The sequence below is a fragment of the Phytohabitans houttuyneae genome, from assembly GCF_011764425.1.
In the GTDB taxonomy this organism is placed as follows: Bacteria; Actinomycetota; Actinomycetes; order Mycobacteriales; family Micromonosporaceae; genus Phytohabitans; species Phytohabitans houttuyneae.
Map to the genome: position 1 here is coordinate 3,544,529 of NZ_BLPF01000001.1, position 228,667 is coordinate 3,773,195.

A 228,667-nucleotide genomic window follows, 5' to 3' on the forward strand; every position below is an offset into this window, starting at 1 on the left:
ACGTCGGCACCCTCGTACCGCACGCTGCCCCGCAGCCCATCACTGCCCACCGCCGCGCGCAGGTCGGCGAGCGGAGCGGCCACCTCCGGCGCGTCGATCCACCGCGCGTCGACGAGGTCGTCCAGCCGCAGCCCCGACCGCCGCGCCAGCGGATGCCCTGCCGGCAGCAGCACCACGCACGGCTGCTCCGCCACCGCCACGGTCGTCAGCGGCGCCACATCTCCCAGCCGCAGCGGATCGGAAGGCGCAGCTACCCCGTCGACAAGGCCCACGTCGAGGTCACCGCCCGCGACGCCGGCCACCACCCCGTCCCGCCCGGCCACGCGCAACACGAGCTCCAGACCGGGCCGCGCCCTCCGCACCACCGAAAGAGCCACCCCCACGCGGTACGCCGACAGCGCCGAAGCCCCCACCCGCAGCACCCCGCCCGGCTCCCTCGCAGCACGGCGAACGTCAGCACGCGCCGCATCCAGCCGCAGCAGCAGCGCGGCGGCGTGCTCGAGCAGCCGCGCGCCCGCCTCGGTCGGCGCGACCGGCCGCCGGTGCAGCAGCGGCACGCCGAGGTCGTCTTCGAGCGCGGCGATCTGCTGCGACACCGCCGACTGCGTGTATCCCAGCTCGCGCGCCGCCGCCGAAAACGACGCACGCTCCGCCACGACCACGAACGTCCGGAGCAGGTGCGGATCCACCCCATCAGTATCGCTTATCGAAGTAGCAGGGATCATCGTTGGCGCTTAACGGTGTCCCCCCACCAAGATGGCGGAATGACCACCCGCCTGGCACTTGTCGGCGACCGCTCGCCAAACGTCCGCTCGCACGCCCGCATCCCCCCGCTGCTCGCGGCGCTGCGCGCCCGCGACCACCTCGACCTCGACGCCTACTGGATCCCCACCGACGAGCTGGACGAAGAGACGATCGCCGGCTTCGACGGCGTGTGGCTGCTGCCCGGCAGCCCCTACCGCAGCGAGGAGGGCGCCCTGACGGCGGTGCGCGTTGCCCGCGAACGCGGCATCCCGTTCCTAGGCACCTGCGGCGGCTTCCAGCACGCACTGCTGGAGTACGCCCGCGACGTGTGCGGCATGACCACCGCCCAGCACGCCGAAAACACGCCGTCTTCGAGTGACCAGCTGATCGTGCCGCTGGCGTGTTCGCTGGCTGGCCACGAGGCCGTGGTGAGGGTCGAGCCCGACTCGCTGGCCGGCCGCGCACTGGGCACGACGAAGACGGTGGAGCGGTACTTCTGCGCGTACGGCCTGGACCCTTCGCGGGCGGAGGCCCTGGTGGAGGCCGGGATGCGCTTTACCGGCTGGGACGATGACGGTGATGTGCGGGTGGCCGAGCTGCCCGGGCACCCGTTCTTCCTGGCAACGCTGTTTCAGCCCGAGCTGGCGCCCGATCCTCACCCGTTGGTCCGCAGTTTCGCGGTGACCGCGGCGGGCTCGCCTTCGTCCTGACCGTGCTTTGGTGGTGGCCGTGCTCTGGTCGTGGCCGTGCTCTGGTCCTGGCCGTGCTCTCGTCTTGGCCGCGCCTTCGTCCTGACCGCGCTCTCGTCGTCGGCCGCTTTCGTTGTCGGCGCGCTTTCGTCGTGGCCGTGCTTTCGTCGTAGGCCGCTTTCGTCGTAGGCCGCTTTCGTCGTAGGCCGCGGCTTTCGTCAGGGCAGTGAGACGGCGACGAGCTCGACCGGGCTCTCCTCGCCCGCGTTGGCCAGCACTTCGGCGACGTCGATCCACTTGAGCCCACCCAGTCCAGCCCCGATCCGTGGCACTCCAAGCCGCGGCAGCCCACGACTCGCCGCGTCGGACAACGCCGCCCGGATGCTCGTGTCGATCGCCTCAAGAGTGGCCGACGGCCGCGGAATCGGCTGTGTGGCGAGGTTGTAGACCACCACGTCGGGCGCCTCCCAGACGAAGATGTCGCCGAGCTGGAAGTCACCGTTCTGGCACAGCTCGCGGTACTCCTCATACATGTCCGGAAACCGCCGCCGAAACTCCACGGCGATGCCCGCCCCCATGGCGCCCGCACAGTTGCACCCGTGCCCGACAGCAGGCAGACCCAGCTGAAAGAGATCGCCCGTCACCATCGTGAACGTCATGCCCCTGAGTCTGCCCGCCCCCGCCAATCCCCGCCGCACTACGGTGGCAGGCACCGACGCATCCGGGCGACTGAAGGGACGGCTCCGGCCATGCTCGACCTGAGCAGCTTCGATCTGGAGGAGCTGGCGGCGGCGCTGGCAGACCAGGACAGCTACGACCGCCGCTGGCTGGTAGACAGCCGCACCGGCGAGATCGTCTACTGGACCACCGACTGCGGCATCGACGGCCAAAACCCAATCGACTTGGACGAGCTAGACGAAGCCCTGATAGCCGTCGATCCCCTACCGTCGCGCGTGTGGTACAGGGACATGGCCGACTTCGCCCGCGGCATTAGCGACGACCAAGCCCAGCGCCGCCTGGAACGAGCCATCAACGGGAGGGGCTCGTTCCGCCGCTTCAGGGACGAACTACACCGCGAGTACCCCGACCTAGTCTCGGTGTGGAACGCCTTCCGGGATGCCCGAGCCCGACAACGGGCCGTCCAGTGGCTAGCCGACCACAACCTGGTAACCCAGGAAGAGGCAGACCGCTACCGAGCCGACCACCCCACGCCCGACCTCCCCTGACCACGGCAGGAGCGTGCCCCCGGCAAGATTCGAACTTGCGACACACGGTTTAGGAATAAGCACCACGATCACGGGCCATCAGACACATGCGGTGTCGTTGAGGGCTCAGCTTCTCCTTGAGGACGTAGCCGGAGACGTTTCGACCCTGGACCGTCCCGTAGTAGCGGGTGTCGGTGTGCGGGTGCTCGGGGGACGTGATGACCGTGAAAAGCTCGCCAGCGGATATGTCGCCGGAGTCCTTCATCCTGTCGTTGACGACGTTGCCGGTCAACGTCGCCTTGTACACGCCGGCTTCCGCACAGCCACGCTGGGTGACTTTGACGACGGTAGCCACCGCCACGATGAGGACAAGTGCGGCGACGAGGGCTTGGATGCGGCGGCGGCTCGGTCTTCGCACCGCTTCGCGATCCCCGGGCGGCTCGTCTCTCAACCGCCGGAGCTCTTCGAACTCCTCTTGTGGCGCGCCCAGGACGTCACACATGGCTTTCAGCACGTCGTCCGGCATCCGCTTCTCTCCCCGCACGTAGCGGTTGAGCGCGGACCTTGACGTGTGGCACTTCTTTGCGAGTGCCTCGAACGACATTCTTGAACGATTCTTCATTTCTTGCAGACGTGCGGTGAAGCTGCCGACTTCGGTCGGCCGTGGCTGCCCTGCGGCCATATTTGCGATCATTTCCTTAAGCTCGCCCGGCTCATGTTTCTGCTGGTCAGAGGGTTGGGATATCCCTGGGACGTCCCAGCCCGCCGGTCACTCTTGCGCTCTGCGAACCCGGGCATGCACGCTCGGTGCGGCGCTCGGATTCAACACTGGCCACTCTCCGGCACGAGCGACATTGTGACATGAGCTCGCCGTTTCACGCTGCCCCATGCGTCTCCGCAAATAACAAGACGATCGTTATCGGAAAGGAAACCGTGATCAATTTGGGACAGTCCTGCCCGCAGTCGGGATGGAGCATCTTGGACGCATCCGGCTCGGTCGCGGGCATGACGGGTGTGACCGCATCCATCTTGTTCACCGTGATGGCTATCGTCCTCACCGCGAGCAGGTCATCGAGCGGCGTCCGCAAACCATCCCTGATGGCGCTGCTGCCGAGCCTGGCGACGATGTCGGCGGCCGGAACGCTCTTCGCCCTCGTTCCCGGCGAGTCCACGCCGGGGAGGGCCGCCGTCATGGCGATCCCGACCGCCGCGATGTTCGCCATCAGCGCCCTTGGCACGTTTGTCGCCTTGGCCTGGGCCGTACACGGCTTCGTCGACAACGACCTCGACGTCCAACGTGCCGCCGCGGGCATCGCCCACGCGGTGTGGATCGTCGGGGCCACCCTCGTCTATCTCACGATCGTCAACGCCGAGCACCACCTGTGCAGCCCGCTGCTGGGTGCGCACTACCGCTCCGCCACCTGGCTCCCGCTCCTCGTCGGGGTCATCGTGGCCACGGCGCTCGCCGGGGCGACCTTGCTATTGGCCGGGAAGTATGGCCCGACGCGCCCGGTGAGACAGTACTGGCCATGCGTCGCCGGCCTGATCACCATGTTCATCCTCTACGGCATCGCCTGGCTGACACCCGCTGACGCCTGGGCTGTCGTGGCGAGCCGCGACGGGATACTCGTCAAGGACGGAGTTCCGCCTCGCAGGTTGCACCTCATCACGATCGGCAGCGTCTTGTACGTCGGTGCCCTCGGCTGCCTGCTACTAGGAGCGCTGCCGCCCGCCATGACGAGGCGGCAGCGCGCAGTCGCAGTTGGTGGCCGCACGACTTCAGTAGCTGCCCCACCGGTGCGCCCCGGCTTGGGAGATCCCCACGGTGACGTGCCCACCAGCCCCACCGCCAATCGATGAGGAGATGGAGTACACGCCGGTGGGTATGCCGTCTCCCTCGATCGATCTGGCGAACTCGACCTCGCCGTAGCCGACCCAACCGCCACCGGCCGACACGAACTGATCGGTGCCGCCGAGCTGCTCGAGGTACTGGGCGTTGGAGAACATGGGACCGCCGCGAATCGAGGCGTCCAGTCCAGCTCCGGTCGACGGGTTCGAGGAGAAGGTGTTCCCCCACGCGGCTGCGGCTTCTGCGGTGCCGGCAGGCAGGGCGCCGCGATGCCCGCCTTCGCGCAGGATTTGTTGCCGTGGAAGGTGTCGTCGTCGGTGTACACGATCAGGACCGTCGTGCTGATCCGCCGCCCGTTCTCCATCCAGAACCCGTTCTCCGCGTGGAGGAACTGTATTCCGGTGCGCTTCTTCTGCTGGGTGGCCGGCGGCGAGCCGTTGCCGGAGCTGGACGCCGGCGGCCGGTACCTCGTCATGCAGTCCGAGTCGCCGCAGAGGTCGAGCCCGGACGGGTCGCTGAACGTCGCCGGACTGTTGTTGTCGTACGAGTACCCGTTGAGCAGCTGCGGGCGCTCCGGTCGATGACCGGGTCGACGCTGATGAACCGGCCCGAGGCGCGCGTCGTACTCACTGGCGCCGAGGTGGGTCAGCCCGGCCGTCGAGTCGTTGGTGCCGCCGACGAAGCCCTTCTGGTCGGGCCACGATGCCGTGGCGGCGCTGGACCGACCAGGACCACCTCGACCTGGTAGTCCGCGTCGACGCCACCTCCGCCCGGTACGTCACGATCGTGATCGGCGCCGAGGGTGTCCAGCACGGCCTGGTCCTATATCCGGGCGGGGCGCGCCGGACGGGGTTGGCTGGCCGGCGGCCGGGCGCGCCGACCCCGGTGCCGGCTGGATGCATCCTGTTCTACCTCGACTCACCGGCCAAAGCGCCGCGGGAGTTCGTGGCCAAAGCAGCCCGATTCGGCTGGCCCGTCGACGCCGATCTCACTCCGGTATGGCTGACCACCGGACCGCACGGCACGGCCGACCTCGACCACACCGCCGCTCAGCGGCTCACCGTAGCCATCGCTGCCGTCCTGGCCCACGACCGCCAGCCCGGCGACAGCGGTCCGATCACCGGCACCTGCACCCTGGCTACCGGTGAACTGGCCGCTTACACCCTCCATCCGCCGCGCTGAAGCCCGACAACTAACAGCAGGCGGTTCTCCGACGTGGGTCGGCGGAAGTCGCTAGGTCAGGGCACGCTGCCCGCTCGGCGGGGGTGACTACAGTCTTGCCATGCCTTCGCCCCAGTCCTCCCCGTGTGACCGGTTCGCGAATCTTCTGGGTGAGGCCGCGGCTACGGGCTCGTTCAGTGCCCGGCGCACCGCCCGCCCCAACGACCTGCGGCTGGAGGTCAGCAGCGTCGGCACGATCGCCCTGCCCGTCCCGGTCCGACAGGCGAAAGAGCTGTGCCTGATAGGTCGGCCAGCCCGGTTCGGCCAGGGCAAGCAGACGCTGCTGGACGCGCGGGTCCGCGACACGTGGGAGATCCCGAAGAGCCGCCTAAAGATCGACAAGCGGCGGTGGAACGCCACGTTGCGGCCTGTCCTCGACCGTCTGCGCGCCGATCTCGGCCTGCCGGAGGGATGCGAGCTGATAGCGGAGTTTCACTCGATGCTGGTTTACGCACCGGGCCAGTTCTTCGCCCCGCACCAGGATTCGGAAAAGGCCGACACCATGATCGGAACCATGGTGGTCACGCTTCCGTCCGTGTCCACGGGCGGCGTGCTCGTGGTCGAACACGCCGGCCAGACCGCGACCTACCGGTCCTCGAAGGAATCGCTGTCGTTCGTGGCCTTCTACGCGGACTGCCGCCACCACGTCCGGCCGGTCACGTCGGGCTACCGGGTCGTGCTGACCTATAACCTGCTACTCAAGGGCGACACGGTCGTCGCGTCGGCGGGCCGGGCAGACCCGGACCGGGCCACCGAACTGGCCGGCTGCCTCAACGACCACTTCGGTGATTCCGACGAACCCAGGCGCCTGGTCTACCTACTCGACCACGAGTACACCCAACGTGCGCTGAGCTGGGCCCGCCTCAAGGGAGATGACGCCAGCCGCGCCGCACTGGTACGGGCCGCGGCCCACGAGGCCGACTGCGAGGTCGCCCTGGCCCTGGCGGAGGTACACGAGACCTGGAGCACCGAGGACGCCGAGCCGTGGGGGTATGGCGGGCGGCGCGCCCACTGGGACGACGACCAGGAAGACGACGAGGAGGACGGGTCCGGGGAGGACGGCTACGAACTGCAGGAACTCATCGAATCGACGACCAGCCTCGACTGCTGGCTGGACGAGTCGGGTGAGGCTACGCCTACCTCGTTGACCGTTTTCGACGACGAGGTGTGCGCGACCACCCCCACGGCGGACCTGTCGCCACACGACTCGTCGTACGAGGGCTACATGGGCAACTACGGCAACACTCTGGACCGCTGGTACCGCAGAGCAGCGATCGTGGTGTGGCCACGCCGGTGGTCCTACGCGATCCGCGCTCAGGCCTCACCCGGCTGGGCCCTGGACCGGCTCGCCGATCTGGTCCAGGTCGGTGACGTGGCCGGGGCCCGAGACGCGGCCACCACGCTCGGCTCCTTCTGGAGCGTAGCCGCGGGGGTAAACGGCCAACACCTGCTGGGTAAGGCGCTCACGGTCGCCCAGGGCTTGGACGAGCCGGGCATCGCGGCCATGCTGCTCGCCCCGTTCCAGATCGAGATGCTGGGCCACACCCATGCGGCATCACTGGCCCAACTCGCGGCGCACTACGGCGAATCCTGGACCCGCGAGATGGTCGGGGGCTGGTTCGGCCGAGATCGACCGGCACACATGTCATGGCAGACACAGCGGGCGAGCTGGCTGGCGTCGCTGCCGGCGATCTGCGAAGCCTTGCGCGCCGCGCCCCAGGTCGGCGTGATGGTGGGCGGGCTGCTGTCCGCCGCGGCTTGGACCCCGCTGCGGGATGCGATGGCCGAGCTGTCGCGGTTCCCTACCCCAAGCCACCGGCACACGGCGCTGGGCGAACTCGGGCCAGCCGTAGCCGGTCTGCTGGCGAGTACGACGACCCTCGCGGCAAGAGAGCTGCGCGACGAGATAGTCGCCTTCCTGTGCAGAAGCAATGACGATCTGGTCGTGTGCGCGATGTCCGCGCTGCGCGCCGCCCACAAGAGCAGGCGCGATACCCACCGCGAGGCGGGACTCGACATCGTTTCCCGCCACTGCACCGTGCGGCTTGCGACTCGGCTGGCCCGGCCAACCAGGTCCGCCGACGACTGGTCAATCGAGTTGCCGGAGGGATGCCACTGCGAACTGTGCCAGACCCTGGACGCGTTCCTTGCCGACACGGCACGGCGCTCGTTCGAGTGGCCGCTGGCAGAACAACGGCGCCGGCACGTCCACAGCAGGATCGACCAGGCGGAACTGCCGGTGCACCACCAAACCCGACGCAGCGGGCGGCCCTACACCCTGGTCCTGACCAAGACGGAGGCGCTCTTCGCACGCGAGCGGGAGGCACGCCGACGCGACCAGACGGATCTTGCCTGGCTCGGCCGGACCTTCAACATGCGGTGACCAGTAAGCGAAGCAGTGGCCGCCTGGCTAGGATGCCGCGGTGCCCGTGTCTCGTAAGCGGAAGAAGAAGTCCCAGTCCGGCCGCCGGTCCCAGCGTCAGCCAGCAGGTCCTCCGCAGATCAGGGCTTCGCAAGCCGATGCCCTCAGCGAGCTGTTCGCGTACCGTAGCCAGCTCGGCGAGCACCGCGCCGTGCTGGCCGGGACCGAAGCCCGGGCGATGATCGAGGCCCTGGTCGCGGCTGCTCCAGGATGGTCGGACGACGACCTCGAAGACCATGTGTGCCTCCGCTACGGCGCGGCGATGGCCCAGTACGACGCCGGCGCGGTGGAGGACGTGGTCAACCCGGACGACCTCGTCCGCGCGCTGCTGACAGCGATCGACCAGCGGCTCCACCAGTCGGCCGAGGCAGGCACCGATGTGGCTGTTCTCCGCCGGCTGCTGACGGTTCTCGCTGGTGTGCTGCCGTCACCGCTGAGCGAGTCCACCCGCGCACTGGTCGCCAAGCACCTCGGCACCCATGCCGCCAGACAGGCCGGACGCGGGCGGGCCGTGACCGGGCCGGTGCTGTGGGCCCATGACGTCTACGGCACGCGTTGGGCGGTGGTCGCACCGTTCAGCTCGGTAGCCGGCCCGGACCGGTGGTACCTGTGGGACGTGGACACCTGCGGCTACGAGATCGTCACCATGCACAGCGGGTTCCACCCGACGGTCGAGTCCGCGGTGACGGCTTGGCGCGAGTCGGTCGGCCACGCCGCAGCCGGCGCGGCGGCCTTGACCGTGGTGGACAACGCGGAAACGCTCGGCGCCCTTCTTCTACGCGGCGATGTCGAAGGCCTCCGGGTCGGCGGGGAGGACCAGGAGCAGTACGCGGAGTTCCTGCGTAGCCGCCGGCTCGGCCGCACCGTCCGGGACGCGGTCGGCAAGACACGCGGGCAGCCTTCCGTACGGCTGACCGCCGACGAGGCCAGGGAAGGTTTCGCCCAGCGGCTACGCCAGCTCGGCCACCACGACGGCTCGGACGAGGGCCCGGCCGGCGCTGACGACCTCGCCGCGGAGCTGGCCGACTCCTGGTCCCCGGGCGATCACCCCACGCTGTATCCGTTCTGTTCGCCGCACAAGGTCGCGGTGGCGGTGCTCCACCTGCGCGACTTCTACAAAGACGAATTCGCCGCCGAACTCGTCGCCGTGCTGCCCGAATGGATCCGCTTCCTGGCCGAACACACCGCGATGGCAGCGGAACTGACCGAACGCTGCCTCGCATACGCCTCAGGCGAGCTTCAGTTCCCCGGGATCCTCGACGACCACGGCCGACCGAACCCCATGGCACGAGTGACGGAATAGAGGCGTTACCGACCCGCTTTTGGCCAGGTCGCTGATGAGTTGGTCGAGCAGTGTCTCCTCGTGTAGTGGAATTTGGTGCTGTGCATAGAGTTGGCGCAGCTGCCGAAACTGACCCTGCTCGCCATCCGCGTCGGCGACGCCGGTGAGGCCGAGGTAGCTCGCGTAGGTGGCGGTGTCGTAGCGCCAGGGCCTGGCGGCGGGCGCGACGGATCGCACTTGCTCGACAGCGACGAACCCCGGCCTCGTCGATGTCAGCTCGCACTGTGATCGGGCATCCGTTCGCGGCGAGCCCGGCTATCAGGTCAAGAGCGGCGATCGAGGGGATGCCGTCAGTGCAGACGACTGGTGGACAGCGAGGGCCGAGCTCGTCGGCCGCTGCTCGAGGACGGTGGGGTTTTCACAGACGAAGACGGTGACCTTGGTCGATGTTGACCAATTGGTGGAGATCGAACGGAGGGACAGCCAAAGCGGTTCGCCCGGTGCGGCGGCGCTCCAGCGCGCCGCCGGCCCCGGCCCGAGTAGCGGGAGATTGACGACGAGCACGCGGGACGACACCGCGTCACAAGCACACCCACGGCCGCCCAGGCCCGCCGCCAGTCTCGACCGGCGCTGAGCGGGCGTGGCAGCCTGTGCGTCACGGCGATTAGGCGGGACACGGCCCGGCCGAGTTCCTCGCGATAGTCGAGAGCGTGTGCGTCCTGCCACGTGGTTGCGGCCAGTTGTGCCAGTCGTACGCGGGGTTGCGCCGGCTCGGGAAGCCTGCGCCACACGTGGGATACCTGCTCGATCAGGGTGCGTAGGTTGCCGGATGTTACGCCCAGTTGACCCATCTCCACCGCCGTCAGGTTGCCACCACTCCACAGGTAGGGCATGGCGTCGACACCTGGCACATGCACCTGGCGGGCCAGGTCGTACACGGCGACGGCTGGCACCGTCACGTAGTTGCACCATTCGTCGTGCGCGGTCAGCATGACGTCGAGCGCGAAATCGACAGTCAGGCCCATGAACGATGCCTTGACCGCCGCGTCGACACCGGTCATCGCCTCGTCCAACCAGACCCAGCGCGGTGCGTGCGGGCTTGCCGCGTCATAGGCGACCACCGCGGCAGCGAAGAGTGGCTGGGACAGGAGGACCACCTTCTCCCCGCCGGACTTCGCGGCGTGCCGGGCAGCGTCGAAGACCGCCCAAGGGCTGCCACCGCCGGGTCGGTACTGCAATGACAGGCGCAGCCATCCCCGGTAGTCCAACGCCTGTGCGAGCTGGTCCTTCCAGTCAGCCGCGCAGTCGGCCGCCGCATCCCCGCGGGCCTCGTCGATCTTGCGTGCCAGGAACGACCGCACCACGTCCTGCCGCTCGGCGGAGAGCTCGTGGTATCCACGGGCCAGGGCCGTCACGACGGCGCCGGCGTCCGGGTCGGTGGCATCCGCTTCCCATATCACGCGGACCGCGTTGCCGTGCCGTGTCGGGTGCCTCGCGAGCTGCTCGTTGATGTTGGCGAACGTGCGCGCCGTGTAGTCCAGCCGGTCTTTGAAGTGCTCGATGAAGGTCGAGCCGAGCAGCGTCGTAAGGACACGTTGTTGCTCGGCGTCGTAGTTGTTCCGCTGCTCGCGGACGCTCGGCCAGCGCGTCGGCGGCCCGGTGAGGGGGCTGCCATCCGCTGGTCGGATCGGCCAGCACCACGACCTGCTGGATACCAGAGGTCGCCTCGTCGTCCAGCACCCGAGCCTCGCGGTTGGGCAGCAGGCCCTGCCGCAGCTCCTCCAGCCGCTGGTAGCAGCGTCGCCACGCCCGCTCCTCGTCGGCGGTCTGGGCGTCGACGGCAAGTTCCCGACGAGCCACCGCCGCCAGCTCGCGAGCGGCCTGTAGGGTGCGCCGCACCGGCAGGACGAGGCTCACCGGCTCGGCCAACCCACCGTCGACCGCCGCCCACAGCGCCGCTATCGCCCTGTCTCTGGCCAGCTCAGCCTCCGCGCGGCGGCGCTCGTGTCCACTGAGGACCTCGTCGGCACGGCCGGCGGCGACCTTCGCGTTCGTCAGGCGCGTGGTCAGCTCCTCTATCAGTGCGCGGAGCCGGTCGACCTCGGCGTCCAGCTTGTCGCGGCGGCGAAGCTGGTCACGATGGTCAGCACCGAGCGCGGCTTCCGCGGTGGCCAGGCGGACCCGGGCCTGCCGCAGGCTCACCTCCAGTGTGGACACTTCGTCGGCCGTCGCGTTCCGGGCCTGTTCGCGCGCGTCGAGCTCCTTTCCGCGATGTCCAGGGCGTCCTGGCGGGCCGCGAGCAGCTCGAGTGTGGCGAGGTCGAGGAACAGGGTCAGCCCGTCCCGGCGACGCCGGCCTTGCGGCGGCGCGGCGACGAGGTTGCCGAAGCCGCCCTCGGGCAGGACGTCCTGGTTTGGGAACAGGCGGTCGTAGGAGCGCAGGTCCATCGATCCACGCAGCACGATCGCCTCGTGCACCAGCGCAGTGCCGACGGAACGTGCGACAGCGGCGGAGACCGCCTCGGTCAAGAACACACGTCGGTCCGCGCCCGAAACCGGTCGGCGTACAAGGCCAGCTTGTCCTCGACCGGCGACGCCATCACGACCAACCCCGGTGGGGCGACCGCCGCAGAAAGCTGCTCAGGCGCCGGAGCGGTAACCTGTCCACGCAAATCCAACAGTCGCGACAGGCGCGTATTCTCGCCGCGCAGCCGCTGACGCGCCCGCGCTTCGTCCTAACGGTCCCGGCCGGCGTATCACAGAACGCCCTCCGCTAGCCGACCAACTCCGCCACCACGTTGGCAATAGCCACGCGCATGGGGTCCGGGTTGGCCCACGACCAGTTGGGGTGTGCGCGATTCGTCAGCAGCGCCAGCACCAACTTCCGCTTCGGCTCCACCAACAGTGACGTACCCGTAAATCCTGTATGCCCGAACGTCGCCGCCGTCGAAAGCTTGCCCATAAACCATGGCTGCCGCAGCACCACGCCCAGCCCATGGTCCGACGGCCGCCCCGGCCGCTCGGGATCGACCGCCGGCAGCCCGCGGTTGGCATTGGTCAGCATCGCCTTGACGGTGGCGGCCTTCAGGACGCCGCCACCACCGTCCAGCAACATCTGCCCGATCGCGGCCACGTCACGGGCGGTCGCGAAGATGCCGGCGCTGCCCGCCACGCCGCCCATCTGGTTGGCGACATCGTCGTGCACGGTGCCGCGCAGCAGCCCTCGCGACGAACGCGCGTCCGTCGCCACCAGCCGCTCCTTCGACGAGACCCACCCCAGCGGCTTGAACCCCGTGTCCCGCAACCCCATCGGCCCCGTCAGCTCGGCCTTCAGCGCGCGGTCGAGCGTGACGCCGGTGACCTTCTCGACGAGTTGGGCGGCCACCATCAGCCCGGTGCTGGAGTAGCGGAACACCTTCCCAGGCACGGCCCCCTTAACGAGCGGCGTCGCGAGCACCGCCTTGCGCTTGGCGGCCAGGTCCGGCAGGCCGGCCACCGTGGCGCCGACGGGCAGGCCACTCGTGTGGGTCAGCAGCATGCGGACCGTGACGTCCGCCTTGCCCGCGCCCGTGAAGTCCGGCAAATATTCGACCACCGGCGCCGCGAGGTCGAGCTTCCCCTTGTCGACCTGCCGCAGCACGAGAATGGCCGTGTACACCTTGGTCAGCGACGCGAGGTCGAACACCGAGTCGGCCCGCATCGCGACGCGCCTGGCGGCCGGCAGCTCAACCGGCCCGGCGTTGTAGCGCAGCGCGTGACCGACCGCCACCTGCGCCTTGACCTTGCCGTCGACCATGACCAGCGCAACCGCCCCAGCGTAGGTCGGGTGCTTCGGATTCTCCTTGGTCGGCTTGAGGAAGCGCTCCAGCTCAGCCGCCAACTTGTCGTCCCGCACCGCGGCCGGCGCCGACGGCGACGCCGAAGCGGACGGCCCAGCAGAACGTCCCGGAGGCGACGACACCGGCCCGGCCGACGAGGACTCGCCAGGCGTCGCCCACGTCGCGGAGGAAGGCTGCGGCCCGCAGCCAGCCAGCCCCGCGGTGGCGGCGGCCAGGCCGGCACCCAGGACGGTTCGGCGAGACACGGACACGGCGTGGATCGTGCCACGCCCACAGACCTGTGCAAAACCCCGAAGAAGATGAGAGCTACCGCGACGTCCGCGGTGGTCCGGACCGTTGCTCCCGCGGCCTCACCCTCCGCTGTGCAGGACCTCACCCCAAGCAACCGGCTACGCCGGTCCAACCCGCCGCCCGGCCCCGCTCACCGCCATAGGGGCGGCCACCGGTCACCCAGTCCTGTGATCATGGACGTCGACGCCCTCCAAAGGGGCAGCACGTCCACGATCCGCCGGAACCACGCCGACCGCCACCGAGTTGGGCAAAGCATGCCGGCGATGACGTCGAGGTTGCCGCGCACGTGGCTGGCGTCGGGTCGGACGATCGCGGTCTGGAGGCCTGTGGGCATCGAGACGACCAGCTCAACCCGCCCAAACCCTCGCGCCTTCAAGGAGCGCAGAAAGACGGCCTCGCAGTAGGTGGCCGGCCAGGAACGTGTACGCGAACGCGCCGGCGGCCAGAGAGCGGTCACGAAACATGGCGACTTCCCCGTCCAGGTCGGCGTAGATCCGGCAAACCTCGGACTTGGAGATCCCGCTGTCGGCGCCCAGCTGTCTGCGGCGGCGGTTGTCAATGATCATCGACGGAGCTGGTCCAAGACCTGCAGCAAGGCAGACTGACCCAGGACCAACACGTGTACTCCGTCTTCGATCACGCGCTGGATCGATTCTGCGGGCTGCAGCCGACCCGGCGCATCGCTTGCCACTTCGCGGCGAGGCTGACCCGGACCCTGACCGTTCTGCGCTGGTCCGAGCCGTGCCCAGCTGCGGTCGCACCTCGAACCTGGCCAGCTCGGCCACGCCTTTGGACGCCAACGCTTCATCACCGGCCCGCCGAAGTCACCGACGGCCTGCCGGGTGTTCGGCGCAGAAACTCTGGACAGCATCGAGTCCGCGGTGGCAGCCCCACGGCTTGCTCGAGGCCAGCGACGGCCACCACGTGTACTGGGGCGACCGCTCGAAGCGGCCCAACCCGACGAAGCTACGACCTATACGCGCGGATGATGGTCTGCTCGAACGCGCTGCCACCGTTCGCCGACACCGACACCTTCAGCGACACGGCCGAACCCGACACCGCCGACCCTGCCGGGAGCACCGCTCGATACCGGTCACTGCCCACCGACCGCACCGACACCGGGCGCCACGTCACCCCGTCGTCCAGGGAGGTCCACAGGCGGAACGACGTCACCTTCTGCCGTGGCACCCCAACGGCCTGCAGCACGGCGAACTCCGCCGCACCCCCAGCCGGATGGTTGGCAAACGTCAGCGGCAGCGCGTAGTCCACCGACAGCAGCGGCAGCGGCGCGCTGCCGGTGCCGCGGGGGGCGGCCGACCTGAACGTCCACGCCGTGTTCACCCGCGTCGACACGGGCAGCACGCCGCTCACGTCCAGGTCGTACGTAAGGCGGTAGGCGCCAGCAGCAGCTGGAACAGCGAAGTCGCCGGCCGATGCCTGGTGCTCCCCCAGCAGCGCGCCGTCCCGGTAGAGAGCAAGCCGGCGCGCGGCCGCCTCCCAGTCGAAGCAGGCGAAACGCTGGTGCTGGTCGGTCAGCTCGACAAGCTGGATGTGCAGGTTGCCGCGCGTGCGGCTGGGCGGCGTCGGCACGCAGCCGCTCGGTGACGGTTCGGCCGCGTCGTAGAAGTCGGTGCGCAGCGGCTGCCGTACCCACGTCTTCTGGTGGCGGCTGCCCGGCGCGTAGGTCCGCGCCGGCTCCTGGGTGACCACCCCGCCGGCGTAGAAGGCCTCGTCGATCCACGCGTAGCCGGGCGATACATAATCCACCCTGTTGCCGGTGACGTCCGTGGTGAAGTTTTCCAGGACGAAGAGGCCGGATGGTGCGAGGCCGTACCGCTTGTGTCCGGTGACCTCGTCCGGCGCGTCGAGGCGGTGGAAGCGCTGGTCGATGCGGATCAGCGAGGCGGTGCTCATCACCGGCGAGAGGTCGGTGAGCCCCGACGGGTGGGCGTGGATCAGGTCGTAGAGGCGGGCGCCGGACGCGTGCAGGCCGGCCGCCGTGTACGCGTGGAACTCCCCCACCTCGGGCTGCTCCATCGGCACCGCGAAGACACTGCCGAGGCGGGCGTCCTCGCCCCAGGCGTACGCGAAATCGTCCCAGGAGCCACCGCGGCGGCCGCGCTGCTCGTAGAGGATGCCCACCGCGCTGGCCTCGGTTTTCACGCCCTCGACCGCCATGCTCACGGGGCGGGCCGACGCGGCGTCGAGCACGACGGTGGTGTCGGCGGCGATGGTCACGTCGGGATCGCCGGTGAGGGCGACCCGCTGCCGCTCGGCAAACTCCCACACCGACCCGACGACGCTGAAGCGGCCGGCCGGCACGCGTACCCGGATGGTGCCCTCGGGTGAGAGGTAGAAGCTGACCGCGTAGGCCGCGGGGTCGTCGAGGTTGACGATGTTGCCGAAGGCAGCGATGTCCGACAGATCCGGCGCATTCGGGAGTGTGGTCATGGTGAGCGTGAGCTCGTGACTGGGCGGCTCGACCTGGAAGGTGACAAGCGTGCCGCTGACCGTCGCGGCGTAGAAGCCGGGCGCCAGGCCCGACCGGTCGACACGCAGCGTGGCGGTGCCGGTCGCACCCGGGCGCATGGCCAGCAGGCGCGGCGTCACGGTGGCGGCCGGGAAGGTGGCGCCGTGGCGGTCGACGACGCGCACGCCGAGCGGCATGGCGACCATCGAGTCGCCGGTGTTCGTCCAGGTCAGGGTCGTGGAGGAGGTGACGGGCCCGAGGTTGACCACGCCCTGGCCGCCGACCACGCTGTCGAGGACGGCGGTCGCGTCGAGGCGGCCGGCACCCACCTCGTACGGGTCGGCGCCCGGCAGCCGGTCCGCCGCGCCCACCAGCGCCGCCTTGAGGCGGGTGGCATCCCAGCCGGGGTGGCGCTGCACGAGCAGCGCGGCGGCGCCGGCGACGTGTGGCGCGGCCATTGAGGTGCCGGAAGCGGCCGTGTACCTTTCGTCGACCACCCGCCCCATCGCGGTGCCGGCCGCGCGGGCGGCCACGATGTCGACGCCGGGGGCGACGATCTCGGGCTTGGCGGCGTTCGTGTTGATGACGGGTCCGCGGCTGGAGAAGTCGGCGAGGCGGTCGCGCGCGTCCACCGCGCCGACCGTGAGGGCGCTGGCTGCGGCGGCGGGCGCGGTGATGAGGCGGTCGGCGTACCCGTCGTTGCCCGCGGCCACCACGAAGAGCGTCCCGTGCTTCCTGGTCAGCGTGTCCACGGCCATCGACATCGGGTCTGTGCCGTCACTCGGCTCCCAGCCGCCGAGGCTCATGTTGACCACGTCGGCGCGGCTGGCCGCCCACTCCATACCGGCGATGACCTGCGAATCCATGCCGTTGCCCTGGTCGTCGAGCACCTTGCCGGCGAGCAGGTCGGCGCCGGGCGCGATGCCGCTGCGCTCGCCGCGGGCACCCGCGCCCGAGCCGGCCGCGACCGCCGCGACGTGGGTGCCGTGCCCGTGCCGGTCGATCGCGTCGCCGCCCTCGACCGTGAAGTCGACCTTCTCGGTGACGCGGCCGGCCAGGTCGGGGTGGGTCGGGTCCACGCCGGTGTCGAGGATGGCGATCTTCGCGCCCACGCCGGTGTACCCGCTGGTCCAGGCGCGCGGCGCGGCCACCTGTGTGATGTTGCGGTCGAGGATGGCGGTGGCGCGGACGCGGCGGTCCAGCCACACCTTCGCGCCGTCGGCGGGCAGCGCCCGCACGAACGCGGCGCCGCCGTCCTTGGCCTGCCGCCCGGCCACCGCGGCGACGCTGGGCAGGTCACGCTTGGCGCGCAGGCCCGCGGCGAGCGGCGCCCGCGACGCGGCGGCGGGCGTGCCGGGTCGCACGATCAAGGGCAATTCCTTGGTACGGGCGTCGTCGTACCCTTCCATGATCAAAGTTGTGACGTCGAAGAGGTCCTCGTCGAGCACCTTGCCGATCAGCGAGGCGACCCGGCCCGGGATGACCCGCACGTGGCCGTCGGCCCCACAGGAGCGCTGCAGCACGCCGTCCGGTGTCGCGGGGCGCACGCTCACCACCGGGCACCCTGTCGCGCGGGTGTGCACGGTCACGACGTCGCCGCTCAGCAGCGTCACCGTGTAGGTCTGCCCGGGCGGCAACGGACCTGGGTCCACAGTGGACGCGGCGGCGGCCGAGGTCGGGTGGATCAGCGCGAACAGCAGCAAGATCACCGTCGCGGATGCGATGCGCGATTTGTACCCAAACACGCCGTGCCCCCTTCGTCGCGAGGATCAACACGTAGACGCATGGACATCCGTTTCGGGTTGCATGCCATCTCGCTTCGGGTTGCCTGCCATTTCGCTCACCCCGCTCGCTCGGGGCATAGTGGTGCGATGGGCCACCTCCCCCGGGTCCAGCTGGCAGTGCTGCTGGCTGCCGTCATCCTCGTCACCCTCGGTATCGCTCGTTGGCAGACCCGACCGGACGCAGCCCCCGAACCCGCCGCCGTGACCAGCACCTGCGCCGGCCACCCGGTCACCGCCACCCGCCAGCTGCGCGGTATGTGGCTGACCACGGTCAACAACACCGACTGGCCGAGTCGCCCCGGTTTGCCCGAGGAGCAGGTCAAGAAGGAGTACCGGGAGTGGCTCGACCTCGCACAGCGCCGCGGGCACAACGCGGTGTTCGTGCACGTGCGGCCGGCCGGTGACGCGTTCTGGGAGTCGGACTACGCACCGTGGTCGTACTACCTGACCGGACGTGCCGACGGGCAGGGGCCGGGGTGGGACCCGATGGAGTTCATGATCGCGGAGGCGCACGCCCGCAACGTGGAGTTCCACGCCTGGTTCAACCCCTACAAGGCGCACCGCTCCGGCGTCTTCGCCGAACTGCCGCCGGACCACCCGCTCCGCGCGCACCCCGACTGGGCGGTCGCCTACCCGGCCAAGGGCAAGGGCAGCCGCCTGCACTACAACCCCGGCATCCCGGAGGCACGCAAGTTTGTGGAGGACTCGATCCTCGACGCGGTCAACCGGTACGACCTGGACGGCGTGCACTTCGACGACTTCTTCTACCCGTACCCCAAGGGGCGCGAGGACTTCAACGACGCGGCCGCGTTCAAGGCACATGGCCGGGGGATCACCAACAAGGCCGACTGGCGCCGCGACAACGTCAACCTGCTGGTGAAGGAGACGAACGAGCGGATCAAGGCGGCCAAGCCGTGGGTGAAGTTCGGCATCAGCCCGTTCGGCATCTGGCGCAACGCGTCCACCGACCCGCTCGGCTCGCCCACGCGCGGCCTGCAGAGCTACGACGCGATCTACGCCGACACGCGGCGGTGGGTGCAGGAGCGGTGGGTCGACTACATCGTGCCGCAGCTGTACTGGCACATCGGCTTCGCGATCGCCGACTACGCCAAGCTGCTGCCGTGGTGGTCGGAGCTGGTGGCCAACAGCCCCGTGCAGCTCTATGTCGGCCAGGCCGACTACCGCATCGGGCAGAAGGGCGCCTGGAGCAAGCCGGACGAGCTGGACAAGCAGCTGGCACTCAACCGCAAGTACCGGGTGACCGGCAGCATCCACTTCAGCGCGCGGCAGGTGAAGGCCGACCGCCTGGGCGCGGTATCACGCTACGCGCAGGCGCACTACGGCGAGCCCGCGCTGGTGCCGGCAATGTCACACCTGCCGGGCAAGCGGCCACCCGCGCCCGAGGTCGAGGCCGACCGCGTGGACAGCGGCGTGCGGCTCCGCTGGGACGGCGACGCGACGAGCTACGCGGTCTACCGGGTCGACGGCGAAGCGGCCCGGCTGGTGGCCACGACACGCGGCACGACCTGGGTCGACACCGCGAAGAGCGAGGGGCCGCACACGTACTGCGTCACCGGCCTCGATCGACTGTGGAACGAAGGAAACGCTAGCGAACCACGCGTTGTCGCGTAGACACGCATCGCTATCCATTACCGAACGTCGTTGCCCGCTAACGCGATTTCTACGCTTTTCCCAGGTCAGAGCGTTGCTGGAGTCCACTGTCGATCCGGTAAGCTTTCCCGCGGTTTGCCGCGTGACGGTGCCCCCACGGCGCCGGCGGCACACCGCCGCCTAATCGCCCGCACGGGCGAGTCGGGGAACCAGGTAACTGGGGTGAATCCGCACAGCGGTAGGGATCCTTCCGTCCCGAACCCGTCAGCTAACCCGGCCGGCGGCTGATGGGAGGACTGTGCATGACGGCATCCGTACGTCGCCGGCGCTGGTCGCTGGCCGTAGCCCTGGCCGCTGCGGCGGCCACGCTGCTTTCCGGGGTGGCCATCGGGCCAGGTGGGGCATCCGCCGCGCCGAAGCCCACCCCCGGCGACGAGGGCGGCACCCCGCTGCTGCGGGACGTGCTCTCCGAAACGAGCAAGGGCTACATCGACGCCCGAAACGCCGTCACCAAGTCACGTGGCCGCCAGCTTCAGCTCCAGCTTGAGCTGGAAAAGGCTCAAGAGACCATCAAGGAGATGGAGCCCGAGGTAGCGCTCGTGGCCGGCACCTCCTACCGAAACGGCCGCATCGGCCCGATGAGCCTGCTGCTCAACAGCGCCTCGCCGGACGAGTTCCTGGAGCGCGCGGCCGCGCTGGACATGCTCGCCGCCCGCGACAACGCAAAGCTCGCGAAGCTCAACGCCGCCCTCACCCAGGCCAGCCGCGCCAAGGCCGCCATCGACATCGAGGTCAAGGAAGAGCAGAAGCAGCTCACCATCATGGCCCGGCAGAAGTCCGAGGCGGAAAAGGCGCTACAACTGGTCGGCGGCAAGGCAACCGGCGGCTTCGTGAGCGCCACCTCACCCGAAGCCCGCCCGGCGCCACGCAACAGCGACGGCGGCTTCTCCTCGCAGGGCTGCACCGCCGAAGACCCGACCACCGGCCGCTGCATCACGCCCCGCACGCTGCACATGCTCAAGGAAACCCAGCGGCTGGGCTTCAAACGCTTCGTCAACTGCTTCCGTCCCGGCGGGCCGTTCGAGCACCCCAAGGGCCGCGCCTGCGACTTCTCCTCCGAGCCAAACGGCTTCGGCGGCGACGCCACCGGCGGCGACAAGCTCTACGGCAACAACCTCGCCGCCTTCTTCGTGCGCAACGCCGACCGCCTGGGCGTGATGTACGTGATCTGGTACCGCCAGTTCTGGTCCCCCGCCACCGGCTGGAAGTCGTACAGCGGCGCGGGCGGCGACCCGTCGAGCGACCACACCAACCACGTACACATATCGATGCTTTAGCGAGCTACCGCGATGTCCGCCGTGGTCCGGACCGTTGCTCCCGCGGCCTCACCCTCCGCGGTCGCCCAGCTCACCCCAGGAGCCCGCTCCGGCAAATCTTGGCAAGTTAGCGGCGAAATAACGCGCTAACTCACCAAGGTCTCGAAGCTCACACCGCCTGCACCTGATCGACAGTCACCGACCGCGACGACGGCACCGAACTCTGGGCGGACTCGCGTAATCCAGCTCGAAGATCTGCAGAAGCACAGGTAGGGAAAGATCAGACAGGTGGATCTTGCAGTCCATGCCTTACCCCGTAAGGTCGGCCACTGCGCACGGACACCGTGAGCTGGGAAGATACCGAGGGCTGTCGCCTGATGGCGGATTAGTGGTCAGTCAGGGGACATGGTCAGGGGTCGGCTGGTGGCCTATGTCCGCGATGTTCAGCAGCCCGGGCCGTTCTCGGTGAGCAGGTCAGAGTGGTGGTCCAGGACCACGGTCAGGACGGGTCGTTCGTCGAGCTTCGGCGCGGGCAACGCCCGCGTGATCGGCAGCCCGCCCAGAGAACCGGGAGTGGGCACAGTGGCCGTAACCAGCCCAGCCGACCAGATCCGAGCGCTTGGCTGTCGGGCTGGGTCCACGGACCGGAGCCGAGCGGCAACTGTGCCGCGGCCAGGGTCAACAACCCGACGCGGTGGTCCACGCCAATCGTCGGTATCCACGCACTGTGCGATCGATGCGACCACGGCTCTACAACCAACCGAATACTTCGTGGGAACACGCCGGCAGACACGCCCACCAACTCCCTGATCAACAAGGAAAGGGGCGTGTGGGTGTGCTTGTCGTGCGGACCTGGCAGCGGAGGCCGGGGAAGTCGGCGAGCCCTGGCGAGCCGCCGGCCGGAGCGGTGCCCGCGGGAGCGTGCGGTCCGCAGCTGACGCGGGCCGGGGCACATCCGCATGGGAAAGGCCCCGTGCTGACCGCGCGGGGCCTTTCTCGCCGTTGCGATTTACTGGTCGGGCATCCGGCGGGCGGGGGCCCGGCCGAAGGGCTGGCGCGGCGGCGGGCCCACCGGTGACAGTGCCGGGATCGGCAGCGTCAGCGGGCTGTCGCTGGTGACCGTGACGTGCTCGCCGTGGTGCAGCAGGTCGAGCTTGGCGCCGTCGCCGCCGTTGCGCAGTGAGTACGTCACCTCGTGCGGCTGCACCGCGACCCGCAGCCGCAGGCCGCGCCAGAGGAGCGAGAACTCCATCAGGTTGATCCGGCTGGGCAGGCGCGGTGCGAACGACAGGCTGCCGCCGTGGTCGCGCATGCCGCCCAGACCCGCCACCACCGACAACCATGCGCCGGCGAGCGCTGCGATGTGCAGGCCCTCCCGCGTGTTGTTGTGGATGTCGTGCAGGTCCATCAGCGCGGCCTCGCCGAGGTAGTCGTGGGCCAGCTCCAGGTGGCCCACCTCCGCGGCCATGACCGCCTGGGTGCACGAGGAGAGCGACGAGTCGCGAACGGTGCGCTGCTCGTAGTAGGCGAAGTTGCGCGCCTTCTGCTCGGGCGTGAACGCGTCACCCCGCCAGTGCATCGCCAGTACCAGGTCGGCCTGCTTGATGACCTGCTTGCGGTACAGGTCGAAGTACGGGTAGTTCAGCAGCAGCGGGTAGCCGCTGGGCGGGGTGGCCGCGAAGTCCCACTCCTGGAGCCGGGTGAACTCCTCGCACTGCTGGTGTACCCCGAGCTCCTTGTCGTACGGGATGTGCATCGCGGCGGCCGCGTCGCGCCAGGACGCCGCCTCCTCCTCGTCGACGCCGAGCCGGCGGGCCTGCTCCGGGTGGCGCAGGGCCGCGTCGGCGGCGCCGACGAGGTTTTTCTGCGCCATCAGGTTTGTGTAGATGTTGTCGTTGACCACCGCGGTGTACTCGTCGGGGCCGGTGACGCCGTCGATGTGGAAGACGCCGTGCCGGTCGTGGTGCCCCAGCGAGCGCCACAGCCGCGCCGTGTCGACCAGCAGCTCCAGGCCCACTTCGCGCTCGAAGTCGTGGTCGCCGGTGGCCACCACGTACCGCTGGACCGCGTCGGCGATGTCCGCGCCGATGTGGAAGGCCGCGGTGCCGGCCGGCCAGTAGCCGGAGCACTCGTGACCGCGCACGGTGCGCCACGGGAACGCGGCGCCCTTGAGCCCCAGCGTCTGCGCCCGCTCCCGCGCCAGGTCGAGCGTCGCGTGCCGCCACCGCAGGCCGTGCGTCACCGCCTCCGGCTGGGTGTACGTGAGCACGGGCAGCACGAACGTCTCGGTGTCCCAGAAGACGTGCCCGTCGTACCCCGGCCCGGTGAGGCCCTTGGCCGCGATCGGCCGCATCTCCGCGCGGGCGCCCGCCTGCAGCACGTGGAAGAGCGCGAAGCGCACCGCCTGCTGCACCTCGGGGTCGCCGTCCAGCCGCACATCGGCCGCGTCCCAGAAAGCGTCAAGGTACTTGCGCTGCTCGCGGACCAGCCCGTCCCAGCCGGAGAACTTGGCCGAGGCGACCGCCGCGCCGACCTGGTCGCGCAGCGCCGGGAACGAGCGGCGGCTCGACCAGCCGTACGCGAGGATCTTGACGACCCGCAGCTTTTCGCCCGGCTTGAGCACGGTCGCGACCGTGGTGCGGGCGAAGTCCGGGTAGGACTCGGTGCTGATCGACGTGCGCTCCGGCCCGGAGATCTCGTGCTCCATCGCGGCTGCCATCCGCAGGCCGCTCTTTTTGGTGCGGTGGATCAGCAGGCCACCGGCGGCGGTCGCCAGGTGCTCCTCCGCCTTGAGCGGCGCCTTGAGCACGGCGGCCACGCGAGGGTCCTTGCGGGTGGCCGGCAGCTCCTCGTTGGCGACGAGCTCGGACTGCACGATCAGGCGCAGCGGGCGGTCGTCGGCCACCTCCACCTCGTAGCAGATCGCGGCGACCGCGCGCTGCGTGAAGGAGACCAGGCGGGTGCTGTGCACGCGCACCGCCCGCCCGGCCGGCGACACCCACTCGACCGTGCGGTCGAGCGTGCCCGCCTGGAGGTCGAGGACGCGCTGGTGGGTGCGCACCTCGCCGTATCTGACGTCGAAAGGCTCGTCGTCGACCAGCAGGCGGATGAGCTTGCCGTTCGTGACGTTGACTACCGTCTGCCCGGATTCGGGGAAGCCGTAGCCGGCCTCCGCGTAGGGCAGGGGTCGCAACTCGTAGAACGAGTTGAGATAGGTGCCCGGCAACCCGTGCGGTTCACCCTCGTCAAGGTTACCGCGGAGTCCAATGTGGCCATTGGACAGCGCGAAGACCGACTCAGACTGAGCCAGCACATCGAGGTCGAGCCGGGTCTCCCGGACGTGCCAGGGCTCGACCGGGTAAGCCCGCTCACGGATCATGGATTCTCCAGCAACTCACTGAGGTCGCGCACGACGATGTGGGCGCCGTGCTTGTAAAGCGCGTCGGTTTGCCCGACCCGGTCAACCCCGACGACAAAGCCGAACTCGCCGGCGCGGCCGGCCTCCACACCGGCCAGGGCGTCTTCGAAAACGGCCGCAGCCGACGGCGCGACGCCGAGCAGCTTAGCTGCGTCAAGGAAGGTATCGGGGTGCGGCTTGCCGCGCAGATTGTCGCGTCGGGCGACGATGCCGTCGACGACCACTTCGACCTCGTCGATGAGGCCCGTAACGGTCAGGATATCGCGGCAATTGGCGCTTGCAGAGACCACAGCGCGACGCAATCCTGACTCACGGACGGCCTTCAGATAGGTGACCGAGCCCTCATAGACCTCCACCCCGTCCTCGCGGATGTGGCGGAGCAGCAACTCATTCTTACGGTTGCCGATGCCGTTGATCGTTTCCAGGTCCGGCGCGTCGTCCGGGCTGCCCTCGGGCAGGGTGATGCCCCGCGAGCCGAGGAAGGTGCGGACGCCGTCCGCCCGCGGCCGGCCATCGACGAACTTGTTGTAGTCGTCGCCCGGGTCAAACGCGCGGAACGGCTCACCGTCGCGCTCGGCACGGGCGCGTAGGTAGGCGTCGAAGGTCTCCTTCCAGGCGGCGTTGTGCACCTTGGCGGTTTGCGTGAGCACACCGTCTAGATCAAACAAACAGGCGGTAACGCCATCGGGGAGTCCCAACACCCGGACAGAGTAACCGCAAAACCTCTTACGAAACTGCCGGCTCACCCGTGACTTTCATGGTCACCGTGAGTGGCGGGCCGGCCTGCCTTCTGTCCCGGCTCCACCACCACGAACTGGCCCATCATCCCCGCATCTTCATGTTTGAGCACGTGGCAGTGGTACATGTACGGCACGTCCGGATCGGCGTAGTCGGCGAATCGCGCGATGATCTTTACGGTCTCGTTCGGTGCCAGCAACACCGTGTCCTTCCAGCCACTCAGCTCGGCCGGTGGCGGCGCCCCGCCCACGGAGAGGACCTGAAACTGCACGTCATGGACGTGGAAACTGTGCGCCGTGCCGTCCTCTTTAGTGATTTCCCAAACTTCTGTGGTGTCCTTGGTGACGACCGCGTCGATCCGGCTCATATCCATCTTCTTGCCGTTGATCTGGCGCCCGGAGAGGGTGAACTCGCGCGTCTTCACCGCTTCACCCGGGTCCAGTCGTTCGATCGGCGCGAGCGCCGCGGGCACCGCTGGCGAGGGCGCAAGGTTACTCTCCGTACGCAGCTGGAGTACGTCCAAGGTGTCCCTCCCACCCCCGAAACGGTCGGTTACGGGGTTGTCGAGATCAGCTGGGTAACTACGAAGCGTCACCCGTTCATCCGGCCGAAACGCCACGATGATCTCCGCGCGCTCACCCGGCGAGAGCCGGATGCGGCTCATGTCGTGTGGCGCCGGCAGCAGCCCGCCGTCGGTGCCGATCAGCGTGAACCGGCGGCCGTCCGACAACCCGAACGAGTACGTCCGAGCGGCCGACGCGTTGAGCAGCCGCAGGCGGACCCGCTCGGTGCGCACGTCCAGGTAGGGCGCGACGGTCCCGTTGACGAGCACGGTGTCGCCGGTACCGCCGCCGTCCTCGATCTGCCCGTCTCCGTCGAACGAGCGGTCCTGGACGATCACGGGGATGTCGTCGGTGCCGTAGTCGTGAGGCAGCGCCAGCTTCCGCGTGGGCTCGTCGTCGAGGATGAACATGCCGGCCAGCCCGCGCTGCACGTGGCGGGCGGTCTGGCCATGCGGGTGCGGGTGGTACCAGAGCGTCGCGGCCGGCTGGTCCACTGTCCAGGTCGGCGACCAGGTGGCGCCGGGGCGGACCTCCTGGTGCGGCCCGCCGTCCATGCGCGCCGGCAGGTGCATGCCGTGCCAGTGCACGCTGGTGGGTTCGGCGAGGCCGTTGACGACGTTCACCAGGACCCGTTCGCCACGCTTGGCGCGGAGGGTGGGTCCGAGGTGGTCGCCGTTGAAGCCCCAGGTGCGGGTGGGTCGGCCCTGCCCGAGGTCGGTACGCCCCTCCTGCGCGCGCAGGTCGAACACGCGACGCCCCTCGCCGTCCACCCGCGACTCGGCCAGCGGCGGCACGGCCAGCGCGTTCCGAAAGTCGACCTTGCCGGTCGTGTCGAGGTCCGCACCCGTCCACGCCACCACGGCGGCCACCGCCCCACCGCCGCAGCAGAGTGCCAGCACTGCGCCCGCGGCGATCAGCGCCACGCCTGTTCGTCGTCTCATGCGTCCCACTCCCACTCCTAATCTCTCTACATGTAGCTTGGCTACCTATATGGCCACGCGTCCACGTTCTCAGGGCGGAATGGGGGTCCCTTCCAGGGTTACTTGCGGGTAACATCTCGCGCATGTCCATCGACGCGCAGGCCGTCGGCGCCGGGATGCTCCAAGCGGTGCCGTTCGCTCGCACCCTCGGTTTCGAGTTCGTCGACGCCACACCAGACGGCGAGGGCGGCGTCAGCGCGGTCGTCCGCCTGCCCGACTCGCCCGCGACGCACAACCACGTCGGCGGCCCGCACGCGGGCGCCATCTTCACGCTCGGCGAGACCGCGTCCGGCGCGGTGGTGCTGGCCGCGTTCGGCCACCTGCTCGACCGCGCGGTGCCGCTGGCGGTCCGGGCCGAGATCGCGTACAAGCGGCTGGCGCTCGGCACCGTTCGCGCGACGGCACGCCTCGGCCGCCCGGTGGCGGAGGTCGCCGCCGAGCTGGCCGAGGGCACCCGCCCGGAGTTTCCGGTGCTTGTCGAGATCGGCACGGAGGACGGCGAGACCACGGCCGAGATGACGGTGATCTGGACCTTGCGGCCGCCGCGCTGAGTACCGTGCAGGCGTGACCGACCCGCTCGACAAGGCGCGGCAGATCGCCGACGACGTGCTCTTCCCCGCCGCACTCGAGGTCGACGCCACCGGCGTGATCCCGGCCGGCCACCTCGACCTGCTGGCGTCCGCGGGCTTCTACGGCATGGCCGCCGGCGACGTGCCGCATCCGGCGCTGCTCGTGGAGACGCTGGCGGGTGGCTGCCTCGCCACCACGTTCGTGTGGATGCAGCACCACAGCGCGGTGCGCGCGGTGGCGGACAGCGAGCGCCCCGACCTGATCGAGGAGTGGCTAGACCCACTACGCCGCGGCGAGCGCCGCGCCGGCGTCGCGCTGGGTGGCCTGCGCCCCGGCCCGCCATCGGTGCGCGCCACCGCTGTCGACGGCGGGTACGAGCTGGACGGCAGCTCCCCGTGGGTCACCGGCTGGGGCATGATCGACGTCCTGCTGACCGCCGCGCGCGACGCCTCGGACACCGCGATCTGGCTGCTGGTGGACGCCGTGCCCGGCCCGACGCTCAGCGTGCAGCCCTTGGAGCTGGCCGCCGTCGACGCCAGCTCCACGGTCGAGGTGACCTTCGAGGGCCACGTCGTGCCGGCCGAGCGGGTGGCCACCACGATGCCCTACGCGCAGTGGGGTCCACGGGACGCCGCCGGGCTGCGGATGAACGGCTCCTTCGCCCTCGGCGTCGCCGCCCGCGCCATTCGCCTGCTGGGGCCGAGCGGTCTGCACGCCGACCTGGACCTGCTCGGGCCGAGCGGTCTGGACGCCGAGCTGGATGGGTGCCGCGCCGCGCTGGACGCCGCCGCACCGGAAGCTCTCCCCGCCGCCCGCGCGGCCGCGTCCGAGCTGGCGATGCGCGCGGCCACGACGCTGGCGGTGGCGAGCGGGGCACGCTCGGTGCTGCGCGACCACCACGCGCAGCGGCTGGTGCGCGAGGCGATGTTCCTGCTGGTGTTCGGCTCCCGCCCGCCGATCAAGGCCGCGCTGCTCGACCTTGTCTCGCGGAAGGTGGGCTAGTGCGGTGACGCCCTGCCGGGCGCAGAGTTCCGGGTCCGTTGGTGGCCCACCGCACTAGCCGAAATTTTGGGCTACCGCTCTCTGTCCGTCGTGGTCCGGACCGTTGCGCGGGGCCCCGGGGAAACGTGGAGCGCAGCGGAGCGTTTTCTTGGGGTGCGTTCCCGCGGCCTCACCCTCCGCGGTCGCATAGGTCACCCCGAAGAGCCTGCTCCCGCAGATCCAGGCCCTGTTTGAAAAGGACTGTCGAGGCGAGCCGGAGTCCAGCCGGCCCTTGATCGATTGTCACGGACCGCCACGGCGGCGCTGCCTTGCGCCGGACCAGGCCGCGAAGGCACCAGCCAGATCCCTTGGTCGGTTCGGCACGGCTGGGGTTGCCCTTGCCGGGGGGCAAGGCCATAGAGAGCTGGGGTGACGGTGAGACAAACCCGCAGCCCATCGTCACCGCATGCGGCGTGCGCCTGCGCGGCGACACGGGCGTGGCTGCTGGTGTTCAGTGGCGTGGCCTGTGGCCGGACCGGGCGGGGTCCGGCCAGGGTGCCCCGCAGCGTCCGTCCCGGATCGCTCGGCGTGGGGTCCGGGCTGGGGCGGCCCCACAGGATTCGGGTCCCTCGCAGCGTCCGCCCTGGATCGCCAGGCGCCGACGCCGGAGCCGACCAGGGCGATCACCACGTGGCGCGCGCCGGCTTGCGTGGAGGGCTTGCCTGCGGGTGTCGCCTCGGGTCCAGCGCCCGCCTGACTGCCAGGCGGGCGCTGGGACACACGGTCAGAACAGGTCGGCGATCGTCCGCAGGATCTCGGCGTAGAAGTTGCCCTCGATGCTGCGGAACAGCGCGAACTCCTGCCCAGGACTGCCGAAGAACGGCCGCAGCGTCCACGCGAGCTGGGTGCCCACGAAGCCGAACAGCAGGATCCAGATGTACAGCAGCGTCATGCTCGCCGGGCGCTGGCCGTCGCGAGCTGGCGGGCGCTGCGGGCGGGGGCCGGTGTGGGGGGTAGCCACCGCGGGCGCCCGGGTCCCAGCCGGCCGCGACCGGCAGCGGTGGGGGCGGCGGCAGCGGCGCACTGACCACAGTGGACGCGGCACCGCCGTTGACCGCGGCGGGTGCGGCGGCGGGCACCGCTGTGGCGGGTACGGCTGAGATCGGGGTGACCGGGACGGCCTCGGCGGGAGCCGGCTGGGCCGGGACGGCGGCGGGCACCGCGGGGGCCGCGGCGGGCTGCACGGCCGGTGCCAGCAGGCCGTGCTCGTTGAGCACCTGCATGCCGCTGGTCAGGAAGCGGAGGCCGACGATCGCCGAGAGCGTGAGGATCGCGACGTTGAGCAGTTTGAAGAAGCCGTAGTCGGGTGCGGTGATGAGGAAGAAGAGGCTGATCGGGGCGAACGCCACGGCCAGCATCGCGGTGACCGTGATGGCCACCATGACCATCGCGAGCGCCTGCCGCACCGACAGCCGCGCACCGAAGACCAGGTTGAACAGGTAGAGCGTCGGCAGGCAGATCGCCAGCGTGACGAGGAAGAGCAGCGGGAGCTTCGCTGCCGACGTCAGCGCCATCAGGAAGCTGTGGAAGGCGCCCAGGACCGCGCCGTAAAGTGCCAACGCGATGGCGGAGCTGGCCAGCATGTGTGTGGTCAGCTGGCCCAGCTCCCGCTCATCGACGATCTGCTGCCAGATGCTCTGCCGATCGCGCAGGATGCGCTCGATCACGAGCAACCCAGAACCGTTAGCGGACATCCGCTGACGGTAGGGCAGCGGGTGTGACTACCGCCACCCCACATCGATCCGATCGCCGCGCTCGTCGAAGAAGTGCAGCGCGTCCATCCGTACCGAAATGGCCAGCGGATGCCCCGCGGACACCGCGGGGTACGGCGCCAGCCGCACCGCGAGCTCGGCCGGACGGCGGTGGTGGCGGCCCGGGTCGCTCAGCACGCTGGTGCGGTTGCCCTGCCCCATCGCCGGCTCCGGCCGCCCCGTCTCCCCGGCCGCGCGCCCGGTGAGCCGCTGCATCACGTGGCCGAAGCGGCGCAGGCGGCTTGTGCCGTTGGCCCCTTCGGTGTCGGTGACCGGCCCACCCAGGTCGTCGACCAGGATGGCGGTGGCTCCGATGTCCAGGAACGCGAGCGACTCGTGCCCGTGGTGCTCCAGGTATCGGATGCGCCCCTGCAACACGTCGCCCGGCGTGCCCGGCGCCACCGGCGTGAGGGCCTCCGCCCGCATGCCGACCACGATCCGCTCACCGTGGTAGTGCGCCACCGCACGGGCCCGGATGTCGTCCCACGGCAGGTAGAGCGCCTGCTCGCCGAGGTTGAGCGCGACGTACCGGTCGAGGTGCACGTAGACCGACGCCTCCAGCAGGTTCATGCGGGGGCTGCCGAGGAAGGCGGCGACGTAGAGGGTGGCGGGCCGCCCGTACACCTGGGTGGGTGTGCCCACGTCCTGGAGCACGCCCTTGCGCATGATCGCGACGCGGTCGGCCATGGTCAGCGCCTCGGCCTGGTCGTGCGTCACGTAGATCGTGCTGACGCCCAGCTCGCGCACCAGACCGGAGATCTCGGCACGCAGCTCGGCACGCAGACCACTGTCCAGGTTGGACAGCGGCTCGTCCATCAGGAACAGGCCCGGTCGCCGCACGATCGCCCGGCCCATCGCCACCCGCTGGCGCTGACCACCGGAGAGCTGGCTGGGCTTGCGCGAGAGCACGTCGCCGATCCCGAGCGCGCTCGCGACGTCGGCCACCCGCTCACCGCGCGGGAGCTGGTCGACGCCGGAGAGACGTAGAGGAAAACCAATATTCTCCCCAACAGTCATGTGGGGATATAACGCGAAATCCTGGAAAACCATCGCTATCCGCCGGTCGCGCGGCGGAAGATCGTTGGCTAGCTCGCCGTCAAGCAGGATCGCTCCCGTGGTCGGGTCTTCCAGCCCGGCGACCATGCGCAGCACGGTCGACTTGCCGCAGCCCGACGGGCCCAGGAGCACCATGAATTCGCCATCGTTAACGTCGAGGCTGACGTTGTCGACAGCTACCGTGCCATCTGGAAAAACTTTGGTGACATCCTTGAGCGCGACGGTGGTCACCGTCACCTCCCCGCAGCTTCGTTGCCGGCCCCCGAATAGGTAACTGTGACGAGCGTTACGGCTTCAGCCCATCGGGTAAACGTGCCATGTTCGTGGTGTGACAGGGTGATTACTGCCCAGTTCAGACGAGTTTTTCCGTACCCCCGGCTATGGGGGCGCAAACCGGCAGGAAAAACGCGTCAGCGCCCGGCGGCGCCGTAACTCCACGTCCGCCACGCGTCCACGGTCACCAACGCCACAACGTAGAGGCCGAGCATCGCGAACGCGGCGGTGGCCGCACCGGCCAACGCGCCGACGACGAGCACCGCCACCCGGCCGTCCCAGCCCAGCCCCAGACGGTGCAGTGGCGGCCCCTCGATCCGCTTCTCCAGCCGCGTCGTGAAGTCGGCGTGGTGCAGCGCGAGCGCGGCCAGCAGGAGGTACACGACGGGTAGCGGCACGCCGTACGCCACGCCGAGCGCGACCACGAAGAGCAGCTCGGCCGCGCGCAGCGCCGCCGGCACGAGCCAGTCGAGCGGGCCGTCGTGCGGGTGCCACGCGCCGAGCGCGGCGACGAGCACCAACGCGACGAGGGCGGCGACCACCGCGTCGCTCCCGCCCGACCGCGCCACGAGCAGCGCCACCCCCGCGCCGACCACCGCGAGCAGGGCCACGGCGAGCGGCTGGACCGCCCACCGCCGCACGAGGGCGGCGGCACCGTCGTCGCGGTAGAGCGTCGGGTCGGCCGACGCGAAGACCGGCACCCGCATCGAGAGCGCGCGGGCGGTGCGCAGGACCAGCGTGTACGCGGCGGAGAGTCCCATGCACCCCAGCACCGCCACCAGCGCCACCTGCTGGTCGAAGAGCGCGGCGCACACCGCGATCACGGCCCACCGCGCGCCCATCGGGAAGAGGGCGGTCTGCTTGAGCCAGTACGCGGGAGAGCCCTGGTCGGACTGCACGCGGTGGGAGAGCCGGCCGAGCCGCCCGGTGCGCGGGGTGGCGCGGGCGGCGGCCTCGTCGTGCAACGCGAGGTACCACGTGTCGGTCTGCTGCCGCACGGCGACCAGCAGCAGGACGCCGACGGCGAGCGCCCACCCGTCGCCATGCGCGCCGGCCGCGAGCCCGGCGTAGACCACGGCCTCCTTGACCCGGTCAGACATCGTGTCGAGCCACCCGCCGAACGGGCTGAAGCGCCGCGTGTACCGCGCCAGCTGGCCGTCGACCCGGTCGAGCACGAAGCCGAGGTAGAGCAGGAGCGCGCCGAGCACCAGCGCGGGCCGGCCGCCGGCCCAGAACAGCAGCGCGGCGGCGACCACGAGCGCCACCGACGCGGCGGTGACCGTGTTGGGCCCGACGCCCACCCGGGCCGCCCAGCCGGTGAGGCGCGGTGACCAGGAGCTGACCAGGTACGTCGCGACGAGGTCGTCGCGCTCCCGCACCGCCAGCCGCAGCTCGACCTCCTCCGGGTGGATCTCGGCGATCGTGGCCTGGGCGGCCGCGCGCGCCACGCCGTCGCGGGCGCGGGCGGCGACGAGCTGGCGCACCCGCTGGCTGAAGACCGTGACGCCCACGCGGCGCAGGGCCTCGGGCAGCGAGTCGAGGCCCACCCCGACCCCGCCGCGCGCGGCCGCCATCAGGTCGGGCAGCTCGGGCGGGTCGACCCGCAGGGCGCCGGCGAAGGCCGCGTTGGGCTCGCCGGGCACCAGGCGGCCGCGCTCCTCGCGCACCCGCTCGCCCCGGGAGCCGGACGCCACCTCGACGACCAGGGCGACGGTCGAGCCGGCCGGGTTGGTGGCCAGGTGGCGGAGCACGGCCGTGTGTGCGACGAGGTCGTCGGAGCAGATCAGCAACGACTCTTCGGACGTGCTGGCCATGCCGGCCAGACCGGCGAGGTCGGGGACGGCCACGACCTTGTCCGCACCGGCAGCGCGCAACTGCTCCGAGATGGGCCCGGCGGTCAGCTCCAGCCCGGAGGTGACGATGACACCCAACATCGATGAGCCGCCCTACCCCAGGAATTGACGCCGGCCAGGTTAGCAGCCATCAGCCCAGCTCAGGGAAAGCCCTCAGGCGCCGTTCAGGGCGCGGTCCATCGCGCTGCGGAGGCGGGCGGCGCCGCCCGCTCATACCGTGGACTACATGAGGACGAAACTCGTACGACCCCGAGACCAACGGATGATCGCCGGTGTCTGCGCCGGCCTCGGACGCCGCTTCGGCATCTCCGCGAACGCGATGCGGCTGATCTTCCTCATCTCCTGCCTGCTGCCCGGCCCGCAGTTCGTGATCTACATCGCGCTGTGGATCATCATGCCGAACGAGGACCGCTACGCAGCCACGCACTAGCCGAGCCCTTCCACATGACATTGAGCTACCGCGATGTCCGTGGTGGTCCGGACCGTTGCGCGGGGCCCCGGGGAAACGTGGAGCGCAGCGGAGCGTTTCTCGGGGTGCGTTCCCGCGGCCTCACCCTCCGCGGTGCAAGAGCCCCGCGTCGGCGACCGTCACAAGGTCCGGCTGGTGTCTCGGCAGGCTGGCGAGGTGAGTTCGCGGAACCAGCGGTCCGGACCCACCCACGGTCGGCCCCACCCCACCTGGAACGAGGGTGTCGCGCCGCAACGTCCGTGACCTCAGGACAGCCCGCCACCTCCGGCAACGGCATCGCGCCCAGCACCCACCGGTCTGTGGACCCACCGGACGCCACCGCCGCGTCCAAGGCGCACTCCGGGGCTGGGCGCAGCGATGCGCCCAGCTTTGGAGCCTGCCGCACCCCGCCGCCAGCGGACCGAAGCGCGCCGGCGCTCACACCTCAGGCGTTGGTGGAGGCGAGCTGCGCGGCGGTGCTGGCCACCGGCGAGTTGACGCGGCGCAGGCTCAGCAGGCTGGAGAAGAGGCCGGCGAAGATCACGGTGAGGCCCACGCCGATGCAGGTGGACGAAGGCAGCACCACGCGGAGCGCCTCGCCCAGGTCCTGGGCGCCGAAGCCGCGCGCGCCCCAGGCGGAGAATGCCAGGATGCTGCCGGCGAGGCCGACCAGCACGAGCAGCACGCCGACCGCGGTGCAGGTCTCCAGCCGGACCAGGCGGATCCACCGCTCGGACTGGCGCTCGCTGGTGATGCCCTCGTTGTGCCCGTAGATCAGGGCGAACGCGCCGAACATCAGCAGCTGCGTGCCCACGAGCATGGCCAGGCAGGTGTAGACGAGCGTGTTGATGTCGAAGCCGACGCCGGCCACGCGCAGCGGGCCCACCGTCAGGATCGACGTGCCGATCAGGCCGAGGACGAACAGGATCGCGCCGGGCCAGATCAGCGTCTTGCGCGGCGCGAAGACCAGCAGGAAGCGCAGGTGGCGCCAGCCGTCGCGCCAGGTGCGCAGGTGCGGCGGGCGGCTGCGGCCGTCGGGCTGGAGGGTGGTTGGCACCTCGACGATGTCGTAGTCGTTGAGCGCGGCGCGCACCACCAGCTCGGAGGCGAACTCCATGCCGGGCATGCAGAGCCCGAGCTGGCGGATGCGGTCGCGGTTGAAGCCGCGGATGCCGCAGTGGAAGTCGCCGACGTGACTGAGGCTCTTGCCGAACAGGCGGCGGCCGAGGAAGGACAGCACCGGGTTGCCCAGGTAGCGGTGCAGCGGCGGCATGGCACCGGGGGCGATGCCGCCCCGGAAGCGGTTGCCCATCACGAGGTCGTGACCGGCACGCAGCTCCCGGATAAAGGGCTCAAGATTGGACAAGTCATACGAATCGTCCGCATCGCCCATGATGATGTACTTGCCGCGCGCTTCGGCGATGCCGTTGAGCAGCGCCCCGCCGTAGCCGCGGATCGGCGCGTGCGCGACCCGCGCGCCCGCCTTGATCGCGATGTCCTGCGACCCGTCGGTCGAGCCGTTGTCGCTGACCAGCACCTCTCCGACCACGCCCAGCTCGTCGAGCGCGCGACGCGCCTTGGTCACGCAGACCTCGAGCGTCTCCGCTTCGTTGAGGCAGGGCAGCAGGACGGTGACCTCGATGTCGACGTCGTCCTTCGCCACGGTGCTGGCCACAGGCATACTCCCGGTCACAGTGCTGATTGTCCTTGCCGGCGGACTCTACGCGCGATGAAATCGCAGGTGGGTCAGACCTGCCGGGCGTTGCCCGCGGCCCGCGCCACCCGCATGAGGATAGCGGGTGGCGCTGGCAACCCCGGTCCGCGCTCCGCGCGGACACTTCGCGCACCTTCGATGCACGCTTACGACCGCACGTGTCGCTATGCGGCGGTATAGGTGACCTTGACCTGTGTGTAACCAAGTGATCGCAGAAGGCCGGTCAGCATGTTGCGGGTATTTTCCTCGGCCCGCTGCGCCAAGCCGCTTTCTCGCGCCGCTGCGGTGATCCGCTCCTGCGCCAGCCGGTACACCTCCTGCTGGCGGTTGGGATCACCGCCGAACACCTCGCCCAGCCGGTTGAGCAGCCCGCGCTCCTCGGCGAAGACGTAGCTGTTTTCCAGGTCGAGCGAGGCCTCGGTGAGCTGCGGCGCGGGCAGCGTCACCTCGGCCGAGGTGCGGTCGGCGGACTCGACGATCGCTCCGTCGCCGATCTTGCCGAAGTCGACGTATGCGTCCACCGAGCCGGCGCCGACGAACAGCGTGCGCTGGTTGACCAGGAAGTCCGGCACGTACTTACGGTCGCGCTCAAGGTCGATGACGACCTGGAAGTTGCCCTCGGCGGCCACGTAGCGGCTCAGGTCCTGGATCGACTGGAGCAGCGGCGGCTGGCTGCGGTCCTTGGTCTCCTCGGCGAACGGGTTTCGCCAGCTCGGCCACAGCCCGACGGCTTGGACGCTCAGCACCAGGATCACGATCAGGCCGACGGCGCCGGCCATGAAGAACAGGGCTCGTCCCCGCCGCGCGCGGGGCGTCTCGGCGGGACTCTGGTCGTCGTCGTGAAACCGCGGGTCGGGCCGCGGCTCCTGCGCCGTGGCCTGGCCTTTTTGGTATTCGGGAAACTCGCTGGTCGGGTGGTCCATGTCCCGATCACCGTCCTCTTCAGACTTGCGCCCTTAAGAGAACGGTAAAGGTCGGGTACGACACCCGCATCTTGATCATTTAGGTCGGGCGGGTCAGCCGTTCAGACGAATGCTGACAAGCCGGTCAGCTTCTGCCCGATGACCAGTTGGTGGATCTCAGAGGTGCCCTCGTACGTGAGCACGCTCTCCAGGTTGTTGGCGTGGCGGAGCACCGGGTACTCCCCGCTGATCCCGTTGGCCCCGAGGATCGTGCGGCACTGGCGGGCGATGGCGAGCGCCTCCCGCACGTTGTTGAGCTTGGCGACGCTGACCTGCTCGGGGCGGATCCTGCCCGCGTCGGCGAGGCGGCCGAGGTGCAGCGCCAGCAGGTACCCCTTCTGCAGCTCAAGGGCCATGTCGGCGAGCTTGGCCTGTGTCAGCTGGAACCCGCCGATCGGCCGGCCGAACTGCTCCCGTGACACCGCGTAGTCAAGCGCCGTGTGCAGGCACTCCCGCGCCGCACCCAGCGCACCCCACGAGATGCCCTGCCGCGCCTCGGTCAGGCAGGACAGCGGGCCCTTCAGGCCCTGGACCTCGGGCAGGACGGCGTCGGCGGGCAGCCGCACCTCGTCGAGCACCAGCTCACCGGTCGAGGACGCGCGCAGCGACATCTTGTGCTTGATCTCGCGCGCGGTGACACCGGGTGAGTCCATCGGCACGACGAAGCCGCGCACCCCCTCCTCGGCCCGCGCCCACACCACCGCCACGTCGGCCACCGGCGCGTTGGTGATCCACATCTTGGTGCCGCTGAGCAGCCAGTCGTCGCCCGCGCGGCGGGCACGGGTCTTCATCGCGGCCGGGTCGGAGCCGTGGTCGGGCTCGGTCAGCCCGAAGCAGCCCAGCGCCTCGCCGGCGGCCATCGGCGGCAGCCACTGCCGCTTCTGCTCGGCGCTGCCGAAGCGCCAGATCGCGTACATGGCGAGAGAGCCCTGCACCGACACCAGCGACCGCACGCCCGAGTCGCCCGCCTCCAGCTCCAGGCAGGCCATCCCGTACGCCACGGCGGAGGCGCCGGCGCACCCGTATCCGGTCAGGTGCATGCCTAGCAGGCCGAGCTTGCCGAACTCCAGCGCGAGGTCGCGGGCCGGCACGTGCCCCTGCTCGTACCAATCCGCGACGTGCGGCCGCACCAGGTCGTCGACCACCTTGCGCACGACGTCGCGGATCTCCCGCTCCTCGTCGGTGTGCAGCGAGTCGACGTCGATCAGGTCGAGCGGAAGGGCGCGCATCAGCTCAACACCAGCACTCTCGCGTGGATCTGGTTGCGCTGCTGCAGGGCCGCGCGGAGCGCCCGGTGCAGGCCGTCTTCGAGATAGAGCGCGCCGTTCCACTGGACGACGTGTGGAAAGAGGTCGCCGTAGAACGTCGAGTCTTCGGCGAGCAGCTTGTCGAGGGCGAGCTCGCGCTTGGTCGTGATGAGCTGGTCGATCCGGATCGGCCGTGGTGGGATCTCCGCCCACTGCTTCAGCGTGAGGCCGTGGTCGGGATACGGACGCCCGTCCCGAACCGCCTTGAAGATCACGACGGCACGCTCCCCTCCCATGTCGCCGTACCCGTTGTCGACCGGATGCCAGCCTAGCGACCGCCGCCGACACCTCGGTTTGTTCCTTAGTGAACCCTTTTCGCCGCCACTTCCGGTTGTCCGCACCACTCACCCAACGCGCTGTCCCGGCGAAAAGGGGCCAAATGTCAGCTATATTGCACGCCGTCCTGTCCAGTGGCCGCGGTGGATGACCTGGTCGGGTGGCCGCTGCCCCCGCTTGAGGGACGGCGAGCGGCGGTCCGGAGCCGGATAGCCGACCGTGATCGCCCCGATCGGGGAAAACTCCGGCGGCACCCCGAATGCCTCGCGGTAGCCCGCGACCCGCTGGGGCGGGATGCCGAAGAAGCACGCGCCAAGCCCCTCGTCGACGGCCGTGAGCAGCATCAACAGGCTGGCGAAGCCGGCGTCGATGTCCCAGTACGGCGCCGGCCAGCGGCCCGGGTCGCGGTCGGTCCAGCCCTTGTCCGGCTCCGCGTACCGCTCGAGGTACACCGAGCGGTTGGAATGCGCGACCACCACGAGCGGTGCGCGGCTCATGCCGGCCAGCCAGCCGGTCATCCCGTTTCCCTCGGGCGTGGTGGCCGCCCAGAACCGCTCCCGGTCGGCCTGCTCGGTCAGGACGAGGAAGCCCCAACCCTGCGAGAAGCCGGCCGACGGCGCGCGGGTGGCGTGGGCGAGCAGGCGCTCGACCGCCTCGGGCGGCACCGGCCGGTCCGGGTCGTAGTTGCGGACCATGCGGCGGCGCCGCACCACGTCGCGGAACTCCACCGCTCAGCCCTTGCCGGGGGTGATCCCCCAGGTGCCGGACCAGGTCTGCCCGGGCTCCAGCACGATCAGGCCGCGCCCGGAGCGGAACGCGTCGGGCGGGCAGGTCATCGGCTCGATCGCCACCGCCCGGCGGAACCGGTCGCCGGTGAGCGTGTCGCTGCTGAACACCTGCCACCAGCCGAACGTGTCGTCGCCCCAGATCGCCACCCGGTCACCGTCGGCTGTGGACAGCTCCACTGTGGAACCGCCGTCGCCGGCCCGCTCGATGTCGGCGAACGCGGTGTCCAGCACGGTGGCGCCGATACGGCGGGGCTCGGTGAAGTCGAACTCGGTGCCGGCCACCTTCTGCGCGCCGATCGGCAGCAGCCGGCCGTCGACAAGCAGGCGGCTGCGGGCCGGCACGCGCAGCAGCATGTCGTCGGCGCGGACGCCGGGCAGCCGCAGGTACGGGTGGACGGAGAAGCCGAACGGGCACGGCTCGCGGCCGGCGTTGGTGACCGAGTGGGTGACCCGCAGCCCGTCGGCGCCGACCTGCCACTCGGCCCGCAGGCGCAGCGGCCACGGGTACCCCATCTGGGCCGGCATGGCGCACTCGATCGTCACCGCGTCGGGCGCCTGCTCCGCCAGCGTCCACGGCTGCCAGGTGACCAGGCCGTGGATCGCGTTGTTGCGGATCGGCTCGGTGAGCGAGAGCTGGAGCTGGCGGTCGCCGAAGGTGTACTTGCCGTCGCGGATGCGGTTGGGCCAGGGCGCCAGGATCTGGCCGGCGCAGCCCGGGGGCAGCTCGTCGTCCCCGTACCCATCCACGTAGTCGACCCCGCGCCACCGGTAGTGCCGCAGCCCTCCGCCGACCTCGACCACGACCGCCTCGTGGCCTTCGGCCGCGATCGTCCACTGTGCCCCGGAGAGCGGGGTCGTACCGTTATCCATCGGCTGACGATATCTGGTAGCGAAGCAGCGCGGGGAAGGCAAGCACCAGCACCAACGCGAGCGCGGCGGCCGCGAAGCCGCCGCCCGCCCAGGCGAGCGTGACGCCCCACGGGCCGGCCATGGCACCGGCCCGCAAATCGCCCAGACGGGGTCCACCGGCCACGACCGTGATGAACACGCCCTGCAGGCGCCCCTGGAAGCGGTCGGGTGCGTAGGTCTGCAGGATGGACTGGCGGTACACCGCGCTGACCAGGTCCGCGGCGCCGGCCAGGGCGAGCAGCAGCACGACGAGCCACAGCTGGTGGGCCAGGCCGGACACGCCGATCGCCACGCCCCAGGCGACCACCGCGGCGGTGAGCGCGACGCCCTGGCGGCGTACCCGGCCGATCCAGCCCGAGGTCAGGCCGCCGATCACCGAGCCGATCGCGATCGCGCTGAAGAGCCAGCCCACCGCGGAGCCGCCGCCGAACCGCTCCTGCGCCACCTGCGGGAACAGCGCCCGCGGCATGGCCAGCACCATCGCGATCAGGTCGATGGCGAACGAGAGCAGCAGTACCGGCGTGGTCGCCAGGTAGCGGATGCCGTCGACGACGCTGCGCAGCCCGATCGTGGCCCGCTCGGCGCCGGGCGGGATGGGCGGCAGGCGGAGCGTGGCCCAGAAGGCGACCGCGAAGAAGAGGGCGTCCACGCCGTACGCGATGGGCAGCCCGCTCTCGGTGCCGAAGGTCCCGAAGATCAGGCCGGCGACAAGCGGACCGACCACCGCGCTGCCGCTGGTCGTGGTGAAGCTGAGCGTGTTGGCGGCCGGCAGCAGCTCGGGCCCGACCAGGCGCGGAATGATCGACTGCCGGGTCGGCGAGCTGATCGCGAACGCGATGGTCTGTACCGCCACGAGCCCGAGCAGCAGCGTCGGGCTGCCCACCCGCAGCACCGCCTGAAGCAGCAGGCCGGCGGTCGAGGCCCACATGAGCGTGGAGCTGGCCAGCAGCAGCCGGCGGCGGTCCACGGCGTCCGCGACCGCGCCACCCCACAAACCAAAGATCATCAGCGGTACGAGGCCGGCGATGCCCAGCAGGCCGACCCACAGCGAGTTGTCGGTGATCGCGAACATCTCGACCGGTACCGCGACCGCGGTGAGCTGGTAGCCGAAGAAGGAGACCGCGTTGCCGACCCACATGCGGCGGTACGCGGGAACACTCAGCGGGCGGACGTCGATCGCCCAACTCCGGGTGAGGCTCCGCGTCAAGGGGCCAGCCGCTCGATGATCCACACTCCCTCGTCGGTGCGGCGGTAGCGCAATCGATCATGCAGCCGACCGGTACGGCCCTGCCAGAACTCGACGGTGTGGGGCGCGACACGCAGTCCACCCCAGTGCTCGGGCGCGGGTACCTGCTCCGGAAACCTCCTCTCCGTCTCCTCGTAGACCCGGTCGAGGGTGGCCCGGTCCGCGACGACCTGGGACTGCGGGCTGGCCCAGGCGCCGAGCTGTGACTCGCGCGGGCGGGTGGCCCAGTACGCCTCGGTCTCCGCGCGGCTCACCCGGGAGACCGAGCCGGCGACCACGATCTGGCGGCGCATCGCAAACCAGGGCAGGACCAGGCTGGCGTACGGGTTGGCCGCCAGCTCCACGCCTTTGCGCGACTCGTAGTTGGTGTAGAAGACAAGCCCGCGCTCGTCGTACCCCTTCAGCAGCACCGTGCGGGCGCTGGGGCGGCCGTGCGGGTCGGCGGTGGCCACGATCATCGCGTTCGGCTCGGGCAGGCCGGCGTCCACCGCGTCGGCGAACCAGCGGTCGAACTGGACCCACCAGTCGCCGGCCAGGCCATCGGGAGAAAGCGCGTTGGCGGTGCCGTAGTCGCGGCGCATGCGAGCCGGTTCAGGTGTGTCGCCGATCACGGCCCCATCCTCTCGACGCGAGGGGTAACCCCCGTTAACTCGGCGGAAAAGGGATGATGTCGCATGTACCACAAGACCGAGCGCTCGCAAAGTTAGTTACTCACCAGGCAAGATGGCACGCAACCTGCCGTGGTCACCACGTGGCTTGGCGCTGTCAGTGCGGACAACAGGATCCAGGAGAGCGAAATGTCCGACTTCAAGCCGGGACTGGAAGGCGTGATCGCCTTCGAGACCGAGATCGCCGAGCCCGACAAAGAGGGCGGCGCGCTTCGATACCGCGGCGTTGACATCGAAGACCTGATCGGCCAGGTCTCGTTCGGCAACGTCTGGGCCCTGCTCGTCGACGGTCGCTTCGGCCCGGGGCTGCCGCCCGCCGAGCCGTTCCCGGTGCCGGTGCACTCCGGCGACATACGGGTCGACGTGCAGTCCGCGGTGGCGATGCTCGCGCCGTACTGGGGCCTGTCGCAGCTGCTGGACATCACCGACGTGCAGGCCCGCGAAGACCTCGCGCGCGTGTCGGTAACGGCGCTCTCGTTCGTCGCGCAGTCGGCCCGCGGGCTCGGCCTGCCGGCCGTGCCGCAGAAGGAGATCGACAAGGCATCCACGATCGTCGAGCGGTTCATGAAGCGGTGGCGGGGCGAGCCCGACCCCCGGCACGTCAAGGCCGTCGACGCGTACTTCATCTCGGCCGCCGAGCACGGCATGAACGCCTCCACCTTCACCGCGCGGGTCGTCGCCTCGACCGGCGCCGACGCGGCAGCCTGCGTCTCCTCCGCCATCGGCGCGCTCTCCGGCCCGCTGCACGGCGGTGCGCCCTCCCGCGTGCTGCACATGATCGAGGCGGTCGAGCGCAGCGGCGACGCCGAGGGGTACGTCAAGGGCGTGCTCGACCGCGGCGAGCGGCTGATGGGCTTCGGCCACCGCGTCTACCGGGCCGAGGACCCGCGCGCCCGCGTGCTGCGCCGCACCGCCAAGGAGCTCGGCGCGCCCCGCTACGAGATCGCCGAGGCGCTGGAGAAGGCCGCGCTGGAGGAGCTGCACAACCGCAAGCCCGACCGGGTGCTGGCCACCAACGTCGAGTTCTGGTCCGCGGTGGTGCTCGACTTCGCCGAGGTGCCCTCGCACATGTTCACCTCGATGTTCACCTGCGCGCGGATGGGCGGCTGGAGCGCGCACATCCTGGAGCAGAAGGGGCTCAACCGGCTCGTGCGCCCCTCCGCCACGTACGTCGGCCCGGCACCCCGCAAGCCCACCGACGTGGAGGGCTGGGACACCGTCCCGCACGGCCTCTGAGCACTCGATCTTGGGCAAGCGTGCCCTTGCTTACACTCCGGCGGGCCATGGCCCGGCCCGCCGGAGTTGGGTGGAAAGATGTCGGCCGTGGCTGACACACCGAGCATCCGGATCCCTGAGGACCTCAAGCCCGCCGACGGCCGTTTCGGCTGCGGGCCGTCCAAGGTGCGCCCCGAGTCCGTGACCGCGCTGTCCGGCGTGGCGACCACCTTCCTCGGCACCTCCCACCGGCAGAAGACGGTGCGCGACCAGGTCGCGCGCCTGCGCCGGGGCATCGCCGAGTTCTTCTCCCTGCCCGAGGGCTACGAGGTCATCCTGGGCAACGGCGGCTCCACCGCCTTCTGGGAGGTCGCGACGTTCGGGCTGATCCGCGACCGGGCGCAGTTCGCGAGCTTCGGCGAGTTCGGTGCCAAGTTCGCCTCCTCGGTCAAGGCCGCGCCGTTCCTCGGCGACCCGACCGTGCGCAAGGCCGAGCCGGGCTCCGCGCCGTCCCTCGAGGCCGAGGCGGGCGTCGACGCGTACGGTACGCCGCAGAACGAGACCTCCACCGGCGTGGCGGTGCCGATCAAGCGGGTGGCCGGCGCCGACGACGGTGCGCTGCTGCTGGTCGACGCCACTTCCGGCGCCGGCGGCCTCGACGTCGACGTGCGCGAGACCGACGCGTACTACTTCGCGCCGCAGAAGTGCTTCGGCTCCGACGGCGGCATCTGGATCGCGCTGATGTCCCCGGCCGCGCTGGCGCGGGCCACGGAGATCAAGGAGTCGGGCCGCTACATCCCCGCCTTCCTCGACCTGGTCACCGCGATCGACAACTCGCGGCTGGAGCAGACGTACAACACGCCCGCGCTGGCCACGATCTTCCTGGCCGCCGAGCAGACCGACTGGATGCTCGCGCAGGGCGGGCTGTCCTGGGCGACAAAGCGCACGGCCGAGAGCGCCGGCGTGGTGTACGGGTGGGCCGAGCGCTCGTCCTTCGCGACCCCGTTCGTCAGCGACGCCGCGCTCCGGTCGAACGTCGTGGCCACTGTGGACTTCGCGGACGGTGTCGACGCCTCGGCCATCGCGAAGGTGCTGCGGGCCAACGGCATCGTCGACACCGAGCCGTACCGCAAGCTCGGCCGCAACCAGCTGCGCGTCGCGCTCTTCCCGGCCGTCGACCCCAGCGACGTCGACAAGCTCACCGCCTGCATCGACTACGTGGTCGAGCGCCTCTAGAACCCTGGTGGGTGGCGGCCACGCGACATGCCGTGTGGCCTCCCCCGCGGGGTGAAGATTGCGCGTACCGTGTGGCGAGGACATCCCTGGGTGTGGCTGGCCAGGGATGGCGGAGGCCAGCGAAGCGGGACGGAGGCAACGCGATGCGGCCAGTACGCTTCGTCGCCCTCTCCGAGGACGGCCAGGCCTTGGTGCTCGCCGACGAGGTGGGCCGGCTCCTCGCGCTCCCTCTCGACGAGCGGATCTCCACCGCGCTGCACGCCGAGCCCGGCGTGGGCTCGGTGACTCTGTCCGTGGCCGGCACCGGCAGCGAGCCGGCACCGTCGCTGTCCCCGCGTGACATCCAGGCGCGCATCCGCGCCGGCGAGTCCGCCGACGACGTCGCCCGCATCGCGGGCGTGCCGGTCGATCGGGTCCTGCGCTACGCCGGGCCGGTCCTGCAGGAGCGGGCGATGCTCGCTCAGCACGCTCGCCGCACGCGCCTGAAGACGTCAGAAAAGGGTGCGCCGCTCTCCGAGGTGGTCGACGGCCGCCTCGCCCAGCACGGCATCGACTCCGAAAAAATTTCCTGGGACGCCTACCGGCGCGAAGACGGCACCTGGCGGATCGTGGCCACCTGGCCCTCCGGCAAGGCCACCGCGCAGGCGATCTGGGAGCTCGACAAGACGCGCCAGGTGGTTTCTCCACACGACGACATGGCGCAGTACCTGTGCGCCGAGCGGCCGACGCAGATCCTCGGCCAGGAGCCGCCGCCCGAGCGCAGCGGCCACGGCCTGCCCGGGCCGTCCCGCACCGAGCCCAGCCGCGGCGGCCACGGCCTGCCCGCGGCCGGCGACAAGTCGCGCACCCGTGACCCGATCCGGGCCGGCCGCGACGCGCTGCTCGCCTCGCTCGACCGGCCGATCAGCTCGCCCGGCCGCGGCCTCGACCCTGCCGCCGCACCCACCGAGCCGTCCCGGCAGCGTCCCGTGGCCGGTGGCGCGGCCGCGCTGCTCGGCGGCGGCCAGGGCTCGGCCTTCGACGACGACAGCGACCTGCCCAAGGAGGTCCCCGCCGTGCCGTCGCTGGCCGTGCTGCGCCCGCGCCGCACCACCGGCGGTGCCGCCGCGGCGGGTGAGTCCACCGAGGCCGGTGGCAAGCCGCGCAAGCGCCTGCCCAGCTGGGACGACGTGCTCTTCGGCACCGGCCCGGCCGCCCGCGAGACCTCCTGATCTCCGCGCTGCCATCGCCTGATCGGCGTGGCAGGGTTTGCGTATGGAGTACACGAACCTGGGCCGCACCGGCCTGTCGGTCAGCCGCCTCTGCCTCGGCACCATGAACTTCGGCCCGCACACCAGCGAGCCGGACAGCTTCACCGTCATGGATCGTGCGCTGGAGCACGGCATCAACTTCTTCGACACCGCCAACGTGTACGGCGGGAAGGCCGGCGAAGGGGTCACCGAGCAGATCATCGGCCGCTGGATCGCACAGGGCGGCGGCCGGCGGGAGAAGGTGGTCCTGGCCACGAAGGTGTATGGCCGGATGGGCGACTGGCCCAACGAGCGCGGCCTGTCCGCCCGCCACATCGTGCGCTCGGCCGAAGACTCGCTGCGCCGCCTGCAGACCGACTGGATCGACCTCCTCCAGATGCACCACATCTCCCGCGAGACGCCGTGGGAGGAGATCTGGCAGGCGATGCAGACACTGGTCGACCAGGGCAAGGTGCTCTACGTCGGCTCGTCCAACTTCGCAGGGTGGCACCTCGCGCAGGCGCAGGAGACCGCGTCGGCGCGGCACTTCCTCGGGCTGGTCTCCGAGCAGTGCCTCTACAACCTGCTCACCCGGCACGTCGAGCTTGAGCTGGTGCCGGCCGCCCAGCGGTACGGGATCGGCATCATCCCCTGGTCGCCCCTGCACGGCGGCCTGCTCGGCGGGGCGATCCGCAAGATCGCCGAGGGTGGGGCGGCGCGCGCCAAGAGCGGGCGGGCGGCCGACTCGCTGGCCGAGCACCGGGCGACCATCGAGGCGTACGAGAAGCTTGCCGCCGACCTCGGGTACGACCCGGCGAACGTCGCGCTCGCCTGGCTGCTGTCCCGCCCGGGCGTGACCGCGCCGATCATCGGGCCACGCACCGCCGAGCAGCTCGACGCCTCACTCGGCGCGCTCGACGTGGTGCTCACCGACGACGTGCTGACCCAGCTCGACGAGCTCTTCCCGCCGGTGGGCAACGGCGGCCCGGCGCCGGAGGCGTGGGCCTGGTAGCTGCCGCTCAGAGCGGCCACGCGCCGAGGCGGTCGTAGGTCGGCTTGGGGCCGGGGTGGCTGCGCACCAGCACCACCTCGGCCACTGTCCATGGTGGACCCTCGTACGCGTCGAGTGCCGCCCGGTCGGCATCCACCGCCGCCAGGTCGACGCGGTCGCCGGGCCGGGCGACGGTCATGTGCGGGCGCAGCGGTTTGGGGTCGAAGTCGAGGCGGGCCCGCTTCAGCTCGCGCCGCACCCCTTTGCTCAGCCCGGCCAGCGCCGGCACCTCGCCGCCGAGCCCGACCCAGAGGATCGTGAACCGCCGGCGCCCGAAGCGGCCGCCGCCGGTGAGCCGTACCTCGAACGGCTCGGCGAGTGCCGCGGCCCGCTCGACCGCCGCGGCCGCGTCCGCCCCGCGGTCGTCCGGCGCGTCGCCGAGGAACGCCAGCGTCACGTGCCAGTTGTCCCGCGCGGCGACCCGGGTGTTGACGCCGGCGCGCATGGCCTGGCTGACCCGCAGCCGCTCGACGCAGGCGGCGAAGTCGTCAGCCACCTGCTGCGGCGGGTAGACCGCGACGAAGAGCCGCAACGGCTAGTGGTCCTGGTGGCGGGGTGCGCCGGGGCGCAGCGCGAGGCCGGCCGCTTCGAGCTCGCCCTCGACCCGCACCCGCTCGATCTCCAGGTCGACGCCGTCGAGCTGGTCGAGGTGCTCGGGGACGCCGAGGCACCGGCTGGCGAGGCGGAGGCGGTCGTCGTATGCCAGCAGGACCGCGGCGTGCCACACCTTGGAGTGGGTGGCGATGCCGAGCCGCTGGCGGTCGAGGCGGCGCAGATCGGCGGCGATCTGCTGGATGCTCGGCTGGTGCTCGTCGAGCTCGGCCAGCGAGATGGCCTGCTGGCCCAGCGTGCGGTCAAGGCGGTGCAGTGCCAGGCGCTCGCGGCGCGCGCCCAGCCGGCGCCGGATGTGGCGGACCGGGCCGTCGGAGCAGATGAAGAATGCCACCGCGCACGGCAGGAACACCAGCGCTACGAGCGCCAGTGCCAGCACAACCGCGTGCACGATGGCCACGATCCTTCACGCTAAGCCGATTCTTCGACTATTGCTACCAGTTTCAGTTGACGGATGGCGGACTCGTTGTGCGGGGCTCGTCAGGCGTGCACGACGTACAGCCGGGGCAGTGGACGCAGCCGCAGCCGCAGCCGCCCACCGGTGCGGCGCAGCTGCCAGACCAGCGCGAGCGCCGCGGTCGCGATCGAGATCAGGCCGCCCGCCCAGATGCTCACGCCTGCGCCGTACTTCTCGGCCACCATGCCGATCAGCGGGGCGCCGACCGGGTTGGTGCCGAGGAAGACGAGCACCCACAGAGCCATGACACGACCCCGGTACGCCGGGTCGACGCTGAGCTGGATGCGCTGGTTCGATGCCTGCGCGAAATACACCATGAAGAATCCGGTCGGCACGAGCAGGAGCGACACGAGCCAGTACGCGGGCGCGAGGCCGACCAGCGTGCCGAGCACACCGAAGGCGAGGGCCGCGAAAATCACCACGTACGCCGAAGGGCGCTCGCGCCGCCCGCTGCTGGCCAGTGCCCCACCCAGCGCGCCCACCGCGAGCGCCGTCGTGAACAGGCCGAACGAGGCGGCGCCGGTGTTGAAGACGGTCTTGGCCAGCGCGGCGAGCGTGAGCTGGAAGTTGAAGAGCACCATGCCGATCACCGAGATGAGCACCATCGGCATGACGAGGTCAGGGCGACGGGCGACGTACCGCAGGCCGTCGGTGACCTTGGCCGCGTCGCGCTCGTCGATCGGCGGCAGCTCCTGGCGGTGCAGGTCGGCGGCCCGCATCCGGGCGAGCATGAGCAGCGGCGCGAGCGAGCTGACCGCGCTGATCATGAAGACCGGGCCGACGTCGAACAAGGCGATCGCGACACCGGCCACCGCCGGTCCCACGATCCGCGCGACGTTGAACGTGGCGGCCGACAGCGAGAGCGCGTTGGGCAGCAGCGACATGCCGACGAGCTCGGAGACGAACGCCTGGCGTACCGGCGTCTCCACCGCGTTGGCCACGCCGAGCAGGGCGGCGAAGACGAAGACGTGCCACAGCCGGACGGCTCCGCTCACCACGAGGATGCTCATCGCGAGCGACAGGACGCTCCACGTGGTGTTGGCGATCAGCAGGAGCAGGCGCTTGTCGTACCGGTCGGCGAGGCGCCCGGTAAAGAGGGTGAGCAGCAGTACGGGCGTGAACTGCAGTGCCGTCACCACACCCAGGGCGGTGGCCGAGTCATCCGACAGCTCGAGGACCAACCAGTCCTGCGCGATGAACATCATCCAGACGCCGATCAGCTTGATCAGCTGACCGGTCGCGAAGAGCCGGTAGTTACGAACCGTCAACGACTGGAAAGTGGTGCTCAGCTTTGCCCGCACTTGAGAGTGCGCCTCCCTCACCAATGAACCCTTTCCAACCCCACTTGCGGCCCGCCGTTTGGCGGCGCCGCGCTGTTCGGTTGAAAGAAGTTCAGCCGGTACGCGTCATCCACAGTGGACGAAGCGACACCGGTGAGCGGTGCTCAGGCGCGGGCGAGCTTTCGCAGGATCTCGGCTGCTCGCTGCAGCGTGTCGCGTTCCTCTGGGCGCAGCTCCGCCAAGCGACTGGCCAGCCACTCGTCGCGGGCCCGCTCGAACTGAGCCAGAACCGCGCGACCGGCCTCGGTCGCCGCCAGGATGACCTGGCGCCCATCGGTCGGGTGGGGCGAGCGCTGCACGAGGCCGCGCTCCTCCAGCTTTGCGACGATCTTTGTCATCGTCGGCGGCTGGACCCGCTCCACATCGGCGAGCTCCCGGGGGGTCAGCGCTCCGGCCAGCTCAAGACTGGTCAGCGCGTTGAGCTGGGTCGCCGTGAGGTCACCGACGGGCCGAGTCTGCCGGACCCGCCGGTTGAGCCTGGTGATCGCATCGCGCACCATAGGCGCGAGCTGCACAGCGGTCACTGGCACCGCCATCACCGTCCGCTCCGTCACGGTCGTTAGCCTAACTAATAAGCTAGGCTAACGACCACCGAATATGACCACGGTCACGAGCGTCAGAACAGCAACGTCTCGATGGGACCGCGTAGGAAGTACAGCACGAAGAGTGCGGCGACGGCATACAGCAGAGGGTGGACCTCGCGCGCCTTGCCCTTCACCAGCTTGATCAGCACGTAGGTGATCACGCCGGCACCGATGCCGTTCGAGATCGAGTACGTGAACGGCATCAGCACGATCGTCAGGAACGCCGGGATCGCGATCTCGTAGTCGGTCCACTCGATCGTGCGTACGGCGGTCAGCATCAGGAAGCCGACGATCACCAGCGCGGCGGACGCGGCCTCGAACGGCACGATCTCCACCAGCGGCGCGAGGAAGACCGCGACAAGGAAAAGCGCGCCCGTGACAAGGTTGGCCACACCGGTGCGGGCGCCCTCCGCGACACCGGCGGCGCTTTCGATGTACGAGGTGTTGCTCGACACACTCGCCGCGCCACCGGCGGCCGCGGCCACCGAGTCGACGAGCAGGATCTCCCGGGTGCGCGGCGGCTGGCCGTTTTCGTCCAGCAGGTTGCCCTCCTGGCCGACCGCCACCATCGTGCCCATCGTGTCGAAGAAGTCGGTGAGCAGCAGCGTGAAGACGAACATCAGCGCCACCAGCGGGCCGGCGCGGTCCCAGGCGCCCAGCACGTTGAACTCGCCGAGCAGCGACAGGTCCGGCGTCGCGTCCCAACTGGACGGCCACTGGGGCACGTTCAGCGACCAGCCGTGCGGGTTGCCCTCGGGCCGCCGGCCGGGCCGACGTTCGCTACCGCCTCCACGATCACTGCGAGCACCGTCGTGCCGAGGATGCCGATGAGGATCGCGCCCTTGACCCTGCGTACCACCAGTAGCAGCGTGGCCAGCAGGCCGATCACGAAGACGAACGCCGGCCACGTGACGATCACGCCACCGATGCCGAGGCCGACCGGCGGGGTGCCGGCGTTGCCCTTGACGAACCCCGCGTCCACGAAGCCGATCAGCGCGAGGAAGAGGCCGATGCCCACGCCGATGGCGGTCTTGAGCTGGGTGGGCACCGAGCGGAACACGGCGGTACGCAGGCCGGTGAGCACGAGGATCGCGATGATCACACCCTCGATGACCACGAGTCCCATCGCGTCGGCCCAGGTCATCTCCGGCGCGATCTCGTACGCCACAAGCGCGTTGACGCCCAGCCCGGCGGCTAGCGCCAGCGGGAAGCGGGCCACGACGCCCATCAGAATCGTCATCACGCCGGCCACCAGCGCGGTGGCGGCGGCCACGGCCGGGATGGCCAGCTTCTGGCCGTCGCCGTCGGTGGCGCCGAAGAGGATCAGGGGGTTGAGGACGACGATGTAGGCCATCGTGAAGAAGGTGGCGAACCCGCCCGGACCTCACGGCCCAATGTGGACCCACGGGCGGATATCTCAAAGAACCGGTCGAAACGGTCCATGGAACCTCACCTATGATCATGGATACGGTTCCGCGCATCGTCCCAGATCAGGGGGTACCGAGGAAGCACTCGCAAGTTACAAAGCCGTACCCTTGCCTCGTGCCTGATCAACACGAGCCACCACCCGGGTGGAGCCGCTCGATCCACCGATGGTGCCCTTCGCCGTCGCCGGGATCATCGGCTGGGCGGTGGCCGGTTTGGTGCTGCTGATCTTCTTCCGCGGTTGGCTGGAAGATAACGGGCACACCGACTGGCTCTGGACCTGCCTTGCCGGTTTTCTGCTTGGTTTCGTCGGTCTGGCGGTCATGCTGCGCCACGACCGAAACCGGAGGCGGCGCCGCGCGCGCAGCGGCTAACCGTGCCCGTAGGGCTCCGGCGGCTCGCCGACCTCCACCGAGCCCGGCGCGCGGCTCACCGCGACGGACTCGACCTCACTGTCGTCATACACCGTGGACAGCTCGTCGACCGGCGCCTCGGGCTCGCGGGTCGCCTCGGAGTGCGCGCCGCAGCCGTGGTCGACGCTGACCGCGCGACCGTCGTCGGGCGCGTAGAGATTGCCGCACACGCCGAACGCCTGCCGCAGCGAGCCGGCCAGCGGCAGGTAGAACCCGCACGAGCCGCACCGCGCGCTGCGGGGCGCGGCGGTCGAGATCGGGGCGTCGGGACCGTGATCGCCGTCATACCACCGCTGGGCGGTCTCACCGCGCCCGTCGCGGGACATCACGCGTGAGCGGCCGAGCCCGAGCTCCCAGGTGACCTCCTCGACCGCCGGGTCGTCGGAAAGCATGTAACCCGGCGCGAGACGGTCGTCGTCGGGCGCGGTCGGCAGCAGGTCGCCGACGCCCAGGTCGCCCGGCTGCAGCCGCTCCTGCCACGGCACCCAGCCGGGCGCGAGCAGCGCATCGGGGCCGGGCAGCAGCACCGTCTCGCAGACCGTGACGTGCTTGCTGCGCGAGACGCGGGTGACGGTGACGGCCCAGCGCCAGCCGCGGTAGCCAGCGAGCTGGCACTCGAAAAAGTGGGTGACCACACGGTCTCCCTCGGCCACCGCGTCGAGGTGCTCGCCCACGTCGGAGGCGTCGACCTCGGTGATCGCCGAACGGGCCAGATCGACCGCCTCGGCGCAGACCTGGTCGAGACGAGCGGCACGAGCTGCGGCGGTCCTGGTCACGCCGGCTATTGTGCCATGCGCCAAAATGGGGGATGCCGCTGTTGCCATCGCTCGGCCGAGCTGTCGGCTCGATGATCCGGTGGACGCGGCTTTTCGGCCGGAGTTCTGTGCGCAGCGGCCGGTGGGCGGGGCGCAAGGTCGGTGCCGTCCGCACCAAGGGTGCCGGCGGCGAGGTGGGCATGACCCGCCTGCTCGACCTGCACGCCGCGTCGTACGCGGGCGACATCCTCATCGCCATCGGGCTGGCCGGCACGATCTTCTTCAGCGCGCCGATCGGTGAGGCGCGCAGCGGCGTCGCCATCTACCTGCTGGTCACGATGATCCCGTTCGCGGTGCTGGCGCCGGTCGCCGGGCCGCTGCTCGACCACTTCCGCCACGGCCGGCGATACGCGCTGGCCACGACCATGCTCGGCCGCGCGTTCCTCGCCTGGCTGATGTCCGACTACATCCACGGCTTCGGCCTTTATCCGGCGGCGTTCGGTGTCCTCGCGCTCTCCCGGGCGTACGGCGTGGCCCGCTCCGCCGCCGTCCCGCGGCTGCTCCCGGAGGGCATGGGACTGTCGCAGGCGGCCGCGCGCGCCGGTGTGTACGGCATGATCGCCGGCGCCGCGGTGACGCCGATCGGCCTGCTCGCCTTCAAGTTCGGCCCGCAGTGGCCGCTGCGCGTCGCCTCGATCATCTTCCTGGTCGGCATGGTCGTGGCGCTGCGCCTGCCGCCGAAGGCCGACTCCGACCCGCCGGAGACGCTTCCCCGCCCGTTCGCCGCGATGGGGCTGCGCCGCGGCGACCGCGCGCTCACCGGCCGCCTGGTCGTCGCCACGCTCGTGAGCAGCGCCGCACTCCGCGGGCTGTACGGGTTTCTGTTGCTGTTCCTGGCGTTCGCCATCAAGGCCGACAACCTCACGACCGACTTTCTCGGTCGCAGCGTGAGCGACGAGGTCGCCCTGGGCCTGGTGGGTGGCGCGCTCGCGGTCGGCGGCTTCCTCGCCACGGCCATCGGCACCCGCATGCGCATCCACCGCCCGGCCGCCCTCCAGTCGAGCGGCCTGATCATCGTGGCCGGTGTGGCGGTCCTCACCACGCTGAAGTTCTCGCTCGCGATGGTGGCGCTGCTGTGCCTGGTGACCGCGTTCATGAGCGGCATCTCCAAGCTCGCGGTCGACGCCTCGATCCAGGAGCGCATCGGCGAGCGGCTGCGGGCCAGCGCCTTCGCGCACTCCGAGACCGTGCTGATGGTCGCGTGGGTGGCCGGCGGCGCGCTGGGCCTGATCCCGTTTCAGGGCCGCCTGGGCATCGCGGTCGCCACGGTGGTCGCGGTGCTGGCCGCCGCCCGCGCGGTCGTGGTCGCCGGCGCCCTGCGCAAGGACAAGCTGAACGGCCGCGCCGATCCCGAGGCCGACACCGCGGCCACGCCCCCGTCTTCGACACCTCCACCCGAGCCAGAGCCGGCGAAGCCCACGCCGGCAAAGCCCACGCCGCCGCCACAGCAGCCGAAGCAGTCGCGGTGGCGGCGGAAGGCAGCACCGCCACCCGAGCCTGAGCCCGCCGCGAAACCGGTCGTGGAAGAGGAAAAGGACACCGTCCCGCCGCCCGGCTTCCACGTGTACCGCCCGTCGTCCGGCCCGCCCACATGACGCTGCTGGTCGTGACCGCCGTCGAGGCGGAGGCCGAGGCTGTCCGCGCCGGCCTGCCAAGCGGTCACGCACAGGTGGCCGCCGTGGGCGTGGGCGCCGCCTCGGCCGCCGCCGGCACCGCGCGCCTGCTTGCGCTGGCCGAGGCCGCCGCACGCCCGTTCCAGGCGGTGATCCTCGCCGGCATCGCGGGCGGCTTCGCCCATCGCGCCCCGCTCGGCGCCACCGTCCTGGCCACCCGCAGCATCGCCGCCGACCTCGGTGCCGACTCCCCCGACGGCTTCATCCCCTTGGACGAGCTGGGCTTCGGCACCGCGATCGCCGAGGCCGACCCGACCCTCCTGGGCAGGCTCCGCGACGCCCTCCCGGACGCGATCACCGGCGACGTCCTCACGCTCAACACGGTGACCGGCACGGCCGAGACGGCGCAGGCGCTGCGACGCCGCTTTCCGGCCGCGGTGGCCGAGGGCATGGAGGGGTACGGCGCGGCCCGCGCCGCCATCGACGCCGGCCTACCCTTCGCCGAGCTCCGCACGATCTCCAACGCGATCGGCCCGCGCGACCGCGCCGCCTGGCGCATCCCCGACGCACTGGCCGCCCTGACCAGAGCCGCCCGCTCCCTCACCGCCTGAGCGGTCAGCCCGCCCCGTCCGGCACCCAGCCCGCGTGCCGCCCGAACACCATCGCCACCACCCGCCCGGAGTCCTCGCGAAACCCGCAGCGCCGCAGGAAGGCCGCCGCCGTCCCGGCACCGACAACGGCCCGCGCGAGCCCGACGCCCGACCGCTCCACCTCCGCGGCGAACTCGCCCACCAGCCGCCGCCCGATCCCCATCCCGCGCAGGCCACGCGCCACCACCACACCCTCCAGGACCGCCTCACACCCCGGCTGGTCCTCCGGATGCGCGCCTCGCAGGAACGCCCGCAGCTCTCCCACCGGCGCCCCGTCCGGCGCCTCGGCCACCAGACGCCACACGTCGCCGGCACGCAACCCGCGCTCGCCAACCCACCGCAGGCGCAGCCCTTGCCACACCCACTCCCGGTGGCGGCGCTGCGCTCGTCGCGTGCGACTCAGGTCATACGTGAACTCCGGCGGCTCCAGCGGCCACGCCCTGCGCGGCAGCCGGTGCCAGTGCGCCCACCACGCGGCCGCCCAGTCGGTGAGCTGCTCGACCGGCCGCACGTCCAGGTGCGGCGGAAAGTTGCGGTCCGCCCGGTCACGCAGCCCTTCGCCCGGCGCGGGCTCGATGTGCTCACCCACCGCGATCACGGTGCCGGCCGCACGCACGAGGCGCTCGACCGTGCGAAACCGCGGATCCACGATCTCTCCCGACTCGATGCGGGTGATCGTGCTCTTCGGCAGACCGGCGAGGTCGGCCAGCTCCCGCTGGCTCAGGTCGGCCCTCCGCCGCAGCGCGCGGAGGGTCACGGCCAGATCCAGCACGTCCTCGCCCACGCCGGCAGCGTGCCAAGCTCGCCGTGACTCCTCAAGCCCCACCCGTTTCCCTGTGGATAACCCCGGGCGACGGGGCGGGTGTGTTGGTTAGCGCGCATCTCAAGCTGGGCGCACCGATGCGCCCAGGAGGTCGACGGACCGGGAATGGGGGTGGGCGCATACGTGCGCCCAGCTTGAGAGGGCCCGCGACGAAGGGCGAGTGTCAGCGACAAGCCCGACCCCGCCGGAGTGTGACCAACGGCGGAGGGTGAGGCCGCGGGAGCAACGGTCTGGACCACGGCGGACGTCGCGGTAGCTCGGATCATTTTGGGGTTAGCGTGGGGGCGTGGCGCTCTCACTCGCGATCTCACCGTGCCCCAACGACACGTTCGTGTTTCATGCGCTCGTCCATGGGCTGGTGCCGGGGGCGCCGGCGTTCGACGTGACGTACGCCGACGTGGACGTGACAAACACCGCCGCCGAGAAGGGGGCGTTTGACCTGGTCAAGGTGAGTTATGCGGCGCTGCCCTGGCTGCTTTCCGACTACCACCTGCTGCCGTGCGGCGGGGCGCTCGGGCGCGGGTGCGGTCCGCTCGTGCTCACCAAGGAGCCGCGCGCGGACCTGGCCGGGGCGACGATCGCGGTGCCGGGCGAGCGGACCACCGCGTACCTGCTGATGCGCCAGTGGGCAGCCGCGCAGCCGCCGGCGAAGGTGGAGGTCGTGCCGTTCGACCAGATCATGCCGGGGGTGGCCGCGGGGCGGTTCGACGCCGGGCTGGTCATCCACGAGGCGCGCTTCACCTACCACCGCTACGGCCTCACGGCGCTGGCCGACCTCGGTGAGTGGTGGGAGGGCGAGACCGGGCTGCCGATACCGCTCGGGGCGATCCTGGCGCGCCGGGGTGCGGTGGATCCGGAGGTCGCGGCGCAGTGGGTGCGGGCTTCGGTGCGGCACGCGTGGGCCCACCCGGAGGCGAGCCGCGACTATGTGCTGGCGCACGCCCAGGAGATGGAGCCGGACGTGGTGGACCAGCACATAGCGCTGTACGTCAACGAGTTCACCGAGGATCTCGGCAGTGAGGGGCACAAGGCGGTGGAGGCCCTGCTCAGATCTCCAGCTCTCTAGCCACCGCGTGCACGACCTGGGCCACCGTCTGCGCCGTCTTCTTGTCCGGGAAGCGGCCGCGGCGCAGGTCGGGCATGACCTTCGCCTCAAGCACCTTGATCATGTCTTCGATGAGGCCGTGCAGCTCTTCCGCCGGGCGGCGGCGCAGCTCGGTGACCGACGGCGGCGCCTCCAGCAGGGTCACGCCCATCGCCTGGGCGCCCTTGCGGCTGTCGACGACACCGAACTCGATCCGCTGCCCACTCTTGAGTTCAGTGACGCCCCCCGGTAGCGCGTTTTTGGGCAGGAAGACGTCGCCACCCTCGTCGCTGGTGACGAAGCCGTAGCCCTTCTGCGCGTCGTACCACTTCACTCGACCCGTAGGCACCGCTGACCTCAACTCCGTTTGCGGGATTGCTGATGTCACAAGGCTAACCGGAGCAACCCCGTCAGCGCGCCTGGGAATCCATTCAGGTCATCAAGCACCTCGCTGGCGCCGGCCGCCCAAAGCTCCTCGCTGGAGCAGGGTCCGGTGGTGACGCCGAGCCCCGGAATCGCGGCGGTACGGGCGGCGACCATGTCGGCCACGTGATCGCCGACGTAGAGCCGCACGTCGTGCTCCGTCAGCGCGGTCGCCTTGCCCTCGGCGAAGAGGTCTCCCGCCACCTCGTCGACCACGAGGCCGAGGTGGTCGAGGTGCAGGCGGGCCAGGCGGCCCAGCTTCGACGTGACGACGACCACTCTGCCGCCGAGCCCTCGCACCGTCTCGACGGCCTCGGCCGCGCCCGGCAGCAGCGTCGAGGGAGCGATCGCGTACGCCGGGTAGAGCGCCCGGTAGGCCTCCACCGCCTCCTCGACCTGCTCGGCGGGAAACCAGTAGCGCAGCTCGTGGCGCAGCGGCGGGCCGAGGCGGTTGACGGCGGCGTCGGCGTCCACGTACACGCCGGTGCGCGCGGAAAGCTCCCGGAACGCGGCGGCAATGCCCGGACGGGAGTCCACCAGCGTCATGTCGAGGTCGAACCCGACAACCACCTGTTGCGCCACGCCCCGATCTTCGCAGGACGCGCGCGGGCCCCGCGCGGCGGCCATCGGGCGCAGGACGACCCGTAACGCTGGCCGCGCCACCACGCAGCCTCAGCTAGCGTGGAACGACGATGGCAACGACTCTCGCCGAGCACCTGCGGGCGATGCCCGACCGCGCCCTGGCCGCGCTGCTCCAGCTACGGCCGGACCTCGTCATGCCCGTGCCCTCCGACCTGTCGGCGCTGGCGGTGCGGGCCCAGTCACGGGTGTCGGTGGCGCGCGCGCTCGACGGGCTCGACCAGCTGACGTTGCAGGTGCTCGACGCGGTGCGCCTCACCCGCGACCCGGCCGAGGGCACCACCTCGGTCGACGCCGTGCTCGCGATGGCCAAGGGCGATGCCGCGGCGGTGCGGGCGGCGCTCGGGAGGCTGCGGGAGCTGCTGCTCGTGCCGGGTCCCGACGACGCGCTGCACGTGGTCGGCGGCGTCGACGAGGTCTCCTCGCCGTACCCCGCCGGTCTCGGCCGCCCCGCCGCGGAGCTGGACGCGACCGCGGCGGCCCTCTGCGCGGACCCGGCCCGGCTCCGGCGGACGCTGCTGGCCGCTCCGCCGCCGGCTCGCGCGGTGCTCGACCGCCTCGCCGCCGGTCCGCCGGTGGGCACGCTGACCGGCGGCACGAGCGCCGCCGACTCGCCGGTCCGGTGGCTGCTCGACAACGGGCTGCTCGTGCGGATCTCCGGAGAGGCGATGGAGCTGCCCCGCGAGATCGGCCTGCTGCTGCGGCGCGACTCCGGCCCGCTGGGGCCGCTGCAGGTGCGGCCGCCGGCCATCGCCAGCGCGGCCCGCGAGCTCAAGAGCGTCGACTCCGCCGGGGCCGGCCAGGCGATGGAGGTGGTACGGCAGGCCGAGTCCCTGCTCGCCGCCCTCGACGCCGAGCCGGTGACCATGCTCCGCTCGGGCGGGATGGGTGTGCGCGACCTGCGCCGCCTCGCCAAGGTGACCGCGCTGGACGAGCCGGTGGCGGCGCTGCTGCTCGAGGTGGCGTACGCGGCGGGGCTGGCCGGCGAGGCCGAGGCGCCCGCGGCGCGGGTCGGCGCCGAGTTGATCTTCCTGCCCACGGCGGCGTACGACACGTGGCGCGCGATCCCGCTCGCCCTGCGCTGGGAGCGGCTGGCCACCGCGTGGCTGGCCATGACCCGGCAGCCCGGCCTTGTCGGGCAGCGTGACGAGCGCGACCGGCCGATCAACGCGCTGGCCACCGAGGCGGAGCGGGCCGGCGCGCCGGCAGCCCGCCGCGCCGTGCTGGAGGTGCTCGCCGAGCTTGAACCAGGCACCGCGCCGAGCGCCGACGAGGTGCTCGCGCTGCTCGCCTGGCGGGCGCCGCGCCGGGCCAAGGGGCGCGAGGCGATCCACCGCGAGGTCCTCACCGACGCGGCACTGCTCGGTGTGACCGGGCTCGGGGCGCTGACCACGTACGGGCGGGTGCTCACCACGCGCGAAGAGGCCGCGGACGACGACCCGCTGGGGGTACGGGCGCACGAGGAGCCCGGCGTCGCCAGCGCCCTCGACGCCCTCCTCCCCGCACCCGTCGACCACGTGCTCGTGCAGGCCGACCTCACCGTGGTCGTGCCCGGACCGCCGGAGCCGGCGCTCGCCGCCGAGCTGGAGCTTGTCGCCGAGCAGGAGTCGGCGGGCGGCGCGAGCGTGCACCGGGTCACCGAGGCCAGCGTCCGCCGCGCCCTCGACGCCGGCTACACGGCCGACGACCTGCACGCGGTCTTCCGCCGCCGCTCCCGCACACCGGTGCCGCAGGGCCTGACGTACATGGTCGACGACGTGGCCCGCAAGCACGGCGGGCTGCGCGCGGGTGGCGCCGGGGCGTACGTGCGCAGCGACGACGAGGCGCTGCTCGTGCAGCTGCTCGCCGACAAGCGGCTGGGTGCGTTGACGCTGCGCCGGCTGGCACCGACCGTGCTGGTCACGCCGTACCAGATCGGGCGCCTGCTCACCGCGCTGCGCGAGGCCGGCTACCCGCCGGTGCACGAGGACGCCAGCGGCGCCGCCGTGCTCAGCCGCACCAAGTCGCGCCGGGCACCCGTGCGCACCTCGGCCGGGCTGCGCACCGACCCGCTCGGGCCGCCACCGCTCACCCCGCCCCGCCTCGCCGGCATCGTCGAGCACCTGCGGCGGGGTGACGCCGCCGCGCGGGCCGCCCGCCGCGCCCCGGTCACCGTCCGCGCCGCAAACGGTCACGGCGTCGAAGGGCTGACCGCGGTACAGGCACACAGCCAGGCACTTGCCGTGCTGCAGCAGGCGGTACGGGACAAGGCGCTGGTCTGGGTCGGCTACGTCGACGCGCACGGCGCGACCGCCTCCCGCCTCGTGCGGCCGGTGTCGATCGGCGGCGGCTACCTGCGCGCGGAGGACGAGCGCACGGAGATGCTGCACACCTTCGCGCTGCACCGGATCACGGCCGCGGTCCTCGACGACTGACGCGCCTTACGCGGGCGTCCCGGCGCCGCCTTAACGGCCATATCGCCGGATACATCCCCCACATATTAGTTCTTGTGAATTGCTCGATGTGATGGAAATGTTCTTCACATCTCGGCATCAAAACGGTCGAGATCATCCATCACGTCACCGACGTGTGCCAAACACCCCCTGGAGGCTCACGTGAGACTCACCCGACCTGCCGCGGTCATCCTCGCCGCGCCGGTACTCCTCGTCGGCACGGTGCTGTGGCCGTCCGCCGCACAGGCGGCACCCGAGCCGCTCTTCGCTGCCGACGCGCCCGCGGCCACCAGCCTCAGCGAGAGCCTCGGCGCCCGCTCGGGCGGCGCGTACATCGACACCGCGAGCGGCCGCATGGTCGTCGCGGTCACCGATGCCGCCGCGGCGAAGCAGGTGCGACAGTCCGGCGCGATCGCCAAGACGGTCAAGTACAGCGCCGCACAGCTCGACTCCGTACAGGCGAACATGTCGAAGACCGTCGACACGCCCGGTACCGCACGCCACACCGACGTGGTCACCAACCAGGTCGTGGTGACCGTCGACAGCACCGTGACCGGCGCCCGCCTCGCCGCGGTGAAGGCCGCTGTGGCCGCCGCCGGCGACGCCGCCCGCCTGGAGAGCACGCCCGACAAGTTCCAGCTGTTCATCGCCGGCGGCCAGGCGATCTACACGGGTGGCTCGCGCTGCTCGCTCGGCTTCAACGTGCGTACGTCGAGCGCGCTCTACTTCGTGACCGCCGGCCACTGCACCAACGCCGGCTCGACGTGGACCAACGGCTCGACCACGCTCGGCACCCGCGCGGCGTCAAGCTTCCCGGGCAACGACTACGGCGTCGTCCGGTATACGAACACGAGCATCGCCCGGCCGAGCGCGGTGTACCTGTACTCCGGCAGCAGCACCCAGTCGATCACGTCGGTCGGCAACGCGGTCACCGGCCAGTCCGTGCGTCGCAGCGGCAGCACCACCGGCGTGCGCAGCGGCTCCGTGACCGGTACCAACGCCACGGTCACCTACCCGCAGGGCACCGTCAGCGGCCTGATCCGCACCAACGTGTGCGCCCAGCCCGGTGACAGCGGCGGCTCGCTCTTCGCCGGCAGCTCCGGCCTCGGCCTGACCTCCGGCGGCAGCGGCAACTGCTCCACCGGCGGCACGACCTTCTTCCAGCCGCTCAACGAGGTGATGTCGGTCTACGGCCTGAGCCTCGGCTGACCTTTCTCCCCCAGTGAAGAAGGCCACCGGTCGGGTGCCTCAGGTGCCCGGCCGGTGGCCGAACACGTACACCCGGGTGCCAACCTTGCCGAGCTCGTAGAAGGCGCGGGCGTCGGACGGCAGCAGGTTGACGCAGCCGTGCGAGCCGATCGACTTCGTGTGGATGTACGTCGTGGTCTCGTGGAAGCCGATGCCCCCGTTGAAGCGCTGCCAGTAGGGCAGCCACACCTCGTACGGGTTGGACCACTCCTTCAGCGCCTTGTTCTGCACCGAGTACGCCCCGGTCGGTGTCGCGAAGCCGGGCATCCCGGTGCGGGTGACCGTCGGCTTCAGCACGACCTTGCCGCCGCGCATCGCGAACACGGTCTGGTGGGTGAGGTCGACGCAGAACGTGGTGCCCGATCCTGTCTTGCACCTGCTCGTGTCGGTCGCGGCCAGGCGCTGCGCGACATCGGCCGTGGTGGGGCCGGCGCGACCGGCGGCCGGGCTGATGCCGTACCGCTGCTGGAACTTCCTGATCGCCTTACAGTCGGCGTCCGACTGCTTGCCGTCGACCGTGACCTCGCCGAACGTGCCCAGCTTGTCCAGCGCGACCTCCACCGCCCGCTGGCTGTCACCCTGCGGGCAGCCCGGCTTGGTGGTTTTCTTCGGCTTCGGCGCCTTTGTCGTGGTCGTCGGCGTCGGGCTCGGCGTGGCCGAGGGCGACGTGGACGGGGTCGGCACGGAAGTGGGGGACGCTGTCGGGTCGGGCGGCGCACTCGCCCCCGTAGCGCCCTGCCCCGCACTCACCGACTGGGGATCTCCCCCAGCCTGGCCAGGTTGCGACTCGAGCGCGCACGCACCGACTCCGAACAGCGCGACGACTGCAACGGCGACCAAGCGCAAGCCTTTGCCTACCACGGCGCCCTCCCCAGAGCAGTTGTCGTCACGTAGACGCACGGCCCTACCAGTCCGGTTGCGTCTGATGAAGAATTTCTTCGCGACACTTTGCCAGCGCCTGGCAAGGCGACCCCGGGCACGCACTCCACGCACCGTGCAACACTGGAGGGTCTGTGTGGAGGAGGGCGATCTTGAGCAGCGGACCGTTGATCGTGCAGTCGGACAAGACCCTGCTGCTGGAGGTCGACCACCCGGACGCGCCGGCCTGCCGGATGGCGATCGCGCCATTCGCCGAGCTGGAGCGCTCGCCGGAGCACGTGCACACGTACCGGCTGACCCCGCTCGGCCTGTGGAACGCGCGGGCCGCCGGGCACGACGCCGAGGGCGTGGTCGATGCGCTGCTGCGCTTCTCCCGCTATCCGGTGCCGCACGCGCTGCTGGTCGACGTGGCCGAGACCATGGACCGGTACGGGCGGCTCCAGCTGGTAAACCATCCGACACACGGGCTGGTGCTGCGCGGGCTCGACCGGGCGGTGCTGGTCGAGGTCGCCAAGTCCAAGAAGCTCGCCGGCATGCTCGGCGCCAAGATCGATGACGACACGCTCGTGGTGCACCCGTCCGAGCGTGGCCGGCTCAAGCAGGCGCTGCTCAAGCTCGGCTGGCCGGCCGAAGACCTCGCCGGGTACGTCGACGGCGAGGCGCACCAGATCGCGCTGGCGGAAGACGGCTGGAAGCTCCGGTCGTACCAGCAGGAGGCGGTCGACGGCTTCTGGGCCGGCGGCTCGGGCGTGGTCGTGCTCCCCTGCGGCGCGGGAAAGACGCTGGTCGGCGCCGCCGCGATGGCACAGGCCTCGGCGACAACGCTGATCCTGGTCACCAACACCGTGGCCGGCCGCCAGTGGAAGCGCGAGCTGCTGGCCCGCACGTCGCTGACCGAGGAGGAGATCGGCGAGTACTCGGGCGAGCGCAAGGAGATCCGCCCGGTCACGATCGCCACGTACCAGGTGCTCACCACCCGCCGCAGCGGCGCGTTCACCCACCTGGACCTCTTCAACGCGCGCGACTGGGGCCTTGTCATCTACGACGAGGTGCACCTGCTGCCCGCGCCGATCTTCCGCTTCACCGCGGACCTGCAGGCCCGCCGCCGGCTCGGCCTCACCGCGACGCTGGTACGCGAGGACGGCCGCGAGGGCGACGTCTTCTCGCTGATCGGCCCGAAGCGGTACGACGCGCCGTGGAAGGACATCGAGGCGCAGGGCTGGATCGCGCCGGCCGACTGCACCGAGGTGCGGGTGACGCTCTCCGACGAGGAGCGGATGGCCTACGCCACGTCCGAGGCCGAGGAGCGGTACCGCTTCGCCGCCACCGCCCGCTCCAAGCTGCCCGTGGTGAAGGCGCTGGTCGAGCGGCACGTGGACGACCAGGTGCTGGTGATCGGGGCGTACATCGACCAGCTGCACCAGCTCGGCGAGGCGCTGAACGCACCGATCATCCAGGGTTCGACCACCAACAAGGAGCGCGAGCGGCTCTTCGACGAGTTCCGGTCGGGACGGCTGCGCACGCTGGTCATCTCCCGGGTCGGCAACTTCTCGATCGACCTGCCCGAGGTGGCGATCGCGGTGCAGGTGTCCGGCACGTTCGGCTCCCGCCAGGAAGAGGCGCAGCGCCTCGGTCGGGTGCTGCGCCCCAAGTCCGACGGGCGGCAGGCGCACTTCTACACGGTGGTCTCCCGGGACACGATCGACACCGAGTACGCGGCGCACCGCCAGCGGTTCCTGGCCGAGCAGGGCTACGCCTACACCATCGTCGACGCCGACGACGTGCTGGCCTGAGGCTGGAGCGGCGCCGCTGCGGCCGCCGGCGGGGTCCGGCGGTTTTCCGGTATGACGAGCGCGAGCAGCACGGCGCCGGCGAGCACCACCGCACCGACGATCTGGCCGGCGCGCATGCCGTCGACGAAGTCCTGCCCGCTGGCGTAGCCGCCGACGGCCGAGAAGACCGCGCCCAGCACCGCGATGCCGAGCACCGTGCCGAGCTGGCGCATCGCGTTGGACGCGCCCGAGGCGACGCCCTCCATGCCGCGCGGCGCGAAGTCCATCACGGCCCTCGCCATCGGCGCGAAGAACAGCCCCATGCCGACACCGGCCAGGATGAACGGCGGCACGAGCTCGCCGTACGGCACGTCGGGTGAGGTGACAACGGCCAGCCAGGCGATCCCGACGGCCTGGAAGGCGAGCGCGAGCGCCAGCACCCGGCGCACGCCGATGCGGTCGGCGAGCGCGCCGGAGAAGGGGGCGACGAGGGCCGGCGCCGCGGTCCACGGCAGCGTGCGCAGGCCGGCCTCCAGCGGCGAGTACCCCTGGACGGTCTGCAGGAACTGCGCGCCGAGGAAGACCGCGCCGAACATGCCGAAGGCCATCACGAAGCCGACCGCGTTCGCCACGCTGAAGCCGCGGCTGCGAAAGAGCGGGAGGGGCAGCATCGGGTACCGGGCGCGGGCCTGCCAGGCGAGGAAGGCGACCACGACCACACCGCCGCCGGCCAGCCCGGCGAGCACGGGGCCGCTCGTCCAGCCGTGGCTGCCGCCGCGGACCAGGCCGAAGACGACGCCGAAGAGGCCGGCGGTGGCGAGCACGACACCGACCAGGTCGAGGCGGCCGGCGCCGCCGCGGCTCTCCCGTACGGCGGCGATGAGCGGGAGCAGGATCAGGCCGATCGGCACGTTGATCCAGAAGATCCACTGCCACGACGCGGAGTCCACGACCGCTCCGCCGATCACCGGGCCGAGCGCGACGCCGAGCCCGCTCATCGCGCCCCAGATGCCGAACGCGGCACCCCGCCGCTGTGGCGGTACCGCGTCGGCCAGCAGCGTGAGGCTGAGCGGCGCGATGATCGCGCCGCCGACGCCCTGTACCGCGCGGGCCGCGATCAGCGTCTCGATGTCCGGCGAGAGGGCGGCGAGCGCCGATGCGGCCGTGAAGATCACCAAGCCGATCGCGAACACCTTGCGCCGGCCGAAGCGGTCGCCGAGCGCGGCGCCGGTGAGCAGGAGCACGGCGAACGTGAGCGTGTACGCGTTGACCGTCCACTCCAGGCCCTCGAGCCCGGTGCCGAGGTCGACGCGGATGACCGGCAGCGCGTTGGTGACGATGAGGTTGTCCATCGCGACCATGAACGTGGCGACACCGGTGACGACGAACGTCCAGAGCAGCTTGCCTAGTGATTGGTCACTAACTTCTTTTCCCACGATTCGATCCCCATTCGATGTGAGGTGGCAGTCGCTCAGACAGAAGGGTCGGAGAGGCCGGTGAGCGCCTCGCCGAGCTGCTCGCGGACCCTGGGCAGGTCCATCGCGGCCATGACGTTGAGCAGCATGCCCGCCGCCATGAACTGCATGACCCGCTGGTCGTCCTCGCCGGACAGGCGCATGACCTGGCGCCACAGCCCGCTGACCCGCTCCCGGGCGAGCTGGCGGATGTCCTCGTCGTCGCAGGCGGCGGCCCACATCTGCAGCTGCATCTGGAGCGTCGCCTTGTCGTCGAGCAGCGACTTGTACGACCGGCCCATCTCCTTGAGCGCTTCCTCGCCGGTCAGCCCCTCCGCGACCTCCTCGAAGAGGGCCTGGACGCGGTCGAAGCAGTCGTTGACCGTGGCGAGGAACATCGCCTTCTTGGTCGGAAAGAGCCGGAACAGGTAAGGCTGGGACACGCCGACCCGGCGGGCGATGGCCTCGGTGGAGGCACCGCTGAACCCGCTCAGGCCGAACTCCTCACGGGCGACGCGGAGAACGGCCACGCGCCGCTCGTCCGCGCTCATCCGCGTGCCGGCACCCATGCGAGTAAGTTAGCAGTCACTTACTTGGTGGGCAACGACGGCCCGGGTGTGAGCAGCGCCTCAAGCAGGTCGCCGTACTCCTCCACCCGCTCCAGCACCTCCTCGGGGTGAACGCCCGCGCGGCGCCCGCCTCCACCTCCTCCCAGGTCAGCGGCGTGGAGACGGTGGGCGTGGCCTGGGCGCGCAGCGAGTACGGCGCGACCGTCGTCTTGGCGGCGCTGTTTTGGCTCCAGTCGATGAAGACCTTGCCCGGCCGCAGCCGCTTGGTCATCTTCGACGTGATCGTCCTCGGGCTGGCCCGCTCCAGCTCCTCGGCGATCCGGTGCGCGTACGCCGAGACCTCCTCGGCCGGCTGGTCACCCGCGATCGGGCAGCTGAGCTGCATGCCCTTCTTGCCTGAGGTCTTCGGCAGGGCGGTCAACCCGTCCTCGGCCAGCCGGTCGCGCATCAGCACCGCCACCGCGCAGCACTCGCGCAGCCCGGCCGGCGCGCCCGGGTCGAGGTCGACCACCATCAGGTCGGGGTGCTCGCCGATCCGCCACTGCGGGGTGTGCAGCTCCAGCGCGGCGAGGTTGGCCAGCCACACCAGCGTCGGCAGGTCGTCGGCGACCACGTAGTCGATCGTCTCGCGGTCCTTTGTCGACCCGGGCACCGGCAGCGTCTCGACACGCACCCAGTCCGGGGTACCGCCGGGCTTGTTCTTCTCGAAGAACGACTGACCATTGACCCCGTTGGGGAAGCGGATCCGGGTCAGTGCCCGGTCGCGCAGGTGCGGGAGCAGCACGGACGCGACCTGCGTGTAGTAGTTGATGATCTCGCCTTTGGTGAAGCCGGCGGCCGGATAGAGCACCTTGTCCAGGTTGGACAGCTCCAGCGACTGGCCGTCGACCTCTACCCGGATCCGCTGCTCCTTAGGCATTGCTCACCACGCTCCGTCGCTCGGCGCTCGTCCGCCGTCGTGGTCCATGCCCGTAGCCTCACGACTCCCGCTCACGCTCACCACGCTCCGTCGCTCGGCGCTCGTCCGCCGTCGTGGTCCATGCCCGTAGCCTCACGACTCCCGCTCATCGTCAACGTCCTCCGGTCGCATATCAGGACGCAGCCGCAGAAACCGCGGGAAGCGCAGTCTCCCGTCCGGCGTGCGCTGGCCGTACTTCACCTCCACCACGATCTCCGGTCTTACCCAGTTCGCGCCACGGGCATCTTCACGCGGAATGTCACTGCCGAACGGCGACTGCGCGTCCCGCCGCGGCTCCAGCACGCTGAGCAGCGCGCGTTCGGCGGCCGCGCCGATACCGCCGCCGACCCGGCCGCGGAACATCAGCCGCCCGTCCGGTCCTGGCACGCCGACCAGCAGCCCACCGATCTTGCGAGCGCCCGGCCGCCACCCGCCGATCACGAACTCGGCGGTGAACTCCGCCTTGACCTTGACCCAGTCGCCGGTGCGGACACCCGGCCGGTAGATCGAGTCGACGCGCTTGGCGACCAGGCCCTCGAGCTGGTTTTCCTTCGCCGCGGCGTAGGTGGCGGGGCCGTCGGAGAAGCTCGGCGGCACCGCCCAGCGCGGCCCGGCCAGCGCCAGCGACTCCAGTGCCGCCCGCCGCTCGGTGTACGGCCAGCCGGTCAGGTCGGCGCCGCGCAGCCGCAGCAGGTCGAAGATCATGTACGTCACCGGGATGCTCGCCGCCAGCCGCGCCGCCCGCGGCTTCTCGCGTACGTGCATCCGCTCGGCGAGCATCGTGAAGCTCGGCCGCCCCGCCTCGTCGAGCAGCACCACCTCGCCGTCGAGCACCGCGTCGTCGAGGGTGGCGCCGAGGCGGGCCAGCTCGGGGTACGCGAGAGTGATCTCCGCACCCGACCGCGCCCACATCCGCGAGGCACCTTGAGTGATTTGGGTGATCGCGCGTACGCCGTCCCATTTGAACTCATACGCCCACCCGGAACCGGCTGGAAGCCGCTCCCCGGTGGTCGCGAGCATGGGTTTCAGCGGCGCACCAGCCACGAAACCCACCATAGATCCACTCTGAAGCCCTCGCGTCCCGTTCTTTGCGGTGCGATCCTGGTGTGACCGGGCTGTTGCAGTGGACGCAGCGGGGGTTCCGGACACGTCAGCTGATAGGGAGCCGGTCAATGCGCGCGATTTGGAAGGGTGCGGTCTCGTTCGGCCTCGTGTCGATCGCCGTCAAGCTTTACTCGGCGACCGAGGAGAAGGATATCCGTTTTCACCAGGTTCATCGGGAAGACGGCGGACGCATCCGGTACAAGCGCACTTGCTCGATCTGCGGTGAGGAAGTCACCTACGACGACATCGCCAAGGGGTACGACATCGGCGGTGGCGAGATGGTCATCCTGACCGACGAAGACTTCGCCGACCTGCCGCTGAGCACCTCGCACGCCATCGACGTGCTGGAGTTCGTGCCGGCCGAGCAGGTCGACCCGATCCTGTACAACAAGGCGTACTTCATGGAGCCAGAGGGCGCGGCCACCAAGCCGTACGTGCTGCTGCGCGACGCCCTCTCCGACGCCGACCGGGTCGCGATCGTCAAGGTGGCGCTGCGGCAGCGCGAGCAGCTCGCCACGCTGCGGGTGCGCGAGGGCGTGCTGCTGCTCAACACGATGCTGTGGCCGGACGAGATCCGGAAGCCGGACTTCAACTTCCTCGACGAGGACATCGAGGTGCGCCCGCCGGAGCTGGCCATGGCCGGCTCACTGATCGACTCGATGGCCGGCGAGTTCGACCCGGAGGACTACACCGACAACTACCGCGAGGCGCTCCAGGAGGTCATCGACGCCAAGGTCGAGGGCCGCGAGGTCGTGCAGCCGGAGGAGGTCGAGGAGGCCCCGGCCGCCGCGGTCGACCTGATGGCCGCGCTGAAGGCGTCGGTGGAGCGGGCCCGGGCGGCACGCGGCGAGGAGGGCGAGCCCACGCCGATCTCGTCGGCGCGGTCGGCCAAGAAGGCGGAGCCGGCGAAGAAGGCCCCCGCCAAGAAGGCCGAGCCGGCCAAGAAGACGGCCGCGAAGAAGGCGGAGCCCGCCAAGAAGGCAGCGGAGAAGAAGGCCCCGGCCAAGAAGGCTCCCGCCAAGAAGGCCACGGCCCGCAAGTCCGCCTGACCGCTACCGCACCTCGGTGACGTCGAGGGCGCCGTCGGCGTAGCTGGAGCGCACCTGCTTCTTGTCGAACTTGCCGACGCTTGTCTTCGGCACCGCCTCGATGAAGGCCCACCGCTCGGGGAGCTGCCACTTGGCGACCCGCTCGCCGAGGAAGTCGCGCAGCTCCTCGGGGGTCGCGGTGGTGCCCTCGCGCAGCACCACCGTGGCCAGCGGGCGCTCGTCCCAGCGCTCGTCGGGCACGCCGACCACGCACGCCTCCAGCACCGCCGGGTGGGCCATCAGGGCGTTTTCCAGCTCGACCGACGAGATCCACTCGCCGCCGGACTTGATGACGTCCTTGGCCCGGTCGGTGAGCGTGATGAAGCCGTCCGCGGAGAGGGTGCCGACATCGCCGGTGCGCAGCCAGCCGTCGCGGAACTTGTCCGGGTCGGGGACCTCCTCCCCGATGTACCGCGAGGTCGTCCATGGCCCGCGGACCTCGAGCTCACCCACGGACTTGCCGTCGGCGGGCATCTGCTCGCCCAGTGGGCCGACGATGCGCGCCGCGACGCCCGCGGGCACGCGGCCCTGGGTGAGCCGGTACGCCCACGCGTCGTCGCCGGTCGTGCCGGCCGGCGCGCGGGACACCGAGCCGAGCGGGGACATCTCGGTCATGCCCCACGCGTGGATGATGTCGATGCCGTAGCGGTCGCGGAAGGCGGCCATCAGCGCCGGCGGGCAGGCCGACCCACCGACGATCACCTCCTTGAGCGAGGAGACGTCGACCTCGTTGTTGTCCAAATAGGACAGCACCTCGGTCCAGATGGTCGGCACCGCGCCGGCCTTCGTGGGACGCTCCGCCTCGATCATCCGGGCAAGCGGCTCGCCCTGGAGGAAGCGGTCCGGCATCACCAGCGAGGCGCCGGACATCAGCGCGGCGTACGGGATACCCCACGACATCGCGTGGAACATCGGCACGATCGCCAGCTCGCGGTCGGACGGCCTGAGCCCGAAGCCCTCGGGCGCGCACACCTGCGTCGAGTGCAGCCAGATGGAACGGTGCGAGTACGCCACGCCCTTCGGGTTGCCGGTCGTGCCGGAGGTGTAGCAGAGGGCGGCGGCGTCACGCTCGTCGAGCGTGGGCCAGTCGAAGCGCTCCGGCTTGTCGCGCAGCAGGTCGTCCCACCGGTGTACCGACACGCGGTCGCCCAGCGGCGCCGCGTCGCCCCCGCCGACAACCACCACGTGCTCCACAGTGGACATCGTGGGCAGCACCCTGGCAAGCAGCGGGATCAGCGTGCTGTCGACGATGACGACGTGGTCTTCGGCGTGGTTCGCGATGTACGTGATCTGGTCGGGAAACAGCCGCAGGTTGAGCGTGTGCAGCACGGCGCCCATGCTGGGCACGCCGAGGTAGGCGACGAGGTGCTCGGCGTTGTTCCACATGAAGGTGGCCACGCGCTGATCGCCGGTCACCCCCAGCTCGTCCCGCAGGGCGTGGGCGAGCTGCGCCGCCTTCGCACCCACCTCGGCGTACGTCATCCGGCGGCTGCCCTCGCCGGTCCACGTGGCCACGTCGGCGGTGCCGTGCACGGTGCTGCCGTGCTCCAGGATCCGCGAGACAAGAAGCGGGGCGTCCATCATCGTGCTGCGCATGGTTCCGAATGTAGTGTCCTGGATCACACCAACGGAAGAGATCGGGGCGGCCTCGCCCTAGGATCGGGTGAGTGGCGAGCATTCCATGGGCGGAGTCGTACCTCGGCCAGTTGCGCGCGATTGCCGGCGACCGCACCCTGCTGTTCGTCGGCGCCCGCGCGATCGTGTTCGACGACGCGGGCCGCGTGCTGCTGATCAGGCGGCGTGACAACGGCATCTGGGCGGTGCCGGCCGGCGCCATGGAGCTGGGCGAGTCGATCGCCGAGTGCGCGGTGCGCGAGGTGTACGAGGAGACCGGCCTGCGCGCGGCCGAGGTGACGCCGTTCGCGTTCTACACCGGCCCGGCGTACACGTTCACGAACATGTACGCGGACACCTACCAGCTCTTCGTGACCGCCTTCCGGGTCGAGCGGTGGGCCGGCCAGCTGGCGCGGGTGACCGACGAGACCATCGACGCGGGCTGGTACCACCCGGACGAGATGCCTCCGACGCTCTCGCGCAGCGTGTTCGAGACGCTGGCCGACCTCGCCGCGTTCGAACGCACGGGACAGATGGTGCTGAAGTAGCGCTAGATCAGCGTTTGCGTACGGGCCTCGGCGTCGGTGGCGGCGTCCTCGGCGGAGGTGGGGTCGGCCCCCGCAGTTCGCGGTCGGGCAGGGCCAGCGTCACCGCGACCGCGAGGATCGCGACGAGGCCGGCGATCAGGAAGACCACGTGCAGCGCGTCCACGAACGCAAGCTGGATCGCCTCGCGCAACGGCTCCGGCAGCGCCCGGATGACGGCCGGCTCGTTGATGGAAAAGTTCGAGGCGCCGCCCGACGCTTCGAGCCGGGCCGCCTGCTCGCGGGTCAGGCGGCTGACCGCGGCGGGCAGGCGTTCGCTGAGCTCGGCGCTGAGCCGCGAGGAGAGCACCGCGCCGAGGATCGCCACGCCGAACGAGCCGCCCAGCGAGCGGAAGAACGTGGCTGCCGAAGTGCCGGCGCCCAGGTCGCGCAGCTCGACAGCGTTCTGGACGGCGAGGACAAGGGACTGCATGCACAGGCCGAGGCCGACGCCGATCACCACCATGTAGAAGAACGCCAGCCACAGCGACGTGTCCACGTGCAACTGGGTGAACAGCAGCATGCCGGCGGTCAGGACGGCCGAGCCGGCGACCGGAAACCACTTGTACCGGCCGATGCGGCTCATCGCCCGCCCGGAGAGCACCGAGGTCACGATCACGCCGGCCATCATCGGCAGCATCAGCAGGCCGCTGCGGGTCGGTGTGGCGCCCTTGACGATCTGCAGGTACAGCGGGATGAAGATGATCGACCCGAACATGACCAGCCCGAGGATGAAGCCGGCCGCGTTGGCGAGGGCGAACGTCCGGCGGCGGAAGAGCCTGAGCGGGAGGATCGGCTCGCTGGTGCGGGCCTCCTGGAGCAGGAAGAGGACCGCCAGCACGCCGCCCGCGACGAAGAGCCCGATGATCGTGGGCGAGCCCCACGGGTACTGGTTGCCGCCCCAGCTCAGCGCGAGCAGCAGGCAGCTCACGCCGGCCACCATGAGCGCGGCGCCGAGCCAGTCGACCGAGTGGGGGCGGCGCTGAAACGGGATCAACCGCATCACGTGGTAGCAGACGACGATGGCGAGCACCCCGAGTGGCACGTTGATGTAGAAGATCCACCGCCAGTCGTGCTCGGCGAAGTAGCCGCCGACCAGCGGGCCGGCGACCGAGGCGACACCGAAGACCGCACCGAAGAGGCCCTGGTAGCGGCCACGCTCGCGGGGTGAGACCACGTCCGAGATGATCGTGAACGCGAGCGTCATCAGGCCGCCCGCGCCCAGGCCCTGTATGCCGCGCGTGATGATCAGCTGGGTCATGTTCTGCGACAGGCCGGCGAGCAGCGAGCCGACGAGGAACGTGCCGATGGAGAACAGGAAGACCGGACGCCGCCCGTACAGGTCGGAGATCTTGCCGTAGAGCGGGGTGGAGGCGGTGGACGCCAGCAGGTACGCGGTGACGACCCACGAGTAGTGGTCGATGCCACCCAGCTCGCCGACGATCGTGGGAAGTGCGGTACCCACGATGGTCTGGTCCAGCGCGGCCAGCAGCATGCCGGTCATCAGACCGCTCATGAGCAACAGGATCTGCTGGTGACTGAGGCGTGGCCTGCTCGCGTCGGCGGTGGTCATGGTCCCAGTTTCGGCGCCTGAGGTGGTGTTAGGACCTGATTTGTCCCTAAAGACGGGCCCTCCGCGCGGGCACCCGAGGCCCGCGCGGAGGTCGCTCTGTTAGTGCTTGCCCTCGGCGATCTCCTCGACCATCTTGTCGCAGAAGGCCGGAAGGTCATCCGGCTTGCGGCTGGTCACCAGGCCGTTGTCGACGTGCACCTGCTCGTCGACCCAGGTGGCACCGGCGTTGCGCAGGTCGGTGCGGAGGCTCGGCCAGGACGTGACGGTGCGCCCGTCGAGCACGCCAGCCTCAATCAGCGTCCAGGGGGCATGGCAGATCGCGGCGACCGGCTTGTGCGCGTCGAAGAACGACTTCACGAACCGGACCGCGTCCGGATGGGTCCGCAGCTCGTCGGGGTTGGCCACGCCGCCGGGCAGCACCAGCGCGTCGTAGTCGTCCGGGCTCGCGTCCGCCACGGTGCGGTCGACCGGGTACGTCCCGGACTTGTCCAGGTGACGGAACGACTGGATCTGACCCGGCTTGATCGAGATCAGCTCGGGCTGGCCGCCCGCCTGCTCGACCGCCTCGCGCGGTTTGGTGTACTCAATCTCCTCCACGCCATCGGTGGCGAGGAAGGCAACCCGCTTGCCCTGCAGTGTCGTAGGCATATTTCTTTCGACCTCCTTCTCCCTTAGCTCCTTCCCAGCCCCGAAGCGGGCAAACTTGTAATACTAAGATCAACTGAATACTCTATCCACATGAGTACGATGCGCGAGCCGACCTACTTCACCCTCGCCGCGTTGATGGACGGACCTCTGCACGGATACGCCGTCATCAAGCGCGCGGAGGAGCTCTCCGGCGGCCGGGTGCGGATGGCCGCCGGCACGCTGTACGCGGCGCTCGACCGGCTGACCGCGGAGGGCCTCGTGCGGGTCGTCGACGAGCAGGTGGTCAACGGCCGGGCCCGGCGTTACTACGAGCTGACCGCCGAGGGCGCGACGGCGCTGGAGGCCGAGGCGGAGCGCATGACGCAGGCGGCGCGCGTGGTCACGTCCCGCCGGCCCACGGTGGGCCTCGGGAAGGTGCGGCCGGCATGAGCCCCGCCCTGGAGGCCCTGTATCGGTTGCTGCTGCGCGCGTATCCGGCGGCCTACCGCCGCGGGCGCGGCGAGGAGATGATCGGCACGTTGATGGAGGCGGCCAGGCCAGGCCAGCGCCATCCGTCGCTTCGCGAGGCCGGCTCGCTGGTGCTGCGCGGCCTGCAGACGCGGGCCGGCGTGCACAGCCCGCACCAGCGCCGCCAGACGCTCGCCGGCGCCACCCGCCTCGCCGTCCTGCTGCTGCTCGCGTCCACCGCCGCGGTGAGCCTCGCCGAGTTCGGCCCCATCATGGGCAGTCCAGCGACACCCTTCACCGCCCTCCGTCCACTGGAGACGCTCTTCGCCGCCGCGGGCCTCGTCGCGGTCGCGGCCGGTCGCCACGTGCTGGGCTGATCGGGACCGCCGCCACGTTCGCCGTGGGCCTGCTGCTGCACGGATACCACTTCAACAACGACGGCTTCATCGGAGGATTTGAGTACCTCGCTCAGCCGTGGACGATCGACTGGGGACCGATGTTCGCGGTCATCACGGTCAGCTGGACGTTCTGGCCGGCGCCGATCGCGGCCGTGCTGATCCTGCCCCTGACCCGGTGGCGCCCGCGCGGTGGCACCGCGCCGTACGCGTGGCTGCTGGCCGTGCCGGTCGCCGTGGTGGCGCTGCCCACGGCCTTCGACGTGACCACTGGCATCCAGCCGGGCGGCACCGTCGCGACCGCGGCCGCCCTCCTGCTGTGGGCAGCCGTCGACCCCCGGGTCACGCTGGCCGGTGGCGTGCTGCTCCTGCCGTTGGTGATCGGGCCACTGGCGAAGTACTTGACTCCGGACTGGTCGCCGGTCGAAGTGCACAGCGACGGCTGGTTTCTGACCTACGCGGCCGCCATCGTGGTGCTGGCCGCCACCGGCGCGGTGCGGCTGCGCCAGCAGGCGCGGATCTGACCCGGCCCGGGCGGCTCAGCGGATCCGGTCGGCGGCCGGCGCGGGACGGGGTCGGCGCGCCTCGGACGGGCGTGGCCGGCGGGCGTCGGCGGGGAAGATGACGTCGGTCGGCAGGTCGTCGACGGGCTCGGCGCCGATCCGGAAGTCGCGCACCATCGAGGCACCCAGCCACGCGCCGTAGCCGCCGATCGCGAGGGCGAGCAGCTCGACGAGGAAGATGCCGCCGGTCGGGGCGGCGGCCTGGTCTTCGACCCGCACCATGCAGACGATCGCGAACAGGGCGACCATCCCGAGGTTGACCAGCTCGTACGCCACGACGCGCCGCTTGCCCGCACCGGCTGGCACGTCCCAGAGGTCGATCATGCCGGCCCCGACGGCCAGGATGGCGGCGAAGAGCCCGGCCACCAGCGTCCAGTAGCCGACCTGGCCGAGGAAGTCGAGCCCGACCAGCGCACCAAAGTCGAAGAGGATCGCGCACACGATCAGCCCGAGGGGCAGGGTCATCATGAGCGGGTGGACCGGATGACCGGAAATGTTGAGCCGTGTCTGCATGATGGCCGCACTTTCGACTGCGTAGGCGCTGTCAAAGACGTCGATGCGGTACCCGGATGGCTGTCCACCAAACATACGCGCCGACCAGCCATAGGGTTGCACCTCAACCAGGCACAGTCCCCCTCACTGCGCGAAGTCGGACAACTGACAGTTATGACGTGAGTGCCATGCGTGCGCTCCGGTGAACCATCCCCGACCGCTGACGAGCGGGGCGGCGCAGACGACCGCCGGTGGAAGCCCCGTGGCGGCCGGGTCGCGCCGTCAGCGGAGAACGATCGGGTCCTCGGCCAAGCGGGCCTTCAGCGGTTCCTTCGGCTCGACCCACGACGTGCCGCGCGCGCCGTCCGGGTTGGCCTGCCAGTCGTGGCCGACGTGGTCGACCGCCACCGGGTAGATGGTCAGCGTGCCGTCGGCGGCGATGTGCATGCGCAGGAAGCTCTTGGCGTCTTCGATGCCCTGCCCCGCGAACAGCTCGTTGAGGTTGACCCCGAAGGCGCCCGCCACCAGCAGGTACGTCGCCACCAGCAGGCTGGCCACGTAGCCGATGATCGGGCCGTAGAGCACCGCGGCGGCGACCGGGGGCAGCGGCCACGGCCAGTCGACGAACGGGAGGCGCAGCCACAGCCAGGTGCCGAGCATCGCCAGCGCCACCTGAGCGAAGCCGTGGGTGAGGCCGAGCAGCCAGTGCCGCGCGTGGCGCTTGCCGCTCGCGCTCGGTGGCTTGGCGAAGAGCACGGCGCCGCCGATGGTGACCAGCAGCATGATGGCCAGCGGGATGCTGAAGATGCGCGTCTCGCTCGCGCCGTTGCGGTGCACGACGCCGACCATCGGCAGCATCAGCAGCGTGTGCAGCAGGCCGACCATGACCGCGAAGCCCGGGTTGCGCAGCGGCAGCCTGCCGAAGATGCCCCACCCGAAGCGGCGGGAGCGCTCCGGCTCGGGGTAGGTGCCTCCCAGGTCGTACGGCAGGCTGCGGCTGGCCCGCCGGGCGAGCGTGTCGGGCGGGGGCACCGAGATGCGCTGGGGCAGCTTGTGGGTCGGGTAGAGGTACGCACCGCCGCCGCCGCAGGTGACCAGCTGCCGCTCGGGGTTGGCGTAGCGGGCGTAGTGATGCAGGTCACCCGCGATGATCAGGGGGACGCGGGCGCCCGTGGGGGCGATCACGGTGCGGATGAAGTAGTCGACCGCGTCGTACGCCTCGGGGTTTTCCACCGCCTTCACCCAGGTCGGCGCCGGCACCACCAGCACCACCCGGTCGTCGGGGCCGAGATGGCGGGCGGCCTCTTCGAAGTAGATCAGCTGCGGGTCGTCGAGGTACGCCCCGAACTGCTCATCTATCCCGAAAAGCCACCAACCCGCCGGAAGCTCGGTGGCGAAGTACGACCTGTTTTGCTCGGTGCGCCACCCGCCGATCTCGCCGTCCTTGCGCCGCGCGAAGAGCCGCAGGAAGGCGGTCAGCCCGTCGTACCAGTCGTGGTTGCCGGCAATCGCGAACAGCGTGGGGCGCGGGCCCGTGGCCGGCGCGCCGGGCAGCGCGGCCTGGTAGGGGCCCTTGCACCGGTCTTCGTAGGCCGAGCCGCTCGCGGTGGGATAGACCTGGTCGCCACCCATGACCAGGACCTGGCCGCGGGGCAGTCGCCGCCCGTCGAGGTCGAGCTCCGGCTGGGCCAGCAGGTACGCCACCGAATAGGTCGCATCGAAGCCGTCGCCCAGGTCGGCCACGTAGTCGATCCACAGCTCGCCGTCGACGCCCGGCTGGCGGTAGATCCTGCCGGGCAGGGCGTTTTGCAGCTCGCGCTTGTCGAGGTATGCCCCGAAGAGGATCGCCAGCAGCGTGCGGAGGCCCGTGCTCAGCAGCAGCAGCGGCGCCAGCCAGGGCACCGGCTTGCGCGGCGTGAAACCGAGCTCAAGTGGGTCGAGGGTGCGCGGGCGCGGCGGCGCGGTCTGCTGAGCTTCGCTCACCGTGGGCAGCCTAGTGGCTACCCGTGTCGATGCGCTGCCCCGGGTAGCCGTTTGGGGTAACCCCTGCGACCCGGCGGCCGGAGTGCCGTACACTTGACCACCGTTGCCGCCTTAGCTCAGTCGGCAGAGCGATTCACTCGTAATGAATAGGTCAACGGTTCGATTCCGTTAGGCGGCTCTGCAAAGCCCGGGTCTCACGACCCGGGCTCTTCTTTAGCTCCCGTACGCCTCGTCGTGGGCCTTGCGGGGGCCGCAGACCGACGCGCGGCTGCACATGCACCGCGAGCCGTCCGCGTCCATGCGGACGACGACCGAGTCGCGCGGCACGCTGTGCGCCACCACGCGGCCGTCACCCTCCGGTGTGGATACCCGGCTGCCGACGGCGGGCGCGGACGCCTGAAACTTCTGGTAGAGCGGGTGCTCGTACTTCAGGCAGCACATCAGCCGGCCGCACGCGCCCGAGATGCGCAGCGGGTTGAGCGGCAGGTCCTGGTCCTTGGCCATGCGGATGGTGACCGGCTCGAAGTCGGTCAGAAACGTGGCGCAGCACAGGTCGCGGCCGCACGAGCCGATGCCACCCTGCACGCGCGCGGAGTCGCGGGCCGAGAGCTGGCGCAGCTCGACCCGGCAGCGCAGCGTGGCGCCCAGGTCGCGCACCAGCGAGCGGAAGTCGACGCGGTGCGGGGCGGTGAAGTAGATGGTCGTGCGCGCGCCGTTGGCACCGCCGCCCGCCTCCTGCACGTGGTCGACGGCCACCACCTTCATCGGCAGGTCGTGCTCGCGGATCAGCCGCTTGGCGGCCACCTTCGCCTCGGCCTTGCGCTTGCGCTGGGTCTCGTCGCGCCGCAGGTCGCGGTCGGTCGCCATGCCCGCCAGCTTGGGAAAGCCGTCGGTCTCCTCGCTCACCCACTGCGGCGCCCACACGCACTCGGCGACCTCGGTGCCGTCGTCGGTGGGCACCAGCACCCGGTCGCCGACCTGGGGGCGGTGCTCGCCGGGGTCGAGGTAGTAGAGCCGGCCGTACCGGTTGAAGCTCACCGCACAGAGCATCCCCATGCGCCCCACCCTACGGCGCTGTACGGCTTCCGCTGAAGGGTAACCATTCGGGCCATCCGGCTTGTCCGTACGAACGGGACCTATCGCCGCGCCGCAACCGGGCTCGGAAAGGCGTCGTTGGGTTCCCGCGTACGCCCCGACGTTCCGGAGGTCACCCCATGACGCTGTCCAGGATCGCCGCCATCGCCGTCGCTGGCACGCTCACCGTCGGGCCGGCACCCGCCGTCGCGGCACCGGCCTGCCAGAGCCCCACGGGGTACGCCGCCGGCGCGGGCGCCGAGGCGATGGCGCTCAGCACGCTTGACCTGCGTCCGCTGGGCCTGCCTGTCGGCCCGATCACCGACGTGCGGTTCGGCTCGACCCGCTCGGCGTTCGACCCGGAGGCGGGACCGGTCAAGGCCGCTTCGGCGGCGCGATCCCTCGACGCGAAGCTGTTCGGCGTCGACCTGCCCGACGGCCCGCTCACCCGGACCGCGTACCAGCAGGCGCCGCCACGCAACGCGAAGCCGGTGACGGTGCACGCGGACAGCCGCGACCTCGGCGTCGTGTCGAGTGGGGCGGGAGAACTGTCGGCGTACGCCACGTGGCACGCCGGCCTTGCCTGCGGCACCAAGCCCGCCGAGGGGACGCGCAGCAGCGCCACCGTCGCGGGCGCGGACGTGCTGGCCGGGCCGGGTGGTGTCGCGCTGGTGCGGATACCGGCCGCACTGCGCGCCCGCACGGCCACCGGGCTGCACGCGGGGGGCAGCCCGGTGGCCACCGCCTCGGGCGGGCTCAACGAGGCGCGGATCCTCGCCGGCACCCCGGCCCAGGTGACGGTGAAGGTGATCCAGCCGGCCGCGCTCACGGTCGGGCGGGATGTGGACTACCGGGCGCCGATCGTGGAGGTCTCCGGCCCGGGCATCGGCACCCGCCGGCTCGACGCGCCGAGTCAGGTGCTGGAGGTGCCGCTCGACGGGCTGGGCGGCGCGGTCGAGGCGCTCAAACCCGAGCGGCTGAGCGGCGTCACCGGCCGCGGCGAGAAGGGCCCGCTCAGCCTGCCCGGCCTGCCCGCGCTGCCGGGCCTGCCGACCGGGGGCGGCCTGCCCAGCGCCGGTCCGGAGGGCTCGGTCCTGCGGGTGACCGTGGGCACGCTCAAGAAGGACGTCAACGACGAGTGGGCCCGCGCCGAGGCCACCACCCTCCGCCTGCAGGTGGCCACCAGGCCGGCGGACGACGATGTCGCGGCCGTCCTGGACATGCACCTCGGCCGGCTCGACGCGCTCGTGCTGGCACCCCGCCCCGCACCTGCCGCTCCGCCGGCCGGCGGCGGTGGTGGACTCCCCGTGACCGGCGCAAACGTCGGTTGGACCGCAGTCGTGGGTGCACTATTGATCATGGCTGGCTCGGTGGCCATGATGGCCACTCGGCGGCGCCGGGTCACGGTTCGTCCCAATCGCGGTCGCACTTACGGATGATTCCTGGGTGCCAGCCACGACAAACGCCGGACAGCGGCGTTGAGTGGGATGTCCACAGACCTGCGGGGGGTGCAGGAAAGGGGCCACGGCGTCGCCGCCGGAGCAGTGGGAGAGCACCAACTGCTCCAGAGCGCGACGCCGTTGCCATTGGCGGCGATGAATGGCCGATCAGGCTCGTGTCGTGGGCCCGAATGCCACCGGACCGGTGTCCGGCGGCCGGTATGGCAGCTCCGCCAGGTCGGGCCCCCACCGGTGCAGCAGCGCCTCGGCCCGCTCGCACGCCTCGTCGACCGCACCCAGCACCCGCGCGCCGATGTCAGCCGCGGCGACCGCGGTGGGCACGCCGAGCGGCTCCACCGTGACAGTGACCGCCTCGCGTGAGCCGAGCACCGCGGCCAGCTCACGGGCCAGGCCGGCGCGGCTCTCCTCGATCCACTCAGCCACCGCGGTCGAATAGCCCTCGATCGCGGCGAGCTTGGCGGACATGTCGGTCAGGTGGGTGGACAGGGCGGCCCGGTGCGCGGCGAAGACCTCCGCACCGGCCCCCTCCCAGGAGCCGCTGTCCGCGATCGCCTCGCCCCGCTCCTCGTACAAAAGCATGAGGCCGCGCAACGACGGCCCGGCGGCGGCCAGCGGCGCGGGTCGGAGCCCGGCGATGGTGCTGGCTGCTGCGCCCGGAAGGGCGCCCAGGCGGCGCAGGAGTGGCCAGATGGGGTGACCACCGGGGGCGCCGCTGGTGGCGAGCGCGCTGTCGACCCGGTCGAGCAGCGCGGTGGCCGAGCCGGCCAACTGGTCCAGCGCGTCCATCACACCTCCCCGGCCCGGGTGCGGGCGGTCTCGTCCACATCGGAGTAGTCGGCGGCGATGGCGCGCAGGGCGCTGGCGGCATCTGCCAGCCGGGTGCTCGCGACGGCCGCCTCGCGCCCGCGCGCGCCGAACGCGTCGAGCCACTGGCGGTGCAGCGCGCGCCCCACCTCGCCGAGGCGTCCCGGCCCGCCCGCGCCGAAGGACGAGGCGGGCGGCTCGAGGTGGGCCAGGCGTCGGCCGGCGGCGGTGAGCGCGGTGGCCGCCTCGTCGAAGCCGGCCGCGAGCTCGCGCAGGCTGTCCACGTCAGACCTCCCGCAGCGGCTGGTAGCCGGCGAACATCTCGGCGTGCAGCTTTTCCCGTGCCCACTGCGCCGCGCCGGCGGCCGCGGTGACGGCGGCCTGGATCGACTGGGACAGCTCCGCGCCGCTGCGCCCGCTCAGCGTGCCGGTGATGCGCACGTCGGTGATGGCGCCGGCGGCGGTCACGACGAGCTCGACCAGCCCGTCCGGCGAATGGACGGTCACCGTAAGACGGCGGGCAGCCTCGTCGAACTCCGCTTGAAGCGCTTCGATGCGGCGATAGCGCTCGACGGCCTCCTCGATCCAGCCCTCGTCGATCTGACGACCCATAAATGCAGGCCCTTTCACCGGACGTGGCAACCCGACCTCAGACCGTACCGGCCGAGGGGTGCGGCTCGCTGCCCCGCAGACGCGTTATTTAGCCGCAGGTCCGAGCCCTTGATCGGTAAAAGGAGGCGGCGAATCACCCTCGCCAGAGAGCGAGCATCATCGACTCGACGGCAATTCTCGGCTTTACGTTGGCCTCGATCGCGTCGCGGCAGGCCAGAATCGCCTCCAGCCGCCGCAGCGTGCTTTCCGCCGTCCACCGCTCGGCGGCGGCCGACGCGAGAGGCGCGGTGTCGGTGTGTACCGGCGCGACCGGCGCACCCATCTTGACCGCCAGCACGTCGCGGTAGAAGCCGGCCAGGTCGACAAGCGCACGGTCGAGCGCGTCGCGCTGGGCTCGGGTGGCCCGCGACTTCTGGCGACGTTCGAGGTCTTTGAGCTGGCCCGCGGCGCCCCGGATCGCGCCGGCCGCCCCCCGACCGGTGCCACCCGCGCCGAGTGCCGTCTCCAATGCGGACCGCTCGGCCGCGTCACTCTCGGCCACCGCCGCCTCGGCCTCCGCCTCGGCCGCCTCGATCAGCGCGGACGCCGCGTCGAAGCAGGCGCCGACGCCGGTCAGCCGCCGCGGGACGGCCAGCACCGCCTCCCGCCGCTTGCGCGCCTCCGGGTCGCGGGCCAGGCGCTTTGCCCGCCCCACGTGACCCTGCGCCGCGGCGGCCGCCCACTCGGCCACGTCCGCGGCCACGCCGTCGCGGGAGGCCAGCACCGTCGCGACCGCCTCGGCCGAGGGCTGGCCCAGTGGGACGACCCTGCAGCGCGAACGGATCGTCACCGAGATGTCATCCGGGTGGGTCGAGGGTGTGCACAGCAGGAAGACCGTGCGCGGCGGCGGCTCTTCGATGGCTTTGAGCAGCGCGTTGCCGGCCGCCTCGGTGAGCCGGTCGGCGTCTTCGATCACGAGCACCTGCCACCGGCCGCCGGACGGGGTGCTCGCCGCGCGCAACACCAGCGCGCGCATCTCGCCGACGCCGATCGAGAGCCCTTCCGGCACCACGAGCCGCACATCAGCGTGAGTGCCGGACAGTGTGGTGTGGCAGCCGTGGCAGTCGCCGCAACCCGTGCCGTACGCACACTGGAGTGCTGCGGCGAACGCCCGCGCGGCCACCGAACGCCCCGAGCCGGGCGGGCCGGTGAAGATCCAGGCGTGCGTCATACCGCCGCCCGACCCTCCACTGAGGACCGCGGCGCCGGCCTCCGCCGCGCGGCGCAGCGTCTCCACGGCCTCGTCCTGCCCGACAAGGTCGCCGAACACGTCCGTCATAGCGCCCGCCGTTCAAGGTCGGCTTCCGCGATCGTGTTGAGCGCGTCTGTGACCTCGTGTTCCGGCGGCTGCTCGGGGAGGATCTCGGCGACCCGCTCCACCACGGCGGCGGTGATCTCCTCGGGCGCGTGGGTGGCGTCCAGCACCAGGTACCGCTTCGGGTCGGCGGCGGCCAGGTCGAGGAAGGCGTACCGCACGCGCTCGTGGAAGGCCACCGACTCGCTTTCCAGCCGGTCGGCGGTGCCGCGCCGGGCGGCGCGTCCCAACCCCACCTCCGGGGGTACGTCCAGCAGCACCACAAGATCGGGGCGGAGCCCGCCGGTGGCCCAGGAGGAGAGCCAGGAGACCTCGTCGACCGGGAGCGTGCGGCCGGCACCTTGGTACGCGAGGGAGGAGTCGACGTAGCGGTCACTGATCACCACCGCCCCGCGGGAGAGCGCGGGGCGCACGACAGTGGCCACGTGATCGGCGCGGTCGGCGGCGTAGAGCAGTGCCTCGGCGCGGGGCGAGAGGTTGGACTGCTTGCCGAGCACGAGGCTGCGGATCCGCTGCCCCACCTCGGTCGCGCCTGGCTCGCGGGTCACCACGACCTCGCGGCGCTCCGCCCGCAGCGCGTCGGCCAGCGCGTTGACCTGCGTGGACTTGCCGGCACCCTCGCCGCCCTCGAAGACGACGAACGTGCCCCGCCCGACCACCTTCTCCCCCGCCGAGAGCGGGCGGCCGCGGATCGATCCCCAGAGGTCGGGCAGCACGGGCACGCCCGGCTTGTCGTCCATCTGCCGGAAGGCGCTGATGCCGGTGAAGATGCCGAACAGGCCGGCCGCGAGCAGCAGCAGGCGGGTCGAGGAGATCGAGATGCCCAGGTCGGCGATGGTGATCTCGCGCGAGCCGCCGAGGCCGACCAGGCTGGACGAGAGCGCGATCGCCAGCATCAGCACGACCCGCACGGCGGTCTGCACGAACGCGAAGACCCGCCCGCGCACCTCGTCGCCGACCTCGCCGCCGAGCAGCGTGACGCCGGACAGGAATGCCATGCCCGCGCCCGCGCCCACCAGCAGCGCGCCGAACACCGCCATCGTGAGGTGGATGGCGCCGGCCAGCAGCAGCACGGAGCCGCCGGCCAGCACGATGCTCATGCCGAACCAGCGCCGCCGGGACAGGTCGCGCACCACGGCGGGCCCGAGCGCGATGCCCACGCCCAGGCCGACGAAGAGGGTGCCGAAGAGCAGGTAGAAGGCGGCGTCGCCGGCGTTGAGCGAGCGGGCGAAGAACTGGGCGGTGCCGATGACGATGCCGCCGCCGGCGAAGGCGCCGAGGATGCCGAAGACGAGCCCCGCACGAGCGGGGTGCGGCCCACGTACTTCCAGCCCTCCAGGAACTGCCGCAGCATGCTCTGCCCGTGCTCCTTGGCAAAGTGCGCGCGGCCGCTGATCTCCTTGATGCCGAAGTACACGACGAGGGCCATGGCCAGGCGGGAGAGCGCGTTGAAGTAGAGCGCCAGGTTGGACGCCTCGGCCCACTCCGGTGGCGTCGTGTTGCCCGAGCGCACGATGCGGTCGAGCGCGGCGATGCCGAGGCCGGCGAGGACCGGCGTGACGCCGTACGTCGTGATGAGCGTGAGCTGGTTGGCGATCTCGAGCCGGGAGCGGGGGATCAGGTTGGGGACCGCCGCCTCCTTGGCCGGGATCCACAGCAGCGTGATTGTCTCGATCAGGAAGGTGGCGATGGCCGCCCAGCCGATGGTGACGCCCGCGTTTTCGGAGAAGAGCGCCACGATCGGGATCGACGCGAACAACACGAACCGCAGCAGGTCACAGATGACCATCGTGTACCGCCGGTCGAAGCGGTCGGCCATCACGCCCGCGACCGGGCCGAGCACCAGCGCGGGGAGCAGGCGCACCGCGATCACCGAGCCGAACGCGAGGCCCTTGGCGGCGTCGCCGGAGACCTGCGCGGACGCGAAGGTGGCGGTGGCGAGCAGACCCAGCCAGTCGCCGAGCGAGGCCACGCCGGTGACCATCCAGAGCCGGCGGAAGGGCCGGATCCGCAGCACCGAGCGGAGCGCACCGAAACCGGACAGCTCGACCTGGGCCGACGACGAGCTCTTCGCCGACGAGCCTGTGCGGCCGCTGCCGCTACCGCTTTCGTCGCGGGGTTTCGCGTCGATGGCCCTTGTCCCTCCGCCTGCTGTCACTCGCTGACACTCTAAACGCGCCGCCTGACCCCCTCGTAGCGCGCTCGACAGAGTGATTGATACGCGAAGGAGTTTCGCTTTAAGCCTCTGAACGGTTAGCGTGCTCCTGTGACGACGACCACCCGCGACGCGCTCCGCGAACGCCTGGACAAGGCCACCGCGGATCTCGACCCGCCGTTCGCGATCGTCGATCTCGCCGCCTTCGACGCGAACGCGCGCGCCCTCACCCGCCGCGCCGCCGGAAAGCCGCTCCGCGTGGCGAGCAAGTCGGTCCGCAGCCGCGCCCTGCTCGAGCGCGCGCTGGCCACGCCCGGCTGGCAGGGCGTCATGTCGTACACGCTGGCCGAGGCGATCTGGCTGGTCCGCTCCGGGATGACACACGACGCGCTGGTGGCTTACCCGACCGCCGACCGCGCCGCCCTGCGCGAGCTGGCCACCGACCCCGGCCTCGCCGCCTCGGTCACCCTCATGGTCGACGGCCCCGAGCAGCTCGACCTGGTCGACGCCGTCGCGGCACCCGGCCACCGCGCCGAGCTGCGGGTCTGCCTCGACATCGACGGATCCTGGCGCCCGCTCGGCCTGCACATCGGCGTGCGCCGCTCGCCCCTGCACACGGCCGCCGCGGTGGGCAAGGTGGCCCGGGAGATCGCGACCCGTCGCGGGTTTCGGCTGGTGGGGCTGATGGCGTACGACGCGCAGATCGCCGGCCTCGGCGACGCGCCGCCCCGTGAGACCTTGCGCGGGCTCGCGATCCGGCTGATGCAGCACCGCTCGTACCGCGACCTGCTGCACCGCCGCAGAGCCGCGCTGGCCGCGGCGCGAGAGCACGCGGACGTGGAGTTCTTCAACAGCGGCGGTACGGGCAGCGTCGCCGCCACCGCCGCCGACCCGGCCGTGACCGAGGTGACCGCGGGCTCCGGGCTGTACGGGCCGGCGCTCTTCGACGCGTACCGGGCGTGGCGCCCCGAGCCGGCGGCGTTCTTCGCGCTCGCGGTGGTCCGCCGCCCGGCCAACGACTACGTGACCGTCTCCGGCGGCGGCTGGATCGCCTCCGGACAGACCCACGCCAGCCGCCAGCCGCTGCCGTGGCTGCCGGCGGGGCTGCGACTGCTGGGCCCGGAAGGAGCCGGTGAGGTGCAGACCCCGCTGCGCGGCCCGGCGGCCGGCGAGCTGCGGGTGGGCGATCGCGTGTGGTTTCGTCATGCCAAGGCCGGTGAGCTCTGTGAGCACGTCAACGAGCTGCATCTCGTCGACGGCGCCGAAGTGGTGGAGACGGTGCCCACCTACCGCGGCGAGGGCCGCGCCTTCCTCTAGCCGGTCACGCGTCGACGTGGCGGTGCAAATACTCCCGGATCAGCGCCTTGGCCTCGCCCAGCACGGTGTCGTCACCGTCCGGGTGGCGGCGGAAGGCCAGCTTGATCAGGGCGTCGGCGGCCTCGACCGCGATCTCCAGCGCGAAGCGCAGGCGCGAGGTGTCGGCCACGCCGAACTGCTCGACCAGCACCTGGGCGACCCGCCCCGCGATGACCGCGTTGTTGTCCCGCTCCTCGTCGAGCAGGTGCACGTCGACCACGTCGCCGAAGTGCAGCGTGCGGAAGCCGGGGACGGAGCGGTGCATCGCGATGTACTCGTCGATGGCCGCGTCGACGCCGTCCCACCAACCGGCGAACGACCCGCCGGCCCAGCTGGTGGCCAGCCGCTCGAGGTAGGCCTCCATGTTGCGGAGCGTGAGCGCCTGGACGATGGCGCGCTTGTCCGGGAAGAACTGGTAGACCGACCCGATCGCGACCTCGGCACGCTCGGCGAGCAACGTCGTCGTGAGCCCCTCGTAGCCCACTTCGTCGACGAGCTCGGCACAGGCGTCGAGCATCCGCTGAACACGCGCCACGCTGCGACCTTGGACCGGGACGCGGCGCAGCGGCCCGGTCGCGACGGTCGCGGTAGATGTCGACACTCGTCGCCACTCCCCTTCGAGGTTTTCGACGGTGAGAACCTTACTCAAGTTAACGAGCGAGACCGGTCCACGGATCGCAGGTGTTTACGCGGAGTGGTTACCGCTGATATGAATGCTACTCACATTAGCTGGAGGTTTGGATGGCCTCGACGACTGCCGCGTGGCGCAACTGGGCCGGCAACCAGCGCACGACACCGGCCACCGTTATACGTCCCACCAGCATCGATGAGGTGACCGCCGCCATACAAGACGCGGCGGCTAGCGGCCGTCGGATCAAGGCGGCCGGCAGTGGGCATTCATTCACCGACATCGCCCTGGCGGATGACATAAGGCTCGACCTCTCGGGTGTGGGATCGACCCTTTCGGTCGACCTCGAATCGAGGGTTGTCAGCGCGCCCGCCGCCATGCCGCTTCGCGCGCTCAACGAGGCGCTCGCCGCGCGGGGCCTCGCCCTGCCCAACCTCGGCGACATCGACGCACAGACGATCGCCGGCGCCATCTCCACCGGCACGCACGGCACCGGCGCCGCGTACGGGTGCCTTTCCACGTTCGTGGCGGGCCTGACGCTGGTCACCGGCACCGGCGAGGTGATCAGGTGCGGCCCGGACGAGCACCCGGAGACTTTCGTTGCCGCGCAGGTCGGGCTCGGCGCGCTCGGCGTCATCACCGAGGTGCGGCTGCGGTGCGTGGACGCGTTCGTGCTGCATGCCGACGAGCGCCCGATGCCGCTTTCCACAGTCCTTTCCGGACTGCCCGAGCACGTCGGCAAGAACGACCACTTCGAGTTCTACTGGCTGCCGTACACCGAGCACACGCTCATCAAGCGCAACAACCGCGTCCCTGCCGACGACCGTCCACTGTCGAAGCTGCGCGCCTGGTGGGACGACGACTTCCTGCAGAACACCGTCCTCGGCGGCCTGTGCCGCGTCGGCCGCCGCGTGCCGGCGCTGGTGCCGACGATCTCCCGCGCGGAGGCGCGCGTGCTGACCCCGCGCGTGTACACGGCCCGCTCCGACGCCGCCTTCGTCAGCCCGCGGCGGGTCCGATTCACCGAGATGGAGTACGCGCTGCCCCGCGCCGCCCTGCCCGAGGCCTTCGCCGGCCTGCGGCGGGTGGTGGAGTCGCTGCCGTTCAAGGTGCTGATCCCGGTCGAGGTGCGCTTCACCGCGCCGGACGACATCTGGCTCTCGCACGGCTACGGCCGCGAGTCCGCCTACATCGCGATCCACCAGTACGTGGGCGTCGAGTACGAGCCGTACTTCCGCGCGTTCGAGCGCGTGGCGCAGGACCTCGGCGGCCGCCCGCACTGGGGCAAGCTCCATTACCTCGACGCGGAGTCGCTGCGGCCCGCGTATGACCACTTCGACGACTTCCTCGCTGTCCGCGACCGCCTGGACCCGCACCGCGTCTTCGCCAACGCCTACACCGACCGCGTGCTCGGCGCCTGACCGGCGGATCTCGGCCCCGGAGGGCGGCCAGCGGGGGTTGGGCCTTCGCGTGCGCGACAGATCGTCTCAGTGCACAGGCCACCGGCAGGGCAGCCTTTCCGGGCGTCTACGCGCCGCTCAGCCCAGCGCAGCACGGTCGTGAGCTGTGGTGGTGGTTGGCCAGTGCCTCCGCACGACCCCGGCGCCCGCTGGTCACCCGCGAGGGTGAGGCCGGCCAAAGTCGGTGACCACCGCGGTTCCAGGCCCTCCGCTTCCCGCGCGGACGGTTTGGCGCGATCACCGGGCACAACCCGCGGACACGATCACCGCGCGGGCCCTCGATCGACGGCGGCGCCGGGCGGGTCGGGCAGATGCGTGCCACGATCGCTCGGCGGCCAGCGGCAACCAAGGAGCCGGGGGCGGTCGGTGGCGGGGCGCGGTCTTGGATCGCGCAGGGTGAGGCCGCGGGAGCAACGGTCCGGACCACCGCGGACATCGCGGTAGCTCAATGGATCCCGGTCTTGGGTCTGGCCTGTCAGCTGGCGAGGCTGGGGTGGCGGCGCTCCCAGTCGCGGCGGACGGACGGTGGCAGCGACAGGCTGCGCCACTCGCGGCGCAGGGTGGGCACGTCGAGCCAGGTGCGCAGCTCGTCATAGGACAGTGCCTCGCGGAGCACGATCTCGTACATCCGGCGGAGCGCGGCGGGACTGTCCAGGTCGAACACGCGATCGGCATGCCAGAACATGCGGTGCGGCAGCCTCACCCGCCCCCTGACCGGCCCGTGGAAGCCGGACAGGCTGTGGATGACGACGGCGCGCTTGTCGGGGAGGTCGCGGTCATACACGCGCCTCATCGTACACGTGTTCGAACTACTCGGAAGCCTTCCGCGCGGCCGCCTTCTTCGGCGCGGCCTTCTTCGCCGCGGTCGTCTTCTTCGCCGCCGTCGCCTTCTTCGCGGTCGTCTTTTTGGCCGCGGTCGCCTTCTTGGCGGCCGTCTTCTTCGCCGGCGCCGCGCCGTCCGCGGCCGCTGTGGCCTTCTTCGCCGCCGCCTTCTTGCGCGGCGTCGCCGGACCCCGCGCCCGCCGGTCGGCCAGCATCTCCGAGGCCTGCTCGATGGTGAGCGACTCCGGAGTCTGGTCACGCCGCAGCGAGGCGTTGGTCTCGCCGTCGGTCACGTACGGCCCGAAGCGCCCGTTTTTGATGGTCAGCTGCTTTTCGGTGAGCGGGTCGACGCCCAGCTCGCGCAGCGGCTCGGCGGCCGCGCGGCGCTGGCGGGTCTTCGGGGCGGCCAGCAGTGCCAGCGCCTCGTCGAGCGTGACCGTGAAGATCTTGTCTTCGTTGTCGAGCGAGCGGAAGTCGTCGCCGCGCTTGACGTACGGCCCGTAGCGGCCGGCCGCGGCGAGGATCTCGTTGCCCTCCGCGTCCTTGCCGACCAGGCGGGGCAGCGTGAGCAGCTTCAGCGCCTCTTCGAGCGTCACCGTGTCCGGCGACTGGGAGCGCAGCAGCGACGCGTTGCGGTCGCCGGTCGACACGTACGGCCCGTAGCGACCGGACTTGAGCACCACCGGCTCGCCGGTCTCCGGGTGCTCGCCAAGCTTGCGCTCACCGCCGCCGCCGAGGAAGAGCTCGTCCACCTTTTCCGGGGTGAGCTCGTCCGGCGCCAGCCCTTCCGGGATGGAGACGCGGTCGTCCCCGCTCTCCGACGGCTCGGCCTCGGGCAGGGTGCGCTGCAGGTACGGCCCGTAGCGGCCGACCCGCACCACCACGTCGCGCCCCTCGTCGTCGCGGAACAGCGGGATGGAGTTGACGCTGCGCGCGTCGATGTCGCCGAGGTTTTCGGTGACCATCTTCTTCAGGCCACCGGAACGGGCGATCGACCCGTCGTCGCCGACCGGCGAGCCGAAGTAGAACGAGGTCAGGAAGTCGATCGCCTGGGCGTCGCCGGACGCGATCTCGTCGAGCTCGTTTTCCATCGCGGCCGTGAAGTTGTAGTCGACGAGCCGCGGGTAGTGCCGCTCCAGCAGCCCCACCACCGCGAACGCGAGGAACGACGGGATGAGCGCCTGGCCGCGCTTGAAGACGTACCCCCGGTCCTGGATCGTCGCCATGATCGACGCGTAGGTCGACGGGCGCCCGATGCCCAGCTCCTCGAGCTGCTTGACCAGCGACGCCTCGGTGTAGCGGGACGGCGGCTGGGTGGTGTGCCCCACCGCGGCCAGCTCCTCGGCGGTGAGCGGCTGGTCCTTGACCAGGGTGGGCAGGCGCCGCTCCTGGTCGTCGGCCTCGGCGTTTTCGTCGTCGGAAGACTCGACGTACGCGCGGAGGAAGCCGGGGTCGGTGATCGTCTTGCCGGTCGCCCCGAAGTCGGCCTCTTCACCGGCGGTCGAGACGGCGCGGATGCGCACCGAGACGGAGGAGCCGACCGCGTCGGTCATCTGGGACGCGATCGTGCGCCGCCAGATCAGCTCGTAGAGCTTGAACTCCTCAGTGGACAGCTCCTTTGCCACCTCGCCCGGCGTGCGGAAGTTGTCGCCCGCGGGGCGGATCGCCTCGTGCGCCTCCTGGGCGTTTTTGACCTTGCCGGTGTAGCGGCGGGGCTCCGGCGGCACGTTGCGCTCGCCGTACAGCTCGGCGATCTGCCGGCGAGCCGCCGCGAGGGCCGTCTCGGACAGGTTGACCGAGTCGGTACGCATATAGGTGATGTAGCCGTTTTCGTACAGCCGCTGCGCGATCCGCATCGTCTGCTGCGAGGACAGGCGCAGCTTGCGCGCGGCCTCCTGCTGCAGCGTGGAGGTGATGAATGGCGCGTACGGCTTGCGCCGGTACGGCTTTTCCTCCACGCGGGTGACAGTGAATGGCCGCCCGTCGAGGCGAGCGGCCAGGCCACGTGCGCCGTCGGCGTCGAGATGCACGACCCCGGCGCCCGGCTTCACCTTGCCCGTCGTCGGCTCGAAGTCCTTGCCCGTGGCGATGCGGTCGCCATCGAGCGCGATCAGCGTGGCGCCGAACGTGCGGGGGCCTTCGACCTGGCCCTGCACGGCCAGCGTCGCGGCAACGTCCCAGTACTCGGCGGAGCGGAACGCCATGCGGTGCCGCTCGCGCTCGACCACGATGCGCGTGGCGACCGACTGGACCCGGCCCGCCGACAGCCGCGGCATGACCTTCTTCCACAGGACGGGCGAGACCTCGTACCCGTAAAGGCGGTCCAGGATGCGGCGGGCCTCCTGCGCGTCGACCAGGTCTCGGTCGATGTCGCGCGGGCTCGCTATCGCGGCCTGGATGGCCGACCTGGTGATCTCGTGGAAGACCATCCGGCGGACCGGCACCTTGGGCTTGAGCGTCTCGACCAGGTGCCAGGCGATGGCCTCGCCCTCGCGGTCCTCATCGGTCGCGAGGAAGACCTCGTCGACCTCCTTGACCAGCGAGCGGAGCTTGCGGATCTGGTCTCTACGGTCGGGAGACACGACGTACAGGGCGGCGAACCCGTTGTCGACGTCGACGCCGAGCCGGGCCCACGGCTCCTTCTTGTGCGAAGCCGGCACGTCGGCGGCGTTGCGCGGAAGGTCACGCACATGGCCCAGGCTCGCCTCCACGACGTATCCCGGGCCCAGGTAACCCGAGATCGTCTTGGCCTTCGCCGGTGACTCGACGATGACGAGACGGCTGCTGGCGTTGCTCGGCACTTCTCTCCTGACCCTTACTACTGCCACAGGTACAAACTTGAACTCTTGCGTCCGGTACCGAACCGGACGCCAGATGTCCAACGTAACGCGCCGTCGGCCCGGCGGTTGCGCGGACCAGTCGGCGACACCGTACACCGAACTGCAACACGACCGTCGGCCAGCGGCACGCCGTTTACGTCATTTCCCTCGATTAACCAGGCCATTCGGCCGGCGGGGCGGCGGCTGGGCGGTCGCCCACCAACTCGGCCAGACGGCCCAGTCGGCGTCGCCCGGTGATGCGGTACGCCGGACCACCCGCGCGCGGCCCCAGCATCACCCCGGGTAACCCGACGGCGGCGAGCGCGGCACCCACCGGCTCCCAGCAGGGCTCGTCGTCGGCACCCAGGCGTAAGACGTATCCGTGCTGGTCAGGGCCGCCCGCGGCGGCTGCCCAGAGGCGCAAACGAGACCCGTTGAGGTGGAAACCGGACGGTGGGCGCTTGGTGGCGGTCCGTAGCCAAACCGCACCGAGTGCGGCGAGGCTGGTGGCGTACGACGTTCGTACCACTAGCTGTCCCTCGACCGTGGCAAGCTCCCACGAAGCCTGCAGGCCGCGCAGGGCCAGTTCGGCAATCAGCACGTGTACCCGCCATGCGCCGTCGACCTCGATCGAGACTCGAGCGGTGCCGCCCATCCGGACCACCTGCCCCGGCCCGGCGAGCAGGCCGGCGAGGTCGGCGGGGGTGGGGTCGTGCGCCTCCACCCCGAAGAGCGAGAGCTGCCGCCGGGTCGGCTCCTGTGCCCCCGGGGTCAGCGACACTCCGGGACCTCGTCGAAGGCCGCCCGCAGCTCCTCCGAGTCCAGCGAGCTGGTGTCCAGGGCACTCTGATTGAACTCTGTGGTCAGCTTGTTCATGACCGACTCGACGCCGTCGTAGAAGGGGTCGGCGCGCCCCGCGTCCAGCCCTTCGACGCTCTGCCGGGCCCGCCCGTACGCGTCGCGCATCGCGGTCAGGGAGCGGACGAAGCCGCTGGCGACCGCCTCGCCGCCGTCGACGTCCGGCACGCCCGCTTCCTCGACCTTGGAGCGGGCCGTCTCGCTCGCCGACTCGGCGCCACCCAGCAGGCGCACAAGGTTTTCCTTCGCCTGTGCGGGCGTGGTCTTCGCCGTCATCTGCTGCTGGGTGCGGCTGGTCAGCGTGTTTATCTCGGTGCGCCAAGGACTCAGCGCGGTGCACACGTTTGCCGCCCAAGCCCGCGGTGCGGGCCCTCCCCCGCAGCCCCGGCCAGCAGCGCGAACGCCGTCGTGAGTGCGACGAGGACCGCGCGGGGCGTACGCATGCGTTGCAGCGTAGCGGTTTGCGCGAGATCGCTCATCAATGATCCTTTTTCAGCCTGGACAGCGGGGCACTCGTGCTCAGACGGTCCACGGTGACCACCGCGATCACCTCGTCGGGTGGCCGCGCGGCCCGCGAGTGGAGGATCAAAGGATCATGTGAATCAGGGCGCCCCGTGCGGTACGGGACGCCCTGATCACTGCTTGACGGAGAAGGTCAGGCGTTCACCCGCTCGTGCTCCTCGTCGGGCGTGCCGTCACCGGCTTTTCCCGACGCCACACCGGACCCCTCGTCGCCCATCGCGATCGGCTTGCGCTTGCTGAACGCCACCGCCGCCACGATGATGAGCGCCGCCACGATCGCGATCGTGATGCGCAGCGCGTCGTTCTGGTCGTCGCCGATGCTGGCCGACACGATGGCCGGGGCGATCAGGAGCGAGACCAGGTTCATCACCTTGATCAGTGGGTTGATCGCCGGACCGGCGGTGTCCTTGAACGGGTCACCCACCGTGTCGCCGATAACCGTCGCGGCGTGCGCGTCCGAGCCCTTGCCGCCGTGCGCGCCGTCCTCGACGAGCTTCTTGGCGTTGTCCCAGGCGCCGCCCGAGTTGGCCAGGAAGACCGCCATGAGCACGCCGGTACCGATGGCGCCGGCCAGGTACGCGGCGAGCGCGCCGGCACCGAGGCCGAAGCCCACCGCGATCGGGGCCAGGATGGCCAGCAGGCCCGGGGTCAACAGCTCGCGCTGCGCGTCCCGGGTGCAGATGTCGACCACCTTGCCGTACTCCGGGCGCTGGGTGCCGTCCATGATCCCCGGGAACTCGCGGAACTGGCGGCGCACCTCCATCACGACCGCGCCGGCCGAGCGGGACACCGCGTTGATGGCCAGGCCGGAGAAGAGGAACACCACCGCGGCACCGATGATCAGACCCACCAGGTTGCGCGGGTTGGCCACGTTGAGCAGCTCGTCGATCGACATGTCGGAGCCGGCGTCGGCGAGCGAGCCGACCACGGTGTCCTGGTACGAGCCGAAGAGCGCGGTCGCCGCGAGGACGGCCGTCGCGATAGCGATGCCCTTGGTGATCGCCTTGGTGGTGTTGCCGACCGCGTCGAGCTCGGTCAGCGTGCGAGCGCCCTGCTCGTCGATGTCGCCGGACATCTCGGCGATGCCCTGCGCGTTGTCCGAGATCGGGCCGAAGGTGTCCATCGCGACGATCACGCCGACGGTGGTGAGCAGGCCGGTGCCGGCCAGCGCGACCGCGAAGAGCGACAGCGTGATGGAGCCGCCGCCCAGCAGGAACGCGCCGAACACGCCCGCGCCGATCAGCAGCGCGGAGTACACGGCCGACTCGAGGCCGACGCTGATGCCCGCGAGGATGACGGTCGCCGCACCGGTTTCCGAACTCTTGCCGATGTCCCGCACGGGACGGCGGGTGGTCTCGGTGAAGTACCCGGTCAGCGCCTGGATGGCGGCGGCCAGCACGATACCGATCACGACCGCGCCGATCGCGATCCACTGGGGGTTGCCGTCGAGGTCCGGCACGCCGCCGCCGAAGTCGGCGAAGTCGCTCGGCAGGTACGCGAACGAGGCGATTGCCACCAGCACGGCCGCGATGGCCGCCGAGATGTAGAAGGCACGGTTGATCGCGGTCAGGCCGTTACGGTCCGACACGCGCAGGCGGGTGATGAACACGCCGATGATCGCGATGATCGCACCGATACCGGAGACGATCAGCGGGAAGACCAGGCCGTCCTCGCCGAACGCAGCCCGGCCGAGGATGAGCGCCGCGACCAGCGTGACCGCGTACGACTCGAAGAGGTCAGCCGCCATGCCGGCACAGTCACCGACGTTGTCGCCCACGTTGTCGGCGATGGTGGCGGCGTTGCGCGGGTCGTCCTCGGGGATGCCCTGCTCCACCTTGCCGACCAGGTCGGCGCCGACGTCCGCGGCCTTGGTGAAGATGCCGCCGCCGACCCGCATGAACATCGCGAGCAGAGCGGCGCCGAAGCCGAAGCCCTCCAGCACCGTGGGAGCGTCGCCCTTGTACAGCAGCACCACGAGCGCCGCGCCGAAGAGGCCGAGGCCGACGGTGAGGAAGCCGACCACGCCGCCGGTGCGGAAGGCGATTTTCATCGCTTCCTCGCGACCGCCCTCGCTGGCCCGTGCCGCGGCCGCCACCCGCAGGTTGGCGCGCGTCGCCAGAGCCATGCCGGCGCCGCCGATGAACGCGCTGAAGGCCGCGCCCACGACGAAGAACGCCGAACGGCCGATCTTGACGAGCGTCTCGTTGTCACTGTCGCCGTGCACCGGAAGCACGAACAGCAGCACCACCGCCACCACGACAAAGATGCCGAGGGTCCTGAACTGGCGGATCAGGTACGCCGATGCGCCTTCTTGTACGGCGCCGGCGATCTCCTGCATGTTGGTGGTGCCCTTACCGGTCGCCAGCACGGCCCGTACCAGGGCCGCCGCGAAGCCGAGCGCCACCAGGGCGATAACCGCCGCGAGGATGACGTACGTAAGGTTCGTACCGGTGATGGACAGCCCGCCGCTGTCGGCGGCCAAGCTTTCGGACATCTATGTCCTCCTGTGCCGTTGCGATTCCCGCTCAGCCGGCGGACGAACCGGCGGAGCGCCTGCACGCGATTGCGCAATCGAACCCCGGCGCCCGCGCACCAGGGTTCTTGCAGATAACCCGGGTACTGTAACGGCACACCGTGTTGATGGTCACACCGCCCACCGGCTGTGTGACGGTGATATTCGCCGCTGTGTTAGCCGGTTTACTTCCCCACGGGCCAGACCATACGCACTTCTGTGCCGATGCCGACGTCCACGGGGCGCACCTGGAGATCATCGACGAACCCGGCAAGCAGTGCAAATCCGACACCAACGGTGAGGGCCTCGTCGGTGAGCGACTCGTTGGCCAACTCATCCGGCGGGAGGGCGGTCAGGCCGAGCCCGGCCTCGATCGGCGCCCGGTCGATCACCCGAACCGTGTAGCTCAGGTCGTCGCTCATCTCCATCTGCACGAGATCGGGCAGCCCGTACTGCCGGTGCAGCGCCACCGCCCGCGTGCACGCCTCACCGATCGCCAGCCGCACCTCGTCGAGCAGTTCCTCGGCCACGCCGGCGCGCCGCGCCACAGCCACGCCGACCAGCCGCGCCGTACGGACGTGGACCGGGGCCGGCGAGAACGCGAGTCGTACCGTCGACATCACGCCGCGGGGCCGGATGAGTCCGTCGCCGCCTCCACCGACGGGTACAGGGGAAAGACCTGGTCCAGCGCGGTGATGCGGAAGATCTTGAGCAGTGGCTCCTTGTCACAGGCCAGCGCGCATCTGCCGCCCAGCGGCCGCAGCCGACGGTGAGCGCCCACGAGCACGCCGAGGCCGGTGGAGTCGAGGAAGTCGACCCGGTTGAGGTCGACGACGATGCTCCGCGCGCCGCCGTCGATCAGCTCGTTGAGCCGCTCGCGCAGCCGCGGCGCGGTATACACGTCTACCTCGCCACCGACCTCCAGCACCGCGTGCTCGGCGACGGCGCGGGTCGCAAGCGAGAGCTCCATCGGGGCCTCCTTGTACTGCCGCCACTGCGTTCCTCCGGGCATCTAACCATCGACACGACCCGCGCGGTGAGCCACCCGGCCAGCGGGTTCATCTTTCGACACTCTCACCTGCTTGGGTTTTCCGCACACCAGTGCGAGAGTGCATGCCGTGACGACCGTGGCGGAGCCGGCAGAACTCCTGCGCCGACTGCGCCCGGACTCGGTCACACACATCGAGCGGGTGCCCACCCGAGCGGGCGAAACAGTGCCCTGGCCAGCGTGGGTGCCGCCGAGGCTGCGGGAGGCGTTCGCCGCGAGGGGGGTCACGGAGCCGTGGCGGCACCAGGCCGAGGCGGCCAACCACGCGCACGCCGGACGCCACGTCGTCGTCGCCACCGGCACCGCATCGGGCAAGTCGATGGCCTACCAGCTGCCCGCCCTCACCGCGATGCTGGAGGACCCGCGCGCCACCGCCATATATCTGGCACCGACCAAAGCGCTCGCCGCCGACCAGTTGCGCGCCGTCGCCGCGCTCGACATCGACGGGGTACGGCCGGCGTGTTACGACGGCGACACCCCGCGTGAGGAGCGCGAGTGGATCCGGCAGCACTCCCGCTTCGTGCTCACCAACCCGGACATGCTCCACCACGGCATCCTGCCGGGCCACGCGTCGTGGCAGACCTTCCTGCGCCGCCTGCGGTTTGTGGTGGTCGACGAGTGCCACACCTACCGCGGCGTCTTCGGCTCGCACGTCGCGCACGTGCTGCGCCGCCTGCGGCGGGCGGCCGGACGCTACGGCCGTACCCCGTCTTCGTACTGGCCTCGGCCACCTCGGGCGACCCGGCGACATCGGCCAAGCGCCTCACCGGCCTGGTGGTCGAGGCCGTCACCGAGGACGCGTCGCCGCGCGGTGGGGTGACGTTCGCACTGTGGGAGCCGCCGCTCGTCCACTCTTATGAAGAAGGTGGCGACGCCGCGCCGGTGCGGCGCTCCGCACTGCGGGAGAGCGCCGACCTCCTGGCCGACGCCGTCACCAACGGGGTGCGCACGCTGGCGTTCGTCCGCTCCCGCCGCGGCGCCGAGGCCGTGGCCACCATGGCCCGCCGGTCGCTCGACGAGGCGGTGCCGGGGCTGGGAGCGCGGGTCGCCGCTTACCGCGGCGGCTACCTGCGCGAGGAGCGGCGCGAGCTGGAGGCCGCCCTCCACTCCGGCGAGCTGCTCGGCCTGGCGTCCACCAACGCGCTGGAGCTGGGGGTAGACCTCGTCGGCCTGGACGCGGTGGTCATCTGCGGCTGGCCGGGCACCCGCGCGTCGCTGTGGCAGCAGGCCGGGCGCGCGGGGCGCAACGGCCACGAGGCGCTGGCCGTCCTGGTCGCCCGCGACGACCCGCTCGACACCTACCTCGTGCACCACCCCGAGGCGCTCTTCGGCCGCCCGGTCGAGGCGACCGTGCTCGACCCCTCCAACCCCTACGTGCTGGCACCCCAGCTGTGCAGCGCCGCGTACGAGGCGCCACTCACCCGCGCCGACCTCCCGCTTTTCGGCCCCGACGCTGCCGCGGTGCTGGACGAGCTGGTGGCCGACGGCATCCTGCGCCGCCGCCCCAGCGGCTGGTACTGGACCGGCGAGGGCCGCCCGGAAGTCGACCTGCGCGGCACCGGCGGCGTGCCCGTGTGCGTGGTCGAGGCCGCCACCGGCCGCCTGCTGGGCACCGTCGACCCGGCCTCCTCCCATTTCATGGTCCACTCCGGCGCGGTCTACCTGCACCAGGGCGAGTCGTACGTCGTGGACACCCTCGACCTCGACGACGCCGTGGCACTCGTGCACCGCGAGGAGCCCGAGTGGTCCACCCACGCCCGCGACGTCACGTCCCTCTCCGTGGCATCCGTGCGGTCGTATGTGGACGCCGGCCCGGTCGGCCTCTTCTTCGGCGACGTCGACGTCACCAGCCAGGTCGTGTCGTACCAGCGCCGCCGCATCGGCTCCGGCGAGGTGCTCGGCACCTGGCCACTGGACCTGCCGACCCGCGAGCTGCGCACGACCGCGGTGTGGTTCACGCTGTCGCCACAGTCGCTGGAGGCCGCCGGTGTCGAAGACGTGCCAGGTGGCCTGCACGCGGCCGAGCACGCCGCCATCGGCCTGCTGCCCCTGGTCGCCACGTGTGATCGATGGGACATCGGCGGCATCTCCACCGCCGCCCACCCGGACACGGGCGCGCCCACCGTATTCGTGTACGACGGCCATCCCGGCGGCGCGGGCTTCGCCGAACGCGCGTACAAAATCGCCGTGTCGTGGCTCCAGGCCACAAGGGACGCGATCGACGGGTGCGCCTGCGAGACCGGCTGCCCTTCCTGCGTGCAGTCGCCCAAATGCGGAAATGGCAACAACCCCCTCTCCAAACCCGACGCCGTACGTGTCCTGGATGTAGTGCTGACGTCGCTGCCCCGTTAAATCTTGCTCACACGCTTCGACAGTCATGGATGGCTCGGTAGCGTCAAACACGTGGCCAACACGATCGCCGAGACCATAGAGATCCTCTATGGGATCAACCAGGAAACCCTCACCACCGACCAGCAGATCGCCCTAGCCCAGGCCTACGCCGCCTTCGCCCAGGCGGAGCGCCTGGAGATGATCAACCAGCGCCTGTACAGCATCCATCAAATCCTCAACGGCCTGGCCGTACGCGTCACCCAGCCATAGCTATCGGCCGGCGGCCGTTGCGTGCGCGGGCATCCCGGTCCTGCCGGGTCCTTTCACCGTGCCCGGACCGGTCCTGGCTGTGTCCCCTCATCGAGTCCGGACCGGGGCTGCGCGGGCGTCCCCGTCCCGCTCTTCCCTCACCCTGTCCGGACCGGGCCCGCGCGGGCGTCCCCGTCCTGCTCTTGTTTCTCTCACCCTGCCCGGACCGGGCCCGCGCGGGCCGCGGCGTGGGCGGTTCGGGTGAGGCCGGGCAGGGGCGTCACATCTACCTCGACCGTGACCACGAGGTCGAGACTGTCCACTGTGCACGTCGCGAGGCGGCCACCGTTTCTGGAGACCAGCTCGTGCGCGCGGGCGCAGGCGGTGTCCGGGCCTTCGAGGATGCGCATCGCGCCGGCGAGAGCGCCCAGGTCTGCCGCTGTCCGCGCCTCATGCCGCGCGACTCGCGCCGCACCCACGGCCGCGCCAGCCGCACCAAACCCGAGCAGCACGAGCCCGACCGCCAGCACCAGGATGGTCGCCGCTCCACGGTCCGCGCTTTTCCGATTTGCTCTGCCGCTCGCACGTCCATCTACGGCGTCCTCGCTTGGGTTGAGCTCAGGCCCACTCACGGTGTCTCCGACTGGTCTGCATTTCGCATTTCGCGACCTCGCACCGATCCCTGTGCCGGCTGCTCCGATCGTGCGCGTGCCGGCACGACCCCGTCTGGCGTGCACCCACGGGCCTGGCGTCTGGGGTGCTCATGGCGTCGCCCCTGGGGTGCCGGGCTCTATCGCGGCGACCGCCGTCGCGGTGACCGTCGTGCCGGGCAGGCCGCCGCCGACCGCGCGCACCGGGGCTTTCACGGTGGCCACCACCGTGTCGCCGGCCGCCGCGATGGAGATCGTGGCGCCGGCGGGGGCTACGCGCTGTCCCGCCTCGACGCCGCCCTCACCCCGGGCCGCGGCGAGGGCGGCCTCGCGGGCGGCGTCGACGCACTGGGCCTTGGTGGTCACCGCGTTGACCGCGGTCAGCCCGGCGAAGAGCAACAACATCAGGGCCGGCAGCCCGGCCGCCAACTCGGCGGTGAACGACCCCCGGTCGCGGCGTGCTCTCCGATCGCGGCCAGTTTGCCGGTCGCGACCGGGCCGCCGGCCCCGGCTCACCTCAGCGCTCCCTCGATGACGCCGGTGAGCGCTCGAAAGACGCCAGTACTCGTGACCACCTTCAACAGCACGCCGGCGAACGCGACAGCGGCCAGTGTCCCGACGGCGTACTCGGCCGTGTTCATCCCGGCGTCGCCCGCGAGGCGGCGCCTCCGCACCACGATCCCCCTTGCCCGACTCCCCGCAGTCGAGCGATCAGTCTGCGCACACGTATCCCCTCTCTGATCGATCCCCCAACACCCACCGTCTTTGGCGGGCGAAGCCAAGCGTTCCTTTACTGGCGACCGGCGCTCAGAGCACGTCGTGCAGCACCGCGATCAGCACTGGCACCAAGCCGGCCAGGATGAATGCCGGCAGGAAGCACAGGCCCAGTGGCAGCACGATGAGCACGCCCGCGCGGCGGGCGGCCGCCTCGCCGGCCACGGCGTGGTCGGCGCGCAGGTCGTCGGCGAGGCGGGACAGGGCGCCAGCCAGGGCGGCGCCGCTCGCGCTTGAACGGATCGCCGCCTGCGCCATCCGCCCCGCACCGGCGACCGGCGCGATGTGTCCCCACGCCTCCACGGGCTCGGCGCCGAGGCGGAGGGCGCGGGCGACTCTTGCCAGGCGCTCGCCGAGCGGGCCGCCGATCGCCTCGGCCACCGCTGCCGCCGCGTGGTCCACGGGTGCTCCCGCGCGCAGTCCCGCCGCGATCAGGTCGGCGGCGAGCGGCAGGTCGGCCACCTCGCGCAGCCGCCGCGCCCGCGCCTCGGCTGGCTCGAGCCCGCGCAGGAAGCGCTCCAGGATCACCGCCACCACCGCGCCTACCACCAGGCCGGGAAGGCCGCCCACGAACAGCGCGACCGCGAACCCGCCAAGCCCCGCCGCGAGCCGCATCGGGTTGGGCCGCCACGGCCGCCGCACGGTGAGTATGGCGAGCCGTTGCCGCGCGGGTCGCCCGCGCACGCCGACGGCGATGGCTGCGGCCACGAGGCTCGCGACAAGCAGCACTTCCGCCGGTGTCATGCCCCGCTCCCCGCGCTCGTGCGGCCAGCAGCGACCGGCGCGGCGTGTGGTCGGGGGCGTATCCGCGAGCGGGCCGCGGCGCTTTGCTGCGATTCGGCCTTCGCGTCCGGACGCGTGACCCTGGTGGGTGCCGGCTGCCGGTGTGGGCTGCCGACGGAGGCGAGCCGGTCGGCCCAGGCCAGCCCGGCCACCTGGAGAGCTATCGCCGCCACCGCGCACGCCGCTCCGATCGGGGTGTGCAGCAGCACCGCCAGCGGGTCGGCACCGATGGTGTAGCCCAGCCCGATCCCGCCGGCCGGCAGCGCGGCCAGCAGCCACGCCGTCGCCCGCGCGCCGGCTGCTTGCGCCGTGGCGGAGGCACTCGCGCGGTCAGTGGCCCTGGCGTCCGCCTCGATGCGCTCCACCAGGTCGGCGATCGGCGCGCCGGTGCGCTCCGCCAGCCGCCACGCCGCACCGGTGAGCTGAGCCATCCGTTGGTCTTCGACCACGGCTAGACCCGACGCCTCGCCGACCGTGCCGGCCGGCGACACCGCACCGGCCGAGACACCGGCCCGGAGGTCCGCCGCGAGGCCGCAGAGCGCGTCGAGCGAACGCGTGCGCATCGCCACCGCCTCCCGGGTCGAGCGCCGGCGCAGCACCTCCCGCACCGCGATCGCTCCGTATCCACCGGCCACCACACCGGCGACCGGCCCGGCGATCAGCGTGCCGGTGAGCGCCGCGACCGCCACCGCGAGCACCATCGCCCGGCGGCTGGAGAGCGCTTCTAGCCGTGCCCGCAGGCTCCGCGGCGCCGGGGTGAACAGCCTGGCCTCGCGGCCGCGCTGGGGCCAGGCCAGCACGACGGCGGCCGCGGACAGGCAGGCGGCCGCGACCAGCCACTGCGGGCTCACGGCCGGCCGCCTTGGGCGGAGAGCACTGGCGGCACCAGCACCGAACGGTCGAGGAACATCCGAGCCAGCGCCTGTGCCGCCGGCCCCGGCCCGTGCCCCCGCCGCCACGCCGGGAGGACGGTCACGAGCCGCTCGTTGCCGGACGGCAGGAGCACGCAGACGGAGTCGAGGATGCGGCCGCTCCGGGTACGCCGCACGTGCAGCACCGCCTGGAGCGCGGCAGCCGCCTGCGCGTGGAGCGCGGCACGCGGCAGACCACCCAGCAGCCCCAGGGCCTCCAGCCGGGCGGGCACGTCGGCCGGTGAGTTGGCGTGCAGGGTGCCCGCGCCACCCTCATGGCCCGTGTTGAGTGCGGCCAGCAGATCGACCACTTCCGCACCTCGGCACTCGCCCACCACAAGCCGGTCGGGCCGCATACGCAGCGCCTGACGCACGAGGTCGCTGAGGGTCACGACGCCCGCGCCCTCCACATTGGACGTACGCGCCTGGAGGCCGACGACATGCGGATGCACTGGGCGCAGCTCGGCGGCGTCTTCGACAAGCACGATCCGCTCGGTGTGCGGCACCAGTCCGAGCAGCGTGTTGAGGAGCGTCGTCTTGCCGGAGCCGGTGCCGCCGGTCACCAGGTACGCCAAGCGAGCACCCACGATCGCCGCCAGCAGCATCGCGATCGGCTCGGGCACGGTCCCCTGCTCGATGAGCTCGTGGAGCGTGAAGGGCCGCTGCCGGAACGTACGCAACGAAAGGTAAGGCCCCTCGGTCGCCACCGGCGGCAGCACGGCGTGCAGTCGGGTGCCGTCGGGGAGTCGGGCATCCACGCACGGGCTGCCATCGTCAAGCCGTCGCCCACACCCCGCCGCCAGCCGCTGGGCGAGCCGCCGCACCTCGTCCACCCCACCGAGCACAGTGGACACCCGCTGCAAGCCGTCGCCCCGGTCGACCCACACGTCGCGCCCGTTGACGAGGACGTCGGTCACCGTGGGATCGGTCAGGTATGGCGTCAGCGGCCCCGCGCCGACCAGGTCACTGTGCACCTGGCTCGCGAGGCGGAGCACCGCGCTGTCGCCGAGGACCGCGCCGCCGGGCTCACGGCGCACCGCCGACACCACCGCGGACGGGGTGGCCTCGACACCCTCGACGGCGAAGCGACGGCGCACCCGGCTCGCGAGGTCGACCTGCCCGCTCATGCCGCGGCCTCGACGGACGCACCGGTCAGCTCCGCCACCAGGCGCTGGCACAGCGTGGCGAGCGGGCCACGCCCCTTTGACGTGGGCGCCACACCGTGCTCGAGGCTGCGGGACAGCGCGGGCTCCGGACGCAGCGTGCCGGCCAGCGGCATGTGGAGCGAGTCGGCGATGTCGCGGGCCCGGAGGCGGCCGGGTGTGGGACCGCGCACAATCAGCGCCACGTCGGCGCAATGCAGGCGGGTGAGCGTGGCGATCCGGCCGGCGGCGGCTGCGGCCCGGATCTCGGCGGGCACCACCAGGAAGACCCGGTCGGCCGCCTGCAACGCCACCACCGCAGCGTCGTCAAACTGCCTCGGCAGATCGACCACCACCAGGTCGCAGGCTCGCCGGCCGGCATCCATCGTCGCGGCCATCGCCTCGGGCGGGAGGCCGACCAGCTCGCCACGATCCCACGAGAGCACCACCAGCCCGCCGCGGTGCGGCAGGGCCCCCACCAGCGCGGTCGCGTCGATCCGCCCGTCGGCCTGGCTGAGCGCGGGCCACCGCAACCCTTCGAGGTCTTCCCAGCCGAGCACCAGGTCGAGCCCGCCGCCGAGCGGGTCCGCGTCGACGAGGAGGGTGCGCAGGCCGGCACGCTTTGCCGTCACGGCGAGGCCGCTGGCCAGCACGCTCGCCCCCGCACCACCCCGCCCGCCGACCACGCCCAGCACCCGGCCGTGGCCAAGGCTGGGGAGCCTCTCGGCGAACCGCTCCACCAGCCAACCCTCGGCCGCCGGCAGCATCGCCATGTGCTCGGCACCCAGTGCCTCGGCGAGCTGCCAAGGGTCGTCCGGGTGCGACGAGGAGCGGCCGACGAGGACGACGCGTGGACGGCGTGGCATGGCCGCACGCAGCGCGGCATGGGCCTGATCCATGCCCAGGAGAACCAGTGGCGCGCCCGGATATCGAGGCCGGGCGGCGGCGGGGTCCGGCGCGACCTCGAGCTCACAGCCGCCGGCGGCCGCCAGGCGGAGGAGGTCTTCGAGCAGGTCGCTGTCGGCGGTGACCAGCAGTGGCAGGCGGCGAGCGGTGGGCAAGGACTGCAGTGGCATTCGCTGCTCCTACGGCGATGGCGGGACTGCCAATACCGTCCTCGCCGGAGCGCGCCGGCCCAATACACCAAGATCGATCTGTGGACAACGCGAGCACCTGTGGAAAACGCCCGAAAAGCAAGTCGATCTGCTAAGCGAGAGCGCGCGAAATGTCGGTACCGTGGGCGGGTGTTGGGGGGTTTGGTCCCGGTCCGGCCGTTTGAGGCGCGCGTGCCGTCACCGATCTCGCAGGTCCTCGACGAACGGCTCGCACCCTCCGGTGTGCGGCTCCACCTCAAGCGCGACGACCTGATCCACCCCGAGATTCCGGGTAACAAGTGGCGCAAGCTGAAGTACAACCTCGCCGCCGCGCGAGAGCGGGGACACCGGACGCTGCTTACGTTCGGCGGCGCACACTCCAACCACATCCGCGCGGTCGCCGCCGCCGGCCACTACTTCGGCTTTGCCACCATCGGGGTCATCCGTGGCGAAGAGCACCTGCCGCTCAACCCGACCCTGGCCTACGCCACCGGTCGCGGCATGCGCCTGCACTACCTGGACCGCACGACGTATCGGGCGAAGACGTCGCCACAGGTCATCGCGGGGCTGCGGCGCACGCTGGGGACTTTTACCTGGTACCGGAAGGCGGCAGCAACGCCCTCGCCCTGCGCGGCTGTGCCGAGCTGCCCGGGGAGATCCCGTTCGCGTTCGACCACATCTGCTGCCCCACGGGCACGGGCGGCACGCTCGCCGGCATCGCGCTCGGCCTGGCCGGCGAGCAGCGGGCGATCGGGTTTTCGGCGCTCAAGGGCGGCGCGTTCCTGGCTGGCGGGGTGCGGCGGCTCCAGGCGGAGTACGGCCGGGTGACCGACAACTGGTCGGTGGAGACCGACCACCACTTCGGCGGCTACGCGCGCCGCAACGCCGAGCTGGACGACTTCGCCCGCGACTTCGAGGAACGGCACGCGATGCCACTGGACTGGGTGTATGTGGCGAAGATGCTGTACGGCGTCTTCGCGCTGGTGCGGGCCGGCCGCTTTCCGCCCGGCAGCGTGGTGGTCGCCGTCATCACCGGCAGCGGACAGTTCGAAGATCCACATAGGCCGGCGCATGCCATCTGAGCTGGGCGTTAAGCGCTTCCATAAAGAGGACGACCCCCGCCGGGGGAGGCGGGGTCGTCTGGGGTCCGGCTCCGGGGGGGTCGAGCCGAAACCCACTCAGCGGTCACGGGGGTGCAACCGCCGAGAGCTTTCACGGACACGTCGCGTAGGGACGTGAAACCGTGTCGTAAACAAGCATGCCTGAGCAGACCGGCGCGCGTCGAGTGGCGTTTGCCGCAACTATCGCGACACGCCGACTCAATACGGTGATCCGGGTCGCCGTGTCGCTGATCAGCGGCTCAGAACCGCAGGTCGGGCGGCGCGACGACCGTGACCCCGGGCACCCGCTGACCTTACGCCATCCGGCTAGACTGGCGCGTCGTGGGCCGGAGTGCCGCCTTTTTTGACCTGGACAAGACGGTGATCGCGAAGTCGAGCGCGTTGGCGTTCGGCCGGCCCTTCTACCGGGACGGGCTGATCACCCGGCGCGACGTCGTCAAGTCGGCCTATGCGCAGCTGATGTTCCGGCTGGGCGGCACCGACGAGCAGAGCATGGCTCGCACCCGGGACTACCTCGCCGAGCTGTGCAAAGGCTGGCAGGTCGACCAGGTCCGCCAGATCGTCACCGAGACGCTGCACGAGCTGATCAACCCGTACGTGTACGCGGAGGCGGCCGCGCTGATCGAGGAGCACCAGGCGGCCGGGCGGGACATCGTGCTGGTCTCGGCCTCGGGCGAGGAGATCGTCCGGCCGATCGGCGAGCTGCTGGGCATCACCGACGTGATCGCCACGCGGATGACGATCGAGGACGGGCGGTACAACGGGCAGGTCGAGTTCTACGCGGCCGGGCCGAGCAAGGCGGCCGCGGTGACCGAGATGGCCAAGGAACGGGGCTACGACCTGGACGAGTCGTACGCGTACTCCGACTCGATCAGCGACGCCCCACTGCTGGAGGTGGTCGGCCACCCCACCGTGGTCAACCCCGACCGCCTGCTGCGCCGCCTCGCGACCGAAAACGCCTGGCCGGTGCTGGAGTTTCGGCACCCGATCCCGCTGGGCCGGCGGCTGCGGGAGCGCCCGGCCGTCCCGGTGGCCGCGGCCGCGATCGGCGTGGGTGTCGGCGTCGCAATCGGCATCGCCTGGTACGGGCGGCATCGCAAGACGCGCACCAAGCACGCCGGGGGTACGACCCAGTAGTCACCCACCGTCACACAATCTTGCAGAGGGCTAGCGATCAAGGCAGGAGCGGCGTAGAACAAGGGGTGCGGACCTCGCTACGCGGGCTCCGTGCACGGCCACCGGGCACCCACGCGCGACCAGCCGCGGCAGGCGCGTTGCGGCGGGACCGCAAGGACCGCTGACAACGACTTTGGAGGTGCACGCTTGGTAACCCGGCTGGACGTGTGGTGACGGCGCCTCTTCTTGAGGCGCCGTCCACGTGTCAGGGGGCCGGTTGCTAAGCGGGGGCCAGGCGGAGCGCGGCGGCGTGCCGCTCACGCAGGTCGTGGTAGACCGCGCGAAACGCGCCCGGCTGGTTGTGGAAGTCGACACCCTGCGCCCACAGCGACGTCGGCACCTCGGTGCCATCGGCCCGCTCGATCAGCACTGTCATGCCGCTGGGGATCTGCAGCCGCCCGATGCGGTGCGCCGCCTCGTGCAGGCGGATGCGCTCCACGCTGCGCCAGGAGACCGTGCGGGAGCGGAACAGGCCGCGCACCCGCACGCCGTACTCACTGACGTAGACACCCATCCGTGCGATCCGCCAGCAGCCCAGCGCCCACAGCGCGGCGAGGCCGAGGCCGAGTGCGAGGACCCGCGGGCCGCCCAGCTCGAAGAGCTCGACGGTGCTCCAGCCAAAGATCGCGAGTGCGGCGAGCTCCCAGACCATGATCAGGCGACGGCCTGGGCCGGGAGCATAGGGTCGCAGCCATCGAAAGCTCACCCGCCAAGGGTAGGGCCTATCCAGCGGACCCTGTAGGGCCATGCTGGTCCGGACGACGACAGGGATTTGTGGTGATCGGGATAGTGCGGGCCTCGCCCCGCGCGAACGCCAAACAGCGACAGGGTCCCCATGCCGGGCCACGCCGAGCACAGAAGACAACCACCGGCGCCCGACGCAAGGCCACACACAACACCGGCCGCAACCCGCGCGAAGACCCGCGCGCACGTCCGGACGACGACAGGGACCTCTTGGTGATCGGGATTGTGAGTCCGGGCGCGATGGGCGCCGGCCTTGGTGGTGCGCTGCGGCATGGGGCGCGCGGGTGGTGACGACGCTCGACGGCCGTTCGGAGCGGTCCGGCCGGCTCGCCGCGGCCGCGGGCTGGAGCTGCTAGGCAGCCTCGATGACGTGGTCGCCGCGGCGCGGGTCGTCCTCGTCGTCACACCACCGGGCGCGGCCCGGGACGCCGCGCGGGACATTGCCGACGCGGCTCGGCGCACCGGAGCTCGGCCGCTGGTCGCCGATCTCAACGCTGTCGCACCCACCACCGTCGCGTCGATCGAGGCCACGCTGGCCGAGGCGGGTCTCGACCTGGTCGACGGGTCGATCTCGGGGCCTCCGCCGGGTGTACGGCCCGGTGCCCGCGTCTACCTGTCCGGGGCGCGGGCGGGCGAGGTCGCCGCCCTGCCCTGGCGCGACGTGCGGCCGATCCTGCTGGCGGGGCCGAACGGGCGGGCGAGCGCGGTCAAGATGTCCACCGCGAGTGTCTACAAGGGAGTGACGGCGGTCGTCGCCCAGGCGCTGCGGGCGGCGGACTTTCACGGTGTACTCGATGAGGTCCTTGCGGATCTTGGTGAGACGGCCGATCCGGGCGCGATTGCGGTGGCCGCGACGAAGGCCGCCCGGTTTGTCGCTGAAATGCGGGAGATCTCCTCGGCGCAGGGTGCGGCCGGGCTGACCCCGGCGCTCTTCGAGGCGTTCGCCGAGGTGTACGCGGAGATCGCCGCCACCGACCTCGCCGCCGGCCACCCGGAGGACACCCCGCGGGACGTGCCGGCGGCCGAGGTGGTGCGGCGGCTCAGGAGGCGGTAGCGGAGGCGGCGTCCTCGAGGTCCTCGGCCGCCACCTCGACCGCCTGGGTGTAGTGGCGCAGCCAGGCGCGCAGGCCGTCGGGCGTGCCGGTGGCGAAGGCGTTGGCCGCGCCCACGTACTCGGGCTCGCGCGCCAGGTGACCCACGTCGACGGCGAGCAGGCCGCGCGGGTCGAAGCCGCTGGAGATCAGCGTGAGCCGTGCGGCCGCTCGCGCCACCACGCCGGACGGGCCGGCGAACGGGCGGATTGCGAGCAGTTCACCGTGCACGACCGCGGCAAGCACCAGCGGCGACACGCTGCTGCCGCGGGTGACCAGGTCCATCAGCGCGTCCAGGCGAGGGCCGGGCGCGGACGGGCGGCCCAGCGCGGCCTCGTCCACCACGTCACGCGCGGCGAGCACGTGCAAACGGGCCAGCGCCTGCCGTGGCGCGTTCGACCACCGCTCCGCCAGGCCACCCAGCGCCCCCGCGACGCGCAGCGCTCCCTGCACCACCGGGTCGGTCACCGTGCCCGCGCGGACGGACTCGCGCTCATACGGGTACCCCTCCAAGGCGGCGCTGGCCACCGCGGACCGGAGGCTGACCTCGGCCGCCACCTGCCCTCCCTGGCGGCGCAGTGCGCGGTGCCGCATGGCGGCGTCGGCGCGGTCGCGCGCGGACGCCACCGCCTCGTGCACGCCGGCGAGGTCGGCAAGGGGTGCGAGCGGGTCAGCCATGGTCGCCAACGGTAGTCGGCGTGACCGGGAGTGCGCGAAACGTGCGCAGGACTGTTCGTAACAGGCTCGAAACGGCAAGATATGCGCAGGCGCTCCCGGCCGCCGCAACGATCGCCACGCTTGGCGATCGATCCAACCCGTGCGGCGGTGGCTGGACGGTGCCCGGATTAACCTCACAACGGAAACCGAGACTGACATCACACCCCGCAGGAGGAGCCGACCCCATGAGCGAGACCTTGGAGAACCTGCTGCAGGAGAACCGCCAATTTCCGCCACCCGAGGCGCTCGCCGCCAGCGCCAATGTCACCGCGGCCGCGTACGACGAGGCGGCTGCCGACCGGCTCGCCTTCTGGGAGGCGCAGGCGCGCCGGCTGAGCTGGGCGACGCCGTGGGAGACCGTGCTGGACTGGTCGAACCCGCCGTTCGCGAAGTGGTTCGTGGGCGGCAAGCTCAACGTGGCCTACAACTGCGTCGACCGGCACGTCGAGGCGGGCCTGGGCAGCAAGGTCGCGATCCACTGGGAGGGCGAGCCGGGCGACACGCGCACGATCACGTACGCGGACCTGCACCGCGCGGTCTGCCAGGCCGCCAACGCCCTCACCGACCTCGGCGTGACGGCCGGTGACCGGGTGGCGATCTACATGCCGATGATCCCGGAGGCGGCCGTCGCGATGCTCGCTTGCGCGCGGATCGGCGCCACGCACAGTGTGGTGTTCGGCGGCTTCTCGGTCGACGCCCTGTCCGGCCGCATCCAGGATGCCAGCGCCAAGCTGGTGATCACGGCGGACGGCGGCTACCGGCGCGGCAAGCCCTCCGGGCTGAAGGCGATCGTGGACGAGGCGGTCGCCCAGTGCCCGACGATCGAGCACGTGCTGGTCGTTCGCCGCACCGGCCAGGACGTGGCGTGGGGCGAAAAAGACCTGTGGTGGCACGACACCGTGGAGCAGGCCAGCGCCGAGCACGAGGCGCAGCCGTTCGACGCCGAGCACCCGCTGTTCATCCTCTACACCTCGGGCACCACGGCGAAGCCCAAGGGCATCCTGCACACCACCGGCGGCTACCTCACCCAGGTCAGCTACACCCACTGGGCGGTCTTCGACCTCAAGCCGTACACCGACGTCTTCTGGTGCACGGCGGACGTCGGCTGGGTGACCGGCCACTCGTACATCGTGTACGGGCCGCTCTCCAACGGCGCCACGCAGATCATGTACGAGGGCACGCCGGACACGCCGCACAAGGGCCGCTTCTGGGAGCTGGTGGAGAAGTACCGCGCCACGATCGTCTACACCGCGCCCACACTCATCCGCACGATGATGAAGTGGGGCGAGGACATCCCCGCCAAGTTCGACCTCTCGTCGCTGCGGCTGCTGGGCAGCGTGGGTGAGCCGATCAACCCGAGGCCTGGATGTGGTACCGCAAGTTCATCGGCCGCGACGCCTGCCCGGTGGTCGACACCTGGTGGCAGACCGAGACCGGCGGCATCATGATCTCGCCGCTGCCGGGCGTGACCGCCGCCAAGCCTGGCTCGGCGATGACACCGTTGCCGGGCATCAGCGCGGACGTGGTCGACGACCAGGGCCAGTCGGTGCCGAACGGCGGCGGCGGGTACCTCGTGCTGCGCGAGCCGTGGCCCTCGATGCTGCGCACGATCTGGGGCGACGACCAGCGTTTCATCGACACGTACTGGTCGCGCTTCGACGGCATGTACTTCGCCGGTGACGGCGCCAAGCGCGACAGCGACGGCCACCTGTGGCTGCTCGGCCGGGTCGACGACGTGATGCTGGTCTCCGGCCACAACATCTCGACCACCGAGGTGGAGTCCGCGCTGGTCAGCCACCCGAGCGTGGCTGAGGCGGCCGTCGTGGGTGCGACCGACCCGACCACCGGGCAGGCGATCGTGGCGTTCACGATCCCGCGCGGCCACGTCGACAGCGAGGGCGAGGCCGGCGAGGCGCTCATCGCGGAGCTGCGCAACCACGTCGCGAAGACGCTCGGCCCGATCGCGAAGCCGCGCCAGATCATGCTGGTACCGGAGCTGCCGAAGACCCGCTCCGGGAAGATCATGCGGCGGCTGCTGCGCGACGTGGCCGAAAACAGGTCGCTCGGCGATGTCACCACGCTGCAGGACTCGACGGTCATGGACCTGATCGCGTCCGGCATGAAGAGTGGAAAAGACGAGGACTGACGCGCCGCTCAAGGCGCGATAGGACCAAAGAAATATGGGCGGGCCCCACGCGGGCCCGCCCATCTTTTTATGACATAACGGGCGCAGGCATTGAACAGGTGACCCGAAAACTCTTCCCACCGTGCACTCAACTGTTTAGGTTTCTCACTGGCCCCAAACGTTTGGGCCACCCCCATACGGACGTCGCCCGCCACAAACCCCGTGGCCTCGCCGCGTCCTACAAACCGGAGGTACCACTCGTGCGTAAAGTCATGGTGGGCCTGCTCACCGTGTCGCTCGCCTCGGGCATGGGCATTTCGCTCGGCCCGTCGGCGCTGGCGGCACCGCCGGCAGATTCGCCCGCCGCGGCCCCGTCGAAGGCTGAACAGCCTCGACGTGACGATCTCCCCAACCCCCTTGAAGACAAGCGGCGCGAGCTTCGCGAGCAGGGCCTGACCAGTGTCCTCAACGGACAGGCGAAGCCCGAGGCGCGCAATGGCAGCACCGTGGTCAAGGTCGGCCAGTCGGATGGCACCGGGCCGCTGGCCAAGAAGAGCGGCAAGAACGGCAAGAAGGACCAGTACGTCGAGCTGGCGCGCGAAAAGACCGACCGGATCTTCGTGATCCTGGCTGAGTTCGGCAACGAGCGGCACCCGGACTACCCGGACGTCGACAGTGACCCGGACGTGCCCGGCCCGCAGCGCTTCGACGGCCCGCTCCGCAACGAGATCCCCGAGCCCGACCGCGCGGTCGACAACTCGACGATCTGGCAGGCGGACTACAACCGCGAGCACTACGAGCAGCTGTACTTCGGCACCGGCAAGGGTGTGGAGTCGGTCAAGACCTACTACGAGGCGCAGTCCTCGGGCCGGTACAGCGTCGACGGTGAGGTCACCGACTGGGTGAAGGTCCGCTACAACGAGGCCCGGTACGGCCGCGACCTCTGCGACGCCTGCGACGGCCGCAACCCGTGGAACCTCGTGCAGGACGCCGCCAACCAGTGGGTCGCCGACCAGAAGGCCGCCGGCCGCACCGACGCCGAGATCGCGGCGGACGTGAAGGCGTTCGACCAGTGGGACCGCTACGACCACGACGGCGACGGCAACTTCAACGAGTCCGACGGGTACATCGACCACTTCCAGATCGTCCACGCGGGCGGCGACGAGGCGGACGGCGACCCGTGGCAGGGCGAGGACGCCGTCTGGAGCCACCGCTGGTACGCCTTCGTCGACCAGGCCGGCATCACCGGTCCCGCGACGAACCCGCTCGGCGGCGCCCAGATCGGCAACACCGGCATCTGGATCGGTGACTACACCGTCCAGCCGGAAAACGGCGGCCTGAGCGTCTTCGTGCACGAGTACGGGCACGACCTCGGCCTGCCGGACGACTACAACGTGCTCAACGGTGGCGACAACAACAACGAGCACTGGACCCTGATGGCGCAGAGCCGCCTGAGCGGCAAGGGTGAGCCGATCGGCACCCGCCCCGGCGACCTGGGTGCGTGGAACAAGCTCCAGCTCGGCTGGCTCGACTACGAGACCGTGGTGGCCGGGCAGCAGCGGACGCTCAACCTGGGTCCACAGGAGTACAACAGCGCCAAGGCGCAAGCCGTGGTGGTGGTGCTGCCCAAACGGCCGCGGACCATCAACAACGGCGCGCCGGCCGAGGGGCAGAAGCAATGGTTCTCGGGCAATGACGACGACCTGCGCAACACCCTCACCGCGCCGGTCAACCTCACCGGCAAGTCGGCGGCGGCGCTGACCGCGAAGGTGCGGTACGGCATCGAGGCCGGCTACGACTATCTCTACATCGAGGCGTCGGAAAACGGCACGGCCTGGACGCCGCTGGGCGGCACGGTCGACGGGCACGCCTTCAGCAAGGACAGCGCGGGCCGGCCGGCGATCGACGGCCGCAGCACCGGCTTCGCCGAGCAGAAGTGGGTCGACCTGTCGGTGCCGCTCAACGCGTACGCGGGCAAGGCGATCCAGCTGCGCTTCCGGTACGTGACGGACGGCGGCACGGCGTGGGGCGGCTTCTACGGTGACGCGATCACGGTGACCGCCGACGGCGCCACCGTGCTGAGCGACGGCGCGGAGGGCAACGGCCCGTTCGTGGCCGACGGCTTCACCGCGCTGCCCGGCTCGGAGGTCCGCTACTTCGACAACTACTACATCGCCGGTCACCGGTCGTACGTCCAGTACGACAAGTACCTCAAGACCGGTCCGTACTTCTTCGGGTACTCGTCGAAGCCGGACTTTGTCGACCACTACGCGTACCAGCAGGGCCTGCTCGTCTCCTACTGGGACACGTTCTACAACGACAACGACACGTTCGAGCACCCCGGCGAGGGGCGCAACATGATCATCGATGCGCACCCGCGCCCGTTCTACCGGATCGACGGCCTGCCGTGGCGGGCCCGGGTCCAGGTGTACGACGCGCCGTTCAGCCTCACCAAGGCTGACTCGTTCACGCTCCACGTGGCCGACAAGCCGTCGTACATCCGCGGTCAGGACGCGCAGCCGCTGTTCGACGACACCAAGCAGTACTGGTTCGAGGAGCTGCCGAACCACGGCGTCAAGCTGCCGGCGGTCGGTGTGAAGATCCGCGTGGTGTCGGTTGACGGCACCGCGATGAAGATCCGCATCTCCTAGTTAGGTTCCCCGACGGGGCCCGGCTCATCGAGCCGGGCCCCGTCGCATTGTTGGAACCCGCGCGCGACGCCCGACGTCTGAATGGAGTGGCTTTGCGGAAACTTGTGACACTAGTGGCCATCGTCGCACTGGCCGGGTGCGCTGGTGAGCAGGTCGGAGACGAGGGCGTGCCTCCCTTGAGCTCGCCCACTCCCCCCACGGCTGGGCCGCCCACCGCGCTGCCGCAGTCGCCGAGCGACCCCCGGCCGCCGAAGGACGTGCTGGTGGGGCGGGTCACCCGGGCGGCAGCGGCCCCTGCTTCGGCATGGAGACCGACGAGGGCAAGCAGTACGCGCTCTACAGCACCGAGACGCTCCAGCTCGAGGTCGGCCAGACGATCCGGGTCGAATGGGCGCCGCTACGCCTGAAAATCAACTGCGGCGCCGGCGAGCACGTCAGCGCCCTGAAGATCAGCCGAGTCGGGTAAAGCCGAACTTGTTGCCGCACGGCGGCCCTTCAGCCAGCCCGAACCGGCGCTCGTCGAGGTCGAGCAGCACCGAGTAGACCGTCTCGGACTGCTCCAGCGGCTCGTCCCGCTCGTCCACGTGGCGGCAGATCGCCATCGGGTAGCCGCCGTGGTCGCGGAGCACCGCCTTGAGGTCGTCCTCGTCCACCTTGCGCCCCGTGCGGCCGTCCATGATCCCGCCGAGCAGCCGCCGGGCGCGGGCACCGCGGAAGAGCGAGGCGCCGCCGAAGTCCCGCTGCCGATCGCGTACCGGCAGCGCCGACTCGATGTGGTTGGCGTGCGTGATGAACCCGTCGAGCGGGTGCAGCCAGCCGAGGTCGCCGGGCACCACCTCGACGTCGATGATCTCCCCGCCGTACTCGCCCGCCTTGCCGGCCTGCCCCAGTAGCAGGTTGAGCGACGCGCCGCGGGGCGTGCGCGCGGCGACGCGGAGGGCGGCGCCGAGGTGGTCGGACTCCAGTACCGCGCGGAGCAGCACGTGGTACGGCACCAGGCCGGGACGCGGCCCGTCGCGGTCCGAGCCGAGCATGTTGAGGCACACGCCGAGGCCGGCCGAGTTGAGCCCCGCCTTGGCCAGCATGCCCGCCTCGGCGAGCGTGATGACCTCGAAGCCGTGCTCGTCGCGCGTCTGGAGCACGATCATGGCCTCGCGCTGCGCCGGGTGCCAGTCCCAGTTTTGCGCGAGCAACGTGTTTCCGCTGGTGGTGTGCGTGTCGAGCACGCCGATCGAGGTGCAGCCGCCGTCGCTGTCGTGCGGCGTGCCGTAGATCAACTCGGTGCGGCCGTTGAGCGCGTACAGCTCCTCCGCGTTTGCCCCCGCCCCCTCGGCCACCCCGTCGAGCATCGCCGCCACGCGCGGCAGCACCTCGATGGAGGCGCGGCGGAAGGTGGCCCCGGCGGCCCGTACGGCGGTGGTGTCCAGTCCCGCCTGGTCGCGGAAGCGCTGCAGGTAGAGACGCACGTTTGCGGCGATGAGCGGGGCGGCCGCGGCACCGTAAGCGGCGCCACACTCAGCCGGCGTGCCGGACACGGAGATCACTGAAATCGGCAGGGTCACCACTCGACCGTAACGGCGTCGCAAGGCCGCTGGCACGGCCGGACCGTACGCTGACGGCATGGATGATTCTTGCGTCCTGGTGGACGGGCCTTGGACGCACCGTTTCGTGGGAGCTAACGGCACCCGTTTTCATGCCGTCGAGGCGGGCACCGGGCCGCTGGTGCTCCTCCTGCACGGCTTTCCGGAGTTCTGGTGGGCCTGGCACGACCTGCTGCCGGGCATCGCCGACGCCGGCTTCCGCGCGGTCGCGGTCGACATCCGGGGGTACGGGGCGAGCGACAAGCCCCCGCGCGGCTACGACGGCTACACGATGGCCGCCGACATCACCGGCCTGATCCGGGCGCTCGGCGAGCGTTCCGCGGTGATCGTGGGCACCGGCTTCGGCGGCATGCTCGGCTGGACCGCCGCTGCCTTCCACCCCAGGATGGTGCGGCGCCTCGTCGTCCTCGGCGCCCCCCACCCGCTGCGGCTGCGGGCCGCGCTGTTCGCCGACCCGCGGGGCAGTTCTCCGCGTCGGCGACGACGCTCAAGTTTCAGATCCCGCGCTACGAGCACGCGCTCACCAAGGACGACGCCGCGCTCGTCGGCACGTTCCTGCGCCGGTGCGCCGGGCCGGCGTGGGTTGCCAGCGCCGAATACCCGGACTACGAGCGGCGCTGCCGTGACGCGATGCAGATCCCTCAGGCGGCGTTCTGCGCGCTGGAGGCGTACCGGTGGGCCTTCCGGTCGGTGCTGCGCCTGCACGGCTACCGCTTCGTGAAGGCCCTCCAGAAGCCGCTGGTCACGCCCACGCTGCAGCTGCACGGCGCGCAGGACAAGGCGATCCTGCCGCGCACGGCGCAGGGCTCGGGTCGCTACGTGATCGCGCAGTACGAGTGGCGCCTGCTCGACGGCGTCGGCCACTTTCCGCACGTCGAGGCGCCGGAACTGGTGCTGGGCGAAGTGCTCCGCTGGGCCAAGTCGTAACGCCGGCCCCCGAGGTCTCCTAGACGCGGTGCTCGCGCAGGTCGGTCACCTCGTTGGCCGGGGCCCAGCCCTGGTAGACGCCGAAGTCGAACTCCTCAAGCCCCAGCGCCTGCGCCACCGGCCAGCGGCCGCCCGTGTACTCCACGCGCAGCCACGTGTCGTGCTCGGCCAGCACGATGAACGGCTCGCCCTTCCACGAGCAGGTGGTGCGCACGTACGCCACGTCTTCGAGCTCGGCGACCGGGAGCACGCGCACGAAGCGGCCGGGGCGCACCTGCTCGAAGTCGTCGCCCGGGCCCGGCTGGTAGAGGCGCATGTTTTCGCCGTCGGGACTTGCTTCGTACTCGCGGCCGCGCCAGCGGGCCACGTAGCCGTCGCGCATCATTCTTCGCCCACCTTCCGCCAGGTGGGTGCGTCGGCGTCGAGGAGCGCGACAAGCTTTTCACTGCCGTCCGCGGTGATCCGCCACAGCTGTGCGCCGTGCGGCAGGCGAGCACTGTCCACTTTGAACTCAGCGATCACGTCGCCGCTCTCGCTCGGCGCGAACCCGTTGCCCCGGAAGGGCGCCCGCTCGATGACCCAGCCCTCCATCGCGCGCATGGCCGGCTCGTTCTGCCCGCCGTACGGAATGCGGTAGAGGCTGGGCCGGTAGGCCGGCCACCGCAGCACGTAGATCTCGTCGGCGTCGCGCTTGAACGCCGAACCCATGTAGCTGAGGCCCAGCGCCGCGTACACCTTCGCGGGCGTGTCGAGGTGAGCGACCTCGTTGGCCCGGTGGACCAGGCCGGAGACGCGGTCGTACCCCCGCTCCAGGTAGTAGTCGACCTGGCTGGGAGCCACCGCCTTCTGCATGAGCGTCGGCTGGCTGGGGTCCGGCGTCGCGCTCTTCTTGATCGGGCGGGACGCCGGCTCGATCTCCTCGGTGTCGCCGCCCAGCCCGACGTCGGTCGCCCAGTTGGCCAGGGCGAGGATCTGCGCGCCCGGCAGCTTGGCGCCGACCGGCGTGCTGGGGTTGACCGCGAACGACCAGGTCGCGTCCGGCCACGCCTTGATGAGCTGCATGAACTTGACGTCGATCGTCTCGATCGTCTCGCCGAGGTGGTCGCGGAGCCGGTCGATGGAGGTGAAGACCACCACGTACGGCTCGGCGTCGATCGTCTCGGTCAGCCAGGCAAACCCGGGCTCGCCCGGCCGCGTGCCGTCGGCCGAGACCGGAGACACCGGGAGGAGCACCTTGGCCAGCAGCAGCGTGGAGAGGAAGGTGTCGGTGCTCCCCTCGGCCGCGGCGGCCAGCAGGCTCTTTTCCACGTCGTTGGCCGGCTTGAAGTCGACCGGCGGCGGCTGCGGCTGCTGCTGTCCCGCCGGCGCCATCTCCCGCTGCGGCGGCGCGCTCGCCGTGCTCGCTTCCCACGGTCGCGCGGGTGCTTCGGCGCCACCCGACTCCCACGGCCGCGTGGGTGCCTCGACACCGCCCGACTCCCACGGCTGGGTCGCGGTGCCCTCGCTGCCCGGATCCCACGCCTCGGTCGGCGTGCCCGTGCTGCTCGGCTCCCACGGCTGTGTCGGCGTGCCCGTGGTGCTCGGATCCCACGCCTGGGTCGGTGCGCCCGCGGCGGCCGCCTGGTCGGGAGCCTGGGTCGCGGGCGGCGTGTCCCACGGCCGGGGTGCGGCCGGGCCGGTGCCGGCGCCCGTGCCGTTGCTGGGAGGCGCGCTCACTGGCGGCGCGCTGATGGGCGGCGCCGCGCTGGCTGCCTGCGGTGCTCCGGGGCTGATTGGCGGGAGGTTGGCCCCAATGGGTCCGAGCGGAATGGCCGGGCCGCTGCCCGCCACCCGCTTGGGAAGCCCACCACTGCCAGCCGCGCCGCCACTCAGCCCCGCGGGCTGGTCCGGCACGGGCACCGGCGGCGGAGGCGCCGCCGCGAACGGCGAGATCCCGCCCGCCGGCTGGTCCGGCACAGGAACCGGCGGCGGAGGGGCAGCCGCGAGCGGCGAAATCGTGCCCGCGGGCTGGTCCGGCACGGGCACCGGGGGCGGAGGGGCCGCCGCGAGCGGCGAGATCGCGCTGGCGGGTGGTCCACCTGCCGGGCCGCGGCTTGCTGGATGTCCGTCTGCTTGGGCCGGCGACCGGTAGCCAACGAAGCTGGCGGGGCTGCTGGGTGTGCCTCCCGTGCCCGCATGCGCGGCGGTGCCGGCCTCGCCCTGGCGTGCGGCGCTCAGCCCGCTCTCGCCAGCCGGGCCGAAGCCACGCTGCCCGGCATCGCCCGCGCCTGGGCCGCCCTGCTCCGCGCCACGGCGGAAGCCGCCGAACGCCGAAGCGCCGGACCCACCGAAGCCACCCTGATCATCACCACCACCACGGCGCAGACCGCCGAAGGGCGCGCTTTGGTCCTCACCACGGCTCGGACCGCCGAGGCCGCCCTGACGCGCGGCACCGGGGTCACCCTGGCCAGCCGCATCCGAGCCCAGCCCGCCAAAGCCGCCGGGACCACCTTGCCCCGGCGCGCCCGAGCCTGGCCCGCCGAAGCTGCCGGGACCGCCCTGGCCCGCCGCACCCGAACCCGAGCCGCCAAAACCACCGGGACCGCCCTGGCCCGCAGCACCCGAATCCGGACCGCCAAAACCACCGTGCCCCGGCGCGCCTGAGCCTGGCCCGCCAAAACCACCTTGGCCCTGCGCACCCGAGCCCGGACCGCCAAAACCACCGGGACCGCCCTGGCCCGGCGCGCCCGAGCCGGAGCCGGCGCGGGCGAAGCCTGGGCCGCTGCCGCCGTCGAAGGCGCTCGCACCCGCGGTGGAAGCGCCTGCCTCGGCCAGCCGGCCCGGGCGTGCGCCCGCAAGATCTTCTCCTCCAGGACCGCCCTGCTGCTCCGGCTCTCGCGAGCCGCTAGGAGCCTGCGCCGCCAAACCACCCGGGCCGGCGGCCGCGAGGCCACCTCGGGCGGGCGTCGCCAGGCCGGCAGGGCCCGGCGTGGACAAGCCGGCGGGACTGGGCGCGGAAAGGCCGCCGCTGCCGGCCGGGCTCGTCGGCACCGGACCGGGTGCGGGGCTGGTGGGCTCGGCGCCGGGCGGCGCGATGCGGCCGGGCACGACGGCGGTGGCGCGAGCACGGGCGACCGAGTCGGCCTTTTCGAGGCGGGCGCGGGCGCCCATCGAACGGCCGGGCAGCCGCACGTCACCGCGGGCCAGCTGGGTCACGAACCACGCGGGCAGATAGCCCTCGATGGGCAGGCCCGGGTTGACGGCTAGCCACCACTCGAGGTTGGGCCAGGCGGAGGCCAGCTCCTGATATGCCATGCGGCGCGCGGAGCCAGCGTTTTCCGCCAAGCACGCCTGGAGCGCAATGCCGGACGTGAATGCGAGCACGTGCGTGCGCCCGCTCGTGGTCCACGTGCCCCAACCAACCGGCGCCTGGCCGGAGATCGAGTCAGCGGAGACCGGCAAGAGCAACTCAGTGCGTGCGAGAACCCGGAAGTACTCCTCCTGATCGCCGCCACGCAGCGCCTCTCGCATGGCAGCCTCGGCCTCGGTGGCCGGCTCCCATTCGGTCACGGCCACCTCCTTTCCACCGAACAGGCCACATGCATCGCGTACAACCTACAAGGTAAGAGCAAGATCACAATGGCCGGCTTGTATCGGACCCACCTGCTGGACACCGGCGCGGCCACGTCTCTCCCCCGCACGTGGCGCGACCGGCCGGCAGGCCGGTCCCAGCGCCGGCCAAACCGACTCAAAAGGCAGACTCGCTCTCTAGAAGCGGCCGGCGGCGCGGCGCTCGGTGTCGTGGTAGTCGGCGGCGCTCTCGTCGACCGCGACCTTGATCTCGCGCAGGATCGCCTGCAGGTCGCCGGAAGCCCGCCGCCAAGTGGCCTGCCGCGCGTCATACGCCTCGCGGGCCGCGCCCTCCCACGAGGCGACCAGCGGCGCCGCATCGCGCTCGAGCTGGCCCAGGTGTGCGTCGAGATGGCCGAGCGCTCGCTGGATGTCGGCGCTGGCCTGGTGCAGGGCCGCGAAGTTGACCACCAGCCGGATGTCACTCATCAGACAACTCCCTCCGGTCAGAGCGGCAGCTCGATGCCGCGGTGGGTGGCCGCCAGCCGGCCGGCGGCCTGGTCGTCGGCCGCGCCGTAGCCCCGGCCCGCCGCCCGCAGCGCCGACGCGGTCTCGGCCAGCGTGCGCTGGATGGCCGCCTGGTCGTCGGCCCACTGGGACTTGACCTGCTCGAACGAGCGCCCGCCCGCGCCCTGCCACGCCTCGCGCAGCACCTCGAGCTGGCCCATCAGCGCCTTGAGCATCGCGTCAAGGTCGCGACCGACCTGGTCGAACTTTGCCGCGGTGCCCTCCAGCACCCCGGCCTCGGCAGCGGTGCGCTCCATCGGCCACCCCCTATCGCTTCGACGAGGACGCCACCGACCGTAGCGGCCCGACCACTCGATCGACAGACCCTGTGGATAAACCGGGTCAGTCGGCGAGCGGAGCGCGCGCCACCGCGGGATCCAGGCGCGCCCCTCGGGCAGCAGCTCGACCACGGACGCGGGAAGGGGCAGGGGACGGACCTCGCCGTACCCCAGAAGGGCCGGCACCTCCCGGTCGGACATTGCGTGCCGCCGCCCCGGTCGGAGATCAGGTGGACGGTGCCGCCGGCCTCGACGAGCGCCGCGCCACCCGGTGGCACGACCACGCCAGTGCGGGGCACGGACGCGCCGACCCGCACAATCTCGCCGGGCGCGGCGGCGCACACCGTCGCGGCGGGTGCGGCAAGCGGAGGCGTGGTCGGCGGCAGACCGGCCGAGTCGATCGCGGCCAGGTGCACCAGATCGGCGTATTCACCCTGCCCCAGCCGCACCGGCTCGCGCTGGTCGAGGTCGGTCAGCAGCAGGTCGGCCTGGAGCTGGGTGACCGGGGCCAGGCCGCGGGGCAGCGCCACCGCGTACTGCCGGCCGCCGCCCTGCGACTCGGTGACGAACACATCGCCCACCACCGCGTCCGGCACCGCCGTCGCGCCGCCCACCCCCTCGATCGGGACGCGGGCGAGCGCGGGGCCGCGCGGCAGCGCGGCGAGCAGGGCCGGCGCCACCTCGGTCGGGCGCTCCGCGGTCCAGCCGAGGGCGGACAGCACCAGGTCGCGGTCGCGGAGCAGGTGACGGCGCTGGTGCAGCACCAGGTGCAGCTCGCCGCCCGCGCGGACCAGCAGCCCCTGCTCGGCCAGCGACGCGCCACCCTCCGCGGCGGCGCCGACCAGGACCGCGGGCCCGTCCGACGTGGAACAGACGGTCCACGCCGCGGTGCTCAACCGCCGCGGGTCGGGCACCGAATCGGGGGCGCCTTCGATGCCCAGCGGCGCGCCCCTGGGCAGCTCCTCGATCGACCGCTGCGACACCAGCACCGTCTGCGGGCCCGGCCCGAGCACGAGCAGTGCCGACACGTGGTTGGGCACCGGGTGCAGCGTGCCGTCGCGGTAGACGAGGCGGGCGCCGCTCTCCTTCTCCACCAGCACGGCCGGGCCGTCACCCCAGCGCGGCGCGGCGGTCTCGACCACCATCCCGTACAGCGCGACAGCGCCGATCGCGATGGCCGCGACGAGCACGCTCGCCACCGTGGCGCCGGCCGCGCGGGGAAAGGGTGAGCGGCCCGGATCGGGGTCGCGCAGCACCAGGGCGGCCACGACGCGCTGGAGGAGGAACTGGTGCGAATGGAGCTGATCCTGACGGGACGTCAATGCGCACCCCCGGAGACCACGTGCTCACCACACGCTAGCGCCCCCATATGTTGATCGCTGTCCCTTAATATCGCCGGCCATGGGCATCCTCATCCGGCTTGCGATCAGCGCCATCGCGCTGTGGATCACTACGGTCATCGTTCCCGGGATCACGCTCTCCACCGACTCGATCGGTGAGGCGGTCCTCACACTGGTGGTCGTCGCCGTGATCTTCGGCGTCGTCAACGCCGTGCTCCGGCCGATCATCAAGACCGTCGGCTGCGCGTTCTACGTACTCACGCTCGGCCTCGTGGCGATCGTCGTCAACGGCGCGCTCTTCCTCCTGACCAGCTGGATCGCGGGCGAGCTGGACCTGCCCTTCCACGTGGACGACTTCTGGCCCAGCGCCGTCGTGGGCGCGCTCCTGGTCGGCATCGCGAGCTGGGTACTCAACGCTCTGGTCGGTGACAAGGACTGACCACGGGCTGGGAATTGGCCGGCGACCAGGACGGATCACCGCGATAGCGTCGGAGGCGTGCCGACGATCATGCATCCCGACGGGTACGTCTTCTCGCCCGATCCGGCCCTGGTCGACGCCGACCTCGTCTACACCTGGCTCTCCACCGATGCGTACTGGGCGATCGGCCGCCCGCGCGACATGGTCGACAAGTCGTTCGCCGGCTCCCAGCTGTTCGGCGTCTACCGGCCGGAGCACGACGGCGGGCAGCAGGTGGCCTTCGCCCGCGCGGTGACCGACGGTGCCACGTTCGCGTGGCTGTGCGACGTCTACGTCGAGCCGGCAGCGCGCGGCCGCGGGCTGGGCACCTGGATGGTCGAGCAGGTGCGCGAGGAGCTGGCTCACCGCGGGGTACGCCGCATCCTGCTCGCCACGAACGACGCGCACGGGGTGTACGCAAAGATCGGCTTCACTCCGCTGGCCGACCCGACCCTCTGGATGGAGTACCGCCGTCCACAGGTCTCGCAGTGAGCGAGCTGAAGCGCGGCTACCTGTTCGGCATCGTCGCGTACTGCCTGTGGGGTTTCTTCCCGCTCTACATCCGGATGTTGCGGCCCGCCGGCGCCGTCGAGATCCTGGCCCACCGGGTGGTGTGGTCGGTGGCGTTCGTGGCGCTGGTGTTGACCGTGGTGCGGCGGTGGCCGTTCCTACGCGAGGTGGCCCGCCGCCCCGGCAAGCTCGCCGGCATCAGCCTCGCCTCCGCGCTCATCGCGATCAACTGGGGCATGTACATCTTCGGCGTCAACACCGAGCGCGTGGTGGAGACGGCCCTCGGCTACTTCATCGGCCCACTGGTCATGGTGCTGCTCGGCGTCGTCGTGCTCCGCGAGCGGCTCAACGCGGCCCAGTGGACGGCGGTCGGCATCGGCACGGCCGCGGTGGCGGTACTGACGATCGACTACGGCCGCCTGCCCTACATCGCGCTCACGCTGGCCGGCAGCTTCGGCGCGTACAGCCTCGTCAAGAAGCGCCTCGCGCTCCCGGCGGCCGAGGGCCTGTTCGTCGAGTCGGCGGTGCTCGGCATGCCCGCGCTGGCGTACCTGGCCTGGCTGACCGTGCACGGCGACTCCACGTTCGGCCACGGGGGCGGGCACACCGCGCTGCTGGTGCTGGCGGGTGCGGCCACCGCCACCCCGCTGCTGCTCTTCGCCGGCGCGGCCAACCGCATCCCGATGACCGGTATCGGCATCCTGCAGTACATCGCGCCGATCCTGCAGCTCGGCTGCGGCGTGCTGATCTTCCACGAGCCGATGCCACCGGCCCGGCTCGCGGGGTTCGCGCTGGTGTGGCTCGCCCTCATCGTGTTCACCGTCGACGGGCTGCGCACGAGCCGCCGCCGCGCCGCGGAGCGCGACCGGGAGCCGGTGCTCGCCGCCTGAGGGGCCGCTACGGGACCTTGTACTCCAGCAGCGGCGTGCCGTCCTTCTTGGTGAGCGCCAGCCGCGCCAGCTCGCCCGGCGCGAAGCTCGTCATCGCGGTGAAAGCGACGTCGGCACCCGGAGACACCGCCCACGAGCCGATCGCTTCCATCTCGCCCTCGGAGTTCCACGCGTACAGCCGATACGTGTAGGACTTGCTCCCACCGCTGTGCGTCGGGTACGCGCAGTGCATGGTGATCTCGGTGCCGAACCTCGTCGGCGTGAGGCCCACCTCCGCGGTGACCGGGATGTCGCCGACGACCGACTTCATCGCGACCATGCGCGGCTTGACCGGTGCGGGCGTGGTGGCCTGCGCCACCGGCGGCGGCTGCGTGCCCGCCGAGCTGCCGTCGCGGAGGATGCCCGCGCCGAAGCCGGCGAAGAGCGCGAGGCAGGCGGCGGTGAGCACCGAGCCGGCGGTACGCCACCGGCGCGTGGCCCGCTCCTTGCGGCGCGCCTGGGAGACGGCCGAGAGCAGGTCGGGCATGCGCGACTCGGAGGAGGGCGCCGACGCGATCTGCTCCAGCCCGGCCGGGTCGAGCCTCCCCAGCAGACCCGGCAGCACGGCCACGTCACCGACCGCCTCGCGGCAGGTGGGGCAGCCGGCGAGATGGCGCTCGTACGACGCGCGCTCGCTCGGGGACAGGGCGCCGAGGACGTAGGCACCGCTGTCGTACGCGTAGTCGCACCTCATCTCGTCACCCCCATCTCCTCCAGAACCAGGCGCAGTGAACGCAGCGCATAGTGCGTGCGGGACTTGACCGTGCCCGGCGGAACGCCGAGCCGGGTGGACGCTTCCGCGACCGAACGACCTTCGTAGAAGCACTCCACGAGCACCTCACGGTGCGACGCGGAGAGCCGCCCGAGTGCCTCGGCAACGGTCCACGCCTCTACCGCCCGGTCTGCCTCGTCCACCGCGGGCGGCGGCTCGGGAAGCTCGTCCGTGACGATCTCCCCGACCCGGGCGGCGCGCCGCCGCCACGCGTCGATTGCAAGGTTGCGCGCGGTGGTGAACAACCATGCCCGCACCGAGCCGCGTTGCGGATCGAGTGCCTCCGGATGACGCCACGCGCGCAGCAGCGTCTCCTGCACAAGGTCCTCGGCTCGTTGCCGGTCGCCCCCGGCCAGCCGGAGTGCGTGAGCGAAAAGCGCGTCGCCGTGCTCGTCCTGCAACGCGCGCAGCAACTGGGCATCCTGGTCGGTCAAGCCACCCCGGCCTCCTCTCGAACTGTCTTACGCAGGGATCGGCCGGACGGTTCACTCTTTGCCGCCGGCCGCGGTGTTCATTTGCCGTTCACACAGGGTCTGAGCAGCGCTCATGGGCTGCTCCTAGCGTCCGGCACGCGTGCTCTCGACCGCGGCCAGAGGTCGGCGCGGCCCTCCCGAGCACGCATCAACCAGCGAGGAGGCTCTTCTACATGAGCGAGCGACCGCGATTGCTTCCGATACTTGGGCAGAACCACACCGGACGCAGCGCGATGACCTGCATGTACCGCTGTGGCAACGCGTGTGACCACCCTGTGCCGAACGAGTCGGACAACCCGTACTTCGGCGACGTCGTCCAGGCCGAGGTCAGCCGCCGCGGCGTCGTGCGGGCAGGTGCCGTCGGCGCCCTCGTGCTCGGCTTCGCGGGCGCGGGTGCGGCGGCGGCAACCCCGGCGCTGGCCGCGCCGGGTGGCAGCGGTGCGGCGCCGGACCTGGACGCCGCCACGGCCCGCCACGGCGGTGCCCCGAAGGCGCTCACGTTCAGCACCATCCCGCCGAACCGGCTCGACAACTTCGTCGTGCCGAACGGGTACGACCACTCGGTCGTCCTGCGCTGGGGCGACCCGGTGGAGCCCGACGCGCCGGAGTTCCGGCTGGACCGCCAGTCGGCGTACGCACAGTCGAAGCAGTTCGGCTACAACAACGACTTCGTCGCAGTGCTGCCGCTCGACAAGCGGGGTGACCGCGCCCTCCTGGTGGTCAACCACGAGTACACGAACGAAAACCTGATGTTCCCGGGCTTCACCAGCCTGGACGCGCTGTCGGTCGAGCAGCTGCGGGTGGCCATCGCGGCGCACGGCCTCTCGGTCGTGGAGCTGGAGCGGGTCGGCGAGTCCGGCCAGTGGAAGCCGGTCAGCCGCGGCGCCCGCCGGTACAACCGGCGGATCACGGCGCTCGCCACCCGGTTCGACCTCACCGGTCCGGCCGCCGGCTCGGCGTTCCTGAAGACCGCCGCGGACCCGCGGGGCAAGACGGTGATCGGCACGCTCAACAACTGCGCCGGCGGCGTGACGCCGTGGGGCACGATCCTGAGCGGCGAGGAAAACTTCAACCAGTACTTCGTCGGCGGCGACGGCGTGCCGGAGGCCGACAAGCCCAGGCTCGCCCGCTACGGCATCAGCACCAGCGCCCGCTACCCGGCCGACAGCCGCAAGTGGGACCGTGCCGACGAGCGGTTCGACCTCACCCGGCACCCCAACGAGGCGAACCGCTTCGGCTGGATCGTCGAGCTCGACCCCTTCGACCCGGACGCCAAGCCGCGCAAGCACACCGCCATGGGCCGCTTCAAGCACGAGGGCGCCAACGTCATCGTCGCCCGCAGCGGGCACGTCGCGGCGTACATGGGTGACGACGAGCGCTTCGACTACCTGTACAAGTTCGTGACGGACAAGAAGTTCAAGAAGGGCGGCTCGTGGCAGGACCGCGAGCACAACCTGACGCTCCTGGAGTCCGGCACGCTGTACGTCGCCAAGCTCGACTACACCAGCGCCAGCGAGATCGACGGCTCGGGCAAGCTCCCGTCGGACGGCGCCTTCAACGGCACCGGCCGGTGGATCCCGCTGGTGCGGGGCGACAAGTCGTTCGTGACTGGCATGACCGCCGCCGAGGTGCTCACGTTCACCCGCCTCGCCGGCGACGCGGTGGGCGCGACCAAGATGGACCGTCCCGAGGACGTCGAGCCCAACCCGGTCAACGGCAAGATCTACGTGGCCCTGACCAACAACACCAACCGGGGCACCGGCACCAACCCCAAGGCGGACGAGGCCAACCCGCGTACGGCCAACCGCCACGGGCACATCCTCGAGCTGACCGAGGACCGGGGCGACCACACCAGCGAGGCGTTCACCTGGTCGGTGCCGATCGTCTGCGGCGACCCGGCGGACCCGGCCACCTACTTCGCCGGGTACGACAAGACCAAGGTCTCGCCGATCTCCTGCCCGGACAACGTGGCCTTCGACGGCGCCGGCAACCTGTGGATCTCCACGGATGGCAACGCGCTGGGCACCAACGACGGCCTCTTCGCGACGCCGGTCGAGGGCCCGGAGCGCGGCCACCTCAAGCAGTTCCTCACGGTGCCGTTCGGCGCCGAGACCTGCGGCCCGTTCATCACCACCGACAACAAGTCGGTCTTCGTCGCGGTGCAGCACCCCGGCGAGATCTCCGGGGCCTCGATCGAGGCCCCGGCCTCCACGTGGCCTGACGGCGACTACGCCAAGCCGGGCGTGGTCGTCACCTGGCGGCTGGACGGCAAGCCCGTCGGCAGCTGACAGGCTCGTTTCAGGGGCGTCTCCGTGTGTCGGCGGAGGCGCCCCTCCGCCTGTCCGGCCCCGACCGACATGACGCTGGCCCGGGGGCCTGGCCGAGGGTGTGGGCGAGCTTCACCCAGGGCCTGCGGCCGGCCCGCTCCCGCGCCGAGGCTGAGCATGCCCAACCAGAGCGGCCCACTCGATCTAGGGACCTTTCGGCGCCAGGGTGGGGTGCGATCGTAGGAGCCGTTTCAGAAGATCCAATTCGATACAGATCCGGGCTACCGCGACGTCCGTCGTGGTCCGGACCGTTGCTCCCGCGGCCTCACCCTCCGCGGCAGCCCAGCTCACCCCGCTCCCGCAGATCTTCCACCTGTCTGATTCTCCCTGCCCGTGCTTCTGCGGACCTTTCGAGGCGGGAGTGAGCAAGTCCCCCCGCAGTTCGGCGCCGTCGTCGCAGTCTGTGACTGTCGATCAAGTGGGTCGGTGTGAGCTTCGAAATCTTGGTGAGTAAGCGCGTTATTTCGACGCTAACTTGCCAAGATCTGCCGGAGCGATCCCGACTGACGTGCCGCTGCATCCGACGGATGGTCGCTGACGGTAGTAAAGCTCTCCCCGACGTGCCGCATCGGTCCGTGACTGTCGCTCAGGAGCAGGCCCTTGGGGTTGAGCCTCGCGACCGCGGAGGGTGAGGCCGCGGGAACGCACCCCAAGAAAACGCTTCGCCGCGATCCACGTTTCCCCGGGCCCGCGCGACGGTCCGGACTACGACGCACATCGGGGCAGCTCACATCTCGTTCGCGTTGGGTTTCCCAGACGACGACCGGCGGCGCCGGTTTGAGCAGATCTGTCGCGCGGTTGGGCGACGCCCGGCCGCGGTTGGGCTTGTCGCGCGGGCCTGGCAGCGGAGGTCGGGGAATTCGGCGAGCCCTGGCGAGCCGCCGACCTGCGCGGTCTCCGGCGGGAGCGACGGACCGCCGCTGACGCGGACCCGGGAAATGGTCTGGAGATCGTCAGGCGTCGGCGGCGATCGCGTCGGAGAGCTCCTTGGCGACGGCGGCCAGGCGGTTGCGCACCACGCGGGCGGTGGTCATCAGCTCGGCGGCCGGCATCGCGCAGGCCAGCACGATCCGGCGCTCCATGTCCTTGTCGGTGCTGACGAGCACGGCCGCGCACCCGACGCCCTGCCGGTACTGCCCCATCTCCAGCTGCATCCCCCGCCGGTCGCCCGCGGCCAGGTCGGCCTCGAACGCCTCCGGCGTGGTGAGGGTCTGTACGGTGAACGACCGCATCCCCCACTCCTTGAGGTACCGGAAGCGCTGATCGGGCGTCAGCGTGGACAGCAGGGCCTTTCCGAGCGCGGTGGCGTGGGCGCCGTCGTCGAAGCCGGGGACGAGATCCTCCAGGTACGGCGAGCGGGGGCCCTCCGCCGAAGCGGTGATCGCCACGCGGCCGCCCACGAACCGGCCGACGTAGTGGCTGTAGCCGGTCTCCATCGCGGCGCGCCGCAGCGACTCGCCCACCGACGACGGCCCGCGGAACGCCGCCACGAGCTCGCGGTAGCGGTCGGCCACCTCGAGGCCCACGATGTACGTCCCGTCTTCGCGTCGGATCACATAGCCCTCGTAGGCCAGCGTGCGCACGAGGTGGTAAGTCGTGGCAACCGTCAGCTCGCACCGCCGGGCGATCTGCTTCACCGTCAGGCCCCGGGGCGCCCTGCCGACTGCCTCCAAGACACGCAGCGCACGCGAGACGCTACGGATCAGATCCGAAGGTTCCGCCAAGGGGTCGCGCACAACCACCTCCGCCGGCCGGGGACTTACACCATATGAAAAACCGCCCGATAACGAAATGCCCATTCGGATCGAAGGCATCGGATGTACGGCGACCGTCGGTGGGCGTAGCACCACGTTGCGTTGGTTTACCCCGTTCTTCGGGGCTTATGTCCACATTCGATCTTCATGTTTTGCAGATGGAATTTTTCTCGCGCGCACATGCGACACCCGCCCGTTCGGTCGCCTGTCATCGCCCAGCCCGGAGCCGGCAGGCGGATGATCACCTCAAGCCGGCCGCAGCCGCCACCGTCCGCCGCGCGGTGACTTTCGACTCCCGTTTCGACAGGGCGGCGCTCCGGCCGTGCCCGCAAAACGACGCATCGGCGATGGCACATGCGTCGTTACGGGACCGCCGGAGAGTGATCTGCGCCACGCAAATTGCTTCAAAGAAATTGCGGAAACTTGGCCCCGTCCGGCCTGTTGATCATCGCCACGCGGGTCTCACCGCGCCCCGGCCGGCGCTGCGCGTGCCGCGGCCGGCGGTCAGTTGGTGCGGTCGGCGATGAAGTCGCAGAGGGACTCCAGCGCCCGCTTCGGCGCGCCGTCCGGCAGCGGCGAGAGGCGGTAGCGGGCGTCCTCCGCGTACGTGCGGACGGTCTCGCGGGCGCGCTTGAGAGCCGGCGACTCGCGCAGCAGGCCCAGCGCCTCGGCGTGCAGGGCGTCGTCGGTGACCGGGCCAGCCGCGAGGATCTCGCGCAGGCGGGTCGACGCGGCGTCGGCGTCGTCGGAGGCCTGTGCGTAGAGCACCGGGAGCGTGGGCACGCCCTCGCGCAGGTCGGTGCCGGGCGTCTTGCCGGACTGGTCGGAGTCGGAGGCGATGTCGAGCAGGTCGTCGGAGAGCTGGAAGGCCACGCCGATCGTCTCGCCGTACCCCGCCAACGCCTCGATGTGCTCGGGCGCCGCCCCGCCGAACATGCCGCCGAAGCGGGCGGACGTGGCGATCAGCGACCCGGTCTTTTCGGAGATGACCTCCAGGTAGTGGGCCACCGGGTCCTCGTCGCGGGGACCGACCGTCTCGGCGATCTGGCCGTGCACCAGCCGGGCGAACGTGCGGGCCTGCAGCCGCACCGCCTCGGGGCCCAGCTCGGCGGCGATGTCCGCGGCGCGGGCGAAGAGGTAGTCGCCGACCAGGATGGCGACCGAGTTGGTCCAGCGCGAGTTGGCGCTCTGGGCACCCCGGCGCACGGACGCCTCGTCCATCACGTCGTCGTGGTAGAGGGTGGCCAGGTGGGTCAGCTCCATCACCACCGCGGCCGGCACCACGAGCGGCGCGCCCGGATCGCCGAAGTGGGCGCCCAGCGCCACGACGAGCGGCCGGAAACGCTTGCCGCCGGCGTCGACGAGGTGGCGTGCCGCCTCTGTGACGAACGGGTCCGCGCTCTTGACGCCGACCCTCAGCTCTTCCTCGACCACGGCCAGTGTCTGCCGCACGGCGGCTTCGAGAGCGGGATCGACAAAATCGAGCCCGATCGACGTTAATCCGCCCGTACCCTGCGCCCCGCCCACGAGCCAACGATGCCACACCGCCCTGACGGGCGGTGTGGCAGGGAGCGCTACAGGACCTACCTCACACCAGGCCCGGTGAGCACTAGCGGACGAACTCCGCCGCGTTGCTCGTCAGGTCGAGCAGTGGCGCCGGCGCGACGCCCAGCACCAGGGTCGCCACGACGCCGATCATCAGGGCGGCAGCGGTGAGGCCACCGGGATCGACACGGCTGGAGTGGTCTCACCAGGCTCGGAAAGCCACATCATCACCACGACGCGCAGGTACGGGAACGCGAGCAGCATGCTCGTGACCACCCCGAAGATCACCAGCCACGCCTCGCCGGAGTCCAGGGCCGCTCCGAAGACCGCGAACTTCGCGATGAAGCCGCTGGTCAGCGGGATACCGGCGAACGCCAGCAGGATGAACGTGAAGAGGCCGGCAAACAGCGGCGAGCGGCGGCCCAGCCCGGCCCAGCGGGACAGGTGGGTGGCCTCCCCGTCGGCGTCGCGCACCAGCGTGACCACGGCGAAGGCGGCGATCACGGTGAAGCCGTACGCGACGAGGTAGAACATCGTGCTGGACAGGCCGTCCTTGGAGAGCGCGAGCACGCCGACAAGCAGGTAGCCGGCGTTCGCGATCGAGGAGTAGGCGAGCAGCCGCTTGATGTCCGTCTGCGTGACCGCGAGGACCGCGCCGACCAGCATCGTGAGCACCGCGATCACGCCGAGGATCGGCGTGTAGTCCCACGCCGCGCCGTCGAGGGCGACGTAGAGCACGCGGAGCAGCGCGCCGAACGCGGCGACCTTGGTGCAGGCCGCCATCAGGCCGGTGATCGGCGTCGGGGCGCCCTGGTACACGTCCGGCGTCCAGACGTGGAAGGGCGCCGCTGCCGCCTTGAAGAGCAGGCCGATCGAGAGCAGCGCGATGCCGCCGTAGAGCAGCACGGTGCTCTGCGAGGACTCGCGCACGGCGTCGTGGATGTCGCCGAAGTGGACACTGCCCGCGTATCCGTACACCAGGGCGACACCGAACAGGAAGAACGCGGAGGCGTACGCACCGAGCAGGAAGTACTTCAGCGCCGCCTCCTGGCTGAGCAGGCGCCGCCGGCGGGCGAGCGCGCACAGCAGGTACAGCGGCAGTGAGAAGACCTCCAGCGCCACGAACATGGTCAGCAGGTCGTTCGCCGCGACGAAGAGCAGCATGCCGGCGATCGCGAAGACGGCCAGCGGGTAGATCTCCGTGGCGCCCTGCGAGCGGGTGGCCTGCCGGCGGTCGGCGTCGGAGCCGACCGTGATCGCGGCTTGGGCCACGAACGCGCCACCCTGCTCCAGCGAGCGGTCGCCGACCAGCAGCAGCGCCATCAGCCCGAGCAGGATGATCGCGCCCTGCAGGAAGAGCGTCGGGCCGTCGATGGCCACCGCGCCGCCGGCGGTGATGATGCGGGTGTCCGACTCGATCACGATGACGACGAACGCGGCCACGAGGCCGAGCAGCGCCAGCACGAGCTGGGTGGTACGCCGGGCCGAGCGCGGCAGCACCGCCTCGAAGAACACGCCCACGCAGGCGACGCCGAACAGGATCAGCATCGGCGCGACGGCGCCGTAGTCGATCGCCGGAAGCTTGAGATCTTGCATCAGCGCGATGCCTCCTGGACCGCGGGCGCGGGATCAGACTTGTCGACGTCCTGCATGGTCGCCTGGACGGCGGGGTTGATGACGTCGGTGACCGGCTTCGGGTAGAAGCCGAGCAGCAGGATGAGCAGGATCAGCGGGGCGACCACGACCTTCTCGCGGATCGTCAGGTCACGGCGCATCGCGTCCACTGTGGTGAGTGCTGGGTTGAGCGTGCCCTGTGTGGTGCGCTGCACCATCCACAGCACGTACGCGGCGGCCAGGATGATGCCCGCGGTGGCGATCACCGCGACCGTCTTGTTGACCGTGAACGTGCCCAGCAGCACCAGGAACTCGGATACGAACGGCGCCGTGCCGGGCAGCGCGAGCGACGCGAGACCGGCGAAGAAGAGCACGCCGGCCAGGAGCGGCACAAGCTTGCCCGCGCCGCCGAAGTCGCTCACCAGCGCGGAGCCGCGGCGGGCCACGAACATGCCGACCACGAGGAAGAGCAGGCCGGTGGCGAGGCCGTGGTTGACCATGTAGAGCACCGCACCGGTGCCGGCCTGCGTGGTGAACGCGAAAATGCCGATACCGATGAAGCCGAAGTGCGCGATCGACGTGTACGAGACGAGCCGCTTGAGGTCGTTCTGCCCGACCGCGAGCAGGGCCGCGTAGATGATGCCGATCAGCGCGATCGCCAGCGCGTACGGCGCGAACCAGCGGGACGCCTCCGGGAAGAGCGGGAGGCAGTACCGCAGGATGCCGAACGTGCCGACCTTGTCGAGCACGCCGACGAGCAGCGCGGCCGAGCCGGCCGGCGCGGCACCACCGGCGTCCGGCAGCCAGGTGTGGAACGGGAAGAACGGTGCCTTGATCGCGAACGCGACGAAGAAGCCGAGGAACAGCCACCGCTCGGTGCCGGTCGAGAAGTCGGCCGACAGCAGCTGCTGCCAGTCGAAGGTCTTGCCGCCCAGCGCCCACAGCCCGATCACCGCGGCCAGCATGAAGAGGCCGCCGACAAGCGAGTAGAGGAAGAACTTCACCGCCGCGTACTGGCGCTGGTGGCCGCCGTACGAGCCGATGAGGAAGTACATCGGGACCAGCATGATCTCGAAGAACACGTAGAACAGGAACACGTCGGCGGCCGAGAAGACGCCGAGCATCGTGCTCTCCAGCGCGAGCAGCAGGGCGAAGTAGACCGGCACGCTCCGCTTGGAGTTGTCCGCGTCGTGCCACGACGCCAGGATCACCAGCGGCACCAGCACCGCGATCAGCAGCAGCATCACCAGTGCGATGCCGTCGACCGCGAACGTGAAGCGCGCGTCCCACGCGGGGATCCACGTGTAGGACTCGCGGAACTGGAAGCGGTCGCCCTTCGCGTCGTACGCGATCCACATCACGGCCGCGAGCACCGCGACCGCGACCGACCAGATCAGCGCGACCCGCTTGGCGAGCTCCGGCTTGGTGCGCGGCAGGAACGCCACCACCAGCGCACCGACGAGCGGCGCTCCGGTCAGGATGGACAGGAACGGAAAGTCACTCACGCCAACCATCCCAGCTGGAGAGCAAGGAACGCGGCCACGACCAGCAGCGCACCGGTGAGCATGGACATCGCATACGACCGCACGAAGCCGGTCTGCAGCCGGCGCAGCCGGCCCGAGCCGCCCCCGACCGCCGCCGCGAGCCCGTTGACCAGCCCGTCGATGCCACGGTTGTCGAGGAAGACGAGCGCCCGGGTGAGGAAGATGCCGGGCTTTTCGAAGACCGCCTCATTGAACGCGTCCGCGTAGAGGTTGCGCCGCGCCGCGGTGACGATCGGGCCGGCCGGCTGCTCCTGCAGGGCCGTGCCGTTGCGGAACAGCGCGTACGCCAAACCGGCGCCGAGCACGGTGACCACAATGGACAGCGCCGTGATCAGGCCGTGGGAGAGGACCGCCTCGTGCTCCGTGTGCTCGCCGAGCACCGGGTTCAGCCAGTCCGGCACCGAGCTCGCCATCAGGGCGCCCGCGCCGACCGAGCCGACCGCCAGCAGGATCAGCGGGATCGTCATCACCGGCGGCGACTCGTGCGGGTGGTCGATGTCCTCGGTCCACCGCTTCGGGCCGTGGAACGTCAGCACGAAGAGCCGGGTCATGTAGAACGCGGTGAGCGCGGCACCCAGCAGCGCGGCCATGCCGAAGAGCCAGGCGGTCCAGCCCTCCCGCTCGAAGGCCGCCACGATGATCGGCTCCTTCGTGAAGTACCCGGACAGCGGCGGGATGCCGATGATCGCGAGCCAGGCGAGGCCGAAGGTGGCCCAGGTGATCTTCATGTACCGCCACAGCCCGCCGAAGCGGCGGATGTCGGTCTGGTCGTGCATGCCGTGCATGACCGAGCCGGCGCCGAGGAAGAGGCCGGCCTTGAAGAAGCCGTGGGCGAGCAGGTGGATGATCGCCAGTGCGTACGCGCCGCCGCCCAGGCCGACGCCGAGGAACATGTACCCGATCTGGGAGACCGTCGACCAGGCCAGCACCCGCTTGATGTCGTCCTTGGCGCAGCCGATGATGCAGCCGATCAGCAGCGTGAGCGCGCCGACGCTGACCACGACCATCTGCAGTGTCTCGTTCGCCGAGAAGACCGGGTTGGACCGGGCGATCAGGTAGACGCCGGCGGTGACCATCGTGGCGGCGTGGATGAGCGCGGAGACCGGGGTCGGGCCTTCCATCGCGTCCGGCAACCACGCCTGCAGCGGAAACTGGCCGGACTTGCCGGTCGCGCCGAGCAGGAGCAGCAGGCCCAACATCAGCACCACGCCGGCGGAAAGCTCACCGACGCCGTTGAAGACGTCCGCGTAGTTGGTGGAGCCGAGCTGCTGGAACATCAGGAAGATGGCGATCGCGAAGCCGGCGTCGCCGACCCGGTTCATCAGGAACGCCTTCTTGCCCGCGGTGGCCGCCGACGGCCGGTCGTACCAGAACGCGATCAGCAGGTACGACGCGAGACCCACGCCCTCCCAGCCGAAGTAGAGCATCACGAAGTTGTTGCCGAGCACCAGCAGCAACATCGCGGCGGCGAAGAGGTTGAAGTACCCGAAGAACTTGCGCCGCCCCGGGTCGTGCTCCATGTAGCCCACCGCGTAGAGGTGGATCAGCGAGCCGACGCCGGTGATGAGCAGCACGAAGACGGCGGACAGCGGGTCGAAGAGCAGCCCGAAGTCCACGTGGAACGAGCCGACCGAGATGAAGTCGAAAAGCTTCAGCTCGACGCTCTTGTTGTCCAGGCCGCGCAGCTGGAGGAAGTAGATCAGGCCCAGCACGAAGGAGACGGCGATGCTGCCGACGCCCAGCAGGTGCCCCCACTTGTCGGCGCGCTTGCCGAGCAGCAGGAGGATCGCCGCGCTGGCGAGCGGGATGGCCACCAGCAGCCAGACGGTGGACAGGAAACCATCCGCGGCCGCGTATTCCACGGTCTCGTGCATATCCGCCTCAGTACTTCAACAGGTTGGCGTCGTCGACGCTGGCCGACCGCCGCGTCCGGAAGATCGACATGATGATCGCAAGCCCGACCACGACCTCGGCGGCGGCCACCACCATGACAAAGAACGCCATGATCTGGCCGTCGAGGTTGCCGTTGATCCGGCTGAAGGTCACCAGCGCGAGGTTGGCCGCGTTCAGCATCAGCTCGATGCACATGAACAGCACGATCGCGTTGCGCCGGATCAGCACCCCGACCGCGCCGATGGTGAACAGCACGGCCGCGAGTACCAGGTACCACTCGGGATTGGTAGCACTCACTTTTCGGTGCCCTTCAGTGCCGTCTCAGCAGATGTGAGCTCTCGGGCGGGCAGGATCTGGGAGATGCTCCGGTCGGTCAGCGTGCCGTCCGGCAGGCGGCCGGGGGTGGCGACCGAGTCGGACGTGGCGTACACGCCGGGGCCGGGCATCGGGCCGGGGTAGTTGCCCGGCGCGAAGCGCGCCCGCATCATCTCCGGCTGGGTGCGCTTTTCGCCGCGCCGGCGCTCGATGTGCGCCAGCACCATCGCGCCCAACGCCGCCGTGATCAGCAGCGCGGAGGTGACCTCGAACGCGAACACGTACTTGGTGAACAGCAGCGCCGCGATGCCCTGGACGTTGCCGCTGGCGTTGGCCTGCTCGAGGCCGACCGCCGTGGTGTCCGCGAGCGCCCGGTACACGCCGGTGCCGACCAGCCCGGCGAAGCCGATGCCGAGCACGACCGCGGCGAGCCGCTGGCCGCGCAGCGTCTCTATCAGCGAGTCGGACGCGTCCCGGCCGACCAGCATCAGCACGAAGAGGAAGAGCATCATGATCGCGCCGGTGTACACGATGATCTGCGCCAGCCCGATGAACGGTGCCGACTGCAGCACGTAGAACACGCCGAGGCAGAGCATGGTCAGCACCAGCCACAGTGCCGAGTGGATCGCGTTGCGCGCGAAGACCATGCCGATCGCGCCGATCAGGGCCGGCCACACCAGGATCCAGAAGGTGACCGCCTCGCCGGTGGACATGCCGCCGGCCGCCGCGATGCTGCTCATGCGCCACCTCCGGCGGTGCCCGAGCCGTCCGTGGTGTGCTGCTCCGACCACGGCGCCCGCTCGGCTCCCGCGGAAGTGCCCGGGTTGGTCAGCGCACCGAGGTAGTAGTCCTTCTCGGTGTCGCCGAGGTACATCGGGTGCGGCGGCTGGTCCATGCCCGGCAGCAGCGGCGCGAGCAGCTGCTCCTTCGTGAAGATCAGGTCCTTGCGGCTGTCCCGGGCCAGCTCGTACTCGTTGCTCATGGTCAGCGAGCGGGTCGGGCAGGCCTCGATGCACAGCCCGCAGAAGATGCAGCGGGCGTAGTTGATCTGGTACACGCTGGCGTACCGCTCACCCGGCGAGTAGCGCTGGTCCTCGGTGTTGTCGCCGCCTTCGACGTAGATCGCGTCGGCGGGACACGCCCAGGCGCACAGCTCGCAGCCGATGCACTTCTCCAGGCCGTCCGGGTGGCGGTTGAGGATGTGCCGCCCGTGGTAGCGCGGGGCGGAGACCGGCGTCTCGAACGGGTACGCCGTGGTCACCGTCTTGCGGAACATGTGCGCGAAGGTGACCCCGAACCCCTTGAACGCTCCGATGGCGCTCATCTAACTCTCCTTATCCGCGAGGTCTCCGCCGGAGCTCGCGCCGACGTTCGCCGGCTCGCGCTCGGCCACCGCGCGGCGGGCGCGGGGGCTCGGCGGCACCTGGAGGTCCATCGGCGGGATCGGGAAGCTCCCCGGTGGACGGGACTTGATCTGCTCTTCGAGCGGCTTGTCGGGACCCTTCTTCCCGCTCGGCCAGAGCAGCGCGAGCAGGACGATACCGACCAGGAAGCCGCCCAGGATCACGTACTTGCCGTCGCCGGTCTCCGGGTCGCGGTAGACCTGGAGGGCGGCCAGCGACAAGATCCAGACCAGGTTGATCGGCAGCAGCACCCGCCAGCCGAGCCGCATGAACTGGTCGTACCGGAGCCGGGGTAGCGTCGCCCGCAGCCACACGAAGACGAAGACCAGCAGCACGACCTTGATGAAGAACCACAGCAGCGGCCACCAGCCGGAGTTGGCGCCCGCCCAGATCGTGGTGACCGGCGCCGGCGCCCGCCAGCCGCCGAGGAAGAGCGTCGCCGTGGCGGCCGACATCGACACCATCGCGACGTACTCGGAGAGCATGAAGAGCAGGAACTTCAGCGACGAGTACTCGGTCATGTAGCCGGCGACGAGCTCCGACTCGGCCTCGGGAAGGTCGAACGGCGCCCGGTTGGTCTCGCCGACGATCGCGATGAAGAAGATGATGAAGCTCGGCGCGAGCAGGATCGCGTACCAGCCCGGCGCGCTGATCGTCGTGCCGAACAGCTCGTAGTCCTTGCCGCTCGCCTGCGCGGCCACGATCTGGCTGGTCGACATCGTGCCGGAGAGCATGAAGACCGCGACGACCGAGAGGCCCATCGAGACCTCGTACGAGATCATCTGAGCGCTCGACCGCAGGCCGCCGAGGAGCGGGTACGTCGAGCCGGAAGCCCAGCCGCCGAGCACGATGCCGTACACCGCCATGCCGGAGCAGGCGAGGATCAGCAGCACCGCGACCGGCACGTCGGCCACCTGCAGCGGCGTCCGGTGGCCGAAGATGCTCACCATCGGCCCGAACGGGATGACCGACAGCGAGGTCATCGCGCAGATCACCGCGACCGTGGGCGCGAAGAAGAAGACCACCTTGTCCGCGGTGCGCGGCATGATGTCTTCCTTGAACGCGCCCTTGAGGCCGTCGGCGAGCGTCTGCAGCAGGCCGAACGGGCCGGCCTGGTTGAGGCCCGGCCGCACGGCCATCCGCGCCACCACACGCCGCTCGAACCACACGCCGAGCAGCGTGCACAGCATGCCGAACGCGAAGACGGCGACGACCTTGATGATGACCAGCCACCAGGTGTCGTGGCCGAAGTCCTGGAGCGTCGGGTCCTGGGCGAGGAACATCAGTGCCTACCTTTCACTCGCTCGCTCACCGTCGTCGCGGGCAAGCGCCGCGCGCTACGCTCACTCACCGGGGGAAACCCCTTCGAAAGCCGTACCACCGCGCCGGACGTGACGCCGAGCGCCCGCCGGACGGTCGAACCGGGTGAGTTCGTCGGGAGCCAGACGACGCCGTCCGGCATGTCGGTGATCGCCGCCGGCAGCGTGATCGCGCCGCGGTCGGTGCCCACCGTGACCGGGTCACCGTCGGCGACGCCGAGCGCCTCCGCGGGGCCCTTGGCGATCCGCACCACCGGCAGGCGGGCCGTGCCGCCCAGGTACTCGTCGCCGTCGGTCAGGCTGCCCAGGTCGAGAAGGTGGTGCCAGGTCGCCAGCACCGCCTCGCCCGGGCCGAGCTTCGGCTGCGGCGCCGCCGCCGTCACCGGGGCGTCGGGCCGGTCCGCGCGGGTCGCCGGCAGCGAGCCGAGCTCGCGGCGGACCAGGTTGACCTGGCCGGTGCCGAGCGTCACGCCGAGCTGGACGGCGAGCGCGTCGAGCACGCGCGCGTCGTTCATCGCCGGGGTGGAGAGCACCGCCTCGAACGTGCGCAGCCGCCCCTCCCAGTCGATGAAGCTGCCGGCCTTTTCCACCACCGGCGCGACCGGGAAGACCACGTCGGCCCGGCGGCTGACCGCGCTGCGCCGCACCTCGAGGCTGATCAGGAACGGCACCGTGTCGAGCGCCTGCTCGGCCAGCCGCGGGTCGGCCAGGTCGGCCGGGTCGACGCCGGCCACAACAAGCGCGCCCATCCGGCTGCCGGCCGCGGCGGCCAGGATCGCGTTGGTGTCCTTGCCGACGTGGCTGGGGATGACCCCGGCCTCCAGGTCCCAGGCGCCGGCCAGCTCCGCGCGGGCCGCCGCGTCGGTCACCAGCCGACCGCCGGGCAGCAGGTTGGGCAGGCAGCCCGCGTCGACCGCACCCCGGTCGCCCGCGCGCCGCGGGACCCAGGCCAGCTTGGCACCGGTACGGTCGGCGAGCCCGGCGGCGGCGGACAGTCCACCAGGGACGGTCGCGAGCCGCTCGCCGACGATCAGGATCGCGCCCTCGGCACGCAGCGCGTTGGCGATCGACTCGTCGTCGGCCAGCGCCTGGGCCTCCTCACCAGGGGCGACGAGCGCGACCGAGGCGCCGATCTTTTCGAAGCCGCGGGTCGCGAACGGCGCGAGCGCCAGCACGCGGAGGCGGTTCTTCTGGTACGCCTTGCGCAGCCGCAGGAAGAGGATCGGGCACTCCTCCTCCGGCTCCAGCCCGGCGATGACGACGACCGGCGCCTTTTCGACGTCCGCGTACGTCACCTCGGTGCTGCCGACCACTGTGGACGCGAGGAAGTCGGCCTCCTCGGCGCTCAGCGGGCGGGCCCGGAAGTCGATGTCGTTGGTGCGCAGGGCCACCCGGGCGAACTTCGCGTACGCGTACGCGTCCTCGACGGTCAGCCGGCCACCGGTCAGTACCCCGATGCCGTGCGCGCCGTCGCGGGCCTTGCGCAGCCCTTCCGCCGCGACCGCGAGCGCCTCGGACCACGGCGCCTCACGCAGCTCGCCGGTCTTGGCGTCGCGGACCATCGGGGTCGTGATGCGGTCGAACGCGGTGCTGTACTGGAAGCCCCAGCGTCCCTTGTCGCAGTTCCACTCCTCGTTCACCTGCGGGTCGTCGCCGGCCAGCCGGCGCATGACCTTGCCGCGCCGGTGGTCGGTGCGCTGCGCGCAGCCGGCCGAGCAGTGCTCGCAGACGCTGGGCGAGGAGACGAGGTCGAACGGGCGGGCGCGGAACCGGTACTGCGCGCCGGTCAGCGCGCCCACCGGGCAGATCTGAACGGTGTTGCCGGAGAAGTACGAGTTGAACGGGGTGTCACCCTCGCCGTCGCCGACCGCGCCGTCGCCCGTGCCCTCGCCGCCGAAGAAGTCGTCGCGGTACACGTTGATCTGCTCGCCGGACGAGCGGTCCATCAGGTCGATGAACTTGTCACCGGCGATCTCCTCCGAGAAGCGGGTGCAGCGCTGGCACAGCACGCACCGCTCGCGGTCCAGGAGCACCTGGCTGGAGATGTTGATCGGCTTCTGGTACTCGCGCTTGTGCTCGTGAAACCGGGACTCCGCGCGGCCGGTCGACATCGCCTGGTTTTGCAGTGGACACTCGCCGCCCTTGTCGCACATCGGGCAGTCGAGCGGGTGGTTGATCAGGAGCAGCTCCATGATCCCGGCCTGCGCCTTCTTGGCGACCGGTGAGCTGAGCTGCGTCTTGACCACCATGCCGTCGGCGACGGTCTGCGTGCACGAGGCGACCGGCTTGCGCTGCCCCTCGACCTCGACCAGGCACTGCCGGCAGGCGCCCGCGGGCGCCAGCAGCGGGTGGTCGCAGAACCGCGGGATCTCGATACCCATCTGCTCGGCGACCCGGATGAGCAGCGCACCCTTCGGCGCGGTCACTTCGACCCCGTCGATGGTGAGCGTTACCGTGTCCGCCTTCTTGGCCACGTCGGTCATCAGTGCGCCCCTACCAACTGCTTGCCCGAGAGGCGCGGTGCCTTCCGGCCCTCGATGTAGTCCAGGTAGTCCTGCTTGAAGTACTTCACCGAGGAGGTCACCGGGCTGGTCGCGCCGTCACCGAGGCCGCAGAACGACCGGCCGAGGATGTTGTCGCAGGTGTCCAGCAGGGTGTCCAGGTCCTGGTGGGTGCCGCCGCCGGAGAGGATCCGCCGGTAGATGCCCACCATCCAGTAGTTGCCCTCGCGGCACGGGGTGCACTTGCCGCACGACTCGTGGTGGTAGAACTCCAGCCACTTGTACGTCGCGTACACCGGGCAGTCCTGGTCGGAGAAGATCTGCGTCGCGGTGGTGCCGAGGATCGAGCCGGCCGCCGCCACGCCTTCGAAGTCGAGCGGCACGTCGAGGTGCTCGGCGGTCAGCAGCGGGGTCGACGAGCCGCCCGGCGTCCAGAACCGCAGGTTGTGCCCGGGCAGCATGCCGCCGGCCAGCTCGATCAGCTCGCGCAGCGTGATGCCGAGCGAGCACTCGTACTGGCCCGGGTTGGCGATCCGGCCGGACAGCGAGTAGATCATCGGGCCGGACGACTTTTCCGTGCCCATCGTCTTCCACCAGTCGGAGCCGCCGAGCACGATGTACGGCACGCTCGCGATGGTGCCCACGTTGTTGACGACCGTGGGGCTGGCGTAGAGGCCGTGCGTCGCCGGAAACGGCGGGCGCAGCCGCGGCTGGCCGCGGAAGCCCTCCAGCGAGTCCAGCAGCGCCGTCTCCTCGCCGCAGATGTACGCGCCCGCTCCACTGTGGACGACCACGTCGAGGTCGAGGCCGGAGCCGAGGATGTTGGTGCCGAGGTAGCCCTTGGCGTACGCCTCCTGCACCGCGTTGCGCAGCCGGCGGGCCGCGTGCACCGCCTCACCGCGGATGTAGATGAACGCGCGGTTGGCCCGGATCGCGTACGACGCGATGATCACGCCCTCGAGCAGCGAGTGCGGGTCGTGCGTCATCAGCGGCAGGTCCTTGCAGGTGCCCGGCTCGCCCTCGTCGGCGTTGACCACGAGGTAGTGCGGCTTGCCGTCGTTCTGCGGGATGAAGCCCCACTTCAGCCCCGTCGGGAAGCCTGCGCCGCCCCGACCGCGCAGGCCGGAGTCCTTGATGAGCTGGATCAGGTCGTCGGGGTGGGCGGCGAGCGCCTTGCGCAGCGCGGCGTACCCGTCGAGCTGCTCGTACACGTCGATCCGCCACGCCTCCGGCGACAGCCAGCGCTTGGTCAGGACCGGAGTCAGCTTCTCCAGCGTCTCCCGCCGGGGGCTGGTCATTTCGCCTCCTTGAGCGACTGCTCCTGCGCCTTCGACGGCTGCCCGGCGGGCGAGCGGTCGCGGGCCGGCTGGTTGGCCGCCACGCCGGCCGCCTGGGCAGGCGCCGCGTCACCGCGCGAAGACTTGATCGGCGTGTCCGGGTCGAAGCCGGAGACGCTGATCCCGTGGTCCTGCGCGAGCCGCACCCCGCGCAGCGTGGGCGCGCCGGCGGGCCCGTCGGCCATCGCCTCCTCGCGCGGCTCGGCGAAGCCGGCGAGCTGGAGCGCCATCTCCTTGAGCGTGCAGAGGCGGGCGCCCCGCGTCGGCAGCGGCCGCTCGCCGGCGCGGAGCTGGTCGACCACGTGCACAGCCGTTTCCGGGTCGACCTGGTCGAAGAACTCGTAGTTGACCGTCATCACCGGGCCGTAGTCACACGCGGCCAGGCACTCGGCGTGCTCGAAGGTGATCTTGCCGTCGGCGGTGGTCTCGTCGTGCCCGACGCCGAGGTACTCGCTCAGCCGGTCGTAGACCTCCTGGCCGCCGAGCACGTTGCACATCGTGTTCGTGCAGACGCTGACCAGCCAGTCGCCGGAGGGCCGGCGCTTGTACATCGTGTAGAACGTGGCCACCGCGCCGACCTGGGCCTTGGTGATGCCCAGCAGCTCGGCGCAGAACTCCACGCCGGCCGGGGACACGTTGCCCTCCTCGGACTGCACGAGGTGCAGCAGCGGCAGCAGCGCGGACCGGGACCGGTCGGCCGGGTAGCGCGCGATGATCTCCAGCGCCTTGTCGCGCGTGGCGTCACTGAATCCCACTAGCGGTCACACCCACCCATCACGGGGTCGAGAGAAGCGCCTCCAGCGATCACGTCGGCGATCATGCCGCCCTCGGCCATGGCCGGGATCGACTGGAGGTTGATGAAGCTGGGCTCGCGGTAGTGCACCCGGTACGGGCGGGTGCCCCCGTCGGAGACCGCGTGCACGCCGAGCTCGCCGCGCGGCGACTCGATGCCCACGTACACCTGGCCGGGTGGCACCCGGAAGCCCTCGGTCACCAGCTTGAAGTGGTGGATCAGCGACTCCATCGACTGACCCATGATCTTGGCGACGTGCTCCAGCGAGTTGCCCATGCCGTCGACGCCGATGGCGAGCTGCGCCGGCCAGGCGATCTTCTTATCGGCCACCATGATCGGGCCCGGCTTGAGCCGGTCGAGCGCCTGCTCGACGATCTTCAGCGACTCGCGCATCTCGGCCATGCGGACCAGGTAGCGGCCCCACACGTCACCGGTCGGCGTGGTCGGCACGTCGAACTCGTACGTCTCGTAGCCGCAGTACGGCATCGTCTTGCGCAGGTCCCAGGCAAGGCCCGCGGAGCGCAGCACCGGGCCGGTGATGCCGAGCGCCAGGCAGCCGGTGACGTCGAGCACCGCGACGTCCTTGGTGCGCTGGTGCCAGATCGGCTGGCCGGACAGGAGCGCCTCGTACTCCTTGAGCTTCTTGGGCATCATCGTCAGGAACTCGCGGATCTTGACGATCGCCTCGTCCGGTACGTCCTGCGCGACGCCGCCCGGCCGGATGTACGCCATGTTCATGCGCAGCCCGGTGATCATCTCGAAGATCTCCAGGATGTACTCCCGCTCGCGGAAGCCGTAGAGCATCATCGATATCGCGCCGAGCTCCATGCCCGTGGTGGCGAGCCAGACCAGGTGCGAGGAGATCCGGTTGAGCTCCATCATGAGCACCCGGATCGTGTTGGCCCGCTCGGTGATCTGGTCCTCGATGCCGAGGAGCTTCTCGACCGCCAGCGCGTACGCCGTCTCGTTGAACAGCGGCGCCAGGTAGTCCATGCGGGTCACGAACGTCGAGCCCTGTACCCAGTTGCGGAACTCGAGGTTCTTCTCTATGCCGGTGTGCAGGTAGCCGACGACCACCCGGGCCTCCCGGACGGTCTCACCCTCGAGCTCGAGGATGAGCCGGAGCACGCCGTGGGTGGAGGGGTGCTGCGGACCCATGTTGACCACGATCCGCTCGTCCTGGATCGGGTCGGTACCGCCGACGACGGTGTCCCAGTCGCCGCCGGTGACGTTGAAGACCTTGCCCTCGGTGGTCTCGCGCTCAGTCGCGTATCCGGGAGTGGTGGTCATTGGTAGCTCCTCCGCTTGTCCGGCGGCGGTATCTCGGCGCCCTTGTACTCCACGGGCACCCCGCCGAGCGGGTAGTCCTTGCGCTGTGGAAAGCCCTCCCAGTCATCCGGCATGAGGATCCGGGTGAGGTTGGGGTGGCCCTCGAAGATGACGCCGAAGAAGTCGTACGTCTCCCGCTCCTGCCAGTCGGCCGTCGGGTAGACCTGGGTGACGGACGGCACCCGCGGGTTTTCCGCGGAGACCGCCACCTCCAGGCGCACCCGGCGCCGGTACGTCATCGAGGTGAGCTGGTAGACCACGTGCAGGCGGCGGTCGTCGGAGCCCAGGTAGTCCACACCGGACACCGAGGAGCAGAGCTCGAAGCGGAGCCCCTCGCTGTCACGCATCACCCGGCAGACCTCGGCGATCCGCTCCGTCTTGATGTGGAGGGTCAGCTCGCCCCGGTCGACGATCACCTTTTCGATCGCGTCGGAAAGGCCCGGGAACGCGTGGTCGAGCGCGTCGTACACCTCGTCGAAGTAGCCGCCGTACGGCCGGGGGGTGCCGGCCGGGTCGACGTGCCGCCGCACGAGGCCACCGAACCCGGACGTGTCACCGGAGCCGTGGATGCCGAACATGCCGCGACCGGCGAGGCTGGCCGGCGGGTACTCGGCGGGGGCGCCGGCGGTGGCACCGACCGGCGGTGCCTGCGCGGGCACGCCGCCGCCCGGGTCCTCGCTCGGCTTGTTCGGCTCGACGCCGTTTTTGCTCGGCTCGGTCATTACCAGCGGCCTCCGCCCTGAAGGTGCCTCTCCTCTTGCATCCACTTTTCGATGCGGAGCTGCTCCTCGCGACCCTCGCGCACGGCCTGCGTCCACTCGGCGCGCTTGACCTTGTCGGAGCGGTACGACGAGGGCATCGAGCCGGGCGCGACAGCCGGCACGTCACCGCGGGCGATCCGGGCCTCCAGCATCTTGCGGCCGTTGGCGCCGAGCGGCTCGTGCATGATCTTCTCGCGCAGCTTGAGGATCGCGTCGATCAGCATCTCCGGCCGCGGCGGGCAGCCCGGCAGGTACATGTCGACCGGCACGACGTGGTCGACGCCCTGCACGATCGCGTAGTTGTTGAACATGCCGCCGCTGCTGGCGCAGACGCCCATCGACAGCACCCACCGGGGCTCCGCCATCTGGTCGTAGATCTGGCGCAGCACCGGGGCCATCTTCTGGCTCACCCGGCCCGCGACGATCATCAGGTCGGCCTGGCGGGGCGAGGCGCGGAAGACCTCCATGCCCCAGCGGCCCAGGTCGTAGTGGGGGGCACCTGCGGCCATCATCTCGATCGCGCAGCAGGCCAGCCCGAAGGTGGCGCCCCACGTCGAGGTCTTGCGGGTCCAGTTGACCAGCTTTTCGACGCTGGTCAGCAGGATGCCGCTCGGCAGCTTCTCTTCGATTCCCATGGCGCGTCAGACCTCAGTCCCAGTCCAGCCCTCCGCGCCGCCAGACGTAGGCGTACGCGATGAAGACCGTCCCAATGAAGAGCAGCATCTCCACGAACCCGAAGATCCCGAGCGCGTCGAAGGACACGGCCCACGGGTACAGGAAGATGATCTCGATATCGAACACGATGAAGAGCATCGCGGTCAGGTAGAACTTGATCGGAATCCGCCCGCCGCCGACCGGCTCCGGCGAGGGCTCGATGCCGCACTCGTAGGCGGCGAGCTTGGCCTTGTTGAAGCGACGGGGGCCGAGGAGCGGCGCGATCGCGACGGAGAAGATCGCGAACGCCGCGGCGAGGGCGAAGACTCCGATGATGGGTACGTACGACGAGAGCGACATCCTCTTCCCCTGCTCGTCCTTCCCTGCCTGCGTCTATTCGGTCCAGCGGAACTTCGATCGATTCACACTATTCACCCTCGTGTGAGCTCACACGGCGGGGGCCACCCTGGTCATGGCGTTGATGACCCGGTCCATAGCGTCGCCACCACGCGGATCGGTCAGGTTTGCCAGGAGTTTGAGCACGAACCGCATCAGCGTCGGGTGCGGCATGCCGTGCCGGGTGGCGATCCGCATGATCTGCGGGTTGCCGATCAGCTTCACGAAGATGTTGCCGAGCCGGTAGTAGCCGCCGTACCGCGCCTTGAGCTCGGCCGGGTACGCCGCGAGCGCCCGCTCCCGGGCCGGTCCGGCCGGCCGGGACAGCGCCTGCACCGCGACCTCCGCGGCCAGCTCGCCGGACTCCATCGCGTACGCGATGCCTTCGCCGTTGAAGGGGTTGACCATGCCGCCGGAGTCGCCGACGAGCAGCACGCCCCGGGTGTAGTGCGGCACCCGGTTGAAGCCCATCGGCAGCGCGGCGCCAAGAATCGGGCCGTCGGCGTTGGCCTCGTCGGCCATGCCCCAGTCCGGCGGCGTGCTGCCGAGCCAGTCGACAAGCAGCCGGCGGTAGTTGGTCTTGCCGAACGCGGCCGACGAGTTGAGCACGCCCAGGCCCACGTTGACCCGGCCGTCGCCCATCCCGAAGATCCAGCCGTAGCCGGGCAGCAGCTTGTCGCCCGCCTCCCGGCTGCGCAGCTCCAGCCACGACTCGAGGTAGTCGTCCTGGTGCCGCACCGGCGAGCGGTAGTAGCGCCGCACCGCGACACCGATCGGCCGGTCCTCGCGCTTGGCGAGGCCCATCGCGAGCGGGAAGCGGCCGGAGACGCCGTCGGCGGCGATCGTCAGCGGCGCGTGGAACGTCTTTTCCTCGCCGTCGACCTCGGCCACCACGCCCACCGCACGGCCGGCGCCGTCGAGCACCGGGCCGGTCACGTTGGCCTTGGTGTGCAGCACCGCGCCGGCCTTGACCGCCTGCTTGGCGAGCATGTCGTCGAAGTCGAGCCGGGTGCGGACGAGCCCGTAGTCGGGGAAGCTGGCCAGCTCCGGCCAGTCGAGCTCCAGGCGCACGCCCCCGCCGATGACCCGCAGGCCCTTGTTACGCAGCCAGCCCGCTTCGGGGCTGGTGTCGATGCCGAGCTTGACGATCTGCTTGACGGCGCGGGGGGTCAGCCCGTCGCCGCAGACCTTCTCCCGGGGGAACTCGGTCTTTTCCAGCAGCAGCACGCGCAAGCCGTGTTGGGCCAGGTGGTAAGCCGTTGTGGAACCACCCGGACCGGCGCCCACGACAATGACGTCGGCTTCGTCGGTCACGGTTCCACCTCCGATCCGGTGCGCTCGTGAAATGCTTCACAAGCGTTTCCGTGTGGAGTCTAGAACCGCTCCCGGTAGACCACTTGGTTAGGCAACCCTAACGTTCTTGGCCGGCCGCGACTTCGCTGGCCGCACCGGCTTCGCCGGGCCGTCCGGCGGTCGCCGGCGCCTGCTCGGTGATCTTTTCGCCATCGAAGATCATGCCTGCCCGGCCCAGTGTCGCCGTCAGGTCGGCCGCCAAGCGCTGCGCGGCCTCCGGATGCTCTTCGGCCAGTTGCCGCATTTGCGCGAGCATGTCCGCGATCGCGTCGCTTGGTGCGCCAGCCCGCTCACCTTCCCCTTCCATTGGCGCAGCATAGCGCTGATATGCCCCTTTTGCGGCTTTTCTACGCGCGCGTCGCGCGGTGCAGGGCGACGATGCCGCCCGTCAGGTTGCGCCAGGCGACGCCCCGCCAGCCCGCCTCGCCGATCAACGTCGCCAGCCCCGCCTGGTCGGGCCATGCCCGGATCGACTCGGCGAGATACACGTACGCGTCGGGGTTGCTCGAAACGCGGCGGGCCACGACGGGCAGGGAGCGCATCAGGTACGACAGGTAGACCTGCCGGAACGGCTCGGCGGTCGGGTGGCTGAACTCACACACGACAAGGCGCCCGCCGGGCCGCGTGACCCGGGCCAGCTCGCCCAGCGCCGCGGCCGGCCGCACCACGTTGCGCAGGGCGAAGGAGATGGTCACCGCGTCGAAGGCGGCGTCCGGAAACGGCAGGCGCAGCGCGTCGCCGGCCAGCAGCGGCACACCCGGCCGCACCCGGCGCCCGGCCTGGAGCATGCCGATCGACAGGTCCAGACCCACCGCGTACGCGCCGGAGGCGGCCAGCTCCTGGGTGGAGACCCCGGTGCCGGCGCCGACGTCGAGCACCCGCTGCCCCGGCGCCAGGTCGAGCGCCTCCCGGGTCGCCCTGCGCCAGCCGCGGTCGCGGCCGAAGGAGAGGACGGTGTTGGTCAGGTCGTACCGCCGGGCCACTCCGTCGAACATCGCGGCGATCTCGTGCGGCTGCTTGTCCAGGTCTGCGCGGGTCACCGACCCATCATCGGGCACGCGAAAACGTCGCGGGCGGGGCGGTCTCCCACCCCGCCCGCGGCGGACTTGCTCTATGTATACGACCGGCGCGCGGTCGAGACGCCCAACTTGCATGCCGTCCGGGGGCCACCGGGACGGCATCGGGACGCGAGGACGCTAACGGCAGGCCGCGATTTTGCGCGACCCCCGGTTTGTTACCGGAGAGAGACCTGAACGCGACCTCGGTACCCGTTTGTCCGTTTTGGTGGGCAAATATCCGGGCGCACGCGGTGTGCGGTGCTGGGAAGATCCGTCCGTTCGGCTGACTACTTGCTGTCCACCAGCGGTAGCTCGATCCGCGTACCGGCGCCGCCGCCAGGCAAAGCGATGGAGGAGAAGTGTGATACCACGCGGTCGTCGCGCGGGTCCTCCTCCGGCGTGCGGTGCACGGCCAGGTGGCGGTAGAGCGTGTCGCGCTGCGCCGGGATGCGCCCCGCCGACCGGATCATCCAGATCAGCTCGTGCAGGTTGGAGCGGTGCCGGGCGCCGGCCGAGGAGATCACGTTTTCCTCGAGCATGATCGAGCCCAGGTCGTCGACCCCCATGTGCAGCGAGAGCTGCCCCGCCTCCTTGCCGGTCGTGAGCCACGACGCCTGCAGGTGCGCCACGTTGTGGAAGAAGATCCGGGCGACCGCGATAAGCCGCAGGTACTCCACCGTGGAGGCCTGGGTGCGCCCCTTGAGGTGGTTGTTTTCCGGCTGGTACGTCCACGGGATGAACGCCCGGAACCCGCCGGTGCGGTCCTGCACGTCGCGGATCATCGCCAGGTGCTCGATCCGCTCCGCGTTGGTCTCGCCGGTGCCCATCATCATCGTGGCGGTCGACTGGATGCCCAGCCGGTGTGCCGCCTCCATGACGTCCAGCCAGCGCGCGCCCGACTCCTTCAGCGGCGCGATCGCCTTCCGCGGGCGGTCCGGCAGCATCTCCGCGCCGGCGCCGGCGATCGAGTCGAGCCCGGCGGCCTTGATCCGCACGATGGCGTCCTCGATGGAAACCCCCGAGACCTTGGCCATGTGCAGGATCTCGCTCGGGCCGATCGAGTGGATGGCGAGCTGCGGGTACGCGGCCTTGACCGCGGAGAAGAGCTCCTCGTAGTACTCCACCCCGTAGTCGGGGTGGTGGCCGCCCTGGAGCATGACCTGCGTGGCACCGAGCGCGACCGCCTCGCCGCAGCGCCGCAGGATCTCCTCCGTCGGGTGCGTCCAGCCCTCGGCGTGCTTCGGAGCCCGGTAGAACGCGCAGAACTTGCACGCCGTCACGCAGACGTTCGTGTAGTTGATGTTGCGGTCGATGAGGTACGTCACGATGCCGTCCGGGTACCGCCGGCGGCGCACCGCGTCGGCCGCCTCGCCCAGCGCGTGGAACGGCGCATCGGTGTAAAGCAGAAGCGCCTCCTCGGACGTGATCCGCCCGCCACCGGCCCCACGCTGCAGGATGTCATCGATTTCGGCGCTCGCCTTCACGAATCCGAGACTACGGGAAGGTGAGCGCCTCGATATGCTGACGCCGCGTTCTGTGAAGGGCGCCGCATCGTTGGCCATTGTCCTGGCTGTGAGGCGTCCCGACATGGGCTTGCCCAAATCGCCTCAGGTGCGGGCAAAGGGCTCCTAGTCTGACGGCTGACCGCCACCGGAAGCGAGGCGATCCGTGACCGCCACCCTCAGCCCTGACGTGGAGGCGCAGCCGGCACCCGGCGACCCGCCCCGCCGAAGGCGTCTGGAGAAGCTACGGCGGCTCCTCCGGCGCCACAGCGCGTTTCTCGTCCTCATCGCGCTCGGCGGCGTCCTGCGAGCCCTGTTCATGGTCTCGTACAAGCCGGCGTTCTGGTACTTCGGCGACAGCGGCGTGTACATCACGATGTCGGAGGCCAAGGACCTCTACGCGAGCCCCACCCGGGCCCTCGGCTACGTCGTGGCGTTGAAGCTCTTCGAGCCGACGCACACGTTCATGACGCTGATCCTCGTCCAGCACCTGGCGGGGCTGGTGCTCGCCGCCACCATGTACGCGTTCCTGCAGCACCGCGGCGCGCCCCGCTGGCTGTCCTGCCTGGCGATCGTGCCGGTGCTCTTAGACTCGCTCTTCCTCACCGTCGAGCACTACCTGCTGCCCGACCAGATCCTCACGTTCTGTATCGGCATGGCGATCATCGCCGTGCTCTGGAACAAGAAGCCGAGCTGGCGGGCGACCGGTGTGGCCGGGTTCCTGCTGGCCTGCGCCTGGTTTACCAAGCCCACCGCGCTGCCCGTGGTGGTCCTGGTCGGGCTGCTGCTGATCGTGCGGTGGGTGGGCTGGCGCGCCCTCGTGGCGTACGCGGTGACGTTCCTCATCCCGTACCTGCTGGTGATGAACTGGATCGGCGACCGGCAGAGTGTGTACGGCTCGCAGTCCGGCATCGCCCTCTACGGGCGAGCCGCCATGATCGCCGACTGCTCGCGGATCGACCTCACGTTCGAGGAGCAGACCCTCTGCCCCACCCGGCACTTCGACCGCGCCGACGCGTACTTCTGGACGAGCCCGCCGAAGCGGCGCTACATCGCGTACACGCCGGAGGGCGCCAAGCTCTACACCGACTTCTCGCTCGCGGTGATCCGCCAGCAGCCCGGCGACTACCTGCGCTCGGTGGGCAAGGAGAGCCTCGCGCACCTGGTGCCCGGCTTCCGGCTCGGTCCCGACAACGACTGCCTGCGGCTGCGCTGGGCGCCACCGGACGGGTTCCGCGACACGCAGACCGTGCCCAACCGCTGCTATCCGGCCCAGGCGCGTGGCGACTACCAGAAGTGGGCGGCCGATCCCAGGGTCGGACCCGAGCCGACGGCGGTGACCCGCGCGCTGCACGTCTACGGCGAGTACGTGCGGCTCATCCCGACCACGCTCTCGCTCAGCCTGCTGCTCGCGCTGGCGACGCTCATCTCCGGCCTGCGGCTCATCCGGTGGCGGCTGCCCGGCCCGCGCGCGCCCGGCCGGATCAAGCTCGACGTGGTGGTGCTGCTCTTCGCCGGACTGGGCCTGACGATCCTCACCGTCGCGATCGGGATGTACGAGGCCAGGTACGCGATGCCGGCACTGCCGCTCGCCTCCCTGGGCGCCGCGCTCGCCATCTTCGGCCTGACCAGCGGGCGGGTGCGCCCGGCGCCGCCGGAGGAGAAGGCCGCGGAGCAGGAGAGCGCCGAGCCTCAGGCGTCGTAGTCGACGATCAGGCGCTCGGTGTCGGGGCTGGACTGGCAGGTCAGCACGTAACCGGCGGCGACCTCGTCGGGCTCCAGTGCGTAGTTGCGGGCCATGGTGACCGAGCCTTCGACCACCTTGGCCCGGCAGGTCGAGCAGACCCCGCCCTTGCAGGCGAACGGCAGCTCCGACCGCACCTTGAGCGCGGCGTCCAGCACTCGCTCGCCGGCGCCCATCGTGAAGCTCGACGCCCGCCCGTCCAGCAGGATCGTCACCTCGGTACCCCGCGCGTCGGGCTCCGGCCGCCGCGGCGGCTCCGGCACCTCGTCGACGTGGAAGAGCTCGGTGTGCACGGCCGCGTCCGGCACGCCCCGCCCGGAGAGCACCGCGCGCGCGTCGGTGACCAGCCCGTACGGCCCGCACAGGAACCACTCGTCGATCCGATCCCCCGGCACCAGGGTCTCCAGCAGCTCGGCCAGCCGGGCCGCGTCGATCCGGCCGGAGAGCAGGCGGGCCTCCTGCGGCTCCCGGGACAGCACGTGCACCAGGTGCAGCCGGTCCGGGTACACGTCCTTCAGGTCGGCCAGCTCCTCGGCGAACATGACGCTGCGCGCGTACCGGTTGCCGTACACGATGGTGAAACGGCTGGCCGGCTCGACGGCGAGCGCCGTCGCGACAAGCGAAAGCACCGGGGTGACGCCCGACCCCGCGACGACCGCGCCGTAATGGCGGGCCCGGTCCGGCGCGAACGCCGTGGTGAAGTGCCCCAGCGGCGGCATGACCTCGACGGTGTCGCCGGGCCGCAGCGAGCGGGCGGCGTAGGCGGAGAACGTGCCGCCGGGGATCTCCTTGACGCCGATCCGCAGGCGGCCGCGGGTGGCCAGGTCGGCGGGGGTGGAGCAGATGGAGTACGACCGGCGCACGTCCTCGGCCTCGGCGGCCAAGCGCACGGTCAGGTGCTGGCCGGCCCGGAAGTCGAACGCCTCACGCAGCTCGGCCGGCACCGCGAAGGTCACCGCCACCGCGTCGTCGGTCAGCCGGTCGACGGCCTCGACGCGCAGCGCGTGGAACACGGGCCGGCGGCGGACCGGCTTGCGGATGGTGACCGTCATAGCGCCTTCATGTGGTCGAAGGGCTCGCTGCACGCCCGGCACCGCCACAGCGCCTTGCACGCGGTGGAGCCGAAGCGGCTCAGCTGCTCGGTGTCCGGCGAGCCGCAGCGCGGGCAGCGCACGCTCAGCGTGAGCGCGACCGGGCCGGTGCGGTGCGGCGGCGCGATCTGCGCGGCGGCCAGCTTGGCCCGGCCGGACTCGCTGATCCAGTCGGTGGTCCACGGCGGGCCGAACACGGTGCGCACCTCCGCGTCCGGGTGACCGGCCTCGGTCAGCGCGGCGCGGATGTCCTCGCGGATGACGTCCATGGCGGGGCAGCCGGTGTACGTCGGCGTGATCGTCACGGTCACGTGGCCGCTGCCGGCGTCGACGCTGACGTCCCGCAGGATGCCCAGCTCCTCGATCGTGACCACCCGCAGCTCGGGGTCGACGACGCCCGCGGCCGCTTCGCGCGCGGTCACCATTTCGCACCCGGATGCGCGCGGTGCAGCACCTGCATCTCGGCCAGCAGGTACGACAGGTGCTCGGTGTGCACGCCGTCGCGCCCGCCACCGGGCGCCCAGCGGTCGGCCGGCCGGTCCAGCGTCGCCTCGGCGAGCACCGGCTCCACAGTGGACAGCCACTCGTCCCGGCTCACGTCGCCGCTGGTCAGCTCGTGCGTGTACGGCCACAACGCGTCGACCGCCTCCTGCATCCGCCGGTGCGACTCCTCGGTGCCGTCGCCCAGCCGGATCGTCCACTGTGCACTGTGGTCGAGGTGGTACGCGGACTCCTTGCGCGCCTTTGCCGCAATCGCCGCCAGCCGCTCGTCGTCGCCACCGGCCAGCTTCGTGTAGAGCGGCAGCTGGTAGGCGGAGAGGAAGAGCAGCTTGCCGATCGTGACCGCGAAGTCGCCGTTGGGCAGCTCGACCAGCTGGCAGTTGCGAAACTCCCGGTCGTCGCGCAGGTACGCCAGCGCGTCCTCGTCGCGCCCCCGCCCCTCGGCCTCACCGGCGTACGTGAGCAGCAGCCGCGCGGCGCCGAGCTGGTCCAGGGCGATGTTGGCGAGGGCGACGTCCTCCTCCATCTCCGGAGAGCTGGCGTGCCACTCGGCGAGGCGCTGCGCCGCGATGAGCGCGTCGTCGCCGAGGGCGAGCAGGCGGTCGACGTTCATAGATGCTGGGTCCCCTCGGGGACGTCGTAAAAGGTCGGGTGGCGGTACACCTTGTCGGCGGCCGGGTCGAAGAACGCGTCCTTCTCGTCCGGGCTCGACGCGGTGATCTCGGTCGCCGGCACGACCCAGATCGAGACGCCCTCCTGGCGCCGCGTGTAGAGGTCGCGGGCGTTGCGAAGGGCCATCGCGGCGTCCGGAGCGTGCAGGCTGCCGACGTGCCCGTGCGACAGCCCTCGACGCGGGCGGATGAAGACCTCCCACAGCGGCCAGTCGTCGTTTGCCATCAGGCCGCCGCCTTCTTCTTGGCGTAGGCGGCCGCCGCCTCGCGCACCCACGCACCCTCGTCGTGGGCCCGGCGGCGGTGGGCCATCCGCTGGCGGTTGCACGGCCCGTCGCCCTTGATCACGCGCATGAGCTCGTCGTAGTCGGGCTGGGTGTAGTCGTGGGCCTGGCGCTGCTCGTTCCACCGCAGGTCGGGGTCGGGCAGCGTCAGCCCCAGCACGCCGGCCTGCTGCACGCACATGTCCACGAAGCGCTGGCGCAGGTCGTCGTTGGAGAACCGCTTGATCTTCCAGGCCATCGACTGCGCGGAGTGGGTCGAGTCGGCGTCCGGCGGGCCGAACATGGCCAGTGACGGGTACCACCACCGGTCGACCGCGTCCTGCGCCATCGCGTGCTGTCCCTCGGTGCCGTGCGAGAGCGTGTGCAGGATCTCGAAGCCCTGCCGCTGGTGGAAGGACTCCTCCTTGCAGATCCGGATCATCGCCCGCGCGTACGGCCCGTACGAGCAGCGGCACAGCGGCACCTGGTTGACGATCGCGGCGCCGTCGACCAGCCAGCCGATCGCGCCGACGTCGGCCCAGGTGAGCGTGGGGTAGTTGAAGATCGAGCTGTACTTCTGCCGGCCAGCCAGCAGCAGATCCACAAGCTCGTCGCGGCTGATCCCGAGCGTCTCGGCGGCGGCGTAGAGGTAGAGCCCGTGGCCCGCCTCGTCCTGCACCTTGGCGAGCAGGATCGCCTTGCGCTTGAGCGAGGGTGCCCGGCTGATCCAGTTGCCCTCCGGCTGCATGCCGATGATCTCGGAATGGGCGTGCTGGGCGATCTGCCTGATAAGCGTCTTGCGGTACGAATCCGGCATCCAGTCGCGCGGCTCGATCTTCTGATCCGCCTGGATCACCGCATCGAAGTACGCCGCCTCGCCGCTGGCCGCCCCGGTGTTACGGGCCGCCGCCTCGCGGAGGGCGGCCTCGGCTGCCTCAACCTCGCCCAGGAGGTCCGGGATGTCGTTGCCGTACACCTCCCGAGTGTTACATCTTACGGACGGCTTGGCCAGCTTGTGTAATAGATCGGCGCGGAACGTAACTGTAGCGTCACCTAAAGTATCCATTGTGGAGTGACCCGCGTCACGGACGCATCACCAATATCACCATCAATTGGGCTATAGAACCGTAAAACAGTGCCAGCCAGGGAGAATCCACAGCTTCCAGCCCCTGTCGCATGCGGTTTCGAGCCGTAGACTCCTCACGGTCACTCCCCCTCGGCACTGACCCCCTGGACAAGCCCCTCATGCGTTTTCGCGCGACGGTGCTCGTGATCGCCGCTGTCGTCATCGGCGCCGGAGCCCTCTTCGCCGTCCCCGCCGTCATCGGACGGCTGGGTGACGACCCCACGACACCGGCGGCCGGCGGCGCCGGTGCGGGTGGCGCTGTCCCCTCCCGGTCGGCCACACTGCCGCAGTCCTCTTCACCGTCCGCGTCGCCGGAGGATTCCGTGCCCACGCTCGCCGCCGGACCGGTCGAGTACACCGTCGACGGGTTCGCCGCATGGGCGCTGCTCGACCGCGGGACGGGCAGGATCGCCGGCTCGGACAACCTCAGCGAGACCAGCTCCACCGAGTCGATGATCAAGGTCTGGCTGGTCTCCGACTACCTGCGCCGCAACCCCGAGCCCTCGGCGCAGCGGCTGGCGCAGGCGAGCACCGCGATCCGCGACAGCGACGACGACGCGGCACAGTCGCTGTACCTGGACGGCGGCGGCGACGAGGTGGTCCAGCGGATGATCTCGATGTGCGGGCTGACCGACACGAGCGTCGCCCGGCCCGGCTGGTGGAGCTACACGCAGATGTCCCCGCGCGACGCCGTGCGGCTCGGCGAGTGCGTCAAAAACGGCACCGCCGCCGGCCCGACGTGGACCGCGTGGGTGCTGAAGGAGATGACGCTGGTCCGCGGCACGACCGCCGACAAGGACCAGCACGAGACCTCGGGCGGCGGCCGGTGGGGCATCATCGACGGCCTCCCCGACGAGATCGTCGCGCAGGGTGTCGGGATCAAAAACGGCTGGACGTCGATCTGGGCCGACGGCAACTGGCACGTCAACTGCCTTGCCGTGGCAGACGACTGGGTGCTCGCGGTGATGCTCCGCTACCCCGCCGAGCACGGCCTCGACTACGGCGCAAACGTCTGTCGCACCATCACCGAGCAGCTCGTCCGGAGGTAGTCGAATGGCGGCACGGCGGCAAAGCGGCCGATGGATGTGGTGGCTGATCGGCGGCACCGCGCTGATGGGGCTGGTGCTGGCCGGCGTCGGCCTGCGCACCCTGCCCGGCTCCCCGCTCGCCGCGGAGGCGGCCTCGCGCTGGGAGGGCACGACCCCTTCGTCGTCCGCCTCGTCTCCCGGCTCGCAAAAGCCGACCCCGTCGCCGACACCGTCACCCACGCCGAAGCCTTCGCCGTCGCTCAAGCCCTTGGCGGTACGCCCGGCAAAGGTCTCCATCGACGCCAGCGGCTGGTGGTCGTGGTCGATGATCGACCGCCGCACCGGCAAGGTCTACGGCTCGTCGAACATGACGCAGACCAACACGACCGCGTCTCTGATCAAGTCGTGGATCGGCGCCGACTACCTGCGCCGGGCCGCGGAGAGCGGCCAGACCCCGAGTGACGTCCGCATGCAGCAACTCACGATCATGATTCGGGACAGCGACAACGAGGCCGCCCAGTCGCTGTGGGAGGCGGTCGGCGGCTCGGCGTCGATCGGGCGGCTCATCAGGACGTGCAAGCTGACCGACAGCAGCGCGTACAAGAACATGTGGAGCAACACCCGCCTCTCCGCGCGGGACACCGCCCGGCTCGGCGTGTGCATCGCGGACGGCCGCGCCGCCGGCCCGAAGTGGACAAAGTGGCTGATCAACGAGATGCGGGCGGTACGCGGCGTCGGCGACTTCGGGATCCGCAAGGCGTTCCCGGCGAGCACCCAGAAGAACATCGCGATCAAGAACGGCTGGGTCACCCGCGACGCCCTCGGCGAGTGGCACGTCAACTGCCTCGCGATCGGCGACGGCTGGACGATGGGTGTGATGACCCGGTATCCGGCCAGCCTCGGCTACGAGTACGGCGCCAAGATCTGCCAGAACGTGGCGCGACAGCTCAAGAGCTGAAGAACGCCGGCCCTTCCTCGGGCAGCGGGGGCACGTCGCCCCGCTCCGCCGCCCGCCGGGCAAACTCGCGCAGCCCGCTCACCTGGCGACTGCCGAGGGAAAAGTCCAGCACCCGGAAGTACGAGGCGAGGGTGTCCGCGTCGAACGGCTCCCACCGCGCCGCGCTGGCCGCCACGTCGTCCAGCTCGGACAGGCAGAGGTCGCGCGAGTTCAGGAACGACTCGTGCACCTCCTTGACCACGCCCGGGTGGTCGGCGGCGAAGTCGCGGCGCACCGCCCACACCGCGAAGACCATCGGCAGGCCGGTCCACTCCCGCCAGGCCTGGCCGAGGTCGGTGACGGCGAGGCCGCGGCGGGGGGCCTCGTAGAGCGCGCGCAGCGCCACGTCGCCGATCAGCACGCCGGCGTCCGCCTCCAGCAGCATCTGGGTGAGGTCGGGCGGGCAGCTGAAGTACTCGGGCCGGGCGCCGTACCGGTCGGCGAGCAGCATCTGGGCCAGCAGCACGCCGGTGCGCGAGGTGGAGCCGAGGGCCACCTTCGCGCCGTCGAGGTCGGGCAGGGGGCGGGTCGAGACCACGTTCACCGAGAGCACCGGCCCGTCGCTGCCGACCGCGAGGTCGGGGAGCAGGAGCAGCTCGTCGGCGTTGCGCAGGTACTCCACCAGCGAGATCGGCCCGATGTCCAGGTCACCGGCGACAAGGGCGGCGCTGAGCCGGTCGGGCGAGTCCTTGTGGAGGTCGACGTCGATGAGGGCGCCGGAGCGCATGAGACCCCAGTAGATCGGCAGGCAGTTGAGGAACTGGATGTGGCCGACTCGTGGACGCCTCATGATCCCCACCGTATCGGCCGGCAGGCGTCACGAATCAGGCGGATGCCGCAGAAGTGGCCCACGCCGCACGCGCGCCACGCTCCCGCCGCCCCTTCCGCTCCCTGGTCACCGCCCTGGTCACGGGCACCGCCACAAGCGCGACCACGAGCAGCCCGGCCAGGCCGCACCCGGCGATCAGCGGCCGCGGCGCGAAGCTCTCCAGCAGCAGGCCACCGGCCAGGTACCCGATCATGCCGGCGCCCTGGATCGCCGCACCCTGCGCCGCGAACGCCCGCCCGCGCGCCTCGGCCGGCACCCGGCGGGCCATGACCATCGCGAGGAAGACGTTGAGGCCGCCGTTGAGCACGCCGCCGGCGAGCCAGAGTGGCACGAGCCAGCCGATCGCCGGCACCGCGGCGCCCGCCAGCACCGCCGCGCAGCAGAGCCCGAGCATCAGCACGAGCCCGTTGACCAGCGCTCCGTCGTCCGCGGCCCGCCGCGCGGGGCGGGTCAGCAGCCAGGCCCCGGCCAGCATGCCGGCCATCCAGGTCGCCTCCACCAGGCCGAACGCGGTGGTCGAGCCGTCCAGCGTCTCCCGCACGAAGAAGATCTGCACGACGCTCACCGCGCCGACCCCGGCCACCGTCGCGGCGACGGCCGCGGTCACCGCCAGCACCATCGGATCCTGGCGCAGCCGCCATGCGGCGCGCGCTTCGCCGGCCGCTGCCGGCTTTGCGTTGCTTGCAGCATTTCTTCTGGTACGCACGAGAAGCCCCGCCGCGACGAGAGCGAGATAGCTCGCACCGTCGATGAGCAGCGGCACCGTGGTCCCGAACGCCCCGACCAGCAGCCCGGCGAGCGCGGGTCCGACCAGCACGCCCACCGCCCCGGCCGTCTGGTTTACCGCCATGGCGCGGGGCAGGTCGTCCCGCCGCACCATCTCGGGCAGCAGCGCGGCGAGCGTCGGCTGGGTCACCGCGAGGCCGCAGGCGAGGAGGGCCACAAGCGCGATGACCAGGGTGGTGCCGTCCGCGTAGGCGAGCGCGACGCAGATCGCCGCCTGCGCCGCGCCCGCAAAGACGAGCAGCGTACGGCTGTCGACCCGGTCGGCGAGGCGGCCGGTGAGCGGGGCGAGCAGGACAAGCGGCAGGACCGCGGCGAGCATCAGCCCGGACACGGCCAACCCGCCCGCACCCGCGGACTGGAGGGCCAGCGCGAGGGCGGTGGCGGCGAGGAAGTCACCGCAGGTCGAGATCCCGCGCGCCGCCGCCGCGAGGTAGACGTCACCCCAACGCGAACGCGCCTGCTCCGCAGATGTGAAAGACATACTTCGAAAGTAACGCTTCACATCTGCGCGGGCAAGCCCTCAGGTTCGGTTCAGTCGAGCGGCACCGCCTTGTACGTGACAGCCACCGTGCGCGCCCCCTCCGGCGGGTCGGCGATGCGATGCCGCCGCTTGTACGGCTCGATCAGCCGCATCAGCTCGGCGTTGAAGGACTTCAGCTCGTCGGCGGTGAGCAGCAGCACCGACTCGCTCATCAGCGCGCCCGACGCCCACTCGGGAGGCTCGTCCGCGATCCTGGCCAGCCACCCGCGGATGCGGTCGACCTCCCGCGACAGGTACGCGTCGACCAGCGCACCCTCGGCCGCCTGCGTCTCCGGATCGGCCGAGCCGCCGGGGTCCACCTGCCAGGAGTGCACGGTGCTGCGCCAGACCCGCTCCCGCCCGTCACCGCGACTGGGCGCCTCCTCCACAAGCCCGAACCGCGCGAGGGCACGGAGGTGGTAGCTGGTCGCACTGGGCGAGAGCCCCGCCACCGCCGCCGCCTCGGTCGCGGTCAACGCCGCACCACTGGTCCCCAGCTCCTCCATGATCGCCAGCCGCGCCGGGTGCGCGAGGGCCCTCATAACCTGCGGGTCCGTGATCGTTATCCGCTGCTGCTCAGCCGCGTCACGCAACGCGTTACGCCACCTTCAGCTGCTCATCGCCGAAATCGGCGATGAGCTTCAGCGTCCCACCGAGGGCGGCGATATAGCGCCCGAGGACATCCTGCGTCGAGACGGCGCCGGCCTCGATCTGGGACACGCGAGCCACCGAGACGCCCATCCGGGTGGCCACCTGCTCCTGGGTCATGCCGCGTCGCTTGCGCAGCTCAGCCAGCCGCCAGCCACGGGCCTCGTCGAGCATCTCGCCGACAGAGGCTTCGAAAGCCTCCTGGCCGCCCGCCGTCTCCACAGCTCGCGACAGATGGTCGGTGTCGCGCCACCGCTTAACGCCGCTCATCCCCGATCTCCCCCTGCCGTTCCTTCAGATAAATCGCGTAGAGCTGCTCCGCCTCCGGTATGGCGTCGCGGTACCAACGGTCCCACTTACCGGACTTGTCCCCGGCGACCAGCAGCAACGCCGACCGCCAAGGATCGAACACGAAGAGAATCCTGATCTCAGCCCGCCCGGCCGAGGGTGGCCGGAGCTCCTTCAAGTTGCTGATCCGCGAAGCGGTGATGCTGTCGACGAGGGGCCTGCCCTCAGCCGGCCCCGTCCTCTCCAGTACGAGGATTGCCTGGTTGACCAGCCGGTGCGTTTCTCGGTCCGACGCATACAACTCGTCGAGAAATCCCGCCACCTGATCGGTCATCAAGATCTCCCACTCCACCGCTTCACCTCCCAGGTTAAGGATATTGTTAAGTCCAGGCGACGGCAACCGACGGTTATTCGGTGGTGGGTGATTTGTGCGGAGCGTAATCTGGATGGCCGCTTGACGGCCGTGGTGAGCATGCACCGCATCGGGCGTCCCTACGCGCCGGGGTGATCGCCCTGGATACGCGAGCAGTCTCATAGACCACTGCTGAAGGATGGCCGTGCCCGCACAAGACCTTGACACCGAACTCAGTGCTGAACAACAACATCTGGCCGCCTCGCGGGCGGCGCTCAACCGGATGCGGGAGCGGGCCGAAGCGCTCTTCGCGACCGGCGAGCAGGTGGCCGGCGACGCGTACGCGGCCGAGACGCTCGGGCGGACGCTGTCGCGGCGGGTGGCCGAGCTTGCCGACGACCCCGACACGCCGCTGTTCTTCGGGCGGCTGCGGTTTACCGGCAGCGACCACCACATCGGGCGGCGGCACGTCGTCGACGCGGCGGGTGAGCCGATGGTGCTGGACTGGCGGGCGCCGATCTCGCGGGCGTTCTACCGGGCCAGCGCCCGCGACCCGCAGGACGTGCACGTGCGGCGGCGTTTCGGGTACAGCGGTGGCGTCCTTACCAGCTTCGAAGACGAGCACCTCGACCGCGGCGAGGAGCTGGGCACCGCGAGCCGCATCCTGACCGCGGAGATCGAGCGGCCGCGCGTGGGGCCGATGCGGGACATCGTCGCCACGATCCAGCCGGAGCAGGACGAGCTGGTCCGCGCGGACCTGGCCGACTCGATCTGCGTACAGGGCGCGCCGGGCACGGGCAAGACAGCTGTCGGGCTGCACCGGGCGGCCTACCTGCTGTACCTGCACCGCGAGCGGCTGCGCCGCAGCGGCGTGCTGATCGTGGGGCCCAACCGCGCGTTCCTGTCGTACATCTCGGCCGTCCTGCCCGCCCTCGGCGAGGTCGAGGTGGCGCAGACGACGCTCGAAGACCTCATCGCGCGCGTGCCGGTACGCGCGAGCGAGCCGGCCGAGGTGGCCGCGCTCAAGCACGACGAGCGGATGGCCGGTGTGCTGCACCGCGCGCTGTGGGGCAACATCCGCAAGCCCGACGCGCCGATCGTGGTGTCGGACGGCTCGTACCGCTGGCGGATCGCCGAGGAGCCGCTGCGCCGCGTCGTCGACGAGGCGCGGCGGGAAGGGCTGCCGTACGAGACGGGCCGCGAGCGGGTGCGCGCCTGCGTCGTCGGGCTCCTCCAGCGCCAGAGCGAGGCCCGCCGCGGCGACTCGCCGGGCGACGCGTGGCTGCGGAGGATGGGTCGCGCCAAGCCGGTGACCGACTTCCTTGACGCGGTTTGGCCCGCCGTGACGCCGGAGGCACTCGTGTACGGCCTGCTCTCCGACGCCGAAGCGCTCGCCCGGGCGGCCGGTGAGGCGCTCACGCCCGAGGAGCAGGCGGCGCTGCTGTGGACGAAGCCCGCCCGCACCCCCAAGGCGACGCGGTGGAGCGCGGCCGACGCGGTACTCGTGGACGAGGCGTCCGGCCTCATCGAGCGGCCCACCGGCTTCGGCCACGTGGTGCTCGACGAGGCGCAGGACCTGTCGGCCATGCAGTGCCGCGCGATAGCCCGCCGCAGCGAGCACGGCTCGATCACACTCCTCGGCGACCTCGCGCAGGGCACCGCGCCGTGGGCGGCCACCGACTGGCGGGAGTCGCTGCGCCACCTCGGCAAGCCGGAGGCTCCCGTGGTGCCGCTCACGATCGGCTTCCGGGTGCCCGAGGTGGTCGTCACCCTCGCCAACCGGCTGCTGCCCGCGCTGGCGGTGGATGTACCGGAGGCGCGGTCTTTGCGGCATGACGGGGAGCTGAGGGTTCGCGCGGCGGACGACCTCGATGCCACGACGGTGGGTGAGGTGCGGGCGGCGCTCGGGCACGAGGGGTCGGTCGCGGTGATCGCGGCGGACGTGGCCGCGGACCGGCTGCGCGCGGCGCTGGCCGCGGCGGGTGTCGAGGCGGCCGGCCTGGACGACCAGGCGGCGCGGGTCACGGTGGTGCCGGCGAGCCTGGCCAAGGGCCTGGAGTACGACCACGTCGTGGTGGTCGAGCCGGCGCAGATCGTGGCAGCCGAGCCGCGCGGGCTGCACCGCCTCTACGTGGTGCTCACCCGGGCCGTCTCCCGCTTGTCGGTGGTCCACGCCGAGCCACTACCGGCCGCTCTTGTGTAAGAGCTCTTGCAGTGTAATTGTGTAATCATGCGCGACAGGACGTGGGCGGGAGCCCGCCAGGAGCCGCCGCCGGCAGATGACGCGGCGGCGTGGGTCACGGGTGCGGTGCCGGAGGGGTGGTTCACCGAGCCGCCCGAGATCGTCATCGACCGGGACGAGATCGTCATCGTGGGGCGGCTGCCCCAGCCGCAGCTCGCCGAGGGTGCGAGCGACGCCGACCGGGCAGCCGCCGAGGCCGGCCGGATCAACCAGCACCGCGAGGACACCCGCGAGCGACGGATCAAGATCGCACAGCAGCTGGAGCGCCGCTACCAGCGCAAGGTCGCCTGGGGCGCGGCGTGCGGCGGCACAAGCCACCTGTTCACCAACCTCTCCGCACCGGTCATGACCCGGCTCCGCCAGCCCGAGCGCCAGGTGCTCGACACGCTCGTCGAGGCTGGCGTCGCCCGCTCCCGTTCCGACGCGCTCGCCTGGTGCGTGCGGCTGGTGGGCGAGCACACAAACACCTGGCTCGACGAGCTGCGCGACGCGATGGGCGCGGTGGCCGAGCTACGCAAGCGGGGGCCGGACGTCTCCTGACCTTTCCGTTCAGCGGAAGGACCTACCGCCGCCGGGCCGCGCGGGGGCAACATGAGGCATGCGTACCCAGGTTGCGATCGTCGGCGCCGGGCCCGCCGGCCTGATGCTGGCCCACCTGCTGCGGCTCGGCGGCATCGACTCGGTGGTGCTGGAGCGGCGCAGCCGCGACTACGTCGAGCGGCGGGTGCGCGCCGGCGTGCTCGAGCACCCCACCGTCGAGCTGCTGCGCGAGGTGGGCGTCGCCGACCGCCTCGACCGCGAGGGCATGCCGCACCACGGCATATCGCTGCGGTTCGACGGGGCCGACCACCGGATCGCGCTGTCGGAGCTGACCGGCAAGACCATCACGGTGTACGGGCAGCAGGAGGTCGTCAAGGACCTCATCGCGGCCCGGCTCACGGCCGGCGAGCCGCTGCTGTTCGAGGTCACCGACGTGACGGTCGACCCGGAAACGCCGCTCGTCACGTTCACCGGCGCGGACGGCGTGGCGCAGCGGCTGGAGTGCGACTTCGTCGCCGGCTGCGACGGCTCGCACGGTGTCTGCGCGCAGCTGGTGCAGGGCACGGTCCACGCCCACGACTACCCGTTCGCGTGGCTGGGCGTGCTGGCCAAGGCGCCGCCGTCGCACAGCGAGCTGATCTACACGTACCACGAGCGGGGCTTCGCGCTGCACAGCATGCGTACGCCCGAGATCACCCGGCTGTACCTGCAGGTCGCGCCGGACGAGCGGATCGAGGACTGGTCCGACGGCCGGATCTGGGACGAGCTGGGCCGGCGGCTGGCCGCGGACGGGTTCACGCTCGCGACCGGGCCGATCCTGGAAAAGGGCATCACGACCATGCGCAGCGTGGTCACCGAGCCGATGCGACAGGACCGCCTCTTCCTGGCCGGCGACGCCGCGCACATCGTCCCGCCCACCGGCGCCAAGGGCATGAACCTGGCGATCGCCGACGTATGGGTGCTGGCGCAGGCGCTCGGCGCGTACTTCCGCGACGGCCGCACGGACCTGCTCGACGCGTACAGCGAGACGTGCCTGCGCCGCGTGTGGCGGGCCGAGCACTTCTCGTGGTGGATGACGAGCATGCTGCACAAGGCCCCCGACGCGGACGCCTTCCAGCAGCGACTCCAGCTGGCCCAGCTCCGCTACGTGGCCAGCTCCGAGGCCGCCGCCACCAGCCTGGCCGAAAACTACGTAGGCCTACCCCATCGCTCCGCCGCGGGTTAGCGTCGGGGCGGGAGGAGGCGCCCATGTCTCTCACCGACCTGCGCGAAGACCTCATCGCCAGCCTCGGGCCGGACGGGGTGGTCACCGATCCGGCGCACCTGCGGACCTACGAGTGCGACGCCCTCACCGGCTACCGGGTGGTGCCCGCGCTCGTCGCCCTGCCGCGTGACGCCGCGGAGGTGGCGGCCGCCGTGACCGCGTGCGCGAGGTACAAAGTGCCCTTCGTCGCCCGGGGCGCCGGCACGGGCCTCTCCGGTGGCGCGCTGCCCGTGGCAGACGGAGTGGTGATCTCGCTGCAGCGGCTCCGGCGGGTGGTCGAGGTGGACCCGGTCGACCGGCGGGCCACCGTGGAGCCGGGGGTGACCAACCTCGACATCAGCCGCGCCGCCGCGAAGTACGGCCTCTACTACTCCCCCGACCCGTCCAGCCAGCAGGTCTGCACGATCGGCGGCAACGTGGCGGAAAACTCGGGCGGGGCGCACTGCCTCAAGTACGGCTTCACGGTCAACCACATCCTCGCCGTCGACGTGGTCCTCCCGGACGGCACCGCGACGCGGCTGGGCGGCGACGCGCCGCACCAGGCGGGGTTCGACCTGCTCGGCGCGTTCGTGGGCACCGAGGGCACGCTCGGCATCGTGACCGGCGTCGTCGTGAGGCTGCTGCACACGCCGGCGACGGTACGCACGCTCGTGGCCAACTTCGACTCCACAAAGGACGCCGGCGACGCGGTCACGGCGGTGATCGCGGCGGGCATCGTGCCGGCGGCGATCGAGATGATGGACAACCTCGCGATCCAGGCGGTCAACGCCGCCGTCGACGCCGGCTTCGACCCGGACACGGCGGCCGCGCTGATCGTCGAGCTGGACGGGCCGGCCGACGAGGTTGAAGCGCGCTTCGCCGACCTCACTCGCCTCTGCGACAAGGCCACGGCGGTGACGGTCGCGCGGGACGCGGCGCACCGGGCGGCGATCTGGCAGGGGCGGAAGGCGGCGTTCGCGGCCGTGGGGCGGCTCAGCCCCAACTACTTCGTGCAGGACGGCGTCGTGCCGCGCACCCGGCTGGGTGAGGCGCTGACCCGGATCGCGGAGATGGGTGACACGGCGGGCATCCGGGTGGCCAACGTCTTCCACGCCGGCGACGGCAACCTCCACCCGCTGGTGCTTTACAGCGAGGAGCGCGGCGAGCACGAGCGTGCCGAGGCGCTCTCCACCGCGATCGCCGAGCTCTGCGTGGAGCTGGGCGGCTCGCTCTCCGGGGAGCACGGCATCGGCACCGACAAGGCGTGCTCAATGCCGCGGATGTTCTCGGCGGACGACCTGGCCACGATGCAGCGGCTGCGGGCGGCGTTCGACCCCGAAGGGCTGTGCAACCCGGGCAAGGTCTTCCCCACCCCGCGGCTGTGCGGCGAGCGGCCGGGGCCGTACCGCCCGCACCCGCTGGAGGCGGCCGGCGTCATCGAGCGGCTATGAGGCCCACCTCGCTCGCCGAGCTGCGTGACGCGGTGCGGGACACGCAGGGCACGCTGCTGGTCAAGGGCGCGGGCACGGCCGAGGGCTGGGCCGGCGTGCCGGACCCGACCGACCACGTGCTGGAGACGACCGGGCTGACCGGAGTGATCACGTACAACCCGGCCGACATGACGGTCGCGGTGCGCGCCGGCACGCCGTTTGCCGCGCTCCAGCGGGAGCTGGCGGCCGGCGGGCAGCGCGTCTGTCTCGACCCGGCCCGCGCGGCGGCCGGTGCCACAGTGGGCGGGCTCGTCGCCACCGCGGACGCGGGCCCGCTGCGTCATGCGTACGGCGGGCCGCGTGACCTGCTCATCGGCGTGACGGTGGTGCTCGCCGACGGCACCGTCGCCCGCTCCGGCGGCCACGTCATCAAAAACGTCGCCGGGTACGACCTCGGCAAGCTGCTCTGCGGTTCGTTCGGCACGCTCGGCGTGATCGCGGAGGTGGTGCTCCGCGTACACCCGCTGCCGCCCGCCTCCCGTACCGTCTCGATCCCCTGCGACGCGACGGAGGCCGTGGAGCACACGGGGCGGGTGCTTGAGGCGCGGCTGGAGCCGGCCGCGCTGGAGTGGTGCGACGGCGAGCTGCTCGCCCGGTACGAGGGTGTGGAGTCCAGTGTGGAGCTTCGCGCGGCGGCCACGCCCGGCGGCACAACGCTGTCCACTTCGGACGCGGAGGCGGCCTGGCGCAGGGTGGCCGAGGTCGGCGACGGCGACCTAGTGGTGCGCTGCGGCTCGCGCCCCAGCCAGCTGCCCGCCGTGGCAAAGCACGCCACCTCGCTGACCAGCAGCACGGCGGTGGGCGTGCACACCCTCACCGTCACCGACGTCGACCGCCTCCGCGAGGAGTTCCCCCAGGTGACGGTGCTGCGTAGTGCACCCGGCACGCAGGCGTGGGGCGAGCCGCACGCGGCGGTACCGCTGATGCGCGCGGTCAAGCAGCGGTTCGACCCGGACGGCCGGCTGGGGCCGGGTCGCTACCGGCCGTGGTTCTAGAGGAGGGTTCGAGTGGCTTTCGACGTCGACCGGGCGCTGCTCGACGAGTGTGTCCACTGTGGCTTCTGCCTGCCCACCTGCCCCACGTACGTGGTCACCGGCGACGAGGCCGAGTCGCCGCGCGGCCGCATCTACCTCATGGACCTCGCGAGCCGGGGCGAGGCGCCGGTCGCCGGGCCGGTCACCCAGCACCTCGACTCGTGCCTCGGCTGCCTCGCCTGCGTGCCGGCCTGCCCGTCGGGCGTGAGGTACAACGCGCTCATCGAGTCGGCCCGCCCGCAGCTGGACCGCGAGGTGCCGCTCGACAGGTTCTTCCGGACGGCGGTGTTCGCGCTCTTCCCGTACCCGCGACGGCTGCGCGCCGCCGCGCTCGGCGGGCTGCTGTACCGGCGGCTGGGCATCCAGTGGCTGACCCACCGCTCAGGGCTGCTCGGCCGCCTGCCGGCGCGGGCGCGGGCGCTGGAAGGGCTGCTGCCGCCGGTGCGGGTCAAGGACCTGTTCTCGCGCACCCGGGGTGCCGAGCCGGCAGGTGGCGGCCGCACCGTGGCGCTGCTCACGGGCTGCGCCCAGCGGGTCTTCTTCAAGCCGGTCAACGACGCGACCGCGCGGGTCCTCGCCGCCGAGGGCTGCAACGTCGCCGTGCCCAGGCGCCAGGGGTGCTGCGGCGCGCTGAGCCTGCACACCGGGCGGGACGTGGAGGCACGGGAGTTCGCGCGGCGCACGATCGACGCGTTCGAGGGGTACGACACGGTGGTCGTCAACGTGGCGGGCTGCGGTTCGGTGCTCAAGGAGTACGGCGAGCTGCTGCACGACGACCCGCGGTACGCCGAGCGCGCGGCCGCCTTCGCCGGACGCGTGCGGGACGTGAGCGAGGTGCTCGCCGAACTGGAGCCGGTGGCGCCGCGGCATCCGCTTCCGCTGCGGGTGGCGTACCACGACGCCTGCCACCTCGCGAACGCCCAGCGGATCACCCGCGAGCCCCGCGACGTGCTCCGCTCGATCCCCGGCGTCGAGCTCGTCGACGTGCCGGAGGAGAAGATCTGCTGCGGCTCGGCCGGCGTCTACAACCTGCTCCAGCCGGACATGGCCGAGCAGCTCGGCCGTCGCAAGGCGGAAAACCTGGCCTCCGCGCGACCGGACGTGATCGCGACCGGCAACGCCGGCTGCCTGCTGCAGATCCGCCGGTACACGGAGGACGGCACGCCGATCATGCACCCGGTGGAGCTGCTGGACCGGTCAATCCGGGGTGCAGCTGCGGAGACGGCGCCGTAGCGGTCGCGCTGCTCAACAGCCTCAGCGCCTGCTCGGACGGGCTGCCCGGCTCGGCGTGGTAGACGATCAGAAACTGTCCCGGGCTGCCGTTCACCGAAAACGTCTCGTACGCCATCGTCAGCTCCCCGACCATGGCGTGCACGTACACCTTGGTGCCAGCGGTCTTGGCACCCACGTCGTGGCGCGCCCACAGCCGGCGGAAGTCATCGCTCTTCAGGGACAGCTCGCCGACCAGCTCGACGAGGCGCGGGTCGTCGAGGTCGGTGCCGGCCGTGGTCCGGAGCGTGGAGACGGTCTCCGAGGCCACGCGCTCCCAGTCCTTGTAGATCTGCTTCGTCTCGGGGTCCAGGAAGATCACCCGGAGCTGGTTCTGCCCCTTGACCGAGCAGTGGTTGAGCGTGGCCGCGAGCCGGTTGTTGGCCAGCACGTCCAGGTAACGCCCGATCACCAGGGCCGGCGTGTCGGTCCAGGCCTCCAGCAGTCGTTCGAGGTGCGGGCTCACCCGCTCCGGCTGGCTGGGTCGGCGCCGCCGGCGGGTCGCCGGGCGGGCCAGCTCGCGCAGGTGGGCGACACCCTCCTCGTCCAGGGTGAAGACCCGGGCGAGCGCCTCGATCACCTGATCGGACGGGTGCTTGTCGCGGCCCTGCTCGAGGCGGATGTAGTAGTCGGCGCTCATCCCGGCGAGCAACGCGACCTCCTCGCGGCGCAGGCCCGGCACCCGCCTGCGCCCCGGGTCCGGCAGGCCGAAGTCTTCCGGGCGGGTCAGCTCGCGCCGCGCCCGCAGAAACTCGCCGAGCTGGTTGCTGCTGTCCATCCGTCGAGCCTAGGCCGGCCGGCTGCGGCGAGCCTGGTCCCCGCACTACCAGGGTCCGCGACCCCAGGAAAAGCCCATCCTGGATGCCTCGCGGCGGCGCGGCGACGGTGGAGCCATGACTGAGAACAACACACTTTCCGGCCGGGTCGCGGTCGTCACCGGCGCCACCAGCGGCATCGGTGCGGCCACCGCGCGCCGCCTCGCCGCTGCCGGCGCGTCGGTCGCCCTCCTCGGCCGGCGCGAGGACCGCCTCAAGGAGCTGGCCACCGGGATCGGCGCGGCCGCGGTGCCGGTCGCTGTCGACGTCAGCGACCAGCAGGCGGTGTACGCGGCCGCGGCCACCGTGCGCTCGGCGCTCGGACCGGTCGACCTCGTGGTGGCGAACGCGGGCGTCATGCTCGCCGCACCCTTCGAGTCGGCGCAGACCGCCGAGTGGGACCAGATGATCGGCACGAATGTCAACGGGCTGCTCTACACCGCCCGCGGCTTCGTCGACGACCTTCTCGCCGCGGCGGCGGACGGCAAGGCGGCGGACCTGGTGCTGGTGGGCTCGATCGGCGGCCACCAGGTGTTCGCCAACTACGCCGTCTACACCGCGACAAAGGCGGCCGTCGCGCACCTGACGCGTGGACTGCGGGTCGAGTTCGGCCCGCGCGGGGTGCGGGTCAAGAACGTCGAGCCGGGCCTCGTCGGCACCGAGCTCGGCGACGGCATGCTGGACGCCGGCCAGCGCGAGACGCTCGCCGGGTGGCGGGAGGCCGTGCCGCCGCTGCCGCCGGAGGACATCGCGGACGCGATCGCGTACGCCACCGCCGCCCCGCCGCGGATGAACGTGGCCGAGATGATCATCCTGCCCACGGTGCAGGGCTGATCCTCGCCCCGGCCGCCGGATGTTTGGGGTGAGCTGGCCCGGCCGCGGGCGGTGAGGCCGCGGGAACGCACCCCAAGAAAACGCTCCGCTGCGCTCCACGTTTCCCCGGGGGCCCCGCGCAACGGTCCGGACCACCACGGACATCGCGGTAGCCCGGAATCTCTTGAAATGAAACCGCTAGGGCGGGATGACGACGCCGGCGGTCGGCTCGGGACGGTGGATGCGGGAGCGGTCGTCGAAGATGATCGGGTCGTGGTCGCGGGTCTGGTTGAGCGCCCACAGGCCGATCAGGTCGGCCAGCGCGAAGACGATCGCGATCAGCACCGCCAGCACGAGCCGGCGCCGGCGCTCCCGCCGCCGCCACTCGGCGCGCGCCTTCTTGTACGCCGGCGGCGCGGCCTCGATCCCCGCGGCGAGCGCGCCGAGCGTCTCCCGCAGCCGGTCTTCGGTCCCGCTCACGGCCGTCCTCGCTTCGCTGAGGGCGACCGCGAGGCTCCAAGTCCGCTGCGCCTGATGATTCGTTCGCTTCGCTCCCTCATCGTCGCTCCTCCAGCTCCCGCGTGAGGGCGGCCATCCCGCGCGACGTGTGCGACTTCACCGCGCCGGCGGAGATGCCCATCGCCTCGGCGATCTCCGCCTCGCGCAGGCCCAACCAGTGTCGCAGGACGAGCGCCTCCCGCTGCCGGGCGGGCAGTTCTTTCAGCGCGGCCACCAGCGCCCGCTGGTCGTCGTGAAGCAGCGCCTCCGCCTCGGCCGAACTGCCGGACGGGACGGCCGCCTCGGGGTGGCGTGCTTGCGGACCACCTGCAGGTGGCGCAGCCGCATCCGGGTGAGGTTGCAGACGACCGACCGCAGGTAGGGCACGGCCGCGTCGCCGTCGCGCAGCTTCCTCCACCGCCGGTAGAGCTGGTAGAACGCCTCCGCGACGATGTCTTCGGCGTCGTCCGCGCCGAGCAGCACGGCGAGGCGGACCATTCCCGCGTACTGCGCCTGGAAGATCGCGGCCAGCGCGGCGTCGGCCTCGGCGGCCTGCTGCGCCCGGATCAGCGGTGACGTCATGTGGCCCGCACCGCCTCCCGCGGCCGGCTCAGCAGCGGCGTCAGCCCGACCGCCACGACGAGGTTGAGCGCGAAGGCGACCACTGCGGCGTACACGGGGACCTTGGCGTCACCGAACCCGACCGAGACGACCGAGGAGAAGCCGCCCCAGACCACGAGCAGCGTGCCGGCGACCATGCCGGTGGCCCAGCCGGCGAGCAGCGCCCACTTGTGCAGCCAGGTCGTGAAGAGGCCGATCGCCACCGCCGGAAACGTCTGCAGGATCCACACCCCGCCGAGCAGCTGCAGGTTGATCGCGTCCTGGTTGCGCAGGCCGAGTACGAACGCGACGGCGCCCACCTTCGCGGTCAGCGAGACCGCCTGCGCGATCCGGGTCTGGTGCTTGGGCGTCGCGGTGGGGTGGAAGTACTCGACGTAGATGTTGCGGACGAACGCGGTGGCCGCCGCGATCGACATCACCGCCGCCGGCACCAGCGCGCCCACCACGAAGGCGCCGAAGAGCACGCCGGTCAGCGCGGCCGGCATGAGCTGGTCGACAAGCAGGGGTACCGCCGACTCCGCGTTGCCCGGCGGCGCCTCGACACCGGCGGCGAGCGCGGCGATCCCGAGGACGCCGAAGAGGCCGAGCACCGCGGTCCACGCCGGCAGGGCCACGGTCACCTTGCGCAGCGTGTCGGGCCCTTTCGCCGCGAAGGCCGCGGTGAGCACGTGCGGGTACACGAGCAGGGCCATCGCCGAGCCGAGCGCGAGCGTGGCGAACGCGGGGAACAGCTCGGGCTCCAGCGCCAGCGCCGTGTGGCGGGTGGCCGCGGTCTCGAACATCCGGCCCGGCCCGCCCAGCTCGTCGAGGACCACCGCGACCACGGCCAGCGTGGCCCCGAAGATCGCCGCACCCTTGACGATCGAGATCACCGCGGGCGCCCGCAGCCCGTGCCGGTACGTGGCCAGCGCCAGCACGGCGAACACCGCGATCAGCGCGAGGTCGCCGGCGAAGCCGCGCGGGTACAGGCCGCCGGCCGTGAGCACGGCCCGGATGCCGAGGAGCTGGAGCGCGATGTACGGCATCGTGGCGAGGATGCCGGTCAGCGCGACGGCGAGCGCGAGCGGCGGCGAGTCGTACCGCCCCTTCACGTAGTCGGCCACCGTGATGTACCCGTTGTCGCGGGCGACTGTCCACAGGCGCGGGAGCAGCACGAACGCGAGCGGGTACACGATCACCGTGTACGGCAGCGCGAAGAAGCCGAGCGCGCCGGCGCCGTAGACGAGGCCGGGGACGGCGGCGAACGTGTACGCCGTGTAGATCGTGCCGCCGAGCAGCAGCCAGGTCGTGGGTGCGCCGAACCGCCGGCCGGCCAGCGCCCAGCCCTCCAGCGTGGGCAGCGAGTCGTCCCGGCGGAACCAGCGCGCGCCCACCGCGATCAGCGACGTCCCGCCGACGACGGCGAGAAACGCGGCCACGGTGGCGAGCACGAGATCTCCCTGAAACATCGGGTAAACCGAATGCGCTGGTTGCGCAACTCTGCCATGTGACGTCGAACACTGCACGGGTGATCGCGGGCGGCTGCCTGGCTGCCCCATTTGTCGCGTTGCTGTGGGTGCCTTTCTATGCCAGCGGCCCTTCGCTGGCCGGTGTGCCGTTTTTCTACTGGTACCAGATGCTATGGGTGCCCTTGAGTGTTCTACTCATGTTCATCGCCTACCTGCTGCTGCGTCGTTAGCTCCTGGAGGCCCCCTGTGACGACCACAACCCCGACGAGCCCGCCCAGCGCTCCCGCCCCCGCGGGACGCCGACCCAACCCGAGATCGATCGCGATCTGGACGGCGGTGGCCATCGCCGGCGCCATCGCCTGGGGCGTGCTCGCGCTCTCCCGCGGCGAGGAGATCAACGCCATCTGGCTCGTGGTGGCGGCCATCGCCTCGTACGCGATCGCGTACCGCTTCTACGCCCGCTTCATCGTCCGCAAAGTACTCAAGGTGGACGACAGCCGCGCCACACCCGCCGAGCGGCTGGACAACGGCATCGACTACCAGCCGACCGACCGGCGCATCCTGGTCGGTCACCACTTCGCCGCCATCGCCGGCGCCGGCCCGCTCGTCGGCCCGGTGCTCGCCGCGCAGATGGGCTACCTGCCCGGCACCATGTGGATCATCTTCGGCGTCATCTTCGCCGGCGCGGTGCAGGACATGGTGATCCTGTTCTTCTCGATGCGGCGCAACGGCAAGAGCCTCGGCCAGATGGCGCGTGACGAGATCGGTACGGTCGGCGGCATCGCCGCGCTCGTCGCGGTCTTCTCCATCATGATCATTCTGCTGGCCGTGCTCGCGCTCGTCGTGGTCAACGCACTCGCCAAGTCGCCGTGGGGCACCTTCTCCATCGCGATGACCATCCCGATCGCCCTCTTCATGGGCTTCTACCTGCGCGTGCTCCGTCCGGGCCGGGTCATCGAGACCACCGCGCTCGGCGTCGGCCTGCTGCTGCTCGCGATCATCGCGGGCGGCTGGGTGCAGGAGTCGGGCCTGGCCGACACGTTCACGCTCAGCCCCGAGGCGCTGACCATCTGCCTGATCATCTACGGCTTCTTCGCCTCGGTACTGCCGGTGTGGATGCTCCTCGCCCCGCGCGACTACCTGTCCACGTTCATGAAGGTCGGCGTCATCGGCCTGCTCGCTGTCGGCGTGCTGATCGCCGCACCGGTGCTGCGGACCGAGGCGGTCACCGACTTCGCCCGCGAGGGCAACGGCCCGGTCTTCTCCGGCGCGCTCTTCCCGTTCGTGTTCATCACGATCGCGTGCGGCGCACTCTCCGGCTTCCACGCGCTCATCTCGTCGGGCACCACGCCGAAGATGATCCAGAAAGAGTCGCAGGTGCGCCTCGTCGGCTACGGCGCGATGCTGATGGAGTCGTTCGTCGCGGTCATGGCACTGATCGCCGCCTGCATCCTCGAGCCGGGCCTCTACTACGCGATGAACGCGCCGGCAGGCCTCCTCGGCTCCACCGCGGAGAGCGCGTCGGCCGCCGTGGCCAACCTCGGCTTCACGATCTCACCGCAGGACCTCACCGCCGCGGCGGCGGAGGTCGAAGAACAGACGCTGGTCGCCCGTACCGGTGGTGCGCCGACCCTCGCCGTGGGCATGTCGGAGATCTTCTCCAGCGTCATCGGCGGCTCGGGCCTGAAGGCGTTCTGGTACCACTTCGCCATCATGTTCGAGGCCCTGTTCATCCTGACCACTGTGGACGCCGGCACGCGCGTCGGCCGGTTCATGCTCCAGGACACGCTCGGCAACATCTGGAAGCCGATCGGCCGGGTCAGCTGGAAGCCGGGCCTGTGGGCCACCAGCGCCGTCGTCGTGGGGGCGTGGGGCTACTTCCTCTACACCGGCGTGACCAACCCACTCGGCGGCATCAACCAGCTCTTCCCGCTCTTCGGCATCGCCAACCAGCTGCTCGCGGCCGTCGCCCTGGCGGTGGCGACCACGATCCTGGTCAAGAGCGGGCGGCTGAAATGGGCCTGGGTGACCGGCATACCGCTGGTCTGGGACGCCACGGTGACGCTGACCGCGAGCTGGCAGAAGGTGTTTTCGGACAACCCGGCGATCGGCTTCTTCGCGCAGCGCGACCGCTTCGCCGACGCGCTGGACCGCGGCGAGGTCCTCGCGCCCGCGAAGAGCCTCGACGACATGCGGGCGGTGGTCACCAACTCCACTGTGGATGGTGTGCTCGCCGCGTTCTTCGCGATCCTCGTCATCATCGTGATCGCCAACGCGGCCTGGGTCTGCTACAAGGCGATCCGGTCCCGCGAGCCGCTGCCCACGACCGAGGCGCCGTACGAAAAGTCGAAGATCGTCGCCCCCGCCGGCCTCTTCCCGACGGCGGCGGAGAAACGCGAGCTGGCGGCCGTGGGCGCGGCGTCCGGCTCCCCGCCGGAGGACCGACCATGAGACGGGCCCTGTCGGCGGTCCGCTGGTACTTCCGGGAGCTGACCGGCGAGGCGCAGTACGACCACTACGTCGAGCGCCACAGCCGCCTCCACCCGGACCAGCCCGTGATGACCCGCCGCGAGTTCGAACACTGCCGCACCGACCGCCGCGACGAAAACCCGACGGCGAGCTGCTGCTAGCGGCCCAACCGCCCCGGACCCGGCTTCCCGCCAGGTCCGGGGCGAGACGTGGGCCGGCGTGCGGTAGCCGCGGCTCGTCAGGTGGACTGGATGGCGAGCGCGGTCCAGGCGCCCAGATACACGACGTCGCCGTCCTTGAGGGCGACCGGCACGTGGGGGTCGAGCGGGTTGGAGTTCGGGTCGTTGAGGTACGTGCCGTTCGCCGACTCCATGTCCACGACCGCCCAGCCGCCCTCCTGCGGCACCAGCAGCGCGTGCACGTGCGAGACGCCGGGGTCCTCGGGCGGGCCGACCAGGTCGATGTCCGGGTTGACGCCGCGCGAGCGGCTGCGGCGGCCGATCACCATCTGCTGGCCGGTCAGGGCGAAGCGGCGCTCGGCCACGAAGCGGGGCATGGCGAGCGTGCCGGCGTCCTCGCCGCCCATAGCCTTGACCACCTCGAAGTAACCGGCGTCCGCGCGCACCACGACCGCCCACGAGGTGGCCGCCGGGGTGGACGGTGCCGAGGGCGGTACCGAAGGGGGTGACGCCACAGGCGGGGCCGTTGGCGTGGACGGCGCGGCGGTGACCGGCGGCGCGAGCAGGAAGTCGTAGCCGTCCTCCTCGCAGAAGCGTCCAGCCTTGGGGGTACCGCACACCGGGCAGACCTCGCCGGACGGCGTCGGTGCGGGTGCCGAAGGCGCCGAAGGCGCCGGCGCGGCCGAGGGTGCCGCCCCCATCCGGGCGCCGCACACCTCGCAGTAGTCGAGCGTCGCCGAGTCGTGGCCCTTGGGGCAGGTCGCCATCAGCCCTCCTCCGGCTGCTTCTTCTTCACGCGCACCGTCTTGGTGCTGCGCACGTTTGTCAGCTCGGCGTCGACGTTGGCGACCTGTTTCTTCAGCCGCACCGTGCCGGTCGGCGCGTCCACCACTTCGACGAGGCGAGCGAGGAGCTTGGCCGTACCCTCGTGGCCGGACTCGTGGGCGAGCTGCACCGCGCGGCCCAGCTTGGCCGTCGCCGACTCCACGTCGCCCTCGTCGCGATCCTTGATGCCGTCCTGGATGACCTGCGCGAGCTCTGCCTGGCCGGTGTAGTGGGCGACCTGCGGGTTGATCTTCGTGGAGAGCGCGGTGTCGTCGGTCCAGCGGGCCAGCACCAGCTTCTCGGTCAGCACCGACCCGCCGCTGACCAGGCTGAACCGGGCCGCCAGCACCTCCTCGCCGACCACGTCCGGCTCGACCTCGACGGAGATGTGGTAGTCGCGGCTCTCCGCACCCCACGCGCCGGTCGGGTAGTCACCGATGCGGGCGCTGACCTCCACGCGGCGGGCGGTGAGGTCTTCGACCTGCGGGTATACCTGCTTGACGAAGCGGATCTTCGACCCGGCCGGGGTCCACACCCGCAGCGAGACGTCCGCCACCGACTTGCCCATCGCCGCCTCGGTCATCGCGCGGAACGCGGCGGGCAGCTCCGACGGGTCTTCGAGGCCGTCCGCGGTGCCCAGCAGCGTCGAGGCCACCTTGCGCAGCTCGGTCGCCACCCAGTCGGTGCCCACGCCGCGGCTGTCGCAGATGAACTTGCCCTCGCACGCGTCGAGCACCCGCTGGAAGTCGGTCGGCGTCTCGTGCTGGTTTTGCCCGTCGGTCAGCAGGATGGCGTGCTTCACCTCGGCGTTCTGGCCGGCGAAGAGGTAGTTGGCAAGGTCGAGCCAGCGGCCGATCGCGGTGCCACCGTCGGCGCGCAGGCGGGAGACGGCGGCCTTGGCCTCGGCGCGGCTCTGCGGGTTGGCCGGGACCATGCGGGTGTCACCCGGGTAGATCATGTGGGCGCCCGCGGTGCCGGCGACCACGGCGAACGCCACGCCGTCGCGGAGCGTGTCGATCGCGACGGCGGTCGCCTTCTTGGCCTCGGCGATCTTGGTACCGGGCATCGCCATCGAGCCCGACGTGTCGACGAGGATGACCTGGGCGGCAGTCAACGCCGCCGAGGCGTCGCGCAGGTCGCCACCCTGCGCGGTCACCGTGACGATCGCGTCGACGACGCGGCCGCCCTCGGGCAGGTACTCGTTCTGGTCGACCTCGGCCGTGAACTGCGCGGTCATGCGGTGGAGCCTCCTTGCGCGGGGAACGACAGTATGGCGACGGCGATGTTGTCGTGGCCGCCGCCTTCGAGGGCCACGGTGGTGAGGTGGCGAGCCACCTCGATGGGGGTGCCGGCGGCAGCGGCGGCCGTGAGCTCGGCGGGATCGGACAGGTAGTGGTGCAGGCCGTCGGAGCAGAGCAGCAGGTGCCCCGCCCCGCTCGGCTGGAGCGTGACGACCTGGGGCTCGGCATCGCTGGAGTCGGCGCCCAGCCAGCGGATCAGCGCCCGCGACGTCGGGTCGGCGTCCACAGTGGGCGGTGCGGGGCGGCCGGCCGCGAGCTGGCCGGCGATGGAGTCGTCGACGGTGAGGCAGGCGGCTTCGGGGCCGAGCCAGTACGCCCGGCTGTCGCCGATCCAGCCCACGGTCACCGCGTCGGGCGTGACGACCCCCGAGACGTAGGTGCAGCTCGGCGGGGTGTCGCCCTCGTCCGGTCCGGCAGCCGCGCGAGCGGCCTTCGCCGCGGCCCGCGCGCCCAGCGCCGTCGCCTCTGCGGCGTCCACGCCGGTGGCGAGCGCGTCGAGCAGTGCGGCCACCCCCGCCTCGGCCGCGCCGTGCGAGGCCGCGTCGGCCCGGTTTGATGTGGACACCCCGTCGCACACCACCGAGACAAGGCCGCCGTCGTAGCGGGCGACCACCACGGCGTCCTCGTTGCGCGGGCGGCGCCGGCCCCGGTCGGTCACCGCCGCGACCGTGCTCAGGTCCAGCTCCGCGTGGTCGCGCCCGGCCGAACGGCGCCGGCCGCAGTTGTCGCAGTAGGCCTCGGTGCCCGACTCACCACAGCCTGTGCAGGCCGAGCCCGCGCGCGAGGAGAGCGAGACCGTGGGCACCCGCAGCGTTTCTCCCGTCACCAGGTTGCGCCCGCACACCTCGCAGAACCGGTGGTCCTGCGAGGTCGGCTCGCCGTGCTCGGGGCAGGCCCTCATACGAGCGTCCGCGGGCGCACCGCGTTGGCCCGGTCGACGAGTGCGACCTTCGTGTCCGGGTCGCGGGCGATCTGGGCCATCGTGCGGTACGCCCGCTCCAGCCCGAACCGAAGCCCCCGCTCGGACAGCTCGTGTCCCAGCACCCGCGCGCCGGCCGGCAGGCGGTGCGGCGGCAGGTTGGTCGTGGTCAGCCAGGCGAGTGCCGCTTCCAGCATCTCCACGGTCAGCCGGGCCTGGCGTTCCACGTCGAGGCCGAGCCGCTCCAGCCGCCCGGAGGCGCGCAGGAGGTCGTCGGCGTTCGCGATCGGGCCGCCCTTGTGCAGGCTGGCGCGTACCGCGGCGACCTGGGCGGTCACGTGGTGGCTGGAGCTGTCCGGCACCTGGTCGAGCACGGCCAGCGCGCCGCTGCGGTTGCCGGCACCGAGCTGGATGCGGGCCAGCCCGAACGCGGCGCTGATGAAGCCTCGGTCGACCCGCCACACCCGGTCGTACAGCCGCAGCGCGGTGTCCTTGTCGCCGGTGCACTCCACCGCGGCGGCGAGCGCGAGGCGGGCGGCGGGCTCGCCGGGCAGCTCGCTGTACACGGCGTCGAACGCGACCCGCGCGTCGCCAGGCCTGCCGGCGGCCATCGCGGCGATCCCCCGGTACCAGTCGACCCGCCAGTCGAACGGGTCGGTGGCGGCCAGCTCGTCCAGCCCGGCCCCGGCGCCGGCGAGGTCACCCGCCTCGATCCGGGCGCGGGCCAGGCGGAGCGAGACCTCGGTGCTGTGCACCGGCGGCGACTCCAGCTGCCGCACCAGCTCGGCGGGGTCGGTGCTGCTGAGCGTGGCGAGGAAGCCGGCGCCCGGGTCGAGCACGTCCACCTGGGGCAGCGGCAGCCCGCCGGCCACCCCGAGGGCAGCAGGTCGGCTGGCACCGAATCGGGGTCACCTCGCCTGCCGCCGTGCCGAACGCCCGCCGCTCCGGCGTGAACTGCCGGGACACCACCGACCGCGGCAGCCCGTCGTTGGCCGACAGCACCTCGCGGAGCACGCCGAGCAGCTGCTCGGTCATGTCGGTAGCGGTCTGGAAGCGCCGGGCCGGATCGCGGTGCGTGGAGCGCAGCAGCAGCCGGTGGTACGACTCCTCCTGCACCAGCAGCGGCACCTCGGCGCGGTCCGGCAGCTTGCCCGCGTACGTGGTGGAGAAGCCGCGGAACTCGAAGCTGAGCACCGCCAGCGACCGCCCGACGGTGTAGATGTCGGCGGCCACGGAGGGCCCCACGTCGGCCACCTCGGGCGCCTGGTAGCCGGGCGTGCCGTAGACCGCGCTCACGTCGTCGTCAGCCCGGCGCACGGCACCGAGGTCGATGAGCTTGAGCTGCTCCTCGGCGTGGATCACGTTGTCCGGCTTGAAGTCGCAGTACAGCAGGTCGCGGCCGTGCAGGTAGCCGATGGCGGGCAGCACCTCGGCGGCGTACGCCAGCACCTCGGCGAGCGGCAGCACCCGCTGGCCCTCGGAGCGGCGGGCCATCAGGATGTCGCGCAGCGACTGGCCGCCCACGTACTCCATCACGATGTAGCCCACCGGCACGCCGGTCTTCGGGTCCGGGTGCTGCACGAAGTCGTGAATCTTCACGATGCTCGGGTGGTCGATCTCGACCAGGTACCGCCGCTCGGTCACCGCCGCCGCCATCGCGTCCTCGTCGGCGGTGTTGATCAGTCCTTTGAGGACAACCCAGCGGTCGCTGACCGAGTCGCTGACGTTGCGGTCGCGGGCCAGGTAGATCCACCCGAGGCCGCCGTAGGCGAGCGCGCCGAGCACCTCGTACCGGTCGTTGATCAGGTCGCCCTGGTGCAGGCGGGGCACGAACGAGAAAGGCGTGCCGCAGTTGGGACAGAAGCCCTCGCTGCGGCCCGGCTTGCCGTCCTTTCCGCGGCCGACCGGCTCCTCGCATTTGCTGCAGAAGCGGCGGGCTTCGGAGACCTTGGGGTCGCGCATGACCGCGGTAGCGGGGTCGCGCAGCGGCACGCGGGGCAGCTCGATGAGTCCGGCGCCCAGCCCGCCCCGCGAGGCGCCGCGGCTGCGGCCGGAGCTGCGCGTCGAGCCCCGACCGGCGATCGTGGGCACCGAACCGGGGGTGGTGGCGACGCTGGCCGGTGGCGCGGCGGCACCCGACTTCGCCGCGGACCCCGGCGTGGACTGCGCCGGGACCGCACTGGCCGGCGCCCGCCGCCCGCACTCGTCGCAGTACCCCTCCGCGCCGTACGAGCCGGAGCAGCCGGGCCGGACACACCTCATGGGTTGCCCCTCTCCGTGAGCTGGTTGAGGTATCGCTGATAGGCGACCACCGCGCGGGTGGCCGCGGGCAGGTCGCACGGGCTGGTGTAGAGCAGGTCCTGCGCGGCGCGGTGCTTGGCGGCGAGCTCCTCGTGCTCGACAAGCCCCATCCGGCCGGCGCGCGAGCGGTAGGCGTCGAGCCGCCCGCGCAGCTCGGTGCGGCGCTGCAGCAGCCCGTCGGCCGCCTCGTAAACGTGGGCCGCCCGCTCCTTGGCCTGCGCCACTGAACGTTCCACTATGGACAGCTCGGTCGAAAGGCGCAGCCAGCGCCCCTCGCGGTGCAGCTGCCCGAGCTGGGCGAGGTGCGCGCGCAACCCACCCACCGCGTCAGGCAGCGGGGGCAGGCCCGGATTGGCAATCTTGGCCATCGCAAGATCATGGGCCGTGCGCGCCGCCGCCTCCGCCGCGACCACCTCATCCACCGTGGCGGTCAGGCTTCGAAGCTTTTCCGGGTACGCGCGGCGCAGCTCCGCCAAGCCGGCGATCCGTGTGGCGAGCGCCTCGATCTCGGACACCAGCGCGGCCGGCGGCCCGCTGGCACTGATCGGGTCACGGAGCGCCTCGGCCTGCGCGTCGGCGAGCTTACGCGCGAGCCCGTCCACATCGGACCCCTTGAGCGCGTCACCGCCGAGGTTCGTCGCGTCGGCGCTCGCCTTCTCCAGAGCGGTGGTGGGCTGTGCGTAGAGCGTGGCGACCCGGGTGCTGGCCGCCTCGACCTCGCTGAGCGCGTGCACCACCTCGGCCGCGACAGTTTCGAGGTCTTCGGCGAGCCCCGGCACGGTCTGCCAGGACGTCGGCGCACCGGCGGCGAGGCTGTCGAGCACCATCCCGGAGGCGCTGAGACCCACGATCGGGTGCCGCAGTACGGACGTGAGTATGCGCAGCTCGCCGTCGCCGGGGCGGGACCGCTCGGCGCGCACCGACTTGGCCCGGTCGAGCTGTGCGCTCAGCGCGGCGAACTGCGACCAGAGCACCTCGAGCGCCGCCAGCACCTCCCTGGCCACCTCGGCGGTACGCCCCCGCAGGCCGCCGCCGCGCAGCAGCACGAGCGCCGGGTGCGCGTCCATCTCGAACATCGCGGCGGAGATCCGGTCGTACGCCGCGACGAGCCCGACGATGGCCCGATCGACCTCGTCGCGGCTCATCGGCGGCGGCGTCGGCACGGTCAGTCCCGGTAGACCGGCGCGGGTGGCTGCGGGGTGGGGCCGAGCGAGGAGAGCCACGTCTTGTAAAGCCTTGTCCAGGTGCCGTCGGTGCGCAGGCGCTCCAGGACGCCGTTGACAAACCGCGTCAGGTCGACGGACTCCTTCTTCATCGCCATCCCGTACGGCTCTTCGGTGAACCGCCCCGGCAGGATCTTCGTGCCCTTGTCCTGCTCCATGAAGCCGGCCAGGATCGCGTCGTCGGTGGAGACCGCGTGCACCTGGAGCTGCTGGAGCAGCACCAGGCAGTCGAGAGCGTCGTTGGCCGACACCGGCAGCGCGTCGGGCGCCTTCTCGGCGATGTTGCGGATCGAGGTGCTGCCGGTGGCCGCGCAGACCTTCTTGCCGGCGAGGTCCTTGATCCCCTTGATCGGCGAGTCACGCGCGACCATGATGGCCTGCCCAGCCGCGAAGTACTCGGTCGAGAAGTTGATCCGCTCCCACCGGTCGCAGTTCATCGTCATGCTGCGGATGACGATGTCGACCCGGCCCTCGTTGATCGCCTTCTCGCGGTCGGCCGTCGTGATCGCCCGGAAGAGCACCTTGTCCGGGCTGCCGAAGATGGCCTTGGCAAGCTCGCGGGCCAGGTCGATCTCAAAGCCCACGAGGTTGCCCGTCTTGGGATCGCGGTAGCCGAAGCGGAAGTTGTTCTGGTCGACGCCGACGACCAACCGGCCGTTGCGCTGGATGCGGGCCATCGTCGAGCCGGAGGGCATCCGGCCGGGCGCGGGCAGGGCGCCGGTCGGGCGGTAGCTGGCCCGGCGGTCACACGAGCCGGCCGGCGCCGCGCTCGTGGTCGGCAGCACCGCCGGGTCCACGACGCCCACCGGGCGCGCCGGCTCGGCCGGGTCGGGGCCGGCGGGCGGTGTGCCGGAGCCGCCACACCCCGCCAGTGCGAGCGCCGCCACCAGGGCCGCTGCCGCCGCGGCTCGCGCCCTCACCGGTACTCCGCCAGTCGACGCTGGATGCCGGCCGCCGCGCCGATCACGAGCAGCGCCGCGAGCAGGCCGATCCCGATGTCGGCGCCGCCCAGCGAGCCGGCCGCGCCGCGCACCTCCTGACGGAACACGTCGCTGTTGTGCTCGATCGCGCCGGCGAGCCGCTCGTCGAGCTGGTTGGCGATGGTGGCGGTGCTGGCCTTCTCGGTGGCCACCGAGGCTTCGACCGCCTGGGCGTACTGCCCGTCGTTGTCGAGCTTCCGCACGTTTTGGTGCTCCTGGTCCCAGCGGCGCGCCTCGTTCAGCGCGGCCGCGAGGGCGTCCCGGGTGGTCGCGTCGGCGTCGCCAGCGACCAGCAGCCCGCCGTCGCGATTGTCGCCGGCCAGCCGGTCCATCATCTTGTCGTAGTCGTCTTCGAAGACCTGGCCGTTGCCCCGCGCGACAAGCGTCAGCGACTCGTCGGCGCGGGCCTGCAGCGCGGCGATGCGGGCGTCGGCGAGCCGGGCCACCTCTTCCGAGCCCCGGTCGTGGCTGGCCTCCAGCCGCCCGGCGGTCACCAGCGCGGAGACGCCGAGCCACAGCACCACGGCCACGGCGGCGACGGTGGCGAGCACCAACCCGACGTTGAAGACCCGGTTGGTGCGCCTGGTCAGGTAGCGCTGCACGACCACGAGCGCGGCGATCGTCAGCACGCCGAGCGCCACGGCGAACCACGGGAACGCGCCCGCGTCGTCGCGCGCCTCGTCGAGCTCGGCGGAGACCGCGTCGTAGAGCTCCTGCGCGGCCGGCAGAAGCCGCTCGCGCATGACGCCGGACGCCTCGCGCAGGTACGCGCCGCCAACCGGCACGCCCTGGCGGTTGTAGACCCGGGCGGTCTCCACGAGCCCCGTGTAAACCGGCAGCTGCGCGGCGATCCGGGCGACCGCGTTGGCGCCACGGGCGTCGCCCGCGCCACCTCCGGAGACGATCGACAGCGCGGCGGCCGCGTCGGCGATGTCGGCCTGGTAGCGCTCGCGCAGCGCCACGGGCTCCACGCCGCCGGTCAGAAACGCGCTCGCGGCGGTCGCGTCGGCGTCGGAGAGCGCGCGGTAGAGCCGCTGCGCCGCGACGGTCAGCTCGCCGCTGCGCGCGACCGCGCCGTCGACGAGGTCGGCCCGCTGCCGCACGCCCACGGCACCGGCCACGCCGGTCGCCAGGCCGAGCACGACGAGTGCCGCCGTGGCGAGCACGAGCCGGCCGGGGGTGCCCCGGAATCGTCCCGCCGCCCGCTTGCGCAACCGGGCCGCGGGTGCGGCGGCGGGAGCCCGGGTCGCCGGTTCGCGTACGAGAGTCGTCACCGTCACCACCTCGGGGATCAAGGTAGCCAACCGCATCAAGCGCGGCGAGATCCTCAGGCGCCGCTCGCGGTCGAGCGTACCGGTACGACCAGCGGGCCGTGATCGCCGTCGATGACCCGTACGCGCGCGCCGTAGTGGGCCGCCAGCAGCTCCTCGGTCAGCACGTCGCGCGGCGCGCCGCTCGCGGCCACCCGGCCGGAGGCGAGCAGGACCATGCGGTCGGCGTACTCGCCGGCGATCGAGAGGTCGTGCATGGTGGCGAGCACGGTCAGGCCGCGGTCCCGGCGCAGCTCGTCGACGAGGTCGAGCACCTCCTGCTGGTGGCCGATGTCGAGCGCGGTGGTGGGCTCGTCGAGCAACAGCAGCGGGGCGCCCTGGGCGAGCGCGCGGGCCAGGAAGACGCGCTGCCGCTCGCCGCCGGAGAGCGTGGCGAGCTGGCGGCCGGCGAAGCGCCGCAGGTCGAGCCGGTCCAGCACCTCGCCCGCGGCGGCCAGGTCGGCGGCGGACTCCCGGCCCAGCGGCGGGACGTAGGGGGTGCGGCCGAGCAGCACGTAGTCGAAGACGGCCATGCCGGCCGGCACGACCGGTGCCTGCGCGACGGTCGCCACGAGCCGGGCCCGCTGTCGCCGGGGCAGGCGGTCGGCGGGCGTACCAAACAAAGAGATGGACCCCATGAATGGCAGCAGGCCGCCGACGGCGCGCAACATGGTGGATTTTCCGGCGCCGTTTGGTCCGATGACCGCGACCCACTCGCCGGCGGCGACCGTGAGGTCGACGCCGTCCAGGATCGTGGCGCCACCCAGGGTGACCCGCACGTCGAGCGCCTCGACCGCGCTCACAGCGCCTCCGGGTTCGCTCGCTCGTGCGGCGCTGAAGGCGACGTCTTCCTCCGCCACCCCGAAACCCCGACTACGTCGGCGGGGCGGCTCCGTCCAGACGCCGCCGCGCCAACTCGCTCCCTCACAGCGTGACCCGCTTGGTGGTGCGCAGGACGAGCACGAAGAACGGTGCGCCGAAGAACGCGGTGACCACGCCGATCGGGATCTCCGCCGGGCTGGCGACGGTGCGCGCGACAAGGTCGGTGAACGCGAGGAACGCGGCGCCGAAAAGCACCGACAGCGGCAGGATCACGCGGTAGCTGGAGCCGGCGAGCAGGCGCACGGTGTGCGGCACGATGATGCCGACGAACCCGATCAGGCCGGACACCGACACGGCCGCGGCGGTGCCGAGGCTGGCGGCGGCGAGCAGGATGTACCGCGAGCGCTGCGGATGCAGGCCCAGGCTGCTCGCCTCGTCGTCGCCGACCGACAGCACGTCGAGCTCGCGGCGGAAGAGCAGCAGGACGGCGCCGGTCACCACGGCGTACGGGAGGATGACCAGCACGTCGTGCCACCCCGCCGTGGCCAGCCGCCCCAGCAGCCACGAGTAGACCTCGCGGATGGCGTCGACGTTGCGCTGCATGAGGTACGTCTGGCCGGCGGCGAGGAAGGCGGAGACCGCCACACCGGCGAGGATCAGCGTGGCCGGTGAGCGGTCACGGCCGCCCGAGACGCCGAGCAGGTACGTGAGCGCGACCGCGCCCACCGCGCCGATGAACGCGGCCACCGGCGTGGTGAGCGGCAGGCCCGAGGTGACGTCGCCGCCCGCCGAGCCGGTGCCGATCCGCAGCGCGATGACCGCGGTCACCGCGAGGCCGGCACCGGCCGCGACGCCGAGCAGGTGCGGGTCGGCCAGCGGGTTGCGAAAGACGCCCTGGTAGCAGCCGCCGGCGAGGGCGAGCATCGCGCCCACGAGCAGCGCGAGCACCACGCGCGGCAGCCGGATCTGCGTGACGATCGCGATCTCGCGCTCGTCCAGCCCGCTGTGAATGTCCACGCCCGGTATGAGGTTGAGCACCTCGGCCGCCACGCTGCCCGGCGGCAGGTTGACCGGGCCGAACGCCAGGCCGGCCAGGGCCGCGACGACGACGGAGACGACGCCCGCGGTGACCCAGCCGGCCCTTGCTTTGGCACTCGTCACGCGGGGACCTTGGCTACCGCTTCCGTGATCGCTCTCACGAGGTCGACGACCCGCGGCCCCAGCGGGAGGCGATGTCGTCGTCGAGCTGGATCACGTTGCCGCTCTTGACCGCGGTGATGTTCGCCCACCCGGTGCGCGCCTTCACCGTCTCCAGCGACTGCTGGCAGCACTTGGTGTCGGCGAGGAAGATCAGATCGGGGTCCGACTTGACCAGCGACTCGGCCGACAGCTGCGGGTAGCCGCCCTTCTTGCCGTCCGCGTCCGCGGGGTCGGCCACGTTTTCCAGGCCCGCGAGGGCGAAGAGCGCGCCGATGAACGTCTTGCTGGTGACCGAGTAGAGGGTGGGGTCGAGCTCGTAGTAGTACGTGAGCTTGGTCTGCCGCTGCGGCACGTCCTTGACCAGCTTGGCGATGTCGTCCTTCATCCGCTGCACGGTGCCGGCCGCCTCGCCGGCGTGCCCGGTCAGCGCGCCGAGCTCGTTGAGCTGCTTGTACGAGTCGTCGAGCGTGACGGCGCTGGCCGCCATGTACACCGGGATCTTCAGCGTGGTGAGCTGGTCGACCACCTTGTTGGTGTCGTTGGAGAGCACGACGAGGTCAGGCGCCTTGGCCGCGATGGCCTCCGCGTTGGGCTGGAATCCGGACAGGTCCGACTTGGGAGCGTCGGGCGGGAAGTTCGAGTTGTCGTCCACCGCGGTCACCTGCGCCCCCGCCCCGATCGCGAAGAGCATCTCGGTGGCGCTGGGCGAGAGCGACACGATCTTTTCGGGCCGCTTGTCGAGCGTGAGGTTGCCCACGGTGACGGGATAGGTGGCCGCCGCCGGGCCGCTCGTCGCGGCGCCGCTCGGCTCGTCGTTGTCGCTCGCGCAGCCGCTGATCGCGAGCGCGACCGCGGCGGCAACGGCGGTGAGCTGCCTCTTGAACGGCCGTCTGACGGTGCGCGCACCACCGCGTGTCATCACTGAGCCCGATGGTTCGCTCGCTAACTCATTCACTGGTCCTCCTGTCGGTCGAGGATCTGGTGCTTCGCCGACAGGAGAGGGGGTTGCCGCTCCGTCCGCGAGGCGCCCTTCCTCGAGAGCGCTGGTTCGCGACCGTCCGCAGGCGACCTGGCTAGTCCGCCCGGTTTGCACCGGTACGGCATCACAGTTGCGGGACAGCTCCGGTTTGGGACACCGGATTCGCTGCGGCCGATCGCCTGCACGGTACCTCAGCGTGGACCCGGAGTTACCCGCCGAGGGCGCAGCGCAGGCGATCGGGGGCGGGTTGCCGCCCGCCCCCGACCTGTGGGTACTACGCGGATGTGATCGTGACGTTGTCGACCGCGGCCTCGACGAGGCTGGCCGTGGAGGCGTCCGTGGCCTCGACAAGGATGCTGATCGACTGGCCGGCGTACGGCGTCAGGTTTGCCGTGGCAGTCGCCCACGCGCCGTTGCGGTTGCTAGCCGCGCCCGCCTGGGTGAGGACCGCCGTCGTGCCGCCCGCGTGCACCACGCTGACCCGGAAGAAGTCGGCGGACGAGGAGTTCGAGCCGTGCGCCAGGTACCACGCGAACGACAACGACAGCGTGCCGCTCGCCGGGAGCGTCACCGCCGGCGAGCGGGCGCTGGTCAGGCCGCCGTCGACGTCATGGTCGCCGGCACTGGCACCGGCCAGCGGGCCGGTCACCAGGTCGTTGCTGCCGGCGAAGGGTACGAGCTGCTTCGCGCCGCTGGAGGTGGTGGCCTGTGCGGCGCCCCGCGCCCACTGGCCCAGCGTCGCCGCGTCGGTGCCGGACGGGTTGACCGTCCACCCGGTGTTGGTCTCGAAGGTGTCCGACCACACGGTCGTACCACCGCCGGTGCCGCAGTACTGGGCCTGCTTGCCGGTCGCCCGGTACGGGCAGTCGGCGTACTCGCTCAGGATCAGCACCGCCTCGCGGTTGCGCGACGTCTGTGCGGGGATGACCTCGTCAGGCGGGTAGAAGCCGCCGCCGCCGGACGAGCCGGGGTACATCTCGAACGTGTACGCCCAGATGCCGTGCTGCCCCCACATCCAGTCGATGCTGTCGCCGTCGGTGATGTAGAGGTCAGAGGACTGCTCCGGCGTGTACCCGTTGGTGGCCGCCATCTGCTGCCCGATCGTGCGGAAGACCGCTTCCTGGTCGGCGTTGAGGCCGGGCGCCGTGTTCGCCGTCGTGTAGCCGAAGGGCCAGAGCACGAGCTGCGAGTACGTGTGGAAGTCGATGTTGGCCTTGATCTGCTGCACGCCGCCGACCACGCGGCTGTTGACGAAGTCGCGCAGCCGCTGGGTCTCCGGTGCGGAGAAGGCGGACGGGCCGCGGTACGTCTCGGAGCCGGTCGAGCTGGACGAGCCGCCGCAGCAGCCCCAGTTGTACGCCCAGTTGCGGTTGAGGTCGGTGCCCACATTGGACGATCCCGAGTTGGGCTGGCGGTTCTTGCGCCAGGAGCGGTACGCGCCGGTGGCGACGTCGTACTCGCTGCCGTCCGGGTTGACCGTCGGCACGATCCAGATCTCGCGGCTGTTGACGACGTTGGTGACGCGCGAGTCTGAGCCGTAGCTGTCCGTGAAGAGGTTCAGCAGGTAGATCGCCATCTCCACGGTCAGGTGCTCGCGGGCGTGCTGCTGCGAGTTGAAGAGGATCTCCGGCTCCGACTCGTCGGTGGCCACGTTGTCGGAGATCTTGACGGCCATGATGTCGCGGCCCTCGTACGAGTTGCCGAGCGAGATCCGGCGAGCGATGGACGGGTGGTCGGCCACGACCTGGTTGACCACCGCGTTGAGCTCGGCGTAGTTGTGGTACGCCGAGTCGGCGGGCGGGAAGTCGAACGTGGTCACGCCGCCGGGCGCCTCGGCCGGCACCAGCACGACCTGGAAGCCGAGCTTGCGGATCGCCAGCACCTCGGACTTGATCGCCGAGACGTAGATCTTCCCGTGCTCGATGTAGTCGATCGCCGCGCCGGTACGGGCGATGGCGTCACGGTCCGCGAACGTGCGCGGGCCGATCACCGTGTACTGCGCCGCGACCTCGGCCGCTGCCGTGGGACCGGGATCTGGCTTGGCGGCGCCGGGGCTCGTGGTGATCAGCATCAGCCCGGCGGCGACGGCCGCGCTGAAGATGATCGCCCGGCGGGGCTTCAGACGGGTGGACATCAACGACCTCCTGGGGTGGGGAGATCCCATGTGTACTGAAGAGAACTGCACCACATCCGGGGCCGCGGACCGTCATGCCAATGTGGTCGTCCTGTCGACAAAGATTTTCTTCGGGACAGGATCTGGCGAAACTTCCCTTCAAACGGGATAGTGACGGGCATGGTCAGAACCACCGCCGTAGCCGTCACGGCCCTCGCGCTGCTTGGCCCCGCGGCACCGGCCGTCGCCGCCCCCTCGGCCTCGGCCACCACCGGAGGAGCCATCAGCCACGACGAGCAGATCACCTTCCAGCGCTGGTCCACCTACCAGGACTGGCGCCGCGGCACGCACGAGGGCACCGTGGCCCTGCCGGGCGTGCGCACGGGCATCACGATCGGCCGGCCAGCCGGCACCGTCGACTACACGGACCCGCACACGGGGACGACGAAGACCTGGTCGTACGCGACCTGGACATCGCCGGTGCGCGGGGTCGGCTTCGACGCCAGCGAGCTGGTCGCCTCCTGGAACGCGGACACGCCGGCCGGCACCTGGGTCCAGATCGAGATGCAAGGGACGTACAACACCGGCGACCACACCCCGTGGTACGTGATGGGTCGCTGGGCCTCGGGCGACCAGGACATCCGCCGTACGAGTGTCAACCGGCAGGGTGACCCGTGGTCCACGATCTGGACCGACACCTTCTCGATCGACGACGTGGCCGGCGGCGTGCTGCTGCGCGACTACCAGCTGCGCGTCACCCTCTACCGCGAGCCCGGCCAGTGGCGCTCGCCGCGGGTGTGGATGGTGGGCGCGATGAGCTCGCTCGTGCCCGACCGCTTCACGGTGCCGCTCAGCAAGGGACGCATCGCGTGGGGTCGCGAGCTGTCCGTGCCGCGCTACTCGCAGAACATCCACGAGGGCCACTACCCCGAGTACGACGGCGGCGGTGAGGCGTGGTGCTCGCCCACGTCCACCGAGATGGTCGTGGAGTACTGGGGACGGCGTCCGTCCGATGAGGACACCGCCTGGGTCGACCCGACGTACCCCGACCCGACGGTCAACCACGCGGCCCGGATGGTCTACGACTACACGTACGACGGCGCCGGCAACTGGCCGTTCAACACGGCGTACGCGGCGTCGTTCCCCGGCCTCGACGCCTTCGTCACCCGGCTGCACTCGCTGGACGACGTGGAGCGGCTCATCCGTGCCGGGATACCGGTGATCACGAGCCAGTCATTCCTCGCCAGCGAGCTGGACGGGGCCAACTACGGCACCTCGGGCCACCTCTTCGTAGTGGTGGGATTCACAGCCGAGGGAGACGTGGTCGTCAACGACCCGGCCTCGTCGTCGAACGACGCGGTGCGCAACGTCTACCCCCGCGAGCAGTTCGAGACCGTGTGGCTGCGTACCAAGCGCATCAACGCATCCGGCGGTGTCTCCGGCGGGTCGGGCGGCATCGCGTACCTGATCAAGCCCTGGTGGAAACCCTGGCCGCAGGCGGCGGGCCTGCCGGTGTAGGGGCGGCGTGGGCCCGCCGCCGGTTGGCGGTGGGCCCCCGTCCGGGTGTATTCGGTTGACCATGACCGACGTCTTTCCCCCAGACACCCACGCCGACCTTCTGGAACGTCCCCTCTTCGCCCACCTGGCCACCGTCCGGCCCGACGGCTCACCGCAGAGCAGCGTCATGTGGTTCGAGTGGGACGGCAAGCGGATCCGGATGACGCACACGAAGACGCGCCAGAAGTTTCAGAACCTCGCCCGCGAGCCGCGGGTCGCGCTCTCCGTCACCGACCCGCAGGACGGGTACCGCTTCCTCGAGGTACGCGGCGTTGTCGAATCGATCGAGGACGACGACGCCGAGGCGTCCTTCTACAAGTCGCTCCAGCACCGGTACGGGATGGACTACCCGATCCCGGACGCGCCGGTGCGCGTGGTCATGACAATCCGGCCGACGTCGTTCGTCGCCGTGACCGGCGGCGGCGTGGTCGCCCGGGTGCCTTAGCCGTCCCGCTTCGTCTCGTCATCTCCAGCCAGGGCGGCGCGCAGGCGGTCTTTCTCCGTCTTGCGCCGCTCTGCCGACGAGGCCATCTGGTTGGCCACCTGCTCGCGCAGCCCGCGGAGCAGGATGAACGAGAAACCGGCCGACGCCACCAGCGCGATCGCCAGCTTGATGAAGATGTCGAGGTCGATTGGGAGCATCGCGGCGAAGACCGCGGCGAACAGTCCGACGCGAGCCAGGGTGTACTTGATTACCGGGCTCATGCCTAATTCCTTACCCCGTCCGGTGGGCCAGCCACCGGATGCCGTAGAACCAGATCAGCGAGTACGCCAACGCGAACCCCGCCGCCGCGACCGCGCCGGACCAGAGCGGTCCCGCCTCGTTGAGCAGGCCGGCGATCAGCAGCCCGAAGGTGACCGAGACGGCCGCGCCCACCAGCGCGACGACCACTCGGGCGGCGCCGAACGACCAGGCCCGGAACTCCTCGACGAACGCCCACGCCGGCAGGATCACGGCCAGCCAGCCGGAGGCGCCGCCGAAGTCGCCGAAGCCGAGCAGCGAGAAGCCGACATCGAGGACGAGCAGCGCGAGCACGCCGATGACCAAGCCGGCCAGGACGAGGCCCAGCAAGTCGGTCACGGCGAGGATCCGCCCGTCGTCGTCGCGCCGGGGAAAGGTGCTCTGCGCCTCAGTCATGACCCATTGAGGGTACTGCCGGCGGGGTGAGCCGCTGCTCTCAGGCCCACACCTGCTGAGGGGTGGCTCGGCGCTCGGCCAGCGGCACCGGCGGGTCGTACTCGCGGACCACGTTGTCGTCCGCGTCCCGCTCCACCGGGCGGAAGCCGGCGTCCCAGATCAGGTGGACGATCTCGTCGCGGTCGGCGTCCGGCGGGGCGACGAGGTCGTCGACCCCGAAGTTGAGGGCGAGCTGGGCGAGCGCCGGCGTGTGGTCGGCCGTCGAGCAGCTCACGTGGCGAGGACCGATGATCCCCAGGCGGGTGACCGCGAACCGGCGGAGCACCTCGGCGGGAGCCGCCGCTTCTGTCACCCTGTCAGAAACCTGACTGGCGCCGATCAGGAAGGTAACGCGGTCCCCGTGGTGGGCGGCCCGGCGGTCGTTGGCGAGCCGACCGAGCCACGCGAGCTCATCGCAGGCGGCCAATTCCTCGCTGTCCCGGCCCGTGAGCCGGTCACCTGCGTAAACACGCTCTTCGATCTCTCGCCTGCGCGCCTTGTCCATGGGTTTGAGCGTAGTCACCCCTTACGTAAACCAGCTCTCAGGTACCCGTTACCTGCTCTCCGATCGACATCGTTGCTCCGGTGCGGTAGGACAGAATGGGACGCGAGTGGCGGGGAGAGACGCATATGGCGAAGCGCAAGGGCAGGCATCAGGCGCGCCCGGCCGGGGTCATCAGCCCGGTCCTGCGGCCGCTGGCCTGGTCCGCGATGCTGGGCGCCGCCGCGGCCGCCGCCTTGGCCTCGCCGGTCTACGCCGAGCCCACACCCAACACGATCCCCGACGCCGGCTCCCGGCCGCTGCCCGCCGGCTCGGTGCAGCTGCCCGGCGCGACGGTCCCGCCCACCTCCGGGACGTACACGCCGCCCACCTCGTCGACGACCGGCCCGCTGGCCACGCAGATCTACAACGCCGAGGTCGAGATCGGCCTGCTCAGCGAAGACCTGCTGAAAAAGCGGGAGGAGCAGGCGCAGGCGCGCACCGACCTGGCCATCGCCCACCGCCAGCTCGACGAGGCGCGCGCCGCGGTCGTCAAGGCCGAGGGCGATGCCGAGAGCGCGGCTGCCCAGGCGATCAAGGAGGCGGCCGAGCTGCCGCCCGGCGCGTTCGGCTCCGACCTGCACGGGCTGAGCGAGCTGTCCCGCATCCAGCGCGGCGAGTCGTCCACCGCCAAGAGCGACGCGGCCGAGCACGAGGTGGCCAGGGCGAAGGACGCGGAGCGGGTCGCCCAGGAGGCGTACAACACGGCGCTGGCCAAGGAGCAGACGCTCGCCGGGCAGTTCAACACGATCGAGGCGTCGCTCAAGACCAAGGAAGCGGCGCTCACCGAGGTCAAGGAGCGCAATTCCGCGCAGCTCGCGGTCATCGAGCGGGAGCGCGAGGCGCAGGAGGCCAAGCTCGGTGAAGACTTCCTCGACGCCGACAACATCTCCGGGCTGGCAGCCGACCCCCGCGCGATCAAGGCGGTCAACTTCGCGCTCGGTGAGCTGGGTAAGCCGTACGTGTGGGGCGCCGAGGGTCCCAACTCGTACGACTGCTCCGGTCTGATGTGGGCCTCTTACCGCAGCGTCGGCTACCAGCTGCCCCGCGTCTCCCGCGACCAGTACGCGGGCACCCGCTCGCGGATCGTCTCCACCAGCGCCATGCTCCCCGGTGACCTGGTCTTCTTCAGCTCCAACGGCACGGCGAGCGGCATCCACCACGTCGGTATGTACATCGGCGGCGGCAAGATGGTCCACGCGCCCAACAGCCGGGAAAAGGTCAAGGTCTCCACGGTCTGGTACTCGCGGCTGTTCGCCGCCACCCGGATCTACGGCGCGGTCTCGGCCCCGGTGACGCCGCCGACGAGCACCCCGCCGACCACGCCGCCCGCGACCACCAAGCCGCCGACGACCCCGCCGGCCACCACCAAGCCACCCACCACGCCGCCGGCCACCACCAAGCCGCCGACCACCCCGCCCACGACGCCACCCACCACCCCGCCGACGACGCCACCCACCACGCCGCCGAGCACACCGACGCCGACGCCCAACCCGCCGGACCCCACCGACGAGCCGACGACCAACCCGCCGGCGACGAGCACCAACAGCGCCGCGCCGGCGACCTCTGAGGCAGGTGCCGAGGCGTCCGCTTCATCCAGTTCGTCCGGTGGGGCAACCGCGGGTGGCTGACGGCCCGTCCGCATAGTGGACGGTGTGCGCCGTGCGAAGTGGACAGCGGGGCAGGTAGGCGCCCACAACCCGACTCCGGGTGTCCGGGCGCCGGGCGATGTGGCACGGTAAACCTGAAGGACGCTCCGGTCCGGCCGTCACCGGTCCGTTGCGGCGGGGGAGCGGGAGGCGATGATGGACGAGCGACAAGATCCGCCGGCCGCCGGAACGACCGGCGAGCCGACCGGGCTCGCGGCTGAGCTGCCGCCACTACCTCCGCCCCCACCGGTAGGCACAACGCTTCCCGAGCCGCCCCTGGAGGCCCTCCCGGAGGCCTACGAGATGCCGCCACCCCCACCCGACGGCGCCCTCTGGCCCGGCTTCACCCCAACCTCCGCGCCGCCCGCGCCCATGTCCGCACCGCCCGCCGTGGCCTCAGCGCCACCCGCACCGGCTTGGACGCCACCGCCAGCTCCGCCTTCGGCGCCGCCCGCTGTGGCCTCAGCGCCGCCAGCTCCGACTTCCGCACCGCCCGCACCTTCTTCGGCACCGCCCGACGTGGCTTCAGCGCCACCCGCACCGGCCTGGGCACCGCCGCCAGCTCCGACCTCGGCGCCGCCCGCGCCTGTTTCGTCTTCGGCGCCGCCCGCTCCGGGTCCGGCGTCCGCGTCGGTGAGCGCACCGCCGGTCTCGGGCGCTTCGGCTGTCTGGCCGCGCCCCATGGAGGCGAGCCCGCCGCCGCCCGCACCCGCCGCCGCCTCGCCGACGCCGATCGTCCCGGCGTGGAGCAACCCGACACCCAGCAAGCCACCCGAGGCGGTATCGCGCCCAAGGCCGGGCGTCGTAGGCCGCGCGTCGGTATCGGGCTCCGCCGCTCCCAACCCGGCGGACCTCGCCGCCTTGCCGGCACCGCCCGCCGCCGGCCGCACCTACCGGGCCGGCGAGAGGAGCACCCCACCGGCCGCACCGAGCTCGCACCAGTCCGTGGCGCCGGCCTCCGCTCCGCCGGCACCCGTTTCGGCCGTTCCCGCCTCTGGCGCGCCCGCCTCGTCGCCCCCGGCCTCGAACTTCGGGACACCGGCGGCGACCTCCCCGACCTTCGGGACGCCAGCGCCCACGTCGGGACCGCCCGCGTCCGGCTTCGGAACGCCCCCGCCTGCCTCCCCGGCCCTGGGGACACCAGCGCCCGCCGGGTCCACCTATGGGACACCGGTGCCCACCTCGGCGCCGCCCGCGACCGCCATCGGAACGCCTGCGCCGGCCTCGACGCCGCCGGCATCCGGGTCGGCACCGCCGGCATCCGGGTCTGTGCCACCGGCGGCCGGGTCGTCACCGGGGTTGCCGGTGCCGGTGAAGGCTCCCATCCCTGGCCCACCCCTGGAGCGCCGCCAGCCGAAGAGGCCGCCGCAGACCGACTCGCCGTGGTCCGCGTTCGAGGTGCCGTGGCGCGAGTCGGCCGCTGCCGGCGCGTCCGGCGCTCCAGGTCCATCCGGCGCTTCGTCCGGCACCCCGGGCGCGTCTGGGCTTTCGGGCACCACGCCTGAGGAGCGCGAGCCGGCGCCGCCGCTGCGGGAGACCCCTGCGTATTCGATGCCGTCCGCGACGCCCACGCCACCTGGCGGTGCGCTTTCACCGCCGGCCCCTCCTGCCGCGCTGGAGCAGCAGGAGGAGGCATCAGGCGGGCCGGAGTACCTGGTGCCGCCGCAGCGTTCGGCGCCGCGCGGTGACGCTCTGATCTCGGCGATCGGTGCGCGCGCACGGGCGAGCGTGCCCGGTGTGGGCCAGGTCTCGGCCGAGGAGGTGGCGGTCGCCGCACAGCCTTCCGCCGGCCGCGCCCGCGTCTACCGGGCCGGCGCACCCGACCCCGAGCCGCCGGAGCCCGTCGAGCCGCCGCCCGGTCCGCCGGAGCCTGAGCCACCGGGGCCAGGGCCGGTGCCCAACCCGTTCCCGACGCCGGAGCCGGTGCCGCCGGTGCCGATCCCGCCCGGACCCGGGCCTGGACCAGGGCCGTTGCCGGGACCGCAGCCGCCGGAGCCACCGCTGCCGTTTCCGCCGCCACCGCCGGTGATGTCGGCGCCGAATGCGCCTGCCCGCGGTGCCGCCACGCCGTTCACTCCTCGTGGGACCGCGACCCCGCCGGCACCGCCTGCCGCGCGGCCGGCATCCGGTCCGCCGGCTTCAGCGCCACCCCACCACGCGCCAGCGTCCGGGCCGCCCGCCGTGGCACCGCCGGCCTACCTCGCGCCGCTGCCGGCTCCGACCTCGGCACCGCAGGCCGCCCCGCCGCCGGCGCGACCAGCGTCCGGTCCGCCAGCCTCAGCGCCACCCCACCACGCGCCAGCGTCCGGGCCGCCCGCCGTAGCACCGCCGGCCTACCTCGCGCCGCTGCCGGCTCCGACCTCGGCGCCACACGCCGCCGCCCCGCCGCCGCACCTCGCGCCGCCAGCAGCAGCCGCGGTGCCGCCGTCGCTGTACGGAGGTGCCAGCGCGCCGCCGCAGGCACCGCACGGTGGATCGTCGCCGTATGGTGGCGGCCCGGCTGCGCCTGGCGCGCCTGTCGTGCCGGCGGCGGCTTTGCCCAGCTGGCCGCCGGCGGGAAATCCGACCGCGCCGGGACGGTGGAGCGCGGTCGACGCGCCGCCGCCCGTCAGCGAGGCGGCCGCGAGTGCGGTGCCGCCTGCGCCCGCTCCGTCGCTCTTCTCCCCCACGCCACCCCCGCCACCACCTCCGGCGGTGAGTGAGCCGCCGGCGAGCGCGCCGCCGGTTTCCACCTCACCTGAGTACGGGGAGTGGGCCCGTGACCAGCGCGGCGGCGACAAGGCAGAGGAGCGTCCACAGGGGACGGTCTACGGGGGCGCGGGAGGTCCCGGGCCGGCGCACATGACGATGGCCATCGCTGGTGGAAGCCCGATGGAAAACTCGGGCTCGTTGACCGGTCACATCCTCTCCCAAGGGCGCACCGACGGACCCACGCCGACCGCCAATACCGCCAAGGTCTTCCTGGTCATGGCGTTGGTGCTGGGAATCCTCGTGGCGGTCGGTGCGTTGGTCGTACTGGCAACCGGCGACACGTTCTCCGACCTGTTCGACGGCTTCCTCAACAGCTGAATCCGGGTGAGCCTGCCCACGACAGGGCATATCCGTGTGGTGATACACGGGGCTGCCCGTACACTTGTTGAGATCTACTGACCCAGCGCGCACGAATTTGCGCGTCCTTGGGCGTTCTTTGGGGCGATACACGGCGACTGATCATGGTCGCGGCGGGGCCTTGCGAAGAAGCGCCCCCCGCTGAGAGGTTTACTTGACCACGTTCGCTGATCCAAGCACGTTCCCATCCGCCTTCGAGCCCACCACCGAGCTTTCCTTCGCTGACCTCGGCGTTCCGACGCCGCTGGTGCGCGAGCTGGACCGGGAGGGCATCCTCACCCCGTTCGAGATCCAGGCCGCGACGGTCCCTGACGCGCTGGCCGGCCGTGACGTGCTCGGTCGTGGCCAGACCGGCTCCGGCAAGACGCTCGCCTTCGGTCTTCCGCTGCTCACCCGCGTCGCCGCCGGCGAGCGGGCCCGCTCGCGCCACCCGCGCGCGCTGATCATGGTGCCGACCCGCGAGCTGGCCATGCAGGTCGCCGACGCGCTGCGGCCGCTCGGCAAGGCCGTGGGTGTGTTCCTGGCCACGGCCGTCGGCGGTGTGCCGTACGACCGGCAGATCGACTCGCTGCGCCGCGGCACCGAGGTCCTCGTGGCCACGCCTGGCCGCCTCAAGGACCTGATCGAGCGGGGCTCCTGCTCCCTCGACGACGTGTCCGTCACGGTGCTCGACGAGGCCGACCAGATGGCCGACATGGGCTTCCTGCCCGACGTCACCGAGCTGCTCGCCAAGACTCCGGCGGGCGGCCAGCGGCTGCTCTTCTCGGCCACGCTCGACGGCGACGTCGACACGCTGGTGCAGCGCTTCATGAACGACCCGGTGACGCACTCGACCGCCCCGCCGGTGGCGACCGTCACCACGATGGACCACCACCTGCTGCTGATCCCGCCGCACGACAAGTTCAACGTGACCGCGTCGATCGCCGCCCGGAAGGGCCGCACGATCATGTTCGCGCGCACCCAGATGGGCGTCGACCGGCTGGTCGGGCAGCTCGCGGCGGTGGGTGTGCGTGCTGGCGCGCTGCACGGCGGCAAGACCCAGCGGGCGCGCACGCGCACGCTGGCGGAGTTCCGTGAGGGGCGCATCAACGTCCTGGTCGCCACCGACGTCGCGGCGCGGGGCATCCACGTCGACGGCATCTCGCTCGTGGTGCACATCGACCCGCCCAAGGACGAAAAGGACTACCTGCACCGGGCTGGCCGCACCGCTCGGGCCGGCGAGTCCGGCGCCGTTGTCACGCTGGCCCTGCCCAAGCAGCGCAAGCCCACCCTGGCCATGCTCAAGCGGGCCGGCGTCGAGCCGGCCGAGGCCCGGGTGCGTGCGGGCGACGCGGCACTGTCCGAGGTGACCGGTGCCCGGGAGCCGAGCGGCGTCCCGGTGGTGGAGGAGCCCACGCCTCCGCCGGCCCGGCGCACCGACCGGCCCCGCGGCTTCCGCCACGACGGCCGCCCCCGGTCCGACCACCCTCGCGGCGACCGCCCGCAAAGTGGACGTCGCCACGGCGGCGACCGCCGCCCGGTCTCCCGCACTCACTGACGCCGAGCAGCGCGCGACGGTAGCGTCTCCAGCCATGGGGACGCTACCCAAGGCGTTGCTGTGGCAACGCACCGACACAGACGGCACCGATCTGGCGCTCCTCGACGACCGCCGCGGGCTGCATGCCCGCGGCGTCGCGACCGCCACGCATCCGGTGCCGTACGTGTGCCGGTACGAGCTTGTCACCGACGAGACCTGGGCCACCGCCCACCTCGACGTCACTGTCGAAGGCGCCGGCTGGCTGCGCGCGCTGCGACTGGAGCGTGCCGCCGGCCGGTGGCGGGCGACCACCGCCGAGCAGGGCGACCTCGACCGCGTCCTGGCAAACGCGGGTCACGCCCGCGCCGGCCTGCCCGGCACCGAGGAGCCGGACCTGCTGCACGGCGCGATCGACGTCGACCTCGCCGGCGCGCCACTGCCCAACACGCTGCCCATCCGGCGGATGGGGATGCTCGGCGCGCCGGCCGGTACGGCACACCGCCTCACCATGGCGTGGGTGCTCGTGCCGAGCCTGGAGGTGCTGGCCAGCGAGCAGACGTACCGCGTGGTCGACGAGGGCACGATCCGCTTCGAGCTCGACGGCTTCGGCGCCGACCTGGCTGTCGACAAGGAGGGGTACGTGCTCAGGTACCCCGGGCTGGCCGAGCGGAAGGCATGACCCCGGTCGCCAGGAAGCTGTCGAGCACCGCCAGGTGAGGGGCGAGGTCGAGGCCCTGTGTGGCGACCCATCCGTCCGAGTAGTACGTGTTCGCGTACCGCTCGCCGCCGTCGCAGAGCAGCGTCACCACCGAGCCGTGTACGCCGGCCGCGCGCATCTCGGAAATGATGCCGAAGGCACCCCACAGGTTGGTACCCGTGGATCCCCGACACGGCGGCCGAGCAGCGCGGAGGCCGCGCGCATCGCGGCGAGTGAGGCGGCGTCCGGCACGTGCACCATGCGGTCGACCAGCGTCGGCTGGAACGACGGCTCCACCCTCGGCCGCCCGATCCCTTCGATGCGCGAGCCCAGCCCCGTCTCGTGGGTCCAGTCGGCCGCCTCCCACGCCGGGTAGAAGGCGGAGTTTTCCGGGTCGACCACGCACAGTTTGGTGGGGTGGCGGCAGTAGCGGGCGTACCGGCCGATGGTGGCGCTTGTGCCCCCGGTGCCGGCGCCGACGACGACCCAGGACGGCACGGGGTGCCGTTCGAGCGCCATCTGCGCGTAGATCGACTCGGCGATGTTGTTGTTGCCCCGCCAGTCGGTGGCCCGCTCGGCGTACGTGAACTGGTCCATGAAGTGCCCACCGGTGTCCTCGGCGAGCCAGCGGGCCTCGACCACGACGGAGGCCGGGTCCTCGACGAGGTGGCACTTGCCGCCCTGAAACTCGATCAGCGCCACCTTCTCCGGCGACGTGGAGGCCGGCATGACGGCGATGAAGGGCAGGCCGAGCATGCGCGCGAAGTACGCCTCGGAGACGGCCGTGGAGCCGGACGACGCCTCCACGACCGTGGTCGTCGGCCCGATCCAGCCGTTGCACAGGCCGTAGAGGAACAGCGAGCGGGCGAGCCGGTGCTTGAGCGAGCCGGTGGGGTGGACCGACTCGTCCTTGAGGTACAGGTCGATGCCCCACTCACCGGGCAGCGGAAACGGCAGCAGGTGGGTGTCGGCGGAGCGGTTGGCGTCGGCCTCGACCTTGCCGATCGCGTCGGTCACCCAGGCGCGGTCGGAGTCATTACACCGATCGAGGTGCTGCATCCTCGGACCGTAACAAAGCCTGCGGCCGGTCCTCCCACTTGGTCGAGAGGGCGATGGCGGTGCGCGTGGAGGCCACCCCGGCCGTGCGGTTGAGCCGCACGATGAGGCTCTCCAGCTCGTGGATCGTGGCCACCCGCACCTTCAGCAGGAACGACTCCACCCCGGCCATGAAGTAGCACGACTCGATCTCGGGCATCCCGCGCAGCGCCTCGAGCACGTCGTCGGTGTCACCGCCGGAGTCCTGCACGATGCCGATCAACGCGGTCACGCCGAGGCCGATCGCCTCCGGCTCAGCATCGGCGCGGTATCCGCGGATCACGCCGCCGCTCTCCAACTTGCCCACCCGATCGTGCACCGCGGGCGCCGAGAGGCCGACCTGTCGGGCCAGCTCGGCGTAGGAGAGCCGGGCATTCGCCCGCAATAGCTCCACAAGCCTCAGATCGATGTCGTCCACCGGTGGTAGACATTAACAGTCGGGGAGATGAGCAAGGCTCGCAAATCCTACTGGCTAACTTCCCAGACAGTGCGTTTTCCCTGTTTCCCGGACACGGCACGCTCGCGGTGCTGTAATGACCGTACGTCCCTATCGAGGCTGTCGGACATCCAACCTATGGCCATCGTGCGACGCGAGGGAGGGGCCGTGGACACTGGAGATCGTCTGTTGACGCCGGGCGAGGTGGCTGCGTTGTTCCGCGTCGATCCAAAGACCGTGACCAGATGGGCGGCCGCGGGCCGGATCGGCAGTATCCGGACACCTGGCGGCCACCGCCGCTTCCGTGAGTCTGAAGTGCGCGCGCTACTGGAAGGCGAAGGCGAGCTGGACGAGCTGCGCGAAGAGCAGCCGCCACCGTCGACCGCCAACCGGCCGCGCAACGAAGGCCCGGCAGCACATCCTGGTCCGTCGCGGAGCGCCGGACACCATACGCCCAGTCCGGGCAACGTCAACATGCGCTGAGCCCGCACGGGCTCACGCGCCGAGGCCGGCTACATCAAGGCTGGACACTTAGGATCCGAGCTCACCACGCCAGCGGCGAAAGAGTGTGTGTGACACGCCGAGCGCGTCGAGCGCTTTGCCGGCCACAAAGTCGATGAGCTGCTGAGCCGACGCTCCGGCCCCGGCACCGTAGAAGCCGGGGCTGGCCGGCAGCACCACTGCCCCGGCGTCGTGCAGCGCGATGAGGTGGGTCAGGTGACTGCGGGTCACCGGGGTCTCGCGCGGCACGACGACCACCCGACGCCGCTCCTTGAGGTTGACCTCCGCCGCTCGCTGCAGCAGATCCTTGGAAAGGCCGATCGCGATACCGGCGCACGCGGCGGTGCTCGCCGGCACGACGACCATGCCGCGCGCCGGGTACGAGCCGCTGCTCGGCCCCGCCGCGAGATCGCCTGCCGGCCAGTGCGCCACGTCCGCACCGTCGAGGTCGCGCCCGAGCCAGCGGGACAGGTCGTCCTTCCAGTGGGCGTCCCGGAAGGCCGCGCCCGTCTCATCGAGGATCGTCAGGCGGGCCGCCCGAGAAACGACAAGATCGACCGATTCACCCGCATCGAATAGTCCGCGCAGCAGCGCCGCAGCGTACGGCGTCCCGGATGCACCCGAAACACCTACGATCCACGGATTCCGCATAGATCCAGCGTAGGGCTACCGTCGGCCAAAGCTGATGTTGGTCGGACAGCAGGAGGCTGCAATGCTGCGGACAATATCCCTCGATCTTCAGTGCCCGATTAATCCTGTTATCTCACCCTACGCGGAGGAGACCCACGGCTGGCTCGACGGCTGGACGCGAAGCCACGGACTTCCCGACGTGTACGCCGACCGGCTTGCCGAAGGCGGCATCGCCCGGTACGCGGCCCGCCTCTACCCCGACGCGAGCCCCGGCGATCTGCGAGTGCTCTCCGCGCTCTTCACCTGGTTCTTCCTCATCGACGACGAGTGCGACCGAGCCAGCGTCCCGGAGCCTAGACGGGTACGCGCCCTCGTCGGTGGCGCCCTCTCCCTGCTACGCGGCGAAGCCGGCACCCGCGGGCTGCCGGGGCCGCTGGGCAGCATGCTCGCCGACGCGTGGCGCGAGCCACAGAGCCGTATGCCGGCACGGTGGCGCGCCCGCTTCGTGGGCGCCGTCGAACACCACCTCAGCGGGGTGGTGGTGGAGGCCCGCAACAAGGCCGGCGGCCACCGGCCTGGCGTCGAGGAGTACGTCGAGCTGCGCCGGGCCACCTCGGCCGCGTATGTGGCGCACACGCTCATCGACTTCGCCGGCGGGGCAAGCCGGTGACCGAGTCGTTCTACCGCCACCCGGCGGTGCGGGCGTTCAGCCAGGCCGGCAACGACCTGCTCTCGTGGTTTAACGACCTGCTCTCGCTGGAGCGCGACGCGGCCACCTCGGGCGGTCACAATCTCGTGCTCGCCCTGGCCGCCGAACGCCACGTCCCGCCGGAGGAGGCCGCCGCCGCGGCTCGGGAGCGCTGGCACCGGACGATGCGCGAGTTTCCCGCGCTGCGCGCGGCCGTGCCGCCACACGGAGCGGCCGGACGCCGCTACCTCGACGGGGTGGAATTCGCGGTCCGCGGGACGATGGACTGGTCGTACGAAAGCGCCCGATACAACTGAAATTTGGAGCTACCGCGACGTCCGTCGTGGTCCGGACCGTCGCTCCCGCAGCCTCACCCTCCGCGGTTGGTTGCGGTTTCGGGCTTGGCCTGCGGACCTGGCAGCGGAGGTCGGGGATCTCGGCGAGCTCTGGCGAGCCGCCGACCTCCGCGCTGCCCGCGGGAGCAAACGGTCCGCCACTGCGACGGACCGGGGCAAATATGCCTAAAACTATGTCCAGTAGTCGAGCAGAGCGAACGCGAAGAGCGCGATCCCCACGAACCCGTTGGCCGTGAAGAAGGCGCGGTTGACGCGGGAGAGGTCCGTGGGGGTGACCACCACGTGCTGGTAGCCGAACGCGACCGCGGTCAGCGCCAGCCCCACCCACCACAGCCAGCCGAAGTCGACAAGCTCGCCGTAGTAGACGAACAGGGCGAACGTCACCAGGTGCACCACTGTGGACAGACCAAGCGCGAACGGCACGCCGTAGCGCGCCGGCACGCTGCGCACGCCGATCTCGCGGTCCACGTCGGCGTCCTGGCACGCGTAGATCAGGTCGAAGCCGCCGATCCACAGCCCGACCGCGGCGCCGAGCACCCACGCCGGCCACGAGCCCTCGAACGTGCCGGTGACCGCGAGCCACGCGCCGACCGGGCCCACCGCCTGCGCCAGCGCGAGGATCGCGTGCGGCCAGTCGGTGAACCGCTTGCCGTAGGGGTACACGACCAGCGGCGCCACCGCGAGCGGCGAAAGCACGAGGCAGAGCGGGTTGAGCAGGGCGGCCGCGCCGACGAAGACCACGAGAGCCACCGCCGCGCCGGTCCAGGCCGTGCGCACCCGCACGGCCCCGGTGACGAGCTCACGCTTGGCGGTACGGGGGTTTTGCGCGTCGATGCGCCGGTCGATGATCCGGTTGGCGGCCATCGCGAACGTGCGGGCGCCCACCATCGCGATCGTGATCAGCGCCAGGTCGCCCCAGCGCACGCCGCCGCCGAGGTGGCGCATGGCGGCGAGCGCGGACAGGTACGCGAACGGGAGCGCGAAGACCGAATGCTCGATCGCGACCAGGCGGAGGAAGGCTTTCACGAGATTCCGTACTCTTTCCAGCGCTTGTCCACCAGCGCCTTGACCTCGGGCGACATCACGGCCTCCGGCGGCCAGCCCCGCGTGTACCCCTCGGTGGGCAGCTTGCGGGTGGCGTCGACGCCCGCCTTTCCGCCCCAGAACTGCTGGTACGACGCGTGGTCCAGGTGGTCGACCGGCCCCTGGGTGAGCAGCAGGTCGTGGTCGTAGTCGACGTTGCTGAAGGCGCGGAACGCGACCTCGTTGTAGTCGTGCACGTCGCAGTCGTCGTCGACCACGACGATCAGCTTGGCCAGCGAGAGCAGGTGGGCACCCCAGATCGAGGACATGACCTTCTGGGCGTGCTTGGGGTAGCGCTTGCGGATCGAGACGATCACGCAGTTGTGGAAGACGCCCGCCTCCGGCATCGAGTAATCCACAATGTCCGGAATGAGCAGCTTGAGCAGTGGCAGGAAGATCCGCTCGGTCGCGTGGCCGATCGGGCCGTCCTCCTGCGGCGGCTTCGACGTGACGATCGAGTGGTAGACCGGGTCGCGCTGGGTGGTCATGCACTCGACGTGAAAGACCGGAAACGGCTCCACCGGCGTGTAGAAGCCGGTGTGGTCGCCGAACGGCCCTTCGGGCAGGCGCTCGCCCGGCTCGACGTACCCCTCAAGCACCACCTGGGCGTGTGCCGGCACCTGGAGCGGCACCGTCAGGCAGTCGACCATCTCCACCCGCTCGCCGCGCAGGAAGCCGGCGAACAGGTACTCGTCGATATCGCTGGGCAGGGGCGCGGAGGCGCTGTACGACACGACGGGGTCGCAGCCGAACGCGATCGCCACCGGCAGCCGCTCGCCCCGGCGCTCGGCGACCGCGTGGTGCGCCGTCGAGTCCTTGTGGATCTGCCAGTGCATGCCCAGCGTGGTCGGTGAGTGCTGCTGCAGGCGGTACAGCCCCAGATTGCGCTTTCCGGTCTCCGGGTGCTTGGTGTGCGTCAGCCCGTAGTTGTGGAAGATGCCGCCGTCGTCCGGCCAGGTCTGCAGGCCGGGCAGGCGCCCCAGGTCGACGTCGCCGTCCCGATAGATCACCTGCTGGCAGGGCGCGGTCTTGACCTTCTTCGGCGGCACCGACTTGAGCTGCATCACCTTGCCGAGCCCTTCGCGGATGCCCGACCAGCCCACCGGCAGCTCCGGCCGGATCAGCTCGCCGATCCGGGCGCCGATCTCGTCGACGCTCTCCACGCCGAGCGCCATCGCCATGCGGCGCTTGCTCCCGAAGAGGTTGATCGCCACGGGCATCTCCCCGCGCGTGGGCCGCTCGAAGAGCAGGGCCGGCCCCTTGGCCGCCACGGTGCGCGTGACCACCTCGCTGATCTCCAGCGTGGGATCGACCGGCACCGTGACCCGGCGCAGCTCGCCGGCCTGCTCCAGCGCCCCGAGGAAGTCCTTCAGCCCTGTGTACGGGAATCCGCGTACCGCCATGGCTGCCAGTCTCGCCTACCAGCCCGTAACCGCCGCGACGCGGGTCGCCACGAAGTCGCCTGCGCCACCGCCGTGCCCGAACCAGCCCTTCGGGTGAGTTACTGCCGGCCCGCCCGCGGGTTTGTCATGCGTGGGACGTGTCAGGTGGCGCCGCGCGGCGCGGCGGATCGCGGTGGTGGGCCTGTGCGCGGCGATGCTCGCGGTCGCCACACCGGCCAGCTCGACGGCCAGCGGCTACTACTACCACCACCTCGGCGCCGGCACGGTCGGCGACTGGACCGGCGTGGTGGGCAGGCTGACCGTGCGCGACCCGGCGGTACGCGCGGGCACCCACGACTTCGTCGCCACCCGCTTCATGGCCAAACGCGAGTCGGGCGGCCGCACGGCCTGGCTGGAGGCCGGCTGGGCGGAGACCGGCTGGTCCGGCGGCGGCCGCCAGCGCGTGTACACGTACGACACCGACCGGCGGGCCTGGACCTTCTACAACCAGTACGAACTCACCGACGGTGACAACATCTGGATCTCGGTACACACCACGCGCGACGGCGTGTGGGAGGCGTGGCTCTGGTGGCGCGACGGCTGGCACCTGCTGACCAGCCTGCGGCTGGGCGCCAGCCGCGCGCAGCTCGAGCAGTACGTCGAGGTGCACGTCGACGGCGACGGCAAGGTCGCGGTCCCACGCATCGCGGTCGACAACGTACAGGTCCGCGACGGCGACGCGGTGCGCTATTGGCGCGAGGCCGACGTGCGCACAGCTTCGGGCGGCGGCTCGGGCGGTTACTGCCTGGACTGGGCCACCCGCTTCGACACCTGGACGGCCGGCACCTGCTAGCTCCAGGCGCGCGGTCGGCCGGCACTGGCCGACCGCGGACCCGGACGTTGACGACCACCACAGCCGGCGACCTGGGCGCTGCTGGAACGCCGAGGGCGGGTGGGCCAGGCGTTCTTCGCGGTGGTGATGGGAGGCATACCTGCACCGCGTCGCGTAGCTCGCGTCTGGTTCGGGTTGGACCTGTGAGAGACGACGGGCTAGAGGCCGCCGTAGGAGTGGAGGCCGGTGAAGAAGATGTTGACGCCGAAGAGGTTCATCAGCATCGTCAGCCAGCCGATGACGGCGATCCACGTCGCGGTCGTGCGCTTGACGCTCGGCGTGGCGCGGGCGTGCAGGTAGCCGGCGTAGATGATCCAGGAGATGAACGCCCAGACCTCCTTGGGGTCCCAGCCCCAGTAGCGGCCCCACGCGGCTTCGGCCCAGATGGGGCCGGCGATCAGGGCGCCGAAGGTCCAGATCGGGAACGCGAACGCGTGCAGCCGGAACGTCAGCCGGTCGAGGGAGGCGGCCTCGGGCACGCGCGGGCCCAGGGAGTACGGGAAGCTGCGCTTGCCGCGGTCGTAGCCGCTGCGGATCAGGAACATCGCGGCCGGCACGAAGCCGAGCAGGAAGATGCCGGACGAGAGCACGGCGGCGGACACGTGCACCACGAACCAGCTCGACTTGAGCGCGGGCACCAGCGGCGCCACGTCGGTGTAGAGCACCATGCCGGCCACGCCCAGCAGCAGCACCATCGCCGTCGCCACGAAGAGGCCCAAGTGGCGGATCGCCGGGCGGCGGGAGAGCACGATCAGCCAGGCGGCGCTGCCGACGAACGTCACCGAGAGCACGAACTCGTACATGTTGCCCCACGGCATGCGCTCCGCCGCGATGCCTCGGGTGAGGAGCGTGCCGAGGTGCACGGCCGCGGCGAGGGCGGTGACCGCGACGGCCGCCTTGCCGGCCAGGGCGGCCCGGTCGCGGCCGGGCGCGACGTCGGGCACCTTCATCACAGGCGGGGCGTCGTCGCCAACCAGGCCGGGGCCGCCGTCGCCGACCGCCACCAGCTCGCGGGACGGGCGCGTCGCCGCGCGGCCAATGTGGCTGCGGTTGCCGAACGCGTACTCCGCGGCGTGGCAGACCATCGCCGCCACGTACGACATGATCGCGATGACCAGGAGCTGATCGGACAGTGCGGACATCAGCGCTTCACGCTGCCTTCCTCGTTCGCTCGCTCCACGGCCTCGACGGTCTGCTTGAACTCCTCGGCGAAGCCGGAGTAGTCGGTGCGGGGCAGCCCACCGGCCTCCACCAAACTACTACCTCCCGTAGTTATACGGAAGAACACCCTACGCCGCTTGCCGGTCAGCGAGAGCAGCAGCCCCGCCAGGCCGAGCGCGGCGCCGCCGAGCGCGATCTTTTCGCCCGGGTCGTAGCGGATGGAGAGCGTCGCGTACTGCCGCGTGCCCATGAACTCGACTGTGCTGCCATCGTCGAGCGTCATCTTCTCGCCGATCCGCAGCAGCGTCGCCTCGCCCACCCGCTTGAGCCGCCCACTGTCGACCTGCCGCGGGTCCAGGCGGTAGACCGAACCGGGGATGCCGGCGTCGAGCCCGAGGTTGCCGCGGTACGCCCACAGCATCAGCGCCGGCGAGCGCTCCGCGGGGTAGACCGAGCGGGTGAACGGCGCCTGGTCCGGCGCGGTCGGCAGGTAGAGCCCCTCGAACGCGACCTGGGCGTCGGGCTCGCGGTCGCCGCCGCCCTTGGGGTCGATGTTGGCGTCCGGGAACGCGGCCACGCCCTCGCTGGTCAGCATGCCGTCGACGCTCAGGAACGGGGCGACCGTGGTCTGCGCCTGCCCGTACCGGTCGGTGTAGCGGATCACCGGCGCGTAGCCGTGGCCGAGCAGGTACACGTTGGCGCCGTCGAGCCGCAGCGGCGAGTTGACCGAGAAGCCGCGCGCCGGGCCGTCGTCCACCCGCACGGTCGCGCGGAAGGAGGACGGCTGCCCGCTGGGCAGGAAGTCGGCCTTGAAGTCGGTCAGCTCCAGGCAGAAGCGGGGCAGGTCGGTCGCGTTGACCCGCGGGCCGAGGCCGTACTCGTCGAACTGCTGGAGCGTGTTGCAGAAGGCGGTGTCGGAGCCGGCGACGAGCAGGCGGTTGCCGTGCCAGCCGTACCACGACCCGAAGCCCACCCCGGCGAGCACCGCGAGCAGCGCGAAGTGGAAGAGCAGGTTGCCGGTCTCCTTCAGGTACCCCTTCTCGGCGGAGACCGTGTCGCCGCGGACCGCGACCCGCCAGCGGCGCTTGCGCAGCGCGGCGCCGATCTCCTCGGCCCCACCGACGGCGGCCTCGATCGTGGCGTGCTGCGGCAGGCGGTCGAGGCGGGCCGGCGCGTTCGGCGGTGCGCTGCGCATGGCCCGCCAGTGCTCGGCCAGGCGCGGCACGACGCAGCCAACCAGCGAGGTGAATAGCAGCAGGTAGATCGCGGAGAACCAGACCGACGCGAACACCTCGAACATGCCCAGCCGGTCGAGCACCGGGGCGAGGTCGGGGTGCTCGACGAAGTACCCCTCGACGTCGTCGATGTTGACGCTGCGCTGGGGCAGCACCGAGCCGGGGATCGCCGCGACCGCGAGCAGGAAGAGCAGGATCAGCGCGGTGCGCATGCTGGTCAGCTGCCGCCAGAAGTTGCGCAGCGCCGCGAGCACCGGGTTGGCCCGCCGCGGCTCGGGCGACGTGACGGGAGGATCCTGCACCACGACCACTAGATACTCACCTCGCCGACGCCCACCGTGGTCTGCAGCCAGATCAGGAAGCTCTGCCACCCGCCGGTGACCAGCGCGAGCCCGACCACGATCAGCAGCGCGCCGCCGGCCCGCGTCACCCAGCGGCTGTTGCGCCGGATCGCCTTGAACACGCCGAGCAGCCGGCGGAAGCCCAGCCCGAAGGCGATGAACGGCAGGCCGAGCCCGAGGCAGTACGCGACCGCGAGTACCACCGCACGGTCCGTCTTGCCGCTCACCGAGGCCATCGTCAGCACCGCGCCGAGCGTCGGGCCCACGCACGGCACCCAGGAGAGGGCGAAGACGGCGCCGAAGACCGGCGCGCCAATCAGGCCGGCGTTGGGCAGCTTGTGGATGCGGAACTCCCGCTGCATCCCCGGCACGAGCCCGAGGAAGGCCAGCCCCAACACGATGATCAGCGCGCCGCCGATGACCTCCAGGAGCCGCCGGTTGCCGAGCAGCGCGCCGGTGGCGCTGGTGAAGAGCACCGCGGTCAGCGTGAAAACGACCGTGAAGCCGGCGATGAACAGCGAGGTGCCGGCGAGCACCCGGCGCGTCCGCTCGGTGCCCGCGTCGAGCTCGGCGCCGGAGAGCCCGGTGACGTACGACAGGTAGCCCGGCACCAGCGGGAGCACGCAGGGCGATAGGAAGCTGACCAGCCCGGCGAGCGCGGCCGCGCCGATCGCGAGCGCGAGTGGTCCCCCGTCGGCGAGCTGGCGGAATGTCTCGCCCATCAGGTCGCCTCAGCGGCCACGCGCGCGACGACCTTCTCGAACTCGGCCGCCTGTACCGCCTCCCGGATCACCACCGCGATCCGACCCTTGCGGTCGAGGACGATCGTCGCCGGGATCGTGTTCGGCGGGATGTCGAAGTCGAGGGCGAGCTTGCTGGACGGGTCGAGGACGCTGGGGTACGTCACCTTGCCGTTGTGGAACGCCTTGGCCTTGTCACGGTCGTCCCGCACGTTGATGCCGAGGAAGCGCACGCCCTGGTCCTTGGTCGCCTGGTACACCTGCTCCAGGTCGTCGATCTCGGCCCGGCAGGGTGCGCACCACGAGCCCCAGAAGTTGACGACCACGACCTGACCGCGGTCCTGGCTCAACTCGTACCGCCCGCCTTCGAGCAGCTCGCCCGAGAGCGACGGGGCGGCCGGACGCTCGTCCGCCGAGCACTCGATCGACCCCGTCGACGAGGTGTCGCAGGCGTCCTCCTTGCCCGTGCACGCGGTGAGCGTGGCGGCGAGGAAGAGGACGGCGAGCCCGGCTCGGAGTCGCATCAGGCGCCTTTGGCCGTCCGGGCGCCCGGGGACATCGCGACGAGGTGTGCGGCCGGCTCGGAGTACCCGATGCCGACGATCTTCGTGCCTTCGAAGTGGAACGAGGTGAGGCTGGCCAGGCCGCACTGCCGCCGCCGCGGGTCGTGCCACAGCCGCTTGCGCTCCACGTACCGCCGGAGGATCCACACCGGCAGCTGGTGCGAGACGCAGACCGCCTCGTGCCCCTCGGCCGCCACCCGCGCGGCGTGCACCGCGGCGAACATGCGCTCGGCGATCTGCTTGTACGGCTCGCCCCACGAGGGCGTCACCGGGTCGCGCAGCACCCACCAGTTGCGCGGGTCGCGGAACGAGCCGTCGCCCGGCCCCACCTTCTTGCCCTCGAACCAGTTGGCGCTCTCGATCAGCCGGTCGTCGGTCGCCACCGGCAGCTTGAACTGCGCGGCGATCGGCTCGGCCGTCTCCTGGGCGCGCTCCAGCGGGCTCGACACCACGTACGTGATGTCGCGCTCGGCGAGGGACTGCGCCGCCGCCTTGGCCATCTGCCCACCCAGCTCGGAGAGGCGGAACCCGGGCAACCGGCCGTACAGGATCTTGTCTGGGTTGTGGACTTCCCCGTGCCGCAGCACGTGCACGACGGTGTTGCTGGTCATGACTCGCTCCCCGCTGCCCCCGCGGCCGCCGCTGCCGCGGGCAGGGCCGCCGATATCACTTCCAACGCGTCGTCGCCGATCGCGGTGGATACGAACCATGCTTCGAACGCACTGGGCGGCAGGTAGACACCCCGGTCCAGCATCGCGTGGAAGAACGCCTTGAACGCGGCCACGTCCTGGGTCTTCGCGCTGTCGTAGTCGACCACGTCGGCGGCGGTGAAGAAGATCGAGAACATGTTGCCCGCGTACGCCAGCCGGTGCGGGACCCCGGCGGCGGCGAGCGCCTCGGTCGCGAGGCCGCCCACGACGGTGGCGGTCTCGTCCAGGCGCCGGTAGGTCTCGGCGTCGGCGAGGCGCAGGCTGGCCAGGCCCGCGGCGCAGGCGAGCGGATTTCCGGAGAGCGTGCCGGCCTGGTAGACCGGGCCGGCCGGTGCCAGGCGGGACATGATCTCCGCGCGCCCGCCGAAGGCCGCGGCGGGCAGGCCACCACCCATAACCTTCCCGAACGTGTACAGGTCGGCGTCGACCGGCTCAAGCTCGGCCCAGCCGCCGCGGGCCACCCGGAAACCGGTCATGACCTCGTCGATGATCAGCAGAGCGCCGTGGCGGTGCGCGATCTCGGCGAGCGCCTTGTTGAAGCCGTCACGGGGCGCGACAACACCCATGTTGCCGGCGGCGGCCTCGGTGATCACGGCCGCGATGTGCTCACCGTCGGCGGCGAAGGCGGCCTCCACCGCGGCCACGTCGTTGTACGGCAGAACGATCGTCTCGCTCGCGGCCGCGCCGGTGACCCCGGGCGAGTCGGGCAGCCCGAGCGTCGCCACGCCGGAGCCGGCGGCGGCGAGCAGCGCGTCGACGTGCCCGTGGTAGCAGCCGGCAAACTTGACCACCTTGGAACGGCCGGTGAAGCCGCGGGCCAGCCGGATCGCCGACATCGTCGCCTCGGTGCCGGAGTTGACCAGGCGCACCTGCTCGACCCGGGTGCGCCGGACGATCTCCTCGGCGAGGTCGACCTCACCCGGAGTGGGTGTGCCGAAGCTCGTGCCGCGCGCGGCAGCGGCCTGCACGGCGGCGACCACCTCGGGGTGCGCGTGGCCGTGTATCAGCGGACCCCACGAGCAGACGAGGTCGGCGTAGCGGCGGTCGTCCGCGTCGAACAACCACGGACCGTCACCCCGAACCATGAAGCGGGGCGTACCGCCGACCGCTCGGAACGCACGGACGGGTGAGTTGACCCCGCCCGGCACGATGGCTCGGGCGCGGTCGAAGAGGGCATCGGATGCTGGCGTTTCGCTCACGGTGCAGCCATTCTGACAGCGTTACCTGAAGTAGAGGCAGGGCACCCCGCCTGCCGCCTCTCCACCGGGCGGCATCCACTAGATCACGATAGGCTGATGGGGTGGAACGTCCGGAGTTGTCCATCGCGGTGCTGCGCGATCCCGACGAGACTGTGCTCAAGCTCGCCGGCGAGATCGACATGCTCACAGCGGCCCGGCTTTCCAGCGTCGTCAATGACATCCTGGCCGACGGGCCGGTACGCATCGTTCTCGACATGACTGGCGTCACGTTCTGTGACTCCCAAGGACTCGGCACGATCGTGGTCCTGACCAAGAAGGCAAGCCACTCGCAGAGTGTCCTGCTGCTCACGAACGTCGGCGACTTCCTCCTACGCGTGCTGGACATCACCGGGCTGCGGTCGGCGCTCACCGTCCGGTAGCTGTCCGAAGATCAACAGCCCGCGCAGCGAGTCGGCGAGCCTGGGTGTGATCACCTGGCGGGCGACCATGTGCTCGACGGACGCGTACGGCCCGTGGCGGGCGCGGTCGGACACGATCATCTGCATGAGGTACGCGCTCACGCCCGGTAGCGTCGCGATCACGTAGCTGGGCACGGCGTTGATGTCGACGAGGCCGCCGTCGTCAAACTGTCGCGGCAGGTCCGGCCGGCCGATCAGCAGCTCACGGGCGAGGTCCGGCTTCCAGCGCACGATCTGCAGGGCCTGCTCGCGGCGGGCGGCACGGTTTGGGTCGAGCCGGCGCGCCCTCCGCACCGTCAGCGCGCCGAGGATCGCCGCGTGCACCGTGCCGAAGACCCAGCACACGAACGCTGTGGCGAACCACACCCAGCCGTGTGCCTCGGACAGCTCGGCTTCCGTCTCGCTGACGCTGGGGTCGGTGACGCTCGGGTCGCTGAAGAGTGCGACAAGGGACACCAGCGTGACGAGCAGGTAGAAGGCGGCGGCCGCCGCGTTGGGCCAGCTCCGGCGCCGGATCGCGTAGACGCCGACCACGAGCCAGGCCAGGTAGCCGCAGGTGCCGAAGGTCAGCAGGATCGCGCCGACCAGCCAGATCCACGACCACCAGCGCGAACGCTGACTCTGCCGCGGCTGCACGGGCGGGATCGTCGCGGCCAGCGGGGGCATGCCGAGCCCCGGCGGCTGCGGCACCGGCATCGGACTCCACGGCGCGACCGGCGGCTGGACCGGGACCGGCGGCGGGCTGTCCACCGGCGGAGCCAGCGTGGGATCCGAGCGCAGGATGCGCTGGTGCAGCTGCTGCAGCGGCTCACCCGGCTCGGCGCCGAACTCCTCGACGAAGTACGCCCGGGCGTCCCTGTACGCCGCCAGCGCCTCGGCCTGCCGCCCGGTCCGGTACAGCGCCAGCATCAGGTGGTGGCGCAGCTGCTCGCGCAGCGGGTACTCGGCGACGAGGCGGACCAGCTCGGGCACGAGCGTGGCGTGGTGGCCCAGCGTCAGCTGGATCTCGGCCCACGACTCCAGCGCGCCCGCCCGGCTCTCCGTCAACCGGTCGCGCGCCGCGTCGAACACCGGCCCGGTCAGCCCCGCCAGCGGCTCGGCCCGCCACAGCGCGAGCGCCGCCTCCAGCTCGGCGGACGCCTGCACCAGCAGCCCTTCCGCGCGGGCGGCGGCCGCCTTCCGCACCCGGTCGTGAAACACGTCGGCGTCGAGCGCGCCGGGCTCCAGGGTGAGCGCGTACCCGGCCTCGGTCAGCGTCAGCAGCTGCCACGGCGCGCGCAGCGTGCGCTCCGGCTCGAGCACGCGGCGCAGCCCGGCGACGTACTTCTGCACGACGTTGGTGCCGTTGCCGGGCGGCTCGTCCTGCCAGACCGCGGTGACGATCTGGGCCGCGCTGACCGGCCGGTTGGCGTTGAGCAGCAGCACGGCCAGGACGGCGCGCTGCTTCACCGGGCCGAGCGCTATCTCGTCGTCGCCGTCGAAGGCCCGGACCGAACCCAGGATCTCGAAGCGCTTCAGCTCAGCCTCACCCCGCCTGACCAGGCCATATCGCGAAACGGAGGGCGACCGCAGCGATGCGGCAGCCAACCGCAGCATAACGGCAGCATTCCAGCAGAGCGGGTCTCCAGGCTCTCTTGCGCACCACCCCGCGCATTCGAAAACGCATAGAGAGACTGAGATGAGGCGAAGGATCTTCCTCGCGGTCGCCGCGAGCGCGCTACTGGTCACCGGCTGCCAGGACGTCATCGAAGCCGCCGACCCACCCACGCCGGCGGAGAAGCTCCGGGACGCGGTGCCGGACGGTTCCCAGGGCAGCTTCCGGTACACGATGAAGGAGCTCGAGGGCAACGCGAAGGGTGAGGTCAATCCGAAGGAGAAGCGGATGACCTACACCGCGGTGTTCAAGGACGACAGCATCGGCTTCAGCATGACGATGGCGATCATCGTGATCGACCAGGACGCCTGGACGAAGGTCACGTTCGACAACGCGAAAGACGTCACCGGACTGCCCAAGCTGCCGCCGAAGTGGCTCGCGATCGACACGTCCAAAGTGGACGACCCGGAGGACGTGAGGTACACCCACCCGGACCCGACCGGTGCCGTGGTGCTGTTCGACCACATCGTGGATGCGACGGAGACGTCACAGGGGGCGTTCACGGGCACGGTCGACCTGCAGGCCTCGGCGGAGGTCGAGGTCGTCGACGCCGCCGGGCTCACCGCGTTGGGTGAGAAGGCCAAGGCGGTGCCGTTCGCGGCGGCGGTCGACTCGTCCGGCCGGTTGACGTCGCTCACGCTCGATGTACCCGGTGCGGGCGAGCAGGCCGCCTTCCGGTGGGAGGCGACCTTCAGCGACTACGGCGCCGCGCCGGAGGTGAAGCAACCACCGGCGGCGCAGACGATGCCGGCGCCGCCGGAGGCGTACGACCTGCTGAACAGCTAGCCCCAGCGGGCCTGCTCGAGGAGCGTCACCGCCCTGTCGCGGCCGTCCGGATCGGACGAGCGCAGCAGGACGGTGGCCTCGTCCACGGCCTCGGTCAGCGCCCGCCACTGCGTCTCGCGCTCGCGGACCATCTCGGACTGCGCCTGCAGCTGCTGCGTCTTGATCCAAAGGTCGACGAACACCGACACCTTCGCGCGCAGCACCCAGGGGTCGAACGGCTTGGTCAGGTAGTCGACCGCGCCGACCGAGTACCCCGCAGGGCGAGCTGCGCGTCGCGGTCGGCGGCGGTGAGGAAGATGATCGGGACATGGCGGGTGCGCTCGCGCCGCTTGATGTGGCTGGCCGTCTCGAAGCCGTCCATGTCCGGCATCTGCGCGTCGAGCAGGATGACCGCGAAGTCGTCGACGAGAAGCTGCTTGAGCGCCGCCTCGCCGCTTTCGACCGCGACCGTGTGCACCGGCAGGCCCTGGAGGATGGCTTCGAGCGCGACGAGGTTGTCGCGCCGGTCGTCGACCAGCAGTGCCTTGGCGACACCCATCAGCTGATTACCTCCCGGCCGCCGCCGTTGACCCATGCGGCCATCATCTCGATCAGCTCGTCGAGGTCGACGGGCTTGGTGATGTAGTCACTGGCACCCGCGCCGATGGCCGACTCCTGGTCGCCGGGCATTGCCTTCGCGGTGAGGAAGACCACCGGCAGCTCGGCGAAGCGGTGGTTTCGGCGGATGGCGCGCGTCGTCTCGTAGCCGTCCTGGTCCGGCATCATCGCGTCCATCAGCACGATGTCCACCTCCGGGTGCTCCGCAAGCAACCGTACGCCATCGACCCCGTTGTCCGAGTACAGAACGGTCATGCCGTGCAGCTCCAGGGCGCTGGTCAGGGCGAAGACGTTGCGTACATCGTCATCGATGATCAGCACCGTGGCGCCGTCGAGCTGCCGGGCCGCGGGCGACGCAGGCCGGTCGCTATCGTCCGGCTGGCGCAGCATCGGCAGGTCGGCGAGGGCCGGCAGGTCGGGCAGGTTGGACTTGGCCACCGGCAACGACAGCGGGAGCTGCGTCTGCATCGTGTCGGGCATCAGCACGTCCGGCAGGAGCAGTGTGAACGTGGAGCCGCGTCCGGGCGACGAGGAGACCGTGATCGTGCCGCCGAGCAGCCGGGCCAGATCGCGGCTGATCGACAGGCCCAGGCCGGTGCCGCCGTACCGCCGGCTCGTCGTGCCGTCGGCCTGCTGGAACGCCTCGAAGATGAGGTCGAACTTGTCTTCCGAGATGCCGATGCCGCTGTCCATCACGGTGAACGCGACGAGCGGCCGCGACGAGACCGCCTGCTCCTCGGGTGCCGCCGGCGCGATGGTCAGCGTGACCGCGCCGCTGTCGGTGAACTTCACCGCGTTCGACAGCAGGTTGCGCAGGATCTGCTGGAGCCGCTGAGCGTCCGTGATCACCGCCGCGGGCAGGCCGTCCTCGATGCTGACCGCGAGGTCCAGGCCCTTCTCCTCGGCCTGCGGTGTGAACGCCTGCTCGACGTACGCCTGGACGTCCTGGAGGTGGACCTCGGTGGGCTCGACGTCCATCCGGCCCGCCTCGATCTTGGCCACGTCGAGGATGTCGTCGATCAGCGACAGCAGGTCCGACCCGGCACTGTGGATCGTGCGGGCGAACTCGATCTGCTTGTCGGTCAGGTTGTGCTCCGGGTTGTCGGCGAGCAGCCGGGCCAGCAGGAGCAGCGAGTTGAGCGGGGTACGCAGCTCGTGGCTCATGTTGGCGAGGAACTCCGACTTGTACGCCGAGGCCCGCGTGAGCTGCTGCGCCTTCTCCTCCAGGCCGATCCGGGCGAGCTCGATCTCCCGGTTTTTGGTCTCGATGTTGGCCTTCTGCTCGGACAGCAGCTGCGCCTTGTCCTCCAGCTCGGCGTTGGTGCGCTGCAGCTCCGCCGACTGCTCCTGCAGCTCGTGCGCCAGCCGCTGCGACTGGGAGAGCAGCTCCTCCGTGCGCCGGTTGGCCTGGATCGTGTTGAGCGCGATGCCGATCGTGGAGACGAGCCGCTCCAGGAACGAGATGTGCAGGTCGGAGTAGGCGTTGACCGAGGCGAACTCGATCACACCGAGCATCTCGCCCTCGAAGAGGATCGGCAGCACCACGACGTCGCGCGGCTTGGTCGTGAGCAGGCCCGACCGCAGCGTCAGCGCGCCGGTGGCGTCGGTGCTGACGCGGATCATCCGGCGGGAGACCGCCGCCTGCCCGATCAGCCCTTCGCCGGGGCCGAAGACCACTTCGTTGGTACGCGTGACGTAGCCGTACGACGCGGCGAGGCGCAGCCGGGTGGTGGCCTCGTCGTTGTCGACCAGGAAGAACGCGCCGAGCTGGGCCTCCACCAGCGGGGTGACCTCGCCCATCAGCATGCGGCAGACCTCGCCGAGGTCGCGCTGACCCTGTAGCAGGCCGCCGATGCGGGCGAGGTTGGAGTCGAGCCAGCTCTGCTCGGCGTTCTTGCGGGTGGTCTCCCGCAGGGCCACGATCATCTGGTTGATGTTGTCCTTCAGCTCGGCGACCTCACCCTGGGCCTCGACCGTGATCCGCTGGGTCAGGTCGCCCTTGGTCACCGATGTGGACACCTGCGCGATCGCCCGCAGCTGCGTGGTGAGCGTCGCGGCGAGCTGGTTGACGTTTTCGGTGAGGTCGCGCCAGGTGCCTGAGACGCCCTTCACCCGGGCCAGGCCGCCCAGCTTGCCCTCGATGCCCACCTCCCGGCCGACCCGGGTGATCTCCTCCGCGAACGAGGAGAGCTGGTCCACCATCGTGTTGACGGTGTTCTTCAGCTCCAGGATCTCGCCCTCGGCGTCGACCGTGATCTTCTGAGAGAGGTCGCCCTTTGCCACGGCCGTGGTGACGCTCGCGATGTTTCGCACCTGGCCGGTGAGGTTGGACGCCATGAAGTTGACGTTGTCGGTCAGGTCACGCCAGGTGCCCGCGACGCCCCGCACCTGCGCCTGACCGCCCAGCTTGCCCTCGGTGCCCACCTCGCGGGCCACTCGGGTGACCTCCTCGGCGAACGAGGAGAGCTGGTCCACCATCGTGTTCATGGTGTTCTTCAGCTCCCAGATCTCACCGTGCGCGTCGACGGTGATCTTCTGGGAGAGGTCGCCACGGGCCACGGCGGTGGAGACCTGCGCGATGTTTCGCACCTGGGACGTCAGGTTGGACGCCATGAAGTTGACGTTGTCGGTCAGGTCACGCCACGTGCCCGCGACGCCCCGCACCTGCGCCTGACCGCCCAGCTTGCCCTCGGTGCCCACCTCACGGGCCACGCGCGTCACCTCGTCGGCGAACGACGACAGCTGGTCCACCATCGTGTTCACCGTGTTCTTGAGCTCAAGGATCTCGCCACGCGCGTCCACAGTGATCTTCTGCGACAGGTCGCCCTTCGCGACAGCGGTGGTCACCGAGGCGATGTTTCGCACCTGGGAGGTCAGGTTGGAGGCCATCGAGTTGACGTTGTCGGTGAGGTCGCGCCAGGTGCCGAGTACGCCGGTCACCTGCGCCTGACCGCCCAGCTTGCCCTCGGTGCCCACCTCACGGGCCACGCGCGTCACCTCGTCGGCGAACGAGGAGAGCTGGTCCACCATCGTGTTCACGGTGTTCTTCAGCTCGAGGATCTCGCCACGCGCGTCCACAGTGATCTTCTGCGACAGGTCGCCCTTCGCCACGGCCGTGGAGACCTGGGCGATGTTTCGCACCTGCGCGGTCAGGTTGCCGGCGAGCTGGTTGACGCTCTCGGTCAGGTCGCGCCAGGTGCCGGCGACGCCACGCACCTGCGCCTGACCGCCCAGCTTGCCCTCGGTGCCCACCTCGCGGGCCACCCGGGTGACCTCCTCGGCGAACGAGGAGAGCTGGTCGACCATCGTGTTCATGGTGTTCTTCAGCTCCAGGATCTCGCCCTGGGCGGCCACCGTGATGGTCTGTGAGAGGTCGCCCTTGGCCACCGCCGTGGAGACCTGCGCGATGTTTCGCACCTGCGCGGTCAGGTTGGACGCCATCGAGTTGACGTTGTCGGTGAGGTCTTTCCAGATGCCCGCCACGTTGGGCACCTGGGCCTGACCGCCCAGCTTGCCCTCGGTGCCCACCTCGCGGGCCACGCGGGTGACCTGCTCGGCGAAGGTGCGCAGCGTGTCGGTGAGCGAGTTGATCGTGTGGGCCAGCTCGGCGACCTCGCCCTTGGCCGACACCGTGATCTTCTGGGAGAGGTCTCCGCTGGCGATCGCGGTGGTCACCTGGGAGATCGACCGCACCTGGCTGGTGAGGTTGGACGCCATCGTGTTGACCGAGTCGGTCAGGTCGCGCCAGGTGCCGGCGACGCCGCGCACGTCCGCCTGGCCGCCCAGCGCGCCGTCGGTGCCCACCTCGCGGGCCACGCGCGTCACCTCGTCGGCGAACGACGAGAGCTGGTCGACCATCGTGTTGACCGTGCGGCCGATGCGGAGGAACTCACCGCGCAGCGGCCGGCCGTCGATCTCCAGCGCCATGTGCTGCGAGAGGTCACCGTCCGCGACGGCCACGATGACCCGGGAGATCTCGGTCGTCGGGCGGCCCAGGTCGTCGATGAGGGAGTTGATCGCACGGGCGTGGTCGGCCCAGGCGCCGTCGACACCCTCCTCGTCCAGGCGCTCGGTGAGCCGGCCGTCCCGGCCGACGATCCGGCTGATCTTGCGTACCTCGAGGTTTTGCCGCTCCTGGAGCGCCACAACGTCGTTGAACGCGTCAGCCACCTCGCCGGCGACACCGGCCCGGCGGGGAAGGCGGACCTTCAGATCGCCGCGGCGCACCCGCCGCAGGGCGTCGGCCAGCTCATTGAGAACGGCGGCCTCGTCCGAGGCGGGCCGGGTACTCACCTGCTTTGCCGTGGTCATGCAGTCCTCGCTCACCTTGGGTGGTTCCACACATCATGGCGCGTGGCGTCCGGCAGATGCGAGTGCGCAAACGGGAGTCGCCAGGCTACGGACCTTAGCCACGGTCGTGGACGAGCGCCGGGTGACGGAACGTGAGAGCGCGCGGCTTGGATGAACCCGGCCAGGCGGTAGAGGATGCAAGCGTGTCATCGGAGGTCAGTGGGGCACCCCCGGCGGCGGAGCATGTCCGGCGGGTCCGGCTGCCCGCCGACAGACGTACGCCCGCCGCGGCTCGCGCGGTGGTCCGGTCCGTGCTGGCCGAGGCACACCTGGACGAACTGCTCAACGAGGCGCTCCTGCTCACCACGGAGCTTTCCACGAACGCGGTCGTGCACGCGGGCACGGAGCTGGACATCGAGGTCGTCGCCGGCCCATCCGGGCTGATGGTCACCGTAACGGACTATGTGGCCAGCCCGGTGGAGAGCCTGACAGCGGGCTCGCGCAACAACGAGATAGACATCTCGGATGTCTCCGAGCGCGGGCGTGGCCTGCTGCTCGTCGACCATTTCGCGAGCCGGTGGGGCACGACGCACATGCCGACCGGCAAGGGCGTGTGGTTCCGGCTCGACCGCAAGGACGGGCCGCCCGCGGGTCCCCTTCCCGAGGCACCCGCGCCCACCGCCGGGGCGATCACCGCGCTGCTGCAGATCGCGCCCGAGCCACACGCCGACGACTCGCTCGCCGACTTCGCCGGGCACCTGCTCGCGCGCGTGGCCGAGCTGGTGGGCGCCGCCGGTGGGGCCGTACGGCTCGACCGGGGCGAGGGCAGCGGCGCGCAGGTCCTGGCCCGGTACGGCCGTCAGCCTCGCCCCAGCGCCCGGCTGTTGCGCGTGCCGCTCAACGTCAACCGGCCGTACTCCGGGGAGCTGGAGCTGGACGTCGCGCCCTCGGGGTACGCGGGTCCGCTCGCCGGGCTGGCGGCCGAGCGCCTCGCGCTGCACCTGGAAAACGACCGCCTCCGCGCAGCCGACATGCGCCGGCAGACCTGGCTGACCTTCCTCGCCGAGGCGAGCGAGCTGCTGGCCCAGTCGCTCGACGTCAACCTGACGCTCGCCCTCATCCCCCAGCTCGTGGTCCCGCGTCTCGGCCAGTGGTGCGCGGTGCACACCACCGACGAGTGGGGCCGGCTCCAGCTCGCCGCCGCCACCCACGCCGACGAGGCGGTCCTGCCGCTGCTGCACGCGATGTTCCAGGAGAGCGGGCCGGACGCGCCGATCACCCGGCTCCGGGAAGCCTCCCGCAGCGGCTCGCAGGTGCCGCTCGGCCCGCCGCTGGAGGGCTTTGCCGTGCCGCTCGTCGCCCGCGGGCAGCGCCTCGGCACGCTCTCGGTCGGCCGCCACCAGCGGCACCGGCACGACGCCGAGGAGATCGCCATCCTCGAAGACGTCGCCCGGCGCGCCGCACTCGCCGTCGACAACGCCCGCATCCACGACGAGCGCCGCCGCGTCGCGCACACCCTCCAGCAGTCGCTGCTGCCGCCGGTGCTGCCGGTGGTGAAGGGCATCGGCTTCGCCGCCGAGTACGTGCCGACCGGAGGTGCCGCCGAGGTGGGCGGTGACTTCTACGACGTGGTGCCGCTGCCGGACGAGCGGTGGCTCGTGGTGGTCGGCGACGTCTCCGGCAAGGGCGTGCAGGCCGCTGCCGTCACCGGCCTGGTGCGCGACGTGATCCGGGTGCTGGTCGGCGACGGCAAGCCACTGCCAGAAGCGCTCGGGCGCCTCAACGAGACGCTCGTCGAGCGGGGTGGTGGGCGGTACTGCACCCTCGCGCTCGCCGCTGTCGGCCGCGGCCCGGGAGACCAGCTCGACGTCTCACTGCACCTTGCCGGCCACGACCGGCCGGTCCTGGTCCGCGCGGACGGGCGGGCGTCCTTTGTCGGTACCGGTGGCACCGCGCTCGGCCTGCTCGACTCGATCGCCACGCCGGTCGCCACCGTGGCGCTCCACCCGGGTGACGCGCTTGTCTTCTACACCGACGGCGTCACCGAGCGGCGGCGCGGCCGGGAGCTCTTCGGGCCGGAGCGGCTGCGCGACACCGCGGCACCGCTGGCCGGCTACTCGGCCGACATCGTGGCCGCCCGTCTCCGGGCGACCACGATGGGTTTCTCAACCGAGGACCCCCGGGACGACATCGCCATCCTGGTCCTGCGCAACGAACCCGACGTCTGAGCTCACAGGCCGGGCAGCTGCTCGCGGAGCAGGCGGCCCTGCTCGCGCTGCTCGTCGGTGACGTTGACGAGCTCGTCGGTCTCGCCGACCTGCCGCACCTCGACGACGGCCTCCACGCCCGGCGGGACCGCGGCCTCGAACGGGCAGCGCGAGGCCCACTCGATGGCCTCCTCGCGGGAGCGCACCTGGATCAGATAGAAGCCGGCGATCAGCTCCTTGGCCTCGGCGAACGGGCCGTCCACCACGCTCCGCTTGCCGTCTTTGTAGACCACGCGCGCGCCGGCCGAGCTGGGGTACAAGCCCTCGGCCGCGAGGAGGACGCCCGCCTTGGCCAGGTCCTCGTTGTACTTCAGCATCGCGGAGATGATCTCCTCCGGCGGCTGCGTGATGGCGTCCTTGTCGGCGCCTTCCGGTGCCTCCGGGTCGCCCTTGAGCAGCAGCATGAAACGCATCGTCTGACTCCTTCGCTCGGTCTGGCCAACATTGGCTCTACCAGGGCGTCGAACAGCCTGCAGCCCGATCGACACCGCGGCGAAGAAAAAATCAGGCGCCGAAGAACCTGCCCGGCGCGAGGCGGCCCGCCGGGTCGAAGCGCTCCTTCACCCGGCGCACGAGATCTGGGCTGGCCACCGGACCCCACATGTCGACCGCATCGCGGATCGCGGGTGGCGCGGAGACCACCACACACGAGCCGGCGCGGGCCAGCAGCACGCCGCGCACCGCCTCGAGGACGGCGGCGACCCGGTCGGGATGTGCGCTGCCGGGCAGGGACGCGTGGATCACGCCGGTGCCGGCCGAGCCACGCACCGGCACTGCCTGGCCGGCCGCGTCGCGGATCGCGTAGATGGCGGCGTGCAGGTCGGCCGAAGGCACCGTGACCCGCAGTGCGATGTCGTCCGGACCGAACGGGTAGCGCCCCCACCAGGCCGGCGGCTCGGAGCGGATCGAGGCGTCGCCGCCGAGCAGGTCGGCGACCCGGGTCGAGCGCTCCATCACCTCGGCGGGCTCGCCCTCCAGCAGCACCGCGAGCGTGCCGGGGCCGCGCGGCGCCCGCTGCCGCGGGACCAGGACCGGGCGGCTGGCCGGGAGGTCGAGCTCGACGGCGGCCGTCTGGACCTTGCTGCGGAGCACACCGCGCACCAGGTCATACAGCTCCAACGGGGTCCAGACCGACCGGCGGACCCAGGCCCGGGAGGCGGGCTCGGGAAGCACCTTGACGGTCGCCGAGACGATCACGCCGAGCGCGCCGGACGACCCGCACAGCAGGCGCCCGATGCCCCGGTCGGGCGTGCCCTCGGCGGCCCGGCCCCCGGAGTGGGTGAGGATGCCGGTCGCGCTGACGTAGCTGACCCCGGCGAGCTGGTCGGCCACCGAGCCGTATCGATGGGCCAGCGGGCCGGCCTCGTCGGCGGCGATGATGCCGCCGATCGTCGCGCCGATGGAGGGCCCGTCGAGGGCCAGCCGCCAACCGCCACGGGCGAGCGCCGACTGCGCGGCCCGCAGCGGCGTGCCGGCGCCGATCTCGGCCACGCCCTCGGTGGGCGCGTGGTGCCACACGCCGGCCAGGCGGCCGGTGTCGAGCAGCAGGTCGACGCGGGTGGGGCGGGCGCCCCAGTCGAGCTTGGTCGCGGCGCCGCGGGCCACGACCGCGAGGTCGTGCTCGACGGCGAGGCGCACGATCGCCGCGACACCGTCGATCGTGGGCGGTGCGGCGACCCAGCTGGCGGGCGTGCCTCCGACCGTGTCGGCCGGGCCGGCGAGGCGCGCGAAACGCATGCCGCAGATGTCGACGAGGCTCCGGAAGAGGGCTCCACGGCGCATCGTCATCGAACAAGTGTACGAACAACCGCCGCGCCTACGCCAGCCCTGAGCCCACCCCGCTCCTTCGCCCGGCGCTCGTCCGCCGCCGGGTTCACCACAGCCGGTAACGTGGTCGTACGTGACGACCGATACCGCCTCCGCGACCCCGCCGGTCGCCAAGCGCGTCCCGCTGAGCGCTCCCACCACGGCGACACCGTCGTGGACGAGTACGCGTGGCTCGCCGCCAAGGACGACCCGGACACGATCGCGTACCTCAAGGCGGAGAACGCCTTCACCGAGGCCACGACGGAGCATCTGGCCAGCCTGCGCACGGCGCTGTTCGACGAGACCAAGCGGCGCACCAAGGAGACCGACCTCTCGGTTCCCACGCGCAAGGGCGGCCACTGGTACTACACGCGGACGGTCGAGGGCCAGCAGTACGGCATCCAGTGCCGCCGTGCCGTGCGCGACGGCGAGACCGAGCCGCCCTCCACTGCGGACGGCGCCCCGCTCGACGGCGAGGAGGTGCTGCTCGACGGCAACGCGCTCGCGGAGGGGCACGAGTTCTTCGCGCTCGGCACGTTCGACATCAGCCCCGACGGGCGGTGGCTGGCCTACTCCACCGACTTCGCCGGCGACGAGCGCTTCACGCTCCGGGTCAAGGACCTGAGCACCGGCGAGGTACTGGCCGACGAAGTGCCCGACACGTTCTACGGCAGCGCGTGGTCCGCGGACGGCTCGACGCTGTTCTACCTGACGGTCGACGGGGCGTGGCGGCCGTACCGGGTGTGGCGGCACACGATCGGCACCGCGGCCGCCGACGACGCGGTCGTGTACGAGGAGAGCGACGAGCGCTTCTGGATCGGCGTCGAGCTGACCCGCTCGGAGAAGTTCATCGTGATCGAGGCGCACAGCAAGGTCACGAGCGAGGCGCGGGTCATCCCGGCCAGCAACCCGACCGGCGAGCCGGCCATCATCGCGCCGCGCCGCCAGGGCGTGGAGTACACGATCGAGCACCACGGCCACCGCTTCCTGATCCTGCACAACGACGGCGCGGAAGACTTCGAGCTCGCGTACACGTCGGCGGACGCGCCCGGCGACTGGGCCACGCTGATCCCGCACACTCCCGGCACGCGGCTGGAGGGTGTCGACGCGTTCGCCAACCACCTGGTGGTCTCGCTGCGCAAGGACGGGCTGACCGGGCTGCGCGTGCTGCCGGTGGGCTCGACCGACACGTACGACATCGACTTCCCCGAGCCGATCTACAGCGTGGGCCTTGAGTCCAACCCGGAGTACGGCACCTCGACCGTGCGGCTCCACTACGCCTCGTTCGTGACGCCCGACTCGGTCTACGACTACGACCTTGTCACCCGCACGATGGTGCTGCGCAAGCAGAAGCCCGTGCTCGGCGGCTTCGACCCGGCGGGGTACGAGCAGCACCGCGACTGGGCGCTCGCCGACGACGGCACGCGCGTGCCGATCTCGCTGGTCTGCCGCGCCGGCACGCCCAAGGACGGCACCGCACCGGCCGTCATCTACGGCTACGGCTCGTACGAGGCGAGCATGGACCCGTGGTTTTCGATCCCCCGGCTGTCCCTGCTGGACCGTGGCGTGATCTTCGCGGTCGCGCACATCCGCGGCGGCGGTGAGCTGGGCCGCCGGTGGTACGAAGAGGGCAAGCTGCTGGCCAAGAAAAACACGTTCACCGACTTCGTGGCCTGCGCACGGCACCTGGTCAAGGCCGGCTGGACCGCCACCGACCGGCTCGTCGCGCGCGGCGGCTCGGCGGGCGGCCTGCTGATGGGCGCGGTGGCCAACCTGGCGCCGGACGCGTTCGCCGGTGTGGTGGCGCAGGTGCCCTTCGTGGACGCGCTCAACTCGATCCTCGACCCGTCGCTGCCGCTCACGGTCACCGAGTGGGAGGAGTGGGGTAACCCGCTCGACGACCCCGAGGTGTACGCGTACATGAAGTCGTACACGCCGTACGAGAACGTGTCCGCTGTGGACTATCCGGCGATCTTGGCCGTGACCAGCCTCAACGACACGCGGGTGCTCTACCACGAGCCGGCGAAGTGGATCGCGCGCCTGCGTGCCACGGCGCCGTCCGGCGAGTACCTGCTGAAGACCGAGATGGGCGCCGGCCATGGCGGTCCGAGCGGCCGGTACGACGCCTGGAAGGAAGAGGCGTTCGTCGCCGCCTGGATCCTGGACCGCCTGGGACGGGCGTAGCGGCAGCCGGGGCCACGAAAGGCTAGATGCGGGCGGGGCCGCCCGGGAGGGCGGCCAGCTCGGACCAGACGGCGTCGTCCACCGGGATGCCGTCGCGCACCCGGGCGGCGCGGGTGGCCGCCTCCAGCTCGCCGGGGACGGCGACCGGCGCGGCGGCGGCCGCGAGCAGGCCGCAGAAGCGCTCGGCGTGCTGCCGGAACTCGTCCACCGGCCGGAAGGCCGCCACGTCGACCGCGACGATGACCGTGCCGCCCGCCTGTCCGGCCTCGTCACCGGGTGGGGTGGCCTGCGTGGCGCCGGAGAGCAGGCCGCCGACGACTCCGATCATGAAGGCGAGGCCGGTGTCGGCGTCGATCTCGGCGACCAGCGGCGGCCGGCCGGCGGCGCGGGGTGCGGCCCAGGCCAGCGGGCGGGCGTGCCGCAGCGCGATGCCCACCGCGCCCTCGGACGCGAGAGTGCGCACGCAGGCGGCGAGCCGGCCCACCTCGCCGCAGTTGCCGACGGTCGCGCTGGCCACGCCGTACTGCCTGGCGAGCCGCCGCACATGCTCGACGGCCGAACGGGTGGCGAGCTCGCCGAACCCGCGGCGGCCGTCCACCACCGCGGCCGCGGCGCGCACGCCGCCGAGTCGCGGGACGGCCCTGGGGTCGATCGCACCCTCGTTGATCAACTGGAGGTATCGCACGAGGCGGCGAACCCCGAACTCCTCGTGGCCGGCCAGGTCGGCCTCGACGAGGGCAGCCGCCACGGTCTCGGCACCCGATCGCGACGCACCGGCCGCGAGCAGCACCTTGGTGGCGATCGCGACCAGGTCGTGGGCGTGGACCACCGTCATGTATCCCCCGGGCAGCCGCGTTCCACCGGACGGAACACACATCCATAGAGCTGTGTCACATTATGGGCGTCGGCGCGGAAGCCGTAAACCCGGACAGGTCACGATATGGCGGCTATCAACAGTTGTGGATCGACGTTGCCGCCCGACACCACGGCCACTGTGCGCCCGGCCGGCAGCTCGTCGGCGTGGAAGAGGCGCGCGGCCGCGGTCACCGCCCCGGTCGGCTCGACCACGAGCCGGGCTTCCCGCACGATCCGGGTCATCGCCGCGCGGATCTCGTCTTCGGTCACCGTGACGATGCGGTCGAGCCGCTCACGCAGGTGGGCGAAGGTCAGCTCGGAGAGGTTGACCCGCACCCCGTCCGCCACCGTGCGGTAGTTGAGCTCGGTCGGCCAGGCCACCAGCTCCCCCTTGGCAAGTGACTCCTGCGCGTCGGCTGCCAGCTCGGGCTCGACGCCGACGACCTTCGCGTGCGGCAGCAGCGCGGTGATCGCCGCGGAAACCCCGGAGGCGAGG

Annotated in this window: 199 protein-coding genes, 1 tRNA gene, 18 pseudogenes and 2 riboswitches (2 of these 220 cut by a window edge); of the genes and pseudogenes, 76 read left to right on the forward strand and 142 right to left on the reverse strand. The window is 71.1% G+C overall.

The window, feature by feature from the left end:
• Positions 1-689: the 5' portion of a LysR family transcriptional regulator gene (locus tag Phou_RS54445; RefSeq protein ID WP_173056733.1), read on the reverse strand. 175 nt of this gene lie to the left of the window's left edge; 689 of the gene's 864 nt are visible here — the first part of the coding sequence; the start codon lies at positions 687-689; its stop codon lies beyond the left edge, outside the window.
• A gap of 75 nt (positions 690-764) precedes the next feature.
• On the opposite strand from Phou_RS54445, the gene Phou_RS15810 reads away from it, so the two are divergent.
• Entirely contained in the window at positions 765-1,454 is a 690-nt protein-coding gene (locus Phou_RS15810) for a CTP synthase C-terminal region-related (seleno)protein (RefSeq protein WP_173056734.1), read from the forward strand.
• Between the two features lie 197 nt (positions 1,455-1,651).
• Here Phou_RS15810 and Phou_RS15815 read toward each other — a convergent pair whose 3' ends face one another.
• Complete coding sequence (locus tag Phou_RS15815; RefSeq protein WP_173056735.1) at positions 1,652-2,092, reverse strand: macro domain-containing protein; 441 nt, start codon at positions 2,090-2,092, stop codon at positions 1,652-1,654.
• A gap of 90 nt (positions 2,093-2,182) precedes the next feature.
• Here Phou_RS15815 and Phou_RS15820 point away from each other — a divergent pair, with 90 nt between their 5' ends.
• Positions 2,183-2,659, forward strand: a complete 477-nt coding sequence (locus tag Phou_RS15820) for a UPF0158 family protein (RefSeq protein ID WP_173056736.1) — start codon at positions 2,183-2,185, stop codon at positions 2,657-2,659.
• Between the two features lie 49 nt (positions 2,660-2,708).
• Here Phou_RS15820 and Phou_RS15825 read toward each other — a convergent pair whose 3' ends face one another.
• Positions 2,709-3,332 (reverse strand): helix-turn-helix domain-containing protein, encoded by a 624-nt coding sequence (locus Phou_RS15825; RefSeq protein ID WP_308784454.1) that lies wholly within the window; start codon positions 3,330-3,332, stop codon positions 2,709-2,711.
• Between the two features lie 167 nt (positions 3,333-3,499).
• Between Phou_RS15825 and Phou_RS15830 the strand changes: the two genes are divergently transcribed.
• From Phou_RS15830 to Phou_RS15850, 5 genes are all read left to right on the forward strand, one after another.
• A complete protein-coding gene (locus tag Phou_RS15830) occupies positions 3,500-4,498 on the forward strand; it encodes a hypothetical protein (RefSeq protein ID WP_173056738.1) in 999 nt (332 codons plus the stop codon).
• Between the two features lie 258 nt (positions 4,499-4,756).
• Entirely contained in the window at positions 4,757-5,071 is a 315-nt protein-coding gene (locus Phou_RS15835; protein WP_173056739.1) for a hypothetical protein, read from the forward strand.
• 118 nt (positions 5,072-5,189) lie between these two features.
• Positions 5,190-5,669 (forward strand): hypothetical protein, encoded by a 480-nt coding sequence (locus tag Phou_RS15840; RefSeq protein ID WP_173056740.1) that lies wholly within the window; start codon positions 5,190-5,192, stop codon positions 5,667-5,669.
• A 100-nt stretch (positions 5,670-5,769) separates the two neighbouring features.
• Entirely contained in the window at positions 5,770-8,091 is a 2,322-nt protein-coding gene (locus Phou_RS15845) for a 2OG-Fe(II) oxygenase (RefSeq protein ID WP_173056741.1), read from the forward strand.
• Between the two features lie 40 nt (positions 8,092-8,131).
• The gene (locus Phou_RS15850; protein WP_173056742.1) at positions 8,132-9,433 is read left to right on the forward strand and encodes a hypothetical protein; all 1,302 of its coding nucleotides are present in this window, start codon (positions 8,132-8,134) and stop codon (positions 9,431-9,433) included.
• Here Phou_RS15850 and Phou_RS55500 read toward each other — a convergent pair.
• A complete protein-coding gene (locus Phou_RS55500; protein ID WP_173056743.1) occupies positions 9,359-9,649 on the reverse strand; it encodes a toprim domain-containing protein in 291 nt (96 codons plus the stop codon). The two genes, Phou_RS15850 and Phou_RS55500, sit on opposite strands and share 75 nt — an antisense overlap.
• 113 nt (positions 9,650-9,762) lie before the next feature.
• Positions 9,763-10,827, reverse strand: coding sequence for an SbcC/MukB-like Walker B domain-containing protein (locus Phou_RS51115; RefSeq protein WP_218579031.1), 1,065 nt, complete (start codon positions 10,825-10,827; stop codon positions 9,763-9,765).
• A gap of 244 nt (positions 10,828-11,071) precedes the next feature.
• Here Phou_RS51115 and Phou_RS51120 point away from each other — a divergent pair, with 244 nt between their 5' ends.
• Complete coding sequence (locus tag Phou_RS51120; RefSeq protein WP_218579032.1) at positions 11,072-11,299, forward strand: hypothetical protein; 228 nt, start codon at positions 11,072-11,074, stop codon at positions 11,297-11,299.
• 311 nt (positions 11,300-11,610) lie between these two features.
• Here Phou_RS51120 and Phou_RS52675 read toward each other — a convergent pair whose 3' ends face one another.
• The 4 genes and pseudogenes from Phou_RS52675 to Phou_RS15880 form a co-directional block, all read right to left on the reverse strand.
• A complete protein-coding gene (locus Phou_RS52675; protein ID WP_246273575.1) occupies positions 11,611-11,940 on the reverse strand; it encodes a TOTE conflict system archaeo-eukaryotic primase domain-containing protein in 330 nt (109 codons plus the stop codon).
• 244 nt (positions 11,941-12,184) lie between these two features.
• Positions 12,185-13,501, reverse strand: a complete 1,317-nt coding sequence (locus Phou_RS15870) for a serine hydrolase domain-containing protein (RefSeq protein ID WP_173056744.1) — start codon at positions 13,499-13,501, stop codon at positions 12,185-12,187.
• Between the two features lie 290 nt (positions 13,502-13,791).
• Positions 13,792-14,083: pseudogene (locus Phou_RS56040) on the reverse strand (hypothetical protein); the annotation flags it as partial.
• A 424-nt stretch (positions 14,084-14,507) separates the two neighbouring features.
• Complete coding sequence (locus Phou_RS15880) at positions 14,508-17,720, reverse strand: S8 family peptidase (RefSeq protein WP_246273576.1); 3,213 nt, start codon at positions 17,718-17,720, stop codon at positions 14,508-14,510.
• 162 nt (positions 17,721-17,882) lie between these two features.
• Here Phou_RS15880 and Phou_RS15885 point away from each other — a divergent pair, with 162 nt between their 5' ends.
• Positions 17,883-19,427 carry a glycoside hydrolase family 10-like protein gene (locus Phou_RS15885; RefSeq protein ID WP_173056745.1) on the forward strand — a complete coding sequence of 515 codons (1,545 nt, stop codon included), beginning with the start codon at positions 17,883-17,885 and terminating at the stop codon, positions 19,425-19,427.
• A gap of 146 nt (positions 19,428-19,573) precedes the next feature.
• A riboswitch (cyclic di-AMP (ydaO/yuaA leader) is annotated at positions 19,574-19,705 on the forward strand.
• A gap of 3 nt (positions 19,706-19,708) precedes the next feature.
• Positions 19,709-20,743: a coiled-coil domain-containing protein gene (locus tag Phou_RS15890; protein ID WP_173056746.1), complete on the forward strand. Its 1,035-nt coding sequence runs from the start codon at positions 19,709-19,711 to the stop codon at positions 20,741-20,743.
• A 402-nt stretch (positions 20,744-21,145) separates the two neighbouring features.
• On the opposite strand, the pseudogene Phou_RS56045 reads toward Phou_RS15890, so the two are convergent.
• From Phou_RS56045 to Phou_RS15905, 4 genes and pseudogenes are all read right to left on the reverse strand, one after another.
• Positions 21,146-21,349: pseudogene (locus Phou_RS56045) on the reverse strand (IS982 family transposase); the annotation flags it as partial.
• A 382-nt stretch (positions 21,350-21,731) separates the two neighbouring features.
• Positions 21,732-24,101, reverse strand: a complete 2,370-nt coding sequence (locus Phou_RS15895; protein WP_173056747.1) for a glycoside hydrolase family 65 protein — start codon at positions 24,099-24,101, stop codon at positions 21,732-21,734.
• The gene (locus Phou_RS15900; protein ID WP_173056748.1) at positions 24,098-24,841 is read right to left on the reverse strand and encodes a beta-phosphoglucomutase family hydrolase; all 744 of its coding nucleotides are present in this window, start codon (positions 24,839-24,841) and stop codon (positions 24,098-24,100) included. The genes Phou_RS15895 and Phou_RS15900 overlap by 4 nt, the downstream gene beginning before the upstream one ends.
• Before the next feature lie 41 nt (positions 24,842-24,882).
• Positions 24,883-26,382: a multicopper oxidase family protein gene (locus tag Phou_RS15905; RefSeq protein WP_173056749.1), complete on the reverse strand. Its 1,500-nt coding sequence runs from the start codon at positions 26,380-26,382 to the stop codon at positions 24,883-24,885.
• 122 nt (positions 26,383-26,504) lie between these two features.
• On the opposite strand from Phou_RS15905, the gene Phou_RS15910 reads away from it, so the two are divergent.
• Positions 26,505-26,972 carry a DUF4442 domain-containing protein gene (locus tag Phou_RS15910; RefSeq protein WP_173056750.1) on the forward strand — a complete coding sequence of 156 codons (468 nt, stop codon included), beginning with the start codon at positions 26,505-26,507 and terminating at the stop codon, positions 26,970-26,972.
• 13 nt (positions 26,973-26,985) lie between these two features.
• Positions 26,986-27,993 carry an acyl-CoA dehydrogenase family protein gene (locus tag Phou_RS15915; RefSeq protein ID WP_173056751.1) on the forward strand — a complete coding sequence of 336 codons (1,008 nt, stop codon included), beginning with the start codon at positions 26,986-26,988 and terminating at the stop codon, positions 27,991-27,993.
• 662 nt (positions 27,994-28,655) lie between these two features.
• On the opposite strand, the gene Phou_RS15920 is transcribed toward Phou_RS15915, so the two are convergent.
• From Phou_RS15920 to Phou_RS15930, 3 genes are all read right to left on the reverse strand, one after another.
• Complete coding sequence (locus tag Phou_RS15920; protein WP_246273577.1) at positions 28,656-29,726, reverse strand: hypothetical protein; 1,071 nt, start codon at positions 29,724-29,726, stop codon at positions 28,656-28,658.
• A 27-nt stretch (positions 29,727-29,753) separates the two neighbouring features.
• Entirely contained in the window at positions 29,754-31,070 is a 1,317-nt protein-coding gene (locus Phou_RS15925) for an ABC transporter ATP-binding protein (RefSeq protein WP_173056752.1), read from the reverse strand.
• 179 nt (positions 31,071-31,249) lie between these two features.
• On the reverse strand, positions 31,250-33,046 hold the full coding sequence (locus tag Phou_RS15930; protein ID WP_173056753.1) for a DUF5941 domain-containing protein: 1,797 nt from the start codon (positions 33,044-33,046) through the stop codon (positions 31,250-31,252).
• A 145-nt stretch (positions 33,047-33,191) separates the two neighbouring features.
• Between Phou_RS15930 and Phou_RS15935 the strand changes: the two genes are divergently transcribed.
• On the forward strand, positions 33,192-33,395 hold the full coding sequence (locus Phou_RS15935) for a PspC domain-containing protein (RefSeq protein WP_173056754.1): 204 nt from the start codon (positions 33,192-33,194) through the stop codon (positions 33,393-33,395).
• 463 nt (positions 33,396-33,858) lie between these two features.
• Here the strand turns inward: Phou_RS15935 and Phou_RS15940 are convergent, their stop codons facing one another.
• From Phou_RS15940 to pdxH, 8 genes are all read right to left on the reverse strand, one after another.
• Positions 33,859-35,088, reverse strand: coding sequence for a glycosyltransferase family 2 protein (locus Phou_RS15940; RefSeq protein ID WP_246273578.1), 1,230 nt, complete (start codon positions 35,086-35,088; stop codon positions 33,859-33,861).
• Positions 35,089-35,291: 203 nt separating this feature from the next.
• The gene (locus tag Phou_RS15945) at positions 35,292-36,050 is read right to left on the reverse strand and encodes a DUF4230 domain-containing protein (RefSeq protein ID WP_173056755.1); all 759 of its coding nucleotides are present in this window, start codon (positions 36,048-36,050) and stop codon (positions 35,292-35,294) included.
• A 101-nt stretch (positions 36,051-36,151) separates the two neighbouring features.
• Positions 36,152-37,318, reverse strand: coding sequence for an acyl-CoA dehydrogenase family protein (locus tag Phou_RS15950; protein WP_173056756.1), 1,167 nt, complete (start codon positions 37,316-37,318; stop codon positions 36,152-36,154).
• Positions 37,318-37,611: a type II toxin-antitoxin system VapB family antitoxin gene (locus tag Phou_RS15955; protein ID WP_173058423.1), complete on the reverse strand. Its 294-nt coding sequence runs from the start codon at positions 37,609-37,611 to the stop codon at positions 37,318-37,320. Before Phou_RS15955 ends, Phou_RS15950 begins: the two co-directional genes overlap by 1 nt.
• A gap of 171 nt (positions 37,612-37,782) precedes the next feature.
• Positions 37,783-38,400, reverse strand: a complete 618-nt coding sequence (locus tag Phou_RS15960; RefSeq protein WP_173056757.1) for a nitroreductase family protein — start codon at positions 38,398-38,400, stop codon at positions 37,783-37,785.
• A gap of 3 nt (positions 38,401-38,403) precedes the next feature.
• Complete coding sequence (locus tag Phou_RS15965) at positions 38,404-39,330, reverse strand: aldose 1-epimerase family protein (RefSeq protein WP_173056758.1); 927 nt, start codon at positions 39,328-39,330, stop codon at positions 38,404-38,406.
• Positions 39,323-40,576 (reverse strand): MFS transporter, encoded by a 1,254-nt coding sequence (locus Phou_RS15970; RefSeq protein WP_246273579.1) that lies wholly within the window; start codon positions 40,574-40,576, stop codon positions 39,323-39,325. The genes Phou_RS15965 and Phou_RS15970 overlap by 8 nt, the downstream gene beginning before the upstream one ends.
• Positions 40,573-41,196 (reverse strand): pyridoxamine 5'-phosphate oxidase, encoded by a 624-nt coding sequence (gene pdxH / locus Phou_RS15975; RefSeq protein ID WP_173058427.1) that lies wholly within the window; start codon positions 41,194-41,196, stop codon positions 40,573-40,575. The genes Phou_RS15970 and pdxH overlap by 4 nt, the downstream gene beginning before the upstream one ends.
• A gap of 216 nt (positions 41,197-41,412) precedes the next feature.
• Between pdxH and Phou_RS15980 the strand changes: the two genes are divergently transcribed.
• From Phou_RS15980 to Phou_RS15995, 4 genes are all read left to right on the forward strand, one after another.
• Positions 41,413-42,519 carry a citrate synthase 2 gene (locus Phou_RS15980; protein ID WP_173056759.1) on the forward strand — a complete coding sequence of 369 codons (1,107 nt, stop codon included), beginning with the start codon at positions 41,413-41,415 and terminating at the stop codon, positions 42,517-42,519.
• 87 nt (positions 42,520-42,606) lie between these two features.
• Complete coding sequence (serC, locus tag Phou_RS15985) at positions 42,607-43,734, forward strand: phosphoserine transaminase (RefSeq protein WP_173056760.1); 1,128 nt, start codon at positions 42,607-42,609, stop codon at positions 43,732-43,734.
• Between the two features lie 143 nt (positions 43,735-43,877).
• Positions 43,878-44,945: a septation protein SepH gene (sepH, locus tag Phou_RS15990; protein WP_173056761.1), complete on the forward strand. Its 1,068-nt coding sequence runs from the start codon at positions 43,878-43,880 to the stop codon at positions 44,943-44,945.
• Between the two features lie 43 nt (positions 44,946-44,988).
• On the forward strand, positions 44,989-45,975 hold the full coding sequence (locus tag Phou_RS15995; protein WP_173056762.1) for an aldo/keto reductase: 987 nt from the start codon (positions 44,989-44,991) through the stop codon (positions 45,973-45,975).
• A gap of 7 nt (positions 45,976-45,982) precedes the next feature.
• Here Phou_RS15995 and thpR read toward each other — a convergent pair whose 3' ends face one another.
• The 5 genes and pseudogenes from thpR to Phou_RS16020 all read right to left on the reverse strand — a co-directional run bounded on the left by thpR (position 45,983) and on the right by Phou_RS16020 (position 50,450).
• Positions 45,983-46,546, reverse strand: coding sequence for an RNA 2',3'-cyclic phosphodiesterase (thpR, locus tag Phou_RS16000; protein ID WP_173056763.1), 564 nt, complete (start codon positions 46,544-46,546; stop codon positions 45,983-45,985).
• Between the two features lie 3 nt (positions 46,547-46,549).
• Positions 46,550-47,026: a hypothetical protein gene (locus Phou_RS16005; protein ID WP_173056764.1), complete on the reverse strand. Its 477-nt coding sequence runs from the start codon at positions 47,024-47,026 to the stop codon at positions 46,550-46,552.
• Positions 47,027-47,106: 80 nt separating this feature from the next.
• Positions 47,107-48,384, reverse strand: a complete 1,278-nt coding sequence (locus Phou_RS16010; RefSeq protein ID WP_173056765.1) for an MFS transporter — start codon at positions 48,382-48,384, stop codon at positions 47,107-47,109.
• Positions 48,385-48,527: 143 nt separating this feature from the next.
• A complete protein-coding gene (locus Phou_RS16015; protein ID WP_173056766.1) occupies positions 48,528-48,977 on the reverse strand; it encodes a MarR family transcriptional regulator in 450 nt (149 codons plus the stop codon).
• Positions 48,978-49,039: 62 nt separating this feature from the next.
• A pseudogene (locus Phou_RS16020) lies at positions 49,040-50,450 on the reverse strand (NCS2 family permease).
• Between the two features lie 149 nt (positions 50,451-50,599).
• Here Phou_RS16020 and Phou_RS16025 point away from each other — a divergent pair.
• A complete protein-coding gene (locus Phou_RS16025; protein WP_173058429.1) occupies positions 50,600-50,806 on the forward strand; it encodes a DUF2530 domain-containing protein in 207 nt (68 codons plus the stop codon).
• Here the strand turns inward: Phou_RS16025 and Phou_RS16030 are convergent.
• A complete protein-coding gene (locus Phou_RS16030; protein WP_173056767.1) occupies positions 50,803-51,669 on the reverse strand; it encodes a DUF3027 domain-containing protein in 867 nt (288 codons plus the stop codon). The two genes, Phou_RS16025 and Phou_RS16030, sit on opposite strands and share 4 nt — an antisense overlap.
• Between Phou_RS16030 and Phou_RS16035 the strand changes: the two genes are divergently transcribed.
• The gene (locus tag Phou_RS16035; RefSeq protein ID WP_173056768.1) at positions 51,654-53,255 is read left to right on the forward strand and encodes an MFS transporter; all 1,602 of its coding nucleotides are present in this window, start codon (positions 51,654-51,656) and stop codon (positions 53,253-53,255) included. The two genes, Phou_RS16030 and Phou_RS16035, sit on opposite strands and share 16 nt — an antisense overlap.
• Complete coding sequence (locus Phou_RS16040; RefSeq protein WP_173056769.1) at positions 53,252-53,884, forward strand: futalosine hydrolase; 633 nt, start codon at positions 53,252-53,254, stop codon at positions 53,882-53,884. The genes Phou_RS16035 and Phou_RS16040 overlap by 4 nt, the downstream gene beginning before the upstream one ends.
• A gap of 4 nt (positions 53,885-53,888) precedes the next feature.
• Here the strand turns inward: Phou_RS16040 and Phou_RS16045 are convergent, their stop codons facing one another.
• Positions 53,889-54,707: a GNAT family N-acetyltransferase gene (locus Phou_RS16045; protein ID WP_173056770.1), complete on the reverse strand. Its 819-nt coding sequence runs from the start codon at positions 54,705-54,707 to the stop codon at positions 53,889-53,891.
• Positions 54,708-55,032: 325 nt separating this feature from the next.
• Here Phou_RS16045 and Phou_RS16050 point away from each other — a divergent pair.
• A pseudogene (locus Phou_RS16050) lies at positions 55,033-55,794 on the forward strand (1,4-dihydroxy-6-naphtoate synthase); the annotation flags it as partial.
• Here Phou_RS16050 and Phou_RS16055 read toward each other — a convergent pair.
• Together Phou_RS16055 and Phou_RS16060 are read right to left on the reverse strand one after the other, a co-directional pair.
• Positions 55,793-56,179 carry a cold-shock protein gene (locus tag Phou_RS16055; RefSeq protein WP_173056772.1) on the reverse strand — a complete coding sequence of 129 codons (387 nt, stop codon included), beginning with the start codon at positions 56,177-56,179 and terminating at the stop codon, positions 55,793-55,795. The pseudogene Phou_RS16050 and the gene Phou_RS16055 sit on opposite strands and share 2 nt — an antisense overlap.
• Before the next feature lie 35 nt (positions 56,180-56,214).
• On the reverse strand, positions 56,215-56,799 hold the full coding sequence (locus Phou_RS16060) for an HAD family hydrolase (protein ID WP_246273790.1): 585 nt from the start codon (positions 56,797-56,799) through the stop codon (positions 56,215-56,217).
• 146 nt (positions 56,800-56,945) lie between these two features.
• On the opposite strand from Phou_RS16060, the gene Phou_RS16065 reads away from it, so the two are divergent.
• Both Phou_RS16065 and Phou_RS16070 read left to right on the forward strand, forming a co-directional pair.
• On the forward strand, positions 56,946-59,306 hold the full coding sequence (locus tag Phou_RS16065) for a helicase-associated domain-containing protein (protein ID WP_173056774.1): 2,361 nt from the start codon (positions 56,946-56,948) through the stop codon (positions 59,304-59,306).
• Between the two features lie 180 nt (positions 59,307-59,486).
• Complete coding sequence (locus tag Phou_RS16070) at positions 59,487-60,533, forward strand: S1 family peptidase (protein ID WP_218579034.1); 1,047 nt, start codon at positions 59,487-59,489, stop codon at positions 60,531-60,533.
• A gap of 39 nt (positions 60,534-60,572) precedes the next feature.
• Here Phou_RS16070 and Phou_RS16075 read toward each other — a convergent pair whose 3' ends face one another.
• Positions 60,573-61,256 carry a L,D-transpeptidase family protein gene (locus Phou_RS16075; RefSeq protein ID WP_308784455.1) on the reverse strand — a complete coding sequence of 228 codons (684 nt, stop codon included), beginning with the start codon at positions 61,254-61,256 and terminating at the stop codon, positions 60,573-60,575.
• A gap of 347 nt (positions 61,257-61,603) precedes the next feature.
• Between Phou_RS16075 and Phou_RS16080 the strand changes: the two genes are divergently transcribed.
• Positions 61,604-63,244 carry a DNA repair helicase XPB gene (locus Phou_RS16080; protein WP_173056776.1) on the forward strand — a complete coding sequence of 547 codons (1,641 nt, stop codon included), beginning with the start codon at positions 61,604-61,606 and terminating at the stop codon, positions 63,242-63,244.
• On the opposite strand, the gene Phou_RS16085 is transcribed toward Phou_RS16080, so the two are convergent.
• The 4 genes and pseudogenes from Phou_RS16085 to ligD (Phou_RS16100) all read right to left on the reverse strand — a co-directional run bounded on the left by Phou_RS16085 (position 63,208) and on the right by ligD (Phou_RS16100) (position 67,248).
• Entirely contained in the window at positions 63,208-64,659 is a 1,452-nt protein-coding gene (locus Phou_RS16085) for an MFS transporter (RefSeq protein WP_218579035.1), read from the reverse strand. The genes Phou_RS16080 and Phou_RS16085 overlap by 37 nt on opposite strands.
• Before the next feature lie 35 nt (positions 64,660-64,694).
• Complete coding sequence (locus tag Phou_RS16090) at positions 64,695-65,246, reverse strand: TetR/AcrR family transcriptional regulator (protein WP_173056777.1); 552 nt, start codon at positions 65,244-65,246, stop codon at positions 64,695-64,697.
• Between the two features lie 20 nt (positions 65,247-65,266).
• Positions 65,267-66,165, reverse strand: a pseudogene (ligD, locus tag Phou_RS16095) (non-homologous end-joining DNA ligase).
• A 132-nt stretch (positions 66,166-66,297) separates the two neighbouring features.
• Entirely contained in the window at positions 66,298-67,248 is a 951-nt protein-coding gene (ligD, locus tag Phou_RS16100) for a non-homologous end-joining DNA ligase (protein ID WP_173056778.1), read from the reverse strand.
• Positions 67,249-67,376: 128 nt separating this feature from the next.
• Between ligD (Phou_RS16100) and ku the strand changes: the two genes are divergently transcribed.
• Positions 67,377-68,357: a non-homologous end joining protein Ku gene (ku, locus tag Phou_RS16105; RefSeq protein WP_173056779.1), complete on the forward strand. Its 981-nt coding sequence runs from the start codon at positions 67,377-67,379 to the stop codon at positions 68,355-68,357.
• A gap of 3 nt (positions 68,358-68,360) precedes the next feature.
• Here the strand turns inward: ku and Phou_RS16110 are convergent, their stop codons facing one another.
• Positions 68,361-69,992, reverse strand: a complete 1,632-nt coding sequence (locus tag Phou_RS16110) for a fatty acid--CoA ligase (protein WP_173056780.1) — start codon at positions 69,990-69,992, stop codon at positions 68,361-68,363.
• A gap of 71 nt (positions 69,993-70,063) precedes the next feature.
• Between Phou_RS16110 and Phou_RS16115 the strand changes: the two genes are divergently transcribed.
• Positions 70,064-70,558 carry an NUDIX domain-containing protein gene (locus tag Phou_RS16115; protein ID WP_246273582.1) on the forward strand — a complete coding sequence of 165 codons (495 nt, stop codon included), beginning with the start codon at positions 70,064-70,066 and terminating at the stop codon, positions 70,556-70,558.
• 7 nt (positions 70,559-70,565) lie between these two features.
• On the opposite strand, the gene Phou_RS16120 is transcribed toward Phou_RS16115, so the two are convergent.
• Together Phou_RS16120 and Phou_RS16125 are read right to left on the reverse strand one after the other, a co-directional pair.
• Positions 70,566-72,167: an MDR family MFS transporter gene (locus Phou_RS16120; protein ID WP_173056781.1), complete on the reverse strand. Its 1,602-nt coding sequence runs from the start codon at positions 72,165-72,167 to the stop codon at positions 70,566-70,568.
• Between the two features lie 99 nt (positions 72,168-72,266).
• Positions 72,267-72,815: a type 1 glutamine amidotransferase domain-containing protein gene (locus tag Phou_RS16125; RefSeq protein ID WP_173056782.1), complete on the reverse strand. Its 549-nt coding sequence runs from the start codon at positions 72,813-72,815 to the stop codon at positions 72,267-72,269.
• A 99-nt stretch (positions 72,816-72,914) separates the two neighbouring features.
• Here Phou_RS16125 and Phou_RS16130 point away from each other — a divergent pair, with 99 nt between their 5' ends.
• From Phou_RS16130 to Phou_RS16140, 3 genes are read left to right on the forward strand one after another with little or no spacing between them, the layout of a single operon-like run.
• Positions 72,915-73,244 (forward strand): PadR family transcriptional regulator, encoded by a 330-nt coding sequence (locus Phou_RS16130; RefSeq protein ID WP_173058437.1) that lies wholly within the window; start codon positions 72,915-72,917, stop codon positions 73,242-73,244.
• On the forward strand, positions 73,241-73,639 hold the full coding sequence (locus Phou_RS16135; RefSeq protein ID WP_173056783.1) for a hypothetical protein: 399 nt from the start codon (positions 73,241-73,243) through the stop codon (positions 73,637-73,639). Before Phou_RS16130 ends, Phou_RS16135 begins: the two co-directional genes overlap by 4 nt.
• 23 nt (positions 73,640-73,662) lie before the next feature.
• The gene (locus Phou_RS16140) at positions 73,663-74,181 is read left to right on the forward strand and encodes a hypothetical protein (protein ID WP_173056784.1); all 519 of its coding nucleotides are present in this window, start codon (positions 73,663-73,665) and stop codon (positions 74,179-74,181) included.
• A gap of 15 nt (positions 74,182-74,196) precedes the next feature.
• Here Phou_RS16140 and Phou_RS16145 read toward each other — a convergent pair whose 3' ends face one another.
• Positions 74,197-74,733, reverse strand: coding sequence for a DUF2231 domain-containing protein (locus Phou_RS16145; protein WP_173056785.1), 537 nt, complete (start codon positions 74,731-74,733; stop codon positions 74,197-74,199).
• 261 nt (positions 74,734-74,994) lie between these two features.
• The gene (locus Phou_RS16150; protein WP_371872128.1) at positions 74,995-76,788 is read right to left on the reverse strand and encodes a metallophosphoesterase; all 1,794 of its coding nucleotides are present in this window, start codon (positions 76,786-76,788) and stop codon (positions 74,995-74,997) included.
• A gap of 12 nt (positions 76,789-76,800) precedes the next feature.
• On the opposite strand from Phou_RS16150, the gene Phou_RS16155 reads away from it, so the two are divergent.
• A tRNA-Thr gene (locus Phou_RS16155) sits at positions 76,801-76,873 on the forward strand.
• A 35-nt stretch (positions 76,874-76,908) separates the two neighbouring features.
• On the opposite strand, the gene Phou_RS16160 is transcribed toward Phou_RS16155, so the two are convergent.
• Positions 76,909-77,751: a PSP1 domain-containing protein gene (locus tag Phou_RS16160; protein ID WP_173056786.1), complete on the reverse strand. Its 843-nt coding sequence runs from the start codon at positions 77,749-77,751 to the stop codon at positions 76,909-76,911.
• A 158-nt stretch (positions 77,752-77,909) separates the two neighbouring features.
• Here Phou_RS16160 and Phou_RS16165 point away from each other — a divergent pair, with 158 nt between their 5' ends.
• Positions 77,910-79,208, forward strand: coding sequence for an LPXTG cell wall anchor domain-containing protein (locus Phou_RS16165; protein ID WP_173056787.1), 1,299 nt, complete (start codon positions 77,910-77,912; stop codon positions 79,206-79,208).
• Between the two features lie 168 nt (positions 79,209-79,376).
• Here the strand turns inward: Phou_RS16165 and Phou_RS16170 are convergent, their stop codons facing one another.
• The 5 genes and pseudogenes from Phou_RS16170 to tmk all read right to left on the reverse strand — a co-directional run bounded on the left by Phou_RS16170 (position 79,377) and on the right by tmk (position 83,983).
• Positions 79,377-80,015, reverse strand: coding sequence for a hypothetical protein (locus Phou_RS16170; protein ID WP_173056788.1), 639 nt, complete (start codon positions 80,013-80,015; stop codon positions 79,377-79,379).
• Positions 80,015-80,317: a hypothetical protein gene (locus Phou_RS16175; RefSeq protein ID WP_173056789.1), complete on the reverse strand. Its 303-nt coding sequence runs from the start codon at positions 80,315-80,317 to the stop codon at positions 80,015-80,017. Before Phou_RS16175 ends, Phou_RS16170 begins: the two co-directional genes overlap by 1 nt.
• Position 80,318: 1 nt before the next feature.
• Positions 80,319-80,645 (reverse strand): YbaB/EbfC family nucleoid-associated protein, encoded by a 327-nt coding sequence (locus Phou_RS16180; protein ID WP_173056790.1) that lies wholly within the window; start codon positions 80,643-80,645, stop codon positions 80,319-80,321.
• A 133-nt stretch (positions 80,646-80,778) separates the two neighbouring features.
• A complete protein-coding gene (locus Phou_RS16185; protein ID WP_173056791.1) occupies positions 80,779-81,963 on the reverse strand; it encodes a DNA polymerase III subunit delta' in 1,185 nt (394 codons plus the stop codon).
• Positions 81,960-83,983, reverse strand: a pseudogene (tmk, locus tag Phou_RS16190) (dTMP kinase). The gene Phou_RS16185 and the pseudogene tmk overlap by 4 nt, the downstream one beginning before the upstream one ends.
• 282 nt (positions 83,984-84,265) lie before the next feature.
• Here tmk and Phou_RS16195 point away from each other — a divergent pair.
• Complete coding sequence (locus tag Phou_RS16195) at positions 84,266-85,471, forward strand: amino acid deaminase/aldolase (protein ID WP_173056792.1); 1,206 nt, start codon at positions 84,266-84,268, stop codon at positions 85,469-85,471.
• Between the two features lie 4 nt (positions 85,472-85,475).
• Here Phou_RS16195 and Phou_RS16200 read toward each other — a convergent pair whose 3' ends face one another.
• The gene (locus tag Phou_RS16200) at positions 85,476-86,027 is read right to left on the reverse strand and encodes a TetR/AcrR family transcriptional regulator (protein ID WP_173058441.1); all 552 of its coding nucleotides are present in this window, start codon (positions 86,025-86,027) and stop codon (positions 85,476-85,478) included.
• Positions 86,028-86,251: 224 nt separating this feature from the next.
• On the opposite strand from Phou_RS16200, the gene Phou_RS16205 reads away from it, so the two are divergent.
• Complete coding sequence (locus tag Phou_RS16205; RefSeq protein WP_173056793.1) at positions 86,252-87,559, forward strand: D-arabinono-1,4-lactone oxidase; 1,308 nt, start codon at positions 86,252-86,254, stop codon at positions 87,557-87,559.
• A gap of 514 nt (positions 87,560-88,073) precedes the next feature.
• Here the strand turns inward: Phou_RS16205 and Phou_RS16210 are convergent.
• From Phou_RS16210 to Phou_RS16240, 7 genes and pseudogenes are all read right to left on the reverse strand, one after another.
• On the reverse strand, positions 88,074-88,382 hold the full coding sequence (locus Phou_RS16210; RefSeq protein ID WP_246273584.1) for a hypothetical protein: 309 nt from the start codon (positions 88,380-88,382) through the stop codon (positions 88,074-88,076).
• Positions 88,383-88,407: 25 nt separating this feature from the next.
• Positions 88,408-91,221 carry a type I DNA topoisomerase gene (gene topA / locus Phou_RS16215; RefSeq protein ID WP_173056795.1) on the reverse strand — a complete coding sequence of 938 codons (2,814 nt, stop codon included), beginning with the start codon at positions 91,219-91,221 and terminating at the stop codon, positions 88,408-88,410.
• Positions 91,222-91,411: 190 nt separating this feature from the next.
• Complete coding sequence (locus Phou_RS16220; protein WP_173056796.1) at positions 91,412-92,020, reverse strand: hypothetical protein; 609 nt, start codon at positions 92,018-92,020, stop codon at positions 91,412-91,414.
• Positions 92,011-92,540: pseudogene (locus Phou_RS16225) on the reverse strand (hypothetical protein). The gene Phou_RS16220 and the pseudogene Phou_RS16225 overlap by 10 nt, the downstream one beginning before the upstream one ends.
• A gap of 212 nt (positions 92,541-92,752) precedes the next feature.
• On the reverse strand, positions 92,753-95,113 hold the full coding sequence (locus Phou_RS16230) for a sodium-translocating pyrophosphatase (RefSeq protein ID WP_173056797.1): 2,361 nt from the start codon (positions 95,111-95,113) through the stop codon (positions 92,753-92,755).
• A 203-nt stretch (positions 95,114-95,316) separates the two neighbouring features.
• The gene (locus tag Phou_RS16235) at positions 95,317-95,754 is read right to left on the reverse strand and encodes an ATP-binding protein (protein ID WP_173056798.1); all 438 of its coding nucleotides are present in this window, start codon (positions 95,752-95,754) and stop codon (positions 95,317-95,319) included.
• Positions 95,751-96,101, reverse strand: coding sequence for an STAS domain-containing protein (locus tag Phou_RS16240; RefSeq protein ID WP_173056799.1), 351 nt, complete (start codon positions 96,099-96,101; stop codon positions 95,751-95,753). Before Phou_RS16240 ends, Phou_RS16235 begins: the two co-directional genes overlap by 4 nt.
• A 112-nt stretch (positions 96,102-96,213) precedes the next feature.
• On the opposite strand from Phou_RS16240, the pseudogene Phou_RS16245 reads away from it, so the two are divergent.
• Positions 96,214-98,531, forward strand: a pseudogene (locus Phou_RS16245) (DEAD/DEAH box helicase).
• A gap of 51 nt (positions 98,532-98,582) precedes the next feature.
• Entirely contained in the window at positions 98,583-98,780 is a 198-nt protein-coding gene (locus Phou_RS16250) for a hypothetical protein (RefSeq protein WP_173056800.1), read from the forward strand.
• 191 nt (positions 98,781-98,971) lie between these two features.
• On the opposite strand, the gene Phou_RS16255 is transcribed toward Phou_RS16250, so the two are convergent.
• The 7 genes from Phou_RS16255 to ssd all read right to left on the reverse strand — a co-directional run bounded on the left by Phou_RS16255 (position 98,972) and on the right by ssd (position 104,095).
• Entirely contained in the window at positions 98,972-99,391 is a 420-nt protein-coding gene (locus Phou_RS16255) for an Rv3654c family TadE-like protein (protein WP_173056801.1), read from the reverse strand.
• A gap of 129 nt (positions 99,392-99,520) precedes the next feature.
• Positions 99,521-99,925, reverse strand: coding sequence for a TadE family type IV pilus minor pilin (locus Phou_RS16260; RefSeq protein WP_173056802.1), 405 nt, complete (start codon positions 99,923-99,925; stop codon positions 99,521-99,523).
• Positions 99,922-100,050: a DUF4244 domain-containing protein gene (locus tag Phou_RS16265; protein WP_345509627.1), complete on the reverse strand. Its 129-nt coding sequence runs from the start codon at positions 100,048-100,050 to the stop codon at positions 99,922-99,924. Before Phou_RS16265 ends, Phou_RS16260 begins: the two co-directional genes overlap by 4 nt.
• Positions 100,051-100,216: 166 nt before the next feature.
• Complete coding sequence (locus Phou_RS16270; protein WP_246273792.1) at positions 100,217-100,798, reverse strand: type II secretion system F family protein; 582 nt, start codon at positions 100,796-100,798, stop codon at positions 100,217-100,219.
• A gap of 125 nt (positions 100,799-100,923) precedes the next feature.
• Positions 100,924-101,817 carry a type II secretion system F family protein gene (locus tag Phou_RS50615; RefSeq protein WP_178134966.1) on the reverse strand — a complete coding sequence of 298 codons (894 nt, stop codon included), beginning with the start codon at positions 101,815-101,817 and terminating at the stop codon, positions 100,924-100,926.
• On the reverse strand, positions 101,814-103,004 hold the full coding sequence (locus Phou_RS16280) for a TadA family conjugal transfer-associated ATPase (RefSeq protein ID WP_173056804.1): 1,191 nt from the start codon (positions 103,002-103,004) through the stop codon (positions 101,814-101,816). Before Phou_RS16280 ends, Phou_RS50615 begins: the two co-directional genes overlap by 4 nt.
• Positions 103,001-104,095: a septum site-determining protein Ssd gene (gene ssd, locus Phou_RS16285; protein WP_173056805.1), complete on the reverse strand. Its 1,095-nt coding sequence runs from the start codon at positions 104,093-104,095 to the stop codon at positions 103,001-103,003. The genes Phou_RS16280 and ssd overlap by 4 nt, the downstream gene beginning before the upstream one ends.
• A gap of 317 nt (positions 104,096-104,412) precedes the next feature.
• Between ssd and Phou_RS55505 the strand changes: the two genes are divergently transcribed.
• Positions 104,413-105,195 carry a 1-aminocyclopropane-1-carboxylate deaminase/D-cysteine desulfhydrase gene (locus Phou_RS55505; protein ID WP_371872129.1) on the forward strand — a complete coding sequence of 261 codons (783 nt, stop codon included), beginning with the start codon at positions 104,413-104,415 and terminating at the stop codon, positions 105,193-105,195.
• A 360-nt stretch (positions 105,196-105,555) separates the two neighbouring features.
• Entirely contained in the window at positions 105,556-106,371 is an 816-nt protein-coding gene (locus tag Phou_RS16295) for an HAD family hydrolase (RefSeq protein ID WP_173056806.1), read from the forward strand.
• Positions 106,372-106,630: 259 nt separating this feature from the next.
• On the opposite strand, the gene Phou_RS16300 is transcribed toward Phou_RS16295, so the two are convergent.
• On the reverse strand, positions 106,631-107,062 hold the full coding sequence (locus Phou_RS16300; protein WP_246273587.1) for a PH domain-containing protein: 432 nt from the start codon (positions 107,060-107,062) through the stop codon (positions 106,631-106,633).
• 363 nt (positions 107,063-107,425) lie between these two features.
• Between Phou_RS16300 and Phou_RS16305 the strand changes: the two genes are divergently transcribed.
• Positions 107,426-108,208, forward strand: coding sequence for a DUF1932 domain-containing protein (locus Phou_RS16305; protein ID WP_246273588.1), 783 nt, complete (start codon positions 107,426-107,428; stop codon positions 108,206-108,208).
• Here Phou_RS16305 and Phou_RS16310 read toward each other — a convergent pair.
• Positions 108,195-108,923, reverse strand: coding sequence for a Fic family protein (locus tag Phou_RS16310; protein ID WP_173056808.1), 729 nt, complete (start codon positions 108,921-108,923; stop codon positions 108,195-108,197). The two genes, Phou_RS16305 and Phou_RS16310, sit on opposite strands and share 14 nt — an antisense overlap.
• A gap of 224 nt (positions 108,924-109,147) precedes the next feature.
• Here Phou_RS16310 and acs point away from each other — a divergent pair.
• The 3 genes and pseudogenes from acs to Phou_RS16325 all read left to right on the forward strand — a co-directional run bounded on the left by acs (position 109,148) and on the right by Phou_RS16325 (position 114,204).
• Positions 109,148-111,108 (forward strand): annotated as a pseudogene (gene acs, locus Phou_RS16315) (acetate--CoA ligase).
• A 254-nt stretch (positions 111,109-111,362) separates the two neighbouring features.
• Positions 111,363-113,738 carry an immune inhibitor A domain-containing protein gene (locus Phou_RS16320; RefSeq protein ID WP_173058445.1) on the forward strand — a complete coding sequence of 792 codons (2,376 nt, stop codon included), beginning with the start codon at positions 111,363-111,365 and terminating at the stop codon, positions 113,736-113,738.
• Positions 113,739-114,042: 304 nt separating this feature from the next.
• Positions 114,043-114,204, forward strand: coding sequence for a hypothetical protein (locus Phou_RS16325; protein ID WP_173056809.1), 162 nt, complete (start codon positions 114,043-114,045; stop codon positions 114,202-114,204).
• Here Phou_RS16325 and Phou_RS16330 read toward each other — a convergent pair.
• Complete coding sequence (locus Phou_RS16330; RefSeq protein ID WP_173056810.1) at positions 114,188-115,300, reverse strand: C45 family autoproteolytic acyltransferase/hydrolase; 1,113 nt, start codon at positions 115,298-115,300, stop codon at positions 114,188-114,190. The genes Phou_RS16325 and Phou_RS16330 overlap by 17 nt on opposite strands.
• Before the next feature lie 58 nt (positions 115,301-115,358).
• Here Phou_RS16330 and Phou_RS16335 point away from each other — a divergent pair, with 58 nt between their 5' ends.
• Together Phou_RS16335 and Phou_RS55510 are read left to right on the forward strand one after the other, a co-directional pair.
• Entirely contained in the window at positions 115,359-116,060 is a 702-nt protein-coding gene (locus tag Phou_RS16335) for an alpha/beta fold hydrolase (RefSeq protein ID WP_371872130.1), read from the forward strand.
• Complete coding sequence (locus tag Phou_RS55510) at positions 115,970-116,266, forward strand: alpha/beta fold hydrolase (RefSeq protein WP_371872131.1); 297 nt, start codon at positions 115,970-115,972, stop codon at positions 116,264-116,266. Before Phou_RS16335 ends, Phou_RS55510 begins: the two co-directional genes overlap by 91 nt.
• Positions 116,267-116,285: 19 nt before the next feature.
• On the opposite strand, the gene Phou_RS16340 is transcribed toward Phou_RS55510, so the two are convergent.
• Positions 116,286-116,651 carry a UCP033725 family protein gene (locus Phou_RS16340; RefSeq protein ID WP_173056811.1) on the reverse strand — a complete coding sequence of 122 codons (366 nt, stop codon included), beginning with the start codon at positions 116,649-116,651 and terminating at the stop codon, positions 116,286-116,288.
• Positions 116,648-117,766 (reverse strand): annotated as a pseudogene (locus Phou_RS16345) (SseB family protein); the annotation flags it as partial. The gene Phou_RS16340 and the pseudogene Phou_RS16345, both read right to left, overlap by 4 nt.
• A 675-nt stretch (positions 117,767-118,441) precedes the next feature.
• On the opposite strand from Phou_RS16345, the gene Phou_RS16350 reads away from it, so the two are divergent.
• Positions 118,442-118,909, forward strand: a complete 468-nt coding sequence (locus Phou_RS16350; protein ID WP_173052350.1) for a hypothetical protein — start codon at positions 118,442-118,444, stop codon at positions 118,907-118,909.
• A 479-nt stretch (positions 118,910-119,388) separates the two neighbouring features.
• On the opposite strand, the pseudogene Phou_RS56050 reads toward Phou_RS16350, so the two are convergent.
• The 4 genes and pseudogenes from Phou_RS56050 to eccB form a co-directional block, all read right to left on the reverse strand.
• A pseudogene (locus Phou_RS56050) lies at positions 119,389-119,815 on the reverse strand (SseB family protein); the annotation flags it as partial.
• Positions 119,816-120,013: 198 nt separating this feature from the next.
• Positions 120,014-120,304 (reverse strand): WXG100 family type VII secretion target, encoded by a 291-nt coding sequence (locus Phou_RS16360; RefSeq protein ID WP_173056812.1) that lies wholly within the window; start codon positions 120,302-120,304, stop codon positions 120,014-120,016.
• A gap of 17 nt (positions 120,305-120,321) precedes the next feature.
• Entirely contained in the window at positions 120,322-120,639 is a 318-nt protein-coding gene (locus Phou_RS16365) for a WXG100 family type VII secretion target (RefSeq protein WP_173058449.1), read from the reverse strand.
• Positions 120,543-121,982, reverse strand: coding sequence for a type VII secretion protein EccB (gene eccB, locus Phou_RS16370; protein ID WP_371872132.1), 1,440 nt, complete (start codon positions 121,980-121,982; stop codon positions 120,543-120,545). The genes Phou_RS16365 and eccB overlap by 97 nt, the downstream gene beginning before the upstream one ends.
• Positions 121,983-122,061: 79 nt before the next feature.
• Here eccB and Phou_RS16375 point away from each other — a divergent pair, with 79 nt between their 5' ends.
• The 3 genes from Phou_RS16375 (at position 122,062) to rarD (ending at position 123,857) form a co-directional block, all read left to right on the forward strand.
• Positions 122,062-122,439, forward strand: a complete 378-nt coding sequence (locus tag Phou_RS16375) for a phage holin family protein (protein ID WP_173056813.1) — start codon at positions 122,062-122,064, stop codon at positions 122,437-122,439.
• Between the two features lie 69 nt (positions 122,440-122,508).
• Positions 122,509-122,949, forward strand: a complete 441-nt coding sequence (locus Phou_RS16380) for a GNAT family N-acetyltransferase (protein WP_173058451.1) — start codon at positions 122,509-122,511, stop codon at positions 122,947-122,949.
• Positions 122,946-123,857 (forward strand): EamA family transporter RarD, encoded by a 912-nt coding sequence (gene rarD, locus Phou_RS16385; protein ID WP_173056814.1) that lies wholly within the window; start codon positions 122,946-122,948, stop codon positions 123,855-123,857. The genes Phou_RS16380 and rarD overlap by 4 nt, the downstream gene beginning before the upstream one ends.
• 7 nt (positions 123,858-123,864) lie before the next feature.
• Here the strand turns inward: rarD and Phou_RS16390 are convergent, their stop codons facing one another.
• Both Phou_RS16390 and Phou_RS16395 read right to left on the reverse strand, forming a co-directional pair.
• Positions 123,865-124,590, reverse strand: a complete 726-nt coding sequence (locus tag Phou_RS16390) for an anti-sigma factor family protein (RefSeq protein WP_173056815.1) — start codon at positions 124,588-124,590, stop codon at positions 123,865-123,867.
• Positions 124,587-125,081 carry a sigma-70 family RNA polymerase sigma factor gene (locus Phou_RS16395; RefSeq protein ID WP_232072776.1) on the reverse strand — a complete coding sequence of 165 codons (495 nt, stop codon included), beginning with the start codon at positions 125,079-125,081 and terminating at the stop codon, positions 124,587-124,589. Before Phou_RS16395 ends, Phou_RS16390 begins: the two co-directional genes overlap by 4 nt.
• A gap of 233 nt (positions 125,082-125,314) precedes the next feature.
• On the opposite strand from Phou_RS16395, the gene Phou_RS16400 reads away from it, so the two are divergent.
• Entirely contained in the window at positions 125,315-127,429 is a 2,115-nt protein-coding gene (locus Phou_RS16400; RefSeq protein WP_173056816.1) for a PhoX family protein, read from the forward strand.
• Between the two features lie 992 nt (positions 127,430-128,421).
• Here the strand turns inward: Phou_RS16400 and Phou_RS16405 are convergent.
• The 20 genes and pseudogenes from Phou_RS16405 to mqnC all read right to left on the reverse strand — a co-directional run bounded on the left by Phou_RS16405 (position 128,422) and on the right by mqnC (position 150,521).
• The gene (locus Phou_RS16405; RefSeq protein WP_173056817.1) at positions 128,422-129,204 is read right to left on the reverse strand and encodes an IclR family transcriptional regulator; all 783 of its coding nucleotides are present in this window, start codon (positions 129,202-129,204) and stop codon (positions 128,422-128,424) included.
• A 522-nt stretch (positions 129,205-129,726) separates the two neighbouring features.
• Positions 129,727-130,713, reverse strand: coding sequence for a polyprenyl synthetase family protein (locus Phou_RS16410; RefSeq protein ID WP_246273794.1), 987 nt, complete (start codon positions 130,711-130,713; stop codon positions 129,727-129,729).
• A gap of 118 nt (positions 130,714-130,831) precedes the next feature.
• Positions 130,832-132,363, reverse strand: a pseudogene (gene nuoN / locus Phou_RS16415) (NADH-quinone oxidoreductase subunit NuoN).
• On the reverse strand, positions 132,363-133,886 hold the full coding sequence (locus tag Phou_RS16420; RefSeq protein ID WP_173056819.1) for an NADH-quinone oxidoreductase subunit M: 1,524 nt from the start codon (positions 133,884-133,886) through the stop codon (positions 132,363-132,365). Before Phou_RS16420 ends, nuoN begins: the two are co-directional and overlap by 1 nt.
• Positions 133,883-135,799: an NADH-quinone oxidoreductase subunit L gene (gene nuoL, locus Phou_RS16425; RefSeq protein WP_173056820.1), complete on the reverse strand. Its 1,917-nt coding sequence runs from the start codon at positions 135,797-135,799 to the stop codon at positions 133,883-133,885. Before nuoL ends, Phou_RS16420 begins: the two co-directional genes overlap by 4 nt.
• Before the next feature lie 7 nt (positions 135,800-135,806).
• The gene (gene nuoK, locus Phou_RS16430; protein ID WP_173056821.1) at positions 135,807-136,115 is read right to left on the reverse strand and encodes an NADH-quinone oxidoreductase subunit NuoK; all 309 of its coding nucleotides are present in this window, start codon (positions 136,113-136,115) and stop codon (positions 135,807-135,809) included.
• Positions 136,112-136,873 carry an NADH-quinone oxidoreductase subunit J gene (locus Phou_RS16435; protein WP_173056822.1) on the reverse strand — a complete coding sequence of 254 codons (762 nt, stop codon included), beginning with the start codon at positions 136,871-136,873 and terminating at the stop codon, positions 136,112-136,114. The genes nuoK and Phou_RS16435 overlap by 4 nt, the downstream gene beginning before the upstream one ends.
• The gene (gene nuoI, locus Phou_RS16440; protein ID WP_173056823.1) at positions 136,870-137,457 is read right to left on the reverse strand and encodes an NADH-quinone oxidoreductase subunit NuoI; all 588 of its coding nucleotides are present in this window, start codon (positions 137,455-137,457) and stop codon (positions 136,870-136,872) included. The genes Phou_RS16435 and nuoI overlap by 4 nt, the downstream gene beginning before the upstream one ends.
• A complete protein-coding gene (nuoH, locus tag Phou_RS16445) occupies positions 137,458-138,822 on the reverse strand; it encodes an NADH-quinone oxidoreductase subunit NuoH (RefSeq protein ID WP_173058453.1) in 1,365 nt (454 codons plus the stop codon).
• A complete protein-coding gene (locus Phou_RS16450) occupies positions 138,819-141,338 on the reverse strand; it encodes an NADH-quinone oxidoreductase subunit G (protein ID WP_173056824.1) in 2,520 nt (839 codons plus the stop codon). The genes nuoH and Phou_RS16450 overlap by 4 nt, the downstream gene beginning before the upstream one ends.
• Positions 141,338-142,654, reverse strand: a complete 1,317-nt coding sequence (nuoF, locus tag Phou_RS16455; RefSeq protein ID WP_173056825.1) for an NADH-quinone oxidoreductase subunit NuoF — start codon at positions 142,652-142,654, stop codon at positions 141,338-141,340. The genes Phou_RS16450 and nuoF overlap by 1 nt, the downstream gene beginning before the upstream one ends.
• Positions 142,651-143,448: an NADH-quinone oxidoreductase subunit NuoE gene (gene nuoE, locus Phou_RS16460; RefSeq protein WP_173056826.1), complete on the reverse strand. Its 798-nt coding sequence runs from the start codon at positions 143,446-143,448 to the stop codon at positions 142,651-142,653. The genes nuoF and nuoE overlap by 4 nt, the downstream gene beginning before the upstream one ends.
• Positions 143,448-144,776 (reverse strand): NADH-quinone oxidoreductase subunit D, encoded by a 1,329-nt coding sequence (locus tag Phou_RS16465; RefSeq protein WP_173056827.1) that lies wholly within the window; start codon positions 144,774-144,776, stop codon positions 143,448-143,450. Before Phou_RS16465 ends, nuoE begins: the two co-directional genes overlap by 1 nt.
• Positions 144,773-145,537 (reverse strand): NADH-quinone oxidoreductase subunit C, encoded by a 765-nt coding sequence (locus Phou_RS16470; RefSeq protein WP_173056828.1) that lies wholly within the window; start codon positions 145,535-145,537, stop codon positions 144,773-144,775. Before Phou_RS16470 ends, Phou_RS16465 begins: the two co-directional genes overlap by 4 nt.
• Entirely contained in the window at positions 145,537-146,211 is a 675-nt protein-coding gene (locus tag Phou_RS16475; protein ID WP_173056829.1) for a NuoB/complex I 20 kDa subunit family protein, read from the reverse strand. Before Phou_RS16475 ends, Phou_RS16470 begins: the two co-directional genes overlap by 1 nt.
• A gap of 13 nt (positions 146,212-146,224) precedes the next feature.
• Positions 146,225-146,590 (reverse strand): NADH-quinone oxidoreductase subunit A, encoded by a 366-nt coding sequence (locus Phou_RS16480; protein ID WP_173056830.1) that lies wholly within the window; start codon positions 146,588-146,590, stop codon positions 146,225-146,227.
• Positions 146,591-146,677: 87 nt separating this feature from the next.
• Positions 146,678-147,940: a geranylgeranyl reductase family protein gene (locus tag Phou_RS16485; protein ID WP_173056831.1), complete on the reverse strand. Its 1,263-nt coding sequence runs from the start codon at positions 147,938-147,940 to the stop codon at positions 146,678-146,680.
• A gap of 97 nt (positions 147,941-148,037) precedes the next feature.
• Positions 148,038-148,286: a hypothetical protein gene (locus Phou_RS16490; RefSeq protein ID WP_173056832.1), complete on the reverse strand. Its 249-nt coding sequence runs from the start codon at positions 148,284-148,286 to the stop codon at positions 148,038-148,040.
• Between the two features lie 40 nt (positions 148,287-148,326).
• Positions 148,327-149,019 carry a demethylmenaquinone methyltransferase gene (locus tag Phou_RS16495; protein WP_281365033.1) on the reverse strand — a complete coding sequence of 231 codons (693 nt, stop codon included), beginning with the start codon at positions 149,017-149,019 and terminating at the stop codon, positions 148,327-148,329.
• A 305-nt stretch (positions 149,020-149,324) separates the two neighbouring features.
• Positions 149,325-150,521 (reverse strand): cyclic dehypoxanthinyl futalosine synthase, encoded by a 1,197-nt coding sequence (gene mqnC / locus Phou_RS16500; RefSeq protein WP_173056834.1) that lies wholly within the window; start codon positions 150,519-150,521, stop codon positions 149,325-149,327.
• Between the two features lie 184 nt (positions 150,522-150,705).
• Here mqnC and Phou_RS16505 point away from each other — a divergent pair, with 184 nt between their 5' ends.
• Positions 150,706-152,244 carry a phospholipid carrier-dependent glycosyltransferase gene (locus Phou_RS16505; protein WP_173056835.1) on the forward strand — a complete coding sequence of 513 codons (1,539 nt, stop codon included), beginning with the start codon at positions 150,706-150,708 and terminating at the stop codon, positions 152,242-152,244.
• Here Phou_RS16505 and paaE read toward each other — a convergent pair.
• Genes paaE through paaA form a run of 5 tightly spaced genes read right to left on the reverse strand, consistent with a single transcriptional unit; the run spans position 152,232 to position 155,785 of the window.
• Positions 152,232-153,335 carry a 1,2-phenylacetyl-CoA epoxidase subunit PaaE gene (gene paaE, locus Phou_RS16510; RefSeq protein WP_173056836.1) on the reverse strand — a complete coding sequence of 368 codons (1,104 nt, stop codon included), beginning with the start codon at positions 153,333-153,335 and terminating at the stop codon, positions 152,232-152,234. The two genes, Phou_RS16505 and paaE, sit on opposite strands and share 13 nt — an antisense overlap.
• Positions 153,332-153,799 (reverse strand): 1,2-phenylacetyl-CoA epoxidase subunit PaaD, encoded by a 468-nt coding sequence (gene paaD, locus Phou_RS16515; RefSeq protein WP_173056837.1) that lies wholly within the window; start codon positions 153,797-153,799, stop codon positions 153,332-153,334. The genes paaE and paaD overlap by 4 nt, the downstream gene beginning before the upstream one ends.
• Positions 153,793-154,488 carry a 1,2-phenylacetyl-CoA epoxidase subunit PaaC gene (gene paaC, locus Phou_RS16520; RefSeq protein ID WP_173056838.1) on the reverse strand — a complete coding sequence of 232 codons (696 nt, stop codon included), beginning with the start codon at positions 154,486-154,488 and terminating at the stop codon, positions 153,793-153,795. The genes paaD and paaC overlap by 7 nt, the downstream gene beginning before the upstream one ends.
• Positions 154,485-154,772 carry a 1,2-phenylacetyl-CoA epoxidase subunit PaaB gene (gene paaB, locus Phou_RS16525; RefSeq protein WP_173056839.1) on the reverse strand — a complete coding sequence of 96 codons (288 nt, stop codon included), beginning with the start codon at positions 154,770-154,772 and terminating at the stop codon, positions 154,485-154,487. Before paaB ends, paaC begins: the two co-directional genes overlap by 4 nt.
• Positions 154,772-155,785 (reverse strand): 1,2-phenylacetyl-CoA epoxidase subunit PaaA, encoded by a 1,014-nt coding sequence (paaA, locus tag Phou_RS16530; protein ID WP_371872133.1) that lies wholly within the window; start codon positions 155,783-155,785, stop codon positions 154,772-154,774. Before paaA ends, paaB begins: the two co-directional genes overlap by 1 nt.
• Positions 155,786-156,054: 269 nt before the next feature.
• On the opposite strand from paaA, the gene Phou_RS16535 reads away from it, so the two are divergent.
• Together Phou_RS16535 and Phou_RS16540 are read left to right on the forward strand one after the other, a co-directional pair.
• Positions 156,055-156,984 (forward strand): hypothetical protein, encoded by a 930-nt coding sequence (locus tag Phou_RS16535; protein ID WP_173056841.1) that lies wholly within the window; start codon positions 156,055-156,057, stop codon positions 156,982-156,984.
• Positions 156,985-157,018: 34 nt separating this feature from the next.
• Entirely contained in the window at positions 157,019-157,921 is a 903-nt protein-coding gene (locus Phou_RS16540; protein ID WP_246273589.1) for a serine hydrolase, read from the forward strand.
• Here the strand turns inward: Phou_RS16540 and Phou_RS16545 are convergent.
• The 5 genes from Phou_RS16545 to Phou_RS16565 are packed head-to-tail and all read right to left on the reverse strand — an operon-like array spanning position 157,911 to position 161,365.
• On the reverse strand, positions 157,911-158,750 hold the full coding sequence (locus tag Phou_RS16545; protein ID WP_173056843.1) for a menaquinone biosynthetic enzyme MqnA/MqnD family protein: 840 nt from the start codon (positions 158,748-158,750) through the stop codon (positions 157,911-157,913). The genes Phou_RS16540 and Phou_RS16545 overlap by 11 nt on opposite strands.
• Positions 158,751-158,784: 34 nt before the next feature.
• Positions 158,785-160,056 carry an MFS transporter gene (locus Phou_RS16550; RefSeq protein ID WP_173056844.1) on the reverse strand — a complete coding sequence of 424 codons (1,272 nt, stop codon included), beginning with the start codon at positions 160,054-160,056 and terminating at the stop codon, positions 158,785-158,787.
• A gap of 50 nt (positions 160,057-160,106) precedes the next feature.
• Complete coding sequence (locus tag Phou_RS16555) at positions 160,107-160,637, reverse strand: ArsR/SmtB family transcription factor (RefSeq protein ID WP_173056845.1); 531 nt, start codon at positions 160,635-160,637, stop codon at positions 160,107-160,109.
• Positions 160,638-160,692: 55 nt separating this feature from the next.
• On the reverse strand, positions 160,693-161,013 hold the full coding sequence (locus Phou_RS16560) for a helix-turn-helix domain-containing protein (protein WP_173056846.1): 321 nt from the start codon (positions 161,011-161,013) through the stop codon (positions 160,693-160,695).
• A complete protein-coding gene (locus Phou_RS16565; protein ID WP_173058455.1) occupies positions 161,000-161,365 on the reverse strand; it encodes a type II toxin-antitoxin system RelE/ParE family toxin in 366 nt (121 codons plus the stop codon). Before Phou_RS16565 ends, Phou_RS16560 begins: the two co-directional genes overlap by 14 nt.
• Positions 161,366-161,582: 217 nt before the next feature.
• Between Phou_RS16565 and Phou_RS16570 the strand changes: the two genes are divergently transcribed.
• Genes Phou_RS16570 through Phou_RS16595 form a run of 6 tightly spaced genes read left to right on the forward strand, consistent with a single transcriptional unit; the run spans position 161,583 to position 169,165 of the window.
• Positions 161,583-163,586, forward strand: a complete 2,004-nt coding sequence (locus Phou_RS16570) for a HelD family protein (protein WP_173056847.1) — start codon at positions 161,583-161,585, stop codon at positions 163,584-163,586.
• A gap of 27 nt (positions 163,587-163,613) precedes the next feature.
• Positions 163,614-164,165 (forward strand): ATP-binding transcription factor AbmR, encoded by a 552-nt coding sequence (abmR, locus tag Phou_RS16575; RefSeq protein WP_173056848.1) that lies wholly within the window; start codon positions 163,614-163,616, stop codon positions 164,163-164,165.
• A 58-nt stretch (positions 164,166-164,223) separates the two neighbouring features.
• Positions 164,224-165,390 carry a 4-hydroxybenzoate 3-monooxygenase gene (locus tag Phou_RS16580; protein WP_173056849.1) on the forward strand — a complete coding sequence of 389 codons (1,167 nt, stop codon included), beginning with the start codon at positions 164,224-164,226 and terminating at the stop codon, positions 165,388-165,390.
• A gap of 23 nt (positions 165,391-165,413) precedes the next feature.
• The gene (locus Phou_RS16585; RefSeq protein WP_173056850.1) at positions 165,414-166,859 is read left to right on the forward strand and encodes an FAD-linked oxidase C-terminal domain-containing protein; all 1,446 of its coding nucleotides are present in this window, start codon (positions 165,414-165,416) and stop codon (positions 166,857-166,859) included.
• Positions 166,856-167,893 carry an FAD-binding oxidoreductase gene (locus tag Phou_RS16590; RefSeq protein WP_173056851.1) on the forward strand — a complete coding sequence of 346 codons (1,038 nt, stop codon included), beginning with the start codon at positions 166,856-166,858 and terminating at the stop codon, positions 167,891-167,893. Before Phou_RS16585 ends, Phou_RS16590 begins: the two co-directional genes overlap by 4 nt.
• 12 nt (positions 167,894-167,905) lie before the next feature.
• A complete protein-coding gene (locus Phou_RS16595; protein WP_173056852.1) occupies positions 167,906-169,165 on the forward strand; it encodes a (Fe-S)-binding protein in 1,260 nt (419 codons plus the stop codon).
• On the opposite strand, the gene Phou_RS16600 is transcribed toward Phou_RS16595, so the two are convergent.
• The gene (locus Phou_RS16600; protein WP_173056853.1) at positions 169,101-169,979 is read right to left on the reverse strand and encodes a helix-turn-helix transcriptional regulator; all 879 of its coding nucleotides are present in this window, start codon (positions 169,977-169,979) and stop codon (positions 169,101-169,103) included. The genes Phou_RS16595 and Phou_RS16600 overlap by 65 nt on opposite strands.
• Positions 169,980-170,094: 115 nt before the next feature.
• Here Phou_RS16600 and Phou_RS16605 point away from each other — a divergent pair, with 115 nt between their 5' ends.
• Positions 170,095-170,850, forward strand: coding sequence for an SDR family oxidoreductase (locus Phou_RS16605; protein ID WP_173056854.1), 756 nt, complete (start codon positions 170,095-170,097; stop codon positions 170,848-170,850).
• Between the two features lie 177 nt (positions 170,851-171,027).
• Here Phou_RS16605 and Phou_RS16610 read toward each other — a convergent pair whose 3' ends face one another.
• The 3 genes from Phou_RS16610 to Phou_RS16620 form a co-directional block, all read right to left on the reverse strand.
• Positions 171,028-171,309 (reverse strand): hypothetical protein, encoded by a 282-nt coding sequence (locus Phou_RS16610; RefSeq protein WP_173056855.1) that lies wholly within the window; start codon positions 171,307-171,309, stop codon positions 171,028-171,030.
• 76 nt (positions 171,310-171,385) lie between these two features.
• The gene (locus tag Phou_RS16615) at positions 171,386-171,745 is read right to left on the reverse strand and encodes a sigma-70 family RNA polymerase sigma factor (protein WP_218579036.1); all 360 of its coding nucleotides are present in this window, start codon (positions 171,743-171,745) and stop codon (positions 171,386-171,388) included.
• 160 nt (positions 171,746-171,905) lie between these two features.
• A complete protein-coding gene (locus Phou_RS16620) occupies positions 171,906-173,396 on the reverse strand; it encodes a sodium:solute symporter family protein (RefSeq protein WP_173056856.1) in 1,491 nt (496 codons plus the stop codon).
• Positions 173,397-173,455: 59 nt separating this feature from the next.
• Here Phou_RS16620 and Phou_RS16625 point away from each other — a divergent pair, with 59 nt between their 5' ends.
• The 3 genes from Phou_RS16625 to Phou_RS16635 are packed head-to-tail and all read left to right on the forward strand — an operon-like array spanning position 173,456 to position 176,026.
• A complete protein-coding gene (locus Phou_RS16625) occupies positions 173,456-173,626 on the forward strand; it encodes a DUF3311 domain-containing protein (RefSeq protein WP_218579037.1) in 171 nt (56 codons plus the stop codon).
• Between the two features lie 16 nt (positions 173,627-173,642).
• Entirely contained in the window at positions 173,643-175,847 is a 2,205-nt protein-coding gene (locus Phou_RS16630; RefSeq protein ID WP_173056857.1) for a carbon starvation CstA family protein, read from the forward strand.
• Entirely contained in the window at positions 175,844-176,026 is a 183-nt protein-coding gene (locus Phou_RS16635) for a YbdD/YjiX family protein (protein ID WP_173056858.1), read from the forward strand. Before Phou_RS16630 ends, Phou_RS16635 begins: the two co-directional genes overlap by 4 nt.
• A 77-nt stretch (positions 176,027-176,103) precedes the next feature.
• Here the strand turns inward: Phou_RS16635 and Phou_RS16640 are convergent, their stop codons facing one another.
• The 12 genes and pseudogenes from Phou_RS16640 to Phou_RS16690 all read right to left on the reverse strand — a co-directional run bounded on the left by Phou_RS16640 (position 176,104) and on the right by Phou_RS16690 (position 189,975).
• A complete protein-coding gene (locus Phou_RS16640) occupies positions 176,104-176,811 on the reverse strand; it encodes an FHA domain-containing protein (protein ID WP_173056859.1) in 708 nt (235 codons plus the stop codon).
• Positions 176,811-178,106 carry a VWA domain-containing protein gene (locus Phou_RS16645; protein ID WP_173056860.1) on the reverse strand — a complete coding sequence of 432 codons (1,296 nt, stop codon included), beginning with the start codon at positions 178,104-178,106 and terminating at the stop codon, positions 176,811-176,813. Before Phou_RS16645 ends, Phou_RS16640 begins: the two co-directional genes overlap by 1 nt.
• Complete coding sequence (locus Phou_RS16650; RefSeq protein ID WP_173056861.1) at positions 178,103-179,071, reverse strand: protein phosphatase 2C domain-containing protein; 969 nt, start codon at positions 179,069-179,071, stop codon at positions 178,103-178,105. Before Phou_RS16650 ends, Phou_RS16645 begins: the two co-directional genes overlap by 4 nt.
• Positions 179,068-179,934 carry a tetratricopeptide repeat protein gene (locus Phou_RS52695; protein ID WP_246273590.1) on the reverse strand — a complete coding sequence of 289 codons (867 nt, stop codon included), beginning with the start codon at positions 179,932-179,934 and terminating at the stop codon, positions 179,068-179,070. The genes Phou_RS16650 and Phou_RS52695 overlap by 4 nt, the downstream gene beginning before the upstream one ends.
• A gap of 331 nt (positions 179,935-180,265) precedes the next feature.
• Positions 180,266-181,351 (reverse strand): annotated as a pseudogene (locus Phou_RS52700) (serine/threonine protein kinase); the annotation flags it as partial.
• Positions 181,348-182,535, reverse strand: coding sequence for a hypothetical protein (locus Phou_RS16660; RefSeq protein ID WP_173056862.1), 1,188 nt, complete (start codon positions 182,533-182,535; stop codon positions 181,348-181,350). The pseudogene Phou_RS52700 and the gene Phou_RS16660, both read right to left, overlap by 4 nt.
• A 20-nt stretch (positions 182,536-182,555) precedes the next feature.
• Positions 182,556-183,533, reverse strand: coding sequence for a glutamate ABC transporter substrate-binding protein (locus tag Phou_RS16665; protein WP_173056863.1), 978 nt, complete (start codon positions 183,531-183,533; stop codon positions 182,556-182,558).
• Complete coding sequence (locus Phou_RS16670) at positions 183,530-184,867, reverse strand: GlnX family signal transduction membrane protein (RefSeq protein WP_173056864.1); 1,338 nt, start codon at positions 184,865-184,867, stop codon at positions 183,530-183,532. Before Phou_RS16670 ends, Phou_RS16665 begins: the two co-directional genes overlap by 4 nt.
• A gap of 53 nt (positions 184,868-184,920) precedes the next feature.
• Positions 184,921-185,706 carry an ABC transporter ATP-binding protein gene (locus Phou_RS16675; RefSeq protein ID WP_173056865.1) on the reverse strand — a complete coding sequence of 262 codons (786 nt, stop codon included), beginning with the start codon at positions 185,704-185,706 and terminating at the stop codon, positions 184,921-184,923.
• 121 nt (positions 185,707-185,827) lie between these two features.
• Positions 185,828-186,886: a FecCD family ABC transporter permease gene (locus Phou_RS16680; RefSeq protein WP_173056866.1), complete on the reverse strand. Its 1,059-nt coding sequence runs from the start codon at positions 186,884-186,886 to the stop codon at positions 185,828-185,830.
• Positions 186,883-187,844: pseudogene (locus Phou_RS16685) on the reverse strand (ABC transporter substrate-binding protein). The gene Phou_RS16680 and the pseudogene Phou_RS16685 overlap by 4 nt, the downstream one beginning before the upstream one ends.
• 127 nt (positions 187,845-187,971) lie before the next feature.
• Positions 187,972-188,113: riboswitch (cobalamin riboswitch) on the reverse strand.
• 65 nt (positions 188,114-188,178) lie between these two features.
• Positions 188,179-189,975 (reverse strand): M14 family metallopeptidase, encoded by a 1,797-nt coding sequence (locus Phou_RS16690; RefSeq protein WP_246273796.1) that lies wholly within the window; start codon positions 189,973-189,975, stop codon positions 188,179-188,181.
• Between the two features lie 222 nt (positions 189,976-190,197).
• Between Phou_RS16690 and Phou_RS16695 the strand changes: the two genes are divergently transcribed.
• On the forward strand, positions 190,198-191,535 hold the full coding sequence (locus Phou_RS16695) for a C39 family peptidase (protein WP_173056868.1): 1,338 nt from the start codon (positions 190,198-190,200) through the stop codon (positions 191,533-191,535).
• A 61-nt stretch (positions 191,536-191,596) separates the two neighbouring features.
• Positions 191,597-192,019 carry a PPOX class F420-dependent oxidoreductase gene (locus tag Phou_RS16700; RefSeq protein ID WP_173056869.1) on the forward strand — a complete coding sequence of 141 codons (423 nt, stop codon included), beginning with the start codon at positions 191,597-191,599 and terminating at the stop codon, positions 192,017-192,019.
• Here Phou_RS16700 and Phou_RS16705 read toward each other — a convergent pair.
• Genes Phou_RS16705 through Phou_RS16715 form a run of 3 tightly spaced genes read right to left on the reverse strand, consistent with a single transcriptional unit; the run spans position 192,016 to position 193,064 of the window.
• Positions 192,016-192,279 carry a DUF4229 domain-containing protein gene (locus Phou_RS16705; RefSeq protein WP_173056870.1) on the reverse strand — a complete coding sequence of 88 codons (264 nt, stop codon included), beginning with the start codon at positions 192,277-192,279 and terminating at the stop codon, positions 192,016-192,018. The two genes, Phou_RS16700 and Phou_RS16705, sit on opposite strands and share 4 nt — an antisense overlap.
• A 10-nt stretch (positions 192,280-192,289) precedes the next feature.
• Complete coding sequence (locus Phou_RS16710; protein ID WP_173056871.1) at positions 192,290-192,712, reverse strand: hypothetical protein; 423 nt, start codon at positions 192,710-192,712, stop codon at positions 192,290-192,292.
• A gap of 40 nt (positions 192,713-192,752) precedes the next feature.
• Positions 192,753-193,064 carry a hypothetical protein gene (locus Phou_RS16715; protein WP_173056872.1) on the reverse strand — a complete coding sequence of 104 codons (312 nt, stop codon included), beginning with the start codon at positions 193,062-193,064 and terminating at the stop codon, positions 192,753-192,755.
• 317 nt (positions 193,065-193,381) lie between these two features.
• Here Phou_RS16715 and Phou_RS16720 point away from each other — a divergent pair, with 317 nt between their 5' ends.
• The 5 genes and pseudogenes from Phou_RS16720 to Phou_RS16740 all read left to right on the forward strand — a co-directional run bounded on the left by Phou_RS16720 (position 193,382) and on the right by Phou_RS16740 (position 200,244).
• Positions 193,382-194,923: a C40 family peptidase gene (locus tag Phou_RS16720; RefSeq protein WP_173056873.1), complete on the forward strand. Its 1,542-nt coding sequence runs from the start codon at positions 193,382-193,384 to the stop codon at positions 194,921-194,923.
• 434 nt (positions 194,924-195,357) lie between these two features.
• A complete protein-coding gene (locus Phou_RS16725; protein ID WP_173056874.1) occupies positions 195,358-196,446 on the forward strand; it encodes a hypothetical protein in 1,089 nt (362 codons plus the stop codon).
• 1,189 nt (positions 196,447-197,635) lie between these two features.
• On the forward strand, positions 197,636-198,010 hold the full coding sequence (locus Phou_RS16730) for a hypothetical protein (RefSeq protein ID WP_173056875.1): 375 nt from the start codon (positions 197,636-197,638) through the stop codon (positions 198,008-198,010).
• A gap of 209 nt (positions 198,011-198,219) precedes the next feature.
• Positions 198,220-199,586 (forward strand): annotated as a pseudogene (locus tag Phou_RS16735) (DEAD/DEAH box helicase).
• A 34-nt stretch (positions 199,587-199,620) separates the two neighbouring features.
• On the forward strand, positions 199,621-200,244 hold the full coding sequence (locus Phou_RS16740) for a putative glycolipid-binding domain-containing protein (RefSeq protein WP_173056877.1): 624 nt from the start codon (positions 199,621-199,623) through the stop codon (positions 200,242-200,244).
• Here the strand turns inward: Phou_RS16740 and cds1 are convergent.
• Both cds1 and Phou_RS16750 read right to left on the reverse strand, forming a co-directional pair.
• A pseudogene (cds1, locus tag Phou_RS16745) lies at positions 200,210-201,321 on the reverse strand (L-cysteine desulfhydrase Cds1). The gene Phou_RS16740 and the pseudogene cds1 sit on opposite strands and share 35 nt — an antisense overlap.
• Positions 201,299-201,775: an Lrp/AsnC family transcriptional regulator gene (locus Phou_RS16750; protein WP_173056878.1), complete on the reverse strand. Its 477-nt coding sequence runs from the start codon at positions 201,773-201,775 to the stop codon at positions 201,299-201,301. The pseudogene cds1 and the gene Phou_RS16750 overlap by 23 nt, the downstream one beginning before the upstream one ends.
• Before the next feature lie 186 nt (positions 201,776-201,961).
• Between Phou_RS16750 and Phou_RS16755 the strand changes: the two genes are divergently transcribed.
• Positions 201,962-202,276 carry a BldC family transcriptional regulator gene (locus Phou_RS16755; RefSeq protein WP_173056879.1) on the forward strand — a complete coding sequence of 105 codons (315 nt, stop codon included), beginning with the start codon at positions 201,962-201,964 and terminating at the stop codon, positions 202,274-202,276.
• Between the two features lie 48 nt (positions 202,277-202,324).
• On the opposite strand, the gene Phou_RS16760 is transcribed toward Phou_RS16755, so the two are convergent.
• Complete coding sequence (locus Phou_RS16760; RefSeq protein WP_173056880.1) at positions 202,325-202,945, reverse strand: UbiX family flavin prenyltransferase; 621 nt, start codon at positions 202,943-202,945, stop codon at positions 202,325-202,327.
• A gap of 61 nt (positions 202,946-203,006) precedes the next feature.
• Between Phou_RS16760 and Phou_RS54450 the strand changes: the two genes are divergently transcribed.
• Together Phou_RS54450 and Phou_RS54455 are read left to right on the forward strand one after the other, a co-directional pair.
• Positions 203,007-203,594, forward strand: coding sequence for a terpene synthase family protein (locus Phou_RS54450; RefSeq protein ID WP_281365034.1), 588 nt, complete (start codon positions 203,007-203,009; stop codon positions 203,592-203,594).
• Complete coding sequence (locus Phou_RS54455; protein WP_281365035.1) at positions 203,591-203,929, forward strand: bifunctional terpene synthase/polyprenyl synthetase family protein; 339 nt, start codon at positions 203,591-203,593, stop codon at positions 203,927-203,929. The genes Phou_RS54450 and Phou_RS54455 overlap by 4 nt, the downstream gene beginning before the upstream one ends.
• Positions 203,930-204,139: 210 nt before the next feature.
• On the opposite strand, the gene mqnP is transcribed toward Phou_RS54455, so the two are convergent.
• Entirely contained in the window at positions 204,140-205,015 is an 876-nt protein-coding gene (mqnP, locus tag Phou_RS16770; RefSeq protein WP_371872186.1) for a menaquinone biosynthesis prenyltransferase MqnP, read from the reverse strand.
• Positions 204,991-206,454, reverse strand: coding sequence for a menaquinone biosynthesis decarboxylase (locus Phou_RS16775; RefSeq protein WP_173056881.1), 1,464 nt, complete (start codon positions 206,452-206,454; stop codon positions 204,991-204,993). The genes mqnP and Phou_RS16775 overlap by 25 nt, the downstream gene beginning before the upstream one ends.
• Positions 206,455-206,584: 130 nt before the next feature.
• Here Phou_RS16775 and Phou_RS16780 point away from each other — a divergent pair, with 130 nt between their 5' ends.
• Entirely contained in the window at positions 206,585-207,286 is a 702-nt protein-coding gene (locus tag Phou_RS16780) for a hypothetical protein (RefSeq protein WP_246273592.1), read from the forward strand.
• A 197-nt stretch (positions 207,287-207,483) separates the two neighbouring features.
• On the opposite strand, the gene ccsB is transcribed toward Phou_RS16780, so the two are convergent.
• From ccsB to hemL, 6 genes are read right to left on the reverse strand one after another with little or no spacing between them, the layout of a single operon-like run.
• The gene (gene ccsB, locus Phou_RS16785) at positions 207,484-208,467 is read right to left on the reverse strand and encodes a c-type cytochrome biogenesis protein CcsB (protein WP_173056882.1); all 984 of its coding nucleotides are present in this window, start codon (positions 208,465-208,467) and stop codon (positions 207,484-207,486) included.
• Positions 208,467-210,032: a cytochrome c biogenesis protein ResB gene (gene resB, locus Phou_RS16790; protein ID WP_371872134.1), complete on the reverse strand. Its 1,566-nt coding sequence runs from the start codon at positions 210,030-210,032 to the stop codon at positions 208,467-208,469. Before resB ends, ccsB begins: the two co-directional genes overlap by 1 nt.
• A complete protein-coding gene (locus Phou_RS16795; protein WP_173056883.1) occupies positions 210,032-210,784 on the reverse strand; it encodes a cytochrome c biogenesis CcdA family protein in 753 nt (250 codons plus the stop codon). The genes resB and Phou_RS16795 overlap by 1 nt, the downstream gene beginning before the upstream one ends.
• On the reverse strand, positions 210,784-211,326 hold the full coding sequence (locus tag Phou_RS16800; protein WP_173056884.1) for a TlpA family protein disulfide reductase: 543 nt from the start codon (positions 211,324-211,326) through the stop codon (positions 210,784-210,786). Before Phou_RS16800 ends, Phou_RS16795 begins: the two co-directional genes overlap by 1 nt.
• Positions 211,326-211,976 (reverse strand): histidine phosphatase family protein, encoded by a 651-nt coding sequence (locus Phou_RS16805; protein WP_173056885.1) that lies wholly within the window; start codon positions 211,974-211,976, stop codon positions 211,326-211,328. Before Phou_RS16805 ends, Phou_RS16800 begins: the two co-directional genes overlap by 1 nt.
• On the reverse strand, positions 211,973-213,274 hold the full coding sequence (gene hemL / locus Phou_RS16810; protein WP_173056886.1) for a glutamate-1-semialdehyde 2,1-aminomutase: 1,302 nt from the start codon (positions 213,272-213,274) through the stop codon (positions 211,973-211,975). Before hemL ends, Phou_RS16805 begins: the two co-directional genes overlap by 4 nt.
• 101 nt (positions 213,275-213,375) lie before the next feature.
• On the opposite strand from hemL, the gene Phou_RS16815 reads away from it, so the two are divergent.
• On the forward strand, positions 213,376-213,693 hold the full coding sequence (locus tag Phou_RS16815; RefSeq protein ID WP_173056887.1) for an STAS domain-containing protein: 318 nt from the start codon (positions 213,376-213,378) through the stop codon (positions 213,691-213,693).
• Here the strand turns inward: Phou_RS16815 and Phou_RS16820 are convergent.
• A complete protein-coding gene (locus Phou_RS16820; protein WP_173056888.1) occupies positions 213,643-215,328 on the reverse strand; it encodes an AfsR/SARP family transcriptional regulator in 1,686 nt (561 codons plus the stop codon). The two genes, Phou_RS16815 and Phou_RS16820, sit on opposite strands and share 51 nt — an antisense overlap.
• 82 nt (positions 215,329-215,410) lie before the next feature.
• On the opposite strand from Phou_RS16820, the gene Phou_RS16825 reads away from it, so the two are divergent.
• Positions 215,411-216,172, forward strand: coding sequence for a hypothetical protein (locus Phou_RS16825; RefSeq protein WP_173056889.1), 762 nt, complete (start codon positions 215,411-215,413; stop codon positions 216,170-216,172).
• Here the strand turns inward: Phou_RS16825 and Phou_RS16830 are convergent.
• Both Phou_RS16830 and Phou_RS16835 read right to left on the reverse strand, forming a co-directional pair.
• Positions 216,169-216,713 (reverse strand): annotated as a pseudogene (locus Phou_RS16830) (response regulator). The gene Phou_RS16825 and the pseudogene Phou_RS16830 sit on opposite strands and share 4 nt — an antisense overlap.
• A complete protein-coding gene (locus Phou_RS16835; RefSeq protein WP_173056890.1) occupies positions 216,710-221,080 on the reverse strand; it encodes a HAMP domain-containing protein in 4,371 nt (1,456 codons plus the stop codon). Before Phou_RS16835 ends, Phou_RS16830 begins: the two are co-directional and overlap by 4 nt.
• Positions 221,081-221,262: 182 nt before the next feature.
• On the opposite strand from Phou_RS16835, the gene Phou_RS16840 reads away from it, so the two are divergent.
• Positions 221,263-223,287, forward strand: a complete 2,025-nt coding sequence (locus Phou_RS16840) for a SpoIIE family protein phosphatase (RefSeq protein ID WP_173056891.1) — start codon at positions 221,263-221,265, stop codon at positions 223,285-223,287.
• A 2-nt stretch (positions 223,288-223,289) separates the two neighbouring features.
• Here Phou_RS16840 and Phou_RS16845 read toward each other — a convergent pair whose 3' ends face one another.
• Both Phou_RS16845 and Phou_RS16850 read right to left on the reverse strand, forming a co-directional pair.
• Entirely contained in the window at positions 223,290-223,739 is a 450-nt protein-coding gene (locus Phou_RS16845) for a YciI family protein (RefSeq protein ID WP_173056892.1), read from the reverse strand.
• Between the two features lie 91 nt (positions 223,740-223,830).
• Positions 223,831-225,114, reverse strand: a complete 1,284-nt coding sequence (locus Phou_RS16850) for an FAD-binding oxidoreductase (protein WP_173056893.1) — start codon at positions 225,112-225,114, stop codon at positions 223,831-223,833.
• A 112-nt stretch (positions 225,115-225,226) separates the two neighbouring features.
• Here Phou_RS16850 and Phou_RS16855 point away from each other — a divergent pair.
• A pseudogene (locus tag Phou_RS16855) lies at positions 225,227-227,316 on the forward strand (S9 family peptidase).
• 22 nt (positions 227,317-227,338) lie between these two features.
• Here Phou_RS16855 and Phou_RS16860 read toward each other — a convergent pair.
• Positions 227,339-228,151, reverse strand: coding sequence for an Ldh family oxidoreductase (locus tag Phou_RS16860; RefSeq protein WP_173056895.1), 813 nt, complete (start codon positions 228,149-228,151; stop codon positions 227,339-227,341).
• Positions 228,152-228,249: 98 nt separating this feature from the next.
• Positions 228,250-228,667, reverse strand: partial view of a threonine ammonia-lyase gene (locus Phou_RS16865; RefSeq protein WP_173056896.1) — the final stretch only. 524 nt of this gene lie beyond the right edge of the window; only the last 418 of its 942 coding nucleotides appear in the window; its start codon lies beyond the right edge, outside the window; it ends in the stop codon at positions 228,250-228,252.

Excerpts from the sequence above, each read along its gene's own strand:
- Phou_RS15810 (WP_173056734.1), top strand. The coding sequence starts at position 765 with ATGACCACCCGCCTGGCACTTGTCGGCGACCGCTCGCCAAACGTCCGC.
- Phou_RS15815 (WP_173056735.1), bottom strand. The coding sequence starts at position 2,092 with ATGACGTTCACGATGGTGACGGGCGATCTCTTTCAGCTGGGTCTGCCT.
- Phou_RS15820 (WP_173056736.1), top strand. The coding sequence starts at position 2,183 with ATGCTCGACCTGAGCAGCTTCGATCTGGAGGAGCTGGCGGCGGCGCTG.
- Phou_RS15825 (WP_308784454.1), bottom strand. The coding sequence starts at position 3,332 with ATGATCGCAAATATGGCCGCAGGGCAGCCACGGCCGACCGAAGTCGGC.
- Phou_RS15830 (WP_173056738.1), top strand. The coding sequence starts at position 3,500 with ATGAGCTCGCCGTTTCACGCTGCCCCATGCGTCTCCGCAAATAACAAG.
- Phou_RS15835 (WP_173056739.1), top strand. The coding sequence starts at position 4,757 with ATGCCCGCCTTCGCGCAGGATTTGTTGCCGTGGAAGGTGTCGTCGTCG.
- Phou_RS15840 (WP_173056740.1), top strand. The coding sequence starts at position 5,190 with ATGCCGTGGCGGCGCTGGACCGACCAGGACCACCTCGACCTGGTAGTC.
- Phou_RS15845 (WP_173056741.1), top strand. The coding sequence starts at position 5,770 with ATGCCTTCGCCCCAGTCCTCCCCGTGTGACCGGTTCGCGAATCTTCTG.
- Phou_RS15885 (WP_173056745.1), top strand. The coding sequence starts at position 17,883 with ATGGGCCACCTCCCCCGGGTCCAGCTGGCAGTGCTGCTGGCTGCCGTC.
- Phou_RS15890 (WP_173056746.1), top strand. The coding sequence starts at position 19,709 with ATGACGGCATCCGTACGTCGCCGGCGCTGGTCGCTGGCCGTAGCCCTG.
- Phou_RS15895 (WP_173056747.1), bottom strand. The coding sequence starts at position 24,101 with ATGATCCGTGAGCGGGCTTACCCGGTCGAGCCCTGGCACGTCCGGGAG.
- Phou_RS15905 (WP_173056749.1), bottom strand. The coding sequence starts at position 26,382 with ATGAGACGACGAACAGGCGTGGCGCTGATCGCCGCGGGCGCAGTGCTG.
- Phou_RS15910 (WP_173056750.1), top strand. The coding sequence starts at position 26,505 with ATGTCCATCGACGCGCAGGCCGTCGGCGCCGGGATGCTCCAAGCGGTG.
- Phou_RS15920 (WP_246273577.1), bottom strand. The coding sequence starts at position 29,726 with ATGTCCGCTAACGGTTCTGGGTTGCTCGTGATCGAGCGCATCCTGCGC.
- Phou_RS15930 (WP_173056753.1), bottom strand. The coding sequence starts at position 33,046 with ATGTTGGGTGTCATCGTCACCTCCGGGCTGGAGCTGACCGCCGGGCCC.
- Phou_RS15935 (WP_173056754.1), top strand. The coding sequence starts at position 33,192 with ATGAGGACGAAACTCGTACGACCCCGAGACCAACGGATGATCGCCGGT.
- Phou_RS15945 (WP_173056755.1), bottom strand. The coding sequence starts at position 36,050 with ATGGACCACCCGACCAGCGAGTTTCCCGAATACCAAAAAGGCCAGGCC.
- Phou_RS15950 (WP_173056756.1), bottom strand. The coding sequence starts at position 37,318 with ATGCGCGCCCTTCCGCTCGACCTGATCGACGTCGACTCGCTGCACACC.
- Phou_RS15965 (WP_173056758.1), bottom strand. The coding sequence starts at position 39,330 with ATGGATAACGGTACGACCCCGCTCTCCGGGGCACAGTGGACGATCGCG.
- pdxH (WP_173058427.1), bottom strand. The coding sequence starts at position 41,196 with ATGCGCCGCGACTACGGCACCGCCAACGCGCTTTCTCCCGATGGCCTG.
- Phou_RS15980 (WP_173056759.1), top strand. The coding sequence starts at position 41,413 with ATGTCCGACTTCAAGCCGGGACTGGAAGGCGTGATCGCCTTCGAGACC.
- sepH (WP_173056761.1), top strand. The coding sequence starts at position 43,878 with ATGCGGCCAGTACGCTTCGTCGCCCTCTCCGAGGACGGCCAGGCCTTG.
- Phou_RS15995 (WP_173056762.1), top strand. The coding sequence starts at position 44,989 with ATGGAGTACACGAACCTGGGCCGCACCGGCCTGTCGGTCAGCCGCCTC.
- Phou_RS16025 (WP_173058429.1), top strand. The coding sequence starts at position 50,600 with ATGGTGCCCTTCGCCGTCGCCGGGATCATCGGCTGGGCGGTGGCCGGT.
- Phou_RS16035 (WP_173056768.1), top strand. The coding sequence starts at position 51,654 with ATGCCGCTGTTGCCATCGCTCGGCCGAGCTGTCGGCTCGATGATCCGG.
- Phou_RS16030 (WP_173056767.1), bottom strand. The coding sequence starts at position 51,669 with ATGGCAACAGCGGCATCCCCCATTTTGGCGCATGGCACAATAGCCGGC.
- Phou_RS16040 (WP_173056769.1), top strand. The coding sequence starts at position 53,252 with ATGACGCTGCTGGTCGTGACCGCCGTCGAGGCGGAGGCCGAGGCTGTC.
- Phou_RS16060 (WP_246273790.1), bottom strand. The coding sequence starts at position 56,799 with ATGACGCTGGTGGACTCCCGTCCGGGCATTGCCGCCGCGTTCCGGGAG.
- Phou_RS16065 (WP_173056774.1), top strand. The coding sequence starts at position 56,946 with ATGGCAACGACTCTCGCCGAGCACCTGCGGGCGATGCCCGACCGCGCC.
- Phou_RS16090 (WP_173056777.1), bottom strand. The coding sequence starts at position 65,246 with ATGGGTGCCGGCACGCGGATGAGCGCGGACGAGCGGCGCGTGGCCGTT.
- ku (WP_173056779.1), top strand. The coding sequence starts at position 67,377 with ATGCGCGCGATTTGGAAGGGTGCGGTCTCGTTCGGCCTCGTGTCGATC.
- Phou_RS16110 (WP_173056780.1), bottom strand. The coding sequence starts at position 69,992 with ATGCGCAGCACGATGATGGACGCCCCGCTTCTTGTCTCGCGGATCCTG.
- Phou_RS16120 (WP_173056781.1), bottom strand. The coding sequence starts at position 72,167 with ATGACCACCGCCGACGCGAGCAGGCCACGCCTCAGTCACCAGCAGATC.
- Phou_RS16125 (WP_173056782.1), bottom strand. The coding sequence starts at position 72,815 with ATGCCTACGACACTGCAGGGCAAGCGGGTTGCCTTCCTCGCCACCGAT.
- Phou_RS16130 (WP_173058437.1), top strand. The coding sequence starts at position 72,915 with ATGCGCGAGCCGACCTACTTCACCCTCGCCGCGTTGATGGACGGACCT.
- Phou_RS16135 (WP_173056783.1), top strand. The coding sequence starts at position 73,241 with ATGAGCCCCGCCCTGGAGGCCCTGTATCGGTTGCTGCTGCGCGCGTAT.
- Phou_RS16145 (WP_173056785.1), bottom strand. The coding sequence starts at position 74,733 with ATGCAGACACGGCTCAACATTTCCGGTCATCCGGTCCACCCGCTCATG.
- Phou_RS16160 (WP_173056786.1), bottom strand. The coding sequence starts at position 77,751 with ATGGGGATGCTCTGTGCGGTGAGCTTCAACCGGTACGGCCGGCTCTAC.
- Phou_RS16165 (WP_173056787.1), top strand. The coding sequence starts at position 77,910 with ATGACGCTGTCCAGGATCGCCGCCATCGCCGTCGCTGGCACGCTCACC.
- Phou_RS16170 (WP_173056788.1), bottom strand. The coding sequence starts at position 80,015 with ATGGACGCGCTGGACCAGTTGGCCGGCTCGGCCACCGCGCTGCTCGAC.
- Phou_RS16180 (WP_173056790.1), bottom strand. The coding sequence starts at position 80,645 with ATGGGTCGTCAGATCGACGAGGGCTGGATCGAGGAGGCCGTCGAGCGC.
- Phou_RS16185 (WP_173056791.1), bottom strand. The coding sequence starts at position 81,963 with ATGACGGACGTGTTCGGCGACCTTGTCGGGCAGGACGAGGCCGTGGAG.
- Phou_RS16200 (WP_173058441.1), bottom strand. The coding sequence starts at position 86,027 with ATGCTCGACGCCTGTGCCGAGCTCGTCGACGAAGTGGGCTACGAGGGG.
- Phou_RS16205 (WP_173056793.1), top strand. The coding sequence starts at position 86,252 with ATGGCCTCGACGACTGCCGCGTGGCGCAACTGGGCCGGCAACCAGCGC.
- Phou_RS16230 (WP_173056797.1), bottom strand. The coding sequence starts at position 95,113 with ATGTCCGAAAGCTTGGCCGCCGACAGCGGCGGGCTGTCCATCACCGGT.
- Phou_RS16240 (WP_173056799.1), bottom strand. The coding sequence starts at position 96,101 with ATGGAGCTCTCGCTTGCGACCCGCGCCGTCGCCGAGCACGCGGTGCTG.
- Phou_RS16265 (WP_345509627.1), bottom strand. The coding sequence starts at position 100,050 with ATGAACACGGCCGAGTACGCCGTCGGGACACTGGCCGCTGTCGCGTTC.
- Phou_RS16270 (WP_246273792.1), bottom strand. The coding sequence starts at position 100,798 with ATGCGGCTCGCGGCGGGGCTTGGCGGGTTCGCGGTCGCGCTGTTCGTG.
- Phou_RS16280 (WP_173056804.1), bottom strand. The coding sequence starts at position 103,004 with ATGAGCGGGCAGGTCGACCTCGCGAGCCGGGTGCGCCGTCGCTTCGCC.
- ssd (WP_173056805.1), bottom strand. The coding sequence starts at position 104,095 with ATGCCACTGCAGTCCTTGCCCACCGCTCGCCGCCTGCCACTGCTGGTC.
- Phou_RS16300 (WP_246273587.1), bottom strand. The coding sequence starts at position 107,062 with ATGGTCTGGGAGCTCGCCGCACTCGCGATCTTTGGCTGGAGCACCGTC.
- Phou_RS16305 (WP_246273588.1), top strand. The coding sequence starts at position 107,426 with ATGGGGCGCGCGGGTGGTGACGACGCTCGACGGCCGTTCGGAGCGGTC.
- Phou_RS16310 (WP_173056808.1), bottom strand. The coding sequence starts at position 108,923 with ATGGCTGACCCGCTCGCACCCCTTGCCGACCTCGCCGGCGTGCACGAG.
- Phou_RS16325 (WP_173056809.1), top strand. The coding sequence starts at position 114,043 with ATGGAGACCGACGAGGGCAAGCAGTACGCGCTCTACAGCACCGAGACG.
- Phou_RS16335 (WP_371872130.1), top strand. The coding sequence starts at position 115,359 with ATGGATGATTCTTGCGTCCTGGTGGACGGGCCTTGGACGCACCGTTTC.
- Phou_RS55510 (WP_371872131.1), top strand. The coding sequence starts at position 115,970 with ATGCAGATCCCTCAGGCGGCGTTCTGCGCGCTGGAGGCGTACCGGTGG.
- Phou_RS16340 (WP_173056811.1), bottom strand. The coding sequence starts at position 116,651 with ATGATGCGCGACGGCTACGTGGCCCGCTGGCGCGGCCGCGAGTACGAA.
- Phou_RS16350 (WP_173052350.1), top strand. The coding sequence starts at position 118,442 with ATGCGCGGCGGTGCCGGCCTCGCCCTGGCGTGCGGCGCTCAGCCCGCT.
- Phou_RS16360 (WP_173056812.1), bottom strand. The coding sequence starts at position 120,304 with ATGAGTGACATCCGGCTGGTGGTCAACTTCGCGGCCCTGCACCAGGCC.
- Phou_RS16365 (WP_173058449.1), bottom strand. The coding sequence starts at position 120,639 with ATGGAGCGCACCGCTGCCGAGGCCGGGGTGCTGGAGGGCACCGCGGCA.
- Phou_RS16375 (WP_173056813.1), top strand. The coding sequence starts at position 122,062 with ATGGGCATCCTCATCCGGCTTGCGATCAGCGCCATCGCGCTGTGGATC.
- Phou_RS16380 (WP_173058451.1), top strand. The coding sequence starts at position 122,509 with ATGCATCCCGACGGGTACGTCTTCTCGCCCGATCCGGCCCTGGTCGAC.
- Phou_RS16390 (WP_173056815.1), bottom strand. The coding sequence starts at position 124,590 with ATGAGGTGCGACTACGCGTACGACAGCGGTGCCTACGTCCTCGGCGCC.
- Phou_RS16400 (WP_173056816.1), top strand. The coding sequence starts at position 125,315 with ATGAGCGAGCGACCGCGATTGCTTCCGATACTTGGGCAGAACCACACC.
- nuoL (WP_173056820.1), bottom strand. The coding sequence starts at position 135,799 with ATGCACGAGACCGTGGAATACGCGGCCGCGGATGGTTTCCTGTCCACC.
- Phou_RS16435 (WP_173056822.1), bottom strand. The coding sequence starts at position 136,873 with ATGAGCAGCATCGCGGCGGCCGGCGGCATGTCCACCGGCGAGGCGGTC.
- nuoI (WP_173056823.1), bottom strand. The coding sequence starts at position 137,457 with ATGAGCGCCATCGGAGCGTTCAAGGGGTTCGGGGTCACCTTCGCGCAC.
- Phou_RS16450 (WP_173056824.1), bottom strand. The coding sequence starts at position 141,338 with ATGACCGACGTGGCCAAGAAGGCGGACACGGTAACGCTCACCATCGAC.
- nuoF (WP_173056825.1), bottom strand. The coding sequence starts at position 142,654 with ATGACCAGCCCCCGGCGGGAGACGCTGGAGAAGCTGACTCCGGTCCTG.
- Phou_RS16465 (WP_173056827.1), bottom strand. The coding sequence starts at position 144,776 with ATGACCACCACTCCCGGATACGCGACTGAGCGCGAGACCACCGAGGGC.
- Phou_RS16470 (WP_173056828.1), bottom strand. The coding sequence starts at position 145,537 with ATGACCGAGCCGAGCAAAAACGGCGTCGAGCCGAACAAGCCGAGCGAG.
- Phou_RS16475 (WP_173056829.1), bottom strand. The coding sequence starts at position 146,211 with ATGGGAATCGAAGAGAAGCTGCCGAGCGGCATCCTGCTGACCAGCGTC.
- Phou_RS16480 (WP_173056830.1), bottom strand. The coding sequence starts at position 146,590 with ATGTCGCTCTCGTCGTACGTACCCATCATCGGAGTCTTCGCCCTCGCC.
- Phou_RS16490 (WP_173056832.1), bottom strand. The coding sequence starts at position 148,286 with ATGGAAGGGGAAGGTGAGCGGGCTGGCGCACCAAGCGACGCGATCGCG.
- paaE (WP_173056836.1), bottom strand. The coding sequence starts at position 153,335 with ATGACGGTCACCATCCGCAAGCCGGTCCGCCGCCGGCCCGTGTTCCAC.
- paaD (WP_173056837.1), bottom strand. The coding sequence starts at position 153,799 with ATGGTGACCGCGCGCGAAGCGGCCGCGGGCGTCGTCGACCCCGAGCTG.
- paaC (WP_173056838.1), bottom strand. The coding sequence starts at position 154,488 with ATGAACGTCGACCGCCTGCTCGCCCTCGGCGACGACGCGCTCATCGCG.
- paaB (WP_173056839.1), bottom strand. The coding sequence starts at position 154,772 with ATGGCAAACGACGACTGGCCGCTGTGGGAGGTCTTCATCCGCCCGCGT.
- Phou_RS16535 (WP_173056841.1), top strand. The coding sequence starts at position 156,055 with ATGCGTTTTCGCGCGACGGTGCTCGTGATCGCCGCTGTCGTCATCGGC.
- Phou_RS16540 (WP_246273589.1), top strand. The coding sequence starts at position 157,019 with ATGTGGTGGCTGATCGGCGGCACCGCGCTGATGGGGCTGGTGCTGGCC.
- Phou_RS16545 (WP_173056843.1), bottom strand. The coding sequence starts at position 158,750 with ATGAGGCGTCCACGAGTCGGCCACATCCAGTTCCTCAACTGCCTGCCG.
- Phou_RS16550 (WP_173056844.1), bottom strand. The coding sequence starts at position 160,056 with ATGTCTTTCACATCTGCGGAGCAGGCGCGTTCGCGTTGGGGTGACGTC.
- Phou_RS16555 (WP_173056845.1), bottom strand. The coding sequence starts at position 160,637 with ATGAGGGCCCTCGCGCACCCGGCGCGGCTGGCGATCATGGAGGAGCTG.
- Phou_RS16560 (WP_173056846.1), bottom strand. The coding sequence starts at position 161,013 with ATGAGCGGCGTTAAGCGGTGGCGCGACACCGACCATCTGTCGCGAGCT.
- Phou_RS16565 (WP_173058455.1), bottom strand. The coding sequence starts at position 161,365 with ATGACCGATCAGGTGGCGGGATTTCTCGACGAGTTGTATGCGTCGGAC.
- Phou_RS16570 (WP_173056847.1), top strand. The coding sequence starts at position 161,583 with ATGGCCGTGCCCGCACAAGACCTTGACACCGAACTCAGTGCTGAACAA.
- abmR (WP_173056848.1), top strand. The coding sequence starts at position 163,614 with ATGCGCGACAGGACGTGGGCGGGAGCCCGCCAGGAGCCGCCGCCGGCA.
- Phou_RS16580 (WP_173056849.1), top strand. The coding sequence starts at position 164,224 with ATGCGTACCCAGGTTGCGATCGTCGGCGCCGGGCCCGCCGGCCTGATG.
- Phou_RS16585 (WP_173056850.1), top strand. The coding sequence starts at position 165,414 with ATGTCTCTCACCGACCTGCGCGAAGACCTCATCGCCAGCCTCGGGCCG.
- Phou_RS16590 (WP_173056851.1), top strand. The coding sequence starts at position 166,856 with ATGAGGCCCACCTCGCTCGCCGAGCTGCGTGACGCGGTGCGGGACACG.
- Phou_RS16600 (WP_173056853.1), bottom strand. The coding sequence starts at position 169,979 with ATGGACAGCAGCAACCAGCTCGGCGAGTTTCTGCGGGCGCGGCGCGAG.
- Phou_RS16605 (WP_173056854.1), top strand. The coding sequence starts at position 170,095 with ATGACTGAGAACAACACACTTTCCGGCCGGGTCGCGGTCGTCACCGGC.
- Phou_RS16620 (WP_173056856.1), bottom strand. The coding sequence starts at position 173,396 with ATGTTTCAGGGAGATCTCGTGCTCGCCACCGTGGCCGCGTTTCTCGCC.
- Phou_RS16635 (WP_173056858.1), top strand. The coding sequence starts at position 175,844 with ATGAGACGGGCCCTGTCGGCGGTCCGCTGGTACTTCCGGGAGCTGACC.
- Phou_RS16640 (WP_173056859.1), bottom strand. The coding sequence starts at position 176,811 with ATGGCGACCTGCCCCAAGGGCCACGACTCGGCGACGCTCGACTACTGC.
- Phou_RS16645 (WP_173056860.1), bottom strand. The coding sequence starts at position 178,106 with ATGACCGCGCAGTTCACGGCCGAGGTCGACCAGAACGAGTACCTGCCC.
- Phou_RS16650 (WP_173056861.1), bottom strand. The coding sequence starts at position 179,071 with ATGAGGGCCTGCCCCGAGCACGGCGAGCCGACCTCGCAGGACCACCGG.
- Phou_RS16660 (WP_173056862.1), bottom strand. The coding sequence starts at position 182,535 with ATGAGCCGCGACGAGGTCGATCGGGCCATCGTCGGGCTCGTCGCGGCG.
- Phou_RS16690 (WP_246273796.1), bottom strand. The coding sequence starts at position 189,975 with ATGCTGATCACCACGAGCCCCGGCGCCGCCAAGCCAGATCCCGGTCCC.
- Phou_RS16695 (WP_173056868.1), top strand. The coding sequence starts at position 190,198 with ATGGTCAGAACCACCGCCGTAGCCGTCACGGCCCTCGCGCTGCTTGGC.
- Phou_RS16700 (WP_173056869.1), top strand. The coding sequence starts at position 191,597 with ATGACCGACGTCTTTCCCCCAGACACCCACGCCGACCTTCTGGAACGT.
- Phou_RS16705 (WP_173056870.1), bottom strand. The coding sequence starts at position 192,279 with ATGAGCCCGGTAATCAAGTACACCCTGGCTCGCGTCGGACTGTTCGCC.
- Phou_RS16710 (WP_173056871.1), bottom strand. The coding sequence starts at position 192,712 with ATGACTGAGGCGCAGAGCACCTTTCCCCGGCGCGACGACGACGGGCGG.
- Phou_RS16720 (WP_173056873.1), top strand. The coding sequence starts at position 193,382 with ATGGCGAAGCGCAAGGGCAGGCATCAGGCGCGCCCGGCCGGGGTCATC.
- Phou_RS16740 (WP_173056877.1), top strand. The coding sequence starts at position 199,621 with ATGGGGACGCTACCCAAGGCGTTGCTGTGGCAACGCACCGACACAGAC.
- Phou_RS16760 (WP_173056880.1), bottom strand. The coding sequence starts at position 202,945 with ATGCGGAATCCGTGGATCGTAGGTGTTTCGGGTGCATCCGGGACGCCG.
- Phou_RS54450 (WP_281365034.1), top strand. The coding sequence starts at position 203,007 with ATGCTGCGGACAATATCCCTCGATCTTCAGTGCCCGATTAATCCTGTT.
- Phou_RS16775 (WP_173056881.1), bottom strand. The coding sequence starts at position 206,454 with ATGGCGGTACGCGGATTCCCGTACACAGGGCTGAAGGACTTCCTCGGG.
- ccsB (WP_173056882.1), bottom strand. The coding sequence starts at position 208,467 with ATGTCCGCACTGTCCGATCAGCTCCTGGTCATCGCGATCATGTCGTAC.
- Phou_RS16795 (WP_173056883.1), bottom strand. The coding sequence starts at position 210,784 with ATGGGCGAGACATTCCGCCAGCTCGCCGACGGGGGACCACTCGCGCTC.
- Phou_RS16800 (WP_173056884.1), bottom strand. The coding sequence starts at position 211,326 with ATGCGACTCCGAGCCGGGCTCGCCGTCCTCTTCCTCGCCGCCACGCTC.
- Phou_RS16805 (WP_173056885.1), bottom strand. The coding sequence starts at position 211,976 with ATGACCAGCAACACCGTCGTGCACGTGCTGCGGCACGGGGAAGTCCAC.
- Phou_RS16820 (WP_173056888.1), bottom strand. The coding sequence starts at position 215,328 with ATGCTGCGGTTGGCTGCCGCATCGCTGCGGTCGCCCTCCGTTTCGCGA.
- Phou_RS16825 (WP_173056889.1), top strand. The coding sequence starts at position 215,411 with ATGAGGCGAAGGATCTTCCTCGCGGTCGCCGCGAGCGCGCTACTGGTC.
- Phou_RS16835 (WP_173056890.1), bottom strand. The coding sequence starts at position 221,080 with ATGACCACGGCAAAGCAGGTGAGTACCCGGCCCGCCTCGGACGAGGCC.
- Phou_RS16845 (WP_173056892.1), bottom strand. The coding sequence starts at position 223,739 with ATGCGTTTCATGCTGCTGCTCAAGGGCGACCCGGAGGCACCGGAAGGC.
- Phou_RS16850 (WP_173056893.1), bottom strand. The coding sequence starts at position 225,114 with ATGACGATGCGCCGTGGAGCCCTCTTCCGGAGCCTCGTCGACATCTGC.
- Phou_RS16860 (WP_173056895.1), bottom strand. The coding sequence starts at position 228,151 with ATGACGGTGGTCCACGCCCACGACCTGGTCGCGATCGCCACCAAGGTG.